Origin of the sequence: Amycolatopsis sp. Poz14, from assembly GCF_006704225.1 — a bacterium.
Lineage (GTDB): Bacteria > Actinomycetota > Actinomycetes > Mycobacteriales > Pseudonocardiaceae > Amycolatopsis > Amycolatopsis nivea.
In genome coordinates, this window is sequence record NZ_JACLHD010000001.1 from 7,216,798 (window position 1) to 7,444,012 (window position 227,215).

Here is a 227,215-nt window from a genome sequence, read left to right on the forward strand (position 1 = left end):
GGCCAGCCTACGGACCTGCGGATCCTCACCCGATCGGGTGGCTTTGCGGGCGACTGCCGTCACGAAGGCGGACCTGCGCTGTTCCGTTCGCGGGAGCCGCGACCGGCGCCGGTCCGTCCTGTGGAGGGCGGCGGACCGGCGAGGTCCCCTCGTTCGTCGGGGGACGAGGGGGCCGCCGGGGCGGGTCGGCGCAGGGGGCCGGCCCGTTCCCGGTCCGGCGGGGACACTTGACTCTCACACCGTGTCAGAGCGTGTGCTGGGGAGGTCATGTTCACCATCGGAGAATTCGCCCGCCACGGCCGGGTTTCGGTTCGCATGCTGCGGCACTACGACGCGCTCGGCCTGCTCCGGCCCGCCGAGGTCGACCCGTGCACCGGCTACCGGCGCTACACCGCCGGGCAGCTGGCCGCGCTGAACCGGATCGTCGCGCTCAAGAAGCTCGGCTTCGGGCTCGGCGAGGTCGCCGCGCTGCTGGACGAGCAGATCCCGCTCGACCAGGTCCGCGGCATGCTGGCCCTGCGCCGGGCCGAGCTGGCCGAACGCGTCGCCGCCGACCGGCTCCGGCTGGCCGAGGTCGAGGCGAGACTCCGCACGCTGGAAAGCGAGCACGCCATGCCGGACACCGAAATCGTCGTCAAGGACCTCCCCGCCGCACGCGTCGTGCGGCTCACCGCGACCGTCGAGAGCTTCTCCCCCGAGGCGATCAGCCCGGTCCTGCGCCCGCTGTGCGCGGAACTCGGCCGCCGCCTCGAAGGATCCGACGCCGTCCCGGCCGGGCCGTTGACCTGCTACTACGAAAAGCCGGCGGGCGAAGACGATCCCGTCGTCGTGCACGCGGCGCTCCCGGTGTCCGGGGCCGTCGCCCGGCCGAACGGCCTCGAGGCAGCCGAACTGCCCGCCGCCCGCGCCGCGACGCTGGTCCACCGCGGGCCGGCGAGCGGATTCCTCGACGGCTACCAGCGGCTCGCCCGGTGGACCGACGAGCACGGGTTCCGCGCGGACGGCTTCCCCCGCGAGGTCTACCTCCACACTTCCGGCGACGAGAGCGAATGGGTCGTCGAACTGTGCGAGCCGTTCGTCGAGGAACCGCGCTGACCGGCCAAGACCCGACCTTCGACGGGTTGCGCCGCCGCTCGTTCCGGACGCGAATGGGTGGGGACGACCCGAGGAGGACGCAGGTGTTCTCGACAGGTCCCGGCACCCAGCCGGACCGGCTCGCCGACGCGCTGGCGGACGGGCCGTTCAGCCGTGCCCTGACCCTGGCCATCGACCGCAGCGGGCTCGGTCTCGACCGGCTGCGCGACCGGCTCGCCGCGGCGGGCGCGGCGGTCAGCACCACGACTCTCAGCTATTGGCGGACCGGCCGCACCGTGCCCGCCCGCGCCCGTTCGCGCGTCGCCGTGCGGATTCTCGAGGGCGTGCTCGACCTGCCGCCGGGCTCGCTGACCGGGCTGATCGAACGCGATCCGGAACCGCCGCCGGTCCCGGTCGTGCGCTGGGAACGGCTGTGGGGACGCCGGAACGCCGTGCTGCGCGTGCTGAACTCGTTCGAGACGGCGTACCGGACGTCGCTGGTGGTCGTCAGCCTCCACGAGGCCGTGCACGTGGGCCCGGACCGGCGGCTGCACCGGCTGGAAGTGCGCGAGGTCGTCCGCGCGACCGAGGACGACACGCACATCCGGCTGGTCACCGCGCACGGCGTCGGTCCCGGCTGCCCGCCGCGACTGGTGCGCACCCGCTACTGCTCGCCAGGGCGCACGGAAACCCTCGCCGAAGAAGGGTTCACCGTGTGCGAACTCGTCCTCGGCCGCGGGCTGGACCGGGGCGAAACCGCGATCGCCGAGTACGAGTTCGAGTTCACCGACGACCGCCCGGACTGGTCCTACGAACGCCGGTTCCGCAACGCCGTGCACGAGCACCTGCTCGAACTGCACTTCGCGCCCGGCTTCGAGCCGCGGGCCTGCCACGCCTACCGCCTCGACTCCCCCGCCGGGCCGGAGACGACCGTCGCCGAACTGCCGATCACCGAAGGCCTTCCCGCGCACGTCGTGTCGGCCGAGGTCACTCCGGGGATCCTCGGCCTGCGCTGGCAGTGGGACCCGCCATGATGGACCCATGGAATCGACGCGGATCGACCGCTGGCTCTGGGCGGTCCGGCTGACCAAGACGCGCGCCGACGCCGCGGCCGCCTGCCGCGGCGGGCACGTGCGCGTGAACGACCGCCCGGCGAAACCCGCGACCACGGTCGTGCCCGGCGACGAGGTCCGTGCCCGGATCGGGACGACGACCCGCGTGGTCGAGGTCGTGCAGGTGATCCAGAAACGGGTCGGCGCGGCCGTCGCGGCCACCTGTCTCATCGACCGCACCCCGAAGCCGCCGCCGGAGGCCGCGATCCCGGTCGCCCGCCGCGAGCGCGGCGCGGGCCGTCCGACGAAGCGGGAGCGCCGGGTGCTGGACGAGTTCCGCCGCCAGCAGGGCTGATCGCGCAAGGGCTCTCGGCCGGGCTCAGGTGCGTACCTTGTGCGCGTCCGAGATCCGGGCGTCCGCTGATGTGGCTGGCCTGATCAGGCGTCCGATTCCGCCTTCGCGCGCTTGCCCCAATGGATGTGCTGCTCCTCCCGCATCCGCTCGACCATGTCGGGATAGTGCAGTTCGAAAGCGGGCCGTTCGGAGCGGATCCGCGGCAGTTCGGTGAAATTGTGCCGCGGCGGCGGGCTCGACGTGGCCCATTCCAGGGAATTGCCGAAGCCCCACGGGTCGTCCACGTTGACCTTCTCGCCGTAGCGGTAGCTCTTCACCACGTTCCAGATGAACGGCAGCACCGAAGCGCCCAAAATGAACGCGCCGATCGTCGAAATGGTGTTCAGCACGGTGAACCCGTCGCTGCGGAGGTAGTCCGCGTACCGTCGCGGCATTCCTTCCGCGCCGAGCCAGTGCTGCACCAGGAACGTCGTGTGGAAGCCGATGAACGTGGTCCAGAAGTGCCATTTGGCGAGCGATTCGTCGAGCATCCGTCCGGTCATCTTCGGGAACCAGAAGTAGATCCCGGCGAACGTGGCGAACACGATCGTGCCGAACAGCACGTAGTGGAAGTGCGCGACGACGAAATAGGTGTCGGTGATGTGGAAGTCCAGCGCGGGCGCGGCCAGCAGCACCCCGGTCAGGCCGCCGAGCAGGAACGTGACGAGGAATCCGACCGACCACAGCATCGGCGATTCGAACGACAGCGTCCCCTTCCACATCGTGCCGATCCAGTTGAAGAACTTCAGCCCGGTCGGCACCGCGATCAGGAAGGTCATGATCGAGAAGAACGGCAGCAGCACCGCGCCGGTGGCGAACATGTGGTGCGCCCACACCGTCGCGGAAAGCCCGGTGATGCCGACCGTCGCGAACACCATCAGCCGGTAGCCGTAGAGCGGTTTCCGGCTGAACACCGGGATGATCTCGGTGACGATCCCGAAATACGGCAGCGCGACGATGTACACCTCGGGATGGCCGAAGAACCAGAACAGGTGCTGCCAGAGGATCGCCCCGCCGTTCGCCGGGTCGAAAACGTGCGCGCCGAGCCTTCGGTCCGCCTCCAGCGCGAACAGCGCGGCGGTGAGGATCGGGAACGCGATCAGCACGAGAATCGCGGTGAAGAAAATGTTCCAGGTGAAAAGCGGCATCCGGAACATCGTCATTCCCGGAGCCCGCAGGCACAGGATCGTGGTGGTCATGTTGACCGCGCCGAGAATGGTGCCCAGACCGGACACGATCAGGCCCATGATCCACAGGTCGCCGCCGACACCGGGACTGTGGACGGCGTCGGACAGCGGCGTGTAAGCGGTCCAGCCGAAGTCCGGAGCCCCGGCCGGCGTGAGGAACGCGCTCAGGACGATCAATCCGCCGAAAAGGTACAACCAGTAGGAAAACGCGTTCAATCGCGGAAACGCGACATCCGGAGAGCCGATCTGCAGCGGCAGCACGAAATTGGCGAAACCGAACACATTCGGCGTCGCGTACAGCAGCAGCATGATCGTGCCGTGCATGGTGAACAGCTGGTTGTACTGCTCCTGCGACAGGAATTGCAGTCCCGGCTGGGCCAGTTCGCCGCGCATCAGCAGCGCCATCGCGCCGCCGACCAGGAAGAACGCGAACGACGTGCCGAGGTAGAGCAGCCCGATCTGCTTGTGGTCGGTGGTGCGCAGGATGCCCAGCAGCACCGAGCCCTTCTTGCCCCGGCGCGGCGCGGCGGCGATCACCACTGGCCGGGGCTTCAGCTGTGTCATGACCGACCTCCCGCGCACCCGACGATCGCCGGGCAGCCCGCGGCCGCCCGGCCTCACCCGGGGCGGGTAACCGGCCGGGACCCGCGGCAAACCCCGGCTTGTGTCAGCTGTCCCGGTGATACGGCAGCTGCCCGTTCGTCAGCGCCGCGCCGAACACGACGGCCGCGCCGACCACCAGCAGCACCGCTCCGGCGGCGGGCGCGGACGCCCACCACACCACGCCCGACGCGGCCACCAGCCAGGCCCCGACGAGCGCCTCTTTCCGGGCCGGCGGCGTCGCCTTGCGCGCACGCAATCCCGCGCTGCCCAAAGCGAGCACGCCGATCGCGAGCACCGCCAGCACCGGCCAGTACACCCTCCTCACTCCCGGAACTCGCCGCTGTGCCTGCGATAGGCGACAGTCACCGAGATCACCGAGAAGATCGCCAGCAGCACGCCGACGATCAGCGAATTCGTGCGGATCGCGTCGCGGTGCCCGTCGACCGGGTAGCCGAACGCGAACGGCGCGGCGATGAGCCAGAACCCGATCGCGACGTTGACCAGTCCCAGCCAGCGCGCGCGTTCCGGCAGGCCGAACCGGACCAGCGCGACCGCCGCCACGGCGATCCCGCACGCGAGGCTGTTCCAGAACCCGGCCGTCGCGGACAGCGTGAACGAGTAGCTGTACGCGAACGCCGCGAACACCAGCCACGCCCCGGCCAGGAACTCGGCGGTCAGCGGCAGCCTGCTTTCCCGCAGCTTCCGGTCCCGCGGCGTGAACGCGGTGAGCGCCATGCTCATCTTCATCCGGTGGTCACCTCCTCGCCGGGGCTACTGCCCGGCCTTGATTCCCGGTTCGCCGTGATCGAACTGGATCGCCTGGTGCAACGGCACTGTCGTGGTCCGGGCGGGGCGCGGGACGCGCAGGCCCATCGGCAGGACCACCCGGTGGTGCGCCGCTTCGAGGACCATCGCGCTGCACGCGTACCAGGCCAGCACCGCGGACACGAGCAGGAAGTAGGCGGCGATGGTGCGCACGACGCCGACGTCGCCGATCAGGCCGATCGCCAGCAGCGTCGACGCGGCGGCGAGGACCGCGAGCAGTGCGCAGAGCACGAGGCTTTCCGCCAGCGCGGCGAGCGCGCCGGTCCAGGTGATCGCCGCGAGCCCGATGAACCAGAAGCCGATCGCGGCCGCCGCGACCGGGCTCGCCGCCGTCGACGGCAGCCCGCCGAGGCCGACGAACAGCTGGTAGACGCCGAAGCCGATCCAGAACGCGCCCCACGCCCCGTGGATCACCGTGGCGAGCGCGTCCCTGGCCCGGTAGGACCACATCCCGGCGAGGAACTGCGCGACGCCGCCGAAGGCGAACGCGAAGGGGGCGAGCAGCAGGGGCGTCGTCGTGCTGTCGCCGAACCAGCCGGCCATGTTGGCCGCCACCATGAACGTGGACACCGCGAACCCGGCGAGTCCCAGGATCGACGGTGCGGCCACCGGACTGAGATTGATGTGCGTGTGCTCGCGCCAGAAGGAATACTCCGCGCCGTCGCCGCCTGCCGGCATCGCGCGGTCGGCCATCTTCATTTCCCGGGTCATCCTCGGCTCCTTTCCGCGCCGACCACCCCTGTCCGCCGCGCGTACCCCGCCGCCGACCTGCGGAACCCTGCATTCGCTAGGCCGAACGGGTGAATTTCGCGCCCGGCCGGGCGACGAGCAGTGTCCATTTCGGACGCGACACTCCCCCGCGCGGACGGGATGCCCGGCGACCAGGGGTCCGATATGCCAGGGTGTGCGCATGGCGAGCGTCCGCGGTTATCTGTTGTCCTGGACCACTTTGCTGCCGTTGCTCGCCCTGGTCCTGCTGGCGCTCACCTGGGGTCGCACGCTGGGTCCGGTGCCGGTCGCACTGGTCGCGATCGCGCTGGCGGGCACGGTTCTCGCCGCGGTCCACCACGCCGAGGTCGTGGCGCACCGGGTCGGCGAACCGTACGGCTCGCTGGTGCTCGCGGTCGCGGTGACCGTGATCGAAGTCGCGCTGATCGTCACGATGATGGCTTCCGGCGGCGACAAGGCCGAAACCCTGGCGCGCGACACGGTGTTCGCCGCGGTGATGATCACCACCAACGGCATCGTCGGGCTGTCGCTTCTCGTGGGCGCGCGCCGGTACGGGGAAACGCGCTTCCACCCCGAAGGCAGCGGCGCGGCCCTGGCGACGGTCGGCACGCTGGCGACGCTGAGCCTCGTTCTGCCGACGTTCACCGCGAGCACCCCCGGACCGGCGTTTTCCGGGCCGCAGCTGGCTTTCGCGGCCGGTGCGTCCTTGGTTCTCTACGCCACTTTCGTGATGACGCAGACCGTCCGCCACCGCGATTTCTTCCTTCCCGTCGACCACGACGGCGAGACCCGCGAGGAGGAGCACGCGGAACCGCCGAGCGCCCAGAAGACCTTGGTAAGCCTCGTTCTGCTGCTGATCGCGCTGGTCACCGTGGTCGGCCTGGCGAAGGTCGAATCCCCGGCGATCGAAGCAGGCGTGCGCGCGGCCGGGCTGCCGCAGTCGTTCGTGGGCGTGGTGATCGCCCTGCTGATCCTGGCCCCGGAAACGCTCGCGGCGGTCCGCGCGGCACGGCGCGACCGGATGCAGATCAGCCTCAACCTCGCGTACGGCTCCGCGATCGCCAGCATCGGCCTGACGATTCCGGTCATCGCGCTCGCGTCGGTGTGGCTGAAGGGCCCGCTGCTGCTCGGTCTCGGCCCGACGCACATCGTGCTGCTGGCGCTCACGGTGGTGGTCAGTGTGCTGACGGTGGTGCCGGGGCGGGCTACGCGGCTTCAGGGCGGGGTGCATCTGGTGTTGCTGGCGGGATTCCTGGTGCTGGCGATGAATCCGTGACGGCGTGCTGGCGGAACGCTCCACAATGGAGCTTCTGCTGACCGTTTCGCGCGCGGTGGCAAGGGCCGTGAAGGACGCCTTGAGGGAATCCAAGTCCGTGAAGGAGCCCTCACGGACCTCGACGGGAGAAGGGCCGCCCGGCGATCCTGTCACGGCAAGCCCGCGAACGAGATTCCTGATTCGCTTATCGTTGCCGCGGCTGGCGACCTACCGCTGGTCGAGCCGCTTTTTCCGCCGCTTCCCGGGGCTCTTCGCGGGCCGCCGCCGCAGTCCGCGGGAGGAAAAGGCCGCCGGTTTTGTCGGTGCTTCTCCGTATCCTGGCCAGGTGAAGATCCAGCAGTCCCCAACCCCGTCCGCAGCGGCCGGTGAAGCCGCGCGCAGAGCTTTCCCCGGCAGCCTTCCGTCGGCCGGCGCCCGCTTCGTTCGCGCCGCCGACCTCGTGCCCGCCGCCTTCGCGAGCGCCCTCGCCTCGGTCAGCGAGGTGCGCCCATGAGCGGCGTCTCCTCCCCCGCCACGGAAGCACTGGAGCGCCCGCCCGCCAAGCCCGGGCTGCTGATCAGCGTGCTCGTGCTGTCGGCGTTCGTGATGATCCTCAACGAGACCATCCTGAGCGTCGCGCTGCGCGACCTCACCGTCGACCTGGCCGTCCCGACCACCACGATCCAGTGGCTCACCAGCGGCTTCCTGCTCACCATGGCGGTGGTGATCCCGACGACGGGGTTCCTGCTCGAACGGTTCACTCCGCGGCAGGTGTTCGTCTTCTCGCTCGCCTCGTTCAGCCTCGGCACGCTGCTGTGCGGCGTCGCGCCCGGTTTCGGCCTGCTGATGGCGGGCCGCGTCGTGCAGGCGTGCGGCACCGCGGTGATGATCCCGCTGCTGATGACCACCGTCATGCGGCTCGTGCCCGCCCAGCGCCGCGGCGCGACGATGGGCACGATCAGCATCGTCATCGCGGTCGCGCCCGCGATCGGCCCCACGATCGGCGGCGCGGTGCTGTCGTCGCTCGGCTGGCGGTGGATGTTCTTCATCGTGCTGCCGCTGTCGCTGGCCGCGCTGGTCGCGGGGATGCTGCAGCTGCGGATCGACAGCGAAACCCGCGCGGTCCCGCTCGACGTGCTCTCGGTTGTCCTGTCCGCCATCGGTTTCGGCGGAGTCCTGTACGGCCTGTCGTCCGCGGGCGAATCCGCCGAGACCGCGCTGGTGCCGCCGTGGCTGCCGATCGTCGTCGGCGTGGTTTCGCTGGCAGTGTTCGGCTGGCGGCAGCTTCGCCTGCAGCAGCGCGACCGCGCCCTGCTCGACCTGCGGCCGTTCACCCACCGCAGTTTCGTCGTCGCGCTGGGGCTCAGCGCGTTGCTGTTCATGTGCCTGATCGGCGCGGGCGCGATCCTGCTGCCGCTGTACCTGCAGACCGTCCTGCACAAGTCCACCTTCGTCAGCGGCCTGGCCGTCCTGCCCGGAGGTCTGGTGCTGGGCCTGCTCGGCCGTCCGGTCGGCGCCCTGTTCGACCGGGTCGGCGCGCGCCCGCTGGTCCTGCCCGGCGCGCTCGCGATGGCGGTCTCGCTGTGGCTGTTCTCGTTGCTGGGCCCGGGTTCGCCGCTGATCGCGGTGATCGGCATCCACATCGTCCTGATGGCCGGTCTCGGCCTGATGATGACGCCGCTGATGACCGAATCGCTGGCAGCGCTGCCCGACCACCTCTACTCGCACGGCAGCGCGATCCTCTCGACGCTCCAACAGGTCGCCGGCGCGCTGGGCACCGCCGTGTTCATCAGCGTCGCGACCCTGAGCAGCGCCGAACACGCAGCAGTAAGCCCCGACGCCGACGGCCTGCACATGGCGTTCCTCGTCGCCGGCTGCATCGGAGTGGCCGCGGTGATCGGAGCCTGGTTCGTCCGGTCGCCCCGCCCGGAACAACCGGAGGAGGCCTGATCCCGTGGACTCAGAGCGGCTCGACACCGTAGCCCGCACCTACACCGCGCCGATGACCAGCATCCGCGGCCGACGCGTCCACCGCCTGATCACGCGCCGGCTGGCAGGCTATGAGCACGTCCTGCCAGCCACCACCGCCGACGGCACCCCGGCGCTGCTGGCCCTCTCGGCCGACGGCCGAACCGCCTTCTGCCACAGCGACGGCCGCGGCCAGTCCGCAGACGTCGTCACCTGCGGCCCGACACCCGGGGTCACCGTGACGTCCGCACACGACCTCACGAAGGACTCGCTGCCGGTGCTGAGCTGGACCGTCCGGCACCCGGGCCTGTTGGAGGTCGCAGGCCCGCTGACGATCGTCCCCGGCGAGGCGGAGCAGGAGGAGGTCGAGGCAGCCCTGCGTCCTCGATGACCGGGCCGTTTCAGAACGAGCGGCTCGGGGCCTGCGCTGACGACCGCTGTCCGGTCGTTGGCTAGGCCTCGAACTGCTCGGTTCGGACGCGGATGCTGGGCCGCGGCGAAATCGCGACCTAGCGCGCTGAGGTCAGCGCCCGCTGTCCACGAGGCAGCCACACGCAGGTCCGCAGCGATGGCTGCGGCCTTGTGCCCGCAACCCGTAGAGCGTCCGCGAAGCCCCGATCAGCCTCGCGCTCGCCACGATCGGACCGGCGCCGTCGCCGAGCACCTGGGCAATCGTCGGACACCAGCCCATCGCCTCGCCAGGCCGCGCCGCCGTTCGGCTGGGCAGGCGTCCCCGGTCTCACCGACCGAACGCACGCCCGCGCCCCACCACTCCGCGCCGCCGTTGGGCTGGGCAGGCATCCCGATCTCAGTAGCCGAACGCACGCTCCCGCCTCCCCGACACCGCGCCACCATCCAGCCGAGCAGGCATCCCGGCCTCACCGACCGAACCCACGCCCCCACCCCCACCATCCAGCCGAGCAGGGGTCCCGGTCTCAGCGGCCGAACGAACGCTCCCACCGTTCGACGTCCCGCACCCTGCCGTCCGGCGCGGACCAGCAGGCCTGGAGCAGGTCGTAGCCGTCGTGGACCAGGGCGGCGTGGGCGGGCCAGCGCTCGGCGGCCCAGCCAGGCTCGTTGTGCACGGAATCCACCCCGGCCCGGGTCGCGCCTTCCAGCTCGAACTGGAGGTCCCGGCGCGCAGCCGCACGCGGAACCGGCGCACCGGCCAGCACCGCCCGCGCGGCGGCGCGCACTCGAGACCCGGTCCAGTCCAACGTCTTCCGGTGCGCACGCGGCGCCACCGCATACTGCACAGCCACCGCCACCACGACCCCGATCGCCGTCTGCGCGAAACGGTCCGCCACCGCAGGCCACACCGGCCCCGGCTGGCTCGCCACCCCGGCGGCCAGCAGGGCGAGCGGCGTGATGACGACTGTCGCCACCGCATAATTCCGCGGCACCACCAGCTCCACGCAGAACTGCAACACCGCCAGAATCAAGATCAGCACCACCCCGGACGGCACGACCATCATCACCAGCCCGAACAGCACAAGCCCAGCCGCGGTCCCGACAAACCGGTGCAGCGCACGAACATTCGCCCGCCGCCGGTCCAATCCCTGCTGCAGCACCACCAACGCACTCAGCACCGCCCAGTGCGGCCGTCCAAACCCGACCGCCACCGCCAGTTCCCCAGCGACCACGCAACCGGCACCGACGCGCAACGCCGTCAACGCGGCATGCGACCGCAACGGAACCGCCCGCCGCAGCCGGTACCCGAGATTCGGTCGCGGCAACGGCAGCTTCCCCGGCGGCAGCTCGACGGACTCGCCCGGCGAAGCGTCCGCGAACCGCCGGTGGGCAGCAAGCAACGCCGCCACCAGGTCCGGTTGCGTGCCCCGGCGCGGATGTCCCGCGTCATGCAGGGACGTCCACGCCGGAGATACTGCGGCACCGGCAGCGTGCCGAGCCTCCGCCGTCTTCCGCTCAGCCGAGATGAACGCGTCGACGGCCCGCACCGCACGCTCGACAGCCGTCCGTTCCGGTTTCGTCCGATCGACCAGCACCCCGGCCATCGACACCACAACCGACGACCCGACCCCCGCCGCAGCGCACCCCAGCACCACCCACGGCCGGGCACCAGCCTCGACCGCCGCCTGCGCACCCGCGCACACGAGCGCGAAGAACAATGGCCCCGGAGGTCCAAGCCGCAACGCGTCGACGACGTAGGTCGCCAGCACCGCGACCACGGAAACCACCAGCACCGACACCGGCCCCGGCGGCACCACGGTCCCCACCGAAGCCCCCAACGCAGCCGCCGCGAGCAACCCGGCGCCAGCAGTAGCCACGACACCCGCCCGAACCCGGTACGGCCGCCCTTCGCCGTACAAGACCGCGAACGTCCCCAGCGTGACAAACAACGCCGAGGCCGAGGCCCCCGCCAACACCAGCGCGATCCCCGGAACGGCCACCGCCGCCGCTGCCCGCAACCCCGCCGACCACCTCCGCCCGACCGGCGGCAAGGCGAACATCAGCGCCCGAAAACCCGCCACGCGAGGCAACTGCTCAACCGGCTCGGGCGACTCCATCCGCCCATCCCAACACGCCGCCACCCACCCCGAAAGCCCGGCCACGGCTGGCAGAGACCGCGAGCACACTCCCGGTGCCGGGTTCGCTCCGGGATCGAAACGCCTGGCCCGCGGACGGAGAGACACTGCCCGGCCCACCGGACGCGGCTGTCCCCCGCCTCGCCGCTCACCCTCAGCCCTCGGGCTCTGCTCACGAACCCCGCGGGCAGAGGACGACCGCCAGCCCCGCGAACACAGTCGTCACTCCAACCCACCGCGACACCCAGCCCTCGGGCTCCGCTGGCTAACCCTGCGAGCAGAAGACAACCCAGCCCCGCGAACACAGCCGTCACGCCAGCCCGCCGCACCCCGCCCACCAATTCCGGCGGACAGAAAACGACGGCAACCCCGCCGAACGCGGCCCGTCGCTCGTGCACCACGCCAGCCCTCGTGCATCGCAGCAGCGAGCTCTCGTCTCTCGGCGATCGAGCCGCCGTACTCGTCCGCTGCCCGCCGAGCAGCGGTCACTTCTCGCTCTCTTCGACCGATGCTCCGGCCCGCACCCCTCATGAGCCAGACCTGAACTCGACAGACCCGCCGCGCCGCTCTCAGCCCAGGCGGATCCGGAGTCAGCTGAGACTCCGCTATCGCACACGGATTGTCAGGCCCGGTCAGGCGACGGCCAACGCCCGCAGAACAGCGATCGCTTCTCACCGCTTCGACCGGCACACCCAGGTCCGCAAACCTCCCGAGCAAGATCAGCGACCGGCATTCACGCAACCGCCCCGGCCTGAACTCGACAAACCCGGCTCACCGACCTCAGCCCAGCCGCCCCGGAGAAGCCAGCCCCCCTCCGTCGCTCACCGGAACTCTGCCCGCGCAGCCGCCTCCCCCACCGTCACCGGGTCGAGATCCGGGTGGGTCGCCTCGGCCCGTTCCCACTGCGTCGCAGCCTCATCCGCAATCCCCTGCGCCGCAGCGGCATTTCCCAACCCCAGGTGAGCCCGCGCCGCCTCGTGGGTGCTGCCGCAGGTCTCCGCACGGGTGGCCGCTTCCCGGTACGCCGACTCAGCACCCGGATGATCCCCGGCGCGGAATCGTGCCCAGCCTAGGCAGTTCAGTCCCATCACGACGTCCAGTTCCAGCCCCAGTTCCTCAAAAACCGCCAGCGTTTCCTCGACCAGGCGGGCGGCTTCGGCAGGCCGTCCCAGGGCCGTCAGGACCAGGGCGACACCTCGCGTCGTGATCGCGCCGCTGCGTCGGTTGCCGGTCAGGGCGTAGAAATCGGCGGCGGAGCGCAGGTCGCGCAGGGCTTGTTCGTGGTTGCCCCGATAGTGCTCGGCCCACGCGGCATGCGCCAGGGCGGTCGCTTCGCCGTGGCGGTCGCCGATTTCCCGGTACTCCCGCAGGGCCTGGCGGTAGCACCGGGACGCCTCGTCCAGATCGCCGCGGTCGACGTACGCGATTCCCAGGTTCGCGGTGGTCGTCGCGGCGGCCCAGCGGTTGCCGACAGCTTCGGCGGCGGCGCGGGCCCAGCGGTGTGTCGCGATCCACGGGTCCCACAGTTTGGTCAGGTAGAAGAAGCCTCGCAAGAAGAACGCCAGCTGCCAGCATCTCTCGGACTCCCCGGTCCGGCGGCAGAGCGCGACCAGGTTCGGCCATTCGGCGCGGAACCAGGCGATCGCGCTGTCCTGATCCGGGAATTCCACGTCGGGCAGGCCGGGCGGATAGGTCACCTCCGGGCGGTACCGCGGGCCGCTCAGCGCTCGGTCGGCGCGTTCCGCGGTCGCGACCGAGAAATCGGCCAGGCGGCGGAGCGCGTCCTCGCCGGGCACGTCGGAGGCGGCGAAAACCCTTACCAGGTCATGGAAACCGTACCGGCCCAGTTCCGGCTGGGTCAGCAGGTACGCCTGGTGCAGGCGGTCCAGCAGGCGCTCGGCCGCCACCGCGTCCAGGGAGCCGAGCGCTTGCGCTGCGGTGACGTCGAAGTCGACGCCGGGGTGCAGGGCCAGCAAGCCGAACAGCCGTGCTTCCGGCTGCTCCAATTGGCGGACTGACAACCGAAAGGCGGCGGCCAGGCTTCGTTCGCCGTCGTCGAGTTCGCCCAGGCGGCGGGTTTCGTCGGCCAGGCGGCGTTCCAACTCCGCGACGTCCCACGCCGGGTGGGCGCGCAGGCGGGCGGCGGCGATGCGGATCGCCAACGGGAGGCGGCCGCAGCGGTCTGCGATGCGCAGGGCAGCATCCGGGGGCGCCCCGGTCAGGGCGGCGACCAGGGCGGCGGCGGAAGCGGACGGGAGGACGCCCAGCGAGACGTGCTCGGCTTCGTCCAGTGCGGGCAGGCGGCTGCGGCTGGTGATCACGACCCGGCATTTCGGTTCCGCGGGCAGCAACGGGCGCACTTGACCGGTGCTGCCCGCGTTGTCCAGCACCAGCAGGAAACTCCGGCCGCGCAGGCAGGTCCGGAAGAGCGCCGCGCGGTCGTCGGGATCGGCCGGGATCCGGTCGGCGGGCACCTCGAGGATCCGCAGCAGACGGTCGTGGGCGTCGGCGGGCGTGACCGGTTCGTCGGAGGTGCCGCGGAGATCGAGAAAAAGGCTGCCGTCGGCGAAGGACGCCTCCAGCCGGTACGCGCACCGCACCGCCAGTGCCGTCTTGCCGGCTCCGCCCATGCCGGAAATGACGCAGACTCCGCCGTCGGACTCGAGAATCTCGCGCACGGTCTGGGATTCCGCGTCGCGGCCGGTGAAGTCCGCGGTTACCGGAGGGAGGCCGGACGGGCGGACGTCCGGCCGGGTCCGGCGTTTTCCGGTTTCCGCGGGAACCAGTGCGGCAAGGGCTCCTGGAGTGCCGAATTCGGCTTCACACAATGCCGCGAGTGTGGAATTCGGGGCAGCGAGGCCGGTTTCGACCTTGCTCAGGTACCCCTTGCTGTAATGCACCCGTGCGGCCAGTTCGGCGAGCGACAGCCCGGCCGAGGTGCGCAGCCGCCGCAGTTCCGCCCCGAACGTCGCGCGCGCTGTCATCCGCCCCCACCTTCTTCTCGCTCCCAGTATGACTGTCCGGCAGACGCCGGGACGGGGTTTCGTCACGGCGCGGTCCGCACCGACACCGGCGGCGCGACCGGAGCCGGTCCGCCCGGATGGCCGAGCGCGACTCCGGACACGAGCGCGGCCGCGGCGAGCCACAACGCGGCGCGCACCAGCAGAGAAAACGAACAGACGACCTTCACGACAAGCTCCTTCCGAGGATTTCCGCCTGCCTGATCAGCGGCTTGTCCCGAGAATGCGGGAGCGCGCGGCAATCGGGGAAGGAGTTTCCCGTTTCCACCTTAATCGCGTGAACGGGGAACCGGAGGCAACGCCGCGGCGAAAGGCATTCCGCTCCGATGAGCAGGGCACCAGCCCCGGTCGCGGGATCGAAAGCGGCGCGGCCGTCCCCGACTGGAACAGTCACCCGCCGTTTCGGGAAGGAGCCATCCGAGCGAATTTCCGTCCCGGATAAACCCGGGCGCACCAGCCGGACGCGGGAATGGGAAATCATTCCGGTCACAGTCCGTGCGCCGGGCCCGGGCGAGGCTGGACATCCGCGCCCGCATTGCGGAACAGTGGCTGCGGGCGGGGAGACGCGAGGGAGGAACGGGTGGAACCGAACGCGGCGGACTTGGTCGCGGAATTGAAAGTGCTCCGGAAGGGGCGCGGCGTTTTCACCACTCCGCTCGGGATTCGGGTCGGCCCGGTCCTGCGCGAGGTGTGCGGGATTCCCGACAACGCGGAAAACGTCGAGATCCGCGACCGGCTCGCGCACGTGCTGGAACCGCTGGCCAAGACGCTCCCGGACGACCTCCGGATCGCCGTGCTCGCGGCGTTCGCGATGCACGAACCGGCGCGCAAGCCGTTCTACCAGGAGCGGGTGCACTGGGCCGCGCGCGAGCTCGACCGCGACGACCGCACGATCCGGCGGCGCATCGACGAGGGCATCGAGCACGTCGCGCACCTCGCGCTCGCCGGCCCGCGCGAGGGCGGCGGGCGGCCCGCGCCCGAGGGCAGCTGGCACACCGAACTGCTGCGCGTGTCCCTTGCCCTGGACCAGGAGCGGCCCGAGGTGTTCGAGTTCCGGCGGATCGTCGCCGACGCCGACGACCTCGCCGAACTGGACCTCGCGCTCACCCTCACCACCACGTCCACGGCCTCCGGGCCGGTGCGGGAAAGCGATCTGGACGTCGACGTCTTCCACGGCGGCACGCTGGTCCGCCGCGCGATGGAGTCGAACGACCGGGTCGGGCTGGCGCTGCAGCTGGCCGACCCGTTGCCGCGCGGGAAAACGCACGACCTCGGGCTGCGGTTCCGCGCGGAGTTCCGGCATCCGCACTACGTGTGCGTGCCGCGGCATCCGGTCGACCGGTTCGACCTGCACGTGCGCTTCCCGGCCGCGCCGCCGACCGAAATCGTGCGGCTGGACCGCGTGTTCCAGGACGACGCACGCGATCTGGGCGCGCGCGGCGACGTGGTGAGCCCGGACGGCTCGGGCGAGGTGCACCTGCGGTTCGACCGGCTCGCGCCCGGGTTCGCCTACGGCATCCGGTGGAGCCCGGCCGGCTGAACCTCCCCGGCCGGGCCCGGCGCCGGTCAGTGCGTGATCATCGCGATTCCCCTTCCCGATCGGGATTTCTCCGACCGCACCGGGATCGCCGCCGCGCGCCGCCGCGCTACCCGCCGGCGGAACCTGTCCAAGATCTGTCCAGGTCCGTGCGGATTCCGTTGCCGCGCAACGGACAGAAGCTGGACAACACCTGCGCGGGCGCAACACCGGCGCCCGGGCGGCCGATTCCCGGATCGAGCGGGCGAGACCACCGCGGCCGCCCGTACGAAAGGAACGACCCCTATGCCCACCGCCACCGTGCCCGAACCGGTCGAAGGCTATGTCCCGCTGTCCGCGCTGCCGCGTCCGTCCGAGCTGGCGCAGCGGCTGGAAACCGTGGTCCGCGCGGCCCGCGACAAGGTCCCCGGCGCGGCTCCGGAACTGCTGGCGCTGCTGAAACCGGTGATCGCGCGCTACTGCCGCGCCCGCATCGGCGGACGCGACCTGTCGTACCTGTCGGCCGACGACGTCGCGCAGGAGGTGTGCATCGCGGTCCTGCAGGCCGTCCCGGGCTACGAGGACCGCGGCGGATCGTTCCTGCACCTGGTGCGCGCGATCGCGGCGAACAAGGTGGCCGACGCGTTCCGCGCGGTGTCGCGCGACCGCTCGCGGCCGGTGTCCGACGTCCCGGAGAACCCGGATCTGGGCGACGGTCCCGAATCGCACACGATGACGGCCGACCTCGGCGCTTCGCTGGGCAGGCTGATGGCTGGCATGCCGAAGCTGCAGCAGGAAATCCTGACGCTGCGCGTCGTCGTCGGCCTCACCTCGGCCGAGACGGCGAAGGCGCTGGGGATGTCACCGGGCAACGTCCGGGTGACGCAATGCCGCGCGCTGGCGAAACTGCGGGACTCGATCCAGGAGCAGGGACTCGCCGAAGCGCTGCTGGCGTGAACTCGCAACATCGCCGGAACTGGTCCGGACCACTGGAGAAAAAATCCCCGAAGTTCACCCGCTCGGGCCACTTCGGCGGCGCGGGCGGGCCCGGAACGCCCGGGTCCGGACCGGCTCAGCCCGCGTCGAGCCGCCGTTTCATCCGGCGCAGGAACGCGATCCGGTCGGTCTCCACGCGGACCGCCGTGCGGTCCGGGTAGATGTCGAACACGCCGGTCATCCCGGTTTCGGCCAGCCTGCGGCCCGCCGCGCCCGAGGGGTGCGCGAGCAGCCGCAGCACCACGCCCTCGGCGGCCGCGCGGTCCTGCGCGGCCCGCAGGACGTGCACGCCCGCGTCGCTCAATTCGGTCAGCCCGGTCAGGTCCAGCACCAGCGCCATCGGGCGCTTGGCCAGCGCGAACGTCACCGCCCGCACCACCACCAGCGCGGTGCCGGCGTCGAGTTCCCCCGCCAGCAGCAGCGTGAGCACGTCGAGGTCGTCGTAGCGGTACGACGACTTCAGCCGTGCCGATCCCTGTGAGCCGGCTTCCATCCGCGTGCAGCACTCCCTGTCCAGGCGGGGCCCGTCGCGCCCGCTCGTCCACCCGACACCATTCTGGCCCTCCGGGCACGGTGACCGCGCTCACAGTCCTTGTCGGCGGCTCGTCAACGCGGGCTGGTCCGCTTGCCCTACGACGAAAGTCGGGAACTGAACCGGCCCGACCTTCGGCGGGTTCCGTCATTTACCGACATTCACGACGGTGGGTCAGTACCTGACCACACTCCCCGTACCCACCGGAGATGATCACCAGTGCGAATCGCGCGTACCGCCGCAGTCCTGTCCGGCCTGGCCTTCGCCGCCGTCGCCGCGGCGGCCCCGGCCACCGCCGCCCCCGCCCAGCCCGCCATCATCGACGGCAGCACGGCCGACTCCCTGCACGCCGCCGCCCGGATGTTCGCCGGCGGCCAGGAGCTCTGCTCGGCCACGATCATCGCTCCCGACTGGATCCTCACCGCCCGGCACTGCACGCAGGGCGCGGGCGGCAAGCAGATCACCTTCCACGTCGGCAGCCTCGACCAGACCCAGGGCACCGAGGTCTCCGCGACGTCCGTGCACGACTCCCCCGACGCCGACATCTCGCTGGTCCAGATCGACCAGAAGGTCCAGACCGAGTACGCGCCGCTGGGCACCGCGAGCGACGTCAACGTCGGCGACACCGCGCAGGTCTACGGCTGGGGCGCGACCTGCACCGACCAGCCGGAGATCAACTGCCAGTCGCAGGTGCTGAAGGTGGCGAACGTCCAGGTCACCTCGGTCGACTGCCCGGACGGCGCGGCCGGCGTCTCGGTGTGCGCCAACCGCGGCGACGGCATCACCGCCGGCGGCGACTCCGGCGGCCCGATGTACGCGAACGGCAAGCAGGTCGGCGTCGCCTCCACGAGCGACCGCCAGTCCTACACCGCCTACATCAACGTCACCCAGTACCGCGACTGGATCCAGTCGGTCGCGGGCGTCTGATCGCGGGCGGCCCGGACCCGGACGGATCCCCGGGTCCGGGCCGCTTGTTTCACCCCTCCCCGTCCCTGGCCCGCGCGAGCACCTCCTCGAGGCGCAGCGGGCTCGCCGGGTGGTGGCTCAGGCACAGCGGCGTCGACACCCGCCGGAACCCGAACGCCTCGCCGGACACGTAGAACTGAGCCCGCTCCAGCCGCGAGATGTCCGCCACCGGACTCCCCTTCGCCCGTGCCATCTCGTTCGCCGCGGCGATCTGCGCCGGGCTGTTGAGCCGCCCGAAGAACTGCGTCATCGCGTTGCCGGCGATCTGGTTGTGCAGGCCCTTCGGGGCTTGCGTCGCGAACAGCAGCCCCAGCCCGTACTTCCGGGCCTGCGCGGCGAGCACGATCGTGCTGCGCGTGCTCGCGGTGAGCGACCCGGACGCCGCGAGCGTCTGCGCCTCGTCCATCACGAACAACGCGCCCAGCGGCCGGTCCCCCGCCGGATTCCGCTTGATCCACGCGAACAGCTCCATCTGCAGCTGGTTCACGAAACTCTGCCGCTGCGCCTCGGCGGGCAGCCCGGCGAAGCTGATCACCGAGATCCGCGCCCGCTTGCCGTCGGCCGGGGTGAGCAGCACCGCCGGATCGGCCGGGGTGCCGGCTCCGGCGAACAGCGGGTCGTTCACCATCGCGGCCTTGAGCAGCTCCGCGACCTCAGCGGCGATTTTCCGGCCGCCGTTGAGATTCGTGACGCCCTCGGGGAGGTCTTCGAGGACCTCGATCAGCTCCGGCAGGCTCCGCGACCCGGTGCGGGCGTGGTGCACGATCGTCTGCCGCAGCACGGCCAGTCCGATGTCCGCCTTCGCGGTGCTGCCGGTGAGCCGGGCCTGCGGCGCGAGCGCCGCGACCGCCACCTCGACTGCTGCGGAGAACTCGTCCTCGTCGTCGAGCACCCCCGCGAAGTCCGGCAACGGCTCGAACCCGAGCGGCCGCCCGGTGGCGCGGCCCGGCGTCCAGACGACGACGTCGGTTTCCTCGAAGTAGCGCTCGGCGAGCTGGGCGTCTTCCGGACCCCAACCGCTCGGCGGACTCGGCCACGCGTCGCCGAGGCGGGCGAGGTCGTTGTTCGGGTCCAGCACGATGGACGACACGCCGAGCAGCGCGCATTCCTCGATGATCCGGCGCAGGAGCACGGTTTTCCCCGACCCGGAACCGGCGAAGACGGCGGCGTGCTTGCGCAGGGCGGAGAGTTCGATGCGGATGGGTTTGCCGGAACCGGTTTCGGTGCCGAGGGTGAGGGCGCCGTCGGGCGGCGGGTGGGTTCCGTCCGAACGCGGGGCTTGGGCGGTTCCGTTGCGGTTCGAGCGCGGGGTCGGGGTGAAGAGGGAGGGCTGAGCGGCGGGTGCCGGGTGCACGGATCGCTTCTCTGCTGGCAGCGGGGCTGGGTTCGCGGGGCCGCCGGAACGCACTGCCGCGTCAGGCAGGACTCCGGACAGCAGCTGGGAGCGCCGCGCGGGCCTGCGGTCGATGAGCCATTCGTGGACGTCCGGGCCGCCCTTGGCGAACATCTCGTCCAGCGCCCAGAACGTGCGGACGTCCGCTTCGGACATCTTGAGCCGCTTCCCTCCGGCGGCTTCGAAAGCCCGGATCTCGGCCTGCGTCTTTTCCCCTTTGGACCACGAGGAGTTCCGGATCAGGACGAGGTGGCGGTTGTCCGCCCCGGGCCGCAGTCCCGCGGCCGAGCGCGCCTTGCGGAACCGGTTGAGCACCGCGAGCGGATGCCGCACGGAGATCGCCCGGAACGCCCAGTGCTCCTCCAGATCGGAGTCCTCGTCGAGGGTGTGGGTGAGCCACGCGTGCAGTTCGTCCTCGCTGCCGCGGGCGTCCCACTCCATTTCGTCGTCGCCGACCTCGGTGATCCAGCCGCGCAGCGCGGCCGACAGCAGCCGGGGCATCACCTCGTCTTCCACTTTGTGGTCGAGCAGCGCCGACGGATCCGCGGCCGCGCGCAGCTGCTCGAACCAGGCGTCGAGTTCGGCGAAGCGGTCCGGCTTCGGTTCCGCGCGGGCCGAAAGCACCGGTGGCGCGTCGGTGTCGAAGCTGGTCAGCTCCTGCACCCGTTCCGCGCGGACGCAGGCGTCGATGTGCGCGCCGATCCGCTTCAGCAGTTCGCGCGGGGTGTACTCCTCCCACGGCCCGTCGAACGCGGAAGGCGCAACCGGCCAGGTCGAATGCGGCGGGGTGAAATCCATCGCGGCGTAAGCCACTCCGAGCCGCCGCTCCACCAGCCGCCGTCCGACCTCGGCGTCGAGCACCCGGCCGAGCGTCAGCGTTTCGCGGAAGCGGTCCGGCACGGTGTCCGAGGCCTTGTCCTTGATCAGCATCCACGTCGTCGGGAGGCAGGCGAGCACGGTCAACGTCCGCCGGGTGACCTCGCGCAGCTCCATCAGGCCGTCGGCGATCTGGGCGACGAGGAAGTCCTCCTCCCCGCGGTGCCCGATTTCGCGGGCCTGCAACGAAGACCGCGCGATGAGCGTGTCGAGCTGGTCGACCCCGATCACGAGCGGACCGGTGAGCGCGAGCAGCCGCGTGATGTCGTGCACCTGCCCCAGCGCGGACTTCGCCTTCGCCCGGATGCCCCACTTCCGGCGGACGCCGGATTTCGATTCCTCGGAACTGCCGAGGTACTCGTCGCCGATCTCGTTCTGGGTCAGGTCTTCCGCGGCGTACAGCACCAGCGCGCGGGCGGTGTCCGCGCATTCCACGGCGACCTGACGGTCGAGCTTGCGCAGCCCCAGCACGAACGCGTCGAGGTGCGCGCGAGTCAGCGCGCCGGTGCCCAGCAACGCCGAAGTCGCATCCCAGGACACGTCGCCGCGTTCGCAGACCCGGCGCACGAAACTGCGCAGCTGCGTCTCGCCGGAGTCGTCGGTGCGCAGCAGACCGCGGCGCAACGCGTCGGCCGTGTTCTCCCAGAACGCGTCGCCCGCGGTGAGGTCGTCGAGGAAGAAGTACCCGCCCGCGCGGTGCGCCGCCCGCCGGACCATTCCGAGGAGATGGGTCTTGCCGACGCCCTTCATCCCCTGCATGACCAGGCCGATCGGGCTCGGCCCCTCGCTTGCCGCCGCGTCGCGGATGCCGACGTCGATCGCCGCGATCACGTCCGCGTGCAGCCCGTCGACGTGGTACGGCGAATCGCGCCACACGTGGTCGGGCGTGTCCGCCCAGTCGAACCGCAAAGTCGCCAGCACGGCCAGATGTTCGATCATGACGCCTCGATGGACAGCATGTGGTTCTCTTCACCGCCGATGCGCACAGCCGCCGCCCGGTCCGCCGCGGTCAGCACCTTGCGGTTGGATTCCGGCACCAGTTTCGCTTGCCCGGTACGGCTCAGCTCCTTGAGCACCGCGTCGACCTCGGCGGTCTCGGCGTCGCCGAGCGACGACCGCAGATCGGCCAGCCCGACCCAGCCCCGGGGCTCGCGCGCGAGTTCGCGGTAGGCCTTGACGATCATTTCCTTGAGGTTGACCGCCTGCGGCGCGTTGCCCTCCGCGCCGCCGAAAACCTCCTTGAGCGAAACGTTGTGCAGCCGCAGGTACTCGAAGAACTTGTTCAGCGCCAGGTAAGCCACCACGGTCAGCGTGCTCCGCACCGGTTGCGGCGGGGACAGCGCGGCCAGTTCCTCCGCGCACCAGTCCCAGCCGGCGTCGGTGAGCTGATGCGCGAACGCGCGGCCGGATTTCCTGCTGCTGACGTAGCGCTGGTTGAGCTTGACCCGGTCCTTCCCGTCGAGCGCGAAGCCCGCGGCGTCGCGGAGTTCCGGGTTCGTCATCTCCTTGCCGTGCACCATCAGCGCGATCATCGCCGCGGACTGCTTGTGGCTCAGTCGTTCGTGCATCCGCCGTCCTTCCTCGGGGCATCCCGGCCGCGGGCGCGGGCGGGTGTCTGGCGGGTGCGGCTAGTTGCCGTTCACCCGCACGTCGAGCACTTGCTGGGCCCACGCCAGGGCCTTCTGGACCGGCACTGGCGGCGGTATCGCACCGTTGTCGTGACGCGGGCGCAGCACCACGGCCAGGTCCGCGCCGAGCTCCTGCGCGCGCACGCTGTCCCCGGCTCCGACGACGGCGGGCAGTTCGCCGGCGAACTCGCCCACGAGGTCCCACAGTTCCGGACGCAGCCGGACGTGTTCGGCTTGCCGCAGCAGGGAAACCAGGTCCGCTTGGCCGGTGTCGACCAGTGCCCGCCCGACGCCGATCTCGTCGGCGAGGCTCCGCGCGACCTTCGCCGGGCCGTTCAGCGCGCTGAGGCGCAGATGCCGGAGGTTGCCGAGGTAGCCGGACAGCTCGCGCGAGTCGGTTCCCTCGGTGAGCACCGGGATCAGCCTGCGGTCCTGGCCGAGCGTGCGGTGCAGGAACAACTCGACCTCCGCCAGCTGCCACCGGCTCGCCTTGCCGTCGATCACCAGGCACAGGTGCCGGGCGTCGGTTTCCGCGCGGCCCAGCCAAGAACGGTCGCCCGACAGCGAACGGCCCACCCGGATGCCGAGAGTCTCCAGCTCCGCCACCAACTCCCGGGAAACTTCGAGGTTCGACCGCGGCATGCTGACCTGGATGTCGTAGGCGAAACTCTGCGTCCGGGTGCGCACCGCCGCCACGTACGCGTCGCGGTTTTCGGCCAGCAGTTCGGTCCGGTCGAAGGAATGCGCGATCACCGCGGCGACGGTCTCGAGCGCGAACCCGATCTGGTCCGCACCCGGGCTTTTCTCCAGCAGCACCGGAAGTTGCTCGCCGAAGGTCCAGTACGAGACGTAGGGCAAGGTGAGGTGGCGCGCAATCACCGCGGGCGGAACGTCCTGGTCAAGCCAGCTGTCGAACAGGCTCCGCGTCTCCTTGAGGCAGATCTCCCGCCAGCTTTCCGACCGGTCGTACTCCTCGCGCGTGTCGAACCGCGAGAGCACCGGCAGCACGGGAAGCTGCGGACGGTCGTACGGCAGGGCGTTCCGCGCGACGTTCGCCCGGCGCGCGACGTCGACCGCGCCGCGCACGCTCTGCATGTTCGCGGTGTAGAGAACGACCAGCCGGTCCGGCAGGTGCGCGGTGCAGATACTGCCGACGTCGGAGATTCCCGTGCGGCTGTCGAGCAGGACGTAGTCGTACTCCGAAGTCCAGGCTTCCCGGCAGCGTTCGAGATACTCGCCGAATTCCTCGTCGTACAGGCCTTCCCAGTCGATTCCCTGCACCTGTCCCGGATACTCGGGGCCTTCGCCGCCCGCGGCGAGAAAGTCCAGCGTGCCGGGCACGTTGTCCAGGCGGACCGGGAGGACGTGCCGGTTCGGCCGGACGGTGCCCGCCCGGAAATCGGCGACGAGATCGACTACGCCGCCTTGCGGATCGTGGTCCAGCTTCGGCCGGAAGTACTCGTGCAGACCCGGTGCTTCGAGGTCCCAGTCGATGCACAGCACGCGATGACCCCAGCGGGCCAGCAGCACCGCGATGTTGGCCAGCGTGAAGCTGCGGCCGACGCCGCCCTTGTAGGAATAGAAGGTGATCACGACGCCCGTCATCGCTCAGAGCCTCGGGAACCGGGAAGCGGGCGGGACGTCCGGCCGCGGAGTCAGCACCGGCCAGTCCGGCCGCCACGCCGGGGCCGCGCTGAGCAGTTCTTCGATCTCGGTCGCGATGCGGTTCATCTCGTCGTGGAAACCGATGTATTTGGCCGAGACCTGGAATTGCTCGTACGGATGATTCCACTCGGTCAGGTTCTTCATCCGGCGCTGGTGCGCGTACGGCGGGAAGTTTTTCGAATCACAGTAGATGACCGGGTAGATCAGGGTCACCGGACGGTCCCGTCCGGCGAGTTCTTCGCGGCGTTCCATCGAGGCCCATTCGGCGAGGCACCACTCGTTGTAGAAGTACTTCGGCGAGCACACCGGGACCAGGATCCTGGTGTGCCGCAATGCGGAGCGCAGTTCGTCCGGCCACTTGCCGCCGACCCGCACCGACCCGTCGAAGAACACCTGGACGTCCCGGTCGAGGTTGCCGTCGAGCAGTTCGCGCAGCCGCGGGTGGAAATGGTTGCGGACCCATTTGGAGATGGCCTCGGCGCGCCGTTCGTAACTGATGAAAACGTCGTAGTGGTACACCTGGGCAGCGCTCCCCCGTCGATTTCCGCGTCCTGGCGATCCCGTCCTCGGACCACGACGATACCTTTGGCGAAGACCCCGGCAAGGGACAGATTCTGGACACTTTGTGGCCGAAAACCCGCTGCCGCCGGCCGGACCCGAGACTGGACCGGTCGCCGCCGCCGGAATTCGAGGAGCCCGATGTCCGCCCCCGCCGCACCCCGGATCTTCATCAGCTACGCCCACGACACCGCCGCCGAGCACTACCGGCAGGTCGGGACCTTCGCCACCTTCCTCCGCGCCCGGATCGGACTCGACGTCCGGCTGGACCAATGGGACGACGCGTCCCGGATCGACTGGTCGGCCTGGGCGATCCGGAACATCCACGCCGCCGATTTCGTGCTGGTGATCGCCTCGCCGAACTACCGGCGGCGCGCGGACGGCGAGGCGCCCTTCGACGAGGGCCGCGGCTCCCAGTTCGAGGCGCGGATCATGCGCGACGCGCTCACCCGCGACCTGGAGCGCGAGACCAGCCGCATCCTGCCGGTGGTGCTGCCCGGCGCTTCGGTCGAAGACATCCCGGCGTTTCTCACCCCGTATTCCACCACGCATTTCCGGATTCCCGAATTCACCGACGACGGCGTCGCCGGGCTGATCTCCGCGATCACCGGACGCAGCCAGAACGAACGGCCGGTGCGCGGGATCTGGCGCGGGGCAACGGATTCCGCTCCTGGGCCGGTACTGGCGACCGAGCTGCCGTGGCGTGACAAGAGCGCGGACATCACCGCCGGCTCAGCAAGGATCGACGGGATCAGCTACGAGCACAGCGTCGTTTTCCGCACCGCCGGGCCGACTTCCGGGGCGTGGGCGTTCGCGGAAATCGACCTCGGCGGCTCCTACGCGCATTTCACCGCGGTCGCCGGAGTGCTCGACGACGCCGAGGACGCGGATTTCCAGATCGGGCAGTTCTGCGTCCGGCTCGACGGCGAAATCCGGCACCTCGACCATTCCGCGTCCGGCAGCCCGCGGCACACCGAACTCGACGTCACCGGCGTCCGCCGGCTGCGGCTCGAGATCCGCCGTCCCGCGGCGGGCCCGGCTGCCCGCACCACCCGCCCGGCCGCGCTGGCCTGGGGAAACCCGACACTGCGCTAGGCGCGCGTTTCCTGCTTTCGAGGAAACAGGAAACGCCTTGTCCGCACCCGTTCCCGGATCGCATTCTTGGTGCACGCCGCTCGTTCCGGGCGGTTCGCCGAGAATCACGGAAAGCCGATCAGCCGCGAAAGAGCACTATTTCGCGGCCGGGGTTTTCCGTGCCTGGATCCGGGAGGGAGGTGCGGGAAAATGCAGACGCACGGAATCGTTCTCATCCTCACGCTGCTGGGCCTGGCCTGACGCGGAACGGCCGGATTCGCCGCGAGGGCGGATCCGGCCTACCCGCGGGCCCGCAGGTGGTCCCGCAACGCCCGCGCGACCCGCGCCATCAAGATCTCCGCTTCCGGCTGGATCGCCGCGGGCACCCGGGATTCGGTGAGCGCGGCGACCGCGAACGCCTGGCCGTCCGAGTGCTCCACCACCCCGATCTCGTGCCGCAAATTCACCAGCGTCCCGGTTTTCGAGGACCACTTCGCGGAATCGGACGCGAAATCCGGGGCCAGCCGTTGGCGCAGCAGGTTTTCGCCCATCAGCTGCCGCACCCGCGCGGACACGTCCGGGTCGATTTTCGACGGCGTCCACAACGCGGTCAGCAAATCGGTGAACGCGCGCGCCGAACCGGAACTCGCGCGCGAAACGTCCAGCTGCCGCACCGGATGTCCCTGTCCCTCGGTCACCGCGCCGATCGCCAGCGAATGCGCGAGGTGCACCTCGGCCGCGTCGAACCGTTCCACCGGCGTGTCGCTCAGCTCGCTCAGCGAATGCCGCACCGAGATGCCGGTGATGCCCCAGTCCCGCACCGTCCGCGTGACCTCCGCGGGCGAGGTGAGGGCGAACAGTTCGTCGGCCGCCGCGCTGTCGCTGATCGCGGAGGCCAGGTACATGAGGTCCTCGACTGAAACCCGCGCCGGATGCCGGAACCGCGCCAGCCCGGTCGGCCCCGCGCTCTCGGCGCGGCCGGGTTCGACCTCCACCTGCCGCGCGCCGTCCAGTTCGCCGCGCCGGATCCGGTCCTGCGTCACCGCGACGAGCGGGACCTTGACCAGCGACGCGGTCGCGAACTCCAGGTCGGGCTCGATCCCGATCTCGCGGCCGGACCCGAGATCGCGGACGAGGAACGAGCCTCGCAGCCCGCCCTCGTCGAGTTCGTCCCGCAGCCGTGCCAGCAGCGCCTCAGTGTTCACGGCGCCAGTCTGCCGCACCGCCCGGGCCCGGACGGCGAGCGCACTCCCCCGTCGCGACCTCCGCCCCCAGGCACCGCGCGATCGCGGCACGCAACGGCGTCCGCACCCGGTCGACGTCGTCGCCCAGCCCCGCCGCCACGTCGTACCCCCGCGCGAGCCGCACACCGCCCACCGGACGCCACGCCAACCCCAGTTCCCGCGCCTGATCCGCCGAGCACAACAGCAGATCCGCCGACCCGATCACGCTCGCCGCGGCCGTCGTCAGCGTCCCGGCGACCTCGACCTGCGCGGGCAGCAGCCCGGCCGCGTCGCGGGCGCGGAACACGCGGTCGCGGACATGCGGCACGTCGTCCTCCGGCTGCACCCACACCCGGCGGCGCGCTCCGGGCGACCGGCCCGCGCGCAGGGTTTCCAGGTGCACCACGGCTTCGTCCGGCTCGGCCTCGCTCGCGAGCCCGAGCGGCACCGTCCACACCCCGTCCTCCGGCGGCACCGCGACCAGCGCGGCCCGCACCTCCTGCGTCCGCACCAGTTCGGCCCGCTCGGCAGGCCCGGCGACGCGGAACTCCAGGAAGACCTCCACCGTCCGCGCTTGCGCCTCGAGTTCGGCGAGATCGCGGGTGGTCGACGTGTCCGGGACCGCCAGCCGCAACGGCCGCCGACGCGCGCGCTGCGCGTCCGATTCCATCGCCTCGGCGAGCCGGACCAGGCGTTGCGCGGACGGCAGCAGGTCCCGGCCGAACGGCGTGAGCCGCGCCCGCCGGGTCGACCGGTCGAACAGCCGCTCCCCCAGGTGCTTCTCGAGCGCGGCGATCCGGCGGCTCGCCACCGGCTGCGGGATCCGCGCGACCGCCGCGCCGCCGGTGAAGCTCCCCGCTTCGGTCACGCTCACGAACGCTTTGCAGCAGCCGACCAAGTCCACGACCAGAGCTTATGCCAGATTCGCATCATGTCGCACAGAAGTGTCTTGGACCGCATGAACCGGACGCGGGCACGCTGCTGGGGAGTTGATCGACTTCGGAGGGAGAACCCCGTGTTCCGCAGGCTGACCCTGGCCGCGTTCGCATTGGTCGCGCTAGCCTCATGTGCCACACCAGCACCACCGGACGCCCCGGCGAGTTCCGCGCAGTCCGCCGCGCCGGCGGCGGCCAAGACGGTCGCGCAGCCGGATTTCGCCGCGCTGGAGAAGGCTTTCGGCGCCCGGCTCGGCGTCTACGCGATCGACACCGGCGACGGCCGCGAGGTCGCCTATCACGCGGACGACCGGTTTGCCTACGCTTCCACGCACAAGGTGTTCAACGCGGCAGCCATCCTGCACCGCGGGGATGATCTGACCCGCACGGTCACGATTCGGCAAAGCGATCTCGTGCCCAATTCCCCGATTACGGAGAAGCACATCGGGGAGCAAATGTCGTTACAGAGCGTCCTCGACGCTGCGCTGCGTTACAGCGACAACACGGCGGATAACCTCATGTTCCGCGAAATCGGGGGTCCCGCCGGGCTGGCTGCGGAGCTGCGCCGGCTGGGGGATACGGTCACCCACGTGGACCGCATCGAGCCCGCTCTCAACGAGACGAGCCCTGGTGACGTCCGGGACACGACCACCCCGCGAGTCTGGGCCAAGGACCTGCGCGCCGTCGCGCTCGACTCGGGACTCCCGGCGGACAAACAGGCCGTGCTGACCAAGATCATGCGCGCCAACACCACCGGCGCGCACGTGATCCGAGCCGGCGTGCCCGCGGACTGGCAGGTCGCGGACAAGACCGGGTCCGCCGATTACGGCACGCGCAACGACATCGCCGTGCTCTGGCCGCCGCACCGCGCGCCGATCGTGCTCACTGTGCTGTCCGATCGCCCGCAGAAGGACGCGAAGACCGACGACAAGCTGATCGCGCAGGCCGCCGCCGCGGTCGTGAAGGCGTTGCAGTGACCGGAATCTACCGAGTGGTCACCCACGTGCTCGCGGTGCTTTTCGTGCCGGTCGCGTGGGTGGTCGCGCGGGGCCGGGCACGGCACGTCGCGTGCCAGTGGGCGCTGGGGGCCCGCTATCCGGCCGAAAACCTCGCCGGGCTCACCCCCGGCACGCACGCCGCATTCACCGCGGCGCGCACCGAAGCGTTGTGGCGGCACGGAATCCTGCTCGGCCTGACTTCCGGTCACCGGGACGCCGCGACGCAGGCCGACCTGTTCCATGCCGAAGTCCAGCGCGCCGGTTCGCACGAACTCGCCCTGCACCTCACGCTCCCGCCCGCGCAATCGCAGCACGTGCGGGGCGTCGCGCTCGACGTGCGGCCCTACGAAGGCGCGCAGTGGCTCGAAGCCCACGGCGGACGGTTCGGCCTGTATCGCGTGTACGACAACGAATGGTGGCATTTCGAGTACCACCCGGACGGCCGCCCGCAGCGGCTGCCGCATCCCGGTTTCGCCGCCACCCGCGCCGCCAGCTGAGCCTGGTTCGTCCACTGTGGACCAGGCCGTGAGTCACAGATATGTGACGAAACCGGACAAGCGGTAACGAAAGCCTGAGCCGGGCGAATAACCGGATGTGCCCGGGGGCGTCCTGGGCCTGTCCCGAACGGAAACCGCATGATTCGCCCGGTCTCGAACCGTCTCCTCCTGCGCTGGGGCGCCGTAGCGGCCGCCGCCGCGCTCGCGTGCACCGCCTGCTCCGGCTCCGGCTCCGGCGGGAACGCCGCCCCGCCGCCCGCCGCCGGCGCTGCCGCGAGTTCGCCCGCCGCGCCCGACGCCGCCACCGTCGGCGCGACCGTCAAGGCCGCGATGAAGAAGTCGACCGCGGTCCACGTCAAGGGCACGAAGAGCGAAGACGGCAAGATGAAGGTCGACATGCAGTTCAACAAGGACAGCGTGAGCGGCTCGATCGAGAAGGACGGCGTCGAGGTGCCGGTGCTGCGCGTCGGCGAGAAGGTCTGGATGCGGTTCAGCAAGTCGCTGGTCAAGGAGACCGGGATGCCCGCCGAGGCCGCGGCGATGGTGAACGACAAGTGGGTGTCGCTCGACTCCCCGCTCGCCCAGGGCATGGGCGAGGTCTTCAAGCTGTTCATGGACTTCGACGTCTTCATCGGCTCCATGGCCGACGACGTCGACAAGCCCGGCTACTCCGCGGCCGAGCCCGCCGACGTGGCGGGAACCCCGGCGCTGCGCTACAAGAACGGCAGCCGGACGATCTTCCTCGAAGCCGAGGGCTCCCACCGCCTGCTGCGGCTCGAGTCCCCCTCGGAAGGCACGATGGAATTCAGCGGCTGGGACCAGCCCGTCCCGGCCCAGGCCCCGCCGGCCGCCGAGATCTACTCCGGCCCCGGCTCCTGACCGGACGGCCTCGCGTTCCCACGCCGTTCGGGAGCGCGGGGCCTTGCGTCCACTGTGGACCGCAGCGTCACGAATCCGCTTTGGGCCGAGATAAGCCGTAACGGACCGCCGACCCGCTCGACCCCGCGGCCATCAAGGCGGCGATGAAGAAATCGACCGCGGTCCACGTCAAGGGCACGGTCAACAGCGGCGGCGACATCAAGATCGACCTGCAGCTCAACAAGGACAGCGTCAGCGGCTCGATCGAGAAGGACGGCGTCGAGGTCCCCGTGCTGCGCGTCGGCGACAAGATCTGGATGCGGTTCAGCAAGTCGCTCACCAAGAAGGCCGGACTGCCCGCCGAGGCCGCCGCGATGGTGAACGACAAGTGGGTGTCGCTCGACTCCGGTCCCGGTTCCTGACGAGACAGCCTCGCGTCCACTGTGGACCACAGCCGTAACGAACCGCCGGACCGGGCGATAACCGGATGCGCCCGGGGGTGTCCCGGGCCTGTCCCGAACGGAAACCGCATGACTCGCCCGGTCCCAAACCGTCTCCTCCTGCGCTGCGGTGCCATTGCGGCCGCGCTCGCGTGCGCTGCCTGCTCCGGTTCCGGAGGGAGTCCAACCCTGCCGCTGGTCAGCGCGGCGGCGAGTTCGCCGGTCAAGCCGTTCGACGCGCCGCCCGATGCCGCGACGGTCGGGGACACCGTCGCGAACGAACTGGGCATGGCCAGGGCGGTCCACCTCAAAGGCACGAGCGCCGACGGCCTCACCGTCGACCTGCAGCTCAACCACGACAGTGCGAGCGGTTCGATCGAGAAGGACGGCGCGCCGCTGTCGCTGGTGCGCGTCGGCGACAAGGTGTGGATCAAAGTCACCGCCGCGCTGGCCAAGATCACCGGACTGTCCGCCCGAGCCATGTCGACGATGGACGGCAAATGGCTGCCGGCGGACGCTCCGCTGCTCCACGGCCGTGGCGCGAAGTTGAAGGACCTCCTGGACTGCGACTCCTTCCTCGACTCCGCCGCCGACGAGCTCGGCCAGCCCGGTTACTCCGCGGGCGAACTCGTCGACCTGGAGGGCACTCCGGCGGTGCGCTACCGGAACGGCAGCAAGGCGATCTACCTCGGGCGCTTCGGGACGACCTACTCCCTGATGCGGTACGAGTCCCCGCGGGACGGGGCGCTGGACCTCGACCTGGGCGACCCCCACCCGGCCAAGGCCCCCTCCGCCGACGAGATCTACTCCGGTCCCGGCTCCTGAAGTTCTGCCGTCCGGGCGAACGAGTGCGACACTGCCCGAGATGATCGGTCTGCTGTATCCCACTCGCGATTGCGCCGAGGACGACTTCACCGCCCTCGCCGGATGCCTGGACGCCCGGCCCGGCGTGGAGTTCGCCTACGTCCCCTGGGCGCGGCGCGTCGTCGAGCGGGAGAACGTCCAGACCGCCGTGCGCGAGCTGAGCGAGCCGGACCGGCTGGTCCAGACGGCGGCGAAGTTCACGACGTCCCCGCGCGTGGTCAGCTGGGCGTGCGCGAGCTGCAGTTTCCTCGACGGCGTCGCCGTGGCCAAGACGCAGACCGGTGCCCTGACGGACGCGCTGGGCGTCCCGGCGAGCAGCACGTCGCTGGCGTTTCTCGCCGCCGCGCACCGGCTCGGACTCAAGCGGATCTCGCTCGCCTCGGTGTACGCGCCGGACATCACCGACGCGTTCTCGGCGTTCCTTGCCGAGGAAGACATCGCGACTGTGCACGCCGTGTCGGCCGATGCCGGTTCGGACCGCGATCTGGCGGCGTGGGACAGCGGCCGCATCCGCGAACTGGTCGATTCCGCGGCCTCGCCGGACGCCCAGGCCGTCCTGCTCCCGGAGACCGCCCTGCACACCGCGCCGCTGCTCGCCGAACTCGAAAACCGGGCGGGCAAACCCGTGCTGACCGCGACACAGGTGACGCTCTGGCACTGCCTCACCCTGCTCGGCCGGCCTGCCGCCGGACCGGGTCTCGGCACGCTGCTCGCCCACCCGCATTGACCGTCCACTGTGGACAAACAAGATCCCGGGCATAACCGCGGCCGATCGCGGGTAATTCCCCGATCATGAGCAGCCACCTGATCGCCGTCACCGTCGACTGCCGAGACGCCGACGCACTCGCCGAATTCTGGCGGGAAGCGCTGGGCTACCCGCCTGCCGAGCGGTGGCCGGACAGCCACGGACTCGCCTACGTCGAACTGAAAGCGCCGGACCGGCCGTCGCTGCTGTTCCAGCCGGTGCCCGAGGGGAAGACCGTCAAGAACCGGCTGCACCTGGACATCGCGCCGGACACCGTGGAACAGCGCGACGAAGTGGCCCGCCTCGTCACCCTTGGCGCGAAAGTCGTGGAAGATCCGGAGAACGACCACTGGATCGTGCTGAAAGACCCCGAAGACAACGAATTCTGCGTCCTCCCCCGGCGGTCCTGACCCCGCGCTACGATCGCCGCCGTGCCCGACCCCCGAATGCCCGCGCACCCCGACCTCGGCATGCTCGCCGGGCGGTTGCTGTTCGCGGTGCAGCGGGAACTGTTCACCGCGCTGGCCGCCGAGGGTTTCGCCGACCTGAGCCCCCGGCACGGCGCGGTGCTCGCCTACCTCGGCCCGGACGGCGCCCGCGCGACCGAACTGTCCCGCCTCTCCGGACGGCGCAAGCAGGTCATCGGCACGATGGTCGACGAACTCGCGACGCTCGGCTACGTCGAACGCCGCCCCGACCCGGCCGACCGGCGGGCGAAACTCGTCTGCCCGACCGAACGCGGAGAAGCCATGATCGCGGCCTCGACCCGCATTCTCGCCGGGATCGAGGACCGGCACGCCCAGCGCCTCGGCCGGGACGAGTACGCCGAGTTCAAGCGGGTGCTCACCGAGGTCACAGACGAGCAGCGGCACTTCGCCGGACAGTGATCACTGGCCCGGCCAATTCTGCTGCGGCGGGCCGGAGGCGGGCCATTGCCCCGGCATCGGCTGCTGCGGATACGGCTGCTGGGGATACTGCGGCTGCTGCGGGTACTGCTGCGGCATTCCCGGAGCGCCGTACTGCTGCGGATACTGCTGCCCCGGATACTGCTGTCCCATCGGATACTGCGGCATCCCCGGAACCGGTGCCCCGTAAGGCATTCCGTATCCCATGGGCGGAGGCGTCTTCGCGGACACCGCGGGCAGCCACAGCACCACCGCCAGGATCGTGATCACGCCGAACGCGATGGTGTCCCACCAGGAATGAGCGAGGATCACCCCGGCGAGCGCGCACAGCAGCTGCACCGGCGCGCCCCACAGCAGAATCCGGCCGACCGATTGCCGCCGCGCGAAAATCAACACGATGCCGACGAGCACCACGATCGCGAGCACCAGGGACGCCGCAGACAGATAACTGGACGGGCCAGCGCGGCCTCCAACGCTCACGATTGTGCCGACCGACCAGAATCCGCCGAGTACCACATAGATCTCCAGCAGTGCGAGGACCACCGCCACCGCGATGCCGATCCCCGTCACCTTCGGCCGTACTGCCGGCTGAGTCATCCCCGGTCCCCTCCGTCACCCTCCGGAGGGAACACTCTACCAAGCGCATCCACCGTCCACAGTGGAACAACCGCCCCGGCCCCGGCGACCGGCCCGCCCGCCGTCTACGATCGGCCCGTGACCGCCTACGACGACGTCTTCGACGACCTGGACGCTTCGGCCCTGCCCGAGCGGCAGCAGCGCATCCTCGCCACCATCCGGGACTGGGTGGGCAGGCACGGATACTCGCCGAGCACGCGCGAGATCGGCGAAGCGGTCGGGCTGCGGTCGACGTCCTCGGTGTCGAAGCATCTCGCCGCGCTGGAGGACAAGGGGTTCCTGCGGCGCAGCCCCAACGTCTCCCGCCCGATCGACGTGCGCGCCTTCCTCGGCGACCTGCCCACGCGCGAAAGCAGCGACTCCGTGCCGGTGCCGGTGGTCGGCGACATCGCGGCGGGCACGCCGATCTCCGCGCAGGAGCACGTGGACGACGTCATGCAGCTGCCGCGCGGTCTCACCGGCCGCGGCACCGTGTTCGGGCTGCGCGTGCGCGGCGATTCGATGGTCGACGCGGCGATCTGCGACGGCGACATCGTCGTGGTCAAGCAGCAGCCCGAGGCGCATTCGGGCCAGATCGTCGCCGCGATGATCGACGAGGAGGCGACGGTCAAGGTCTACCGCCGCCGCGACGGGCACGTCTACCTCGAGCCCCGCAACCCGGCCTACGACGTGATCGACGGCGACCGGGCCACGGTGCTCGGCGTGGTCGTCTCGGTGCTCCGCAGCATGTGAGCGGCGATGCCGGGGCGCACCGGCACCGCCACCCACGAGCGATCTCAGTCGACGGCCACCGGGACCCGGGTGTCGGCCAGCACCTCCGGCTCGGCCGCCCGGCCCTGCCACGGCCGCGCGACCAGCCACAGCACCAGGCCGGACACCACCAGTCCGCCGAACATCACCGTCGCCATCGCGACCGCGTTGTTGCCCAGCAGGCCGACCACCGGCGACACCGCCGCGCCGACCCCGAACTGCACCGCGCCCAGCAGCGACGCCGCGGTCCCGGCGTTGTCGCCGTGCGCGTCGAGCGCGACCGCCGGCGCGTTCGGCAGGATCAGCCCGGCGAAGAACAGCACCACCCACACCGGCACCGCGACGCCGAACATGCCGCCGAAGCCGGTCAGCGCGGTCGCCAGCAGCACCGCGGCCGAGGCCGCCGCCGCGACGCTCGCGAAAAGCAGCACCTGGTGCGGTTCGAACCGGTTCATCAGCCGGGCGTTGACCTGCGTCGCGGCGATCAGCCACACCGCGCTCGCCCCGAACATCAGGCCGAACTGCTGCTGGTCGAGCCCGTACTGCTGCTGGAAGACGAACGATCCGCCGCTGACGAACGCGAACAGCCCGGCCATCGCGAACCCGGCCACCAGCACCAGCCCGACGAACGAGCGGTCGGTGAACAGCGTCCGGTAGGACCGCATGGTCGCCCGGACCTTGAACGGCTGCCGCCGCGCGGGCGGCAGGGTCTCCGGCAGCGCCAGCGCCGCCGCGACGCCGCTCGCCAGCCCGATCGCGGCGAGCGCCACGAACACCCCGCGCCAGTGCGTCCACGCCAGCAGCGCGCTGCCGAGCGTCGGGGCCAGCACGGGAGACACGCCCATCACCAGGATGAGCTTGGACAGCAGTTTCGCCGCCGCGCGATCGGTGTAGAGGTCGCGCACCACGGCCAGCGCCAGCACCGCGCCCGCCGAGGCGCCCAGCCCCTGCAGCACGCGCGCCGCGCTCAGCAGCTCGACCGTCGGCGCGACCAGGCACAGCAGCGACGCGAGCACGTGGATCGCGCTTCCCGCGACGAGCGGGATCCGCCGCCCCATCGCGTCCGAGAGCGGGCCGGCGATCAGCTGGCCCAGGCCGAGCCCCAGCACCGTTCCGGTGAGGGTCAGCTGGATCGTCGACTCCGTCGTCAACAGTTCGCGGGTGATGTCCGGCAGAGCCGGCAGATACATGTCGATGGACAGCGGCCCCAGTGCCACCAGAACGCCCAGCACGAGCACCAGCTTCAGCTGGCTCCCGGCCTTCGGCGCTTCGCGTGTTTCGTTCACGCCACTCCCCTTCGTCGTGAGCACGCCAGTGACTTACGACGAAGGGGGCCGAGAAATTCCGGAACCCCCGAACAGATCACACCCTGGGAATCCCGCTTGACAAACTCAGCCGAGGCCGAGGGCGAATACGTGGAGGTCCGGATCGGACGGGAGCGTCACCGTCGCGATCTTCTTGCCCGCCGGGATTTCCAGCGGCGACGTCGCGTAGACCGAGGCGCCGATTCCCTGGCCGCCGGGCTGATTCCGGTACGCGGTGCGGGCCACGAGCGTATTGCCGAACACTGGTTCGGTTTTTCCGCCCGGCAACACCCAGTCACCGAACGAAAGATCGGCGGTCGCCGTCGTGCCGTCGGTGAACGCGACCGTCGCGCTCCCGCGATGGTCTCCGTTCGTCGCCGAACCGACGAAAAGCAGGCGGGCGGCTGAAGTTCCACCTAGATCGAGCTTCTGCCCGGACGGCACGGCGTTGTCCGGACGGCCGGACGGGGCGGCGGGCCAGACGAACGTCGTGCCCTCCGCGTGTCCGGTCGAACCCGGAGCGAGACCGGCGTCCGCCAGCGCTTTCCGCGAATAGCTGTTCCCGGCACCGTCGAAATTCGCCGAACCGCCGTCGCCGTCGTCGGAAATCCCGGCATTGCCGAAGGCGCCGGCGAGGCTTCCCTTCGGCGCGACCAAAACAATTACCGAGGAAGAAACGGCATGTCCGGCTCCGCGCAATGTCACCGGCACTTCGTAGTAACCCGCGGGAGTGCCCGCCGCCGCGGTCACGGTCAGGTCCGTTTCCCCGCCGCCGGTGTGGTTGTCGAGCCACACCGAACGCGGTCCGGCCACGGTGATCCCGGCGGGCGCCGACGTCGAGAGGTTCAGCGAGCGCAGGTGCCCGCCGAGCCGCTGGCCGTTCACCGCGACCGTGCCGGAGCCGCCCGGTTCGAGGGTCACCTGGTTGGCGACCGAGCCGACGAACGGTTCCTCGTTGTCCCGATAGGACGGTGGTTGCGTGTTCGCCGCCCAGTTCCGGTCCGGCTGCGCGGACAGCGCGAAGTCGAGCCGACCGCCGTTGCGCGCGAGATCTTGCGGCAGCGACGTCCGGTCCCACCGGTGCCCGTTCAGCGCGAGGCCGTGGACGTACTGCGTGGTCGTCGAGGCTCCCGGCGCGCGGATGTCCAGCGTGCGGCCGCCGGGCAGGGTCAGCACCGCGCGCTCGAACAGCGGGCTGTGCACGGTGAGGTCCGGCGTGCCCGGAGTCGACGGGTACAGGCCCAGCGCGGCCCAGACGTACCAGGACGATTGCGCGCCGAGGTCGTCGTTTCCAGGCTCTCCGTCCGGCGTAGCGCTGAACAGCGTGGTCGCGATCCGGCGCACCACCTCTTGGGTCTTCCACGGCTGGCCGACGTGGTTGTACATCCAGGGAACGCCGAAGTCGGGCTCGTTGCCCGCCCACATGTACGGCTCGTTCGGGCCGACGTTGAGCTTCTGGAAGAACGTGTCGAGCCGCGCGGACACCGCCGCCGGACCGCCTATCGCGGTCACCAGCCCGGCCGTGTCCTGCGGCACGAGCCAGGTGTACTGCGCGGCGTTGCCCTCGTCGAAACCGTCCTGGCCGAAGGTGCCGGGCGCGGGCGGCTGGTAGGCCGGGCCGTCCGGGAACCGGCCGTCCTGGCCGCGCGGCTGCAGGTAGCCGGTCGCCGGGTTGAACAGGTGCTGCCAGTTCTGGCCGCGTTTCGCGAAGTCGCGGGCGACGCCTCGGTCGCCGATCGCGCCGGCGAACTGCGAGATGGCGAAGTCGTCGATCGCCCATTCCAGCGTGATCGAGGCGCCGACGCGGGCGTGGTCGCCGCGGGAGGCGTCGTTGTTGGGCAGGTAGCCGCGGGCGAGGTAGTCCGCGATCCCCCGGCGTTCCTGGTACGCGCCGGGCGTCTCGTCCACCGACGTCGCACCCTTGACCAGGTACTTCAGCGCGGTCTTGACGTCGAAGTCGCGCGCGCCGAAGGCGTAGAGGCTCGACAGCAGCGCGACCGAGCTGTCGCCGGTCATCTGCCCGGTGTAGCCGTTGGCCATCGGCCAGCGCGGCCACCAGCCGCCCTGGACCGCGTCGTTGGTCAGCGACTGCGCCATGTCGCTGGCTTCCTTCGGGAACAGCATGCCGTGCAGGGGCGCGAGCGAGCGGTAGGTATCCCAGTCGGAGAAGTTGGCATACTGCGAATGCCCGGCCGGGAGCGTGCGGACCTGGTTGTCGAAGCCGAGGTAGCGGCCGTCGGCGTCGTTGAAAGTGTTGGGGTGCATCAGGCCGTGGTAGAGCGCGGTGTAGAACGTTTTGAGCTGCGCGGAGTCCTTGCCCGCCACGCGGATCCGGCCGAGTGCGTCGCGCCAGGCGTCCTTGGTGCCCTTGCGCATCGCGGCGAAGTCCCAGCCGGGGGTCATGTTCTTCTTCGCACCCTGAACGTCCACATAGGACATCGAGACCTTCGCGTGGACCACGCCGGCGTCGCCGAACGTCAGGTACGCCCCGGCTTTCGGCGCGTCGACCTGGTCGCTGCCGGGCTGGACGGTTTTGCCGTCCCAGGTGCCGTGCGCGGTGAACGGACGGTCGAAGGTGATGTCGTAGAAGACGGTGTACGTGTTCGGCTTTCCGCAGAAATGGCCGGTCGTCGCCTGGCCGCTGACCTCGCGGTCGCCGGTGATCCGCAGCCCCGCCGCGGAGTTGCCCGCCAGGCTCGCGCCGCCCTTCACGAGCACCTGCGCGTTCTGCCCCGCCGGGAAGGTGAACGCCGCCATCCCCGTGCGGGTGGTCGCGGTCAGCTCGGTGCGCACGCCGGAATCGGGGAACGTGACCGCGTAGTAGCCGGGTTCAGCCTGCTCGCCGTCGTGGGTGAAGCGCTCGACCCGGTCCCACGGTTTCGCCCCGACGTCGCCGGTGACCGGCAGGATCGGGACGTCGCCGAACGCGTTGCAGCCGACCGACGCGTGGTCGAGGCTGAAACCGCGGATCTTGTCGCTGTGGTACTGGTAGCCGGCGTAGGACCCGTCGGTGTCCGGCGAGAACTGCATCATCCCGAACGGCGCCGCGGGCCCGGGAAAGTTGTTGATCTCGCCGACGGAGGTACCGCCGCGGCCGGTCCCGATGAGCGGATCCACGTACGCCGCCGGATCGCCGACCAGGGCCGCCTGCGGCGCGGCCGCCGCGACGGTCCCCGCTCCGACGACCGCCGCCGTCGCCAACGCTGCCACGACTGAGTACCGCACAGCACCTCCCAGACCTCGTGTTGTCCGACCTTTCCGGCTCGCGGGCGGCGAGGTCAACCGGATGACAGAGATCTGGCCGGTTTCGACCGGACAGACATCCGACCGGCGGCACGGCAGACTCCTGCGGAGGTCCGTACGGGAATCAGATTCCGTCCGGGGTTTCCGCACAGACCTGCGCTTCGCGTGCCTGCCGGGCTAACCTCGACGGACATGACAGAACCTGCTACCCGGGACGTCGAGGGGTACGAAGTCGGCTCCGGCGTCTCCGTCATCCGCGAATACGCCACCGAGCCCGGCACCGGACCGCGGCTGCACCGGCATCCCTACCGCGAAACCTTCGTCATCCAGCGCGGGCGCGCGTTGTTCACCATCGGCGAGGAGCAGCGCGAGGGCGTCGCCGGGGAGGTGCTCGTCGCTCCGGCGAACACCCCGCACAAGTTCGTTTCCCTCGGTCCCGAACCGTACGAGGCGGTGCACATCCACGAGAACGACCGGTTCGTCACCGAGTGGCTGGAGTGAGGTCGAGCCGCATTTGTACGTCCCGTGTATCCCGTTCGGCGATGCTCGGCCCGGACCGACCAGGACCGGGAGGACACGGATGCTCAGGAAACTCGCAGTGCTCACCGCCGGAGCCGCGGCGGCGGCCACGGTCGCCGTCGCCGTTCCGGGCGTAGCCGCGGCGCTGCCGGCGGCGAACATGGAGGCCGTGCTGCTCGCGGCCCAGATCGACCCGCAGCGCGCCGACAGCACGCAGACCCCGGGCGCGCACGACAGCGTCCTGCTGGTCGAGAAGGCGCTGCAGGCGAAGGGACTGCTGGACGCCAAGTACGTCGACGGCTACTTCGGCACCACCACGATCGACGCCTACTCGAAGTACCAGAAATCCCTTGGCTACACCGGAATCGACGCGTCCGGCCTGCCCGGCAAGACCTCGCTGGAGAAGCTCGGCTCCGGCAAGTACACGGTGTCGAACGTCGTGTCCGCGGGCAGCCACGTGACTTACCACGGCGTCACGCTGAACACGCGCACCAAGGCGATGCTCCAGGCGGCGGAGAAGCTGTTCGGCAAGGACGTCGGCCTCACCCAGGGTTCGTACAACCCGGGCGGCGTCGGCGCGTCGGCCGGAACGCACGACGGCGGCGGCGCTTTCGACGTTTCGGTGGCGAACATGTCCTCGGCGACCCGCACTGAATTCGCCAAGGATCTCCGGAAAGTCGGGTTCGCGGCCTGGGTGCGCACGCCGTCCCAGGGCGACTGGGGCTACCACATCCACGCGATCGCGGTGAACGACCCGGATCTGTCCTCGGGCGCGCAGCACCAGGTCGGAGCCTATTACCTCGGGCAGAACGGCCTCGCCAACCACGGCAAGGACGACGGCCCCGCGGTCAACCCGAAGCTGACCTGGGAGCAGTACCAGCGCGGCTGACTCACCCGGCTGCCGCATTTGCTGGCGCGAGTGCGGCAGCCGTGGTTTTCTGGTGCCATGGCGGGAAAAACATTTCGGTTCGGGGTCGTCGCGGCAGCGCAGGAGGGCGGCGCGAAATGGCGCGAAACGGCCCGTCGCGCGGAGGATCTCGGATATTCGACCCTGCTGTCGCCGGACAATCTCCGCCTCCCCACCCCGACCGCGGCGCTGGCCGTCGCGGCGGCGGTGACGACCGAACTGCGGGTCGGCACGTTCGTCTACGCCAGCCCGCTGCGCACGCCGCGCGCGGCCGCGTGGGAGGCGCACAGCCTCAGCGTGCTCACCGAGCGCCGGTTCGAGATGGGGATCGGCACCGGGATCCCGCCGATGCGCGAGGCCGCCGCCGAACTGGGCCTGCCGTACGGCACCGGCCCGGAGCGGCTGGCCCAGGTGTCGGACACGATCTCGCACCTGCGCCGCCTCGACGGCGACGCGCACACGCCGGTGATGGTCGCCGCGGGCGGACCGAAAGCCCGGCGGCTGGCCGGGGAACGGGCGGACATCGTCACTCTCGCGGGCAGCGTCCTCGCGAGCCGCGCCGAGACCGCGGAGTACGCCGCCGAGATCCGCGCGGCGGCGGGCGGCCGGGACGTCGAACTGGCGATGAACATTTTCGTCGTCGGCGAAGAGATCCCGCCGTGGATCCGCGGTTTCATCGGGCACGACCACGAAACCCTCGTCGAGCACGACTCCCTCACCCTCCTGCGCGGCGGACCGGCCGCGATGGCCGACGAGCTGCAGCGGCGGCGGGAGGAACTCGGGGTGTCGTACTACAGCGTGAACGGCGCGTTCATCGAGGACTTCGCGCCGGTGATCGCGCGGCTCGCCGGGCGCTGATCCGCCCCCGCGAAGCTGCAGCGGGTCGCCCGGCGGGAATAGCCGCACCGGCCGGGGCATTGCACCGAGTCGGCGAAGAAATCCCGCCATGGATCCGCGGTTTCATCGGGCACGACCACGAAACCCTCGTCGAGCACGACTCCCTCACCCTCCTGCGCGGCGGACCGGCCGCGATGGCCGACGAGCTGCAGCGGCGGCGGGAGGAGCTCGGAGTGTCGTACTACAGCGTGAACGGCGCGTTCATCGAGGACTTCGCGCCGGTGATCGCGCGGCTCGCCGGGCGCTGATCCGCTCCCGTGAAGCTGCAGCGGGTCGCCCGGCGGGAATAGCCGCGCCGGCCGGGGCATTGCACCGAGGGTGAAAGCTGTGACCTACCGCCAGTTCGGCGGCCCGGAAGTGCTGACGTTGTCCGAACTCGCCGTGCCCGAGCCGGGGCCGGGCGAGGTGCGCGTGCGGATCGTCGTGTCCGCGGTGAACCCGACCGACTGGAAGGCGCGTTCCGGCTCCCGCTTCGGCGTCGAGGCCGAGTTGTCCGTGCCCAACCAGGACGGGGCGGGCGTCGTGGACGCGGTCGGCGCCGGGGTGGACGGATTCTCCGTGGGCGACCGGGTGTGGCTGCTGCTGGCCGCCGCGCACTCGCCGACGTCCGGGACCGCGCAGGAGTACACCGTGCTTCCGGCGGACCGGCTCGTCCCGCTCCCCGACGAGTCCGGGTTCGACGAGGGCGCCGCCTTCGCGATCCCGGCGCTCACCGCGCACCGCGCGCTCACCGTCGCGGAGGACGGACCGCAGCGGCTCGCTCCGAATGCGTTGGCGGGCAAGACGATTCTCGTCAGCGGCGGCGCGGGCGCGGTCGGCAACGCCGCGATCCAGCTGGCGCGCTGGGCCGGAGCGACCGTGATCGCCACGGTCAGCACCGAGGACAAGGCAGCGCTCGCGCGCGCCGCCGGTGCGCAGCATGTCGTGCGGTACACCGAAGGAGACGTCGCCGCCGCGATCCGGGAAATCGCGCCGGACGGGGTCGACGTGATCGTGGAGGTCGCCGTCGGCGTGAACGCTCCCCTGCACGCCGCGGTTCTCCGCCCGCGCGGGGTGGTCGCGGCCTACGGCGACGACCGCGGCACCGGGACCGTGACTGTCGATTTTGGACAGAACGTCTTCCTCAACAGCCGCTACCAGTTCCTGGTGCTCTACACCGTCGGATGGGACCGGCTGCGCGCCGGCGCGGAAGACCTGAACGCCGCCCTGCGCGACGGCGGGCTCCGGCTCGGCCCGGATCACGGACTCCCCGTGCACCGGTTCCCGCTGGCGGAAACCGCACGTGCGCACGAGGCGTCGGAGAAGGGCGTCACCGGGAAGGTGCTGATCGACGTCAGCTGAACACCGGCTCGACCCCGGTCAGCTCCACGCTCGCCGCCCACACCCGGGCGGCGGCTTCGGGGTCCGCGTACGGCCCGCGCACCGGCTCCGGCCGGGGCTTTCCCTTGAGCCCGAACACCCGCGGACCCCAGATCTGACCACTGTGGACATCCGGACCGGCCGCCGCCCGCACCGCTGGCCGCGCGCCGCCGTCCTTGCCCTGCAAGGCAATGCGCGCGAGGCTCAGCTTCCTGCTCCGCACATGCAGCGGCGGCCGGTCCGGCGTCAGGCTGTCCAGCGCTCCGCCCGGATGCGCGACCACACTCAGCCTGCTGCTGCCGGCCGCACGCAGCCGCCGATCCAGCTCCAGCGCGAAGAGCGTTTGCGCGAGCTTCGACCGCTCGTACGCGGTTTTCGGCTGATAATCCCGCTTGCTCTGCAGATCGTCGAAATCGAGCTTCGCTGACTTCGCCGCGAAGCTGCCCATGGTCACGATCCTCGCCCCCGGCTTCAACCGGTCCTGAAGCGCCGCGGTCAGCGCGAAATGCCCGAGATGGTTGACCCCGAACGTCGTCTCGTGGCCGTCCTTGGTCTCCCGCCGCTCCGGCCCTTCGAGATACACCCCCGCGTTCAGCACGACCGCGTCGAGTTCCCCGACCTCGATCCCCTTCACCGACGCCAGATCGGCAAGGTCCAGCCGCGCCCACGACGCGCGCACCCCCGGGACCCGCTCGCGCAGCACCCGCAGCGCGACCTCCGCCTTGGCCGCGTCCCGGCTGCCGAGGACCACTTCCACCCCCGCCTCGGCTAACTGCTCCGCGACGAAGTAGCCGATCCCCGCGTTTCCCCCGGTCACCAGCACCGTCATGACACCCTCCTAAAACTGAAGTGACTTCAACTTTAGACCCATTTCAGCTTTGGGGTACCCTGGGGTGGTGGTCAACACAGGACGACGCGAACGCCGCAAGCTCGAAACCCGCCGCAGGCTGGACGAGGTCGCGCTGCGGCTGTTCCTGAAGCACGGCTACGACGGGGTGACCGTCGCGCAGATCGCCGAAGAGGCCGACCTCTCCGTCGCGACCCTGTTCGCGCACGTCCCGGACGGCAAAGACGCCCTGATCTTCGACGACGGCTCGGAACGCCGAGCCGGAATCGTCGCCGCGGTCCGGGATCGCGCCCCCGACGAACCGGTTCTCACCGCCCTGCACAAATTCTTCGCCGCCCGCGGCCCTTACTCGACGGACATCCCGCCGGAGCACGCCCCGAAACGGGACCTGATCGTGCAGACGCCCGCCTTGCGCGAGTACGCGCGCCGCCTATGGCATTCCTGCGAACCCGAACTGACCGCCGCACTGGCCGACGAAAGCGACTTGCCGCCAGACGACCCGGCAGTCCGGGCTTTGGCACGGTTCGTGCTGGAGATCCCGGATCTCACCGGTACCGCACCGGATCCCGCTGCCGCTTTGGCGTCGGTATTCGCGCTGCTGGAATCCGGATGGCCGCCGCGGTCTCAACCCGCGGACACCCTCACCAAGCAGCACTGACCTCGCGCACTTCGGCAAGCACTTCCCTTGCCAGCGAAGCGAAATCCGCGCCGCTTGTCCCGATCCATTCGTCGTGCGCGATTTCCCAGGCGAGCCCGCCCAGTTTCGCGGCCACCTGCGCGGTCCGGCCGGGGACGCCGCGGCGTCCTAGCGCCTCGATCATCGAATCGACCAGACCGATCCGTTTGCGCGCTTCACGTTCCCGCAATTCCGGATTGGCGTCCAGCACCGCCTGACGCCGGGCGCTGAACTCGCGCCGGTCGCCGGCGAAGAACTCGTTGCCCAGCACGTCCAGCGCGTGCGTCACCGCCTCGAGCGGCCCGGCCGAGGGCGGCGCCGCGGCGATCGCGTCGACGAGCAGGCCGGTCAGCGCGCTTCCGCCGAAGAGCACCTCGCGCTTGTCCGGGAAGTGCCGGAAGAACGTGCTCTTGGTGAGGCCCGCGCGCTCCGCGATCTCGATCACGGTCGTGTTCTCGTAGCCGCGCTCCTCGAACAGGTCGAGCGCCGCGGCGGCGAGCCGTCCTGGTGCGTCGGGTTGCCAGCGAGCCATGGGAGCAGTCTACGGGACTTGGTCTCGTCACTGCGGTACGGTTGATGAGACCAAGTCCCATCACTGCCCGAGGAGAACCCCCGATGAGCAAAGCTGTCCGTTACCGCCGATTCGGCGGACTCGACGTCCTCGACCTGGAGGAGGTGCCTGAGCCGCACGCCGGACCGGGCGAGGTCCGCGTCCGGGTCACGTCCGCCGGGCTGAATCCGATGGACTGGCAGATCGCCGCCCGGCCGGAAATGGCGGCGCGGTTCGGCATCACCCTGCCCGCCGGGTTCGGCAGCGATTTCGCCGGAGTAGTGGACGAAACAGGAGCCGGAGCCTCCGGTTTCGCCGTGGGCGACCGGGTGTTCGGGGGCGCGATCGGGCGATCCGTCGCCGATTTCGTCCTGGTCAAGACTCCCGCCACGACTCTGTGGCGCACCCCGGAGGGCATCAGCGACGAGGTGGCGAGCACGCTTCCGGTGGCCGGTCTGACGGCCTCCGCCGCACTCGCCGCGATCGGGCTTCACACCGGGGACACCGTCCTGATCGGCGGGGCGGCGGGCGGCGTGGGCATTTTCGCCGTGCAACTGGCGAAACTGGCCGGTGCCTGGGTGCTCGGGACTGCTTCCGAGCGCACGTTCGGCTTCCTGCGCGAACTCGGCGCCGAACCCGTGGCATACGGCCCCGGCCTCGCGGATCGGGTACGCGCCTTGGCGCCCGAAGGGATCACCGCGGCGACCGACCTGTTCGGCAGGGAAACGGCCGAGACCGCCCTCGAACTCGGCGTGGCTCCCGAACGGATCTCCACCGTCGCCGACGGTCCTGCGCTGCCAGGCGTGCGCGCGACGGGTGCGTTCGATGCGGAATCCGGTGCCCTCGAACGAATTACCACCGCGATCCGCAGTGGCGAGCTCACCGTGCCGATCGCGGCGTCCTTTCCGGTCGAGCAGATCCGCGAGGCGGTGACGATGCAGGCCGGACGGCACGTCCACGGCAAGATCGTAGTCGCACTGTGAACCGTTGACGCAGCACCGAAAACCAAGTCCGGACTTGGTTTTCGGACCGCCGCCCGCCGCTGGGCATCCGGCGCACTCCCCGCCAGCAGACGCCGGAAACGCCGTTCCCCCCAACGGACCCGCCGCTTCCCCGAACCGGACGCCGCCCCCTTCACCAGCCGTTACCACACGCCGCGGATCGGGCGGAACCTGACTTTCGCAGGTATCGGAGAGACTCCGGTCACCGGTATACCTTGACACCGGTCCAGGAAAGGTCTGGACCACTCTGCGGACCGGTACTGGTGTCCGAACGGACGTCTCCGCCGTCCGCCCGAGTCGTCCTATGTGGAGGCATCATGCACCGGCTGGACGCGGCACAGGATTACGCGCTCGGTTTGTTCCGCATCGTCGTCGGGTTCCTCTTCGCCTGCCACGGCGTGAAATCGCTGTTCGGAGTGCTCGGCGCGCACAGCGCGGCGCAGGTCGGCTCCTGGCCGGGCTGGTGGGCCGCGCTCATCCAGCTCGTCGCGGGCGGGCTCGTCCTGCTCGGCGCCGCCACCCGCGTCGCGGCGCTGATCGGATCGGGGTCGATGGCGTACGCCTACTTCTCCGTCCATCTGCCGCAAGGCATTTTCCCCATCGAGAACGGCGGCGAAGCGGCCGCGATGTTCTGCTGGGCGCTGCTGCTGATCGCGTTCACCGGCCCCGGCCGGCTCGCGCTCAGCGGGGCGCTTTCGGCGCTGCGGCCGCGGGATTCGCGCGTCGGAGCGGTCCCGCACGCCTAGCCGGACAACCGCCTATCCCCGGGTCGACCCGCGCACGATCAGCTCGTACTCCGCCGGCCCGGGGACCGGCGGCTCGATCCCCTCGACCCGATCGGCGAGCACCGCGACCGCGGTCCGGGCCAGCTGCACCGGCCGCAGATCGACCGCGGTGATCGGCGGGACGCCCGACCGGGTGTGCTCGGAATCGGAATCCGCGCCGCAGGCGATGCGCACGTCGCCGGGCACCGCCAAGCCCCGCGCCAGCGCGGCGGCCCGCACCCCGGCGGCGTGCCGCCCGGTCTGGCAGTACACCGCGTCCGGCGGCGAAGCCAGTGCGAACAGTTCCTCTCCCGCCTCGCGGCCGCCCGCCTCCCCCGCGACCTCCGCGCGACGCACCGCCAGCGGCTGCTGCCCGCGAGCGCGAACCCAGTCCAGATAAGCCTTTTCGGCGTCCAGGTTCCATTCGTTGCGGTCGGTGCCCAACACCGCCGCGACCCGCGTCCCGCCCGCCGCGGCCAGGTGGTCGAGCACCTCGGCGACGATCCGCCCGGTGCCGAGGTCGAGGTAGTCCGGCGACGCGGGCCGCGCCGGGTCCCGCCCGACGCCGAGGAACGGCACGCATTCGCGGTCCAGCATGGTGATCAGCGGATCGTTCTCGACCGGTTCGGTGATCAGGAACCCGTCGCAGGCGAGCCCGACGGCGGGCGCGTCGGCGCGCGTCGGGTCCGGCACCAGCATCAGGCCGTACCCGCGTTCCACCGCGGCCAGCGCGGCCGATCCGGCGAACCGCAGGAAGTAGTCGACGCCCTCCAGGAACGCGGTGTCCGACGGGTCGAGCGGCCGCACCACGAGCCCGAGCACCCCGAGCCTGCTGGACCGCAGCCCGCGTGCGACCGTGTCCGGCCGGTAGCCCAGCTCGCGCGCCGCCTCCCGCACCCGCTCCGCGGTCTCGGCCGCGACCGTCCCGTTCCCGCTGAAGGCATGCGACACCGTCGTCGGCGAGACCCCGGCGCGGCGGGCGACGTCCTTGATGGTCGCCCGCGTTCTTTTCCCGGCCATGACGCAGCAGCCTAACCTCGCCCAAATCGTTTTGGAACCTCGCCTGCGGAGAGCATTGCCCAAATCGATTTGGGTCCTTACCGTGGCCCGAGTCGATTCCCCGGTCCGGAGGTTCGCCATGACCGCTCCCGCCACCCCGCCCGTGTCGCCCGGCACGTCCGCCCCGCCCCCGCCCCGGTCCGGGCGCGGCCCGCGGGTGGAGGCCCACGGCATCGACGTCATCGGCGACGACGAACGGCACGGCCGCGCCCGTGACCTGTTCGGGGTGTGGGCCGCGCCCAACGTCAGCTACCTCAGCCTGGTCGTCGGCGGCGCGCTGGTGCTCAGCGGATTGAGCCTGCTGCAGGCGCTCGCGGTGATCGTCGCGGGCAACCTGTGCTGGGTGCTGGTCGGGCTGGTCTCGGTCAGCGGCCCGGCGGCGGGCGCGCCGAGCGAGGTCATCATGCGGGCGATGTTCGGCACCCGCGGCAACCGCTTCGTGATCGGCCTGAACGGCTGGCTCGTTTCGGTCTGCTACGTGGCGTTGAGCTGGTCCGCCGCGTCAGTGACCGCGTTCAGCCTGTGCGCGCGGCTCGGCATCGAGCTGAACACCATGGGCAAAGTCCTCGTGATCGTCGCGATCGCCGCCGCGACGCTGGTGATCAGCGTCTACGGCCACTCCGTGATCGTGCGCCTCTACCTGCCCCTGGCGATCGTGACGACCGCGGTTTTCCTGGTACTGGGCGGATTCCTGATCCGGCACACCGCGTGGAGCTACCAGCCTCCGACGCCGCTGCACGGAGTCGCGCTGTGGGCGGCGCTGGCCGGCGGCGTCGCGTTGGTCGCGTCGGCTTCCTTGTCCTACAACAACAGTGCGGACTTCGCGCGGTATCTCCCCCGCGACACCAAACCGTTCGCCGTCGCCGCCTGGACCGCCGCCGGAGCGTTCCTGCCGAGCATCGTGTTCACGGCGCTCGGAGCGTTCGCGGCGACCACTTTGGACATGAGCGATCCGCAAGCCGCGCTGGAATCCGTGCTGCCGCCGTGGTTCACGCCGATCTTCCTGATCGCGGTGATCCTCGGCGCGATCGCCAACAACGCGATGACCGTGTACAGCTCCGGCCTCGCGCTGCAGGCGATCGGCGTCCGCCTGCGCCGCTCCCGCAGCGTTCTGCTGGACGGCACCGCCGGCGTGCTGCTGACCCTGTACGCCTTGCTCGTGTCGGATTTCCTCAAGGCAGTCAACGACATGATGCAGCTGATGGTCATCGTGCTCGGCCCGATGATGGCGATCTACGTGACCGACCTTCTGCTGCGCCGCAACCGCTACGACGGCCACGCCCTCGCCGACGAACGCCGCGGCGGCCCGTTCTGGTACGTCGGCGGCGTGCACTGGGCCGGAATCGCCGCGCTCGTCCTCGGTGCGACCGCTTCGGCGTCCTGCCTGGCCGTTCCCGGGATGTACACCGGGTTCCTCGCGAGCGCGGCCGGCGGCATTGACTTCTCGCTGCCAGCGGGAATGCTGATCGCTGCCGGTGTCTACCTGCTCGCCGGCCGCCCCCGCGCCACCGCCTGACCTCGACCGCAAGGAAAGCGATGCACCTGCTCGTCAACGACCCGGACCCGCACGCCCGCGGAGTTTCCCGCGGCGCCCAGCTGCGCGAGGGCCTGACCGATGCGCTGGAGCTGTATCTGCGCTGGTTCGCCACCCTCGGCCGCACCGAACAGCAAATCCGCACCGACGCGCTCCGGCTGCTGGACAACGTCGCCGCCTGGCGGAGCCGCTACGCCGACGAGATCGCGGGCATCGCCGCGGGCGCCGGGATCGAACTGTGGCAGGCGGCCGCGCTCAACGGGCGCACCGAGATCATCGCCGCCGCACCGAGCACCCAGCCGGAATGCTCAACCCTCGTGCGCGTCCCCGATGCCGGCGCCCCGTACGGCATTCAAACCTGGGACTGGCACATCGAGCTCGCGGAATGCTGGCACACGCAGGAAGTGCGCGGCACGCGGTACGCCTTCGCCGGGATCACCGAACACGGCATCCTCGGCAAGATCGGCGTCAACAGCGCCGGACTCGGGCTGTTCTTCAACATCCTCGGCCACCAGGACGACTCCGCCGAGGGAATCCCGGTCCACGTGCTGGCCGCGGCCGTCCTCGGCGAAGCAGGCAGCGCCGCCGAAGCCCTCGACCTGCTGCGAACAGCCCCGATCCGCACGTCCGGAGCCTTCACGCTGCTCGATCCCGGCACGGCTGTCTGCGCCGAGCTGAGCCCGGCCGGAGTAACCACCCTCGACCCCGAAGCAGGTTTCCTGGTGCACACCAACCACTTTCTCGACCCCGACGCCGCCGCCCGCGAGAAGCGCGGACTCTTCGAACCGGATTCCCAGCTGAGGCACGCCATGATGACCACCCGGTCGCAGGATTACCCGACGCCCGCGCACGCCGTCGCCCTCGTCGCCTTCCTCCGTTCCGAACCCGGCGAACCGAAGCTGTGCTGCGTCCCGGACGCGGATGCCGCATTCGGTGACCGGTGGGCGACGCTGGCCACCGTCCTGATCGAACCGGCCGCCCAAACCGTGCGCGTGCACGCGGGCAGCCCGAACACGGTGACCGACTGGCGCCCGTTCGTCGCGGCGGAGACGGTGGTGGCCCGATGACGGCAGTGCACTACCGCGGCGGCCGGATCTTCACCGCGAGCGCGTCCGGCTGGGCGGAATCCATGGTCGTCCGCGGCGAAACCATCGAATACGTAGGCAGCACCGCCGAAGCTGACCGGATCGAAGCGCGGGTGGTCGACCTGGGCGGGGCCTTCGTGCTCCCCGGTTTCGTCGACGCGCACACCCATCTGGTCATGATGGGCGAAGCGCTGGAGCAAGTAGATCTGTTCTCCGCCACTTCGCCCGAGGACATCCAGCACCGGCTCGCCCGCGCCGCTGCGGACGATCCGGCCGCACCCCGGATCCTCGGCCGCAGCTGGCTTTTCGACGCGCTCGGCGAGCAAGCGCCGCACCGGAACCTGATCGACGCGGTGGTCCCGGACCGTCCGGTCTACCTCGCCGCCAACGACGTCCACTCCGCGTGGGTGAACAGCGCCGCGCTGCGCGAGCTGGGCATCGACCGCGACACGCCCGACCCGCTCGACGGCCGCATCGGGCGCGACGCGTCCGGCGAACCGGACGGCATGCTCTACGAAACCGCTGCGCTGCAACTGATGCGGCACTTCCTCGACGAGCAGACCAGCGACGCCGACCGCGACCGCGCACTGGCATCGGCGTTCACGCACTACCTCGCGGACGGCGTCACGACCGCGGTCGACATGGCGCTCTCCGAGAGCGAGCTCGCCGCGCTGGAACGTGCTCTCGACGGCGGGCGGCTTCGCCTGCGCGTTGCCGGCCACTGGCTGATCGAGCGCACCGGGAACACCGAGGACGACCTCCGCCAGGTCGAGCGCGCGGCGGAGTTGAGCGCGCGGTTGTCCGGACCGTGGCTGCGGGTGGCCGGGATCAAGGTGATGGTCGACGGAGTCATCGACACTTGTACCGCGGCGATGAAAAAGCCCTTCGCGGACGGCAGCCACCCCGGCCCGTTGTGGCCGTTGGAAGCACTGGCCCCGGTCGTCGCGGCGGCGGACGCGGCCGGGTTGCAGGTCGCGATGCACGCGATCGGCGACGAAGCGTCGGACATCGCGCTGTCCGCGCTGGAGCACGCGATCGAGGTCAACGGCCCGCGCGACCGGCGGCATCGCCTCGAACATCTGGAGACCGTGGCCCCGGAAAACGTCAAGCGCCTGGCGAAACTCGGTGCGGTCGCGTCGATGCAGCCGGTGCACGCGGACCCGGCGATCCAGGACAACTGGCGCGCGATGCTGGGCGACGACCGCGTACAGCGCGGCTACCCGTGGACGGAAATGACCGCCGCCGGCGCCGTCCTCGCGTTCGGCTCCGACGCCCCGACCGCGCCCCATCCGCCGCTCCCGAACATGTACGTCGCGACGACCCGACGTTCCGCGCTGAACCCCGATCTGGAACCCAACCTGCCGGAATACGCCCTGCCCCTGGCGGAAGCCCTCGCGCACGGCACCCGCGACGCCGCGTACGCGTGCCGATGGGAGGGCTTGACCGGACAGCTCGCGCCGGGCTTGGCTGCGGATTTCGTTGTGCTGGACGTCGATCCGTTCACCGAAGCACCGGACGCCCTGCTGCGGGCCCGGGTGCGCCAGACGTTCGTGGCGGGCAAATCCGATTGACGGCTTCGCCGGAGGTGGGCAGGGTGGTGATCATGCGGTTTTCGATCTGCATCCCCAACTTCGGCGATTTCGCCGATCCTCGCGCGGTGGCCAAGGTCGCCGCGGCGGCGGAAGAGGCGGGCTGGGACGGCCTGTTCGTCTGGGACCATGTGGTGCTGGACAAACGTCCCGGCCGTCCCTTCGGCGATCCGTGGATCCTGCTCGCCGCCGCGGCCTTGGCCACCAGCCGGGTCCGGCTCGGCCCCATGGTCACGCCGGTCGCGCGGCGCCGTCCGCAGCAGCTCGCCCGTCAGGTGTCCACTTTGGACCAGCTGTCCGGCGGCCGGGTGGTGTTCGGCGTCGGGCTGGGCGCGCCGCTCGACGCGGAGTACGCCGACTTCGGCGAATCCGCCGACCCGAAGGTGATCGCCGAGAAGCTGGACGAGGGCGTCGACCTGATCGCCCGCTTCTGGACCGGCGAACCGGTGACGTTCTCCGGCAAGCACTTCACCGCCCGCGACATCACGCTGCTGCCGACGCCGGTGCAACGCCCGCGCCCGCCGGTCTGGGTGGCGGGCCGGTGGCCCAACCGCCGCCCGATGCGCCGCGCGGCCCGCTGGGACGGGGTGGTGCCGATCTTCGAATCCGCCGGCCCGACGGGTCTGCCGGAACTGGCGGAGGTGCGGGACCTGATCGCCTATCTCCGGAGCCAGCGGGAGACCGACGCCCCGTTCGACGTGGTCTTCGGCGGAACGAGCCCCGCCGACCCGGCCAAGGCGCGCGGGGTGGTCGAGCCCTTCGCCGAGGCGGGGGTTACGTGGTGGGAGGAAAGCCTGCCGTTCGGGAGCGCGGAGGAGGACAAGCTGGAACCGGTGCTGCGCCGGGTGGAGGCGGGTCCGCCTGCGCTGTAGGGCCGGGGGTTGGGATCGCGGTCGGATGTCGCTGTCCGAGATTGCGGTGCCGGGCTGCCGTTGGATTGGCTGAGCCTCGCCCGGTTCAGTGCGATCGACCGCCGCTCGCTCGTCAACGCAGCCGAATGCCGCCGCCCCGCCCGCCCCCGCGACCGCCCAACGCGAATCGCCGACTCCCCCTGCCAAGCAAAGCCAACCAGGGCGGCCGCGGCATAAACCTCGCCAGTTCAGCGCACCGGACCGAACTCCGTCAGCCCCGGAAAGCCTCAGTGCGACTGGCCCGACTCCGCCAACGCGTCGATCGCCCCCACCAGCTCGTTCAACGCGGGCACCGCGGCCGCGATCAAATGCCGCCACGCCGGATGCACCCCGTCCAGCGCCGCGGCCAAGATCGCGGCGTTGTGCCCCTGCCACCGCTCGACCGCGGCGCGCCCGGTGTCGGTGAGTTCGAGCGCCACGGTCCGCCGGTCGTCCCCGCCGCTGGTGCGGGTGACCAGGTCCCGCGAGCGCAGCCCGGTGACCATCGTCGTCACCGAATTCGGCGCGAGCTTCAGCAATTGCGCGATCCGGCTCGGCCGCGCACCCGGGTTCTCGAACAGGCAGGACAGCAATTCCAGCTGCGCGACCGACAGCGTGTTGTCCGGGTCGGCAGTACGCGCGGCCCGCCGCATGGCGCGGCGGAGGCGGGCGACGACGTCGGCGAGGGCGGGTTCGGGCGCGGTCACTGGGTCTGCTCCGGGCGGGCCGCCAGTCCGGTCGCCGCGGCGAGGACGCCCGCTCCGGCCAGCACCGCGAGCGCGGCCGTTTCGCCGCCGGTGTGCAGGCACAGTGTCACAAGTGCCACGCCGAGCGCCGTCCCCAGTCCGCGCGCCATGTTCACCAGTCCTCCTCCGGTGGCCGACATCCGCGCCGGGATCGCGCTCATGACAGCCGAGTTGTTGGCCGGAATGAACACTCCCAGACCGAGCCCGGCCACCACCAGCGACACGCCCACCTCCCAAGGAGCGGACGCCGGCCCCAGCGCCGCGCAGCCAGCCGCCGCGACGAGCGCGCCCAGCACGGTGCGTCCGCGGGAACCGAGCCGCGCCGGGAGGACCCGGTCGGCCAGCACCGCAGCCACCGCGAACCCGGCGGGAAGACACGTCAGCACCGCACCGGTTCCGCCCGCAGTGCCGAGGACCTGCGGCAGCAACGTCAGCGGCCCGAACAACACGAGGTAGCCGCACAGCGCCCCGGCCAGTCCCAGCGAAACCACCGGCGGCCGCAGCACCGAGAGTTGCAGGATCGGGCTGCTCGCCGCCTTCTCCCGCAGCACGAACCCGATCGCCGCGCAGACCGTCGACGCGGCCAGCGCGATGAGCAGCCACCCCGGCATGTCCAGCCCGGACACCCCGGAAATCACCAGCAGCAAGGCCGTCGACGCGGTCGCGAGCAGTCCGACGCCCGCCCCGTCGAACCGGCCCAGCGGCGTCCGCTCGCGAGTGCGCGGCAGCAGGTAGCGCCCGGCGATCAGCCCGGCCAGCCCGACCGGCGCGTTGACCAGGAAAACCCACCGCCAGCCGACGGTGTCGACCAGCAGCCCGCCCACCGCGGGCCCGAGCGCGAGCCCCAGCGCCTGCGCCGCCGCCTGCACCCCGAGCGCGGCGCGCGCCCGGTCCTCGCGGACGCTGCGCACCACCAGCGCGACGCTGTTGGCCTGCAACATCGCCGCCCCGATCGCCTGCACGACCCGGAACGCGACCAGCCAGCCGAGCGTCGGCGCGAGCCCACACGCCACCGACGCGACGGTAAAGACACCGAACCCCTGCACGTAAGTGAGCTTCCGCCCGACCGCGTCAGCCACCCGCCCGACCGCGGCCAGCAGCCCCACCAACGCCAGCAGATACGCGAGCGACACCCACTGGACGGCCGCCAGCGGAGCCCCGTACTCGTGCTGCAGCGCGGGAAAAGTAAGCGTGACGATGCTGGCGTCGAGCTGCCCCATGAACGCGCCGAAACACACCGCGCCGACGGCGAACCACCCGGCGTTCGGATGGTCCCGCACCGCCGCCGGCCGAGCCCGCTCCAGGCCGATCGTCACTGCCGCCTCCCGCTTAGTTAGTTCTGTTGCAGAACTACTGTACGGGATGTACGTACATATGGCAGCCCCGGGATGGTGGCGTTTACCTGAGCGACGGAGTGAGATAGGTCGCCCGACGAGTTAACTGAAGGTAACGAGCCGTCACATGACGGGAAGTTCCTCGTCTTCGTCGTCCTCGTCCGGCTCGTCGCCGAAGGCCCGGGCGATCTGCAGAAGGCGGGCCAGGAAATCCGGGATGTCCTTCGCGATCTCGCCCGGCCCGATGGAGTCGATCGAGCCGTCGTAGACCTGGTCCACCACGCCGCCGACGGGAAGCCGGAACACCGTTCCGCTGCGGTATCCGACCGCGAACGTGCGTCCGCCGCCGTCCGAGGCGAAGACGGCGAGCCGCTCGTCGGTGGCCTCGGGCGCCCAGGCGGGAATGTCGGGGCGATGCAGGCTGTCCAGCACCCAGGCGAGGGAGTGAATGAAGTAGGCGTTGTGCAGATTCGCGAAGCTGGCTTCCCGGATGGACGCGTACAACTCGAGCAGCGACGGCGGCAGGCCGGACTCCGCGGCTATCCGCAGCGCGGCCTCATCGACCTCTTCCGTCACCGTGTCCGGCTCAAGCTGGATCCCGCGGAAGATGGCCTGCATGCGGGACATGTAACGTTCGATCGCTTGGCGCATGTCTTCGCACCACTGCCGGTAATCCACGCGGATACGCTACCGGCGACGCGGCGGGGCCAGACGACACGCGCCTGGCCCCGTCGCACCTCACTGCTGATAAGGAGCCGCCGCCGATTGGGCAGCCGTGATCAGCGCGCCTTTGTTCTTCGGCCAGAATGTGCTGTCCACGCACGAATACCGCGGCAGGAACCCGCCACAACTCCCGCTCTGGCCGCCGACCTCGAACGTGTAGCTGGCGACTCCCAGCGCGCCATAGGTGAAGTCATCCGTCGTACCGCTGGTCGAATAGCCGACGGTTTCCGTGTTGGTCCCCACCAGATACCCGTTCGAATCGCTGAACTTCGCGCCGAGCTTGCGCAGCGCGGCGTCATTCGGCGCGGGGTCGGAAGTGAAGCCCCACGGGACAATGATGTCGTTCCCGTAGCTGTGCAACGTGATCATCGTGCCGCGCGTGGTGTCCGGAGCCGGGTCGTTGTCGCCGCTGCCGCGCTGTTCCGGGTAAATCGAGCGGAAAAGCTTCTCCAGCGCCTGGACCTCAGGTTCCGATCCGGCACTCACCCCTTGGTACGTCTCGGCGCACGGCGAGTCCGAGTCCGCCCCCCAGCGGAAGGTGGAGTTGCGGTTCAGGTCGATGCCGATGTTCGTCCCGCTGCAATTGCCCCGGCTGGTGTTCGCGTTCTTCCGCTGCAGTTTCGGCGAATTCCCGCCGGAGGCTACGATGTCGACGCCGTCCGGGTTCGAGATCGGGACCACCCAGACCTCGGTGGTGTCCAAAATGGACGTCGCGGTGGCGTCGCTGCCGTACCCGTCGGCGAGGTAGTCGATCCAGCGCCAGGCGAGTTCGCCGGTCGAGATCTCCCGGGCGTGGATCTGCGCCATCAGTGCGAATTTCGGCTTCGGGGATGTCGTGGACAGCGTGCAGTCGCCGTCCTTTTTCTTGGTCAGGCAGATCGCCTTGATGTCGTGGCCGCCCTTGCCCTGGGTCTTCCGCCACGACTGGCCGATCGTGTACTCGGTCGCCAGATCCGGGTGCGCAGCCGCGACTTTCGCCAGGTGCGCTTCCTGTGCCGCGACAGTGCGATAGCCGCCATAGAACGTGTCGCCGGCGGCGCGCGTGGTCACTCCTTTGTAGACAGTGTCGAAGAATTCCGGCGCGTAGCCGCGATTCCGCAATTGCCCGGCGACCGACTGGTTCCCGATCACATAGGCCACACCAGGGCTGGTCCCGGCGACGTCGAACCCAGCACGGGCCAAGGAAGCCGCCTCGGCGGGCGTAGCGGGGACGCGCCACGAGACCGGATCGTCCGGCGCGGCAGCGGCTGCGGCGGTCGTGGTGCCGCCGAGTGCGACCAGCACTCCGACGACGCTGAGGGTGAGCCGGATCGAGAACCTGCCCGCCATCGGAGCTCCTCACGCAGCGAAGGAAGGCCACCCCGTGCGGACGGTGACCACTCGGCAGCGCACAGTGTGCTCTTCGGGACGAATCCGGCCCACCTCCGAAAGTCGGGTGTCAGCAGGTGACCGAAACCTTCGCGCCGCGCTCGAACGAAACGTGGACGTGGTCGAAGTGGTTCGCGGTCTCGCCGCCGCGGTCCTCCATCGCCGACCAGCCGCTGCCGTCGTTGTAGCGCTGCTGCCAGATCACGTACTTCGCGCCGAGCTCGTCCTGATGCGCGAGAACGTAAGCAGCCAAAGCGTTTCCGGTCTTCGTGTCGACCATGAAGTCCAGCGCGAGACCGGCGGGATGGTCGCTCGCGCCCGACCGTCCGGCCCGGCCGCCGACCGTGTCCACCGAAAACTTTTCCTTGAGGAAATTACCCGCCTGGGCCACCGAGGGCTGCGTTCCGGCCAATGTGGACGAACACGCTTTCGCCGCCGGAGTCACCGAAGTACGAGAAGTCGTTTTACTGGTCGGCGAAGACGAGGACGACGTCGTCGTCGGGGCAGCGCTGGAAGACGTCGTGGGCGGCGTCGAAGTGGTCGACGGGACGCTGCTCGTGGGCCGTGGCGCGCTGAACGCGTGCATCTCCGCGGCCGCGGCCGGGAACTGCTCCGGTTCGACCGAGCCAGCGGCCAGCCACACCGGCACCGCCAGCGCGCCGACGGCCAGGGCGCCCGCCGCGGCAGGCAGCCGCCACGACTTCGATCCGTCCCGATGTCTACCGGACACCTCGCACCACCATCTCCTCGTTCGGGTCGCAAAGCCGCCACGACATTACGAACAGGACACGGCAATGTCACCGACAAGTGACAGCGGGCACAGCCCGAGCAGGATCACCGCAGGGCAGCGCGCGATTACCAGACGAACGCGCGCCCTGCTCAGGACAGCGGAATCTCCGCCGAATCGGTGAGCCGCAGCTTGCGCCTGGCCCGCTGGTAGAAGGTCGTCATGCCGAGCCGCACGACGCGGGCCGCGTTCGGCCGGGCGTGCAGGTCGATCGTTTCGCCGGGCCCGACGTACCCCGCCACCTGGCCGTCGACCTCCACCGCGAGCCGCCCGCTCGACGGCAGTACCTCCAGCGTCACGGTGTCCTGCACCGACAGCACCACGCCGCGGCTGTACGCCGAATGCGGCGCGGCGGGCGTGACCAGCAGTGCTTCCACCGCCGGGCTCGTGATCGGCCCTCCGGCGGAGAAGCTGTACGCGGTGGAGCCGGTCGGCGTCGCGACCACGACCGCGTCCGCGGCGTAGCTCACGAACTGCTCGCCGTTCACCAGCACCGCGACCACCGCGCTCCCGTCTCCGGGCACGCGCACCACCGCGACGTCGTTGAACGCGGTCTCGATCCGGCCGCCGAACCGCGCGTCCACCGCCAGCCGCGGCTCGACGGTGAACTCCTCGCGGTCGATCGCGGACAGCGCGAGCGGCAGGTCCGGCACGTCGACCTCGGCGAGGAAGCCGAGCTTCCCGAGGTTGACGCCGAGCACCGGCGCGTGCTGCCCGTCGGCGAGCCGCATCGCGCGCAGCATGGTGCCGTCGCCGCCGAGGCTGACCACCAGATCCGACCGTTTGCCCAGTTCAGCGGGCTGGACGGCGGTCGCCGAACAGTCGACCCTGGCGATCTCGTCGTCGATGCCGAGGATCTCGATCCCGCGCCCGGCGGCCCAGTCCAGCACCGCGTCGACCGCGGCTTTCGCATCGCGGCGCGGGTGCAGGACGAGTCCAGCGGAATGCATGCGGGGTCTCCTCGGTCGGCCTGTCCCCAGTCTGCCGTGCCGGAGCCGATTAGGCTCGGCCCTCGTGATCGAAAACTGGGCTGGCAATCTCACCTACCGCGCACGCGAGGTCGTCGCCCCGCGCACGCTGTCCGAAGCGCAAGAGCTCGTCGCCGGCTCGGCCCGGATCAAGGCCCTCGGCAGCCGGCACAGCTTCAACGCGGTCGCCGACAGCCCGGACGGCCGCCAACTCGACCTCTCCGCCGTCAACATTGCGCCGGAGATCAACGACGCGACGCTCACCATCGGCGGCGCGACCCGCTACGGCGACGTCGTCGCGCAGGTGCACGAAGCCGGGTACGCACTGGCCAACCTGGCGTCACTCCCCCACATCACCGTCGCCGGCAGCGTCGCGACCGGCACCCACGGCTCCGGACAGCGGCTTCGCGGGCTGGCTTCGGCAGTGTCCGCAGTCGAACTCCTCACCGCCGACGGCTCGCTCCGCACGTTCTCGCGCGCCGACGCCGAGTTCCCCGGAGTAGTGGTGAATGTCGGCGCACTCGGCGTCCTCACCCGGCTCACCCTCGACCTGGAGCCGACTTTTTCGGTGCGCCAAGACGTTTTCGACGCCCTCCCCTGGTCCGCCGCCCTGGAGCACTTCGACGAAATCGAGGCCGAGGGCTACAGCGTCAGCCTGTTCACCAACTGGGCGCGCGACGTGATCGACCAGGTCCTGCTCAAGAACCGCGTCCCGGCGAAGATCCCCGAGACGCTGTTCGGCGCACTTCCCGCCGACGGCCCGCGCCACCCCGCGCACGCAGCGGGCATTTCGGCGAAAAACACCACTGTGCAAGGCGGAGTTCCCGGACCGTGGTACGACCGGCTGCCGCATTTCCGCCTGGAATTCGCGCCGAGCGTCGGAGCGGAATTGCAGAGCGAGTATTTCGTGCCGCGGGCGCACGCGACCGCGGCGTTCGAGGCGTTGCGCAGCCTCGGCGACCGGATCGCGCCGCTGTTGGTGGTGTCGGAAATCCGCACCGTCGCCGGCGACGAACACTGGCTGAGCCCGGCGTACGACGGAGACCGGGTGGCGGTGCATTTCACCTGGGAGCAACGGCAGCCGGAGGTGGAAGCGGTGCTGCCGCTGATCGAGGAGAAGCTCGCACCCTTCGGCGTCCGCGCCCATTGGGGAAAGCTGTTCCACGGCGCGGCTTTGGATCTGGACCACCACGGGGTGCGGCGGTTCCGGGAGCTGGCGGCTGAGCTTGACCCGGCCGGGAAGTTCCGCAATCCGTTCCTGGACCGGCACTTGCTTCGGGGGTCGTGAGTGTTTGTGCCGGTGAGAACCGGCATCGCCGCTCACTACCGCCGAGCAGCCCGCGCGATCATCCGGGCCAGATCCGCCACCAAAGCCGGATCATCCGGCAGCTGCCCAGTCGCCACCCGGATGTGCGGCGTCCCCGGATTCCCCGCCCGCGTCCCCGACCCGGCGGAAACCCCATTTGCCGCCAACGTCATCAACGTCCGCGACTCCTCCGGAACCGGCACCCACAGCGTCAACCCGTCCCGCGCGCGCACCGAAATCCCGTGTTCCCGCAACGCTTCCGTCAAAGCCGCCCGCCGATGCGCGTACCGATTCCGCGCCCGGTTCAGCAATTCCGCACTGCCGGGATCGGTCAGCAGAAACGCCTGCGCGTCCTGAAGAATGCGGCTCGACCACACCGACCCCGGCCCGCGCTGCTGCCGCACCCGTTCCACCAGCACCGCCGAGCCGCCGATCACGCAACTGCGCAGTTCAAGCCCGAACGCAGTGCAATACGAACGCACCAGCAACACCCGGCCCGGCAAAGACGCGCCGAGGCTCACCGAAGGAGCCGAAGCCAACGGCCCGAAATCATCGTCCTCGATCACCGCGATGTCCTCTTCGGACAGTACCGCCGCTAGTTCCGCGAGCCGGTCCGCCGGAACCGAATGCCCGAGCGGCGACTGCGCACGCGGCTGATAGACGAATGCGACCGGCCGATGTTCCAACGCCGCGGCCAAGGATGACGGCAGCGGCCCGTCCTCGTCGCACCGCACCGGCACCACGTGGATCCGCGACCGGCGCAGCAATTCGCGCAGCCACGGCGTCGTCGGCGCCTCCAGCGCGATCACGTCGCCCGGCCGCGCGACTGCCTGGCAGGCCAGCAACATCCCGTCCTGCCCGCCGGCCGCGACCGTCCACGATTCGGCGGCGAACGGCCACGTCGGCTTCACGGCGGCGCGCAATTGCGGCGTGATCGAGTTCTTCACCGGACCGCCGAACCGTTCCGTGTGGACACCCGCCGCGACGGCGTCCTCCAGCGGCGGCAGCAGTCCGGGATCCGGGAGGCCGTGTTCAAGGTCGACGGTCTGCCAGCCGGAAAACGCGCGTTCCGGCGGCGGGCTCGACGGCGGTTCCAGCACTATCGTGCCGCGCCGCCGCCCAGTGCCGATCAACCCGGCCGCGCGCAGCTGCGACCACGCTTCGGCGATCGTCGTGGGACTGACCGAAAGCTCCGCGGCCAGCGCCCGCACGGTGGGCAGCCGCGTGCCCGGCGGCACCTCCCCGTCGCGGATCAGGCCGGACACCGTCCCGGCCACGCCGCGCGCCGTGCGCTCGCCGATGCGGGACCCGAGCCAGCCCGCCCCGACCGGCAGCGTCGTCGTTGCGAGTTCGCCCGTGGCCACGCACCGGCTCCCCTCGTCACCCGGAAATCCGAAAACCTCTGACCCGATCAGAAGCTAGAGCGGCAACGGCACGCGGCAAAGGCGTTTCACATCCTGGCGGGCCCTCCCGGTACAAACGCCCGTGACGTCCGACACCGCCGCGATGTCCGGTTTCGGATTATCCCTCGATCAGGTTAGGCTAACCTTCATGAGTCACTCCTGGCCGGAAGCACCGGCGCTCGCCGGCACCGGGCTCGCTCTCGGCTACGGCGCGAAACCGGTGGTCCAGGACGCCGAGATCGTCCTGCGCGCGGGCGAGGTCACCGTCCTGGTCGGCCCCAACGGGTCCGGCAAGTCGACGCTGCTGCGCTCGCTCGCCCGGCTGCATCCGCTGACCGCGGGCGACGTCACGCTGGCCGGGCAAGACGCGCTCGCCTTGTCTCCCAAGGAGTTCGCCCGGCACGTCACGCTGCTGACCCAGTCGCGCCCCACGCCCGGCGGCGTGCGCGTGCGCGACGTCGTGTCCTACGGCCGCCATCCTTATCGCGGCCGCTTCGGCTCCGGCGATCCCGAGGGACCGGAGCTGGTCGAGCGCGCGATGCGGCACACCGGCGTCGACGGAATGGCCGAGCGCCCGGTGGACGAACTGTCCGGCGGCGAACTCCAGCGCGTCTGGCTGGCGACCTGTTTCGCCCAGGACACCGGCGTCGTCCTGCTCGACGAGCCGACCACCTTCCTCGACCTGCGCTACCAGATCGAAACGCTGGACCTCGTCCGCGATCTCGCCGACGAGCACGGCGTCGCGGTCGGCGTCGTGCTGCACGACCTCGACCAGGCCGCCGCCGTCGCCGACGAGGTGGTGCTGCTGTGCCGCGGCGCCGTCCGCGCGACCGGCCGCCCTGCCGACGTGCTGACGGCCGGCCTGCTCAGCGACGTCTACGGCCTGCGCATCGACGTCCACGTCGACGACGAGGGGCACGTCCGCACGCGCCCGGTCGGACGGCACACCTCCCGGCCGCGGCCGGTCCGCTCAGCTTGACCTGTCCCCTAGTTCAAAGGAAAACCCCGTGTCCAGTGTGTTCTCTCGTCCTGCCCGAAGGACGGTCCTGACGACCGCGGCGGCAGCGCTCGCGGCCTTCGCGCTCGCCGCGTGCGGCACCACCGAAACGCCCGCGGACCAGGGAGCGGCCGCCTCCGCGAAACCCTCCGGCCCGGTCCACCTGACCGACGAGCGCGGCAAGGTCGACCTGCCCGCGCCGGCCGCGAAGATCGTGTCGCTGGAATGGGGCCTCACCGAGAACCTGCTGGCGCTGGGCGTGAAGCCGATCGGCGCGGCGGACGTCAAGGGCTACAACACCTACGACAAGGTCATGCCGCTCGCCGCGTCCACTCCGGACGTCGGCACCCGCGGCGAGCCGAGCCTCGACGCGATCGCCGCGCTGCACCCGGATCTCGTGGTCACCACCACCGACCTGCCGGACAACGTCATCGCGCAGCTCTCGAAGCAGACGAAGGTGCTGACCCTGCGCGGCTCCGATTCGGCCGACCCGATCGGCTACCTGCGCAAGACCGTGACCACGCTGTCGGAGGCGACCGGAACGCAGGAGCAGGGCCGCAAACTGCTCGCCGAATTCGACACGAAGGTCGCCGAGGGCAAGAAGAAGCTCGCGGACGCGGGCAAGTCCGGGGCCAAGTTCGTCATGGCCGACGGCTACTCGACCTCCGGCACGGTCACCGTCCGGATGTACACGAAGGGCTCGTTCCTCGGCAGCATCGCCGGCCAGCTCGGCGCCGCCAACCAGTGGACCGGCGAGGGCGACAAGGTCTACGGCCTCGCCTCCACCGACGTCGAAGGACTGACCAAGATCACCGATCCGGCCACGTCCTTCGTCTACGCCGCCAACGCCGCCGAATCCGACGTCTTCACCCAGGACCTCGCGGGCAACGCGGTGTGGAAGCAACTGCCGTTCGTCAAGGGCGCGAAACTGCACCGGATCCCGGACGGCATCTGGATGTTCGGCGGCCCGAAGTCCGCGATCGCCTACGTGGACGCGCTCACCGGCGCTCTGACGCGCTGATCCGATGACCGCACCAGCCCTCGCACCCGCCCGGCCGCGCGCCTCACGGCGCACCGCGTCCGCCGTCTTCCTGAGCGGGCTCGTCGCGCTGCTCGTCCTCTCCGCCGTGCACCTGCTGCAAGGCACGTCGCACGTCGGGCTCGGCGAACTCCTGCGCGCCGTTTTCCCGGGCACGGACGACGACGCGCGCAGCCAGGCGGTGGCGGTGCTCGTGGCCAGCCGGCTCCCCCGGCTGGCCGCGGCGCTGCTCGTGGGGCTGGCGCTCGGGTTCGCGGGCTGTGCGCTGCAGTCGGTGGCACGGAACCCGCTCACCTCTCCGGACACGCTCGCGGTCAACGCCGGCGCGTACGTCTCGGTGGTCGGCGTCGCGGCGTTCGGGATCTCGCTTCCCTTCTACGTCAACGGAATCGTCGCCTTCGTCGGCGGTCTCGCGGCGTCCGGGCTGGTGCTGCTCGTCGCGCGCAGCAGCAGCGGCGGAGCGGCCCGGCTCGTGCTCGCCGGGTCCGCGATCGCGCTGGCGCTGACCGCGCTCACGTCGGTGCTGCTGATGTTGTTCCAGGAGCGGACTGCGGGCCTGTACGGCTGGGGCAGCGGCACGACGGTCCAATCCGGACTCAACCAGGTTTCCCTTGCCGCACCGGTGATCGCGGTCGGCATCCTGGCCACCCTCCTGCTCGCGCACCGGCTCGACGTTCTCGGTCTCGGCGACGACCACGCGCGCGTGCTGGGCATCGACGTCCGCCGCACGCGCACTTACGCCGTCATCGTGGCGGTGCTGCTCTCGGCGGTCGCGGTGACCGTCGCCGGGCCGATCGGATTCGTCGGCCTGTGCGCACCGGTGATCGCGAGGTTGCTGGCGAGCCGGGTGCCCGGGCTCGGCAAACATCCGCTGCTGCTGCCGCTCTCCGGACTAACCGGTGCGCTGGTCGTCGTGGCCGCCGACGTCCTGCTGCGCGCGCTCGTCCCGGCGGACAAAGCGGTTTCGGTGCCGACCGGCGTCGTGACGACTCTGGCGGGCGCGACCGTGCTGGTCTGGCTGGCACGACGGCAGCCATCCGGAACACCGTCCGCACGCGGCACGCACGGCACCGTCCGGTCGCGCCGCTGGGTGGCCGGAACCGGTGTCGTGCTGGCGATCGCGCTCGTCGCCGCGGTGATCGCCGCGCTCCTGCTGGGCGACCGGATCGTGCTGCTCGGCGACGTCCTGAACTGGCTGCGCGGCGTGTCCGGCACCGAGGTTTCGTTCGCGCTCGACCTTCGCTGGCCGCGGATGCTCGCCGCGCTGCTCGGCGGCGCGGCCCTGGCCGTCGCGGGCGCGCTGGTCCAGGCGATCTGCCGCAACCCGCTGGCCGAACCGAGCCTGCTCGGCGTGACTCCGGGTGCGAGCGTCGGCGCGATCAGCGTCGTGCTTCTGGTGCCTGGCATCGGAATCTGGCCGATGATGGGTGCCGCGACCGTCGCCGCGTTCGCGACGTTCGCGCTGGTGCACTGGCTCGCCACCGGCCGCGGTTCGAGCGGCCGCGGACTGTCCTCGGACCGGCTGGTGCTGGTCGGCATCGGAGTCAGCGCGGGCGCGCAGGCGATCACGACGCTCGTCGTGGTGCTGACCTCGCCGTGGAACGCGCATCTGGCGCTCACCTGGCTCGCCGGATCGACCTACGGTCGGGAGTTCAGCCAGGTCCTGCCGGTACTGTTGTGCCTGGTCATCGCCCTGCCGATCGCCTTGTCCAGCGCACGGACGCTCGATCTGGTCTCGCTGGACGAGGACGTGCCGCGGGTGCTCGGCGTCCCGCTGGACCGGTCCCGCCTCGCCTTCGCCGCGCTCGCCGCGGTGCTCACCGCCGCAGCTGCGTGTGCGGTCGGCGCGCTGGGATTCGTCGGGCTCGTGGCCCCGCACGCCGCGCGCGCTTTGGTGGGCTCCCGCCACTCGCGCTCGCTGCCGGTGGCGGCCGCGCTGGGAGCGGTGCTGGTGTGCGTCGCGGATACGTTGGGGCGCACCGTCCTCGCCCCGACCCAGATCGCGGCGGGCTTGGTGACCGCGCTGATCGGGGCGCCGTACTTCGGCTGGCTGCTGTGGCGGAGCCGCGCGAACGCCTAGTCGAACCAGGTGTCCAGCGCGACTTTCAACTCGGCTTCACCTCCGGCCCAGGCGATAACTCCGTCCGGCCGCAGCAGAAACGATTCGGTATTCGTCACCGGCACCACCTCGACCCGTTCTCTTGCCAACGCGGCGAGATCGCGGCTTTTCGGATCGAGCACTAAGACACCGCGTCCAGCGCGAGTGTGCTCCGACAGCCGGGTGATCCGTCCGTCATCGTCCACAAGGGACCGATCCGGACCGTGCAGCCCGACTGGTTCTTCAGCGGGATAAGGGAGTTCGTATCGCTCCGCCACGCCGGACAGCAGATCCGAGAAGTACCGGTTCGCCTGCGGCAGATCCATCAACTCGGCGACAATCTCGCGCAGCGCGTCGACGTGCGGCCCCGGCGCGAGCAACGCCGACTGCGCCCGCGTATTGCGCAATACCGCCGCGCCGACCGGGCCGCGTTCGCGGAAGTAACTGTCCAGCAACGTTTCCGGCATTTCCCCGCGCACGACCGCAGCCAATTTCCAGCCGAGGTTCGCCGCGTCCAGCAGCCCGAGGTTGAGCCCTTGCCCGCCGCTCGGCGAGTGCACGTGGGCGGCGTCGCCCGCGAGCAGAACCCGGCCGCGCCGGTAGTCGTCGGCCTGGCGCGCTTGGTCGGCGAACCGGCGGGAATCGCGCACCTCTGTCACAACGACGTCCTCGCCGGTCACTCGTCGGATGGCCGCCGCCAATTCCGCCAGGGTGACCGGACCGTCGGGCTCGCCGTCGCGGGCGAACTCGGTGACGCCAGCCATGCTGCCGCCGTGCAGAAAAGTCCCGCCCGGGTAGCGTCCGGCGGGCGGCACCTGCCCGGCGAACCGGACTTGGCCCGCGATTGTCCGCAGCAGCGGCGGCGTGCCCGGGAACCCGAACCCGGCGAGACTGCGGACCTTCCCGCGGCCACCGTCGCACCCCACCAGGTAAGCCGCGGTGATCCGCTGTTCTCCTTGCGGGGTCTCGACAATCGCCGTCACGCCGTCCACATCAGACTCAATCGCCGTGACCCGATGCGCCCGCCGCACCGGGACGCCGAGCGCGTCCGCGTGTCCAGCAAGCAGCCGCTCCAACTCCGGCTGCCAGATGTGCGTACGCGGGCGGTCCTCGTCCGGGAGGAGCTTGTGGATGTTCGCGAAGTGGCCGAGCGAACTGCCGTGATCACGGGCGAAGTCGCGCATTCCCTCCTCGTGCGCCATGGCTAGCTGCGGTCCGAGACCGCGCCGGGTCAGCGCCTCCGTCGCGAGCACGCCGATGCCGCGCGCCCTCCGTTCCGCCGTGGGGCGCGCAAGCCGCTCGAGCACCAGCGGCCGGATCCCGCCGAGCCGGAGTTCAGCAGCGAGGAACAACCCGACCGGACCCGCTCCGACGACTACTACATCTGCGTCCATGACTCTCCTTAACTTGTTAAAGACTAGACTGCCCTGAACTAGTTAAGGAGGCAACCGCCGTGCCGATCGAGATCCCCGCCGCGGTCCGGACCGCACTCGCCCTGGTCGACGCCGACGGCCTCGACAAGCTGACCGTGCGCCGCCTCGCCACCGAACTCGGCGTCAAAGCACCCGCGTTGTACTGGCATTTCAGCAGCAAACGAGCCTTGCTCGACCACCTCGCCGACACCCTCGTCGCCCCAGTCCTGGACGACCTCCCGCCGCTCGACACCCCGTGGCTGCCCTGGCTGGAACAAGCCGGAACCGCCCTGCACACCGCACTCCTAGACCATCGAGACGGCGCACGCATCGCACTCGGCGCAGACCTCCGGACCGCCCGCTCACTGGGCGAATTCGCCGAGCGAGCCGTCGGCGTACTGCACCGCGCCGGGTTCCCGCTCGCCGACGCGACCCGCTGCGCCGGGGTGTACGTGCATTTCATTCTCGGCCGCGCCGTCGAGGACCAGACCTGGCCGGACGATCTGGAGGCGACCCTCGAAAGCATCCCGTTTCCGCTGATGGCCGCGGGATTGCGGGAACGGCAGGCGACCGGAAGCACCGTCGACGACGACTTCGGCTACGCACTCGGCATCCTGCTAGCCGGCTTAGCAGCGACGCTTCAAAGTGCAATGACTCACTAAGTTGTACGGTTGCACTTTTTGTATGGTTGCACCTATGCTCGATGCCAGACCACACCGGCACGAGAGGGGAAGACCATGAACGAGACACCGCGCATCGCCATCGTCGGCGGCGGCCCGGGCGGACTGCTCGCCGCGCACGTCCTGCACGGCCACGGCATCGCCGCGACTGTGTACGACGCCGACACCGCCGTGGACTCACGAGATCCCGGCGGCACGCTCGACCTGCACGCCGACAGCGGCCAGATCGCCCTGGAAGACGCCGGACTGCTGTCCGCCTTCCACGAGCTGGCTCGCGTCGAAGGCCAAGCCATGACCAGACGCGACCACCACGGAACCCTGCTGAAGCAGTTCACCCCCGCCGACGACGACACCGCCGCCCCGGAAATCGACCGCGGCCAGCTGCGGACGATGCTGTACGAACGGCTCGCGCCCGGCACTGTCCAGTGGGGACACAAACTCACCGACCTGACCACCGAAAACGGCGTCCACCGCTTGCACTTCGCCAACGGCTCCACAGTGGACGCCGACGTCGTGATCGGCGCGGATGGCACCTGGTCAAAGGTGCGCCGCCGACTCACCGACGCTCAACCGGAATACCTCGGAGTGTCCTTTTTGGACGTCCGATTCGACGACGTCGAATCCCGGCACCCGGAAATCGCGGCCTTGGTAGGCGACGGACAACTGTTCACCGCCGACGGCGCCGGCCGCGCAGTGATCGTGCAGCGCAACAGCAACGGGGTGATCCGCGGCTACGTGGCTTTCCGCGCCGAAGAGGACTGGGCCGCACGGGAAGGCGTCGACCTGACTGACCGCACGTCGGTCCGCGAGTTCCTGCTCCGCGAATTCCGCGGCTGGGGCTCGAAGGTGCTCCCGCTGCTGATCGACAACGACGGCGACTACGTGGCGCGCGCGTTCACCGCGCTGCCCGCTCCCCTGACCTGGGAACGCGTCCCCGGCATCACCGTAATCGGCGACGCCGCACACGCAATGGCCCCGTTCGGCGGGCACGGCGCGAACCTGGCATTGCTCGACGGCGCGGAATTGGCGCACGCACTGCACGAGGAGCCGGATGTCGAAGCCGCGTTGACCCGCTACGAGACCGCGATGTTCGCCCGGACCGGCCACCTCGCCGCCTCCGCGAACGCCGCGCTGCGAGGCTTCTTCGCCGACCAGCCGGAGGATGGCGCGCAGGACGTTCCGGATCGGGAGGAAGAACTCCGCGCTTACGAGGCGCGGGCTGCTGAGTACCGCGCTTCACGCACGCCCGCCGCTCGCTAGCCCCGCTCCCCTGTTACGGAGTTTCCTACCGCTGGCCGCCAGTCACGGACTCCCCACCGCCGAACACCCGCCGCGCAACTCCCCGTCGCTGAACGCCAGCCACGGAACTCCCCACCGCTGAGCACCCGCCACACAGCTCCCCGCCGCTGGCCACCAGTCACGCAACTCCCCATCGCCGAACGCCCGCCGCGCAACTCCCGCCGCTGAACGCCAGCCACGCAACTCCCCACCGCCGAACACCCACCACCGAAGGCCAGACACGACACGCCTCCGCCGCCGAACGCCCCGCCTCGGAACGCCCCGCGCCCAACGCCGTGAGGGGACCCCTGAGGGAATCTGATTCCCTCAGGGGTCCCCTCACGGACTTCCTACGGCGAGAATTTCTCCCGCTCCACGGCTGCCGCCGGAGTTCCCTCACGAACCGCGCGGCCGCCCGAGCTGACTGTCCGTGAAGGGCTCCTTGCGGGAATCAGATTCCTTCAAGGAGCCCCTCATGGCGTTCGTCAGGAGCGCTTGCGGCGCACCGCCACTGCCGCCACCAGTGCGCCGCCGATGAGCAGCAGTGCGCCGCCTCCGATCAGGTAGCCGCGGATGTCCGCGCCGGTCGACGCGAGCGGGCCTTGGTCGGACGGGCCGGTTCCCGGGGCCACGCCGCCGGAGTTGTCGCTCGTGGTCGTGATCGGGGCCGGGGCTTCCGACGACGAACTGGACGTCGTCGGGCTCGTGCTGCCGGACGAGGACGTCGGCTGCGAGCTCGAGGACGTCGGCGCGGTCGAGGAAGACGTCTCCGACGGGCCGGTCGAGGTCGTGGTGGAGCTGGTCGAGGTTGCACTCGACGAAGTCGTGCTGGACGACGTGCTGCTCGTCGGCTCAGTCGTCGTGGAAGAAGTCGAGCTCGTCGGCTCAGTCGACGTCGTAGTGCTGGACGAAGTCGTGCTCGACGTCGTGGTGCTGGAGCTAGTCGACGTCGCACTCGTCGGCGCCGTCGAACTAGTAGTCGGCGTGTTGCAATCCGGCAGATCGCCAGTGAACGGATAAGCGTGGAACTCCTGCCCGCCCGCCGCGCCCTCCGACGTGTGCAGCAGGTTGCCCGCAGTGAAGAACCGGCCGTTGGTGCCCGACGCGGTGACCGTCGTGTCGCTGGCCGGGTTGCCGACCAGCACGCTGCCCTGGAACTGCGCCTGCCCGGCGATCTTCACCTTCGACGCGTCCGGGAAGTTCCACAGCAGCTTCTCGCGCAGGTGGTTGATCGGGTCCTGGTCGGCGAGGTCGCCGGTGTAGGTGTTGATCACCCGGTTGCCGCCGACGAGGTTCACCAGGACCGTCGCGCCCGCCGGGATGCCGGCGAATTCCAGGCCCTGCATGCTGCCGCCGCGGTTGGTGAGGTCGAAGTCGACGGTGAACACCTGCAGCGCGGACTTCCCGTCTCCGGTGAACAGCGTGCGGTAGCCCTCGTTCTTCGCCGTCCCGGTCGCCGCGGACTTGCTGTAGCAGGTGCTGGCTTCCTGCAACTGCGGCCGGAGCTGCTTGTACGGGTCCGCCGCGTTCGGGTCCTGTTTCAGCGTGCCGGTCACGGTCCCGGTGACGGTGCCGCCGTAGCGCACGACGCCGCCATCCGCGAGGAGCCGCTGGTTCGGCGCGACGGTGACGTTCTTGCCGGTGGTGAGGAAATCGGCGCCGTCCGGCGGGGGCACGCGCGAGCCGACACCCGCGATGCCGACGTTGTAGACCGCGGACGCCCCGGTCCGCTTCGCCATGTCGAACCCGCCGAGCACGACGACCCGGCCCTCGGCCTCGGCGGCGCCTTCGCGCACGAGAAAATCGCCCCCGGCGAAGACGTTGATACCGTTGTCCCGTCCCGCGAACGGCCCGTTGTTGACCGGCGGGTACTTCTCCGGGCAGGCGTCGCCGACGCACGGGCCCAATCCCCCTGGCAGCGGAGCGGCGCTCGCGCCCGGACCGGCCACGAACGCCACCGCACACACCGCCGCAGCGATCGCTCCGCCGACGACGGCCATTTTCCTGGCACGCATGCGGCCGATCCTCACCCGGACCGGGCAGAATACGGCACTCGAAACACCGTAACCCACCCGAACGGGTCAGAAAATCCCCGACTCCTCAGACAAGTAGACTAGTGACGCTCCACACTCGACACCCCGCCGGAAGAATGTCCCGCAGTAGCCTCGCTCCTGCCGCCCCGTCCGACCAGAAAGCCCTCCGATGCCCCCTCTCGTGCACCGGCACCCGCTCGCCGCGCAGGCCGCCGAAGTCCTTCTCGGACGCATTCGCGCCGGCGAATGGCCGCTCGGCCACAAATTGCCCGGGGAAACGACTTTGGCCGCGCAACTGGGCGTCGGCCGGTCGACGCTGCGCGAGGCGATCCGCGAATTGGCGGGCAAAGGCGTGCTGGATTCCCGCCAGGGTTCCGGGGTTTTCGTGACCGCGCTGGACGTCGCCGAGGATTGGGACGCGGTGCTGCGCCGCGCGACCGTCGGCGCTGTGATCGAGGCGCGCATCGCCATCGAAGCGGAAGCCGCCGCCCTCGCCGCGCACCGGCGGACGCCGACCGACCTACGCGCGATCCGCCGCGCGCTCGCCGCCCGCGCGATCGGAGACCCGGACGTCGAACGCCTGGTGGACACCGACACCGCGTTCCACCGCACCGTGCTCGTCGCCGCGCACAACGACGTGCTGATCGAATTGTTCGACAGTTTCGTCCCGAGAATCCACCGCGCCATGACCGACATGCTGCGCGCCCGGCCGATCACCGCCCCCGAAGAAGACCAAGCCGCGCACCTGGCGCTCGTCGACGCGATCGCGGGCAAAGACGCGTCCGCCGCCGCGGAACTGAGCCGCGCGCACCTGACCGCCTTGAAGGAGGCACTTTCGTGAGCGAGGTCGTGCTGCAGCTGACCGACGTCGTGTTCCGCAGGCAGGGCAAGGAAATCCTGCACGGCGTGAACCTGACCGTGCGGGCGGGCGAACACTGGGCGCTGCTCGGCCCGAACGGTGCCGGGAAAAGCACGATCCTCGGTTTCTGCGGCGCGGTCACGCATCCGACCGCAGGCACCGTCGACGTCCTCGGCGGACGGCTCGGCCGCGTCGAACTGCAGGCGCTGCGCCGCAGCATCGGGCACGTCGACCCGCGGCATCCGCTGCGTTCGCCGCTCACCATCCGGGAGGTCGTGCTGACCGGCGTCACCGGGAGCATCGACACGCCGCCCCGCTGGCAGCCCACCGCCGCGCAGCTCGCCCAGGCCGACGAACTCATCGGCCTGCTCGGCCTGGCCGGCAAGGCAGGCGAACGCTGGCCGACGCTGTCGCAAGGCGAACGCGGCCGCGCCCTGATCGCCCGCGCGCTGATCAGCGACCCCCGGCTGCTGCTGCTCGACGAGCCGTCCACCGGACTCGACGTCGCGGCCCGCGAGCAGCTGCTCGAAACAATCGACCTGCTCACCCGGACCCATCCCCGGCTCGCCTCCATCGTGGTCACCCACCACCTGGAAGAACTGCCGGAAACGACGACGCATGCGTTGCTGATCGCGGACGGTTCGGTGGTTTCGTCCGGGCCCATCGACCAGGCGGTGACGACGGCCAGCATCAGCCGGGCGTTCGGCCACCCGATCCGCGTCGACCGCCACGACGGCCGGTGGAGCGCCCGCGCCGCCCGGACCCGCTCCACCGAGGTCGCCTGACCCGGGCCACTGTCCGTGAAGGGCTCCTTGCGGGAACCAGGTTCCCTCAAGGAGCCCTTCACGGACTTCCAGCGGCTCAGGCGGTCCGCAGCACCCGCCAAGCCGAGAACCCCAGCAGCACCAGCTCCGCCGCCGAAAAACCGACCAGCGCGAGCGGGCTCGGCACCCACAGCAGCGTCATCCCGACCAGCAGCACCGGCACCACGAGCCCGGCGTAAGCCGCCAGGAAGATCCCGGCCAGCACCTCGCCCCGGGACAGCGGATCAGCCAGCGCCGCCACCGTCCCGACCGCGGCACGGAAGCCCAGCCCCATCCCGCTCCCGGCGATCACCGAGCCCGCCAGGAACAGGGCCAGCGAGGGCAGCAGCGCCGCCGCCGAAAGCACCGCCAGCCCGATCGGCATCAGCACGAACCCCAGTCGCAGCTGCGCCCGCGACGCCATCGACGCGAAGACCACCTGCGCCACCGCCGCCGCGCCCAGCATCGAGCCCGCGGTGACCCCGGCGAGCATCCGGCTGTGCTCGTGCAGGCCTTCGGCGAGCAGGGTCGGCGCGAGCGACATGAACAGCCCGGTGATCGCGAACGCGGCGAACACTCCGATCGCCGCGCCGACGAACGCCGGCCGCGCCCCGGCGGGCAGCGACACGCGCTGCGGCCGGTAAGCCGGGCGCTCCTCGCGCCGTTCGACGGTCTCCGGCACCAGGCACACCGCGAACGCCGCCACCAGCAACACCACCAGGAACACGACGAACGTGCTGGTCAGCGGGCCGTCGATGTACTGCGCGAAGACGCCGCCGACCACCGGGCCGAGCCCGAGGCCGCCCATGTTCACCACGGTGGCGATCAAGCCGGAGCGGCCCAGGTCCTGGTCCGGCCGGGTCACCGCCCGCAGCTCGGACAGGTGCGCGGTGGCGGTGGCCGTCAGCGCGCCGATGCCCACGCCGCAGACGAACCGCGCGATCAGCAGGCCCGGGACCTCCGGCCAGAGCAGGAACAACACCGCCGACAAGGCCTCGGCGAGCGTCGAAGCGAGGATCACGCGGCGGCGGCCGAGCCAGTCGCTGACGTGCCCGGCGAGGTAGAGGCTGGCCATCACGCCGACCGCGTACGCCGCGAAAATGACGGTGACCAGGAACGTCGGAAATCCGTCCCGCTGCTGGTAGAGCGCGTACAGCGGGGTGGGCACGGTGGAGAACGCGAGGCACGCGGCGAACGCGAAAGCGATGACCCGGAACCCCCAGCCGTGGCTGACGCGCCATCCGGCCGGGGCGGTGAGAGCGGGCGGAGCTGTGGTGACCATGTCGACCTTCCAAGCGGGAACCTACCCCTGAAACGATCCCCCGCCCCACTCATCAAGTCCAACGAAAAGTGTTGGTCATAGTTATCGTGATCCGCGATAATTGGGGCATGGAGACGCGGCAGCTGGAGTACTTCGTGGCGGTCGCCGAGGAGCTGAGCTTCACGCGGGCGGCCCAGCGGCTGTTCGCCACGCAGTCCACGGTCTCGGCGACGATCCGCGCGCTCGAGACCGACCTCGGCGCGACGCTGTTCGACCGGTCTACCCGCCGGGTCGCGCTGTCAACCGCGGGCGCGCTCTTCCTGCCCGAGGCGAAAGCCGCGCTGGAATCGGTGGAGCGGGCGCGCGAGGTGGTGCAGCAGGCGTCCGCCGGTCTGCGCGGAAGCCTCCGGATCGGCACGCTGACCAGCATGAACGCGTTCGATCTGCCGGTGCTGCTCGGCGCGTTCCACCGCAGGCACCCGCTGGTCGACCTGCATCTGACGGTGTCCCTCACCGGCTCGTCCGGCCTCGCCGACGACGTCCGCCACGGCAGGCTCGACGTCGCACTGCTCGGCCTCTCCCGGGCCGAACTCGGCGGCCTCGACGCGACGCAGCTGGCCAGCGTGCCGTACTACGCCGTACTGCCGGACAGCCATCCGCTCGCCGGACGCGAGCAGGTCCGGCTGCCGGAGCTGGACGGCGAACTGTTCGTCGACTGTCCGCGCGGCTTCGGGAACCGGCTGGCGGTCGACCGGGAGTTCGCCGCGCTCGGGCTTACGCGCCGGGTGACCGCCGAGGTCGCCGACCTGCGGACGGTGCCGCGCTACGTCGCCGCCGGGCTCGGCGTCGCGGTCCTGCCCGGCACCGCCCGGCTGGACCACCCGGGCGTCGTGTCGATCCCGCTCGCCGACACGTCGCTGACCTGGCCGCTCACCGTCGTCGTCTCCGCGAAGCGCCCGTCGTCGCAGGCCCTGCGGACGCTGCTGGACCTGTTCGTCGCGGCCGCGGCGGAGGGAGATATTACGGAGTTCTGACCGGGCCCCCGGCCACCGGAATAGCGACCGGCTCCGCGGCGTCATCCTGTACACGGAATCCCCGATGGGAGAGAAGGAAATGACGGAAAAAGCGATCCTGGCCGGCGGATGTTTCTGGGGCATGGAGGAGCTGTTCCGCCACCAGCCCGGCGTGACCGCGACCCGCGTCGGCTACAGCGGCGGCGACGTCCCCCACGCCACCTACCGCAACCACGGCACCCACGCCGAAACCATCGAGGTCACCTACGACCCGGAACAAACCGACTTCCGCGCGCTGCTGGAGTTCTTCTTCCAGGTCCACGACCCCAGCACCAAGAACCGCCAGGGCAACGACATCGGCACCAGCTACCGCTCCGCCATCTTCTACACCACCGACGAGCAAAAGCAGATCGCTGAAGACACCATCGCCGACGTCGACGCCTCCGGACTGTGGCCCGGCAAGGTCGTCACCGAGGTGACCGCGGCGGGCGATTTCTGGGAGGCGGAGCCGGAGCACCAGGACTACCTGCAGCGCTATCCGCACGGCTACACCTGCCACTTCCCGCGCCCCGGCTGGAAACTCCCGAAGCGCGGATGACCGATTACCCAGCGGCGGCAGTCCAGGCCGGACACGTCGAACCGGTCCCCCGGCGAGTGCGCGGAGTGCTCGCCGGGAAGACCATTGTGGACAGCACGCGGGCCAAATACGTCTGGGAATGGCCCTACTATCCGCAGTTCTATTTCCCGCTCGACGACGTTCTCCCCGGCGCGCTGGTCTCCGGAGACGACGGGCGGTTCTCGCTGCGCGTCGGCGAGGTCGAAAAGCCTGCTGCCGCTTGGGTGAACGACTCTGTCCTACCTGGACACGTCCGGTTCGACTGGGACGCGCTGGACGCCTGGTTCGAAGAGGACGAACAGGTTTTCGTCCACCCGCGCAACCCGTACACGCGAGTGGACGCTTTGCGTTCGACGCGACATGTCCGCGTGCGGTTGAACGGAGTGACGCTGGCGGCATCGTCGTCGCCGGTACTGCTGTTCGAAACCGGCCTCCCGACCCGGTATTATTTCAACCGCACCGAAGTCGATTTCACGCATCTCGTTGCCGAACCCGGCATGGTCACCGCCTGCCCGTACAAGGGCGAGACGTCCGGCTACTGGTCCGTCCGCGTCGGCGACGTCCTGCACGAGCACCTCGCGTGGACCTACGCCTACCCGGCCGCGGCCGTCCAGCCCATCGCCGGACTCGTGGCGTTCTACAACGAGATGGTGGACATCGAAGTCGACGGCGAACTTCTTCCCCGCCCGCGCACGCACTTCTCGCAGTGACTACACCCGTCCGAACGCCTCCACGACCGCAGCCGCCAGCCGGTCCCCGCGCGCCTCTTGTCCGGCGGGCACCGTGATGCAGACGGTGAACCGGTCCGCCCACGTCATGATGCCGACCGCCACCGGGACTCCGGGAGCGAGCGACAAGACCGGGTAGACAGTGCGGACGAGCGCCCCGTTGAGCACCACCGGCGACCGAGCGCCGGGCAGCACCGAGGCGATGACACTGAACCACGTGCCGCGGTAGACGAGCTTCGCCGCCCGGCGATGCAGCGCCGGCGGCAGGATCCCGAGCACGCGCACAACAGCGTTGCCCGCGCGGGGCGCACCGTGGCCGACCTGGTCGGACAGCATCCGGTCGGTGGCCCGCACGCGCTCCGACAGCGACATCGCGCCGGTCGGCAGGTCCACCGAAGCCGCGCCGGTGTGGTTGCCGAGCTGACGGAAGGTCCCGGTGTCGCGGACCGACATCGGAATCAACACCCGAAGCCGCTCCGGCGCGGTCCCACCCAGCTCGCGATGCAAGGCCTCGGCGACGAGCGCGAGAACGAGGTTGGTCGTCGGCACCCCCGCCCGGCGCGCGGCCTTCCGGACTTCGGGGGCGGAGAGATGCGCCCGGGCGAAATGCCGTCGGGGGCTGTCGATCCGCTTGTCCCAGCGGACTCGGGGCGCGGTACCGGCTCGGGCGAGAATCCAGACGCCGCGCGCCAGCTCGGCGGCTTGGTTGCGTTGGCTCGACTTGGCGCGCCCGGACTCGGCGGTACCGGAACGACCGGCCGACCCCGGTGGCCGGTCAAGCCGATGCCACACCGGGCTCGCCACGCGAGCGAGCGCCGCGCGCACCGGTGCCGCCAGGCTGGCAAGTGCCGCCCGCACCGCGCTCCGCCCAGGGTGGGACCCGTTGCGCCCCAATGTGGCATTGGGTGCATGCGACGCACCCAACGCGGCATTGGGTGCGTGAGATGCACCCAATGTGGCATTCGGTGCGCCGGACGCACCCAAAGTGGCGTTCGGTGCGCCAGACGCACCCAAAGCGGCATCCGCAGCGCCCGACGCACCCAACGCGGCGTTTGATGCGTGAGACTCACCCGAAGTGGCATTCGGCACGCCAGACGCACCCGACGCGGCATCCGGCACGCCAGACGCACCCAAAGTGGCGTTCGGTGCGCCAGACGCACCCAAAGTGGCGTTCGGTGCGCCAGACGCACCCAATGTGGCATTCGGTGCGTCAGATGCACCCAACGCCACATTGGGGCGACGCCACCACCCCCGCCGCCGAGGCACCGGCACCGGCGTCAACGGTTCCTTCCCCCGCGCCTGCCCCACCAGCGCGCTGATCACCGCGATCCCGTCACTCGCCGCGTGGTGCAGCGCGATCAGCAACGCCCCCTGCTCCCCCTCGATCCCGGTCACCAGCCTGGCCCGCACGGGATGTTCCGGGGACACCGGTTCCGAGAAGAACGCGTCCATCTCCCGCGTCAACGCCTCGTCCAGCGGCGCTTCCGGGCCGACCCGCACGGAAGTCAGCACGTCCGCCGACGTCCGGCCCGGGTCCTCCTGCCACCGTGCGCGCCATAACCGGCTGCCGGGCAGCAAGCGCGTTCGCAAGCCGGGGGTCGCGGCGAGCAGATGCTCAGCGTCCACGTGGGTGACCGGTGTGCCGTCCGCCTTGGGATCGAACAACAAGACCGCACCGACCTGTTGCGGCACCTCCGGCGTGGCCACGTGCACGAACAGCGCGTCCTCCGGCCGGAGCCGCTGCGTTGGCGGGTTCAGCGGCGCGGAAACGAGCGATTCCAGCGCCTCCACCAGCGGAGTGGCCGTTTCGCAATGCCGCGCGACCGCTTCCGCCATCTCCTTGAGCCGTTCCGGCTCCGCCAGCAGACCGCGCACGGTCTCCGCCAGCTCACCGTCCTTTGTGGACACCAGGGCGAGCCCGGCGGCGGCCATCAACCGGGCGTTCGCCTTGCCATGCGCGGCTATCGGGCGATGCATCAGCACCGGGCGCCCGCACGCCAGCGCCTCCAGCGAGGTCGCCCCGCCCGCGTTCGTCACCACGACGTCCGCCGCCAGCGTGTACCGCTCCGGCTGGTCCGTCCACCCGACTACGTGCAACCGCGGTTCGCCCAGGGCGCGCAGCCGGGCGGCCGCCGCGTCGTTGCGGCCGCAGATCGCGATCGGCGCCACCGACGGATCCGCCGCCAGCAGTTCGCGCACCGTCGTCTCGATCTCGCCGAAACCCAGTGAGCCGCACGAAACCAGCGGCACGAACGCGTCCGGCGGCAAGCCCAGTTCGTGGCGCGCCGCGGTCTGGTCGCCTGGCCGGAACACCGCGCGCACCGGCGGCGCGGACACCCCGACGTGCGCCGACGGCGACGAGCGCAGCGCGGGCGCGACCGCGACGTCGTGCATCACCATGGTGAGATCCGCCGCGCCGTAAACCCAGAACGGATGCGGTGCGAAGTCCGAAACCCACGCACCGATCGGCGCCCGCAATTTTCCTTTGCGGCGCAGCCACGCCAGTCCCGCAGTGCCCATCGGATACGTCGACAGCACCAGATCCGGCGCGAATTCGGCGATCGGTTTCGCGAGCCGCCGACCGCACCACGCCGCGGTGAACCAGCGGGACGCGGCGGCGAACCACGGAATCCGCCAGATCGCGGCGTAAAAGAACTCGTACAGCCACGGGACGCTTTCCACATTGGCGACGTAAATCCGCTGGAAAAGCCCCTCGAAACCGGGACCGAGCCGTTCCAGCGCGTTGACCCACCGCACGGTCGCGTCCGGCCATCGCTGCCGTATCGCGTCCTCGAGCGCGCGCCCCGTCGCGTTGTGCCCCTGCCCCATGTTCGCGGACACGATCAGCACGCGCTCCAACGCTGCCCCCTTCTCGCTAACAGGCGGTCCCGGCGAGGCCGTACCCGTCGTCCGGGTCTGAATCAGGCCGTTCGCCGGGTTCTTCCGATGCGGTTTCCTCTTCGCCGGACGGCATATCCGATTCCGCCGACAAATGCGACGCCCTGGTCGACAGCAGGGCGATCCCGACCACGATCACCAGCCCGGCGAGCGCCTCGCCGAACAGCGCGAGCGGCCTCCCGTCGGCCGATTCGCCCATCCATGACAATCCGATCGCGACGCCGACCAGCGGATCCAGCGCAGTAATGACGGCGAGCGCGGGCGTCAGGTACCGGCCCTGCTGGAACGTGTTCTGGCTCAACAGGAATCCCAATGGGCCCACGACGCACACCAGATACAGCGTCCAGTGCCGGAACGGTTCGTCGATCCCCGCCCGGAACTGGCCCGCGACCACCTTCATCAGCCCGGCGGTGAGGCCGTACAGCACGCCGGTCGCGACAGCCAGCCCGAGCACCCGCCAAGATCCGGAATTCGTTGACGCGGCAACAACAAGCGACGCCAGCGTGACCACCGCGAGCGCGATGCCGAGTGGCAGCAGGTCGCCGCCGCTGACGAGCGTCTCGCTGTTGCCGCTCGGCCGGGCGATGACGAGGAACGCGGCGAGCCCGGCCACGCACAGCAACCCGCCGGCACTCATCGTGCGGTCCGGGCGGCGGCGCTCCAGCCGCGCGGACGCCAGGCCGGCGAACATGAGCGACGTCACGAGCAGCGGCTGGACCAGCAGCAACGGCCCGAACGCGAGCGCGACGAGCTGCAGGACGAGCCCCAGGATGGTCGCGGCGATCCCGATGAGCCACAATGGTCGTCCGACGAGCCGCTTGAAGAGCGTCAGGTCGAGCGGTTTGCCGGTTTCCACCTCTTTGGTCGCCCTGGCCTGCGCTGCGCTCGCGAGTCCCATGCACGCCGCGCCGGCGACGGCGGCGGGGACAGCCACGACCAGCGACATCCCCGTAACTGTCACGGACTCTTCACCTCACACCGTCCCCATCCGCCGTGCTTATGCTCAAGCCTTGTCCGAGGCCGAGTCGCCCGGTTGGCACCGGAGGCAGCAGAACCCGCATGCGACACCCCCATACGATCGACCTCCCCTCGTTCCGCAATCTCGTCGTGGACGGGGGCCGGCACCTGCTCGAGTCGACGCTGGTCCCGGCCGGCCTGTTCTATCTCCTGCTGACCCTGGTGAGCTTCGACAGCGGGGTCATCGCCGCGCTGTGCTGGTCGGTCGCCGTGGTCGGCACCCGGCTCGCGCTGCGCAAGAAGATCCCCGCCGTGCTGCTGCTGACCACGGCTCTGCTGGTCGCGCGCACTGTGCTGGGCCTGGCCACCGGCAGCGCATTCCTGTACTTCCTGCAGCCGACTCTACAGAATTTCCTCGTCGCCAGCCTGTTCCTGATCTCCGCGCCGTTCAACAAACCGCTGCTCGCGCGGCTGGCGGGCGATTTCTGCGCATTCCCCGATTCGCTCTCCGGACACCCCGGAATGCGCCGGTTCTTCCAGCGCGTTTCGGTGCTGTGGGGACTCGTCTTCGCGGTGAACGGCGGCGTGACGCTGCTGATGCTCGCGCGGGAAACGGTCGGCAGCTTCCTCATGGTCAGCACCGCGGGCTCGTACTCGGTCATCGGGCTGGCCATCGCCGGTTCGCTGTGGTGGTTCCGGCGTTCGCTGCGCTCGGCGGGCATCACGCTGCGCATGGGCCACCGCCCGGCCGCGCTGCCCGCCGCCTGATGGCCCGCACCGCGCTGGTCACCGGCGCGTCGTCGGGCATCGGCGCCGCCACCGCGCGGCTGCTCGCCCGCTCCGGCGTCCACGTGCTGCTGCACGGCCGGAACGAGGACCGGCTGGCCGCACTCGCCCAGGAAACCGGCGGCACCGCGCTCGCCGCCGACCTCGCGGACCCCGGTGCCGCGACGGAGCTCGCCGAACGCGCGCTGGCGATCACCGGATCGGTGGATCTGCTCGTCAACAACGCCGGTCTCGGCTGGGCCGGTCCCCTGCCTGAACTGTCCGGGGAGCAGCTGCGACACCTCGTCGCGGTTAACCTCACCGCGCCGCTCGACCTGACGCGCGCGCTTCTCCCCGCCATGCTGGAACGCGATCGCGGGCAGATCGTTTTCGTGTCCTCGATCGCCGGACGCACCGGCGTCGCCGGGGAAGCCGTGTACGCCGCGGCGAAGTCCGGTGTGGACGCTTTCGCCGACAGCCTCCGATTCGAGTTGCACGGCACCGGAGTAACCGTCGGAATCGTAGTTCCCGGCGTAGTGCGCACAGAATTCTTCGAACGTCGCGGCCGTCCTTACACCCGCAGCACGCCCCGTCCGGTGAGCGCCGAACGCGTGGCCGCCGCCGTGGTGCGCGCCGCCGCGCAACCGGGCGACTACTACGTGCCGCGCTGGCTGCGGATCCCCGTCGCGCTGCGCGGCACGGCACCAGGCCTGTACCGCGCGCTCGCGGCGCGATTCGGCGCCGAAAGCTGACGGCTCCACGCACACCTCCTCCCCGGGCGCCTCGCGAGCGGCTCTCCCGGTTCCCGCCGGGGTACCCCCGCTTACGCGACCCAAGCATGTCCTCCGCACTGCCGCATCAGGGAAATTCCCCGATCAGGCGGTTTCGTCCGCTTCGCCGGGCGGTCCCCAGGCCAGCGCCAGCACGAGCGTCGCGCGCACGGCCGGGTCGTCCAGCGACGGCCCGAACAGGTCGTGCAGGCGGCCGAGCCGGTACGAAACCGTCTGCGGATGGATGTGCAGGTCCTCCGCGACCGCCTTGCGGTCCCCCAGATGCAGCAGCCACGAGGTGAGCGTGGTGGACAGCCGTTCCCGCGCGGATTCGTTCAGCTCGTCAAGCGGGGCAAGGGCTTGTCTTCGCAGCACGTCGAGCAGCCGGTCGTCGCGGTGCACGATGATCGCGTCGAGGTGTTCGTCGGCGAACACCGGATCGTCGCTGAGCAGGTGGTCCCGGCGCAGCCGCGCGGTCACCTCGGCGATGCGCAGGCTGGCCGGGAGCCGGTCGAGCGGCACTGTCGCGCCGACCACCGCGCCGCCGCCGCGCAGCGCGCGAGCCAGCCACGCACGCCTGCCGGGACCGCCCGGGTCCGGCACTATCGCCACGACCACGCCCGGCCTGCGCAGCCGCAGGCAGCTGTCTTCGAGGCGGAACACCAATTCCCGGCCCAGCTCGTTGTCGTCCTCCACCAGCACGACCGCGGCGTGCTTCGGCAACCGCCAGTCCGCACGCGCCGCCGCCGCGCGCACCGCGGCCTTGTCCGCCCGGTCGGAGAGCAGCAGCGCGGTCAATTCGTCGCGCAGCCGTTCCCGCGCGCGCACCGCGTCCGACTGCTCCTGCAAATAACCGCGCAGCGACGATTCCGATAGCTGGTCCACGAGAGCGAACACAGTGGTGGCGAGCGAGGCGAACAGTTCTGCGGGCACCTCGAGATCGAGCGCGGCTTCCGAAACGTGCCGCCACGCCACGCGCGCGCCGACCCGGTAAGCCGACAGCAGGCTCGTGACGCGCCTGCCCTGCTGGTATTGCGCGCGCCCGATTTCCTCGAACACCGTCTGCTCGACGCCGGACCCCAGCCCCGGCAGCCGCTCGTCGGGGTCGGCCGCCATGTCGATCAGCCGCCGGACGAATCCCGCGCTGGCGGCGACGAGGTCGGCGAGTTCTTCGGTCAGGAATTCCGCGTAGTCGGGGTGCTCGTCCGCGAGCTGGTCGCGGACCTCGTTGAGCATGGCGGGCAGCCGGCGGGTCACCACCGTCTCCAGTTCGTCAAGCCGGGTCACCTGATCTGGTCCCATGTGTCCGGGAGTCCTTCCGTCGCAGGCCGCGGTCTCGGGTCGCCTCGGGACATCCTGGCCCCACTTTGGCCTCTCGTGCCAAGTCGAAGCCACCGAAATTCGCTTTCCGGCGGCAGAAGCCGCCCGTCCGGGGGCGCGACACTGGCGAGGATGAGATCCACAGCGGGTGTCCGTCACGCTCCGGATACGTCAGGACTGCGAGAGAAACGGCGCGCGGAAAACTTTCCGGTGGCCCTGCGGGTGCTGCCGGAACGGCTGCGCGCCGACCTTGTCGCGGTCTATTCCGTCGCGCGCACTGTGGACGATCTGGGCGACGAGGCCGAGGGCGACCGGGTCGCGCAGCTCGAGGCGTTCTCGGCGGACCTGGCCGCCGCGTTCGGCAACGGGGAACCGGAACATCCCGCTGTCCGTGGACTTCTCCCCGCGATTCGCGCCGGACGGCTGACCGAGGAACCGTTCCAGCGGCTCGTCCAGGCGAACATCCAAGACCAGCGCGTGCACCGTTACCCGGTCTTCGCGGACTTGCTGGCGTACTGCCAGCTTTCCGCCGATCCCGTCGGGCGGATCGTGCTCGACCTGCTCGGGGTGGCCGACCCGGCCGCCGCGGAGCTGTCCGACCGGATCTGCACCGGGCTCCAGCTCGTGGAGCACTGGCAGGACGTCGGCGAGGACTACCGCAACGGGCGGGTGTACCTGCCGCAGGAGGATCTCGCCGAGTTCGGCGTCGCCGAGGAGGAATTGGGCGCCGCGCACGCGTCGCCCCGGATGAAAGCGCTGATGCGGTGGGAAACCGGCCGCGCCGCCGCCCTGCTGGGCGGCGGCGCGGATCTGCTGGGGCACCTGTCGGGCTGGGGGCGGTTCGCGGTGAGCGGCTTCCTCGCCGGCGGGCTCGCCGCGGTCGACGCGCTGCGCGCGAGCGGCGGCGACGTGCTGTCCGCACCGGTCCGGCCGAGCCGGGCCGGGCTGCTGAGTTGGCTGGGGTGGCTGCAAGTCGGCACGAGGAGGCGGTCCGGATGACGGCAATGGGCACTGTGGACGAGGCCTACGCGCACTGCGCGACGGTCACCAAGGAACAGGCGCGCAACTTCTACTACGGAATCCGGTTGCTGCCGCCGGACAAACGCGCGGCGCTGTGCGCGGTGTACGCGCTGGCCAGGATCATCGACGACATCGGCGACGACACCGAAGCGTCCGCCGAGACCAAGCTGCAGGGGCTCGCCGGGGTCCGGAAATCGCTCGGCGACCTGTCCGCGACCGCGGATCCGGTGTACGTCGCGGTCGCCGACGCGGCGCGCCGGTACCCGATTCCGCTCGGCGCGTTCGAGGAACTGCTCGACGGCGTCGAGATGGACGTGACCGGGCGCGAGTACGTGCGGTTCGAGGAACTGGTCGAGTACTGCCGGTGCGTGGCGGGTTCGGTCGGGCGGCTGTGCCTCGGCGTGTTCGGCAGCCGTCCGGAGCCGAACGCTCCGGTGTACGCCGACGAGCTCGGGATTGCCTTGCAGCAGACCAACATCCTCCGCGACATCCGCGAGGACCTGCTCAACGGCCGGGTGTATCTGCCCAAAGAGGACCTCGACCGGTTCGGCGTCGAACTGTCCGTCGGACCGGACGGGAAGCTGGCCGACCCGGAAGGCGGGCTCACTGCGCTGATCCACGACAGCGCCGCGCGGGCCCGCGACTGGTACTCCCGCGGTCTCCGCCTGGTGCCCTCTTTGGACGGTCGCAGCGCCGCGTGCTGCACCGCGATGTCAGGCATCTACCGCACCCTGCTGGACCGGATCGACGAACAGCCCGCGCGCGTGTTCGACCGCAGGCTTTCGTTGTCCGGCCGGGAAAAGGCGGTGGTGGCGTTCCGGGCGCTGACCGGGATCGGCCGATGACCGCCCCGGTCGCGGTGGTCGGCGGTGGGCTAGCGGGCATCGCCGCCGCACTCGCCTGCGCCGACGCCGGACGGCCGGTGACGCTGTTCGAGGCGCGGCCGCACTTGGGCGGGCTCACGCATTCGTTCGCTCGCGGCGAGCTGCGGGTCGACAATGGACAGCACGTGTTCCTTCGCTGCTGCACCGCTTATCGCGCGCTGCTGGACCGGCTCGACGTCGCGGACCGGGTGACGCTGCAGCCTCGGCTGGAAATCCCGATCCGCCTGCCGGGCGCGGCCGCGCCGACCTGGCTGCGCCGCGACGACCTGCCCGCGCCGCTGCACCTGGCCACGTCGCTGCTGCGCTACGACCCGCTGCGCCCGCTCGACCGCGCCCGGTTCGCGCTCGCCGCGCTCGCGTTGCGCCGGGTGGACCCGAAGGCGGACCGCACAGACCGGCAGTCCTTCGGGGAATGGCTGCGGCGGCACGGACAAAGCGCGGCGGCGATCGAAGCGTTGTGGGACCTGGTCGGCGTGGCAACGCTGAACGCGACGGCCGACGACGCGTCGCTCAGTCTCGCCGCGACAGTGTTCCAGGAGGGGCTGCTCACCGACCCGGCCGCCGCCGACATCGGCTGGTCGCTCGTGCCGTTGCGGGAACTGCACGGCGATCCGGCGCGCGAACGGCTGACCGAGGCCGGGGCGGACGTCCGGCTCGGCACGAAGGTGCGCGCGATCAGCGAAGGCTGGCAGGTCGTCACCGATCGCGGCGAGGAGGAGTTCAGCCAGGTCGTGCTCGCCACTCCCCCGCCGGTGACCGAACAGCTCGCGCCCGCCGGGGCGATCGGGCTGCCGCCGGGCTGGTCCGGCGGGCTCGGCAGCTCGCCGATCGTGAACGTGCACGTGGTGCTCGACCGGAAAGTCCTCGACGAACCGTTTGTCGCGGGCGTGCGCACACCGGTGCAGTGGGTGTTCGACCGAACGCGGCAGTCCGGTTTGGACTCCGGGCAGTACCTCGCGATGTCGCTGTCCGCCGCGGACGCGCAGATCGATCTGCCCACCGCGAAACTCCGCGAACAGTTGCTGCCCGAGCTGCTGGCGCTGCTGCCCGAGGCGCGCGGCGCGCAGGTGCTCGACTTCTTCGTCACCCGCGAGCGGCACGCGACGTTCCGGCCCGGCCCCGGCACCGCCTCGCTGCGCCCGCCCGCGCGCACCGCGCTGCCCGGCCTGTACCTGGCGGGCGCGTGGACCGCGACCGGATGGCCCGCCACGATGGAGGGCGCCGCGCGCAGTGGCGCAGCCGCGGCCGCCGCCCTTCTCCAGCACAACGGTAAGAGGGAGGGAGTCGGAGCATGACCGCCAATCTGTTTTCTGCCGAGAAAACGCGTTCAGCGGTGCCGCCGGTGCTCGGCAGCGCGCGGGACGTCGTGCAGCCAGCGTTGCGCGCCGCCGTCGACCGGCTGGACGACACCAGCCGCGCGATCAGCGCCTACCACCTCGGCTGGACCGACCCGAACGGCGTGCCGGTCCAGGGCAACGGCGGCAAGGCCGTGCGTTCGGCGCTCGCCTTGGTGTCCGCGCGGGCCGCGGGCGCGCCGGTGGAAGTGGGCGTGCCCGGCGCGGTCGCGGTGGAACTGGTGCACAACTTCTCGCTCGTCCACGACGATCTGATGGACGGCGACACCGAGCGCAGGCACCGGCCGACGGTGTGGGCGCTGTGGGGGTCCGCGAGCGCGATCCTGACCGGGGACGCGATGCTCGCCCTCGCGCAGGAAGTGGTGCTGGACAGCGGTTCCCCGCACGCGGTCGCGGCCGGGCGGCTGCTCACCGAGACCACGCGACGGCTCATCCACGGCCAGTTCCTGGACGTCGCGTTCGAGCAGCGCGACGACGTCGTCCTCGCCGAATGCGTGACGATGGCGGCCGGGAAAACCGGTGCGCTGCTGTCCGCCAGCGCCGCGATCGGGGCCGTGCTCGCCGGCGCGCCCGCCGAGGTGGTCGACGCGCTGGCGGTGTTCGGCGAGGAGATCGGCCTCGCGTTCCAGCTCGTCGACGACGTGCTCGGCATCTGGGGCGATCCGGCGGTCACCGGGAAATCGGTGTACTCCGACCTGCGGGCGCGCAAGAAGTCGCTGCCGATCACCTACGCGACCACGCACGGCGGCGCGGCGGGCCGCCGGTTGGCGGAATGGCTCGCCGGAGACGACGACACCGACCTCGCGCGGATCGCCGCGCTGGTGGACGACGCGGGCGGCCGCGAGTGGGCCACCGCGGAAGCGGCGCGGCACGTCGCCGCCGCGGAGCAAGCGCTGGCCGCCGTCCCGCCGGGCCCGCGCGACGACCTCGTCTCGATCGCCCGTTTCATCGCCGGAAGGGAAGCGTGATGACCCAGACCGTCCCCCGCACGTCCGCGCCCGCCGCCCGCACCGCCTCGGACACTGTCGCGGCGGCCGTCGAGTTCCTGCGCCGCGAGCAGGACCGCGCCGGATGGTGGAAGGGCGAACTCGCCACCAACGTCACGATGGACGCCGAAGACCTGTTGCTGCGGCACTTCCTCGGCATCCTCACCCCGCAGATCGCCGAGGAGTCCGCGCGCTGGATCCGCTCGCAGCAGCGCGCCGACGGCACCTGGGCGAACTTCCCGGACGGCCCGGCCGACCTGTCCACCACGGTCGAGGCGTGGGTCGCGCTCCGGCTGGCCGGCGATCCGGCGGACGCCCCGTGGCTGGCCACGGCGGCGGAGTGGATCCGCGAGCAGGGCGGGATCGAGGCGACGCGGGTGTTCACCCGGATCTGGCTCGCGATGGTGGGCCAGTGGTCGTGGGACGACCTGCCGAGCCTGCCGCCGGAGCTGATCTTCCTGCCGTCGTGGTTCCCGCTCAACGTCTACGACTTCGCCTGCTGGGCCCGGCAGACCATCGTGCCGCTGACCATCGTCGGCACGCTGCGCCCGGTGCGGAAGCTGCCGTTCGATGTCGCCGAACTGCGCACCGGCAAGCGTCCGCCGAAGACGCGCGCGCCGTGGACGTGGGACGGCGTGTTCCAGAACCTCGACACCGCGCTGCACGCCTACGCGAAACTGCCGCTCAACCCGGTGCGGAAGCTTGCGATCAAACAGGCTGCGGAGTGGATCCTGGCGCGGCAGGAGGCGGACGGTTCGTGGGGCGGGATCCAGCCGCCGTGGGTGTACTCGATCCTCGCGCTGCACCTGCTCGGCTACTCGCTCGACCATCCCGCGCTCAAGGCCGGGATCGCCGGGCTCGACGGGTTCACCATCCGCGAGAAGACCGAACAGGGCTGGGTGCGCCGCCTCGAAGCGTGCCAATCTCCGGTGTGGGACACCGCGTTGGCGATGACCGCGCTGCTCGACGCGGGTGTCTCCCCCGGCGACCAAACCCTGGTGCGCGCCGCTGATTGGATGCTGGGCGAGGAAATCCGGGTGCCGGGCGACTGGGCGGTGCGGCGGCCCTCGCTGAAACCGGGCGGGTTCGCGTTCGAGTTCGCCAACGACGGCTACCCGGACACCGACGACACCGCCGAGGTGGTGCTCGCGCTGCGGCGGATGGGCAAACCGGACCACCTGCGGATCCGCGAGGCGGTCGACCGGAGCGTCGCATGGCTGGAGGGGATGCAGTCCGGCGACGGCGGCTGGGGTGCGTTCGACGCGGACAACACGCAGGTGCTGACCACTCGGCTGCCGTTCTGCGATTTCGGCGCGGTGATCGATCCCCCCTCGGCGGACGTGACCGCGCACGTGGTCGAAATGCTGGCCGCGGAAGGGAAATCCGGCAGCCGCGAATGCCGTCGCGGGATCCGGTGGCTGTGGGACAACCAGGAAGAGGACGGCTCGTGGTTCGGCCGGTGGGGCGCGAACTACGTGTACGGCACGGGCGCGGTGGTGCCCGCGCTGGTCGCGGCCGGCGTCACTGGTGCTGACCCGCGGATCCGGCGTGCGGTGAAGTGGCTGGCCGAGCACCAGAACGACGACGGCGGGTGGGGCGAGGATCTGCGGTCCTACGACGACCGGGCATGGGCTGGGCGCGGCGACTCGACGCCGTCGCAGACCGCGTGGGCGTTGCTGGCGCTGCTGGCTGCCGGGGAGCGGGAGTCCACTGTGGTCACGAGGGGCGTCCAGTGGCTGGTCGAACGGCAGCGGCCGGACGGGGGCTGGGACGAGGACAAGCACACCGGAACCGGGTTCCCCGGCGACTTCTACCTGTCGTATCACCTGTACCGCGTGGTGTTCCCGTTGTCCGCACTAGGCCGATATGTACGAGGCGGGTCATGACCCCGATCGTCTGCACCCCGTTGCGGATCGAACAGGCCGCCTTGCGCGGTCCCGATCCGCGGACGGTCCACACCGGACTCGGGCCTCGCCGGGCCGCCGCCGCTGCGGCCCGGCTCCCGTCCGGACCGCGGATCGTCGCGGGGATCGGCGGCGGGCTCACCCCGTCGGTACGACCGGGGGACGTGGTGGTCGCCACCGAGGTGCGCGGTCCGTCCGGAGTGGTGCCGGTGCCGTCCGCGCCGCTGCTGGCGGGTGCGTTGCGCCGTCTCGGGCTCACTGTCCATCTCGGACCCGTGGTCGGCAGTTCGCATGTGGTGCGGGAGCGGGAACGCGCTTCGCTGACTTCGAGTGGTGCGCTGGCGGTCGACATGGAGTCCGCGTGGCTCGCGGCCGACGGTGAACCGTTCGCTGTGGTACGCGCCATTGTGGACACTGTCGGTGCGCCGCTGCTGCATCCCTCGACGGTCTCGAATGGACTCGCCGGGTTGCGGAGTCTGCGCCGGGCCGCTCCCGCGATCACTGCGTGGACTGAAGCCGTAGGGCCGCGAACGGTGTTGCTGGCTAGTCCGCGATCGTTCTGTGCCGGGGTGGAGCGGGCGATCGAGATTGTCGAACGCGCGCTGGAGAAGCACGGCGCGCCGGTGTACGTGCGTCGGCAGATCGTGCACAACACCCACGTCGTGCACCAGCTGCAGGGGCGCGGCGCGGTGTTCGTGGACGAGGTGGAGGAAGTTCCGGAAGGCGCGACGCTGGTGTTCGCCGCCCACGGAGTCTCCCCGGCGGTTCGGCGCGCCGCGGCGGATCGCGGACTGTCCGTAGTGGACGCGACGTGTCCGTTGGTTACCAAGGTGCACAACGAAGTCCGCCGTTACACCGGTCGCGGCGAGACAGTGTTCCTCATTGGACATGCCGAGCACGAGGAGGTCGAAGGAACCGTCGGGGAAGCGCCCGACAATGTGGTGGTCGTCGGCGATGTCGCAGCCGCCCGGACGGTCACCGTGCGCGACCCGTCGCGAACCGCCTACACCATGCAGACCACGCTGGCGCTCGACGAGGCCGAAGAGATCGCTTCTGTGCTGCGCGAACGATTCCCCGGCCTTTCCTCGCCGCGCAAGGACGACATCTGTTACGCCACCACCAACCGGCAGCAGGCTTTGCGCGCGATCGCCCGCGACGTGGATCTGGTGCTGGTGGTGGGTTCCGGCAACTCGTCCAACTCGCGGCGGCTCGTGGAGGTCTCCGAACGCGAGGGCACCCCGGCGGTGCTCGTGGACGGCTGCGGCGACGTCGACCTGCGCCGGCTCGCCGGGGCCGGGCGGATCGGGCTCACCGCGGGAGCGTCCGCGCCGCCGCGTCTGGTGTCCGAAACAGTCGAGGCCCTTCGCGGATTGGGTCCGGTCAGCGTCGCGGAAAACGCGCTGACAGAAGAAGAAATGACGTTCACCCTACCTCGGGAGGTGCTCTGAGCGATGGCCATGCCGTTGCGCCAGTCTCTTCGGCTGGGCGGTTACCTGATGAAGCAGAAGCTGATGCGCAAGGAGAAATTCCCGCTCCTGGTCGAGCTGGAACCGCTCTTCGCGTGCAATCTCAAATGCGGCGGCTGCGGCAAGATCGCGCAGCCGCACACCCTGCTGAAACAGCGGATGCCGGTGGAGCAGGCGGTCGGGGCGATCGAGGAGAGCGGCGCGCCGATGGTGTCGATCGCGGGCGGCGAACCGCTGATGCACCCACAGATCGACGAGATCACCCGACAGCTGCTCGCCCGCAACAAGATCATTTTCCTGTGCACCAACGCGCTGCTGCTGCCCAAGCACATCCACAAATTCAAGCCGCACCGCAATTTCGCGTGGATGGTGCACATCGACGGCCTCGAAGACCGGCACGACGCGTCGGTGCGCAAGGAGGGCGGTTTCCAGGCGGCGGTCGACGCGATCAAGCTCGCCAAGGAAAAGGGCTTCCGCGTCATGACGAACACGACGTTCTTCACCGGGGACACCCCGCAGGACGTCATCGACGTGCTCGACTACCTGAACGACCTCGGCGTGGACAACATGCAGATCTCGCCGGGCTACGCGTACGAGAAGGCCCCGGACCAGGACCACTGGCTCGGCGTGCAGCAGACCCGCGAACTGTTCGCCAAGGCTTTCGGCGGCGGCAACCGGAAACGCTGGCGGCTCAACCATTCGCCGGTGTTCCTCGATTTCCTCGAGGGCAAACGCGACCTGGAATGCACGCCGTGGGGCATCCCGTCGTATTCGCTGCTCGGCTGGCAGCGTCCGTGCTACCTGCTCGACGACGGCTACGCGGAGACCTACCGGGAACTCATCGAAACCACCGAATGGGAGAACTTCGGCCGCGGCAAGGATCCGCGCTGTTCGAACTGCATGGCGCATTGCGGCTACGAACCCACCGCGGTCATCGCCACGCTCGGCTCACTGAAGGAGTCTGTCCGGGCCGCCGTCGGCCACTGACCCGCTGTCCGTGAAGGGCCCCTTGAGGGAAGCTGATTCCTTCAAGGGGCTTTTCATTTGCCGGACGGACAGCCGGCGTGCCATGATGAGCGCATGCGTGCACAGCGATTTCTTCGCCCCCGGGGAGTGCCCGGGGGCTGCGCGTGCGCGCCGGGTTCCGCCCGCTGACGTCCGCGTCTCCCCACACTGCCCGGGGGTGAAGTCCAGCACTTCACAACCCGAAGGCAGGAATCTGTGGACCCCCTTGACCCCGTCTCGATGCTGCGCCGGATCACTGCGCTGACCGAGGCCGCGCTCGCCGATCTCGCCCAGGCCGGCACTCCGGCTGCCGTCGCTGACGTGCGCCGTTCCATGCTCGGCAAGTCCAGCCCGCTCGCCGCCGTCCGTCGCGAACTCGGCCGCTGCGACCCGGCCGCCCGAAAGCAGCTCGGCCTCGCGCTTTCCAAAGCACACCAGCGCATTGCCGCTGCGCTGGAAGAAAAGCTCGCCGCGGAAACCGCGCTGGACCGCCCGCTCGATCCGACCATTCCCGGCCTCCCGCCGCCGACCGCCGGACTGCACCCGGTCACCCAGCTGAGATACGACCTCGACGACGCCTTCCGCGCGCTGAACTTCGCGATCGTCGAGGGCCCGGAAATCAGCTCCGCGAAAATGGAATTCGATCGGCTCAACTTCCCCGCCGACCATCCGGCGCGCGAAAGCATGGACACCTACTGGTTGGCCGACGGCCGCTGCCTGCGACCGCACCTGACCGGCGCGAGCGTCCGATACCTGAGCACGCACGAACCACCGATCCGGATCGCCTATCCAGGCCGGGTTTACCGCAACGAAAGCACCGACGCCCGGCACGAACGCGCGTTCTTCCAGTACGAGGTGCTGGTGGTGGACGAAACCGTCCCGCTCGCCACCGCCCGGTTCCTCGTCGACACCATTCTCGGCACGGTGTTCGGCGAACCAGTGCGGACGCGGATGCGAGCCGGGTACTTCCCTTTCGTGGAGCCAGGTTTCGAGATCGACATGCTCTGCCGGGTGTGCTCCGGACGCGGCTGCCGGACCTGCGGGCGAACCGGCTGGCTCGAGGTGATGCCCGGCGGCAGCCCGCATCCGAACGTGCTGCTGGCCGCCGGACTCGACCCGGCGCGGTGGTCCGGCTGCTATCTGAACGTCGGCCTGGACCGGCTGGCGATGATGCGCTACGGCATCGACGACGTCCGGCTGATGCACAGCGCCGACCTGCGCTTCCTCTCCCAATTCGCGTGAAAGGCCCGCTGTCGTGAAGATTTCCCGGGACTGGCTGACCGACTACGTGCCGCTGCCCGGCCGTTCGCCGGACCAGCTGGCACACGACTTGACCTTGAAGACCGTCGAAGTCGAGGGTTACGACGTGATCGACGGTGACGTCGTCTTCGAGATCGACAACAAATCCCTCACCCATCGCCCCGATCTGTGGGGACACTATGGCATCGCTCGCGAGCTGTCCGTCCTCTATGGACTCCCGCTGACTCCGCTCCCCCGGGTCGCCCGGCCGCCGAACGCCACCGGCCTCACCCTGGCCGATCCCGCTTGGCATCGGCGGATGCTCGCCCTGCAGTGCACAGTGGACAGTTCCGTGCCAACTCCGGCTTTCGTCCGCGACCGGCTCCGGCGCATCGGCGAACCAAGCCGGGACCTGTGCGCCGATCTGAGCGCGTACGTGATGTATGCCGTCGGACAACCAAGTGACGTCCGTGCTTCCAGTGCGTCGGTCGTGCTGGAGATCCCGACCCTGCTACCCAGCCGAGCCCGCCGCAGCGCCCGCACCGAAGCTTCAGTACGCCAAGAGAAAGGCCTCGACACTCAACGCGCCGATCAAGCCGCCGATCTCTTCCTCCACCTCCTGACCGAAGCCGACCCGTCGGCCGCAGCACTCGGCGTGGAAGACATCCTCCTCGCCGCGACCCGACGAGCCGAAATCGAGATCAGCCTCGCGGAAATCGAACGCCGGATCGGCATCCCGCTGCCGCCGGACGAAATCCTGCGCATCCTCCGCGCCCTCGGCTGCACCGCCGAAATCACCGGGGAGCTGCTGCGAGTAGTCGCTCCGTCGTGGCGTTCCACCGGCGATCTCTCGCTCCCCGTCGACATCGTCGAGGAGCTGGCCCGGATCCACGGCTTCGACGCGCTGCCCGCGCCGCGGCCCGTCGTGCAGCTGGACTCGCGCCCTCGGCTCCCCTTGAGCCGCCAGGTCCGGGAAGTGCTCGCGGCGCGCGGCGGGGCAACCGAAGTGCTGACCTACCCGTGGTCCGCCGATTACCTGCTCGCCGCGTGCGGACTCGACGCCGACCTCACGATCGACCACCCGCCGGCGCCGGATCGCGCCCGGTTGCGCCCGTCGCTGATCCCGAACCTGCTCGAAGCCGCGGCCGCCAACCTGCGCTACTACGACGAGTTCAGCCTCTTCGAAGTCGGCACCGTCTTCGCCGCGGGCGAGCGGACGTCCGCCGGAATCCTGCTCGCCGGACCGGACGGGGCCGACCTGTTCCGCCGGGCCAAAGGGCTGGCCGAGCTGATCCGCCGGTACTGCCATCTCACCGCGCTGGACCTGTCCGGCACCCCCGGCCCGGCCTGGACGGACCCGTCGGCCCGGCTCGCGATCCGCCCGGCCGGGACGCTGGCGCTGGTCCGGCCCGCGGTGCTCCGGGCGGCGGGCATCGACCGGGGCGCGATCGCCTGCGTCGAACTGGACCTCGACGCACTGCGGACGCACCCGTCCCGCGAGAACCGCTACACCCCGGTCGGCGACCTGCCCGAATCGGACTTCGACCTGTCCGTCCTCGCGGCCGACACCGTGCCGTGGTCGCTGGTCGCCGAGACCGCGACGCAGGCTCATACCTTGGTGCAGCGAGTGGCGTACGTCGGCGAGTACCGGGATTCGAGAATTCCGGTCGACCACCGTTCGCTCACCTTGCGGGTCACCCTCCGCCCGAGGTCCGCGACGCTGACCGCGGGCGAAATCGCCACCGCCCGTTCCGAAGTGCTCGCTGCACTGGAGCGGGCGGGGGCGCGGTTGCGGTGAGCCTCAGCCGAGACCAGATTGGGCGATGACGTGCGCGATGCTGATTCGGACCGCAGTGAATCCACTGTGGACGAACGAATCGGCAAGGTCCACTGCGGACTGACCGGGATAGTAACGCTCGGCGATCCCCGCCGCGACTCGCCTGATCTGGTCCGGCTCGGCAGAAACCCGAGCCTGCCCTTCGACGGTCACGAAGCTGTACGGCTGCCGCTCATCGCTGACGCAGACCGCGACCCGGCCGTCCCGCGCAAGGCTTTTGCCCTTGACGCTTCCCGGCGACAAGGCGAAGACAAGTTCGTCGCCGTCGAGGACGAAGCAGATCGGCGTGACGTGCGGACGTCCGTCAGCACGAGTGAGGGCCAGGTGCGCAAGCCTCGTACCCTCGGAGAGGAAGGCGCGCCATTCGCTGTCGGTCATGGTCGTCATCAGTGGGTTCCTTTCTCGGTTGACTGCCGCTCGCGAAGCCGTCCAGCGACGGCTTGCTGGGCAAGGAAAAGCAGAATTCCGGCGGCGAAAGCCACTACGCCCAGCCAAGTTCGGCCAGCTTGCTCAAGCAACGCCGTACCGAGCATCGGGCCGAGAACCGCGCCAAGGCTCCACGCACTCGACGCGACACCCATATACCCGCTGCGCAAATCAGGTGGCGCGAGAGCCGCGAACGTCGCACCGAACTGGACCGCCAACCCGATCTGCCCGAGGCTGAGAACAAGAATCGCGACGGCGTAGCCAGCAATGCTCTGGGACACGGCGGCCAGAGCGCCGCCAACGCCCGCCAACAACATCGAGGTAGCAAGCACTGTCGCACGGTCGCGATTCGCCAACACCGCAGCAGCGAACGGTTGCAGGACAACGATGGCGAACCCGTTGAGCGCAAGCACGGAACCGTAAGTCGCGGAACTGAACTGCTGCGCGGTCATCAACAACGGCAATGTGGCGAACGCCTGCATCAACAACGTGAAACAGCCGACGTGGATCAGCGTCATGATCCTCATGAGACGGTCCGCTCGCAACACTGGCAGCAGTGCGCGTCGCCCATGACTCGGTCCAGAATGAGTCTCTGGCACCGCAGTCACCACGATCACCGCGGCAACCAGCATCGCGACCGCGTTCAACCAGAACAGCAGCCCGTAGCCGCGAGCCGCCAACACCCCGGAAACCGTTGCCGCGACGGCATATCCGAGGTTCGCCGCCCAGTAAAGCAAACTGTACGCGCGCACCCGCTGCTCCGGCGGAAGGTCCGCCACCGCTGCCGATCCCGCCGGACGGAAGAGCCCAGCAGCGAGACCGTAGCCCACCGCCGTTGCCCAGATGACCGGCGTCGCGGCGGCGGATCCCAAGGCGGCCAACGCGATCGCCGTCCCGAGAAACCCGAGAAGCATCGTCCTCCGCCGCCCGATCCGGTCCCCCAGCCAGCCCCCGAGCAGCTGCGACCCGAAGTCGCCGATACCCACCGCCGCCACCACGGCACCCGCCGCCGTCGGGGTCATCCGCTGTTCCTGCGTCAGGTACAGCACCAGCATCGGCTGCACGAACGCGCCGCCCCGGGCGACGAGGTGGCACGCCCCCAGCGTCCACGCGCGCGACGGCAGCTTGCGAGTTCTCCCGGCGGCGATCGTTGCGACTGTCATGGCAACGACGCTAAGAGTGCCAGGAGATTAAGAAAAGCGATTGTTTACGATCGAATCCATCGTGAACAGTAATATACTGGGCGCATGGCCGACTTCGACCTGCGCCAGCTGACGACGATGCTCGCGATCGCCGAAGAGGGAACGTTCTCCCGGGCGGCGACCCGGCTGGGCTACACGCAATCGAGCGTGAGCCAGCACATCGCTGCCCTGGAACGAACCCTCGGCGGCGCGGTCTTCGATCGCCCGGGCGGCCCGCGCCCCGTGCGGATCACGCCGCTCGGCGCCGTGGTGCTCGAACACGGCCGGGAGGTACTGGCGAAGGCCGAAGCGCTGGGCCAGGCGGTCGACCGCTTCAAGGCGGGCGAAGGCCGCATCGACGTCGGCACCCTGCAGAGCGTCTCGCACGCGATCCTGCCGACCGTGCTGCGCCTCCTGCGCGAGGAACACCCCCGCTGCGAGATCCGGCTCTCGGAACCCGACGAGCCTCGGCTCGGCGAACTGGACCTGCTGTTCCACGACGGTCTCATCAGCGAAGACACCGAGCACGTCCTGCTGATGGAAGACCCCTACCTGGCCGTCGCACCTCCGGACACGCTGCCGTCGGGCCCGGTGCCCGCGCGGGAACTGGACGGCAAGCCGATGGTGGCCTGGCCGTCGACCTGCGACCAGCCCAGGCTCGAGCACTCCCTCGCGGAGGCCGGGGCCCGCCCGCGCATCGTGTTCCGCTCCGCGGGGAGCGAGACGATCCTGTCGATGGTGCGCGCCGGAATGGGCCTCGCGGTCCTGCCCTGGCTGGCGATCCACCAGGTCGTCTGCCGCGACTGCGGCGCGATCCACGGCCCCGAGGGATGGCCGGACCTGCAGGTCCACGACCTCGACCCGACCCCGGCGCGCTCGATCTACCTGCACTGGCCGCGCGGGCGGGACGCCGAGTCGCCCCTCGCGGCACGGACCATCGAGACGGCCGTCGAAGTGGCGCGGGAGCTGGCTCGGCAGGCTCCTGCTGTTCGGTCCTGACGCGGCGGGTGTTCCGAACGGCCTCGGGCTGCCCGGCAATTCGCTCCCGAACTGACCGAGCACGCCCACGCCCAGCCGGATACGGCTTTCCGCATCCGCGACCGAACCGCACGCCGCTGACTTGACGGAACCTTCCGCACCCGCACCGCCCGGCAACCCGGTGCCGTCGGTTCGCAGGCATCTTCCGCATCCGCGAACGAACCGCCGCCCCGCAATCCGGCACCGCCGGATCGAGCGCGCCCTCGACAGCAGGCATCGCCGACATCCCGCGCGAACCCGCCCCGCACCACCGGCTCAAGGGCACCCCGGCCGTCCGGGTCAGGCGACCGTCGCGTCCACCGTGACCTCGATGCTCCCGCCCAGAGCCTTCGAGTACGGGCAGGTCTGGTGCGCAGCCGCGGCCAGCGTGTCGGCGGTCTCCTGGTCGATCCCCGTCAGCTCCAGGTGCAGCGCGGCGCTGAGCCAGAAGTTCGCCTCGTCGTGGTGCAGGGTCACGTCCGCGACCACCGCGAGGTCGGCCAGCTTCACCTTCCGCTGCGCCGCGGCGATCCGCACCGCGCCCATGAAACACGACGACCAGCCGGCCGCGAGCAGCTGCTCCGGGTTCGTCGCGCCACCGTTGCCGCCCAGTTCCTTCGGGATGGCGAACTTCAGGTCGAGCGCGCCGTCGGACGAAACCGCGCGTCCCCCGTTGCGGCCTTCGCCGGTGGTGGTGACGACGGCGGTGTAAGTGGTTTCAGACATGGCTTTCCCTTTCCAGAACTTTTCAGAATCCGCTGAGGACGGTGCCGGTCAGCGCCGCCAGTGCGCCGAGAACTTCGCGGAACGCCAGGGTGATCGAGTCCATCGGACGTGACCTTTCAGCAGGAGACCGGGCCGGTCTCGGCGACCAGAGAACCTTCGCACGCACATTCGTCACCGGTCAAGACGGTTACGTATTTCTGTGATCCGCTACTCATAACCCCCTAGACTGGTTAGAGTTCCTTGCGTCGTGATTCATCACCTGTCAGACTGGTGCGCATGGAGCACGCCTTCCCCTGCGGGAACCCGGCACTGGACTTCGTCGGCACGCTGCGGGCCCGCCGCAACGACGAGCCGGCCGAGATGCTGGGGTCGCCGCGCAGCCTGGACGCCTGGTTCCGCGAGTCGGGGGTCACCGGCGCCGATCCGGGGAGCACGGCCGCTGACCTGGCGGGGGCGATCGCGGTCCGGGAGGCGATCTACGCCCTGGTCGCGGCCCGGCTCGTCGGCCATGAGTACGACCCGGAGGCGTTGACGCTGCTCAACGAGGCAGCCGCACAACCGGACGCGGTCCCGCAGCTGACCCGGGCCGGACGGCAGGTCCGGGCGACCGCGGCGCAGGCGTTGTCCACCGTGGCCCGGGCCGCGATCACGATCCTGGGCGGCCCGGACGCGGACCTGCTGAAGGAATGCGGACGACCGGAATGCACGCAGGTTTACCTGGACCATTCGCGCGGATCACGGCGCGAATGGTGCGCGATGGCCACCTGCGGAAACAAAATGAAGGCCGCGGCTTACCGGGCGCGACGGCGAGGAAATCCGCCGCTGACGCCCTCCCGGCAATCCTGACCCAGCCAGCGAAGCGAACGCCTCCCGGCAGATCAGCACTCGCCGGTCCGGCACTCCTGGCTTCCGGATGCCGAAGCACGTTCCGTCCCCCGGCTGCTCCCGTTCCGCCCGCCAACGCCCGAATTCCTCGCCCTGGGCAGGAGATTCCGCGATGAGGTCCCCATCGCCGCATCGTCCCGATGCTTCGCCCCAGCCGCGCAGCCACCTCGCGTTGCGCTGAGCCGGGAACAGCGCGGGCAAATCCACCAGCAGTCGCGTCATCGGTTCCAGGCGAGGATGTCGCAGCGGTGGTTCAAGCACCATGGCCGGGCGCGGGGAAACTCGGCCGAGGGCTCCGGCTCGGCGGCAGCCGGTTAGTCCGCTGAACGGGACTGCCGCTGAGCCCGTAAAGGCAACTGCGCTCGCCGGGACCGCCCCCACCGATGCTCACGTCTCGTCGAGCGCGACCTGCTCCCGATGGCCCACGAGACGGGCATGATCCCCGGCTCCCCACTGGCTGGCGGCGTCCTGACCAGCAAGCACACCCGCGCCGACCTGGCCGCGGCCACCCCCGGCGAGAGCGACCCGCCCTCGGCGCGGTCACCGAACGCAACCTGGCGCGGCCCGGCATCCCACGCGACATGCTCGCCAGCGCCCCCATCCGCACGGCGACCCGGCTGCCGAGGACCGCCGGGCCATTACCAGCCGCGCGAAAGCTGCCTCGCCCCGGCGAACACCTCAACCATTCAGTTGAGCATTTCCGGTCGAATACCTTCAACCCTCCGGAAGTCGGGGATTTCGACGACCGGGCAGAATCGCTGCACCGGACCACCCCGCCCGGCCGCTTTCCGTGCGCTCGCGCAGGTTCGCAATGTCCACTATGGACAGTCCAGAGCGGACGAAATCACGCAGGGTGGCCATGATCCGCATCAGGCCACCCGTCCGGCGCAATCAACGGAAAGCCTTCCGGTAAAACCACAAGCGAGAGTGGTCCGGGGTGACAACGTTGACGGATAACCACTGCCCCGCCTTTCTTTGCCAGCTGTTGACCTTTCCCGAGCGCCGGGCGTATGGTCTAGACCAAGAAGCCCACCCCCTTCGCTCACCCCCCGTGCGGGCCGGCTCCCGGAAAGCCGGTGCGTCGCTTTGTCGTACCCGCACGGGGAAACGAGCATTCCCCGAAGGAGCTGCCCATGAAAGCGAACCGGAAACTCGTCGCGGCCGCGGTCGGCACGGCGATCGCCCCGGTGCTCGTGCTGATCAGCCCGGCAGGCATCGCCAGCGCGCACGGGTACGTCAACGCGCCGGCGAGCCGGCAGGCCCAATGCGCGCAAGGAACCGTTTCCTGCGGCCAGATCAAGTACGAACCGCAGAGCGTCGAAGGGCCGAAGGGGCTGCACAGCTGCAGCGGCGGCAACGCCCAGTTCGCCGAGCTGAACGACAACAACAAGGGCTGGAAGGCGTCGCCGGTCGGCTCCTCGGTGGCCTTCACCTGGAAGTTCACCGCCCGGCACCGCACGTCCAACTACGAATACTGGATCGGCAACGACAAGATCGCCACCGTGGACGGCGGCGGCCAGCAGCCCCCGGCGACGGTCACCCACAACGTGAACCTCAAGGGGCACACCGGAAGGCAGACGGTGCTCGCCGTCTGGAACATCGCGGACACCGCGAACGCCTTCTACGCCTGCATCGACCTGCAGGTGAGCTGACCCGGAAAGTCCACACCGGACACTGAGGCACGGGCCGTGGCGGCGGCCCGTGCCTCGGCGTGCGTCCGGGGAATTCGCCGGGAATGACAAAACCAGCCAATTTCTCCCGCATTCGTTGACCCGCTTTCCCGCCCGTGACTAGCGTGCCGGTCACCGGAAAAGGGCACGACTCCAGGAGGCGGTTTTCCTTGATTTCCCGGCGAGTATTCCTCGGCGCATCCGCGGCAGCCGCGACATTTCCACTCTGGAACTCCGCGTTCGCCTCCGCGAGCACCCCCGACACCGCGAAGGTCGCTTTCGACGACCGGTCCGGCGCGGGCCAGACCTACGCGTACATCACCGGCACGACGCTGGACAACCGGCTCGTCATCCTGAAAGCCGATGGCACGCCGTACTATCCGCCGTCCCCGGGCAGCGACCACACGCCGCTCGGCGAGGACTGCGCGATCCCGCTCAAGTCGCTTTCCCAGGTCACCGTCCCGAAAATGTACGCGGCCCGGATCTATGTCGCGCTCGACAGCAAACTGGACTTCTTCGTCAACAAGGGCCCGGCTCTCGTGCACCCGAGCTTCCTGGCCGCCGACGACCCGAACTACAACCGGAACTGGTCGTTCTGCGAATTCACCTTCAACAACGACGTGCTGTTCGCCAACATCAGCTACGTCGACTTCGTCGCGATCCCGATCGGCCTGCACCTCACCACGACCGGCTCCGGCGACCAGACGGTCCCCGGACTGCCCGCGCGCTCGCTCGACCCGATCTGCGACGCCCTCAACGCCCAGGGCGGCAAATGGGGCACGCTCATCGAAACCGGCGGCGACGGAAAGCCGCTGCGCGCACTGTCCGCGCATTACCGCGCCGACCAATTCGGCGGATACCTCGACGGCTACATCGACGAGGTCTGGAAGAAATACGCCAGCGAGACGCTCACCGTCGACACCCAGGTGCCCGGCCTCGGCGCGTTCACCGGCCAGGTCGGCGCGGACGGCGTGCTCGCCTTCAACAACGGCGAGCGCTTCGACAAACCCGCCACGCCGGACGTATGGAGTTGCGACAGCGGACCGTTCGCCATCAAACAAGGCGACAGCGACGCCCGCAAGGCGATCATCCCCCGGCTCGCGGCGGCATTGAACCGCACCACCCTGCGCGACAATCCGAAACAGCCGACCGGCGAGGATCCGGCGAAGTTCTACCAGAACCCGGAAACCAACCACTACGCGCGAATCGTGCACAGCAAACTGCCGGACAACCGCGGATACGCCTTCCCGTACGACGACGTCTCCCCCGGCCCCGACTTCAGCGGCGCGGTCCAGGCCGGCGACCCGGACACGCTCACCATCACCGTCAACGCCTTGCGCTGAGCCAAAGACGTGCCGCGGTCCTTTTCGGACCGCGGCACGGTCATCCGGTGAGATCGCCTTCCCGCTCGTTCTTCGCCGCGTAGAAAGCCAGCTTCTCCTCGTCCACTTCCACGCCGAGCCCCGGTCCGGTCGGCACCGGCAACCGTCCGCCGGAAAGCCGCAGCGGTGCGACAATGTCGTCCGCGTGCAGGTAATACATGCTGTCGATCGCCCGCGACAGCACCGGCGTGCTGGCGACCACCGCCAGATGCGCCGCGGTCGCGATCCCGAGTTCGCCGCCGCTGTGCAGATTCATTCCGAGCCCGAACGTCTCGCAATGCGCCGCAAGCGCTTTCGTCGCCGCGATGCCGCCCCATTTGTAAACGTCACCGTGGATCACGTCGACCGCACCCAGCCGCACCGCCGGAGCGAACTCCTCGAACCGTACCACGCACATGTTGGTGCACAAGGGAATCCGCACCTTCGCGCGAACCTGGCTCATCCCCTCGATGCCCGCGCATGGGTCTTCGAGATACTCCAGGTCCAGTTCCTCCAACGCGATCCCGGCACGGATCGAATCCGGCACCGACCACGCGGCATTGGGATCGACCCGCAACTCGATCTCCGGCAACGCCCTCCGCAGCTCCCGCAGAATCCGGACATCGCCCCGAACGTCGCGCGTACCCTTCAATTTCACCGCAGAGAAGCCGCCCTCGGCGACCACTCTCGCCGCATGCTCGGCCAATCCCTGCGCGAGTTCTTTCCCTTCCGCACCAGGCGCGTCGGCGCGGGTGATCAAGGCCGTGATCGGCACCTCGGTCCGCACCGCCCCGCCCAGCAGGTCAGTCACGGACTGCCCGGTGACCCGTCCGATGAGGTCCCAGCACGCGACGTCCAGCCCGGCCAGCGCCGCATATCCCAGATAGCCGTGGAAAAACGGCACCATGTGCCGCCGGCGATGAAACGCTTCGAGCGCGAACGGGCTGGTCCCGATCATGTCCGCGCCCAGTTTCCGGGTCAGCTCCGCGACCGGCCGACCCCACATCGTCTCGCCCCAGCCCTCGGCCCCGGTGTCCGTGCGCAGCCGCACCACCGTGCGGGTCTCGCCGGTCTTGGTCTCGAACGAACTGGTGAACGGATTCGTCAACGGCAGATTCACGACCCACACGTCAACACTGGTGATCTTCATGCCCGCTGCCCCAACTCCGCCGAAACGACCAGCTGAATCGGTTCCAGTTCGACATTGTCCACCGCCGCCTCGGCCCCCGGCATTTCCTCGATCGCCGGCTCGGCGTTCAGCAACACCCGAAACACCCGCGGCAGCACCGTCCGCCCGACGAGATCCTCCGCGAGCGCCGCCGCTTCCGTGCTGTCCATTGTGTACTGTGCAGCCAGATATTCGGCGAGCCGCGCGTACATCACCGCGAACATCGCGTCGTAGTACGCCTTCGCGCTGTCCGGCAACCGCTCGGCAGCCGCGATGCAAAGCCGGCACGTCCGCGCCTGCGACTCCCAGGTCAGCAACTGCTGGAACCGCCCGCAGAACAACGCGACCGCCTCGACCGGGTCGTCCGCGTACGCGTCCGGGGTCATCAGCTTGCCGAGGTACAGCTCGCGGACCAGGTCGAGCACCGCGAGGAACAGCCTGTCCTTGCTCTCGAAGTGCGCGTACAGCGACCGCTTGGACGTCCCCGCGCTGGCCGCGACCGCGTCCATCGACGCCCGTTCGAACCCGGTTTCGAGGAACACGTTCTTCGCCGCCAGCAGGATGTGCTTGCGCAACTCCGCACCCCGCAGCTGCGAACCGCCTTCACGCGCCATCCTTGCCTCCGCCAAAAGTAAACGGTACGGTGGAGTTTACTTCCTGCTCCACCTCTTCGACAGTCTCCTGGAGTGCCCGCATGATCGTCGTCACCGCCCCCACCGGGAACATCGGCAGCCGCGTACTCGCCGCGATCGCCGACGGAGCCCACCCCGTCCGCGCGATCGTCCGCGATCCGGCGAAACTGCCCGCTGACCTGCGCGAACGCATTGACGTCCAGGTCGGTTCACACGGCGATCCCGAGGTCCTCGCCCGCGCCTTCGACGGCGCCGACACCGTGTTCTGGCTAGTCCCGCCCGACCGGCGAGCCGCGAGCGTCGACGAGGCCTACTCCGGCTTCGCGCGCCCCGCCGTCGAGGCGATCCGCACCCACGGCGTCCGCCGGGTGGTATCGGTCAGCGCACTCGGCCGCGGCACCGCCTCCGCCGAGCGAGCCGGACACGTCACCGCCACCCTGGCGATGGACGACCTCATCGCCGACACCGGCGTCGCCTTCCGCGCGCTGGCGAATCCGACCTTTATGGACAATCTGCTGCGCCAAGCGTCGGTGATCAAGGCACAAGGCACTTTCTACGACGTCCTGCCGCCGGATTACGCCGCCCCGACCGTCTGCACGCGCGACATCGCCGCGGTCGCTTCCCGACTGCTGCTCGATCCATTGTGGACCGGCCGGGAAGAGGTCCCCGTGCTCGGCCCGGAAGACCTTTCGCCCGACCAGGAAGCTGCCGTCATCAGCGAAGTGCTGGGCATTTCGGTCAAGTACCAGCAAATCCCGGTCTCCGCACTCGGTGCGCAGGTCCTCGCGAACGGTCACTCCGAGGCGATGGCACAGTCCATGATGGACATGGCGACCGCGAAGCTGAACCATCTGGACGAGGGCGTGGTCCGAACTCCGCAGCATGCCGCGGAAACGCCGACGACTTTCCGGCAGTGGTGCGAAGAATCCCTCAAGCCCGCGGTGGAAAAGGCCTGATCCGCCCTACCGCCCGCTGTGGGCCAGCCCAGCCAGGATGTGCTCCAGCCCGCGGCGAAAGGTCCGTTCGTAACGATCATCGGCATGCGGCGTTTCCGCTTCGACCATGATCCGGCTCAGATGCGGATAATCGCCGCTGCCGATGATCAAATCGCCGTACTGCGCCTGCGCCGCCAACCAGGTCGGCATGTCCGTTCCGGACCGCCGAGCCGTTTCCTGTTCGGCCAGTTCGTCGAGGACGTGGCCGCGGACGAACGTCAGCACCGTGCCTACCTGGGCCAAGACCTCGTCCGCGGCCAGGCCCAACTTGTCCACCGTCGCGTACGCCGCGTCCAACCACGCCAGACTGTTCGGCCCGAGCGCCGGACGAGTCGCGGGCATCGCGGCCAGCCAGGGATGCCGCACCACCAGAGCGCGGTACTCCCCGGCGATCGCGCGCAGGTCCGCCCGCCAATCCCCGGTCGGCTTCGGCGGTTCACGCTCCCCGAAAGCGGCGTCGATCATCAGGTCGAACAGCTCGTCCTTGGTGGCGATGTAGCGGTACAGCGTCGTCGTTCCGGTGCCCATCTCCGCCGCGACCCGGCGCAAAGACACCGCCTCGAGGCCTTCCGCGTCAGCGACCCGGATAGCCGCAGCCGCGAGATCGGCCCGGCTGTGCGCCGGACGCGGTCCCCGGCTCCCACGCTCCGGTCGCAGCCAGATCGGCGGCCGCACGTCGTCAACCATGGCCCGCATTATTGCGAACACTGTGCGCGGTTCGCTAGGGTCGACTTTATGCGAACACTGTGCCCAGGTAATCGGGCGGACCCGTGACCGAGTACCGCACCGGCTCGGTCACTTCCGCCGACGGAACCGTCATCGGATACCGCCAACTAGGCAGCGGTCCGGCCGTGCTCCTTCTGCACGGCGGCATGCAGGCAGCGCAGCACCTGATGAAGCTCGCGACCGCGCTTGCGGACGAATTCACCGTCTGCGTACCCGACCGGCGCGGCCGCGGACTCAGCGGACCGCACGGCGCCGAGTACGGGATCGCGCGGGAGACCGAAGACCTGCGCGCTCTGGCTGAAGAAACGGGCGCCGCACAGGTTTTCGGCCTCAGCTCAGGCGCACTCATCGCTTTGCGAAGCGCCCTTTCCGTCCCCGAGATCAGCGCGGTCGCCCTGTACGAACCACCGCTCTCGGTCAACGGTTCGGTGCCGCTGGAGTGGGTGCCGCGCTACGAACGCGAACTCGCCCGGGGGCGGCTGTCCTCCGCACTGGCGACGGTTTTGCAGGGATTGGCGATCGAACCGGCGCTCAACCGGATCCCGCGATTCGCACTGGTGCCCCTGATGGCGATCGGCTCGCGCCTGCAACGCCGATCCAGCGCCGACGTGCCGATCCCAGCGCTCATCCCGACCCACCACTTCGACATACAGTTGGTCGAGGAATTGGCCGACACCGCAAGGGATTACGCTAGTTTAGACGCGCGAGTCCTGCTGCTCGGAGGGAGCAGAAGCCCGGCGTTCCTCCGTGTCGCACTGGACGAACTCTCCGCCACGATCCCGCACGCACAACGAATCACGTTCCCCGGACTGGGCCATTCCGGCCCAGACGACGACGGTTCCCCGGACCGGGTCGCCGAGGCTTTGCGCACTTTCTTCGCGGCTTGACTGCCCCGCCGCCAACCCTCGGCAGGCATCGGAAAGCGATGCAGCACCCGTGCCCCGCGGCGGCTCCCCTTCTCGCGCCGATGCGCTACGACCCCGCCTCCGCCAACGCGACACGGCTCGGCTCGGCTCACTAACGCGAGGCTGGCCTGTTCCTGGCAACGCGACACGGGCTCGGCTCGCCAACGCGAGACTGGCCCGTTTCTGGCAACGCGACACGGGCTCCACTCGCCAACGCGAGACTGACCTGTTCCTGGCAACGCGACACGGCCTCGGCTCGCCAACGCGAGACGAGCCCATCCGCCAACACGACCCCGTCCGGCCGCGCGACACCAGCCAGTCCCGGCAAGGCGACCGGAGCCCGCCCTGGCGAAGCGATGCGTGCCCCGTCGCGGATCGGATCGCAGCCGAGGCGGTCACCAACCCGGCTCTCCCCCGCACGCCGCACCGCCCTCAATGGCACTCAGTGCACTTCACTTGCCGACCGGCAAGCGTCTCACCTGGGTTCGGCGTCGCGCAGCGCAGCGCCGATCCGGGTCACCACCTCGTGCAACGGCGTCGCAGTGCTGAGCACCGCCACCACCGTGCCCGGCTCCGCCTCACCGGTTGCCTTCGAGCCGGACGTCCGGAACGCGTCCGCGACCAGGGTGAACGCCTCCGTCGCCGCAGCTTCGATGTCGTCGCGGCCGCCGCTGCGCAGCCAGCGTCGCAGGACATGGTTGTTGGCCGCCGCGATCGCCGCCGCGGCCACGGCCGCCCGGAGCGTCGCGGTCTCGTCGCCAGCCGCGGCGAAGCGGTCCTGGAGGTAGCGGGCGAGGACACGCTGATAGCGGTCGACCGTCGCGACTTCCTTGTCCCGCAACGACGGCACCGTGCGAGTGAGACTGAATCGCTTGAGCGAGACGTCCAGCTCCGCAGCATAAGATTCCAGCACGAGGGACACCGCCGCGGTCGCCACCTCGATCGGATCGCGCGCCGGATCGGCGGTCTCGAAGACCTGCTCCATCTCGGCGACGATCTCGTCGTGATTGGCGAAGAGGACGTCGTCCTTACTGTCGAAGTACCGGAAAAACGTCCGCCGCCCGACGCCCGCCGCCGCGGCGATGTCGTCGATGGTCGTCGCCTCGTACCCGTTGGCGGCGAAGAGATCCACGGCCGCCGTAGCGAGCGCACGACGCAACTGCCGCCGCCCGGCCGGCGTGGCCCCGACCCGGGTGCGCGGCGTCTCCGTCATTCCCGAACGGTAGCAGCCCGGGTTGCTAGTGGCACTGAGTGCCGTTAGCATGGGCAGGCACCCCATGCGAGCGGAAGGCGTCGACGATGACTCTCGACCAGCAACTGCGGCCCGACCACCACACCGGCCCAGACCCGGCAGACGCGTATTACGGCGGGGTGTTCGGCTGGTCCGTCCGACGGCAGGGCGCGCGCCTGTTCCTGACTTTGGAAAACGGCCTGTGCGCGGTGACCCTGCCGAAACTCACCTCGGGCCCGGTGCGCAACCACCTGTCCGCCCTGGGCTGCGAAGGCCCGTCCCTGATCCTCCCCACCCAGCACGGCCCGCGCCTGGCCATCCTCGCCGAAACCGACGGCGAACTGCTCCTGCGAGGCACCCTGCCGCCCGACGTAACAGTCATGGACAGCGGCGCGCTCCTCCCCCTGCCGACCGGTCACCAAGCCCCCGGCATGGGCCCGGAATGGCTGACCGCCCCCGACCCGAGGCACCGCTGGCTGCCGAGCGTGAGCGCAGTACTGGCCGGGGTGCGCCAGCGCCCCTGACCCTTCCCGCTCGCACGGCCTTTCCGCGAGCACGGCGTCAGAGACTCCGCCCACTCCCTTTCGCGACACCTCTTCCGCGAGTTCCCTTCGCGACACCGCCCCCACCTCGCCCCGATTGGAGTCAATGAGGGGACCCCTCATTGACTCTGATTCCGTGAGGGTTCCCCTCACGCACCTCCCGCGCGCCGTGAAGGAGCCCTTCACGTACCTAGATTCCCTCAAGGAGCCCTTCACGGCCCCGCCCGCACCCCCGCTCGCACCCGATGCAGGATTTCGGCGCACCCACCGCACCCAACGCGGCATTCGGTGCATCCCACGCACCCAATGTGGCATTCGGTGCGTCACATGCACCCAACGCCACATTGGGGCGCTAAAACCGCCACCGCGAACCCGCCGCAACCAGCCACCCAAGCCGCGTACCGCCCGCACCACCGCAGCCGATGCACCCAACGAGCCAAGGCACCCACACCCCCGCAACCCCGATACGCAGCCAAAAACACGGCGCGGGGGTGCTTGTCAAGGCATCTTTCCCGCCTTGACAAGCACCCCCGCGCCGTAGTCACACTCAGGCTGAGGGGTGGTGGGCCAACCTCAAACGCAATGTCGCCGCCAGGCGACGAGCCGACCGAGCTGCCCAGGAAGCTCAAACACAAACCCCACCCAGGACAGCCGCAGCCTCCACGACCATCCCGTCCACCTCCCCCGCCAACCGCTCAATCTCCCCCCACCACCGCGAATCCCGCCCGGAATCCGGAATCAGCGAAGTCCCCACCAGCAACAACAACGTATCCACCTCATACGCCCGATCCGCCAACCGCAACAACGGCACCGGATCCCCGCCCGAATCCCCGGCAGCAAAACGACAAGCCGCATGCCCCAGCTCCCGGCACACCGTCCGCAACCGCTCCCGCACCGCGTCCGCGCGCGGGTCCGCTCGAGGACCGCCGGTTCGGATATTCCACGCCACCGAAAGCAGACAGCGCCCGGCATCGTCCATCGCCGTGTTCGTCACCGGGCGAGTCTGGAAGCACCCTCCCCGCCGCGGGTGACCCGACACGCGCAGCTCACCGCATCGAGTGAAGCAACCGCACCGTCGCGTCAAGCGGCAGGCGATCGTCCGCCGCGCGCGCGAGGAAATCCTTGATCCGCTGGCCGTCCGGAGTCAGCGAATCCACGTCGTTGACTTCCGCGCTCGCCGCTTCCAACGTCCCCAGCCCGGCATTGTGGTGCGCGTCCCGGACCGCGTTCCGCAGCACCGCCAGTTCCGTCGCCGACGGTCCCCGCTTCTCCGCCCGCAGCCGCTCGACGATCCGGAGCACCTGCGGCGAATGCGCGGCCAGCGACTGCCGCCCGGCGAAGGACGCGACCATCCGCGGCGTCGCCCGCGTCTCGGCAGGCGGCGGTGGCACCTCGACCGCCTCGCCGACTACCCGCAGACTCTCCAGCGCCGCAGCACGCCGGCGTTCACTCTCGCGCACCCGCGCGAGCGGATCCTTCCGCCGGGACGCCGCGATCGAGCGAGCGTCCGCCCGGGCCCGCTCCCCCACGTCGGTCAGGCGCGAGCGCCGTTGGTACGTGCCCTCGTCGGCGGCCTGCTTGCGCCGGTTCGCGAGCCAGGCCTCGAAGGTCTGCCCGCGCCGGGGCGGCTCGCGCACCTCAGCCATGTCGGAGGCCGAGTCGTCGGCGAACCAGGCCTTCATCCGCGAGCGCAGGAAGTCGCCCGGCTTCTCGCTCGCGCGGCGCGGCCGCTGACGGGTCCCGTCCGGCAGGGCGCTCATCGCGATCAGCAGCGCGTCCGGGCAGTATCCGTTGGAGTACCAGAACTCCAGCTGCCGCTCGACGTCGTCGCGTTCCTCCCGCGTCAGCCGCTCGGACACCCAGCCCATGCGGCGGACCAGCACGCCCGTCGACTGGGCGCGTTCGCGCGCGTCGGCGGGCACGACCGTGGACGGCCACTCCTGATCCGCGATCCGCACCATGCCACACCTCCCTTGCCGACGACGCCTACGTTATCCCCCCGCACCGACAATTACCCGGCCCGCCGCAGCACCGCCACCGTGTTCGCCGCCACGATCACCCCGACCGCCGCCCACGCGACGGCGTCGAGCCGCTGGTCGAGCAGCACCAGCCCGACGAGCGCGGCCATCACCGGGTTGACGCTCATGAACGCCCCGAAGAACTGCGTCGGCACCCGGCGCAATGCCATCAGATCGACGAGAAACGGCAGCGCCGACGACAGCAGCCCGGCGGTGAGCGCCGCCGCGAGCGCGCCGGGCGTCGGCGGGTGGTGCAGCATCGCGAACACCCCGATCGGCACGTACAGGAGACCGGACACCCCGGCCGCGGCAGCCGAACCCGCCGCCCCGGGCAGGCGACGGCCGACGGTCCGGTTCAGCAGGATGTAGCAGGCCCAGCACGACGCGGCGACCAGCGCGAGCCCCATCCCGAGGTAGTCGGTGCTCGGCTGCGGCCGCATCAGCGCGCCGACCGCGACCGCGGCGGCCACCGCGCACGCCAGGTCCGTCCGGCGCCGGGAGCCGGCCAGCGCGATCGCCAGCGGGCCGAGGAATTCCAGCGTCACGGCCAGTCCGAGGCCGATCCGGTCGACCGCAGTGTAGAGAGACAGGTTCATCGTCGCGAACACCGCGGCCAAGGCGAGCACCGGCCACCACTGCCGCGCGGTGAAGGTCCGCAGCCGCGGCCGTCCGACCGCGAGCAGCACCACGGCCGCCACCCATTGGCGGACCGCCACCACGCCAGGCGGGCCGAGCACCGGGAACGCGAGCGCCGCGGTCGCCGCGCCGACCTGGTTCGACAGCGCGCTTCCGAGCAGCATCGCGGCGCCGGCCGCCCGGGCGTCGCCGCCGCGCGTGCGCGGAGCCAGTTCCGTAGTCGCCATGCGGTCGAGCATGCGACCGGCCGATCCATGCGCAAAATGCATTGACCGCATCAGCGATACGCTGGACGCATGGATCTGGAGCTGCGCCAGCTGCGCTGCCTCGTGACGATCGTGGACGCGGGCACGTTCACCGACGCCGCGCTGGAACTCGGCGTCTCGCAGGCGGCGGTATCCCGGAATCTGGCGTCGCTGGAACGGGTTCTCGGCGTGCAGCTGCTGCATCGCACCAGCCGGAGCCTCGAGCCGACGACCGCGGGCGTCCAGGTGCTCGCCCGCGCCCGGCATCTGCTCGCCGAGGCCGACGACCTCGTCCGCGAAGCGACCACCGGGCACACGCGGCTGCGCATGGGCCACGCGTGGTCGGCGATGGGCAGGCACACCGCGGAGTTCCAGCGTCGCTGGGCCGCCCGGTACCCGGACGTCGAACTGCTGCTCGTGCGCGCCAACACCGCGACCGCCGGGCTGGCAGAAGGACTCGTCGATCTCGCCGTGGTGCGCCACCAGGTGCCGTCGGGCAAGTACGCGCACGCGGCGGTCGGCCGCGAGGACCGCTACTGCGCCATGGCCGTCGACGATCCGCTCGCCGGACGCCGCACCGTCACGCTCGCCGATCTCGCGTCGCGGCTGCTGGTGATCGATCCGCGCACCGGCACCACTTCCGCCGAGCTGTGGCCGCCGGAAGCGCGCCCGCGGATCGAGTACACGCACGACGTCGACGACTGGCTGGCCGCCATCGCCACCGGCCGCTGCGTCGGCGTCACCCCGCATTCCACGGTGACGCAGTACCGCCGCGACGGCATCGTGTACCGCCGGGTCCGCGACGCGCCGCCGGTGCCGGTCCAGCTCGCGTGGCGCGCCCACGATCCGCATCCGGCCACGCACGCCGCGGTGGCGTTGCTCGGCGAGCTGTACCGGAAGCCGCCGAAAACCGCTTCCGCGCGCCCGCGATAGTCCACTGTGGATCTTGAACCCGGGGCGATCATTTTCCGTTGACGCGGCGGCGCGGGGCGGCAATGATGAAGTCGTCCAGCCACGAAAGGAACCACGGAATGCCGCGTCGCACCGAACGCATGCACCTGTCGGGCATTCCCGGCTCCGCGCCATGACGTGGCCTGCCACGCCGTGAGCGAGGAGCCGCCCGCCGGAACGCCGGCCGGGCGGCTTTTGCGTTCGCGGCCCGTTCAGCCCCGAAAGGAGGTGCCCGTCGCCATGGGAGTCCTGGTTCTCAATGCCGGCTACGAGCCCCTGCACACCGTCTCGCTCCCCCATGCCATCCGGATGCTGGTCCGCCAGGTCGCGGTCGTCCACGAAAGCGACGGGCCGGACCTCGGCGTCTTCCCGCGGCCGAAGGTGGTGCGGCTGCTGCGCTACGTCGTGATGAAATGGCGCTATTCCGGGCCGCCGCGCTGGTCGCGTACCGGCGTGCTGCGGCGAGACCGGCACACGTGCGCCTACTGCGGGCGCCGGGCCACCACGGTCGACCACATCACGCCGGTGTCGCGCGGCGGTCCGCGCACGAGCTGGCTCAACACCGTCGCGGCCTGCGGCGGATCGGCGCGCAGCTGCAACGCGCGCAAGGCCGACCGCACGCCCGCCGAAGCCGGGCTGACGCTGCGTTTCCCGCCGCGCGTCCCGCGGTGGGAGGAGCTGCATCCGCTGGCCGGACTGTCCACATGAGACTCACGCTAGGCTGTACCCCGTGAAGGGCTTGCTGCTGCGGCTGTCCGCGGTCGATTCCGGCGCGGAAACGGCGGTGCGCGTCATCGCGTATTTCGACGAGCTGATCGCCCGGCGCGCGACGCTGCCGGATTTGCTGCGCGCTACGGCTTTTCTCGCGGAATGCGCAGCCGGGATTCGCCGTGCGGACGGAACCGTGCTCCGGTACCGGCCGACCGGCGAACCCGGCGGCGACGGCCCGGTGCCGCCCGGCGCGGTCGTCGCGGACCTCGACGGCGCCGGGCGGGTCTGGCTGGAACGCGCGGGCGAACCGGGACCGCTCGACGACCTGGTGCTCGAACGGCTCGCGATTGCGGCGAAGGTGCTCAACCCGGTCGAACCGCCGCCTGCCGCACCGCATCTCGCCGACCCGGCGCTGGTCGAGCTGGTACTGGGCGAGCAGGCGGCGGACGAGGACCGGGCGCGGGCGCTGACCCTGCTCGGCCTGGACACCGCGCGCCCGCTGCGAGTGGTGGCGGTCGCTTCGGGCGCGGGCCGCGATGCCGGCGCGGACGCGGTCGCGCTCGTCGCCCGCGGCAAACCGCTCGGCGCGCGGGTGGCCGTGGTCGGAGGGGTGGCCGCGGTGCTGGTGCAACCGCGCGAGGGCCCGGATTCGGTTGTCCCGACGCTGAACGAGACGTTGGCGTTGCGGGCCAAGGACCGCACGCTGCCCCGGGTGGGAGTCGGCGACGCGGTGGACGGCCTCGAAGCCCGGCGCTCGTGGCTGCAAGCCCGTCTGGCACAACGATTCGCGGCGACCGCACGGCCGTTGATCGTGCACGAGGACCTCGGCGCGGTGACGCTGCTGGCGGAGATCCCGGTCGAGCACCTGCGCGCGCAGCCGGACGTGCTGGCGTTGAACGCGCTCGCCGAGAGCGGCGATCTGGAAACGCTGGAAGCCTTCTGCCGCACGGGTTCTCTCCGCCAGGCGGCGATCGCGCTGCACCGGCACCACAGTTCGGTGGCGGCGCGGCTGGCGCACGTGGAGGACGCACTGGGATGGTCGCTGGACGACCCGGCGGGACGATTCCGGGCTCGGCTGGCGTTGGCGGCGCGGAGGTTGGCGAACAGCGAGATCTCGTGAGTGTCGATGCCGGTTCTCACCGGAACAGACACTCACGAGAACCCCGGCCTCAGCCCTCCTCGACCCCCAGCACCCGAGCCAGCACCGCCCGGCGCTCCGCGACCTCCCGGCGGCTCACCGTCGCGTGCTGGATCACCCCGGAACCGTGGAATGTCCCCGGGAACAAGTGCAGTTCCGTAGGCACCCCAGCCGCCAAAAGGCTTTGTGCGTAAGCGATTCCCTCGTCGCGCAGCGGGTCGAACTCCATCACCGAAACGTACGCGGGCGGCAATCCGGAGAGATCCGTCGCCCGGGCAGGCGCCGCATAAATCGGGACGTCCGAACCGCCGCGCTTGACCGCTTCGCCGAGGTAGTAGTCCCAGCTCGTCTCGGCGGCTCCGCGGTGCCAGATCGGCGTGTCCGCGAACCGGCGCATGCTGCCGGTCTCGAGGCGGTCGTCCAGTTCGGGCACGGCGAGGAACTGGAACGCGATCGCCGGGCCGCCGCGGTCGCGGGCCAGCAGGGCGAGCGCCGCGGCCAGTCCGCCGCCCGCGCTCACGCCGTACAGCACCACCTTTTCCGGGTCGATGCCCAGTTCGTCCGCGTGCTTGACCGACCATTCGAGCGCCGCGTAGCAGTCCTCCAGCCCGGCCGGGTACGGATTCTCCGGCGCGAGCCGGTACTCGACCGACACGATCACGACGCCGAGGTCCCTGGCCAGTTCGAGGTTGGCCGCGTGGTCGACCTCCAGGTCGCCCAGCGCGAAACCGCCGCCGTGGATGTCGAACACCAGCGCCTTCGTCGCGACGCGATCGGGCGTGTACACGCGGATCGGGATGTCGCCTTCGGGACCGGGCACGGACTCGTCGCGCGTGCGCACGCCGGTTTCGTCGAAGTCTCCTTGCATCGTGGCGATCAGCTCGGCCATGCCCGCCCGTGCGGCAGCGATGTCGTGCAGGTCGACCTCGGGCAGCATCGGGACCGCGGCGGCGATTTCGGGATCGAACGGATAACTCATCGACGGCCTCCGTCTTCCAGGGGAAGACTCCATCGTGCCGAAATCCCGGACCCGGCGGGCACCGCCACGCGTCGCGTACCGAGCGCGTTCCTCCCGCCGACTGGCGCGTGCCCCGCCTCAGCGCCCCACTTTCTTCCAGATCACCACGATCCCGACGACCGCCGCCAGCACCGCCCCCAGCACGATCAGCCCCTTCACGAACAGATCGTGCACGAGGTGCTGCAGCATCTCGTCCCCGTCGGCGAGCAGCACCGCGTTCACCGACCGGACCGCTTCCGGCCCGGGTCCTCGTCCAGCCACCGCGCGGCGTGGCGCACGACCTCGCCGCCGACCCGCCCGCGCACTCCCCGCGCCCCGCGCCGGTCCATCGCCCTGGCCGCGGATTTCGCCAGCACCGCCGCGCCTTCGCGCACGCGCTCCCCCTTGCCGCGCCGCCGCAGCGAAACGATCAGCGCGAACGCGCCCAGCCCGACGACCACGACGATCCCGGCGATGATGCCGAACCGGATCAGCAGGATGTTCAGCACCGTCTCCACAGCGCACCCCTTTCTGTCACACCTGTGATACAAACCGTTTCTATCACGGCTGTGATATAAAAGTCCAGTGCCTAGAGTGGTGGACGGGGAAGAGCGGCGCGCGCACATCGCCGACGCGGTGCTGCGGCTGGCCGCGAAGGACGGGCTGCACGCGGTCTCGCTGCGCGCGGTGGCGGCGGAATCGGGCCTGAACATCGGTTCGGTGCGGCATTACTTCGACAGCCAGCACGCGCTGATGCGGTTCGCGATGCGCACCACCATCGACCGGACGACCGCGCGGCTCGTCGAACGCCGCGAGAAGATCGGTTCGCTGTCGGAGCTGCCGCCGGACGAGGCCGTCGACCAGCTCGCCGAGTTCCTTTCCGAACTGCTGCCGCTGGACGAACGACGGCGCACCGAGGTGACCGTGCTGGTCGAATTCCTGATGGCCGCGCGCGCCGACCCGGGGCTGGACGACCTGGCCCGGGAAGCGGTCCAGGGCACTGTGACGCTGGCCCGCCGCATCCTCGACGCCCAGGCCCGCAGCGGCCGCTTCGAGCCGAAGGACCCCGAAGTCGAGGCGCCCCGGCTGGCCGCGCTGCTGGACGGGCTCGCGTTCCGGGCCGTGCTGCAGCCGGGGCTCACCTCGCCGGAGGAGTGCGTCGCCGTCCTTCGCGCGCATCTCGCCGAACTCGTCCGACCGGTGGGTGACACCCAGGTGTGAGCGGCGCGGAGACCGGGTAACCGGCGGAACTGGAGCGGTTCCAGATCCCGGGGAGGACTCCGATGCCGGACTCGGCGGCGACGCTGCGAGCGGCGGGCCTGCGCGTCACCAAACCGCGGCAAGCCGTGCTCGGCTGGCTCGGCGAGCATCCGCACGCGACGGTCGAGGCGATCGCCGCGGGCGTGCGCGAAAGCCTGGGCAGCGTGTCGATCCAGGCGGTCTACGACGTGCTCGCCGCGTGCGGCGACGCGGGTCTCGTCCGCCGGATCGAGCTGTCCGGGCATCCGGCGCGGTTCGAACGGCGGACCGGCGACAACCACCACCACGTGGTGTGCCGCCGCTGCGGCCGGGCCGAGGACGTCGACTGCGTCCGCGGCGAGGCCCCCTGCCTCACGCCGCACGACCGGCGCGGGTTCGCCGTCGACGAGGCCGAGATCGTCTTCTGGGGTCTGTGCCCGGACTGCTCCGGCGTTTCCGACCACCACGAGGAGCTCGCGAGATGACCGAAGAACCGAAACCCCCGGCGACCACCACGGACTCCGGGATCCCGGCCGAGAGCGACGAGCATTCGCTCACCGTCGGCCCGGGCGGCCCGATCCTGCTGCAGGACCACTACCTGATCGAGCAGATGGCGCAGTTCAACCGGGAACGGGTGCCGGAGCGGCAGCCGCACGCGAAGGGCAGCGGCGCGTTCGGGCACTTCGAGGTGACGAACGACGTCAGCCGCTTCACCAAGGCGGCGGTGTTCCAGCCGGGCACGAAAACCGAGATGGCCGCCCGGTTCTCCACGGTGGCCGGCGAACGCGGCAGCCCGGACACCTGGCGCGACCCGCGCGGGTTCGCGCTGAAGTTCTACACCTCCGAGGGCAACTACGACCTCGTCGGCAACAACACCCCGGTGTTCTTCATCAAGGACCCGCTGAAGTTCCAGCACTTCATCCGGTCGCAGAAACGCCGCGCGGACAGCAACCTGCGCGACCACGACATGCAGTGGGACTTCTGGACGCTGTCCCCCGAATCGGCGCACCAGGTCACCTGGCTGATGGGCGACCGGGGGATCCCGCGCACGTGGCGGCACATGAACGGCTACAGCTCGCACACCTACATGTGGGTCAACGCCGCGGGCGAGAAGTTCTGGGTCAAATACCACTTCAAGACCGACCAGGGCGTCGAGCACTTCACCCAGCACGAGGCCGACCAGATGGCGGCGGCGGACACCGACTACCACACCCGCGACCTGTTCGAGGCCATCGCGCGCGGCGACTACCCGAGCTGGACCCTGCACGTGCAGGTCATGCCGTTCGAGGACGCGAAGACCTACCGGTTCAACCCGTTCGACCTGACGAAGGTGTGGCCGCACGGCGACTACCCGCTGATCGAGGTCGGGCGGATGACGCTGAACCGCAACCCGACCGACCACCACGCCGAGATCGAGCAGGCCGCGTTCGAGCCGAACAACATGGTGCCCGGCATCGGCCCGAGCCCGGACCGGATGCTGCTGGGCAGGCTGTTCGCCTACGCCGACGCACACCGGTACCGGATCGGCGCGAACTACAAGCAGCTTCCGGTGAACGCCCCGCACGCGCCGGTGCACAGCTACAGCAAGGACGGCGCGATGCGCTACACGAAGGTCTCCGACCCGGTGTACGCGCCGAACTCCAAGGGCGGCCCGCGCGCGGACACCGAACGCTACGGCACGCCCGCCGGCTGGCACGCCGACGGCGAGATGGTCCGCTCGGCCTACGTCGACCACGCCGAGGACGACGACTGGACCCAGCCGGGCACGCTCGTGCGCGAGGTGCTGAACGACGCCGAGCGCGAGCGGCTGGTCGACAACATCGTCGGGCACCTGCTCAACGGGGTGACCGAACCGGTGCTGAAGCGGGCCTTCGAGTACTGGCACAACGTGGACAAGGACCTCGGCGACCGCGTCGAGTCCGGCGTGCGCGCGAAGCAGGACGAGAAGGACCCGAAGGCGGCCGAGCAGGCGAACCCGGCCCGGGAGAGCATGCAGCGCAAGGCATAAGGCGATCCCGAAAGCGGCGGTGCCGATTCCGGCCGGCACCGCCGCTTTTGTGTCCTCTGTGGACAGCCGAAAAACCGTGCGGCGATTCGCGGCCGCCTGGGTAGAGTGCGCGGACATGGGGCATTTGGAGGCCGCGCATCTGCGCTACGTGCTGCCCGACGGGCGTCCGCTGCTCGGCGACGTCTCTTTCCGGGTCGGCGAGGGCGCGGTCGTCGCGCTGGTCGGCCCCAACGGCGCGGGCAAGACCACGTTGCTGCGCATGCTGTCGGGAGAGCTGAAGCCGGACGAGGGCTCGGTCACGGTGTCCGGCGGGCTGGGCGTGATGGCGCAGTTCGTCGGGTCGGTGCGCGACGAACGCACGGTGCGCGATCTGCTGTTTTCGGTTGCCCCGCAACGGGTTCGCGACGCCGCGCTGGCGGTCGACGCGGCTGAGGAGCGGCTGCTGGAGGTCGACGACGAGGCCGCGCAAATGCGGTACGCGCAGGCGCTCAGCGACTGGGCCGAAGCCCGCGGATACGAGTTCGAGACCACGTGGGACATGTGCACCACCGAGGCGCTCGGCGTGCCGTTCGACCGCGCGCGCTGGCGGCTCGTGCGCACGCTCAGCGGCGGCGAGCAGAAACGCCTCGTGCTGGAGGCGCTGCTGCGCGGGCCGGACGAGGTGCTGCTGCTGGACGAGCCGGACAACTATCTGGACGTGCCCGGCAAACGCTGGCTCGAAGCCCGGCTGAAGGAAACCCGCAAGACCGTCCTGTTCGTGTCGCACGACCGCGAACTGCTCGCGCGAGCGGCGGACAAGATCGTGAGCGTCGAGCCTGGCGGCGACGGCGCGGACGCCTGGGTGCACGGCGGCGGTTTCGCGACGTATCACGAGGCGCGGCAGGAACGCTTCGCCCGCTACGACGAACTGCGCCGCCGCTGGGACGAGAAGCACGCCCAGCTCAAACGGCTGGTGCGGGACATGCAGCAGTACGCCGCGCGCAGCGACGAAATGGCGTCGCGGTACAAGGCGGCGCAGACCCGGCTGCGGAAGTTCGAGGAGGCCGGTCCCCCGCCCGAGCCGCCGCGGCCGCAGGAAATCCGGATGCGGCTGCGCGGCGGCCGCACCGGCGTGCGCGCGGTGACCTGCGAGAACCTCGAACTCACCGGGCTGATGAAGCCGTTCTCGCTGGAGATCTTCTTCGGCGAGCGCGTCGCGGTGCTCGGTTCGAACGGCTCCGGGAAGTCGCATTTCCTGCGGCTGCTCGCGGGCGGCGACGTCGCGCACACCGGCGGATGGAAGACCGGAGCCCGCGTCGTGCCCGGCCATTTCGCGCAAACGCACGCGCGTCCGGAGCTCACCGGCCGCACGCTCGTCGACGTGCTGTGGACCGAACACGCGGCCGACCGCGGCGCGGCGATGGCGGCGCTGCGCCGGTACGAACTGCACCGCCAGGGCGAGCAGGCGTTCGACCGGCTGTCCGGCGGACAGCAGGCGCGGTTCCAGATCCTGTTGCTGGAACTGGCCGGAACCACCGCGCTGCTGCTGGACGAGCCGACCGACAACCTCGACCTGGAATCGGCCGAGGCGCTGCAGGACGGGCTGGAGTCGTACGAGGGCACGGTGCTCGCGGTCACCCACGACCGCTGGTTCGCGCGCTCGTTCGACCGCTACCTGGTCTTCGGCTCGGACGGCGTGGTGCGCGAGACTCCGGAACCGGTCTGGGACGAGCGGCGGGTGGAGCGGGTTCGCTAACCCTTGCGCAGCAAGGCATCCAGCTCGCGCACCAGCTCCCCCGCCCGGCCCCGGCCGCCCGGAGCCGCCGGGTACCGCGACAGAACCCGCACTACCACGGGATCAGCCGCCGGATGCTGCGGGGTCAACCCGGCCAATTCGCAGGCATACGCCGCATGACCGGCCGAGCCGAGGATGTGCCACACCTGGGTCGCCTTCGCGAGCGGATGCAGATACGCCGCACCGGCAGCGGCGACCGCGGCCCGGGCAGCCTCGCTCGCCGCGGCCTGACCGGCGTCGCGGGCTTCCTGATACGCCCGCTGCGCCGCCCACGCACCGTCGCGAATCGCCTTGCCGCGCTGAGCTCCCTGAGCAAACGCCCGGGCGGCATCGATCGCCTCGTGCGGACGCCGATCGCCTGGACGGGCTTGTTCGAAGATCGGCAGCGCGGGTTCCGCACAAGCCACCGCGTAGGCCGTCACGGCACGAAGCTCGGAGAGGTCGAGTTCGATCATGTGCTTGAACTGTATCGTTGAACCGCCGGTTGGCAGTTCGACGCGACTTCCGGCAGGAATGCCCAGCAGAACCCTCAACCGGGGAAGGACGGCAGTGGACGAGCGGAGGGCGTGGTCCGAAGCCGACAAGGCGGCCTACCGCGAGTTCGTGCGCACCCACCACCCGGACGTCGGCGGCGACCCGGACGAGTTCGCCGCGGGGCTCCGCAAGTTCCGGCGGAACGAAAACGCCGCGGGGACCGAACCGGTCCCGCGCGGCGAATCCTTGGTGTTCGTGCGCCGGAGCCGAGGTCTGCCCCGGCTCCTCGACGCGTTGACCGAGCGCAGGCGGCGGAAGCGGAATCCGCGCGTGCGCTAGCGCGTCACATCCCGCCGGTCAGCGCCTGCAGCCCGAGGCTCGACGCGGCGACCGCGATCCACAGGATGGCTCCCATCAGCAGCGGCTTGTGTCCCGCCTTGCGCAGGTCGGACGGCTTGAGCGCGAGGCCGATCCCGGCGAGCGCCATGGTGATCAGGAAGGTGCCGAGCGTCGACAGCGGCGCGTGCCACGATTCCGGGATCCAGCCCGCGCTTTCCACCGTCGCGGCGGCCAGGAAGCCGATCAGGAACGGCGGCACCAGCCGGTGCCAGGGCATGGCGCGCAAGGAAACCCGGCCGCCGGACTGCTTGCGCGCGGCGAGCACGGCGAGGAACAGCACGATCGGGATCAGCGTGAGCGTGCGGGTGAGCTTCACGACGAGGCCGTACGAACCGGCGTCGCCGCCATACGCGTAGGAAGCCGCGACGACGGAAGACGTGTCGTTCACCGCGGTTCCGGCCCACAGGCCGAACGCGTGCGGCGACATCCCGAGCGCGTGCCCGAGCGGCGGGAACAGCAGGACCGCGGCGACGTTGAAGGTGAAGATCGTGCCGAGCGCGTAAGCGATGTTGGCTTCCTTCGGCTTCAGCACCGCACTGGTCGCCGCGATCGCCGACGCACCGCAGATTCCGGTGCCGACGCCGATCAGCGTCTGCGTGTCCCCGCGGACGCCGAGCAGCCTGCCGAGCACCCACGCGCCGCCGAGCGCGACCGCCAGGGTGCCGAGCATCACCGGCAGCGACTGCCCGCCGACGTGCACGACCTGCTGGATCGAGAGCCCTGTGCCCAGCACCACGATCGACAGCTGGAGCACCGGCCGCGACGCGATCGCGTAGCCCGGGCTGAACCGCCAGCCGCGCAGCCCCGGCACGACCGCGCCGGCGACCGCGCCGAGCAGGATCGCGAGCACCGGCCCGCCGACCACCGGAACGAGCTTGCCGCCCGCCGTCGCCACCGCCGCGACCAGCAGCGCGACCGCGAGCCCCGGCACCGGGCGGGCGAGCTTGGCCCGCCACTGCACCGTCGCGCGCGTCGCTCCGAGCGTCGCGCCGGTCACCGGTTCACTCCTGTGCGCACTGCTGGCCTCCTCCGTAATGTACGTACATTTAATCTAAGAGCTGTCCGTACATTTGGCAAGCGGTAGTGTTCCCGGCATGGGCGAGGCAGAGCTGGTCCGCACCGGCGGACAGCCGCTGTGGCGGCAGTTGCAGCAGCGACTGCTGGTGCGCATCCGCGCCGGGGAGTTCGACAGCGCGTTCCCCGGGGAGCTCGCGCTCGCCGACGAATACAGCGTCAGCAGGCAGACCGTCCGGCAGGCGCTGCGGGAACTGCGCGCGGACGGCACGCTCATCGCCGAACGCGGACGCCAGCCCCGCGTCGCCGCGGCCGCGGAGATCCAGCAGCCGCTCGGCGCGCTCTACAGCCTCTTCGCCGCGGTCGAGGAGGCCGGGCTCGACCAGCACAGCGTCGTGCGCCGGCTCGACATCCGCGCGGACGCGGTGGTCGCCGAACGGCTGTCGCTGGAGGGCTCCACTCCCCTGCTGTACCTGGAACGCGTGCGGCTGGCCGGAAACGACCCGCTGGCCGTCGACCGGGTGTGGCTGCCCGCCGACCTCGCCCGGCCGCTGCTGGAAGCGGATTTCCAGCACACCAGCCTGTACGGCGAACTCCACCGCCGCACCGGCGTCCGGCTCGACCACGGCGAGGAGCAGATCCGCGCCGTCGTGCCGACCCGGGCCGAACGCACCCTGCTCGGCTGCGGCGAAACCGTCGGCGCGTTCTCCATCGGACGCCTCGGCACCAGCGCGGGCAAACGGATCGAATGGCGGCACACGCTGGTGCGCGGCGACCGGTTCGCGCTCACCGCGGAGTTCTCCGGGCGCACCGGGTACCGGTTGGTCACCACGGGGGCACTTGCCGGAACCCGCTGACCCGGCGGGCACCGGGTCGCTACGCTCCGCGCATGTCGATCTTCGCTCGGATTCTGCAGGTCTTCTTCATGGTCGCCGGGCTGGCGAGCATCGGTGTCGGGCTGATCATGGTGCTGATCACCCAACCGCATTGGACGTGCGAGGTGTCCCGCAACGAGCCGAATTACACGTCGTGCCGCTCGACCGACCTCGAGTCGTTCACGAGCTACCACCTGTTCTGGTTCGTGCTCGGCCTCGCGCTCGAGATCATGGCCGTCGCGGTCGTCGCGGGCGCGCGCCGCAGGACCGTCGAAAACCTGCTGATGTCGATGAACTCGCCAGCGGCCGCGCCGACGTTCTCCAGCTCGCTGCCGCCCGCCCCCGGTCCGTACCCCGGCTACCCGCAGCAGCAGCCGCCGTACCCGGGGCAGTAGCCCAGGAACTCAGCCGATCCGGATCCCGGCCAGTTGCGTGCCCTGCGCGACCAGCGTCCCGGCGCTGTCCCAGACGTGGCAGGACTCGTCGACCCGCCCGTCGCCGATCAGGTGAGCGCGGTGCAGCACGCGCACCGGGCCGGGCGCCGGATGGGCCCGCACGTAGGCGGTCAGTTCGAGCGTCGGCACCCAGCCGGACGGCGCGACGTCGAGGGTCGCCGGAGGCAGGGCGTCGACGGCGAACAGCAGGCTGAGCGGGTCGAACGGCTCGTCGCCGGGCAGCGCCAGCAGGGCGCGCAGTTCGCCGCGGCCGCTGGGCCCGTCGGCGAGCGGGCGGTCGAAGTACACGTCGATCTCGTCGCGGATGGCGATCGGGATGCCGGACGACAGCACGTCCGGGCCCCACGGCTCCTCCGGGAACGGCCCGAACTCCGGCTGCGGCACGCCGTCCTGCCAGAACGGTTCGGCCGCGCCGAGAACGCCCAGCGTCAGCAGGGCCTCGACCTGCGGCACGCCGTCCTTGAGCAGCCGTCCGCGCAATTGGGTCGCGGACCGGCCGGTGCGCAGCACCTCGACCTCGATCTCCGCCGGCCCCGGTTCGGGCGAGCGCAGGTAGTGCGCGCTGGCGGCGAGCACGTCCGGATGCCCGGAAACGACGGTCGCCGCGCGCGCGATGGTCGCCAGCAGGTATCCGCCGTTCGGGCGGCCGCCGATGGTCCACGCCGGGCTGAGGTCGACGCTGAACTCGGTGTCCGAACGCTGCTTGACCGCCGACACCGCGGCGAAGGTCGTCGTGCTCACGGGTCCCTCCAGGTGAGTTGCTTCCCGCAACCTACCTGCTAGGCCGTTCGGACGTCCCGGGCACTGAGACTCACGCCACCCGTTCTGTCCCCGCTCGCCGAATTTCCCGGCAAGATGACGCGAAACGTGTCGAGGACGGCGCGCGGGTTCCGTTCCCTTGATGAGCCCGCCCGGAAGCGGCGAGCCGGAACCTGGAGGAAACGTTATGCCGAAGTACATGCTGCTGCAGACCTACGCCCAGGGCGAAGACTGCGACATGCCGCTGCCGGAATGGGCCCCGGAGGACATCCGCGCGCACATCCAGTTCCAGCACGTGCTGAACGCCGAGCTGACCGAGGCCGGGGAGCTCGTCGAGGCGGAGGGTCTGGCCGGGCCGGAAGCGGCGAAGACCGTGGTCGCGGACGGCAAGGGCGGCGCGGTCGTCACCGACGGGCCGTTCCCGGAGGGCAAGGAACTGCTGGCCGGGTACCGGGTAGTGGACGTCGAGTCGGAGGCACGGGCGCTGGAGATCGCGACCCGGGTCTCGGCCGCGCCCGGTCCCGACGGCGCGCCGCTGCGGGTGCCGATCGAGGTGCGCCAGGTCATGAGCGCACCGGAGGTGTGATGCCGCGGGCCGAGGTCGAGGACCTGGTGCGCACGCTCGCGCCCCAGGTCCTCGCCGTCCTCGCGCGCCGGTCCGGCGATTTCGGCGCGGCCGAGGACGCGACGCAGGAAGCTCTCCTCGCCGCGGTGCAGCACTGGCCTGCCGAGGGGATCCCGGAGAATCCGCGCGGCTGGCTGCTGCAGACCGCCAGCCGCCGGATCATCGACATCTTCCGCAGTGACCAGGCTCGGCGGCGGCGCGAGGACACGGTCGCCGCCGAGCCGCCAGGCGCCGAAGTGCCGGATCGGGACGACACGCTGACGCTGTTGTTCCTGTGCGCGCACCCGTCGCTGACGTCGGCGTCGGCGATCGCGCTGACGTTGCGCGCGGTCGGCGGCCTGACGACCGCGGAGATCGCCAGCGCGTTCCTCGTGCCGGAAACCACCATGGCGCAACGGATCAGCCGGGCGAAGGCGAAAATCAAGAAGTCCGGGCTGCCGTTCCGGATGCCCGCCGCGGACGAGCGGCAGGCGCGGCTGCGGTCCGTGCTGCACGTGCTGTACCTCGTGTTCAACGAGGGCTACACGAGCAGCGGCGGCCGCCGTCTGCACCGCACCGAACTGTCCGCCGAGGCGATCCGGCTGGCGCGGCTGCTGCACGCCGCGCTGCCGGACGACGGCGAAGCGGCCGGTTTGCTCGCCCTGATGCTGCTCACCGACGCCCGCCGGCCGGCCCGCACCGGACCGGACGGCGACCTCATCCCGCTCGCCGACCAGGACCGGTCGCGGTGGGACCGTTCGCTGATCCGGGAAGGCGTCGCGCTGATCACCGCCGCGCTGACCCGCGACGGCATCGGCGAATACCGTCTCCAGGCCGCGATCGCCGCAACGCACGACATCGCGTTGCGGGCCGAAGACACCGACTGGCCGCGCGTGCTCACGCTGTACACGCGGCTCGAGGCGCTGACCGGCAATCCGGTCGTAACGCTCAACCGCGCGATCGCGACTGCGATGGTGCAGGGACCGGACGCCGGGCTGACCATGCTCGCCGGACTCGACGACCGGCTCCCTGACCACCACCGCCTCGCCGCCGCCCGCGCCCACCTGCTGGAGCTGGCCGGCGAACGGGAGGAAGCCGTCCGGCACTACACCGCGGCCGCCGCCCGTACCGGAAACACCGCTGAACAGCGCTATCTGACGCTGCGCGCGGCCCGTCTGCGCGCCGGCCATTCCACAAGTCGCTCGCCGATCGGCACCGAGTAGTATCAGGACACTTCACGAGCGGAGCGCACCATGGCGAGCATCGAAGACGCCCGTCGCCGGACCGGGTACGACGTCACCGAGACGACTGTCGACGACGTGCTGTCCGCCCTGCGCTCCGCCGAACCGCCCGTGCCGGACGCCGGGGTCGTCTGGTGGCTGTACGCGGGCCGGAAGCCGCGGACGCCGTACCTGGTCGCCGGTGTGCGCGGTGCGCGAGGAAGCCTGGCGTGGCACGAAAACGGCGAGACTTTCCTGCCCGCGGACGGTACTGGCGAGGAGCCGGTCGACTATTACAGCCTGCAGGGAGCGCACTTCCCGCAGCCGTCCGGGAGCGAGGTTTCCGCCGAGGAAGTGCTGCGCGCCGTGCGGGAACTGTGCGAGTCCCAGACGCGACCTGCCTGCGTTTCCTGGAAGCGCGCGTAGCTTCTGTCCACAGTGGATTTCTTATCGCTCCGGCGCGAAGTCGTCCTTGTGCGCCCGCGCCCACTCGCGGAATGACGTCACCCGTCGCGCGAACCGTTCCACCGTGTTGTTCACCGGCGCACGACGGCCCACAGCTGCCTCCTCCACGTCCATCAGGTGCTCCAGGACCGCCTCGGGCATCCACTCCGGACGCCGCGCCAGCGCCTCGCTCCGCGTTTCGGGCACCACTTCGATCGGGCGACCCAATTCCTCCGCCAGGGTCTGCACGATCGCACGCTGCGTCATCGATTCCGGCCCAGTTACCGTGAGTATCCTGCCCGGATAGCTACGCTCCGTGAGCAGCTTCGCAGCCACCGCGGCCACGTCCGCCTCGGCCGTCGGCGTGAACTGCGACTCCGGAGAGAAGAGCCGCACCGGTCCCCCGGCCCGGATCGCCGCACCCCAGTCGCGCCGGGTGTTGCCCATCAGCCAGCCCGGGTACAGCACCGTGAACGGCAATCCGGACTCCGCCACCGCCGTCTCCGCGGGCAAATGCCCCCGCCGGATCGGGTTGTCCGCCGCGCCCTCGTAGACGTCCGGCGACGACAGCAGTACGACGTACGAGACTCCGGCTTTTCGCGCCGCGGCAAGGAAATCCGCACCACCGTTCGGTCGCGCCGGATACAGGAAGATCGCGTCCACGCCGCGCAGCGCGTCCTCGAATCCGCCCTCCGCCGTGAGATCCACCGACACCGCGTCCGGCAGATCCAGGGCGGCCGCGTCACGTGCCGAGCCGCGCACCTCGTGCCCGCCCTCGCGAAGCGCCCGGACGACCTCGCTCCCGACATTCCCGCGCGCCCCCGTCACCAGGATGGTCATCCCACACTTCCTTTGCTGTTAAATTAACTTTGTTCGCAAAGCTATAGCTGTGACTCACCGCTGTCAACCTCCCGCGTCCGGTACACGACCGGGCGAGATCGTTGTATGGATCGTGTACGGATCCCGCCGACACTCCGGCAGTTCGATTCGGACGAGTGAAGGGAGATCCGTCGTGGTCGGGAATGTGACGGTCCGGCGCACGGTCGCCGCACTGCTCGCCGCGGGGGCGGTCACCGCAGTAGCGACGCCGGTGAGCGCCGCCGAAGCCGCCGCCTGGCGAGCCGATCTGTCCTCAGTGGACAGTGACGACGTCAACGTCGCGGCGGCCAGCGGCACGCTCACGCTGCGAGACGCCGCGTGGAGACCCGCCGACCGGGCCGCGGGCAGCGAGGGCTACCTGCTCTCCGCCGAACGACGCCTGCCCGCGCCGGTGAACCGGGTAGCCGCAGAGATCTCCGCGGACGCCCCGCAGGGCACCACGGTCGACGTCGACGTCCGCGGCCGCTCCGGCGCCGACGACTGGACCGAATGGACCCCCGCCGGCACCGCACTCCCGCGGGCGGTGAGCGTTGTGCAGACCAGGATCACGCTGTCCAGCACCACCGCCGCCCGCCCGACCGTGCGCGAGGTCGACCTGACCGGTTCGCTGTCCCCGCAAGCGAACGCCATCGCCGCGTCCACCCCGCTGACCTACACGATCTACGCCACCCGCGAAGGCCTCACCGGCCACACCACCGCGAACGGCCACGTCATCGCGAGCAACGACCACTTCGTCGCGCTGCCGTCCGGAAAAGCCTTGTCGCCCAAGGGAACCGGCAACTACACCGTGCGAGTGTGCAAGACGGACAACAGCCGCTGCGAATACGCGCCGGTCTGGGACGTCGGCCCGTGGAACACCAAGGACGACTACTGGAACCCGCCCTCGGTGCGCGCGGAGTACAAAGACCTGCCGCAAGGTCAGCCCGAGGCCTACGCCGCCTACCACAACGGCTACAACGGCGGCCGCGACGATCTCGGGTACAAAGTGGGCAACCCCGCGGGCATCGACCTGGCCGACGGCACCTTCAGCTCAGGAGTCGGCTTGGGCGACAACGGAAACGTGAAGGTCACCTACCTGTGGACGGGCTCCGCCGCGGCGACCGGTTTGGTGCAAACGGCAGGCGACCCGGTGAACGTCCGGTCGGGCGCGCACACGACCTCGTCGGTGAAGGGCCTGGCGGCGAACTACGCCAAGGTGAACATCGAATGCTACGTCAACGGGGACTCGGTGACCGGGAAATTCGGGACGAGCAAGATCTGGGACCGGATCGGGCCCGGGCACTACATCTCGGACACGTATGTGAAGACCGGCTCGGACAAGCCGGTGGCTCCGCTCTGCTGAGTCCTGGGGGTGCCGGTGCGGGGTCTGGGGCTGACTCCGCACCGGCGGCTCCCGTTCGCGTGTCTGTTCTGCTGGAGTTCTCGGGGTGCCGGTGCGGAATCTGGGCTGACTCCGCACCAGTGACTCCTTCCCGTCCTGCCTGCCGAGGTTTCTTGGGCACCAATGTGGAATCCAGGCTGGCCTGCACTGGCGGCTTCCGTTCTCAGGTCCGCTCTGCCGGGGTTCGCGGGGCACCAGTGCGGAATCCAGGCTGGCCCTGCGCTGGCGGCTCCCGTTCTCAGGTCCGCTCTGCCGGGGTTCGCGGGGCACAGGTGCGGAGTCCGAGGCAAGCGACTCCCGCCCGCGCGTCCGGTGGTCTGCCGAGGTTCTTGAGGGTGCCGAGGCGGAGTCTGAGGCTGGCCCCGCGCCGGTGGCCCCCGTCCGCACTTCCGTTCTGCCGAATTGATCGCGGGTTGCCGGGGACTTCAGACCGGGTCCGCGCCGACGGCTCCGACCAGGCCTCCCCTCAGGCCCTCGATCGAGCACTCCGCTCCTGGGCAGTTCCTCGCCAACGACCCCGCCGTCGCCAGGTTTCACTCCGAGCCCCCTGCTTCCCTCTCTCCCGGCGAGCCGCGTCTCCGAATCCCGTTTCCCTGAGCCGTTCTTCACCCTGTTCCCGTCTCTCCGCAAGCCTTCTCTCCACGCGCCGTCCACGATCCCTTGGCCCGAGCCGTGTTCGGGAAGCAATCCCCCTCAGCCGCCGCGGGAGTCCGGATCCGGGCTCCCGCGGTTTCCACCCGGTTCAGCGACGGTTTTCCCCTCAACCGCCGGTTAAAGTGGTCTTCGTGCGCTGCCGCAGCCGAGGGGGTCCGCCATGCCACGCCGATTCGCATTCATCGTCGCCGTCGTCCTGTCCGTCATCAGCCTGAGCACATCCGCCGCCGGGGCCGTCCCGACCGTCATCGGGGGAGAAAAAGCTTCCCTGGCACTACATCCGTACGCGGCGTACTTAGTGGACAGTCACGGAACCCAGTTCTGCGGCGGCGTCATCGTCAGCCGCACCGCGGTCGCGACCGCCGCGCACTGCGCCGCCACCGTCCCGACCGGCGAACTCCGCGTAGTCGCCGGACGGGAAGACAAACGCAGCCAAGACGGAGTCATCCGCGCCGTGTCCGCCGCCTGGCAACACCCGGATTTCCGTACCCCGCAACAAGGTTCGGACATCGCCGTCCTGACCGTCCGCGGCTCGCTCCCCTACCGCCCCGCCGACCTGGCCCGCGATCCGAGCCGCTACCCCGCCGGAACCAACGCCACCGTCCTGGGCTGGGGCCGAACCGCCGACGGCGGCGACCGGTCGGACTACCTGCGCCAAGCCACCGTCCCCGTGGCCGACGACTCCTTCTGCCACACCGCGTACCCGGAATATTCCGCGACAAGCATGCTGTGCGCCGGCTACCCGAACGGCGGCATCGACGCCTGCAAAGGAGATTCCGGAGGCCCACTGGTAGTCGGCGACACGGTAGTAGGCATCGTCTCCTACGGCGACGGCTGCGGAAAGCCCGGCAAACCCGGGATGTACACCAGGGTGACGTCCTTCGCCGACGACATCGCAGCCCACGCAGGACTGAACTGAACCCGCGCACCCAACCGACACCCCGTTGCCCGGACCGACGTTCCTCACCTGCCACGGCGAAATTGCCGGTGCGCGGAAACCTCTCATGCGACACCGCAGCAAGTCCATTCTGAGGCAGGTTGTCCACCGTCTGTCACACGTCGAACGCACGGCCCCGGCGATCGCCACAACCCCGTGACGACCGAACCGGGTCGCTCCACACGGAAGGAACAGCAGAACCCACGCGACTCCCTGAGCACGGCAAGGTAAAGTCCAAGACATGACGTCGCCGGAGGCCAGCAGACGATAGCCGCCCAGCAGCAAGCTGGGCGGCGGAGTGACGGGTGCCGGACTTGCTGCCGGATTGGGCTGACCAGCGAAAGCTTCACCACAAACGCAGTGCTGTTGAGTTGTGCCCTGAGCAGGTTCTCGTGAGCGTTGACGCCGGTTCTAACCGGCATCAACACTCACGACTGCCAAGCGCACCGACGGCATAGTCGGCCAGCCAGCGCCAAGCCTGCGCACGGTGGCCACACCGTGGTGAAGTCTGACGCCGCAGGCAAAACTCGCCGTTCGATACGCGTTCTGGCGAACGCTTGGGCACAGCAGAGCCGCAGACAAAGCGCACTCGGCACCACGGCACCGCTGAGCGGACTCGACGCCACGGCACCGCGGGCGAAGCACACTCGCACCACAGCACCGGTGGCAGAACGCGCTTGGCACCGCGGGCAAAGCACACTCGGCACGACAGCACCGCCTAACGAGCTCGGCACCGCAGCACCGCTGGCAAACTCGCTCGGCATCACAGCACCACCGAGCGAGTTCGGTGCCGCAGTACCGCGGGCGAAACACGCTCGGTGCCACAGCACCGCTGGCCGAACGTGCTTGGCACCGCAGCACTTGGGCGAAGCATGCTCGCAAGCCGCCACGCCGGGCAAGGTTTCGCCCAGCGCAGCTCCCGCCAAGCACCCAGCCCACCGCGCGTGCTGCTGCCCGCGAGCCCAAGGCACCCCACTCCGCAGACGAACCGTCCTCAATCCTCTGGCGTCCCAGACGTCAACAGCCGTTCGGAGTCGATTCCCTTGCCTCCCATAATTTTCCTCCTAGCCAGCGCAGTCTTCGCCCAAGGCACCTCGGAGTTCGTCCTCTCCGGGCTCCTCCCCCAGATCGCCGCGGCCACCGGTGTCTCGCTCGGCACCGCCGGGTTGCTCACGTCTCTCTTCGCGGCCGGAATGGTCGTCGGCGCGCCGGTTCTCGCGATGCTCGGCGGCAAACTCCCCCGCAAGATCGCGCTCATCAGCTTCCTCGGGCTCTTCGCAGCAGTCCACGTAGTCGGTGCTCTCACCACCGACTTCCCGCTCCTCCTCGTAACCCGCGCCCTCGCGGCATTCGCCAATGCTGGGTTTCTCGCAATAGCGCTCGCGTCGCTGCCGTCGCTCGTCGCGGAGGACTCCGTCGGGCGGGCGACTTCCGTGTTGCTGTCCGGTGTCACGCTCGCGTGCATCGTCGGCGTTCCGGCCGGGACGGTGCTCGGGCAGTACGCCGGGTGGCAGGCCGCGTTCTGGGCGATCGCGGCGATCACGGGCGTGGCCGCCGTCGCGCTAACAGGAGCGAAGTTCGACAACCCGCCAGCCACAAGTCCGGTGTATCGCGAGTGGCGGGTCCTGGCGCAGCCGCGCGTCGTGGTCACCGTCGGCAAGGGGGTTCTCATCAACGGCGGTACCTTCGCGGCCTTCACCTACCTCGGCACGATGACCGCCCCCTCCGAATGGGTTCCGGTCGTGCTGGCGGTGTTCGGCGTGGGGTCGTTCGTCGGCGTCACGATCGCGGGCAAGGCGGGGCCGCGGATCCTCAAAGCGGGCACGCTGGTGCTGACCGCCGGGTGGGTGGCGGCGTTCTTCGCGGCGCAGAGTCTTCCGGGGCTCATCGCCGCCGCGTTGCTCACCGGGGCGATGGCGTTCGGCGTCGGGTCCGCGTTGATCGCTGCGATCGTCACGTCTGCCAGCAATGACGCGCCGCGAGTAGCCGGGGCGATCGCGACTACTGCGTTCAATCTCGGCGCGGTGGTCGGGCCTGCGGTGGCGGGGGCCGTCGTCCTCGACGCGGCGCATGCGCGTGCGGCGTTCTGGGTCAGCGCGGCCTTTACTGCCGCTGCGGTGTTGTTGAGGGTCAAGAAGTAGAGAAAGGCGGCCCGGGCGAGAGGGCCCGGGCCGCCTCAAAAAACCAGCTCAGCGCAGGGTGTCCCAGCCTGCGTAGCGAGCCTCGGTGCCGAGCTCCTCTTCGATGCGGATCAGCTGGTTGTACTTCGCCGTGCGGTCCGACCGCGACAGCGAACCCGTCTTGATCTGGCCGCAGCCGGTCGCTACCGCGAGGTCGGCGATCGTGGTGTCCTCGGTCTCGCCCGAACGGTGCGACATGACCGCCGAGTAGCCCGCCTTGTGCGCGGTGTCGACCGCGGACAGGGTCTCGGTCAGGGTGCCGATCTGGTTGACCTTGATGAGGATCGAGTTGGCGATGCCGCGCTTGATGCCGTCGCGCAGGATTTCGACGTTCGTGCAGAACAGGTCGTCGCCGACGAGCTGGACGCGGTCGCCGATGCCGTCGGTCAGCTGCTTCCAGCCGGCGTAGTCGTCCTGGGCGAGACCGTCCTCGATCGACACGATCGGGAAGCGCTCGGTCAGCTCGGTCAGATACGCGACGTGCTCCTCGATGCTGCGCTTGCGGCCCTCGCCGGTGTAGTCGTAGACGCCGTCGCGGTAGAACTCCGACGCCGCCGGGTCCAGCAGCAGCGCGATGTCCTTGCCCGGCTCGTACCCGGTCTGCTCGATCGCGCGGACCACGAACTCGAGCGCCTCGTCGGCCGACCCCAGCTGCGGCGCGAACCCGCCCTCGTCGCCGACATTCGTGTTGTGTCCCGCGTCGTGCAGCGATTTCCGCAGCGTGTGGAACACTTCCGAGCCCATCCGCACGGCATCGGCAAACGTCTCCGCGCCGACCGGGCCGATCATGAACTCCTGGAAGTCGATCGGGTTGTCCGCGTGCGCGCCGCCGTTGATGATGTTCATCATCGGCATCGGCAGCAGATGCGCGTACACCCCGCCGACGTAGCGGTACAGCGGCAGCGTGTTCGCCGCGGCGGCCGCCTTCGCCACCGCCAGCGAAACCCCGAGCGTCGCGTTCGCGCCCAGGCGGGCCTTGTTCTCGGTGCCGTCGAGGGCGATCAGCGCGCGGTCGACGTCGGCCTGCGCCTCGGCCTCCATGCCGACCACGGCGTCGGCGATCTCGCCGTTCACCGCGTCGACCGCCTTGCGCACGCCCTTGCCGTGGAACCGCTTCGCGTCGCCGTCCCGCAGCTCAACGGCCTCGCGCGTGCCGGTGGAGGCCCCGGACGGCACCGCCGCCCGGCCCGCCGACCCGTCCGCCAGCACCACGTCGACCTCGACCGTCGGGTTGCCCCGGCTGTCGAGCACCTCACGGCCCCGGACCCGGACGATGCCTGTCATAACGCTCCTCGGAGGTTCGAGCCGAAGCACTCAGCGCACGCTCCGTGAAGCGCCCCGGCAGCAACGCGGCACCACGGCGAGCCGCACGTCACCCCGGAGGCTAGCAGAAGGATTCTGAATCGATCAGGCTGAGCCGGGAGAATCCACTTCGGACAGTCCGGAACCCGTTTCCCGGCAAAGGGAACGAACCGGAACCGGCGGAAAGGACGCTTCACGCCCCGGACAGCTCGCGTTCATCGGCGGGCCGCGCGGCCGGCATAGCTTCGCTTCCGCCGGGGAGCCGGAGGAGGCCGCCATGTCCAGCACCGTCAGCCGTCGAGGAGCACTGGGTCTCATGGGCGCGAGCGCTGCCGTACCACTGCTCGGCACTGGTACGGCAGCCGCCGCTCCGCTCATGCCGACGCCGGGCGGTGGCGCCACCCCGGTGCAGGGTCTGCATCTCACGTTCGGCCGCGATCCCGCGCGGCAGATGGTGGTTTCGTGGCTCACCGACGGCCCGGTCGGCCGTCCCCGCGTCCGCTACGGCACGCTCGACGACGGCTTCGGCTCGTCCGCGCCCGCAGTCACCCGCACCTACCTCGACGGCGCGTCCAACCGCACGGTCTGGGTGCACCACGCCGAGATCGACCGCCTCTGCCCGAACACCGAGTACCTCTACGTCGCCCAGCACGACGGCGCCACACCCGACGCGGGCACGTTCCGCACCGCGCCCAGCGGCCGGTCCGCGTTCACCTTCACCAGCTTCGGCGACCAGTCCGCGCCGCAGGTCACCTGGGATCTCAAGGGCGCGCCCGCGCTCGACTTCTTCTCCACCCCGGCGACGAAGGACATCGTCACCGGCATCGAGACCGTCGCGCCGCTGTTCCACCTGCTCAACGGCGACCTCTGCTACGCCAACCTCGACGTCGACCGCGTGCGCACCTGGAACAACTTCTTCACCAACAACACCCGCTCGGCGCGGTACCGGCCGTGGATGCCCGCCGCGGGCAACCACGAGATCGAGAAGCAGAACGGCGCGATCGGCATGGACGCCTACCAGGCGTACTTCCAGCTGCCCTCCACCGAAACCGACCCCGAACTGGCCGGGCTCTGGTACGGCTTCACCGTCGGCTCGGTCCGGGTGATCGTGCTGCAGAACGACGACAACTGCCTGCAAGACGGCGGGGACGTCTACGTCAGCGGCTACTCCGGCGGGCGGCAGCTCGCCTGGCTGGAGAAGGAACTCGCCGCGGCACGGGCGTCGCGCGACGTGGACTGGATCGTCGTCGCGATGCACCAGGTCATGATCAGCACGTCCGACGCGAACGGCGCCGACCTCGGCCTGCGCGAGAAGTACGGCCCCCTGTTCGACCGCTACGGCGTCGACCCGGTGCTTTGCGGACACGAGCACGACTACGAACGCTCCCTTGCCGTGCACGGCGTCGTCGCGGGAAGCGAGACGCTCACGCCGAACCCGGTGTCCGACGCGACCGACGACATCGACGCGACGCACGGCACCGTGCACATGGTTCTCGGCGGAGGCGGCGTCTCCGGCACCACCAACGGCAGCTTCTTCAGGGACGGCACGGGAAAGGTGCTGACCGCCGTCGCGGACAAGCGGGATCCCGCCACGGGCAAGCGGAAACCGACCTACGTGCGCGAAAAAGCGGTGTGGAGCGCGGTGCGCGACCTCGACCACCCCTACGGTTTCGCCGCGTTCACCGTCGACCCCGGACGCCGACCGGGCGGCACGACGACCATGCACGTGACCTACTACAACGTCACCAAGCCGACCGGCGAGCTGTCGGTGTTCGAACGGTTCTCGTTGCACCGCAAGCGCGCCGACGGCTGACGTCAACCCCTTCTCCCGCCCCGCCCGGACCACCCCTCAAGCCGGACAAGAGAATCCTTAGCCGCACTACGCTTGTCGCGGACCCGGCGGCCGCAACGGACACCTCCCCCATCGTCCGTCCATTGTGGACCACCGGGCCGCGAGGGAGCGCCCATGGACCACGCCGTCACCCCCTTCGTGCTGGACCCGGTGGCGCCGGACGTGCACGGCGAGGGCGCCCGGTTGCGCGCCCGCGGACCGTTGACCGTGGTCGAACTGCCGGGCGGCGTGCTGGCCTGGTCGGTCACCAGCCTGCCGCTGCTGCGCGCCCTGCTCGCCGACCCGCGGGTCTCGAAGGATCCCCGGCGGCACTGGCCCGCCTACCGGGACGGCGAGATCTCGTCCGACTGGTCGCTGCACATCTGGGTTTCGGTGCAGAACATGTTCACCGCCTACGGCGACGAGCACCGGCGGCTGCGGTCGCTGGTGTCCAAGGCTTTCGCGCCCGTCCGGATCGCCGCGCTGCGCCCGGTGGTCGCCGAAATCGTCGACGGCCTGCTCGGCGAGCTCGACGCCGGACCGTGCGAAACCGACCTGCGCGAACAGTACTGCTACCGGCTGCCGATCGAGGTGATCTGCCGGCTGGCCGGCGTCCCCGAACAAGCGCGGCCGGGCCTGCGCACCGCGGTGGCCGGGGTCTTCGCGACGTCGGCGACCGCGGAAGAAGCGACCGCGAACGTCGAGCTGCTGTACGGAATTTTCGCCGACCTCGTCTCCCAGCGGCGCGCCGAGCCCGGCGACGACCTCGCCAGCGCGCTCATCGCCGCCCGCGACTCCGACGGCTCCCGGCTGAGCGAAGAGGAGCTGGTGGACACGCTGATGCTGGTGATCACCGCGGGGCACGAGACGACGGTCAACCTGCTCGACCAGGCCGTGACCGCGCTGCTCACGCATCCCGCGCAGCTGCGCCAGGTCCGCGACGGAACGCGCACCTGGTCGGACGTGGTGGACGAGACTTTGCGCTGGCAGGCCCCGATTTCGCACCTGCCGCTGCGGTTCGCGAGAGAGGACATCGAGGTCGAGGGCACGGTCATCCGCGCGGGCGACCCGATTCTCCCGTCCTTCGGCCCCGCCGGACGCGACGAGGCCCACCACGGTCCGGACGCGGACGAGTTCGACTTGGCCCGCAAGGACAAATCAGCGCTCGCGTTCGGCTACGGCGTGCATTACTGCCTCGGCGCGCAGCTCGCCCGGATGGAGGCGGAGCTGGCGCTGCCTGCGTTGTTCGGGCGGTTCCCCGATTTGGTGCTGGCAGTGGCCGGGGAGAAGCTGGAACCGGTGCCGTCGTTCATCACCAACGGGCACCTGACGCTACCGGTGCGGTTGCGGGGCTAGGCCTTCCAAGCTGCGCGAAAACCGCGGCGCCGGAGCGGGCTGGACAATGCCGTCGAGCGTGACCAGGCCGGACCGAGCTGGCGCTGCCTGCCTTGTTCGAGCGGTTCCCGGATGTGGCGCTGGCAGTAGCCGGAGAGAAGCTGGAACCGGTCCCGTCGTTCATCACCAACGGACACCTGACGCTACCGGTGCGGTTGCGGGGCTAGGCCTTCCAAGCTGCGCGAAAACCGCGGCGCCGGAGCCGGGCTGGACAATGCCGTCGAGCGTGACCAGGCCGGACCGAGCTGGCGCTGCCTGCCTTGTTCGGGCAGTTCCCGGAGTTGGCGCTGGCAGTAGCCGGAGAGAAGCTGGAACCGGTCCCGTCGTTCATCACCAACGGACACCTGACGCTGCCGGTCCGGTTGCGGAGCTAGGCCTTCCAATCGGCGAGGACGTCCTCAGTGTCCGCGCCCGGCACCGGCGGCGGCGTCGGCACATCCGTGGCGCTGCGCGAAAACCGCGGCGCCGGAGCGGGCTGGACGATGCCGTCGAGCGTGACCAGGCCGGACCGGGCCGCGATGTGCGGGTGCTGAGGAGCCTCGTCGGGAGCGAGGACCGGTGTGACGCACGCGTCGGTGCCGTCGAAGACCTCGGCCCATTCGTCGCGGGTGCGGGTGAGGAAGGCCCGGGTGAAGGTGGCGCGGAGGGTGGGCCAGCCGTCGCGGTCCAGTTGCGCCGGGAGGTCTTCCGCGGCGAGGCCGAGGCCGTTCAGGAGAGCCGCGTAGAACTGCGGTTCGAGGGAACCGACGGCGACGTAACGGCCGTCCGCGCAGACGTACGTGTCGTAGAACGGCGCGCCGCCGTCCAGGAGGTTCGTGCCGCGTTCGTCGGACCAGGAACCCAGGCCGCGCAATGCCCACATCATCTGGGACAGCACGTTCGCGCCGTCGACCATCGCCGCGTCCACGACCTGGCCGCGCCCTGTCCGGCCGCATTCCCACAGCGCCGCGAGCACGCCCGCGATCAGGAACATCGACCCGCCGCCGAAGTCGCCGACCAGGTTGAGCGGCGGCACCGGACGCTCGCCCGCGCGGCCGATCGCGTGCAGCACGCCGGTGAGGCCGAGGTAGTTGATGTCGTGCCCGGCGCGCTGGGCGAGCGGGCCGTCCTGGCCCCAGCCGGTCATCCGGCCGTACACCAGGCGGGGATTGCGCGCGAAGCAGTCGTCCGGGCCGACGCCGAGCCGTTCGGTGACGCCCGGCCGCAACCCTTCGATCAGCACGTCCGCTTTCGCCGCGAGCCGCAGGACGAGTTCGCGGCCCTCGGGGGTCTTGAGGTCCGCGGCGACCGAGCGGCGTCCGCGCAGCAGCGGGTCCGGCTTGCCGCCGCTGAGGTCGAGCGATCCGGAAGGCCGTTCCACCCGGACGACGTCCGCGCCCAGGTCGGCGAGCACCATGCACGCGTGCGGCCCCGGCCCGATCCCGGCCAGTTCGACGACCTTCAGCCCGCTCAACGGTCCCGCCACGTGTCCTCCTCGGCTCCGGCGCCTGCCGCGGCGACCCTACCGGCCGGTCCGGTCCGCGTCCGGGCGTGTGGGGTAACCCACCCGTGGCCCGACCCGGGCAGAACCGGCGCCGGGCCTCACCCGAACCGGGGACTGGCGTCTCGCGGCCGCGCCCTTCGGGTACCCGGCTGGTATCCATGGGTCACGAATAGATCAAGGAGGATTTTCGATGAGCTTTTTCGACCAGGCCAAGGACAAGATCCAGGAATTCGCGGGCAACAACCCGGACAAGGTCGGCCAGGGCATCGACAAGGCCGCCGAATTCGCCGACGAGAAAACGGGCGGCAAGCACGGCGACCAGATCCGCCAGGGCGCGGACAAACTGAAGGAGAACTTCGGCGGCGGCCAGGAAGGCGGCCAGGAACAAGGCGGCGGGCAGCAGCAGGGCGGCTTCGACCAGGGCGGCCAGCAGGGCGGTCCGCAGGGTCAGCAGGGCGGCTTCGGTCAGGGCGACCAAGGCGGATTCGGCCAGGGTGAGCAGGGCGGCCAGGGCGGATTCGGTCAAGGCGAGCAGGGCGGCCAGGGCGGATTCGGTCAAGGCGAGCAGGGCGGCCAGGGCGGATTCGGTCAAGGCGAGCAGGGCGGCCAGGGCGGATTCGGCCAGGGCGAGCAGGGCGGCTTCGACCAAGGCGGCCAGCAGGGCGAGCAGCAGTGGGGCAACCAGCAGTAACCAGGGCTGTTCCGGCCTGAGTTCCCGCGCCGGGGGCGGACCGCGCACGTCTGCCCCGCCGAGAACCGGGAAATCGTTGGCAGCAAAGGAACTGCGCGAGTCGGGAGACAGCCACGCAGGCGAACCTCGCGCGAAATCAACTGCCACCGGAAGTCCGCAGATCGACCGCGGCCAGCGAACCGCGCAAGTCACGAGCCTCGGCAACCAGCCGGGGCGAGAGAGCTGTGCGCGTCGGCAACCGCGGTCGGCTGCGGGAATCTGTTGCAACGGCCAGCCTCCGCGGCGAAACGAGACCAGCCGCCGCGAGCGAAAACGAGCCGTGAACGTCGGAGGCCGCGGTCGCAACAACTCAGCTTGCAAACCTCGCGAATCGGTCGCCGTGAGCAAACCGTGGCGATCCCGCAATAACCCGGCCTCGACAGGGATTGTTGAGACCAGCAGCGACGAGCGGGCGGGGCGGTGTTTCAGCGCAGTTTCCGGCGTGTTCACCCGGACCGCGCGAAAATGCCGCCCCGCTTTCCCGTGCCGCATCCGCATCGCTGAATTTCTTTCACAATTCCGCGGTCGAGAGCCACTCAGCCGGGTTTGCGGGCCGAGATCAGCAGGTGTTCCTCCGGCTCCGCTCCGGGCTTGTCCGGGGCGAACGTTTCGGTCCGGGTCCCGGTCACTTCCAGCCCGGCCGCGCGCACCCGGTCGGCCAGCGCGTCCGCCGGGAAGCTCGTCACCCGGATCGAGTGGCCGAGGAAGTCGACCGGGACGTCCTCGACGTCGGCGGGCACCGTGATCAGCGCGAACCTTCCTCCCGGGGCCAGCCAGCCGGCGATCCGGCCGAGCGCGCGCTCCGTTTCGGCCCGCGGCAGCTGCAGGAACGGGAAGAACGCGCACACCGCGTCCCACGTCCCCGGTTCCGACTCCCATTCCCGCACGTCGGCCTGCACGAACTCGGCCTCGGGCACCTGCTCGCGGGCGATCCGCACCATCTCCGCGGACACGTCGATCCCGGTCACCCGGTGCCCGGCGGCGACCAGATCCGCCGCGACGGGGCGGCCGGTCCCGCTGCCGACGTCGAGCACCCGCGCCGACGGCGGCAGCACCGCGAGCAGCTCCCGCACCGCCGCGTCCACGACCGGTGGGCGGCCGAACGCGTCCTCGTACCCGGCGCCGATCGCGTCGAACAGTTCCGCCGCGGTGGTCAGTTCCTCGGACATCCCAGTTCCCCTCGCCGTCGAAGAAACCCAGGCTATCCGCCGCGGGAAGGCAGTTCGACGACGCCGAATCCAGCCAGCGCGGCGAACACCGCGAGTGCGGCGAGGAGCGCCCAGCTGATCGGGTGGCCGAGGTTGAGCGTCCAGGCGACCCCCGAGCGCCGGTGCACGAGAAGGGCCGGATCGCCGCGGTTCGCGTAGACCATGCCCGCGAGGTGCCAGTACCGGTCGTCGTCGCGCTGTACCCGGCCGGAATCCTCTTCGGCCGCAGGCAGCCGGTGCCCGGCATCACCCACCCGGAACGCGAACGCCACCCACGCGACCACCGCGCAGGCGAGCGGGAGGTAGCTGACGACGGTCGCGCCGGTCGTGGCCGGGACGATTTCCCACACCTCCAGCGACGCCACCAGCAAGCTCGCGGCCACGCATCCGGCGGTGCCGAACAGCAGTCGCAGCACGCCGCCGAGGTAGTTGCGGTACCGGGCGGCCGAGGCGGCGGGCTGCGCCGCGTCGAGTTCCGGCCGGGCACGCGGCAACGCGATACCCAGCAGAGCCACGAGGACGATGCTCAACAGCTGCGCGGTGACAGTCGCGAACGCGCGGCCTACCGTGGTCGCGCCGCGCAGGGCGGAGTCGACGGTCATTCCGTTCGGCGTCGGCAGTGTCGCGGGCAGGTCGCCGTAGTGCCACGCACCGATCGCCGCGGTGATCGCGAACAGCACTGCCGCCGGGGCCAGGAAAATCCACTGTGGACGGACCGGGTCGGTGCGCAGCGAGGTGTCGGTCGCGACCGCCTGCCGGGTTCCGGAGTACCAGTCGCCGGAGCGTTTCGCGGCGGCGACCGTGCGGTGCGCCTGGTAGCCGAGGCCGCAGCAAGCAGCGGCGAGAACCGGTGCGGCGAACGCGGCCGCCGGCTCCCAGCGCAGTCCGCCCGAGGCGAAAGCGACCAGGACGAACGCGAGAGTGCCGACCACCAGCACCCCGCGCGCATAACGACGGTGCGCACGAACGATCTCCGGTTCGGCGACGCGCGCCGCCGGCACCCGCACACCGAACGGAAGCGTCGGCCGAGCCAGCGCGGGCGCCGCCCAGAACCCGGCGGCCAGCAGCGCCACCAGCACGAGATCCAGGTAGACCGACGACGTCACGACGCCGCCTTGGCACGGAAGGATTCCAACACCGAGCCACACCGGGCGATTACCTCGTCGGCATCCAGCCCGAGCGCGACGGCCTCGGCCAGGAGCGTGCGAAGCCGTTCCTGCCATTCGTCGGCGTACCCGGATTCGGCGGGGCCGGATCGGGCGTCGCGGCGGATCACCGCGCCGCTCTTGCGGTTGATGCGGATCAGGCCCTGCGCGCGGAGCAGGTCGTAGGCCTTGTTCACGGTGTGGAAGTTGATGCCGAGGTCGGCGCCGAGCTGCCGGGTGGACGGCAGCGCGTCGCCCTCGCCGAGGTCGCCCTGGGCGATCGCCTCCACGACCCGGTCGCGGATCTGCAGGTAGATCGGCGTCTCGCTGTCGAGATCCAATGTCAGCAGCACCCGTCCAGGGTATCTGCTATACATCTAATAGAACAGATAACGCAGGGGGTGAAGACGATGGCGACAGCCGAGATCGTCGGCGACGGGCTCCGGGTGCGGTTCTCCCGCTGGGAGCGGATCGCGGTGTGGCGAGAAGAGATCACGGTCCCGCTGGCGCGGATCCGGACGGTCGAGCAGATCGGGAATCCGCTGGCCCGCACGCGCGGCGGCCGGATCGGCATGCTGGTCAGCGGGGTGGTCAAGGTCGGGATCTGGGGGCTGGGCACCGGGACGCGCCAGCTGGTGTCGGCGCGCCGGTCCGGCCCGGCGCTGCGGATCGTCCTCGACGGCGGGGAGTTCGGCGAACTGCTGCTCAGCCTGCCCGACGCGGCCGAGCTGGCCGAAGCGCTCAAGGCCCGCGCATGAGCATCGCCGTCGAGAACCTGACCAAGCGGTTCGCCGCGACGCCCGCGGTCGCCGATCTGACGTTTTCCGCCGGTCCCGGGAAAATCACCGGTTTCCTCGGGCCGAACGGTTCCGGGAAGACCACCACGATGCGGATGCTCCTCGGCCTGGTCCGGCCGGACGCCGGGACCGCGACGATCGACGGCGTCCGGTACGCCGAGCTGCCGCATCCGGCGCGCACCGTCGGCGCGGTGCTCGACGGGGCCGACCCGCATCCGTCCTGTTCCGCGCGCGAGCATCTGCGCATCTACGCCACGATGGCCCGGCTGCCGCGCCGGCGCGTCGACGAGGTGCTGGAGCAACTGGAAATGACCGCCTTCGCGGGGCGGCCCTCGCGCGGCTATTCGACCGGCATGCGGCGACGGCTCAGTCTCGCGACCGCGTTGCTCGGCGACCCGCGAGTGCTGGTGCTCGACGAACCGGGCAACGGACTGGACCCGCAGGGCATGGCGTGGCTGCGCGACCTGCTCACCGGGTTCGCCGCGAGCGGCCGCACCGTGCTGGTTTCCAGCCACGTGCTCAGCGAACTGGAGCAGATCGCCGGGCAGGTGGTGGTCATCCGCGACGGCCGCCTCGTCGCCACCGGCACCCTGGCGGAGCTGTCCGTCTCGACCGCACCCGCCGCGCTCGTCCGCTCCCCCGACGCCGACGACCTCGCTCGAACGTTGAGCGGGGCCGCCGAACGGATCGCACCGGATCTGCTTCGCGTCTCCGGCCTCAGCACCGCCGAGATCGCGGACCGGGCGGCCGCGGCCGGACTGCGGATCCACGAGCTGACCCCGGAAAAACCCGGCCTGGAACAGGTTTTCCTCGCCCTCACCGCAGGAGAACGCCGATGATCGCCGCGGAACTCCGCCGGCTGCGCTCCACCCGGCTGTGGCTGTGGGCGCTCATCACCGCCGCGGTGTGCGGCGGCGGCCTGGTCGGGCTGATCGGCGTGATCGGCCCGGAGCAGGTCCAGCCGCCGATGCCCGGGCTCGACACCGCCGCCGGAGTGCGGAACGTGCTCGGCATGGCGACCGTGACGGTCCTGTTCCCCGCCGTTTTCGGCACCGTCGCGATGACGTCGGAGTACCGGCACCGCACGATTTCCGTGACGTTCCTCTTCGCACCGCGCCGCTGGCGGATCCTCGTCGCGAAACTCGCGGCGTTCGCCGTCGGCGGCCTCTGCTACGGCGTCGTCACCGCAGTGGCCGCCGGGCTCGCGCTCTACGGCAGCGCCGCCCTCCACGGGCTGACCGTCGGCCTCGCCCCGGCGACCGTCATCGAACTGCTGCTCCGGATCGCCGCCGCGATGACGATCTACACCGTGCTGGGCGTGGGAATCGGTGCGCTGCTGCGGAACCAGGTCGCCGCGCTGGCGGTGGTGATCGGGTACCTGTACCTGGTCGAAATCGCGCTGCTCGCCATTCCCGGCGTGAACACGATCTACCCCTACCTTCCCGGCGGAGCCACCGCCGCGCTCACCGAATTCGGCTATCTCACCGACGCGCTCGCCCAGCAGACCGGCCACACGGGCGGACAACTGCTGCCCACCGCGGGCGGCGCGCTCGTTCTCCTCGGATACGCGCTGGTCGCGGCCGGGCTGGCGGTCGCGTTCCCGCTGCGCCGGGATGTCACGTGAGAGCTTCATAGGCCGCCGCCGCGACCACCAGATCCTCCCAAGCCATTCCGACGCTCTTGAACAACCGGGGACCCGATGCCACCGTCCTCCCCTGTGCCAGTTCCGCGAGCGGCACCAGGTCGTCCGCCGCGAGGACGCCGGATTTCATTGCCAGCACTACATCTCCGGCCTCGCGAGCAGCCGCACCGATGCCTTCGACGACCACTGTGGACCGTCCAATGAGGACATCGTCGACTTCCCGTGCGTCGGGTTCGTGTGAGCCGACGGCTACGACGGTGGCGTGCTCGGGGACTTTCGCGCCGTCGAACACGGGGGTTCTCGACGAGGTGCAGCAGGCGATCAGATCAGCCGAGGACACGTCGTCCGGCGTGCCTACCCGGGCGAAGGGGTACTGCGCGGCGAGAGCTTGCGTGCGCTCCGGATTCCGGCCGACGACCACCACCTCCCGCACCGGCCGCACGGCGCGGAAGGCTTCGATGTGGCTCTGCGCCTGCGGGCCTGTTCCGAACACCACCAAGCGCTCCGCGTCCGGCTCGGCCAGGAGGTCGACCGCCACGGCGGAAACCGCCGCCGTGCGGACCGACGTGAGGGCGATGCCGTCCAGGAGCGCCTTGGGGGTGAGCGTCGGGCCGTCCATCAGCAGGTAGTGGCCTTGGATCCGCGGCAAGCCGCGAGCCGGGTTGTCCGGGGCGACGGAGGCGACCTTGACCCCGGCGTAGCGGTCCCAGAACGCGGGCATCAGCAGAAACTGCCCGGTGGGCACCGGTACGACAGACCGCGGCGGGTCTTGGTCCGGGTCCAGGCCGCCGGTCAATGCGGAACGGATGGCGTCGACGGCTTGGCGGACGGTCGGCGGGGCATCGAGGAACAGCACGCCGACGAGCATCGCACACGGCACCGACAGAACCGGCTGAGCCGCAGGTCACAACACCTTAGATACAAGCTGGGATGCATGCTAGCGTCCCACCTGTGAACGCGTTGAAACCCGCCGCCGACCGCGCGTACGAGCTCACCAAGGAGCTCGTGCTCACCGGCGAGCTGCCCGGCGGACACCTGTTCAGCGAGGGCGAGATCGCCGAGCGGCTCGGGGTGAGCCGGACGCCGGTGCGCGAGGCGTTCCTGCGGCTGCAGGTCGAGGGGCTGCTCAACCTGATCCCGAAGCGCGGCGCGATCGTCGTCCCGATCACCCCGGGCGAGGCCGAAGACGTGCTCGAAGCCCGCGAGGCCGTCGAAAGCGCGGCGGTACAACGGCTGGGCAGGCGTCCGGAGTTGATCCCGGCGGCGCTCGAGCAGCTGCGCGCGGTGCTGGCTGTCCAGCGGCAACACGCGGAAGCGGGCGACGTGCCGGCGTTTGCGGAAGCCGACGCGTTGTTTCACCGCACGATCGTCGAGGCGGGCGGCAACGCGCTGCTGCTCAGCTTCTACACCACGCTCGCCGACCGGCAGCGCCGGATGAACGTCCACGCGCTCGCGCCGATCCCGGCCCGGCTGCCCCAGGTCGTCGGCGAGCACGAAGACCTCCTGAACATCATCGCGGAGGCGGAGACGAAGGCTGACACCTTCGCCCCGGCCCTGCGAGCACACCTGGATTCGGTGCACCGTCGATGACCACTACTGCTGACCGCGCTCCCCTGCCCGGAACACCCGAGACAACCGCCCGTCCGGCCTGGTTTCCGGCCGCCGCCGCGGTGTTCGCGTGCGGCTGGGGCGGCAACCAGTTCACCCCGCTGCTCGTCATGTACCACGCCGCGGGCTACTCCGCGTTCACCGTCGACGCCCTGCTCGGCGCGTACGTCGTCGGCCTCGTGCCGGGGCTGCTGCTGTCCGGCGGACTGTCCAATCGGTACGGTCGCCGCCCGGTGATGTTCGCCGGCACCGTGGTGTCGCTGCTGGCGAGCGTGCTGCTGGCGCTCGGCCCGGTCGGCGTCGGGTGGATCGCGGCCGGCCGGTTCCTCTCCGGCATCGCGGTCGCGGTCGCGATGGCCGTGGGCTCCACCTGGATCAAGGAACTCGCCGACGCCGACCCGCACAGCGCGGCCGACACCGGCACCCGGCGCGCCGCGCTGTGCCTGACGCTCGGACTGGGCATCGGCCCGGGCGTCGCCGGAGTGCTCGCGCAATGGGGTCCGTGGCCGATGGTCCTCCCCTACCTGGTCCACATCGGACTCGCGCTGATCTCGCTGCTCGCGGTCACGCGCAGTCCGGAAACACTCACTGCCCGGACCGAATCGGTCCGCGCCGCCTTGCCCGCCACCGCACGGCATCCGCGGTTCCGCCGGGTGATCCTGCCCGCCGCGCCGTGGATCTTCGGCTCGTGCGGCGTGGCATACGCGATCCTGCCGCAGCTCGTCGAGCACCAGACCGGGTCGTGGGCGCTGGCCTACTCCACCTTGCTCACCGTCTGCGCGATCGGCGCGGGCGTGGGGATCCAGCCGATCGCCAAGCGGGTCGACCGCGCCACCAGCGCCCGGGCGGTGCTCACCGGGATGGCGGTGCTCTGCGCCGGACTCGTCCTGAGCGTCTTCGCCGCCGCGCGGGAATCGCCGTGGATCGCCCTCGGCGCGGCGATTGTGCTGGGCGCCGCTTACGGCATCGTGGTGGTGTCCGGACTGCTGGAATTGCAACGCCTCGCCCGGCCGGGCGAAATCGCGGAACTCACCGGCGTGTACTACGCGCTGGCCTACATCGGATTCCTGCTGCCGTCAATTTTAGCCGCCCTGAACGGAGTAGCGGGCTACCCGGTTCTGCTCGCCTGCGTCGCACTGGTCGCGATCGCGGGAACCCTTGTGGTGACCCGGCACTCGCGCCGGCACCTCCCCCAGGACTGACCCCGATTCCGGCAAACGGGACCGAATGCGCGACCGCGCGGAAATTCGGTCCCGTTTGCCGGATTTGTTTCCCACTATTGTCGCTTGTGGATCGTGCGGGAGTCGGAAAGAGTTCTGCTATCGGGAAATCGAGCGCGGCACGAGTGCGCCCGATTTCGTCGGGGCCGGTAACTCACGAACCCTTCTAGCAGGAAGTGGGAACTGCACATGGGGCGTTCCTCGCGATCCGTTCGCGCCCTGGTCATGGCTGCGACCGGCAGCCTGGTGCTGGCCGGGGCGACCCAGCCGGCGCAGGCTGCCGCACCGGCCGCCGCGGCGGACACCGCGCCGCAATCGGTGATCGTCGTCCTCGCGGACCAGCTGCCCAGCGCGCCGCCCACCAAGGCGGCCTCGGGCACTCGCCGCGCCAAAGCCACCCAAGAACAGGACTCGGTGCTCGCCAAGCTGTCCGGCGCGGCACCGGCCAAGGTCAAGCACTTCGCGCTGGGCAACGCGTTTTCCGCCACCGTCACGCCCGCGCAGGCCGCACAGCTCGCGCACGACCCGGCGGTCGCGCAGGTGCTGCCGGACAGCAAGGTGACGCTGCCGGACGCCAAACCGGGCGCACCGGCCGCCGCGCCGAAGGCAGGCGGACCGGCCGCGCAGTCCACGCCGAACGCGACCTGCCCGGCCGACCCGGCTAAACCGTTGCTGGAGCCCGAAGCGCTGACGTCGATCCGCGCGTACAGCACCACCGGCGGCAAGAGCGCGTCCGATCTGGCCAACGGCGCGGGCGTGAAGGTCGCGTTCCTCGCCGACAACATGGACCCGAACTACGCGGACTTCATCCGTCCCGACGGCAGCCACGTGTTCTCGGACTACCAGGACTTCTCCGGCGACGGCCCGAACACGACCGACTCCGGGGCCGAGGCCTTCGGCGACGCCTCCTCGATCGCCGCGCAGGGCGTCGTGGTGCACGACCTGTCGAAGTTCGTCAACGAGAAGCACCCGCTCCCGGCGGGCTGCAACATCGTCGTCAAGGGCGTCGCGCCGGGCGCGAGCCTGGTCGGGCTGAACGTCTTCGGCAAGACCGCGACGAACTCCGCGGTGCTGCAGGCGATCGACTACGCGGTGACCGTCGACCACGTCGACGTGATCAACGAGTCGCTCGGCCTCAACCAGTACCCGGATTCCAGCTCCCGCAACCTGTTCCAGGTCTTCAACGACCAGGCCGTCGCCGCGGGCGTCACCGTGACCGCTTCCAGCGGCGACGCGGGCACCACGTCCACGATCGGCAGCCCGGCCACCGACCCGCTGGTGATCTCGACTGGCGCGACGACCGACAACCGGCTGTACGCGCAGACCGGCTACGCGGCTTTCCCGTTCTCCAACGGGAAATGGGTGAACGACAACATCTCCGCGCTGTCCTCGTCCGGAATCACGCAGAACGGCCGCACCATCGACCTCGTCGCACCCGGCGAGGGCAACTGGGCCGACTGCTCCCCGGCGTACTCGGAATGCCGCAACTTCAAGACCGTTCCGGAAGGCACGGACCTCGAATCCTTCGGCGGCACCAGCGAATCCGCCCCGCTGACCGCGGGCGTCGCCGCACTGGTGATCCAGAGTTACCGCAATTCCCACCACGGTGCGTCGCCGTCGCCCGCACAGGTGAAGCAGATCATCACCAGCACGGCACGCGACCTCAACCTCCCGGCCGACGAGCAGGGCGCGGGCCTTCTCGACGCTCGCGCGGCGGTCGAAGCGGCGCTCACCGCTCCGGGTTCGACCGGGGCACCGGCGGGCGTCTCGTCCAACATCACGCTGTCGGCCGACCAGCTGACGCTGGAAGGCGCGCCGGGCAGCACGCAGCACGCGTCGGTCAACGTCACCAACTCGGGCACCAAGCCGCTGACGGTCAGCACTGGCACGCGGACGTTCGCCCCGATGGGGACGCAGACGCAGACCACTGGGTTCGACTCGACCAAGCTGCCGACCTTCCCGTACTTCAACGGCACGAACTGGGCGTACAAGAAGGTCACCTTCTCCGTGCCGAACGGCGCGCAGCGACTGCTGGCGCGGATGGCGTGGCAGGGCAGCCCGAAGACGGTCAACGGCCAGTCCGTCACCCCGGTGGTGCGGCTGACGCTGCTCGCGCCGGACGGCACCTTCGTCGCCAACAGCCGTCCGCAGGGCGGGGCCGCGACGGCGAACTACGCCAACGTGGACGTCACGCGCCCGGCCGCGGGCACGTGGACCGCGGTGCTGTACTCCGCGTCCGGGCAGGCCGGCTACACCGGTGACATCCAGCTGGCGACCACCGCGCAGCGGGCTGTCCCGTACGGCCAGGTTTCGCCGCAGATCCTGCAGCTCAACCCCGGTCAGACGAAGCCGGTGCACGTCGCGCTGCAGACCCCGGCCAGCGGCGGCGACGCGGACTACTCGATCACCTTCGGCAGCTCCGACGGACACCAGACCACGGTGTCGGCCGTGCTGCGCGCGCTGATCCCGACGAAGAACGGGCCCGGCGCGTTCGGCGGCACGATCACCGGCGGCAACGCCCGCGCGGTGTCGCCGGCGCAGACCTTCTCCTACGAATTCGACGTTCCGCGCGGCAAGCGGGACCTCGACGTCGCGGTGAAGCTGCAGGACCCGGGCACGCTGCTCGACGGCGTCCTGGTCGACCCGAACGGCGAACTCGCCGACGTGAACAGCAACGCCTACCTCGATTCGGCCACCACGCTGAAGCAGGGCACCGCGTTGCAGCTCGTCGACGCGAACCCGCTGCCGGGCCGCTGGCACCTCGTGCTCGTCGTGCAGAACCCGGTGACGGGCAAGCAGATCGACCAGCCGTTCACCGGAACCGTCGGCTTCGACCAGGTCTCGGCCAGCGCGCCCGCGCTGCCGCAGTCCGCGTCGCTCGCCGCGGGCAAGGCGGTGACCGTGCCGGTGACGGTGCGCAACACCGGCATCGAACCGATCGCCATCGGCGTCGACGCGCGCACGAACGCGAAGCAAACGCTGCAGCCGCAGCCGATCCAGGGTTCGACCGAGGTCGACCTGCCGGAGCTGAACGCGAACGCGCCGGTGTACTCGATCCCGCCGGAGACGAGCAAGTTCACCGTCGCGACGTCCTCGACCGTGCCCGCGCAGGCGGAGATCCAGGGTTCGGCGGCGGGCATCGACGTGCTCGGCGACCTGAAGTCCGCGCAGAACGGCAGCACGGTGTCGGTCGCGACGATCGGCGAGAAGACCGGCTACGTCACCAAGGGCGTCTGGTTCGCCGACGTGCAGGAGATCGGCCCGTTCGGTCCGGAAGGCGCGCCTGCCGGGCATTCGAGCTACACGGCGTCGATCCAGACGGCGGGCTTCGACGGTTCGGTGACGTCGTCGACCGGCGACCCGTACGGCCAGTCGGTGGACCCGAATGGCACCGGCGGCACGCCGCAGCTGGTGAAGCCGGGCGAGACCGCGACGATCCTGGTGACGATCACGCCGTCGGGCAACCGAGGGCAGAAGGTAGCCGGGCACTTGAACATCGTGACCGTGCCGTCGCTGCCGACCGGCGTGACCGGTCTGCCGCAGGTCGGAACCGGTGAGGTGCTGGCGACTCTGCCGTACAGCTACCGCATCGGCTGACGACCGTTCTGAAGTCCGTGAAGGGCTCCTTGAGGGAATCTGATTCCCTCAAGGAGTCCTTCACGGACGGCTATGGAGCAGTGCACGAAGGTGTTCGGCGTGCGCGCGCGTCATCGCCGCCCGGACGCGAGGGAGGCACCCGGCGAGCAGTCCGTCGTCCGTCCAGGCGAGCACCAGGGTCGAATTCGTGGCCGCGCAATGCAGCGGCCGGTATGAGGTGTCCGGCATCGGTCTCGTCGGCGGCGCTGTCACGGTCAGGATTCCGGCCCCGTAACCGAGACACAGCACCGCCCATTCGCTGTCCGCGTAACAAAGCCGTGGGTCAGCACCGGCGTCGGCGAACGCCGCGAGCAGAGCCCGCGTACGCGGCTGCACGGTCTGGTCGAGGAGAACGCAGCGCTGGCGGGACAGCGCGGCCGGGGTGAGCGAGTCCGGGACGCCGAGCGGATGTCCGGACGGAATGCCGACCACCAGCGGTTCCGTGGCCACCGAAACCCATCCGAGGGGGCGTTCCCGCACGGCGTCCTGGCGCAGCAGGCCGAGGTCCAGTTCCTCGCGCAGCAACGCTTCCGCCAGCTCCGCAGCCGATTCGGCGGTCCGGATAGCCAGCTCGGCATCGGGATTGCGCAGCCCCACCTCGCGGATCAGCCGCGGCAGCACGGGCGTCGGCACCGAGCCGATCCGGATCTGCGCGACGGGACGCTCCAGCCCGGCGCGAGCGGCGGTCAGCATCCGGTCGAACTGCGGCACCACCGCCGAGGCGTGTTCGAGGAGGAGTTCGCCGGTTTCGGTGAACAGCTTCCCGGCCGGTTCCGCGGCCAGCAGCGGGGCGCCGATCATCCGTTCCAGCCGCCGGATCCGCAGGGTGAGCTTGGCCGGGGTGGTTCCGAGTGCGGCCGCGGCGGCCGTCACGCTGCCCGCCTCGGCGACCGCGACCAGCAGCTTCAGCTGCCGCAGCTCGAGGTCGGCACCGGAGCGGATCAGCTGGTCCGGGCGGTCAGCCACGGCAGTTCCCCCGGGATCGCGCGCGGGCCGTCGAAGCCGCCCTTGTGGTCGTGATAGGCGTCGAGGATCAACCCGGCGAGCAGGCTGACCCGCGCGGCGACCGGACTGTCCTCCCGGTACAGCAGGAAATGGCTGGTCCGCGCCCGCAGTCCGGGAACCGGCCGGTGCACCACTCCCGGGGCGAGCGGGCGGGAGGACTGGACGAGCGTGACGTCGCCCTGGTAGCGGACGATCTCGTCGCGCGGGCCGGAGACCGGCACGTAGTGGGCGATCACCGGGGCGAAACCGTACGGGCCGCACACCCGGGCGAGGAACTCGCGGCAGCGGTCCGGCCCGGTCGAGGAGATCCACCGCTCGTGTTCCAGCTCGGCCAGGTCCACCTCGTGCCGGGCGGCGAGCGGATGCCAGTCCGGGAGCATCATCAGCAGCGAGTCCTCGGCGAGGTCGATCCGCCCGGTGTTCGCGGGCAGCGGCACGTCGCACTGTTCGGACAGGACGGCGAGGTCGAGTTCGCCGCGGCCGAACCAGCCGAGCATCTCCGCGGTCGACTCGGCGGTCCGGATCTCCGCCCGGTCGCCGAGCCCGGTCGTCTCCAGCGCGCGGAGCAGCGGGCCGGACAGGACGGTTTCCGACCAGCCGACCCGCAACGCGCTTTCGCGCTGGGCGCAGTGCTGCGCGAGGGCCGGGCCGATCCGGGCGGTGCGCGCCAGGATCCCGTCCGCGTAGTCGAGGATCAGCTGCCCGAACGGCGTGGGCCGCACCCCGGCGCGGGCGCGTTCGAACAGCGCCCGGCCGAGCAGTTCCTCGATTCTGCGCAGTTCGCGGCTGAGGGCGGGTTGCGGCAGCACCAGTTCGGTGGCCGCGCGGTTGAGGCTGCCCGCTTTCGCGATCGCCTGGAGGTGGCGCAAATGCTTGAGTTCCAACTCCACGAAAGTTCACGATATGACGCCCGCCGGCGCGAGTGCACCGGCGAAAGTGTGGCAATCGTGCGACCAAAGTAGGAAATCCTCTTTCCGAACCGCCGGCCTCGCCGTCCCGCGACGGCATAACCGGCAGGCATTACCCGCGCCGCCCGGATCCCGGCACAGTGATCCGCACCAGTCCCGCCCCGCCGGGAGAAACGCGGAATCGAGACGAGAAAAGGTGGAGGATTTCCATGTTCGACGCGACTCCGCTGTCTTCCGGCTGCGCCCGCCTGTATCCGGACGTCCGGCACGCCTGTGTCGGAGTGAGCCCGTTCAACGGCTATTTCACCGCGGACCGGCTGACCCGGCTCGCCGCGTGGACCGCGGAGCACTTCGCCGAGTTCTGCTTTTTCGTCCCGGACGAGGTCACCGCCTACACGCTCGAAGCGCTCGGATACCCGCCGGCCAGGGCGAAACAGAAAGCGCACCGGCAGTCCTGCCACGTGCACAACAAGATCGCCGCCGCACTGCGCGCGCTGGACGTGCCCGACCCGGAGAGCCGGATCCTCGGCATGGCCCGGCTGCGCGAACTGCCCGCCTATCGGCGGCTGCTCGCGGCGGCGGAAAACCACTTCGAAACCGACCGCGCATTCCGGTCCGCCTGCTACGGCGCTTCCACCTGGGTGCTGCAGGGCCGGACCGGAAACGTGCCGGACGAGGGCGCGCTGCGGCTCGCGGTGCGCTACTTCCTCGCCGAACTCCCGTTGTTCGCCGGTTCCGGGCTGATCACCGGAAATCCGCGGTCGATGTTCGTCTACCACCAGCGGGTGCCGTTTCTGCGGAAGTTCTTCGACCGGGAATTCGCGTTCCGGCCCGAGCCGGGCCAGGGTTTCCTGGTCGTCGCCGAAGCCGCGCTGGAAGCGACCGGCCGATGAGCGACCGCCACGACGACTATTCGCTGACCCGCGTCCCGGACGCCGCCCGCCGGTCCTGGCCCTCGGTCGCGGTGCAGCGGTTCGGGCAGGTGTCCTCGTTCCAGCAGTTCATCGTCGGCGCGCTGCTGGGCTACGGCATGACGTTCTGGAACGCGGTGCTGGCCATCACGATCGGTTCGGTGCTGCTGGAGGTCATCACCGTGCTGCTCGGCATCGCCGGGGTGCGGGAAGGACTGTCCACGTCGGTGCTGGCCCGCTGGGCCGGGTTCGGCCGGAAGGGTTCCGCGCTGGTCGGCCTGCTGGTGGCGGTCAGCCTCGCGGGCTGGTTCGGCGTGCAGAACGGGGTGTTCGCGCACGGGATGCACGCCCTCGGCGGCGCGGTGCCGGAATGGGGCTGGGCGCTGGTCGGCGGCCTGGTGATCACCGTGATCACCGTCTACGGCTTCCGCCTGATGGCCTGGACCGCCTACCTGACCGTGCCCGCTTTCCTGCTGCTGGCCGGGTATTCGGTGCTCGACGCGCTGCACACGCACTCGCTGGCGGACTTGATTTCCGCTCCCCCGCCGGGACCGCCGCTGTCGCTCGGCGCGGCGACCACGCTGGTGTCCGGGGCGTTCATCCTCGGCGCGCTGATGACTCCGGACATGACGCGGTTCAACCGCACCCGCGCCGACGTCGTCAAGCAGACCGTGCTCAGCGTGACGCTCGGCGAGTACCTGATCGGGCTGATCGGCGTGCTGCTCGCGCACGCCGCCGCGACCTCGGACGTCGTCGGCATCGTCACCTCCTCCTCGGGGCTGCTCGGCACCCTGGTGCTGGCCACCGCCATCCTCAAGATCAACGACTGGAACCTCTACTCGTCGTCGCTCGGCCTGGTCAACGTCGTCGACGTGCTGTTCGACCGGAAGGTCGGCCGGGTGCGCGTGGTCCTGGTGCTCGGGGTGTTCGGCACGGCGGCGTCCGCGCTCGGGATCGCCGACCACTTCGCCGGGTTCCTGACCGCGGTCGGCGTGCTCGCCCCGCCGGTCGCCGGGGTGCTCATCGCGGAGTACTTCGTGCTTCGCCGGTGCCGTCCGGTTTTCGCCGCCCTGCGCCGGGGACAAGCGGTCGCCGGGCGCGACTGGGAGCTCGCGGCGCTGGTCAGCTGGGCGCTCGGGACGGCTTTCGCGCTCGTCTTCGATTTCGGGATTCCCACGATCAACTCGGTGGTCGTGGCGTTCGTCAGTCACCTCGCGGCGGGCCTGCTTGCCCGCCGCCGGAACCCGGGAGGAACCGGCATGCTGCCGCTGATCGGCCGCGAAGAGCTGAAAACCGCGATGGACGAGGGCATGGTGATCGTCGTCGACACCATGCCGCCCGACTACTACGCCCGCGAACACCTTCCCGGCGCCCGCAACATCCCGGGCTTCCCCTACGAGCAGGCCGCGGCGTTCACCGACGAGCACGCGCCGCGGGTGGTCCCGGACAAGACCGCGGCGATCGTCGTCTACTGCGCCAACACCCCTTGCCGCAACAGCGAATTCGTCGGCGCCCGGCTGCTCGAACTCGGGTACGCCGACGTCCGCAAGTACCGCGAAGGAATCGAAGACTGGGTCGGCGCCGGCCATCCCACCGAAACCGGCCCTGGCCCCGAAGCCCCGGCGCGCCCGGCGCCGGTGCCCGTCACCCACCCCGAATAGAGGAGAGAACATGGGAACGAGAATCCGGATGTTCGCGGCCGTCGCGGCGATGACGGCGGGAGTCCTCGGCGGCGCCGCGGCGACGCCGGCGAGCGCCGCCCCGGCGTCCTACGTTTCGCTGGCCCCGCAGGACGAGACCGTCGTCGACGTCACCTCGGCCAACTACGACCAGGTGATGGAGATGTCCAAGACCAAGCCGGTCGTGCTGGACTTCTACGCCAGCTGGTGCGGTCCCTGCCAGAAGATGGCCCCGTACCTGGAGAAATACCACACGGCCGACGGCGGCAAGTGGATCTGGGCGAAGGTGGACCTGAGCGAGCAGGGCCAGAACAAGGACATCGCCGACAAGTACGGCATCGAGTACATCCCCACGCTGATCGACATCTCCGCCGGACAGGAGAAGGGCAGCCGGGTGGTCGGCTTCGACGAGGGCAGCGGCCCGGACGACCTGCGCACCTGGCTGAACAACCTCTGACCGCGCCCGCCTCCGCCGGGATTCCCCGGGATCCCGGCGGAGGCTCCCCGAAGGGACGACCATGAAACGCACCCCGAAAGCCGTCGTGCTGGCGGCCCTGCTCTCGGTCGCGGCCGGCGTGCTGCCGGCGGCGGCCTCCGCCGCGCCGGACGACGCCGCGGTGTACATCGTGCGGCTCAAGCCGATGGACAAAGACAAGGACAAGGTCACCGCCGCCGCGAACGCGCTGATCGCCAAGTACGGCGGCACGCTGCGCCGGGTCTACTACTCGGTGTCGCAGGCGTTTTCCCTTTCCGCGACCCGGGAACAGCACGACAAGTACCTCACCGACGCCGCGGTCACCACGGTCGGGGACAACCAGGTCTACACCGCGGCCGGGACCCAGGACGACCCGCCTTCGTGGGGACAGGACCGGATCGACCAGGCGGACCTCCCGCTCGACGGCAGCTACACCTACCCGAACACCGCGGCCAACGTGCACGTGTACGTGCTCGACACCGGGGTGCGCACGACCCACCACGACTTCGGCGGACGCGCCCACGCCGCGTACGACGCGGTCGACCCCGACGCGGACCAGAGCGGAACGGACTGCAACGGCCACGGCACCCAGGTCGCGGCCGCCATCGCGGGCCGCCGTTACGGTGTCGCGAAAGAGGCTTCGGTCGAATCGGTGCGCACCCTCGGCTGCGACGGCACGGGCACGTCCGAGGAGATTCTGTCCGCTTTGGACTGGGTGAACCTCAACGCACAGCGCCCGGCCGTGCTGAACCTCAGCTTCGCCGGCCCCAGCGGCACGGTCCTCGACATCCAGCTCTACAAGATGACCCAGAACGGCCTCGCCTACACCGTCGCCGCGGGCAACGGCACCGGCGGTGCCGGAGTGAACGCCTGCGACATCACGCCCGCCCGGCAGACCACCGGGATCACCGTGGGCGCCACCGATCAGGCCGACCACCGGGTGCCGTCCTCGAACTTCGGCAGCTGCGTGGACCTTTACGCGCCCGGCAAGGACATTCCGACGGCGGGCAACACCGGCGATTGCGCGTCGAGCGTGGTTTCCGGCACGTCGATCGCCTCGGCGGAAGCGGCGGGGGTGGCGGCGATGTTCCTGTCCGCGCATCCGGACGCGACGCCGGACCAGGTGCTCAAGGGCATGACCGACGCGGCGACGAAGGACAAGGTCGTCGATCCGGGCGAGGGATCGCACAACCTGCTGCTGCACACGACGTAACCGCGCGCGGCCGGGCCGGTCGCCGCGACGCCACGCCCCCACCATGGACGTCGCGGCACCGCCCGGCCGCTCCCCCGAAGGCCGCGCCCACAGCGCATAGCCGACTCGGCCGCCACAGTCCCCGGCCTCAGCCCCGGACCACGCAAGCCCGAGCGCCCCACAGCGCGTAACCGGCTCAGCCGCCGCAATCCCCAGTCCCAGCCTCGCACCTCGCAAGCCCGAGCACCCCACAGCGCATAACCGACCCGGCCGCCACACTCCCCGGCCTCAACCCCGCACCTCGCAAGCCCGAGCACCCCACAGCGCATAACCAGCCGAGCCATCAAGCTCCCCACCCCGTACAACCGACGCGGCCGACCGCCACGACCCCAAGGACCCGCCATGGACGTCACCGCGCCGCCCGCCCGCACCGCGCTTCCCCTGCCCGCTCTGCTGGCCTTGGCCGCGTCGGTGTTCCTCGGCTGCCTGACCGAGATCGTCCCGGCCGGGATCCTGCTCCCGGCCGCGGCTGATCTCAACGTGTCCCCGGCCGCCGCGGGGCAGCTGGTCACCGTGTACGCGATCACCACCGCCCTCACCGCGCTGCCGTTGACCGCGGCGTCGGCCCGGATGCCCCGCCGGAAACTCCTGCTCCTGCTCGTCGCCGGGTTCGTCGCGACCAACCTGGCGATCGCGCTGTCCCCGTGGTTCGCGCTGGTGCTCGTGGCGCGAGTGGCTTCAGGAGCGCTCACCGGAATCCTGTGGTCCCTCGTGGCGAATTACGCCATGCGGCTCGTCCCCGCGGAACGGGCCGGTCGCGCGCTCGCCGTCGCGATGGCGGGCACCCCGGTCGCTTTCGCGTTCGGCGTCCCGGCCGGGGCCGCGCTCGGCGAACTCGTCGGCTGGCGCTGGGTATTCGCCGGCATGGCCCTCGTCGCGGTACCACTGCTGTGGTGGATCGTGGCGGTGGTTCCGCCATTGTCCGGCGAAGAACCGGGTGCCCGGGCAAGCCTCCGCACAGTGGTGCGCACGCCAGGACTACGCCCCCTGTTGCTGCTAGTGATCGCGTTTTCCTTGGCGCACAACATATTCTACACCTATCTCGGACCATTCTACGCCGCTCGCGGGCATCTCCCGTTGCTGAGCGCCGGGCTGTTGCTGTTCGGCACCGCGACAGTGGCCGGGCTGTGGCTGGTCGGGCTCGCTCTCGACCGGCATCCCCGCGCGGTGCTCACGTGCTGCGCCGCCGTCACCGCCTGCTGTTTCGGCATACTGGTCTTCGGCGGCCGGGAACCGGTACTGCTGCTCGCCGCGTGTGCGTTGTGGGGCTTGGCTTTCGGCGGCGCGCCGACGTCGTTCCAAGCGGTCACCGCGGTACTCGCCGGACGCCGAGCCGACATCGCGCAGTCGCTGACCATCGCCAGCTGGAACGGCGCGGTCGCGGGTGGCGCGCTGACGGGCGGAGTTCTGCTCGGCACAGGCGCGCTGCCGTGGACCGCCATCGCACTGATGGTCGTGCCGGTTTTCCTTTCCCGTTTCGTTCTCCCGGCACGGTGAACCAGTCCGCCATTCTGTGGAAAACTGTTTCATCCTACCCGTTCTGACCAGGGAAAACGTCATCGTTCAGAATCACCGTTGAACGTCGTCGAACGTTCAGCAAGCACGATTCGCCGACCGCCGCCGCGGCTAGCCTTGGCCGGCTGTTTCTTCTCCGCTTCGCTTTGGAGGAATCGTGCTCCCTCGTTCCCTGTGGGCGAGACCGGCCGCCGCGGCAGCCGGTCTCGTCCTGACGGCCGCCCTGGCGATACCGGGTTCAGCCGCCGCCCAAGAGCCCCGGACGCCGCTGGCGCCCACCGGCTCCGCACCGGCCGGCGCACAACGGCTCGGCACCACCGATCCCGGCCGGGAGATCCCGATCGCACTGTCGCTGCGACCGCACGACGAAGCCGGGCTCGCCCAGTTCGTCGCCTCGGTCAGCGATCCGCGTTCGCCGGACTACCGGCATTTCCTGTCCAGCGCGGACTATTCGGCCCGCTACGCACCGCGAGAGTCCGATGTGGACGCTGCAAAGGCGTACCTGGAGAAACAGGGCCTGCGGGTCACCGACGTCTCGGCCAACCGCCAGGTGGTCGACGCGGTCGGGACCGTCGGACAGGTCGAGGCGGCGTTCGGCACCCGGCTCGGCGACTACGCCGACTCGACCGGAAAGCATTTCTACGCCAGGGAATCCGCGCCGAGCGTGCCCTCCTCGGTCGCGAAGATCGTGCGCACGGTGACCGGGCTGACCAACCGGCCGATCGCGCACCGCGCCTCCGCTCCGGCCGGTCCCGGCGGCCCGGGCGGCGGCTACACCCCCGCCCAGTTCCGCACCGCCTACAGCATGAAGCAGCTTTCCGGTTCCTACGACGGATCCGGGCAGACGGTCGGGCTGATCGAGTTCGACTCGTTCAAGCAGTCCGACATCGACGCCTGGACGAACTACTTCAAGCAGCCCTCGGTCAAGCCCCAGGTAGTGCCGGTGGACGGCGGGGTTTCCCAGCCGGGCAGCGGACAGCTCGAGGTGACGCTGGACATCCAGGCGGTCGCGGCCACCGCGCCCGGCGCGAGCCAGATCGTGTACGAAGCGCCCAACAGCGACAAAGCCTGGGTCGACGAGATGGCGAAAATCGCGAGCGACAACGCGATCACGATCCTGTCGGGCTCGTGGCTGCTCGGCGAGAAATGCGAATCCGACCCGATCGCCGCCTCGCACGACTCCTACTCCCAAATGGTCGCCCAGGGCGTCACGCTGCTGTCGGCCTCCGGGGACTGGGGAGCCACCGGCTGCGGCTACAACGGCGACAACTCCACCGTGCAGGCCGACTACCCGGCCAGCGACCCGCTGTTCACCGGCGTCGGCGGCACGCAGCTGCGGACGAGCGACAGCGCGGGCACCTACCAGTCGGAGTCATGCTGGAACCAGGGCGGCACCGGCAACACCCGCTCCGGCGGCGGGTATTCGGCGGTCTACAGCAAGCCGGATTGGCAGCCGGGCAGCAGCAAATACCGTTCGGTGCCCGACGTCGCGCTCGACGCCGACTACGGAGCCGGCGCGCTTTCGGTGTACATGAACGGCGGCTGGCAGGACGTCGGCGGGACGAGCCTGTCCTCCCCGTTGTGGGCCGGATATCTCGCGATGGTCAACCAGAAAGCGAAAAGCGCGGGCAAGAGCAACCTCGGTGCCATCAACCCGACGGTGTACTCGATCGCGCAGTCCTCGCAGTACTCCTCGGCCTTCCACGACGTCGTCTCCGGCAACAACGGCACCTACGACGCGGGCACCGGCTACGACCTGTGCACCGGCTGGGGTTCCATGCAGGGCGACACCCTGGCGGACCCGCTGATCAACGGCGCGACACCGCCCGCGGCCAACGACTTCTCCCTCGCCGCGGACCCGGCCTCGCTCAGCGTCGACCCGGGCAAGTCGGCGACCACGAAGATCACCACCAAGGTCGTCAAGGGGAGCGCACAAAGCATCGCGTTGTCGGCGAGCGGGCTCCCAGCCGGTGTCACAGCAACATTCGACCCGTCTTCGGTAACCGCAGGCGGCGCCTCCACCCTCACGCTCGCGGCGTCGGCGTCGGCCTCGCCAGGGCAGACAACCGTGACAGTGACCGGAAAAGCCACGGACGCCACGCACACGACCCCGGTCACGCTCACCGTCAACGGCTCCGGCCAAGGCGATTTCTCACTCAGCGTCGACCCGGCTTCGGCGTCGGTCAACGCCGGGCAATCCGCCACCGCCACCGTCTCGACGACCGCGGTGAACGGTGCCGCGCCGTCGGCGAGCCCGAGCGTGATCAACGGGCAGACGACCACCGTCGCCAAGTACCCGTTCATCATTTCCGAACACCGCACCGGCGGGGTGCGCCCGCAGGAGCAGTCCTGCACCGGCAGCGTGGTCGCCAAACGGGCGGTGCTGATCGCGGCTCACTGCAAGTTCGCCGACGGCGACCCGAAGTACCTCATCTACGGACGGGACGACCTGAACGACACGAGCAAGGGCACCCGGATCGAGATCGCGGAATTCCGGATCCACCCGGACTACAGCCCGCAAAGCGACCAGGGCTGGCGCAACGGCAACGACGTCGCGATCATCTTCACCAAGACCGACATCCCCGTTCCGGCGGGCATGACCTACCCGAAGATCGCGTCCTCCGCCGACAATCTGCCGCTCGGCACCCAAGGCACGGCCATCGGCTACGGCAAGACCGACGCCAACGACGCCACCAAGAACACCAAGCTGCGCGAGGTCGTACTGCCCACAGTGGACGGTTCGAACTGCAGTACCATCGATTCGTCGGTGTTCAAGCCGGAGTACATGTTCTGCGACGGCTACGGCGACGGTAGCAAGGGCCTGTGCCAAGGCGACTCGGGCGGACCGTACTACTACAACGGCAAGATCTACGGCGTCTTCTCCTGGCTGCGCACCGACTGTGCGTCCTACAACGCGCACGGAAAGCTGTGGGGTTCGATGGGCGACTGGGCGAACCAGCAGATCGGCACCACGCCTCCGTCCGGCGGCGACATCGCGTTGTCCGCCAGCGGATTGCCCTCCGGGGCGAGCGCGACGTTCGATCCGGCGTCGGTCAACGCGGGCGGTTCGGCGAAGCTGACGATCGCCACCAGCGCCTCCACCCCGCAGGGGACGTACCAGGTGACGATCACCGGCAAGAACGCCACGGCGAGCCACGACACCACGTTCACGCTCACCGTGCAGGGCGGTTCGTCCGGTCCGGTCACCGTGGCCGACCCGGGCTTCCAGGCGGTGCCGCACGGTTCGCCGGTGCACCTGGCGATGCGCGCCTCCGGCGGCACCGGCAGCTACTCCTGGAGCGCCGCCGGACTGCCCTCGGGGCTGACCATCGACCGCGCCACCGGCGTGATCTCCGGAAACCCGCAGACCACCTCGGGTCTGCTGAACTCGACGATCACCGCCACCGACACGTCAGGCACGGCGGGGAAGGTGCAGGTCCCCTGGTTCGTCTACTGACCGGGTGCGCAGGGGCTTGACCGGCGGTTCCCGGAAAACCGCCGGTCAAGCCCATTCCCAGGACAGGCCCGCAATGCCCGGCCGGACGTCGGTCAGCACCAGGTGCGCGGTCCGGGAGGCCCCGATCCACAGCGGCGGACCGGGCCGCCGCGGCGCCTGCACGCTGTTCTGGCGGAACGGCACGCAGGTGGCGGGCGGGGCGCCGGCGAACTCCGCCTGCAGCAGGTACTGCCGCACCGGGCGGGTGAACCGGTGGTGGTAGAAGGTCAGTTCCGGGCCGGGCGGGTAGACTGCGGTGTACTCGAGCACGCTGCGCTCGCCCGTCGCGAGCCGCTGGTCCAGCAGCAGTTCGCAGACCGTCGCCCCGGCTTCGGCGTCGACCCGGACCCGGCCGGGTCGGCAGTACCGGACCTCGGCGGGCAGCGCCGGGGCGGACTGCTCGGCCCACAGGAACACCACGCACCGGTCGACCCGGTCGGCCATCGCCTCCACGACCAGCCGGGTGTGCACCCGGGTCAGCCGCCGGTGCTCGTCCACCCGCAGGTGCTCGTGCACGTCGAGGCGGCGCACCAGGCTGTCCGGCGGCAGGTCCAGCTCCGCCAGCAGCGGCCGGTGGCCCGGCCACAGCCGTTTGCGGTCGATGGCCCCCGGTTCCGCCGCCGCTCCCCTGCCCCGCGGCCGGGGCGGGCCGAGCAGCGCGACCAGCGATTCCGGCGGAAGCCCGAGCACCGCCTCCAGCGCCCGCACCGCGCGCAGCGATTCGGCCCGTTCCGGACGGCTGCGGCCGTGGCGCCAATAGCTCAGCGCCGCCCGGCTGACCCGCACTCCCCGTCCGGCGAGCCGCTGCCGGACCTGTTCGAGACTCAGCCCCCGGATGTTCAGCGCGTGGTCGAGGACCTGCGCGAACGTGCCGTGCCGCAGCAGGCTGCGCAACTGCCGGTCCACCGGAGCGATTTCGGCCATCGCCGCCCCCTTCGGCCGATCTTCGCTCCACTATCTGCCGCGGCGCCTGCCCTGTCCACCGACGTCGGAAGGGTTTGCGCGGCTTACCGGGTTTCCGCGGGGACGCTCGTCGCGGCGGCGTGGCAGGCGCCGAAGCCTTCCGCCCGCAGCACAATCTGTCCATTGTGGACCCGGATCGCGGTCTCGGTCGCGTCGCTGACCGCCGAGACCCCGGCCGCGGCGGCCACCGCGCCGGTCTCGTCGACGAGCACGCGCACGTCCGGCCACGCCGATCCCGGACACGACCGCTTCAGCAGGCCGCGCAGATCCGCCAGCACCAGATTGGTCAATGGCACCAGCTCCCCCGGCTGACCCGTCACCACGACCAGCGTGACGTTCTTGGCCGCACGCAACGCTTCTTCCACCGCGGACAGCCGGTGCAGCCCGATCACCGCGACCACTCCGTCGCCGTCGATGCGGATCGAACGCTCGCGCAGGGCGTCGAAAACCTCCGGCGGGGCCCAGGTTTCCCCGACTGCTTTCGCTTGCGGCACGATCGGCGGCTCCGGCCAGGTGTCGGCAAGTCCCAGCGCGGGCAACGCTTCGCACGCGCGCACGACGTTGAACGGCTCCCCGAAACCGGGTGCCGCGGCGGCGAGCTGACTCGCCCCGTGCAGCATCGTCAGCGCCGCTTCCGCCACCCGCACCAGCCGTCCGGACGAGGGTGAAAGGCGCTCCAGCACCAGGCCGAGCACGATCGCGTCGAACCTCAGCAACTGCGCGTATGGCCGGTGGGTGAGTTCGTCGGCGAGAATTTCCGGCAGCAGGTCGACGCCGAGACGCGCGTCCGGATCGGTGGCCAGCGGCAGCCGCGCGACCCACGCTCGGGCGAACGCACCGAGCGCCTCGGCGGGGGTCAGGCCCGGGTCCGGTTCAGGCGGCTGGGCGGCGAACCGTTCCGCTTCGGCGGCGAGCACGGCGAAGTAGAGCGCGCGTTTGCCGGGGAAGTTGGAGTAGACCGCGCCGCGGGTCAGCTCGGCGCGCTCGGCGATCACGTCGATCTTGGCGTCGCGGAAGCCGCGCTCGGTGAACTCCTCGCGGGCGGCGGCCAGCACTTTCGCCCGGTTACGCTCCTGCGTCTGCGCCCTGGTCAGCCGCGCCATCGTGAGTCCTCCCGGTCCGCTTCCTTGCCAAGATACCGTCACCATTCATATGATGAGATCATCTGAAATGACCATCTGGAGGTCGTCCGTGTCCCCCGCACCGCCCGTTCCCGAGCTCGACCTGACCGATCCGGCCGTCACGAGCGACCCGTTCACCGCCTACGGAGCCGCCCGGGAGCAGGGCCCGCTGGCCAAGCTCACCGGCCCCGGCTTCCCGCCGATGTGGGTCCTGACGCGGCACGCCGAAGCCCGCGCGATGCTCACCGACCAGCGGTTCGCCTTGAGCGAGGCCAGTTATCAGCGTCCGGACGTCCCCGAGCACTGCCGTCCCTACCTGCGGACCATGCAGGAAATGGAAGGCGCCGAACACGCCCGGCTGCGCCGTCTCGCCACGCCCGCGTTCGCCGCCCGCCGCGCGCTGGATTTCCGGCCGGAGATCGAGAAAATCGTCGCCCGCTACCTCGACGCACTGCCCGCGGACGGCCCCGTCGACCTGCTGGCCGAGTTCGCCCGGCCGCTGCCGATGGAGGTCATCTGCGCGCTGGTCGGCGTGCCGGAAGCCGAACGGCCGCGCTGGCACGAATACGGCGCGGCGGTCGTGCAGGTGTCCGGCGAGGGGTTCGCCGCCGCCGTGCCCGGGATCATCGACAGCTCGCGGACGCTGGTCTCGCGTCCGGACAGCGCGATGCTGGCGCATCTGACGAGTGCGGGCCTGACCGAAACGGAAGCCGTCGCGCTGGTCTGGCAGCTCGTGCTGGCCGGGCAGACCCCGGCGAATTTCATCGCCAACGCGGTGGAAACCCTGCTGTCGCACCCGGATCAGCTCGAAGTGCTGCGCCGGGAACCGGAACTGTGGCCGGGCGCGGTCGAGGAATTGATGCGCTGGTGCGGTTCGCAGCTGCTGACGATTCCGCGGCGGGCGACCGAAGACCTGGAATTGCACGGGGTGCAGATCCGCCAGGGAGAGCCGGTGACCGCGTCGATCGCGGCGGCGAACCGGGACCCGCGCGTCTTCGCCGACCCGGACCGCTTCGACGTCCGCCGCTCGGCAGGCGCACACCTCGGTTTCGCGCACGGGCCGCATTTCTGCCTCGGCGCGTCGTTCGCGAGGGTGCAGGCGGAGGTGGCGCTGACCGCGCTGCTGGACCGGTTCGCCGGGTTGCGTGTCCTCGAGGCGAAGCGGGTACCCGACCCCGGGACGTGGCGGCTCGCCGGATTGACCGTCGCCTGGTAGCGCCCTCGATCGGGTGAGGTCCCGGCGGTGCTGCCCTGGTCCGGCTACCGTTTTGCCAGGTCAGCACCACACCTCCGGGAGGCCCTCGATGTCCACGCCCATTCCGCCCGTCCTCGGCTTCGCGGTGCTCGACCCGCGGCGCGCGTGGCCGCTCGTGCTCACGCGCGGGATCCTGGGCGTCCTGTTCGGCGTGCTGGCGCTGGTCTGGCCGGGGATCACCGTGCTGGCGCTGGCTTTCCTGTTCGGGATCTACGTGCTGATCGACGCGGCCGGCGCGATCATGCAGGCGTTCCGGCCGGGCGACGGCGCGCACCGGATCGCGTACGCGGTGCTCGGCGTGCTGGGCCTGATCGCCGGCATCATGACGCTCGTGTGGCCCGGGGTGACCGTGCTGGTGCTGGCGACGCTCGTCGGGGCGTGGGCGGTCGTCACCGGGATCATGGAAATCGTCGCCGCGATCCGCTTGCGCAAGCAGATCACCGGCGAGGCGTTCCTGATCGTTGCGGGCGCGCTTTCGGTCATCGCCGGGGTGCTCGTGCTGTTCCACCCGATCGCGGGCGCGTTCGGCGTCGCGCTGCTGATCGGGATTTACGCGGTGATTTACGGGGTAACCCTGGTGGTCCTGTCGTTCCGGCTGCGCTCGCTGGCGAAATCCGCCGATCCGGCGGAACAGCCTCGGTAGGGCGACAATCGAAGCGACCGCATGCGCGAGGGAAGGACCGCCCGATGGTTCAGCAGTACCCCGGCAATTACGGGGAGGACACCCGGCCAGGCATCGACGCAGCGAGGTTGTGGGCAGGCGGCGTGGCCACAGCGGTGGTCGCGGCCCTCGTGGCGGTAGTGGGCCTGCTGATCGCGCGAGGCATCTTCGACGTGCCGGTCCTGGCCCCAAAGGGTGACGGCTTGTGGGGCAAGGCGAGCACGCCGACGTACGCGATCTCCGCCGCGGCGGTCGCCCTGCTGGCGACTGGCCTGATGCACCTGCTGAGCGTGGCGACCCCGGCGCCGGGCCAGTTTTTCGGCTGGATCATGGTGCTGGTGACAGCCATCGCGGTGGTCCTGCCGCTCACCCTGACGGTGGGATTGGAAGCGAAAATCGCGACGGCAGCGATCAACCTGGTGATCGGGCTGGTGATCGCCTCGCTGGTGAGCAGCATGGCGGCGAGTGCCCGGACGTTGCATCGGCGGAAGCGGAACAGCCGGGCGGAGCAGCAGCCGCCTCCGCCTACGCGGCAGTGGCCGGAGGGGCCGACTACGTATTACGACCGCTGAGCTAACGCTTCCGAGGCGGCCGAACCGCCTCCGCGATCGCGTCCAGCACCCGGGTCGCCAAATCCGGGTCCGACAGTTCCGGCAGTGGCTGATCCACCGGCGCGAGCGTCGTCAACGCGTGCGCGCAGGCCCGGTGCACGTCCACCGGGTCAGACCCGGCCAGCCCCCGCCGCAGTGCTGCGAACAATCCCGGCAGCGGCAGCAAGAGCGTGCTCCGTTCCGGTGGCACCAGCGCGGAGCCCTCGAACTCCCCCACCGCATCGACCACCACCGTCGCGTGCCTCGCGACTTCCCGCAGCGGAAACCCGGCCGCGTCGTCGCGTCGCCAGGCCACCACGTCGCCGACTCCGGACGCCACCAGCAGCGGCACCAGCAACGGCATCGCGTCCGAACCGGCCACGACCACCTTCGCGTCGAACGGCGCGACCTGCAGCCGTCGCGACCGGATCAGCACCGCTGCGGTCAGCACGATCGCGGCGGCTTCCTCCTCGGTGACGACCGGCAGCGTCAAGGTCAGTTCTCGTTGTGCTGCACGGGCTTTCGCCGGTTCCACTCCAGTCAGATACACCACCGCGACCTCGTCCGGCAACGAGCGCAAGGCCGCCGCCAGCTCCGCCGCGTCGCGCGAACGCACGGTGAACGCCGACGTCGGGACACCGGTGTGCTCCTGGATCGCCCGTGCGTCCGCCTGCATCCGCGACTGCCCGTCTTCCCCGACGATCGCCAGCCCGGGACGCGTCCAGCTCATCGACCAGACTCGCCGAGGTCGACGTCGTTCTGCTGCGCGATCTCCCGCAGTTCGGCCAGCCTCTCGCGATGGCCCTCCGCCTCGTCCTCGCCGGCGTGCTCCAGCGCCTGCTGCGCCGCCGCGATCCCCCGCTTCAGTTCCCGCACGAATTCGCTCGTCACATCGCCTCCGTTGGTCTCAGCCGCGCGGGGAACGCGAGCTGTCCGCATGCGCGGTGCGCAGGTCGTCGAGCAGTTCGACCTGGCCCGACAGAACGCCGGTCAGGATCTCGCGCGCGACCGCCAGCAGCTCCGCGACCTGCGGGCTGATCAGCGAGTAGTAGACGCTCGACCCTTCCTTGCGCGTGGTGACCAGCCCCATCCGCCGCAGCACCGCGAGCTGCTGCGACAGGTTCGCCGGCTCGATCCCGACCTCCGGCAGCATCTCCGCGACCGCGTGCTCGCGCTGCGACAACAGTTCCAGCACCCGGATCCGCGCCGGATGGCCGAGCGTCTTGAAGAACTCGGCTTTCAGCTGGTAGAGCGGTCTGCTCACGGGTGCCGCCTTCGGTCCGGGTCCGCCCTCATGACCGGACGGGTTCAGCAATTGCAAATATTAGCAATTGCTGAACCCGTGGGGCTCGTCAGCTTCCCTCCGGAGCGAACTCGGCCGCGTGATCGGCCACCCACTGGGCGAAAGTCCGCGCCGGAACCCCGGTGACGTCCTCGACCGTCGTCGTCGGCCGGTCGGGTTCGCGGCCAGCCAAGCGGGCAAACGCGTCGAGCATGGCGTCCGCGTACTTCGCCGGAATCCGCTGGAGAAGAAGATCGCGCGCAACCTCCCGCGGCACCTCCTCCCAGCGAGTCCCCCGGCCGATCACCTCGCCGATCACCCGGACCTGCTCGACCTGCGTGAGCGCAGCGGGCCCAGTGAGGTCGTACTTCGCCCCGACATGCCCTTCGGAAGTCAGCGCAGTCACCGCGACCGCCGCCATGTCGGCTTCGTGGATGAGCGTGGAGTACACCGAACCGTAAGCCCCGCGCACGACGCCGTCCGCGCGAATTTGCGATGCCCAGCCAAGGGTGTTGGTCGCGAACCCGTGCGGTTGAAGGAACGTCCACTCCAGACTGGTCCGCTCGATCGCCTTCTCCACCGCGCGATGAACCCGACTGATCGCGTCATCCGAGTCCCCGCGCGCCGCCGCCGACGAGAGCAGCACCAGCCGACGAGCACTGCCCGCGATGGTGTCGGCGATTGCCTCGGCCGGGTCGCCGGAAATCAACGGCCACATCAAGAAGACCGAGTCCACCCCTCGCAACGCGGCCCGCAGACTGTCCAAATCAGACAGATCACCGGGAACGACTTCAACGCTGGGTGGCAGATCGGCCTTCTCCGGCCGCCGAGCCAACGCACGCACCGGAAGACCGCGCTCGGCCAACTGGACGGCCACCTGACGGCCGACGTTGCCGGTAGCGCCGATCACCAAAACAGTCACGGGTCGTACCTCCTTGTGTCGCAGTGAAGCTCACCGTAGGTTCTGGGCTAACTTTTGGTAAGGACGCACCGTGGGGTAAGCTCCGGACATGGGAGTAGGCACCGAGGCAGGACGCCGCACCGCCCCGGACCCGGGTGACGCGTTCAACAGCGACTGCCCCGGCCGGACGGTGCTCGACCACGTGTGCAGCCGCTGGGGCACGCTGATCCTGCTGTCCTTGCGCGATCGTCCGGCGCGCTTCTACGAACTGCGCGACACGATCGGCGGAATCAGCGAGAAGATGCTGTCGCAGAACCTGCGCACCCTCACCCGCGACGGGTTGATCCATCGCGAGGTGGAGCCCGCTACGCCGCCCAAGGTGACGTACTCGCTCACGGAGCTTGGGCAGGAACTGGCGACGCCGCTGGAGGGCCTGCTGGAATGGGTCCGCGTGCGGGCGGTGGATGTGGTGAAGGCACAGCGAAGGCATGATCGGCAGCACAAGCCTTCGACCTGACTGCGTGCTCGCTGCGGCAGTGCTTGCTCAGCTGGATCAGTGCCAAGACGTGCACGAAGTCTTCGACGAGATCCGGCTTCGCCCGGGAATGCGGCTTCGGCAACGTCAGCCGCGCAATGGATCGAGGCTCGCTACGGCTGGCCGATGGCCGCGGGATGGGCGGTCGCCATCGAAGAGCACGCCGACGGCGAGGAGCCACTGAACTCCGTGTGCGCGCTCGACGCGGTGTTCAGACGGCCTGGCTGCTCTGACGGCCCGGCTGCTCTGACGGCCTGCAAGAGACCTGATCATGAGCAGCCAGAGCCGCCCGAACTGCCGGGGGGAAACGTCAGCCCTTCAGCAACTGCCGAGCCATCACCAGGCGCTGGATCTGGTTCGTGCCCTCGTAAATCTGCGTGATCTTCGCGTCCCGCATCATGCGTTCCAGCGGGAAGTCGCGCGTGTAGCCGTACCCGCCGAGCAGCTGGACCGCGTCCGTTGTCACGCTCATCGCCACGTCCGACGCGTGGCACTTGGCCGCCGCGCCGAAGAACGACAGGTCGTCGTCGCCTCGTTCGGACTTCGCGGCCGCGGTGTACACCATCTGGCGCGCCGTCTCGACTGCCATCGCCATGTCCGCCAGCATGAACTGGATGCCCTGGAAATCCGCGATGTGCTTGCCGAACTGCTTGCGCTCCTTGACATATCCCAGCGCGTGGTCCAGCGCGCCCTGCGCGATGCCGACGGCCTGCGCGGCGATCGTCACGCGGGTGTGGTCCAGCGTCTTCAGGGCGATCTTCAGGCCCTGACCCGGCTCGCCGACCATGCGGTCGCCCGGGATGCGGACCTGGTCGAACAGCAGTTCACGCGTCGGCGAGCCCTTGATGCCCAGTTTCTTTTCCTTGGCACCGAAGGAGAACCCCGGGTCCGACTTCTCGACCACGAAGGCGCTCACGTTGGCGCCGCGGCGACCGTCGGGGTCGGTTACCGCCAGGACCGTGTAGTACTCGGAGAAGCCCGCGTTGGTGATCCACGACTTCTGTCCATTGAGGATCCAGTCGTCGCCGGAAGGGGTGGCGCGGCAACGCATCGAGGCGGTGTCCGAGCCCGCGTCGCGTTCGGACAGTCCATACGAGAATCCCGCTTCGCCCGAAGCCAGCGGGGGCAGGTACTTCGCCTTGACATCCTCGTTCGCGGCCAGGATCAGCGGCAGGCTGCCGAGTTTGTTCACCGCGGGGATGAGCGAGGACGAAGCGCACACGCGCGCCACTTCCTCGATCACGATACAGGTGGCCAGCGCGTCGGCACCGGCGCCGCCGTATTGCTCCGGCACGTGCGGGGCGTGGAAGTCCGACGCGACCAGTGCGTCGTAGGACGCCTTGGGGAATTCTTCGCGCTCGTCGGCCTCCGCGGCGTGCGGGGCGATCTGCTCTTCGGCGACCGCGCGCACGGCTTCGCGGATCGCTTCGTGGTCTTCGTTGATTTTGAACAGGTCGAAGCTCATCGGGTTCTCCTCTCCGGAACTCAGTAGGTGTAGAAGCCGCGGCCGGTCTTGCGGCCAAGCAGGCCGGCGTCGACCATGCGGGCCAGCAGCGGCGGCGGCGCGTACAGCGGCTCCTTGAACTCCTCGTACAGCGATTCCGCGACCGCCTTCGTGGTGTCCAGTCCGATCAGGTCGGCCAGCGCGAGCGGGCCCTGCGGGTGCGCGGCGCCGCGCACGAGGCCCTCGTCGATGGCTTCCTTCGTCGCGAAGCCGGACTCCAGCATGCGCACCGCGGCGAGGATGAACGGGATCAGCAGCGCGTTCACCACGAATCCGGCGCGGTCCTGGCACAGGATCGCGTGCTTGCCGAGGGTCTCCTCGGCGAACTTCCGCGCGCGGTCGGTGGTCTCGTCGCCGGTGAGCAGGCTCGGCACCAGCTCGACCAGCGGCAGCACCGGGACCGGGTTGAAGAAGTGGATGCCGAGCACCTGCGCCGGGCGCTCGGTCGCGGTGCCGAGCTTCATGATCGGGATCGACGACGTGTTGGAGGCCAGCACCGCGTCCGGCGCGGCGACGATCTTGTCCAGCTTCGCGAACAGCTCCGCCTTGACCGCCTCGTTCTCGACGATCGCCTCGACGACGAGCGTGCGGTCGGCCAGGTCGTCGAGGTCCTCGGTGATCCGGATCCGGTCCAGCACCTCGGCCGCGGACGCGATCTTCCCCTTGCGCTCGGCCCGCCCCAGCGACGCCTCCAGCCGCGCCCGGCCCGCGTCGGCGGCCGCCCGGCTCGATTCGACCGCCACGACGTCCAGCCCGGCCCGGGCGCACACCTCGGCGATCCCCGCCCCCATCTGGCCGCAGCCGACCACGCCGACGAGCTCCACGTGCCTCACCCATCCCTCCGGTACTTGGTTTCATGATAACGGTACTCAGTACCGGCGAGTAGGCGAGAGCGGGGTGGCCCACCTCACCCTGCTCCCGCGCGGCCGCGTCCGATTAGGCTGGCCGCAGCGTGCGTGCGAAAGGTGGCCCGATGCCCGAGAAACCGGCCAAGCAACGGCTGACCGAGGCCGCGTTCGCGCTGTTCGAGGAACGCGGCTACGACCAGACGACGGTGGACGACATCACCGACCGCGCGGGCGTGGGGCGCAGCACGTTCTTCCGTGCGTTCCGGTCCAAAGAGGACGTGATCTTCCCCGACCACGAGGTGCTGCTGAGCGCGATCGAGGCCCGGCTGGCCGGATCCGACCCGCGCACGGCGATCGTCGCGGTCACCGAAGCCGCGCGACTGGTGCTGCGGCATTACGTCGCGGAAGGCGACCTCGCGCTGGCGCGCTACCGGCTCACCCGCAGCGTGCCCGCTCTACGCGCGCGCGAAATCGCGGGCACGCGGCAGTATCAACGGCTGTTCCAGGAATTCGTCCACCGCTGGATGGGCGGCGGCGAAGAAACCGCGCTGCGCGCCGAACTCATGGCAGCCGCGGTGGTGACGGCGCACAACCACGTCCTTCGGCGATGGTTGCGGGGGCAGGCTGCGGATCCGGAGGCGGCCTTCGACGCTGCGATGGCGGACACTGTCGCGCTGTTCGGCAATACTGGTGAGACGGAGACGACGGTGGTCGCTTTCCGGACGGGCAAAGACCTTTCCGCGGTGCTGCCGGGGTTGCGCAAGCTGCTCGGTGACGAGGGCACGCTCGGCTGAACGGCTACCGCGCCTGGTCGCTCACAAGCAGCGTTCGATGCCGCGATGGCGAGACGGAGACGGCGGTGGTCGTTTCCCTACGAGCAAAGACTTTCCGCCGTGCTGGCCGTCGGCGACGAGGGCACACTCGGCTGAACGCGTACCGCGCCTGGTAGCTCATAAGCAGCCACAGACGTCGAGACGGAGACGACAGCAGTCGCGTTCCGTACCGGCAAAGACCCCTTCCGCCGTGCCGCGCGGCTACCAGGCCTCGTCGAACCGCACGCCAGCCTCGTACCAATCCTCGTCGCTCACCTGGCGCTCCGGTTCCGCGGAACGTTCGGGGTCGGAGGTGCGGTTGCGGAGGTAGTCGCCCTCGCCCTGCACAGCCGAAGCGGCCGCCGGGTTCCGCGAGACCGCGGGCTTCTCCGGCGCGGCAGCGGGTTTCGGCTCGCCAGGCGCGGGAGACGGCCTCGGCTCGGCGGGCGGAGCGGGTCGCCGGGGAGCCGGAGTCGCGGGCGCGGCTTCGGGGGTGAACCCGGCCCGCCACTTCAGGCGGTCCATCACGTATCCGCGGGTGCCGAGCGGAGCCAGCAGCGCCGCCGTGCGGTTCGCCGATTCCCGTTGCGCTTCGGCGTACGTGCGCAGCACCAGCGCGGCCAGCTCGTCCGGCGGCAGATTCCGTACTGTGCCGGACAGTTTCAGTCCCGTGAGGACACCGTCGGTGTTGACCGTGGCGGTGACCGCGTTGCCGGGCGAGGACGCCTCGACCGACAACGCGGACAGAGCCTGGATCAGTTCTTCCGGACTGGGCACGTCAGTCCATCGTGGACGGCGACAGCGGCTGCGACACCGAACCGTCCGGCGCGATGTCGACGTTCCGGTCCCGGACCCGCTTTTCGGTGCCCTTCGGGGTGTTCGAGGTCTCGAAGTTGGCCGGGTCGAACGAATCGCCGGGGCTGACGTCGGGCGGGTTCGGCACCGGGGGCAGGTTGACCGACTTCTCGTGGATCTTGTCCGCCAGCCTGCCCGCCGATTCCTGCATGTGCGAACGGATCTTGTCCACGCCGCTGAGGAAGCTCTGGAAGATGTCGTCCGCGTTGTCGCCCTCGACCTTCGCCGAGGCCTGCGCCGTCACCTCGGTGAGCCCGGCGCCCGCACCCGCGACCGCGGCCTGTGCGCCGACCGCGCTCATCGACAGCCCGCCCGCCGCGGCCACGGCTCCGCCCGGGGTGGCGACCACGGCGAGCATCCCGACCAGAGCGCCGGTGAACGCCACCGCCGCCACCTTGGACCAGGAGATTTCGCCTTCCTTGGCCTTCTCCTTCTGGTACTTCTCGGCGGTTTCCCGGAACGTCAGCGCGAGCGAACTGAGGTCGTCCCGCGCGGCCCACACGCCGTCGCGGGCGGCGACGATGTCGCTCTCCACGACCGTGATCTCCGCGGCGAGCGCTTCGTAGGCCTCCGACAGCCGGTCGAGGTAGGTCTTGACGTCCTCGGCCGCGTTGCCGCGCCACGAGCCCAGCAGTTCCTTCGCCCGGCGCAGTTCGGTGATCGACCCGCGGCTGAGGTTCTTCCACACCGGCTCGTACGAGTTGATCATCGACTGCAGGCCGCCGCCGGTGTCCTTGAGGTCGGCCTCGGAGAACTCCCGGAAGACCTCGGTGACCTTGTCCTGGTACGACTCGTACAGCTCTTTGATCGCGGAGAACTTGAAGAACTCCGCGTAGCGCAGGAATTCCAGCCCGTCGAGCGCGTCGTTGGCGCCCTTGTGCAGATCCTCGCTGATGCCTTCGAGCAGTTCCGCGCGCGGACGCCCGTCCGAGCCGCCGCTGAGCCCGAAGTAGTCTTCCTGCTCGCTCACGTCAGCGCACCTCTCCGCCCGCGCGCCGCACCGCGGACTGCGCCTCGGCGTCCGACGCCTCGTACAGCTCCGCCACGCGCTTGAGCGCTTCGCTCGCCTGATGCGTCGTGTAGGCCAGCTTCGCGAGCGCTTCCTCGACCTTCGCGCGGTGGTTCTCGTACGCCGCCGCGATCTTGGGCATGCCGAGCGATCCGCCGAACGCGGTGGTCGGGCCGCCGCCGAACAGGTCGATCGAGCCGATGATGGCGGCCGGGCCGACCGCGTCGGGCAGGTCCAGCCTGCGCACTCCGCCGCGCGCGGTCTCCGCCGCGTCCCCGGCGTTCGCGACGAACCCGCTCGCCTTGCGCAGGTCGTCGAGGTCGGTTTCGAAACCGATCATGAAACTACCCCCAGTCGTGTGAACCGTGACCCTACCGGGCGAACGGTATCCCTTCCGACTCATCGGACACCGGGGAGGTTCACGGCATTCCCGTGAGGGCGGTCACACCGCGGGCCGGACTCAGTCCGAAGTGGACCCGACGGCGCTTCCGCGGCGGTCGGCCCGGCGCGGGAACCACGGCACGATCGGCGAGACTCGCCGCTGGTAGTCCGCGTACTCGGGGTAGCGGCCGAGGGTGATGCTCTCGGTGAAGATCGTCGAGCCGATGAACAGCGCCGTCAGCAGGACCGCGCCGGCGATCGTCCAGGTGACCGCGCCGGCCGCGGAGACGCCGATCAGGAACACCAGCCACCACTGCGCTTGCTCGAAGAAGAAGTTGGGGTGCCGGGAAAACCGGAAGAGCCCGGTCTGCGCGAACCGCGGTTCGGGAGTGCGCCCGGCGGCGGTCTCGCGCTTCTTCCACTGGTGGAAGTTCCATTGCTGCTGGTCCGCGATCGTCTCGCCGGCCAGGCACGCGAGGAACACGACGGCCAGCACGATGTCGGCGGTGCCCAGCGGAGTCTGATGGTCGAGCGCGGTCCACGCGGGAAGAGTGATGAGCAGCAGGATCACGTTCTGGTAGAGCGTGATGAAGAAAAGGTTGAACAGCTGGAACTGCCACGGAGCCATCCGGCCGCGCAGCACCGCCCAGCGGTAGTCCTCGCCACCGGGCGCGTAGCCGCCTTTGCGGCCGTAGTTGAACGTGAGCCGCGCGCCCCACAGGAACACGAGCGCGAACAGCAGGTTCAGGCGCGCGTCCGCGAACCCCGCGTGCCCGGCGAAGATGCCGACGTAAGCCACCGGGACGACCGACCAGATCCGGTCCACCCAGGAGTACTCCCTGGTGAGCACCGACAGCAGCCAGCAGCCGGCGCACACTCCCGCGAACACCCAGAGGCACACCTGGAACGCGTTCATGACCGCGACTGTACTGCCGAAATCGCCGCTGCGACGCCCTACAATCCGCCGATGGGCACCACGACGGCGAACCTGCCCCTGCGCGAGCGCAAGATCGACATTTTCTTCGCCGTGATCTTCTCGGCGTTCACGGTGACATCGCTGATCAGCGACCTGCTGCCGACGGTCGGCGTCGACTTCTCGCGGCCGACCGGCAACTTCTTCGTCGACTCCAACTACTGGTACGCCCACGACGCCGACCCGCTCTTCATGCACCCGCCGGACTGGATGCGGATCGTCACCGGCCTGTCGGCGTTCGTATACCTCCCGTTCTACGTCGTGCTCGTCTGGTGCCTCGTCGCGGGCCGCAACGGGATCCAGCTGTTCGCGGTGGTCTACGCGACGATGATCGTCACGCTCACCGGGATCGTCGTGTTCGGCGTCGAGTTCTTCGGCGCCCCGGCGACGCGCACCGGCAACCCGGCCAAGTTCCTCGCGTTCAACCTCCCCTACGTGCTGGTTCCGTTGCTGCTGCTGGTGCGGATGCGCCGTCCGCTGCCGTTCACGCGGCGGTTCTGACCGCTGCGGCCTTCCGCAGCACCCGTTGTCGACGGCTCGTATAGGCCGCGACCGAACCGCACAGCATTGCCAGGAGCGCGACCGAAACCAGTACCTCCGACACCGACCTCACCAGCAGCGAAAGCACCAACGGGCCAGCCAACCCGCCGAGCCGGTTGAAGAACGACACCGACCCTGCGACCCGCCCGCGCAAGCCGTCATCGGCCACATCGGCGGCGACTGGCAGGAACACCGCCGCCATCGTGTTGACGCCTAGCAAGGCGACCGTCAGCACCGCAGCCGACAGCCACGGCACAGCTACCGCCCATCCCGAGACCGCGAGCGCCAACAGCAATATCGCGACGCAGACGGCCAGCCGCACCGTGACGCCGGTCGGGCCGAAGCGGCGGTAGCCGAGGACCAGCAGTCCCGCGCACAGCACCATCGCCACCGCGGATCCGGTCAGCAGGGCGTTCGCCGTGGTCAGCGGGAGGCCGCCGACGCGGGACAGGGTCGGCACCCAGGTGGTCAGGCCGAATGTGGTCAAGCCGATCGAGAAGGCGAACACCCATTGCAGGCGGGTCGTGAGCGTGTTCCGGGCCAGCCAGTTGTCCTCCGACGCGGCGGGCTCGCGGGTGCTCCGCTGATCCGGGATGACGGCTGCCGCGGCGGCCAGCAGCAGTCCGGTCGGCGCGCCGATGAGCCACAGCACCCGCCAGCCGAAGACGGGCTCCAGCCACAACGCGGAACCGGACGCGACCAGGTAGCCGATCGCGGTCGCGAGGATCGACAGGCCGGTGACCGCCGCTCCCCTGCCCGGCCCCGGGAAGAGGTCGCTGAGCACCGTGATCAGCATCGGAGCCAGCCCGCCGACGGCGATGCCCATCAGGAAGCACATCACCACGTTGCCGCCGAAATCCGGCATGGTGCCGCACATGCTCGTGGCGGTGAACCCGAGCGTGGCGAGCAGATAACAGGCTCGACGGCCGATGCGCTCGGCCAGCCTGCTGCACAGCAGCGCGCCCAGCGCGGTGCCGGACAGCCCGCTCACCGCCAGCAGCGACGCGGTCGAGGCGTCGATGCCGTATTCCGTGCGCAGGCCGGGGATGACGAACCCCAGCGTCGACGTCTTGCTGATGTCGATCGTGAGCGCGGCGGTGGCGACCGCCGCGATCGTCCGCCTTCCCCGGACCGTGTGCGGAGGCAGGACAGCCGGGACCGCACCCTGCCGCGTCCGGCCGAGGACGAGCGCGGCTCCCAGCGCGAGGAGCAAGGCCGCGCCGGCGACGAACATTTCCGGCATGTCGGCCAGCGCCATGCCGTGCAGCCGCCGGCCGGCTGTCGAACCCGGTGGACCCATCGCGTCCATCGAGTCCATTCCGGGCATCGTGAAAGCCCGGAAAAAGCCCATTGCCGAAGCGACCACGACCACCGCCGCCGCCAGCGCGAGCACTCCCCGCCAGCTCGTGCGAGCCGGCCCCGAAACTGTCGTCATGCCTCCAACTTCTCATCCGGGCGCGCGTTCCGGCATCTTCAGTTTTGCGGTCCTGTCCTCAGTTTTCCTGAAGCACCGAAAGAATATTCCGCGCCGGATCGCGGAACCACGCGATCAGTGGTCCACCGAGCCGGAAAATGCCTTTTTCGTCGACGCCGTCGAACGGTTCGAAGGAAACCCCGGCCGCGCCGAGGTCCGCGACCGCCTGGTCGATGTCGTCCACCGGGAAGTTGAGAATCGTGTACTCAGCCGGAACGTGCTTGTCGCCCTTCGGGTAGACGAGGACTTCACGCCCTTCGGCGAGACGCAGCCGCAGCATCCCCCAGTTTTCAGTGACCTCGATGCCGAGCGTCTCGGCGTAGAACTTCCGCGCGGCCGGGATGTCGTCGACGGAGAAACCGCTGAATGCCTTGCTGGTGTCGAACATTTTTCCTCCTGGATAATTGTCAGTGCCGAGGGCGGTAAGTCACGCAGAGGACGCCATTGCCGAACGTCCGGGAAGCGACGAGTTCGAGGTCAGCCCGGGAAGAAGCCGTCGAGAACAGCCGCTCGCCCGAACCGAGCACGATCGGGTGGATCAGCAGGTTCAGCTCGTCGAGCAAGCCCGTCAGCAGCAGCGACCGCACCAGCCGCGGACTGCCGGGAATGTGGATGTTCTTGCCCGGCTTGCTCTTCAGCGCGGTCAACTCGGCCGCTACATCAGGGCCGAGCAGCGTCGAACCGCTCCAGTTCACTTCGGTGAGCGTGCTCGACACGACGTACTTCGGGGTGTTGTTCAGGAACGCGGCCATCGGCGACGAGTCGCCCAGCGCGGGCCACATCCGGGCGAAGTCCGCGTAGGTGTTCCGGCCGAGCAGGACGGCGTCCGATTCGGCGATGCCGGCGCGGATCACCTCGTCCGCCTCGTGGTTCAGCATCATCCACTCCGGCGGCGACTCGGTCACCCCGTCCAGCGACGCCGACAGTCCGGCCACGATCTTCCGCACGGCTATGCTCCTTCTTCAGCTGACCTGGACACGGGGGACGTCGGAGCCGGAATCCGCGAGGCGACAACCGGCGGCGAAAAAGTTTTCGGAGGGGGCCGTCGTGCGGTACCTGATCATGATCCACAGCAACCCGCGGTTCCGGGCGCTCTGGGAGGAGTTCTCGGACGAGCAGAAGGCCGCGTTCGGCCGGAGCCACCTCGCGCTCGACCGGGCGCTCGAGGAGTCCGGCGAGCTGGTGCTCAGCGACGGGCTGGCCGATCCCGCCGAAGCCAAGTGCGTCACCGTGCAGGATGGCAAGGCGGTAGCGAGCGACGGGCCGTTCGCCGAGGTCAAGGAGCATCTGGTCGGCTTCTACCTGGTCGAATGCGAGAGCATGGAGCGGGCGCTGGAGCACGCCGCGCGGGTGCCGGACGCGCTGTACGGCAAGGTCGAGGTACGGCCGATCCGCAACGTGAAAGAGCTGGATCTCTGACTCCCCCGGCCGGTTTCGAGCAGCTCCTGCGCGACCTCTCGCCGCAGGTGCTCACCGCCGTCTGCCGCCGGTTCGGCGATTTCACGCTTTGCGAGGACGCGGTGCAGGAAGCGCTGTTGTCGGCTGCGGTGAAATGGTCGGAGCAGGGCCTGCCGGACAACCCCAAGAGCTGGCTGATCACCGCGGCCGCACGCCGGCGCATCGACATCGAGCGCAGCGAGTCCGCCCGACGGCACCGCGAGCAGACGGTCGCCGCGCTGGCGGTGCCGCAACCGGAACTGGCCCCGGCTGAGGACGACACGCTGACCCTGCTGATGCTGTGCTGTCACCCCGAACTCGCCAAACCGTCGCAGCTCGCGTTGACGCTGCGCGCGGTCGGCGGCCTCACCACCGCGGAGATCGGCCGGGCGCTGCTGGTTCCGGAGAAAACCGTGAGCCAGCGGATCAACCGGGCGAAGAAACGGCTCAGCGGGGCCCGGTTCCGGATGCCGCCGCCGGGCGAACGGGCCGACCGGATGGCCGCGGTGCTGCAGGTGCTGTACCTGATCTTCACCGAGGGGCACACCGCCAGTTCCGGGACCGCCGTCAACCGGGTCGAGCTGACCGCGGAGGCGATCCGGCTGACCCGGCAGCTGCACGCGCAGGTCCCCGATAACGGCGAGGTCGCCGGGCTGCTGGCGCTCATGCTGCTCACCGACGCCCGGCGGCCCGCGCGGACCCGGCCGGACGGCGCCTCGGTGCCGCTGGCCGAGCAGGACCGCAGCCGCTGGGACGCCGCCGCGATCGCCGAAGGGCTCGACCTGATCGGGAAAACCCTGGTCACCGCCCAGCTCGGGCCGTATCAGCTCGAGGCCGCGATCGCCGCCGTGCACGCCGAGGCGGCCCGCGCCGAGGACACCGACTGGCCGCAGATCCTCGCCCTCTACGACCTGCTGCTCGCCCTCGCGCCGAGTCCGGTCGCGGCGCTGAACCGGATCGTCCCGGTCGCGATGGTCCACGGCGCCCGCGAAGGGTTGCGGCAGCTGGACGAGATCGCCGGACTGGACGAACACCACCGCGTCGACGTCGTGCGCGCGCACCTGCTCGACCTGGCGGGCGAACCCGAGCAAGCTCGGGGCTATTACCGTTCCGCGGCACGGAAAACGCTCAGCGTTCCCGAGCGGAGATACCTGGAATCCCTTGCCGCGCCCGGGAAATCGCCCTAGCTGGCCGCCCGAGCCATCGACGGCGGACGCAGCGCGCCCGGGTCCGGCAGCCGCATCGGCACGGTGTCCGCGTGGTACTCGAAGTGCCACCATTCGTTGTCGTAGCGGCGATACAGCCGGTACTCCGCCCCATGCTCCTCCAGCCACGCCGCTCCTTCGGTCGGGCGTACGTCGAGCGCTGTGCCCCGGACGTGTGCCGACTCGTGCGGTGGCAGCACCCGACGCCGGGCCGAGGTGACGGAGCCGGTGCGGTGTACCTCTTCGGCGAACAGCCGGTGCTGGTGCGCGGCGTCGCGGTGGCCCGAGGTGAGGCCGATGAGCTGGTGGTCCCGCCAGAATGCCTCGGCGCGCGCCGCGGTGAAGGCCGCGCGGGCCGGTTCGCTCAAGCCTGCCAGGTCCTCGGCCGGGTAACGCATCGCGAGCGCCCACTGGCAGGCCAGGTAGCGGCCGCGGCCGGGCGAACGCAGGAACGCGGCCGGGAGCAGCGTCAGCGCCAGAAGGCGGGTGACGGCCGCGAAGACCCGGGGCCGGCGAAGCGACTCGATCATGAGGTCCACTTTCGGGCCCCAGTGTGCGCGCACTGCGCTCGGAGTTTGACAGCTCTGTAACAGTTCGCCGCGGCGGCGCTGTTACCGAACGATGACACGGCACGCACCACGCGGGGATCCGGGCCGGGCAGGCTGGGCTCCGGCCGTCCGCTGTGGACTGTCCGGGCGGCCGGACGGGCGGACTGCGATAGTGGGAGACATGCCGAGGGTGCTGCTGATCGAAGACGACCAGGCCGTGCGCGACGGCCTGCGGCTGGCCCTGACCTACCAGGGCCACACGGTCGACGCGGTGGAGACCGGCGAGGAAGGCCTCGCCCGGCTCGCCGGGGACCCGGCCGACGTCGTGGTCCTCGACCTCATGCTGCCCGGGATGGACGGCTTCGAGGTCTGCCGCCGCATCCGCGCCGCCGGCGACCTGCCGATCATCATGCTCACCGCCCGCAACGACGACATCGACGTGGTGGCCGGGCTCGAAGCCGGAGCCGACGACTACGTCGTCAAACCCGCGCAGGCCCGGGTGCTGGAGGCGCGCATCCGCGCGGTGCTGCGCCGGACCGGCGGCGAACCGCGCAGTGCGGACGCGAAACCGGGTCCGGAACGGCACGGCGACCTGACGATCGACCGTGAAGGCCTCGTGGTCAGCAAGCACGGCACGGTGATCGGGCTCGCGCCGACCGAACTGAGGCTGCTGCTGGAACTGTCGTCGGCGCCCGGGCGCGTGCTGAGCCGTCAGCAGCTGCTCGAATCCGTGTGGGACCAGGGCTATCTCGGCGATTCGCGGCTCGTCGACGCGTGCGTGCAGCGGCTGCGCGCGAAGATCGAGGACGACCCGGCGAAACCGGTGTACGTCCAGACCCTGCGCGGTTTCGGCTATCGCTTCGGGCCGCTGTGACCGGCTGGCGGCTGCGCGGGCTGCGCACCCGGCTGCTGGTGGCGTTCGCGCTGCTGAGCGTGTTCACCGCGATGGCCGTCGCCGGGATCGGCTACGTGCAGGCGAGGAACGGGATCCTGCAGCGCACCCAGGACAACGCCGCCACCGAGATGACGAACCAGCTCAAGCAGCTGTACCCGCTCCCCCGGCAGCCGGTGGACACGAGCGCGCTGCAATCGGTCGCCGACCGGCTGAACGGCCGGAAAACGGCCGCGCTGGTGACGAGCGGCGGCCACAGCGCGGGCGACATGCCCGCCTCGGTGATCACGCCGGAACTGCGGGCGGTCGTGCGGTCCGGGCGGGTCGCGTGGCAGCGCGTGGACGTCGGCGGCGTGACACAGCTGCTGCTGGGCTCGCCGTTGCTGATCTCGACCGGCGACCGGCGGAATCCGACGATCCCGTCCGGCATCGAGATCTACGAACTGCGCAATCTCGACGCGGAAATCGACGCGGTGAACCGCCTGGCCAGGGACGCGTGGCTCGCCGGCGGGGCCGCGCTGGTGGTGGCGTTGATCCTCGCCGTGCTGGCCGCAGGCAGCGTGTTGCGGCCGGTCGGCGAGCTGCAACGCGCGGCGCGCAGGCTCGGCGCGGGCGACCTCGACGCCCGCATCGCTGTCCGCGGCAGTGATGAACTGGCGAGCGTCGCCGAGACGTTCAACGCGACCGCCGACTCGCTGCAACGCCACGTCGGCGAACTGCGCCGGATGGAAGCCGACGCACGACGGTTCGTCGCCGACGTGTCACACGAACTGCGCACGCCACTCGCCGCGATGACCGCGGTCACCGACATGCTCGATGCCGAAGCGAAGCGGCTGCCGGACGCTGCGGGCGAGGCGGTGCGGCTGGTCAGCCAAGAAACCCACAACCTGACGCGGCTGGTGAACGACCTGATCGAGGTCACCCGTTTCGACTCCGGCACCGCTTCGCTCGAGGTGGACGACGTCGACGTGGCCGAGGCGGTTCGGGCGACACTGCGAGCGCGGGGCTTCGCCGTGGAGACGGATATGCCGGAAGGAATCCGGGCCCGGGTCGATCCGCGCCGGCTCGACGTCATCGTGGCCAACCTCGTCGGGAACGCGTTGCGGCACGGCGCGGAGCCGGTGACCGTGCGGTTGCGGGGCGACCAGGCGGGGGTCACGCTCACCGTCGAGGATTCCGGCTCCGGCTTGGACGAGGAGGTGCTTCCGCACGTGTTTTCCCGGTTCTACAAGGCGGACACCGCTCGCAGCCGGTCGGAAGGGAGCGGGCTCGGGCTCGCGATCGCCTGGGAAAACGCGCGGCTGCACCACGGGGAACTGACCGCGGGCAACCGGCCCGAAGGCGGCGCGGTGTTCACCTTGCGGCTGCCTCGGGAGGTGCGACGGTGAAACGGTGGCTGGCGCTGCTCGCGGTCTTGGTGCTGGCGAGCGGCTGCGGGGTGCGGCCCAGCGGGGTGATCCCCGGGGAGAACGCGCCCAGCGGTCCGCCGAACGGGAACAACGCGCACACGGCGACGGTGTATTTCGTGCTGAACGGCAAGGTCGTTCCGGTGGTGCGCACCGGTATCGGCGACGTGGCCGCGGACCGGGTCCGCGCGCTGGAGCGAGGGCCGGACGAGGACGAACGGGCCAGCGGTTACACGACGGAGCTTCCGCCGTCGTTCGAACCGATCGCCATCGGGGTCTCGGACGCGGAGATCGGCGTGAACGTCCGGGAACTGTCGCCGAACGCGGTCGCGCAGATCGTGTGCACGGTGGTCGCGGCAGGCGGGGGCGGGGAGTCCGGAACGGTCGCGCTGTCCGGCGGGGGCCAGGCGCTGGAGCCGCGGGCCTGCGGCGGATGACTCAGCCGCGGGGCTTCATCGCGGACGCGAACACCACCGCCACCAGGCACAATGCCAGCGGAAGCAGGAACGCGACGTTCAGCGGCACCCAGTGCGCCAGTCCGCCGATGATCGCCGGGCCGGCCAGCAGTCCGACGTAGCCGACGCCGACCACCCGCGCCATCAGCGCCCCGGACGCGCGTTTGTCCAGGTTGCCCGCCGCGGTGAACAGCTGAGGGACGCCCCCGGACAGCCCGAGCCCGAACAACGCCCAGCCGCACAACGACAGCGGCACCCACGGCGCGAGCGACGCGATCGCCAGTCCCAGCGCGGCGAGCCCGCTGCCGTAACGGACCACCGCGACCGGTCCGGCCAGCGCGGCGACCCGGTCGGTCGCGAACCGGCCGACGGTCATCGCCACCGCGAACGAACCGTAAGCCAGGGCGGCGGTGCTTTCGGACGTCCCCAGCCCGTCCCGGAGATACAGCGCGGCCCAGTCGTTCGCGACGCCCTCGGACAGCATCAGCGCGAAAGCCAGCAGACCGAGCAGCCACACCACGCGCATCGGGGTGCGGGCCGGTTTGGCTTCCTCGGTGGTTTCTTCGGCGGTCTCCTCCGACGAGTCGAGCAAGTACCGGCGGACCACCAGCGAAACCACGATGCACAGGACTCCGGTACCGCCGAGCGACACGAGCGTCGGCACTCCCGCGCCAAGCACCGCCGCGCCGACGACGGCCGCGATCGCACCGCCGATCGACCACATCGCGTGGAAGGCGGCCATGATCGGCCGCGGATAAGCGCGTTCGACGACTACCGCGTGCGCGTTCATCGCGACGTCGAGGGAGCCGTTGAAGAACCCGAACGCCGCGAGCGCGAGCCCGAGCGTCCACCAGTTCGCCGCGAACCCCGGCAGCACCACCGCGACCCCGACGAGCACCCCCGCGACGGACACCACCCGCGGATGCCCGAACCGGTCCGCGAGCGGGCCGGTGACCTGCATCCCGATCAGCGCCGATCCGCCGAGCACGAGCAGCAGCGCCCCGAGCGCGGTGTGCGAGACGCCGGTCGCGCGCTCGATCACCGGGATGTGCACCACCCACATGCCGACCGCGAACCCGCACAGGGCGAACACGATCCAGGTGCCGACGCGCGCCGCGCGGGGCAGCACCGGGGGCGGGGAAAGCTCGGTCATCGGGCTCGGCTCCTCTTCGGGGGTCGGGTCCAGTCAGGAACACGGGTGCGGGACGCGCTGGGGCATGATGGGCGGGTGGAAGCCGAACCGATCGCCGCCCCGTGAGCGAGGGCTACCTGAAGGGCAGAATCCGCCGGGACGACATCGTGTCGGCGGCCGCCGCGGTGTACGGCGAGGCCGGCTACCACGGTGCGTCGCTGCGGGAAATAGCCAAACGAGCAGGCATCACCCACGCCGGCTTGCTGTACCACTTCCCGACGAAGGAAGCACTGCTCGCGGCAGTCCTGGAACGCCGCGACGCCGAGGACGCCGTCCGGGAACAACTCTCCGCCCCGCCCGGCCTGGAAGTCCTGCGCCGCTTCATCGCGCTGGCCGAATACAACATCCGCCACCGGGGCATCGTCGAGGTGTACTCCCGCCTCGCCGCCGAAGCCGTGTCGGAAGACCACCCCGCACACGCCTACTTCGCCCGCCATTACCGCGAGGCCCGCGAGAGCATCGCCCAGTCGTTCCGCGCGCTCGCCGAAACAGGCGAGCTGCGCCCCGGCACGGACCCGGACTTGGCGGCACTCACCTTCATCGCACTGATGGACGGCCTCCAGGTCCAGTGGCTCACCACCCCCACGCAAGTAGATGCAGTCGGTTCCCTCCGCCTCTCTCTGCAAACTCTCCTGACCGTCCCCCTGTTCCCGAACTAAAGCAAAACACCACGATCAGCCCAAACACCGCACAAAAACCGCAGCCGGTGCACCCACGATCGAGGCACCCAGCCCCACCCCCTGCACCGATGCACCCAACGAGCGAGGCACCCAGCCCCTCCCCCGCACCCCGATACGAAGCTCATCTGCGGTCTGGGGGTGCTTGTCAAGGCATCTTTCCCGCCTTGACAAGCACCCCCAGACCGTCAGCACAATCAAGCTTCGGGGTGCCCCACGCACGCACAAGCGATGTCGCCGCCAGGCGACGAGCCGTTCACAACGTCCGCGAAAACGGATCCCACTCAACGGGCAACAGCTCCCCCGGCTCCACCCGACTGGAGACCTCAACCCCCACCCCAAGCTCCATGGACTCCTCAACAGCCACCATCACATCCAGCACGTGATAAGCCATCTCCCCGGAAGCCCTCTCCCCCACCCCAGCCCGAACCGACCGAGCCAAATCAAGCACCCCCGTACCCCGAGAACCCGAATGCCCCACCGCGACAAGTTCCTCAGACTCCCCACCCACATGCACCACAGCAGAACCGTCAAACCGATTAGGATCCGGCAAAACCGCAGTCCCCAACGAACCAGAAACCTCAACAACCCCAGTCCGCCGCAACGCAGAATCAAAAGACAACAAAACCTGCGCACACCCCCCGCGCGCAAACTCGATCAACGCACTAACCGTAGTAGGCACAGTAACCGCAAACTCAACCCCAGCCCGAGGCCCAGCCCCAATCACCCGAGTCTCCCGCCCCTTCCCCCCAACCCCGGTAACCTTCCGCACCGCCCCAAAAACCTGCACCAGCTGCGTCAAGTAATAAGGCCCGATATCCAGCAACGGCCCGCCCCCGGCCTGAAACAAAAACTCCGGCGCGGGATGCCAGCTCTCCGGCCCAGGCGTCTGAAACAACGCCAGCGCCGCAACAGGAACCCCGATCCGGCCGAGCGCACGAAGCGCGGTCTGGTGCCCAGCCCCCAGAAGGGTGTCCGGCGCCCCAGCCACCCGCACGCCCTTTTCCCGCGCCCGGTCGAGAAGTTTCCGCACCGTCGGCCGATCAACCCCGATCGGCTTCTCCGACCAAACGTGCTTCCCCGCCTCCACCGCCGCGAGACTCACCTCGACATGCACCGCGGGCACAGTCAGATTCACGACGATCTCGACATCCGGCAACGCGAGCAGATCCGCCATCGACCCGCTCCAAGGAACCCCGTATTTCGCCGCCTGCCCCCGAGCCCGGGATAAATCGAGATCAGCGACCCCCACCACCCGCAGATCCGGAAACGCTGTCAAATTCTCCAAATAGGTGTCACTGATAAACCCAGCCCCGACGACCCCGACCCCGACCGTCACTTCCCCACCCCAGCGAGATAAGCGAAACTCTCCGCGATACCGCCGAAAACATCCTCATGCCGATCGAACTCCACCACCCGCAACGCCTCCGGAGCCGCCGCGAGCACATCCTCCAGCGGCACCCGCCCCTGCCCCGCGGGCACCTGCCCGGAAGCATCGACCGCCAGCGACCCGTCCTTCACGTGAATCGCGCGCACCCGCTCCCCCAGCCGATGCAGCAACGCGGGCGCGTCCTCGCCGCCCGCCGTGGCCCAGTAGGCGTCGACCTCCAGCACGACCTCCGGGTCAAGCCGATCCGCGAAGACCTCCAACGCGCTGCGCCCGTCGATCCGCGATTCCAGCTCCCACCAATGATTGTGGTACCCGACCCGGACGCCGTATCCCGCCGCGACCTTCGCCGCGGCATTGAGCGCTTCCGCAGCGGCAACGATATCCGCTGAATTCTGCCACTGCGCCGCCGGAATCATCGGTTCGATGACGACTTCGATCCCCAATTCCCGAGCCGCCGCGAACACCGCGTCCAGATCCTTCCCGACCAACGCGGCGTGTGCGGTCGGCGCGCTCAACCCGTGCGCGGCCAGCCCCGCACGAAGCGCCTCGACGTTCTCCACCACCCCGTACGGCTCCACGCTGCCGAACCCGATCGCAGCCAGCCGCCGCAACGTCTCGTCCGGATCGGCCGCGAACGCGTCGCGCACCGAGTAGAGCTGCACCGAAGGTCCACCCATGCCAACTCCCAGAGGTAGAGGGCTTTCGCCAATTCCTACCACCTGGTCAGAATTGACACCAGGACAAAACCGGACGGAAATCCCGCGCCAAGATCAGCCGAGTTCCTTGTGCCAGATCAGAAAATCGCACGGAGTGGCCAGCAGCGGAGCCAGCTCCGGATGCGGCCCGTCGATCGTCGACGTCTCCACCACCCGGTACCCCAGCCGGCCGTACCACTGCGCGAGGAACTCCTTGGACGGATGCGTCCACTCCCGCGGCACCAGCAGCTCGAGCTGCATCCGCGTGCACCCCTCGGCCCGGCAATGCCTCTCCGCGAACCGGACCAGCTCCCGCCCGATCCCAGCGCCGCGCACCTCCGGCGAGGCAGCGAGCAGACCGAACTCCCCGAGGTCCTCAGCCAGCCGCTGGATCCGGACCGAGCCCACCACGGCCCCGTCGATCCGGGCGACCGCGATTTCCCCCGAGCGAACCAGCCCGGCCATCTCCGCGGCATTGGTCCGATCGGCCGAACCGGCCCACAATCCCGCCTCGGCCTTCGCGTAGACGGTGTTCACCAGATCGGTCAGCAAGGCCACCAGCGCGGCGTCCTCGGCGGCGGACGGCGGCAGGAAGGCGATCTCCGGAGTCGTCACCTGTCCAGCCTAACCACACTCAGCTGGCGGCCGAACCGGAAACCGCGGGCCGCGCCTCCCCGAAGCCGCCGTAGCGACCGGCTTTCGCGCGCTTGCGCACCTCGTCGAAATGCCGGTGCACCGCGTGCGCGGCCGCCTCCGCGTCGCCGCTCACGAGCGCGTCCACGATCGCCTGGTGTCGTTTCGCGGTGGCCGGAGCGGACGAAACCGGCCCGCCCATTTCGCCTTCCGCGGCCCGGTAGACGTCCCAGAACAAGCCGGTCAGCTCGCGCGCCAGGTCGAACCCCGCCTCGGCGCAGATGAGGTCGTGGAATTCGCGGTCGGCCACCGCCGCGTCCGGCCCCTTGCGGCGCATCCGCGCCACGCACGCCTGCAGTTCCCCGATCAGCTCCGGCCGGTGGTCGCGCGCGACCCGGCTGGTCAGCTCCGTTTCGATCATCTCGCGGACCTCGAGCAGGTCGCGCAGCCGTCCGGCGTCGGTGCTGCCGCGGCTGCGCGTGCGGAAGAGCAGCCACGTCTGCAGCGCCTCCGACCCCGCCGAGCCGACGAACGTGCCGTACCCGTGCCGGACCTCGACGATGCCGAGCGCCTGCAGCGCCTTCACCGCCTCCCGGATCGAATTCCGGCTGACCCCGATGTCCTCGGCGAGGCTCAGTTCGGTCGGCATCGGCGCGCCGGTCGGCAGCTGCCGGTCGACGATCAGGTCGATGATCTGCTTGGTGATCTCTTCACTGCGTTGCGGGCGCGCCACACGTGTCTCCCGGATGTCTTTCTTGCACTGGCACGTCGCCATCGGAGGACATCCTACGTCATGATCGGCTCGCGCCGCTGCACCCGCGCGGGTGGGAACAAGCCTCTTGACCGGGGCGGGAACGGGACTTAGGGTTCCGGCAAGTCATAGGACGTCCCACGTCCTACTTCTCGATGCTTTCTGGGTGGAACACCGCATCAAGTCAGGAGACGCCATGTCCCGAACCGCCATGGGGACTCAGTTCAACCGGCGCGCACTGCTGCGCTACGCCGGCCTCGCCGGGGCCGCCGCAGCGGTTTCGTCGACGCTCGCCGCGTGCGGCGGCCCCGCGTCGACCAACAAGACCGGCAGTTCGTCCGGTTCCGTCACCGCGGTGATCGGGTACGGCAACAACCAGACCTGGGACCCGCTGCAGACCGCGTCGGCGTTCGCGATGGCGGCGATCCTGCACAGCTACGAATCGCTCGTCGAAGGCGATCCGGTCACCCGGGAACCGTTCCCCGGCCTGGCCAAGGCGCTGCCTGCCGACCTCAAGAGCACCACGCTGCGCTTCGAACTGCGCGACGGCGCGAAGTGGCACGACGGGAAGCCGGTGACCGCGGACGACGTGGTGTTCACCTACGCCCGTGTGCTCGACCCGAAAGAAAACGTGCTCATCCACAGCTTCTTCGCGCAGTGGCTGGAGTCGGTCACGAAGGTCGACGCGAAGACAGTGGAGTTCAAGCTGAAGTTCGCGTTCCCGTACGCGCTGCAGCGGATCCAGATCTGCAAGATCGTGCCCAAGCACGTGTTCGAGAACAACTGGAAGGCCGCCGCCGCGGGCAAGGTCGTCGGCTCCGGACCGTACAAGATCACCGAGCAGGCGCCGCTCTCGCACACCTCGTTCGAGAAGTTCGCGGACTACAACGGCCCGCGCCCGGCCGCGTACGACAAGATGCTCTGGAAGTCCATTGTGGATTCCGCGCCGAGGGTCGCGGCGATCTCCGGGGCCAAGCCGGACGCGCAGATCGCGGAGAACATCCCGCCCGCCAACGCCGAGCAGCTCCGCAAGGCGGGCCGCACGGTCGAATTCGCCGACGGCGGCAACAACCTGTTCCTGCTTTTCAACACCAAGCACTCGCCGTTCGCCGACAAGCGGGTCCGCCAGGCGCTGCATTACGCGATCGACAAGAAGAAGATGATCGAGATCGGCTTGCGCGGCACCGGAACCGCGGGCACGTCGTTCATCAACCCCAAGCTGCCCGGTTCGCAGCCCGCGTCGCAGAGTTTCGAGTTCAACCCGGAAAAGGCGAAGCAGCTGCTCGCCGAAGCGGGCGTGAGCAGCTTGAAGATCTCGCTGTCCACAACGAACACTTCGCTGGTGCTCGACTGCGTCAAAGTGATCAAGGAGGGCTGGGACGCGATCGGCGTGCAGACCACTTTGGACTCCCAGGACACCAAGGCGCTGTTCTCCAAACTGGACAACGGCGACGACTTCCAGGTCGTGGCCACCACGAACAACCCGCTGCAGTTCGGCAACGACCCGGACCTGCTCATCCGCTATTACTACGACGCGCAATCGGTGCTCATGACGAAGTACGCGCGCTGGAACGGCGACGACACCAACGCGTTGCTGGCGTTGCAGGACAAGGCCGCCGCGGAAACCGACGAGACGAAGCGCGGCGGGCTGTACAAGCAGTTGCTCGACCAGATTTCCGAGCAGGCGGTGATCTACCCGATCGTCTTCACGCAGATGGGGACCGCGTGGGACCCGAAGGCGATCAGCGGCGTCCGCGCCCAGGGATACCCGGGCATCTACCTCAACCAGGCCAAACCGGTCTGACAAGGAGACCCGCGAAGTGACAGTCGTCGTGCGGATGCTGGCCGGCCGCATCCTCGCCCTGATCCCGCTGCTGCTCGGCGTGATCCTGTTCGTGTTCATCGTGATGCGGTTCTCGCCGGTCGACCCGGCGATGGCCGCGTTCAACGGAGCCAACGCCACCGCTGATCAGCTCCAGCAGTTCCGTGAGCAGAACGGCCTGCTCGACCCGTTGCCGCTGCAGTACGTGCACTTCGTGTGGCATCTGCTGCAGGGCGACTTCGGGACGAGCGTGATCACCAAGGAGCCGGTGGGCCAGACCATCGCCACCGCGCTCCCGCTCACCGTGCAGCTGACCCTGCTCGGCCTGGCGCTGGCGCTCGTCGTCTCGGTCGTGCTCGGCGTGACCTCGGCGCTGTTCCGCGGCCGCTGGCCGGACCACCTGATCCGGTTCGTGACGCTCGCCGGCGTCGCCGCCCCGGCGTTCTGGATCGCGCTGCTGCTGGTGCAGTGGCTGGCGGTCGGCAAGGGCCTGTTCCCCACCAGCGGCTACGTCAGCCCGGCGGATTCGTTCTCCGGCTGGCTGAACTCGCTGACGCTGCCCGCGATCGCGCTGGCCGCGCCGGTCGCCGCGCAGCTGACCCGGGTGATCCGGACGTCGATGGTCGAGGAACTCGACAAGGACTACGTGCGCACCGCACGCGGCGGCGGGCTGCCGCCGGTCGTCGTGGTCGGGCGGAACGTGCTGCGCAACGCCCTGGTCAACCCGCTGACCGTGCTCGGCCTGCGGGTCGGCTACCTGCTCGGCGGCGCGGTGGTGATCGAGACGATGTTCGCGCTGCCCGGCATGGGCCAGAACATGATCCAGGCCGTGCAAGACGGCGACACCGCCAAGGTGCAGGGCTTCGTGATCACCATCGCGGCCGGGTTCGTGCTCGTGAACCTGATCGTCGACGTGCTCTACCTCGTCGCCAACCCCCGTCTGCGGAGCCGCTCGTGATGCGCCCGGTCCTCCGCCCGAACCTGACCGCCCGGCTGTCCCGGCCCGGCGTCCGGTTCCGGCGGCTTCCCCTGTCCTCGTGGATCGCGCTGGGCGTGCTGATCGTGCTCGGGCTCGTCGCGGTCCTCGGCACCGTCGTGGCCACGCACAATCCGGACCTGCTCAGCACCGACACCGGCGGGCCCAGCGCGGCGCACTGGTTCGGCACCGACCAGTCCGGCCGCGACATCTTCTCCCGGCTCGTCGCGGGGACCCGCTGGTCGCTCGCGATCGGTCTCGGCGCGACGCTGCTGGCGCTGGTCGCGGGCGTCGTCGTCGGCTCGTTCGCGGCGACGTCCGGCCGCCGGGCCGACGGCCTGGTCATGCGGGTCCTCGACGTCCTGATGGCCTTCCCCGGCATCGCGCTCGCCGCGGTGCTGGTGGCGGTGTTCGGGCGCGGCATCCTGGTGCTGATCCTCGCCATCGGCTTCCTCAACATGGCTCCGGTGGCGCGGGTGGTGCGGGCGAACGTGCTCGCGCAGTACGGCGAGGACTACGTCGCGGCGGAGCGGGTGATCGGCGCGAAACGGCTGTTCATCCTCGCCCGGCACGTCGCGGTCAACTGCGCCGCGCCGATCCTCGTGTACTGCACGGTGACCGTGGCGGACGCGATCGTGTTCGAGGCGTCGCTGTCGTTCATCGGGGCGGGCATCCAGCCGCCCGATCCGTCGTGGGGTTCGGTGCTGTCGGACGGCAAGGACCTCGTGCTGACCGGCGGCTGGTGGGCGACGCTGTTCCCCGGCCTGCTGATCCTGGCGACGGTGCTGGCGCTGAACATCCTCTCCGAGGGGATCTCCGACGCTTGGGCCGCGCCGTCGGCCCGCACCGCGAAGGCGGCCGAGGCGGCGCAGCAGATCGAACTGGCCCCCGAAACGGTTCCGGCAGTGCTGCCGCTGCGCGGTCTGCGCGAAGCCGGGCAACGGCTGGCGGCGAAGGCGAGGGATCTGTCCGGCCGGGAAACCGTGCTGGCGGTGGAGAATCTCGCGATCTCGTTCCCGGACCGGCACAGCGGCGTCAACGTCGTCGACGGAGTGTCCTTTTCGGTCCGTTCCGGCGAGGTGCTGGGGCTGATCGGCGAATCGGGCTGCGGGAAATCGCTGACCGCGCTGTCGATCATGGGCCTGCAGCCGGACGCCGCGAGGCTCAGCGGCGAGATCCGGTTCGCGGGCGACGACCTGCTGACCATGAAGCCGAACGTCCGCCGCCGGCACCTCGGGCACGACCTGGCGATGGTCTATCAGGACGCGCTCAGCTCGCTGAACCCGGCGATGACGATCCGCGCGCAGCTCAAGCAGTTCACCCGGCGCGGCGGCACGCGCACGCCGGAAGAGCTGCTCGAACTGGTCAACCTCGATCCCGGCCGGACGCTGCGGGCGTATCCGCACGAGCTTTCCGGCGGGCAGCGGCAGCGTGTGCTCATCGCGATGGCGCTGTCGCGCAGCCCAAAGCTGATCGTGGCCGACGAGCCGACGACGGCGCTCGACGTGACCGTGCAGGCGCAGATCATGGCGCTTTTGCTGCGGTTGCAGGAGGAACTGGGCTTCGCGCTGGTGCTGGTATCACACGACCTCGCGCTGGTATCCGACATCGCCGACCGCGTTGTGGTGATGTACGGCGGGCAGGTCGCCGAGACCGGCGCTACCGCGGCTGTCGTCGGCGCGCCGCGGCACCACTACACGCGCGGCCTGCTCAGCGCGGTGCTGTCGCTGGAGGAGAACGAAGCGAAGCTCACCCAGATCAAGGGCGTCGTGCCCGCACCGGCGGACTTCCCGCCCGGCTGCCGGTTCGCGAGCCGGTGTCCCGCCGCTCGCGGGCACTGCTTCGAGGTCGCGCCTGAGCCTTCGGGCAACGGGCATCTCGTGGCTTGCCACTACCCCGCCGAAAGTCCCGTGGTGGCCTTGGCAGAAGGAGCGCAAGCATGAGCCTCGTCGAGGTCGACGGCGTGCATGTGGTGCACAAGATCCGCGGGTCCGGATTGTTCGGACACGACCGGGTCTACGCGCTCACCGACGCGACCCTCGCCATCGCGAAGGGCGAAACCGTCGGCGTAGTCGGGGAATCCGGCTGCGGAAAGTCCACTTTGGCCAAAGTGCTGGTCGGGCTTCAGAAGCCAACCTCCGGCACTGTGCGCTATGACGGGAAGCCGCTGTCCGCGTTGCGTCCGGCCGAACTGGGCCGCACGGTCGGCATGATCTTCCAGGACCCGTCGACCGCGCTGAACCGGCGGCTGCCCGTCTCGAAGATCCTCCGCGACCCGCTCGACGTGCACCAGATCGGCACGGCCGAGGAGCGCGCCGAACGGGTCCGGGAGCTGATGAACCTCGTCGGTCTGCCGTCCAGTGTGGCCGACGCGCTGCCGTCGCAGCTGTCCGGCGGACAGCGGCAGCGCGTGGCGATCGCCCGCGCGCTCGCCTTGCGGCCGGCGTTGCTGGTGGCCGACGAACCGACGTCCGCTTTGGACGTTTCGGTGCGCGCGCAGATCCTGAACCTGTTGCTGGAACTGCGCGAACAGCTCGAACTGGCGATGGTCTTCGTGTCGCACGACATCCAGACCGTGCGCCGGATGAGCGACCGCATCGTGACGATGTACCTCGGCCGGATCGTCGAACAGGCCCCGGCCGCGGAACTGCCGCACCACGCGCATCATCCGTACACGCGGGCGCTGTTTTCGGCGACGCCGAGCCTGCTGCACCCGGTGGAACCGATTGTCCTCAGTGGACCGGTGCCGTCGGCGACCGCGCCTCCGCCCGGCTGCCCGTTCCACACGCGCTGCCCGAAAGCCACCGATGAGTGCTCCCTCGCCTTGCCACCGCAGTCCGGGCCGGACGAGCACACGTACCGCTGCATCCATCCCGAGATCACGACCGGAGTGACCGCCTCATGACTGCGCCCAAGTTCGCCGGCATCATCCCGCCGCTGTGCACGCCGTTCCACGACGATTTCACCGTGGACACCGCGTCGCTGCGGCGGCACATCGAAGTCCAGCTCGACGCCGGCGTGCACGGGATCTTCGTGCTCGGATCGTCCAGCGAGGTCGCCTTCCTGCCCGACGACCAGCGCCGGATCACCGTCGAAACCGCGGTCGACCAGGTCGCCGGGCGGGTCCCGGTGCTCGCCGGCTGTATCGACATGACGACCCTGCGCGTCGCGGAGCACGTGAAGACCGCCGAAGCGGCCGGCGCGGACGCCATCGTGGTGACCGCGCCGTACTACACGCGCACGCATGTCGCGGAGATCGACCGGCATTTCCGGCTCCTGCACGAGCGGACGTCGCTGCCGATTTTCGCCTACGACATCCCGGTGGCCGTGCACACGAAGCTCGACCGCGACATGGTGCTGAACCTGGCCGCGGACGGCGTCCTGGCCGGGCTCAAGGACTCCAGCGGCGACGAAGCCGGGTTCCGGATGGTCCTGCAGCAGCGGCGCGAACGCGGGCTGGAGCAGTTCGCCGTGTTCACCGGATCCGAACTGCTCGTGGACTCCGCGCTCGCGCAGGGCGCGGACGGCGCGGTGCCGGGGCTCGGGAACGTCGACCCGGTCGGCTATGTGCTGATCTACGACCACTTCCGCGGCGGCAACCCGCAGGCCGCGCGGCGCGAGCAGGAACGGCTGCTGACGCTGTTCAGCATCACCGACGTGGCGCCGCCGAACCGGATGGGCCGCGGCTCGGCCGCGCTCGGCGCGTTCAAGGCGTCGATGAAGATGCGCGGATTCATCGACAACGCGGTGATGGCACCGCCGCAACTCCCCCTCAACGACGACGAACTGCTGCAGATCAAGGGAAAACTAGCGGAAGCGGGTCTCCTCTGATGGATCGGCTGTACTACGGCGGGGATTACAACCCCGAGCATTGGTCGCCCGACGTGTGGGCGGAAGACCTGAAACTGATGGCCGAGGCATCGGTTTCGATGGTGACGGTCGGGATTTTCTCCTGGGCGCAGGTGGAACCGCGGCCGGGAGAATTCGATTTCGGCTGGTTCGACACGGTGATGGACAACCTCGCCGCCGGCGGCGTCCGCGCTTGTCTCGCCACTATGACGGCCTCACCGCCGCCGTGGCTTTCCCACCGGTATCCGGAAATCCTGCCGGTGCGCGCGGACGGCACCCGGCTGTCCGCCGGTGCGCGGCAGCAGTTCTGCCCGTCCAGCCCGGTGTTCCGCGAGCACGCCGCCCGGCTGGTCGAACAGGTCGCCACCCGGTACGCCGGGCATCCGGCGCTGGAAATGTGGCACATCGGCAACGAATTCGGCTGCCACATCCGCGCCTGCTATTGCGACGAGTCCGCAGTGGACTTCCGGCGCTGGCTCACCGAACGCTACGGCAGCATCGAGGCGTTGAACGACGCCTGGAGCACGACTTTCTGGTCGCAGCGGTACTCCGAGTTCGCCGAGATCCAGCCGCCGCGCGTCGCGCCGACCTTCCCGAACCCGGCGCACCAGCTGGACTACCACCGGTTCTCTTCCGACGCGTCGCTCGGCTGCTACCTCAACGAGCGCGAGGTGCTGGCCCGGATCACCCCGGACGTCCCGGTGACCACGAACTTCGTCGGCCTCGTGCAGAAGTCGCTCGACTGGAACAGGTGGGTGCCACACGAGGACATCGTGAGCCTCGACTCCTACCCCGACCCGTACGATCCGCGCGGGCACCTGGAAGCGGCCTTCGCCTACGACCTGGTCCGGTCCATCAAGGACGGTCAGCCGTGGCTGTTGCTGGAGCAAGCGCCGAGCGCGGTCAACTGGCGCACCCGCAACAGCCCGAAGCCGCCGGGGACGATGCGGCTGGGCAGCTGGCAGGCGGTCGCCCGCGGCGCGGACGCGGTGTTGTTCTTCCAGTGGCGGCAAACTCCGGGCGGGGCCGAGAAGTTCCACTCCGCGATGGTGCCGCACGGCGGTCCGGACACCCGGACGTTCCGCGAGGTGCGCGACCTTGGCCAGGAACTGGCGTCGCTGCCGCAGCTGGCGGACAGCCGGGTCAAGGCCGACGTCGCGGTCCTGCACGACTGGAACAGCTGGTGGGCGCTGGAGCTGAACTCGCATCCGTCGGACGACCTCAGCCAGCTCGACGCGCACCTCGCGCACTACGCGCCGCTCTTCGACGCGAACGTCACCTGCGACGTCGTGCACCCGTCGCGCGATCTGTCCGGGTACCGGCTCGTCGTGGTGCCCAATCTGTACCTGATGGACAGTGCGGTCGCGGCCAATCTCCGCTCCTATGTGGAGGGTGGCGGACATCTGGCGGTGTCGTTCTTCTCCGGCATCGCCGACGAGAACGACCGGGTGTACACCGGCGGCTATCCCGCGCCCCTGCGGGACATTCTCGGCCTGCGCGTCGACGAGTTCTGGCCGCTGCCCGAAGGCGGTTCCACCACGCTCGACCTCGACGGCACGCATGTCGGCGCCACGATCTGGTCCGAATGGATCGAAGCCGAAGGCGCGGACGTCGTCGCCACCTTCGCCGAAGGCCCGCTGGCTGGCCGTCCCGCGATCACGCGGAACGAGTTCGGATCCGGGGTCGCGTGGTACCTCGGCACCCGGCCGGACGCGGACGTCATGCGCACGCTCTTCGACCGGATCACCGCCGAGGCCGGAGTTTCGCCGGTGCTGCCCGGATTGCCGGACGGTGTCCAGGCGATCGTGCGGCACGGTGTCGACGACTATCTGTTCCTGCTCAACCACAACGATGCAGCTGTCACCGTCTCTCTGCCTTCCCCTGGTACCGATTTGCTCACCGATCCCGCTCAGCCATCGTCCGAAGTGGAACTGGCCGCACACGGCGTGGCCGTCCTTTCCGGACAGTTCGGAACGGAGACCAGATGAGAACCGCCCTTCGCGTGGTGCTGGCGTTCGTGCTGCTGGCTTTCCTCGCTCCCGCCGGTGCGGCCCAGGCCGCGCCGCAGTTCGATCAGCAAGCGCTCTTCAACCCGCATCAGGAAACCGGATACGCGTGTTTCCGCATCCCGGCGATCGTCCGCAGCACGCACGGCACACTGCTGGCCTTCGCCGAGGGCCGCAAGAACAACTGCGGTGACACCGGCGACATCGACCTGGTCCTGAAGCGCTCGACCGACGGCGGCACCACCTGGTCGCCACTGCAGGTGGTCAACCGCGGCGGCGGGGACACCCACGGCAACCCGGTGCCCATTGTGGACACCAAGACCGGCCGGATCGTCCTGATCACCACGTACAACAAGGGGCGTACCGACGACAAGGGCTGCGACGTGCCGTGCCCGCGCACGCCGCATTCGCAGTACAGCACCGACGACGGCCGCACCTGGTCCACGCCGGTCGACATCAGTGCGCAGGCGAAACTGCCCGCGTGGGATTCCTGGTACGCCTCGGGTCCGGTGCACGGCATCCAGCTCCAGCACGGCCAGCACGCGGGCCGGCTCGTCTTCGGAGTGAACGCCGAACGCAGTGACGGCACCAATTCCGTCGAAAACTACGCCGGGCTCATCTACAGCGACGACGGCGGTTCCTCCTGGCATGTCGGCGCTGTCGACAACTACCTGCATCCGGTGGGCGGCACCTTCACGCAGAAGCCGTCGGAAGTCAGCGTCGTGGAACTGCCGGACGGCACGATTTACGCCGGGGGCCGCGAGCAAAGCGGCACCGACATCGGCAACCGCGACTACGCGTTGAGCCGGGACGGCGGCGAGACGTTCTCCCAGCGCTTCACCACGATCCCCGACCTCGTGACGCCGATGGTGCAAGGTTCCCTGCTGCGCCTGGACCGTCCCGGCGGCAAGCGGATCCTGTTCGCCTCCCCCGCCGACACCGACCGGCGCCGCTGGATGACCATCCGTTCGTCCTATGACGACGGTCGCACGTGGGAGAACGCGGACCAGGGCACGCGGATCACGACGGACTGGTCGGGTTACTCCGACCTGGTCCAGCTCAGCGGGCCGCAGGACCGGAACGCGAAGATCGGCCTGATGTACGAGGGCGGCGCGGTGGACGCCCGCGACGAGATCCGCTTCGCCCGTTTCGACGAGAACTACCTCGGCTGGAAGCGTTCGCCGGGAGTGTCCACTCCGGACGTCGCAAGTAGACAGTCCGCGCGCATCCTCGGCGACGCCAGTCTGGTTCCCGGCAAGTTCGGCAAAGCGGTCCAGCTGAAGAACGGCTTCGTCCGCGTCCCGTACTCGCCGGCGCAACTGGTCGGCTCAGGCGACTTCACTTTCTCCACCTGGGTCAACTACGGCGCATCGAAGGACCCGCAGCCGCTGCTGTGGCTGGGCGGCATGGGTTCCACCGCGCCGCAGCTGTGGCTCCGCGCCGAACCCGCGTCGCATCGGCTGATCGCGATGATGACGACCGCGGCCGGAAGCAAGTCGGTCACCACGCAGTCGGCGTACGACGATCAGAAGTGGCATCACGTGGCGCTTCAACGATCGGGCGGCCAGCTCCGCATCCTGGTCGACGGCGCGGTAGCCGCGTCCGGTCCGGACTCGCCCGGGTCGGTCACCCAGACCGTCTCGTTCCAGCTGTGGCTGGGCGAGCGCCTGGACGGCGCGCAGCACCTCTCCGGCGCGCTGGACGACAGCCGCCTGTTCCGACGGGCACTGTCCACTGCGGACCTGACCGCCGTCCGCGCCGGGAAACCGGTCCCGGGCGCGGTCATGGAACTGCCCTTCGACCGGTAACGCACCGGCTGAAGCCGGGTGACTGCCACCCGGCTTCAGCCGTGCAACGCGAGATACGGCGCGATCCCGACCAGCACCGCGATGAGGGCGGCCTTGAGCGTTTTGGTCGGCAACGCGTGCGCGATCCGCCATCCGATCAAGACGCCCGCCAGCTCCGGGATCCCGACGATCGCCGCCAGCCGCCAATCGACCGCGCCATGCAGGACATACCCGAGCGTCCCGACGCTGGCGATCACCACCGACTGCACCTGCGCCGCCGCGAGCGCCCCGAGCACCGGCATCCCGGCGACGACCAGCAACGGCACCGCCAGCATCGGCCCGCCGACGCCGACCAGCCCCGCCACGACCGCGACGCCCGCCCCGATCGCCCCCGCGACCGGCAGCCCGACCGCCCGCTCCCGCCCCTTCAGCCCGACGAACACCGCCACGACAAGCGCGAACCCGCCGAGCACGATCCCGAACGCCTTGGTGGACACCCAGGAGTTCAGCAGCACCCCCAGCGGCGTCCCGACGAGCGCGGCCGCGGCGAGAACTCCCGCCACCCGCCGGGTTCCGGGTTCCCGCAACTGTCCGGAATGGACAAACGCGGCACTGCCGAGGATCCCGGTGGCCACGTGCGTGACGATCGCGGTGCCCGCCACCTGCGCCGGGGTGAGCGAGGTGAAGACGAACAACCCGACCGTCGCGAGCACCCCGCCCGGCCCGACGGCCGTGATGCCGATCCCGGCGAGCAATCCGGTGACAATGAGCGCGGCGATCACCTCGGGCACCTCCGGAAGTCGTTTTCTCTTCTGCGCTCGGCCGCGGGGTCGGCTTGTCCGCGTCCGGTCCGCCGCCGGGAATCGCGGCGCACTCCCGCCCGCCGGACGTCGCTCTCTCGCCTGCGCTCCGCCGCGCGGTCACCTTGTCCGCGCCCGGTCCACCACCGGAAACCGCAGCCCACTCCCGCCCGCCGGAAGCCGCTCTCTCTTCCGCACTCCGCCGCGGAGCCGCCCGGCCCACTCCCGCTCCGCCACCGGAAGCCGTTCGCTCTTCCGCACTCCGCCTCGCGGTCACCCTGTTCGCGCCCGGTCCACCACCGGAAACCGCAGCCCACTCCCGCCCGCCGGAAGCCGCTCTCTCTTCCGCACTCCGCCGCACGGTCACCCTGTCCGCACCTACTCCGCCACCAGAAACCGCAGCGCACTCGGGCGTCGTGCGTGTCGAAGCCGGTAAGAACCGGCATAACCTCGCACGAGGCTCGCCGGATCACGCCGCCCCGCGTTGCAAGGTCGCGCGCAGCGTGAGGCGGTCCGCGCGGATGTGCAGCCACTCCGCGTCGACCGGTCGTCCGTCCGGCAGCCGGGTCAACCGGTCCAGCGCGAACACCGCCGTCCCCGGCGCGATGTCCAGCAGCGCAGCCGTGTCCGGCCCGGCGGACACCGCGTGCACCTCGACTTCCGCCCGCCCCAACCGGATTCCGTTCGTCTCCTCCAGGAGCGCGAACAGGTCCCGGTGCGCGAGGTCCTTCCCCAGCAACGGAATCCCCAGATCCGCGACCAGATAGGTCGAGTCCAGCGACAACGGCGCCCCGCCCAGCCGCCGGACGCGCTCGAGATGCACGACCTGCTCCCCCGCCGCCAGGCCGAGCCGCTCGGCCACCGACGGCGGCGCGGCGACCGTCTCGGCGGTGCGCACCTCGTTGACGACCTCGCCGTGCCCTTCGAGCGCCTCCGCCAGCCCGGTCAGCCGATCGAGACCGTGCCCGTACTTCGGGCGCACGACCAGCGTCCCGACGCCTTGCCTGCGTTCGACGAGCCCCTCGTCCCGCAGCAACCCGAGCGCTTCCCGCACGACGTTCCGCGACGCGCCGAACCACTCGCCCAGCGCCCGTTCGCCCGGCAGCAGATCCCCGACCTCGCCCGCGACGATCCGCTGCCGCAACCCGTCGGCCACCTGCCGGGCCCGTTCCGCCCTCCGCTGCGTAGTCACCACTTCGGCGACGCTACCTGGATTTTGATTACGCCGAGGTTACGCCACCCGCATTGACCTGCGGAAACGCCGTGAGCAGCGGGAACGGGGACCGGGTGGCGCGTTCCGCCACCGCGAACCGGCCGGACGGGCGCGGACGCTCCGGCGGGCTCGGAGCCAGGCGAGGCCAGCTGCCCCCGTCACCTTCGGCGGAGCGTTCCCTTGAGCCACGACCGCAAGCCCGCAGCCCGCACCGCGACCGGCCGCAAGCCCGCACCCCGCACCGCGACCGGGCGCAAAGCCGCACCCCGCACCCCGCACCGCGACCGACCGCAAGCCCCACCGCGACCGGCCGCAAACCCGCCCCGCGCCTCAGCGTCCAGCAGCCGAAGCGCTCAGCAAATGCTCCCCAGGCTCGACGTCCAGCCCCACCACATCCCGTACTCGGCGAGGTTCCCCGCGTCGTTCAGGTGCACGTTGTCCGCCAGCCACGGGCTCGGGTTCGGCAGGTTCGCCGAGCCCGCGGGCGGGATGTACTGCCGCAGGTCGACGAGCGCCGTCCCCTTGGCGACCGCCGTCTCGTAGATCGACGAGGCGTACTGCGACCAGAAGTACTTCTGCGTCTGCCCGCCCCACGGGTTGGGCGTCCACTTCAGCTCGGCGTAGATCGACAGCAGGATGTCGACCCCGGGCCGCGCGGCGCGGATGTTGTCGATGACCTTGCCGAGGTTCGCCTTGAACACCGCCGGGTCGGTCTGCGAGATCAGCTCGTTGCCGCCGAGGTCGATGAGCACCAGGTCGGGCTGGCGCTGCGTGATGTCGGCGAGCGCGCCGGTCGTGTCGGGCCAGCGGCCGCCGGGGAGGTAGTCGGTGGCCATCGCGCCGTTGTGCGCGTAGTTCTTCGTGGTGGTGTTCCACTCGGCGTGCAGGTCGTTGGCGATTTTCGTGGTCCAGCCGTACGTGGTCGGCGCGTAAGTGTCCGTAGTGGACTGGTAGCCCGTGGTGCCGTAGCCGGTGTCGGCCGACGTGCCGAGGATCGCGACCTGCTCCTTCTTGGTGCACCAGGTGCTGGTCTGCCCGGCGTCGGCGGCGACGGCGGGGGACATCGCGATGCCGAAGCCGACCAGGGTCAGCAATGCCGCGACACGGGCTTTTCGCATGGGGGACCGGGCCTTTCCGGGGAGGATGATCTGCGGATGTGTCGCGGCGGCCGCCCCGCGCGTTACCGGTGTGCCCGAACAGAAACCTGGATGCGGGGAGCGTCACGGTTCTGGCAGTCTCGAGGAGGTGAAGATCTTGTTCGCCACCGCGCCCGGGTACGGGCTCACCCTCCCGCTGATCCCGGTCGTCTGGGCCGCCCGCGCCGCCGGGCACGAGGTGCTGCTGGCCACCACCGCCGAGATCGCCGAGGTGTCCGCGCGCGCCGGGCTGCCGGTCGCCGACGTCTTCCCCGGCCGCGACATCTGGGCCGATCTGCTGGCGAACGTCAAGGACGGTTCCGCCCCGGACGCGGACGAACCCGAGGAGTACCGGCTCGCGCGGCAGGCCCAGGGTCCGTTCGGGCTCTTCACCGCCGCCATGACCGGGGGCACCATCGAAGCGGGCCGGGCGTTCGGCGCGGACCTGGTCGTCTACCCGTCCGACCACGGGGCGGGCGCGCTCGCCGCGGTCGCGCTCGGCGTGCCCGCGCTGGAGGTCGGCAACCGGATCTCGTGGTCGGCCAGGGACCTCTCGTGGCGCACCGAGCACGACGACTTCCTGAGCGGCGAACTCGTCGCGCTGATGCGCGAGAAGCTCGGCATCGGCGACGCGCCGCCGAACGTCGTCGCCCGGATCGACCCGCGCGCGCCGAGCATGGGCGGGCTGCGCGCGGACGAGGAGCACGTCGACGAACGCGACGGCACGCCTTGGTGGCCGATGCAGTTCGTCCCTTACAACGGCGGAGCAGTGCTGCCGGAGTGGGCGCTGCGGAAGCCGGAACGGCCGCGGGTGGCGGTCACGCTGGGCACGGTGGTTCCGGCGATGACCGGGGTCAGCAGTTTGAAGGTCGTGCTGGACGCGCTCGGCGGGATGGACGTCGAGGTCGTTCTCGCGGCGGGCACCGCTGATCTGAGCGAGCTCGGCGAGCTTCCGGAGAACGTCCGGTCGGTGGGGTATCTGCCGCTCTCGGCGTTCTTGCCGGGGTGTTCCGCGATCGTGCACCACGGCGGGTCCGGGACCACCGCCGCGCCGTTGTTCTACGGGGTGCCGCAGGTGGTGTTGCCGAGTTTCGCGGACAATCCGATGTCGGCGGAGCGGGTGGTCGAGCGAGGCGTCGGGCTGAGCCATGATCCGTCCGCTGTGGACGTCGAGACGATGCGGAAACTGGTGCGCCAGGTGCTCGAGGACGATGCGTTCTCCACGGCGGCGGCCGAGGTGCGCGCGGAGATCGCCGGGCAGCCGAGCCCTTCCGACGTCATCGCGCGCGCCCTCGCCGCGTTGAGCTGAACCGGATCCGGCACCGCGCGGGGCGGACCCGGCAGGACCGTCAGCCGGGCCGGCCCGCGCGCTCAGCGGCCGAACAGCGACTTCAACTGCTCGGGAACGCGCTCGCCGTGAATGGGAATCTGCGCCGCGGCCTCCTCGATGTGCTGCAGGTCGCCGGGCGTCAGCTCGACGTCGAGCGCGCCCAGGTTTTCTTCGAGGCGGTGCAGCTTCGTGGTACCGGGGATCGGCACGAACCACGGCTTTTGCGCCAGCACCCAAGCGAGAGCGATCTGGGCCGGGGTGGCTTTCTTGTCGCCGGCGATCTGCTGGAGCAACTCGATCAGTGCCTGATTGGCCTGTCGCGCTTCGGGCGTGAAGCGCGGCAGAGAGCGGCGAAGGTCGTTGTCGGCCAGAGGCGTGCGATCATCCATTTTGCCGGTCAAAAAGCCTTTCCCGAGCGGACTGTAGGGAACCAGGCCGATGCCCAGCTTCTCCAAGGTCGGAATGATCTCGGCTTCGTGCTCGCGCGTCCACAACGAGTATTCGCTTTGCAGCGCCGTTACCGGCTGCACGGCGTGAGCGCGGGTGATTGTCGCCGCACCCGCCTCTGACAAACCGAAATGCTTGACCTTGCCTTCGGAAATCAGCTCTTTCACCGTGCCCGCCACGTCTTCAATGGGCACCTGGGGATCGACGCGGTGTTGATAGAGAAGGTCGATGCGATCGGTGCGAAGACGCGTGAGCGACGCCTCGGTCACCCGGCGGATCTGCTCCGGGCGGCTGTCGAGTCCCGACATCGGGCTCGGTCCTTGTTCGCCGTGCCGGATGCCGAACTTGGTGGCGATCACCACCTGGTCGCGCACCGGCGCCAGCGCCTGACCGACCAGTTCTTCATTGGTGAAAGGACCATAGACTTCGGCGGTGTCGAAGAAAGTCACGCCGCGGTCCGCCGCCGCCCGCAGCAGTTTCGTCATCTCGGCGCGCCCCGGGGGCTCGCCGTAGAAGAAACTCATTCCCATGCAGCCCAGTCCCAGGGCCGAAACTTCGAGTTGCTGTCCCAGCAAGCGCTTCTGCACCGCAAATGCTCCTCAGTAAACATCATCCAGGCCATTGCTACTGCCCACAGATTAGGCAGGCCCTTCCGACATCTGGGAGATCCTGATGATGCAGGTACTGCGAGAACCCCTCTCGCCAGAACAGCGGCCCTAGATCGCGGTTTCTCCCTTGCCCAGCACGACAATCCCGAAATCGCTCACGTGGTAATGGCCGCGATCCCGCGCCAGGTCCACCCCGATGTGCGCACCGGGCGGGACGACGACGTTCTTGTCCAGGATCGCGCGCCGCACCACCGCGCCGCGGCCGACCCGGGCGCCGTCCAGCAGCACCGAGCCCTGCACGACAGCGCCGTTCTCGACGAAAACGTCCGGCGACAGCACCGAATCCACCACTTGTGCGCCGGAAATGATGCAGCCGTTGCTGACGATCGACTGGGTCGCGGTGCCGCCTTCCACGAACTTCGCCGCCGCGCGCTGGCCGGGGTGGGCCAGGATCGGCCATTTCCGGTTGTACAGGTTGAAAATCGGCTGCGTCGAGATCAGGTCCGTGTGCGCGTCGTAATAGCTGTCGATCGTTCCGACGTCGCGCCAGTAGCCGTGGTCCCGGCTTGTTTCGCCCGGCACCACATTGCCGTTGAAGTCGTAGACCGCCGCCTCGGATTTTTCCACCAGCGCCGGGATGATGTCGCGGCCCATGTCGTGTTTGGACGCCGGGTTCTTGGCGTCCGCGTGCAGCGCGTCGAGCATCACCTGCGTCGTGAAGACGTAATTGCCCATCGACACATACGATTCGTCCGGCGAATCCGGCAGGCCGGGCGGGTCCTCGGGTTTCTCCAGGAACGCGTCGATCTTCGTCCCGTCCTCGGTGCTGATCACGCCGAACGACCGGGCCTCCGCGCGCGGCACGCGAATCCCGGCGACCGTCACGCCCGCGCCGGACGCGATGTGCGCGTCGATCATCTGGCGCGGATCCATCCGGTAGATGTTGTCCGCGCCGAACACCGCGATGTACGCGGGCGATTCGTCGTGCACGAGGTTGAGGCTCTGGTGGATCGCGTCCGCGCTGCCCTGGAACCAGCGCGGGCCGAGCCGCTGCTGGGCGGGCACCGGCGTGACGTACTCGCCGGTCAGCGACGACAGCCGCCAGGTCGTCGAGATATGCCGGTCCAGCGAATGCGATTTGTACTGCGTCAGCACGCAGATCCGGCGGATCCCGCCGTGCACCAGATTGGAGAGCACGAAGTCGACCAGCCGGTGCACGCCGCCGAACGGGACCGCGGGTTTCGCGCGGTCGGTGGTCAGCGGCATCAGCCGTTTGCCCTCGCCGCCGGCGAGGACGATTCCCAGCACATCGGATCCGTCGATCACGAAACCCTCCCGCACGCCTCGTAAACCCCGACCGTCGCGGCGGCGATCGCTGCCCAGCCGAACTCTCCCACCGCGCGGTCCCGTCCGGCGAGGCCCAGCCGGGTGGCGCGATCGCGATCCGCGGCCAGGTCGTTGATCCCGCGCGCGAGCCCGGCCTCGAAAGCGCCGGGCTCGTTCTCGTCGTAATGCACCAGCACACCGGTCTCGCCGTCCGCGACCACCTCCGGGATGCCGCCGACGTCGCTGGCCACCACCGCGGTGCCGCACGCCATCGCCTCCAGGTTCACGATGCCGAGCGGCTCGTACACCGACGGGCATACGAACACCAGCGCGTGCGTCAGCAACTGGACGACCTCGGTGCGCGGCAGCATCTCCGGAATCCAGTGCACGCCGGACCGGTTTTCCTGGAGTTCAGCGACAAGCCCGCGGAACTCCGCGTCCAGCTCCGGTGTGTCCGCACCGCCCGCGCACAGGATCAGCTGCACGTCTTCGTCCAGCGCGGCCCCGGCGCGCACGAGATGCGGCACGCCCTTCTGCCGCGTGATCCGCCCGACGAACAACGCGTACGGCCGGTTCGCGTCGATCCCGTGTTTCTCCAGCACATCGGTGCCCGGATCGGGTTGGTACAGCTCGGTGTCGATGCCGTTGCGCACCACGTGCACCCGCGCCGGGTCGACGTTCGGGTACGCGGCGAGCACGTCGCGCCGCATGCCGGAGCTGACCGCGATGATCGCGTCCGCCGCCTCGTACGCGTCGCGTTCGATCCACGACGACACCCGGTAGCCGCCGCCGAGCTGCTCGGCCTTCCACGGCCGCAGCGGTTCGAGCGAATGCGCGGTGATGACGTGCGGGATGCCGTGCGCGAGCTTCGCGAGATGGCCGCCGAGGTTCGCGTACCAGGTATGACTGTGCGCGAGATCGTGCCCGGCGAGGGCGTCGGCCATCGAGACCGCGATGTCCATGGTGGCGAACGCGGGCTGGGCGTACCCGTGCGCGTCGCGGTGCCCGTGCGCGCCGTCCGGGCGGTCGGGGCCCCAGCAGTGCACGTCAAGGTCGACCAGCGACCGCAGTTCCCGCGCGAGGAACTCGACGTGCACCCCCGCTCCCCCGTACACGTCCGGCGGGTACTCCCGGGTGAGCAGGCCGACCTTCATGGGTCGACCCTAGACGTCCGCCCCGGACGCACGCAGTACGGAAAGCGGGCGAATCCGGTTCGCCGCTCAGTGTTCGCGCCGTCCTACCACGACGGTCGCGCCGAGTTCGTCCTCTTCTTCCACCCACGCGACCAGCCCCGCCCGCCGCAGTTCGGCCGTCGCGGCGTCGGCTTGGCGTTCGCTGGCCTCGAAAAGCACGTGCCCGCCCGGCACCAGCCACTCCGGAGCCTCGGCGACGACGCGACGGAGCACGTCGAGACCGTCGGCTCCCCCGTCGAGCGCGACACGGGGTTCGTGGTCGCGCGCCTCGGGCGGCATGAGCGCCACGTCGTCGGTCGGGACATACGGGACGTTCGCGATCAGCACGTCCACCCGGCCGCGCAACCGCCGCGGAAGCGGGGCGTAGAGATCGCCTTGGTAGACCTCACCAGGCACGTTCTGCCGCGCACAGTCCACCGCGGCGGGCTCGACGTCCGCCGCGTGCAGCTCGATCCCGGGCACCTCGGCCGCGACCGTTGCGCCCAGTGCACCGGAGCCGCAGCACAGATCGAGCACCACCGACTGCTCCCGCGCGAACCCGGCGGCCAGCCGCACGAGCAGTTCCGTGCGGTGCCGGGGCACGAAGACGCCCGGCGCGACAACGAACCGGCGGCCGACGAATTCCGCCCAGCCGAGGATGTACTCCAGCGGTTCCCCGGCGACCCTCCGCTCGACCATCCCGGCCAGGTCGCCTGATTGGCCCAGCAGAAGCCGGGCCTCGTCCTCGGCGAACACGCACCCGGCGGCGCGCAGCCGCGCGACAGTGTCCTCGAAGTCGCTCACGGCACCACGACGACGGGCCAGGTCGCGGCGCGCACCAGCCGGTTGCCGACCGAACCGACGAGCCGGTGCCCGCCCTGTTCGGAGGCGCCGACCACGACCATGTCCGCGTTCACCTCCTGCGCGGCCTGGCGCAGTTCGGGGAAGGTCTCGCCGCGGCGGACCACGAACGTGACCGGCACCTGCAGGTCGGCCGCCCGGTCGCGCAGTTCCGCGCGCAGCTGCTCGATCTCTTCCTCGAAGGTCTGCTGCTGCACGTCGACGACCGCGGCCGCGGCGAGGCCGGTCCACACCGTCGGCGCGGCCACGTACACCACGACCAGCCGCGCGCGCTGCCTCCGCGCGAGGCCGCCGCCGTAGGCCGTCGCCCGCAGCCCGGTCGGCGAAGTGTCCGCGCCGACCAGGATCACGCGCGGTCCGTCGGTGCCCCGTTCGTACGGGCCCGGATCCCAGCTGGGTCCGTATTCCTCGACCAGTTGCTCCACCCGGCCCATTATGTCCGGCGTGCCGGACCTCGCCGGGTCGCGCCCGTCACCCTCGGGCACGCTCCGCAAGAAAATTCCCACCCAGTTGGATTTTGGGCCTTTCGGAGTACCCCGGGCGTCTCGTGCCTGGTAGCGTCCCCGCAACCTGAACACGCGTCCGGGAAGGACCGGGGAGCCCACACGCGTGCGGCGGCGAGGCGGATCGCGATGCGAGACGATGTAGTCGAGGCGAGTGCGGTGGTCGGGCACTCGCCCGAACAGGTGTGGCAGATAGTCGGCAGTCCGGAGCTGTACCCGAGGTTCGTCCCGGCGATCAGCTGGTGCGAGGTCACCGTTCCGGCCGAGCGCGGGCGCGGGCCGCACTGCCTGATCCGGCTGGCCCCGGACCGGCACACCATGGTCGAGGGCACGATTCACGCGGCGGTGTACCGCCCGGGCGAGCACGTCGTCTGGTGCGGGCTGCCGGACGAGCGGACCTGGGTGTCGGTCGAACTGCGGCCGGTCCCGCGCGGCGGCACCGAGATCGTGCTGCGGATGATGCTCCCGTCGCTGCCCCCGGAACACTCCGACCTGCTCGCCCGAGGCACGGCGAAAGGCCTGCTCAAACAGCTGGCGAAGCGGATCGGGCAGCAGCTGTCCGGGCTGCCGGGCGACCCGCCGGAGCAGGAGCCCGCCACCGCCCTGCGCACGGCGAACACGCTGGTCCGAGCGGGCGTGCTGGCCGCGGGACGGCCGGACAAGATGGTCAAGCAGCTCAGTTCCCTCGCGCGCTGGGGCGCGACCCTGGCCGGCGGATACCTCGCCGCGACCGCGCGCGGGGCCGATGACGTCGCGGTGCACGACGAGCGCAACACGCGCACGTTCGGCGAGATCGACGAACGCAGCAACCAGCTGGCCAACGCGCTGGCCGCGCTCGACGTGAAGCCCGGTTCGCGGGTCGCGCTGATGTGCCGCAACCACGCGGCGATGATCGAGGCGTTCGTCGGCTGCAGCAAACTCGGCGCCGACGTCGTCCTGCTCAACACCGGTCTCTCCCCCGCCGCCGTCGAGGAGGTGCTCACGCAGCACCCGCCCGCCGCGGTGCTCGCCGACGACGAGTTCGCGCCGATCATCGCGTCGGTGCCCGGCGAATTCCCGCGCGTGAGCACGTGGGACGACGCCGACCAGGGCTACCGCACGCTCGACGAACTGCTCCAGGACGCCCCGACGACCCGGCCGAAGCCGAGCGAACACGAGGGCCGGATAGTCGTGCTGACCTCCGGCACCACCGGAGCCCCCAAGGGCGCGCGCCGTCCGACGCCGAAGGGCGTGAGCACGTCGGCGACCGTTTTGTCGCGAATCCCCTTGCGGGCACGGGACAAGATCGCCGTGGCCGCCCCGCTGTTCCACAGCTGGGGGCTGGCCGCGATGCAGCTCGGCATGGCGCTGCGGGCGGAGCTGTCGCTGATCCGCCGGTTCGACGCGGAGCAGACGCTGCGCACGATCGCCGAGCACCGCTGCGACGCGCTGTTCGCGGTCCCGATCATGCTGCAGCGGATCCTCGACCTGCCCGAACGCGTGCGCAACCGGTACGACCTGTCGTCGCTGCGGATCGTGGCGAGCAGCGGATCGGCGATGCCGGGCGCGTTCGTGACGTCGTTCATGGACACCTTCGGCGACGTCCTCTACAACTTCTACGGCTCCACCGAGGTGTCCTGGGCGAGCATCGCCGACCCGGCCGACCTGCGCGCCGCGCCGACGTCCGCGGGCCGCTGCCCGCCCGGCACCCAGGTCGCGATCCTCGACGACGACCGCCGCCCGGTCCCGCCCGGCGACGAGGGCCAGATCTTCGTCGCCAACGACATGCTGTTCGACGGCTACACCAACGGTTCCAGCGTCCCCCGCGCGCACGACCTGATGGCCACCGGCGACGTCGGCTACCAGGACGCGTCCGGACGGCTGTTCGTCACCGGCCGGGCCGACGAGATGATCGTGTCCGGCGGCGAGAACGTGTTCCCGCGCCCGGTCGAGGAAGCGCTGGCCGCACTGCCGGGCGTCTCGGACGCGGCCGTGGTCGGCGTCCCGGACGACGAGTTCGGCCAGCGACTGGCCGCGTACGTCGTGCTCCGCCGCGGCGCCCGCATGCACGCGGAAGACGTCCGGCACTACATCCACCAGCGGCTCGCGAGGTTCGCTGTGCCGCGCGATGTGTACTTCGTGCCGGAGCTTCCGCGCAATGCCACCGGGAAGATCGTGAAGCGGCTTCTCAACGACGACCTTTGGCCGATCGCGCAGGGGTAGCCCTACGGCCCCAGCGCGCGCCCAGCCGCCCGCCCCACTGCCTCCGCCACCGCGGCCAGCGACGGCGAGTCCAGCTTCCACTGCTGCCAGTACAACGCCACGTCCACCGCCCGGTCCGGCGCGAGATCCACCAGTTCCCGTCCGGACAGCTGCAGCTCCGGCACCATCCCCCAGCCGAGCCCGGCCGCCACCGCGTCCACAAAGGACACCGATGCCGGGATGCAGTGCCGGACCCGGCCCGAGAGCTTGCGCCGGGTCAGGCGGCGCAGGAACCGGTCCTGCAAATCGTCCTTCCGGTCGAACACCACCACCGGCGCGGCGGGCAGCAGCTCCGCGAGCGAGCCGCCGTCCAGCCAGCGGCGCACGAACTCCGCCGACGCCACCGCCCGGTACCGCATCGTGCCGAGGCGGCTGACGGTGCAGCCCTGCACCGGCTGCGGCGTCGCGGTGATCGCGGCCATCACCAGCCCCTCGCGCAGCAGGGCGGCCGTGTGGTCCTGGTCGTCGCTGCGCAGGTCGAACGAGACCGGCGGTTCGGCGGGGACCTCTTCGAGCGCGGGCAGGAACCAGGTGGCCAGCGAGTCCGCGTTGACCGCGATCGGCAGCGTCGTCGGCTGGCCAGCTCCGCCGAGCCCCAGTTCCGCGCGGGTGTCGGATTCGAGCCGCGTCAGCTGCCGGGCGAACCGGACCAGCACCTCGCCGGATTCGGTGAGCCGCACGGGTTTCGACCGCAGCACGAGCACCCGGCCGATCCGCTGCTCCAGCGCCTTCACCCGCTGGCTCACCGCGGGCGGAGTCACGTGCAGGACGGCGGCGGCCCGGTCGAACGACTGCTCGTCCACCACCGCGAGCAGGGTGCGGACCTGGTCGAGCGGAAGATCGGACATCACGAACGCTTATCTTAGTTCAGAATCTTTACCTGGAGTAATGCGGACGACCGCTTCTACCGTCGGCAGGGTGATCGCAGCGCTCAGCGCCGGGTTCGGCACCGGCATGTCCCTCATCGTCGCCATCGGCGCGCAGAACGCTTTCGTGCTCCGCCAAGGATTGCGCGGCGGTCTCGTCGTGCCGGTGATCCTCGTCTGCACGCTGTCCGACGCGGTCCTCATCGCCGCCGGGGTGAGCGGGATCGGGGCGGTGCTGCAGCGGTGGCCGTCGGCGATCAAGGCGATCGCGATCGTCGGCGGGCTTTTCCTGGTGGGATACGGGATCCTCGCCGCGCGCCGCGCTTTCCGGCCGGGCACGCTGGCCGTCGCCCCGGCCGACCTGTCCTCGCCAAAGCGCGTCCTCCTCACCTGCCTCGCGCTCACCTGGCTCAACCCGCACGTCTATCTCGACACCGTCCTTCTCCTTGGCTCCGTCGCGGCCGGACACGGCGACAGCCGCTGGCTGTTCGGCATCGGCGCGGTGGTCGCGAGCGCGGTCTGGTTCAGCACGCTCGGGCTCGGCGCGCGAAGGCTGTCCGACGTCTTCGCGCGTCCCACCGCCTGGCGGATCCTGGACGGCGTGATCGCGGCGACCATGACCGCGCTGGGCGTCGCGTTGCTGCTTCATCAGGGATAAACCAGCAGGCTTCCGGCGAACGAGACATTTAGCGTTGCTAATGACTCTGACTCAGAGCTAACTTCGAGGCATGCCCGCACCCCGGATCGACCTCGCCGAACGCGTTCTCGCCGCGGTGCTGGGCGTACGCCGTGTCGTGCGCCGCCGCGTGCGAGCCGAACTTCCCGGACCGCATCTGCCGGGCTCGCAGGTGGAACTGCTGCGCGTCGTGCACCGGAACCCGGGCATCGGCGTCGCGGCGGCGGCCCGGGAGCTCAGCCTGGCCGGGAATTCGGTGAGCACGCTCGTGAACGTGCTCACCGAGGCGGGCCTGCTGCGGCGCGAGGTCGATCCGGCCGACCGCCGGGCCGCGCGGCTGCAGCTCACCGACGCGGCCCAGGACCGGATGGCGACCTGGCGGCGTACGCGAACAGGCCTGGTTTCCGCCGCGCTCGCTCAACTGTCCGAAGAGGACACTTCGGCGATCGTCGCCGCGCTGCCCGCCCTCGAACGGCTCACCGAAGTGCTCAAGGAGGACACGTGAGCGAACCGGCAGTCCGCTGCACCGGAGTGCGGCACTCCTTCGGCACCACCGTCGCGGTCGACGGCGTGGATCTCGCCATCGAGCCCGGCGAGGTCTTCGGCCTGCTCGGCCCGAACGGAGCCGGGAAAACCACCACGATCCGGATGATCACGACGCTTTTGCCCGTCTCGCCGGACCGCATCACCGTCTTCGGGCTCGACGTCGCCCGCCGCCGGATGGCCGTCCGCCGCCTGATCGGCTATGTCCCCCAACAGCTTTCCGCCGACGGCGCGCTCACCGGCCGCGAGAACGTGTCGCTGTTCGCCCGGCTCTTCGACGTGCCGCGAGCCCAACGCGCCGCCCAGGTGCGGGAGGCGCTGGAGCTGGTCGGCCTGGAGAACGACGCGGACCGCCCGGCCGGCCGCTACTCCGGCGGCATGATCCGCCGGCTGGAACTGGCGCAGGCGCTGGTCAGTTCGCCCCGGCTGCTGATCCTCGACGAGCCGACCATCGGCCTCGACCCGGTGGCGCGCTCGGCGGTCTGGGAGCGGATTTCCGAGATCCGCGCCCACACCGGGATGACCGTGCTCGTCACCACCCATTACATGGACGAAGCCGAGCAGTACTGCGACCGCGTAGCGCTGATGCACACCGGCAAGATCCGCGCGCTCGGCACCCCGGCCGACCTCGAGGCCGGGCTCGGCCCGCAGTCCACTTTGGACGACGTGTTCCGGACCGTCACCGGGAACGCACTCGACGCAGGAGGGATCCGCGATGTCCGCGCCGCTCGCCGCACCGCCCGCCGTCTCGGCTGACCCCGGCCCGCTGGGGCAGTTGCGCGTCCTGTTCTCCCGGATCGGCGCGATGTGCCTGGTGGAACTGCAGAAACTCCGCCGGGACCAGACCGAATTGCTCACCCGGGCGATCCAGCCCGCGCTGTGGCTGCTCATCTTCGGCGAAACGTTCACCCGGTTGCGCGCGATCCCGACCGGTTCGGTGCCCTATCTCGACTATCTCGCGCCCGGCATCCTGGCCCAGTCCGCGCTGTTCATCTCCATCTTCTACGGCATCCAGATCATCTGGGAGCGCGACGCGGGCGTCCTCGCGAAGCTGCTCGTCACGCCCACGCCGCGCGCGGCGCTGGTGGCGGGCAAGGCTTTCGCCGCCGGGGTGCGCGCCCTCGTGCAGGCGTTCATCGTGGTGATTCTCGCCGCACTGCTCGGCGTCGGGCTGACCGCGAACCCGTTGCGGCTGCTGGGCGCCGCGGTGGCCGTTGTGCTCGGTTCGGCCTTTTTCTGCTGTCTTTCCATCGTTATCGCCGGTTTGGTGCTTTCCCGCGAACGGCTGATGGGCATCGGCCAGGCGATCACGATGCCGCTGTTTTTCGGGTCCAACGCGCTCTATCCGGTGAACCTGATGCCGTCCTGGCTCAAGGTGCTGAGCCACGCGAACCCGCTCAGTTACCAAGTCGACGCCTTGCGGGGATTATTGATCGGCACCCCGGAGAACCTCTGGGCCGACTTCGGCGTCTTAGTGGGTGCGACCGCGCTGGCGATCGCGGTCGCTTCGGCTCTGCTGGGAAGGTTGGCTCGATGAAACACCCTCGTCCGCACACCGGTTTCTCACCGGGACAGGCATAGGTTGGGAACCGTGTCTCGTCGCAGGGGGATAGCCCCGTTCCTCGGATTGTGCGTGCTGGCCGGGATTCTCGTCGCGGGCACGCTCGCCCCGGTCGCGATCGGCGCGGGCGTGCTGTCCAACCAGGTCAGCGATTCGGTCGACGCCATCTCCGCCGATCTCGTGCACGCGGAGCCGCCGCTCGTCACCACGGTCACCGACCGGAACGGCGGGACGATCGCGACTTTGTACTCGCAGTACCGCATTCCGGTCACTCCGGCGCAGATCTCCCCGGCGATGAAAGCCGCGATCGTCGACATCGAAGACCGCCGGTTCTACAGCGAGGGCGGCGTCGACCCGCAGGGCATGCTGCGCGCCGCGGTGCACAACAGTTCCGGCGGGAACCTGCAAGGCGCGTCCACGCTCACGCAGCAATACGTGAAGAACTACCTCGTGAACGTCGTGGACCGCAACGACAAGGCGGCGCAGCAACGGGATCAGGAGGATTCGCTGGCACGCAAGCTGCGCGAGGCGAAGATGGCCGTGCAGCTGGCGCAGACCGTGTCCAAGGACGACATCCTCGCCGACTACCTGAACGTGGTCGAATACACCGGCACGGTGTACGGCGTCGGTGCCGCCGCGCAGGCGTATTTCGGGACGACTGCGGACAAACTGACCGTGCCGCAGGCGGCGCTGCTCGCCGGGATGGTGAACAACCCCAACATCTACAACCCGTACACGCATCCGGACAAGGCGCTCCAACGGCGCAATCTGGTGATCGATTCGATGGTGCAGGCGCATTCGATCCCGGCGTCCTACGGGGCGACCGCGAAGGCGACCCCGCTGGGCCTCAGCGGTTCGCGGCCGCAGGCGCCGGCGAGCACGTGCCTCGGCGCGGCTCCCGATGCCGGGTTCTTCTGCGCGTACGCGGTGCGCTATCTCGTGCAGTCCGGGCTCACCGTCGACCAGATCGACACCGGCGGATACACCGTGAAGACCACCATGGACCCGCACGTGAGCCAGGTGACGAAGGACGCGGTCAACGCGAACGTGCCGACCACGCAGGACGGCGTCGCCAACACGTTCGCGGTCGTGCAGCCCGGCGGCGACGGGCACCAGGTGCTCGCGATGGTCGCGAACCGCAACTACGGCACCGATCCCGACCAGGGCGAGACGTCCACGAACATCGTGGCCGACGCGAGCAACAAGTTCGGCGCGGGCTCGTCGTTCAAGATCTTCACCTCGGCCGCGGCGATGGTCGCCGGGAAGGCGGGCCTGAACACGCCGCTGCCGAACCCGTTCAGCGACTGTTTCAACCCGCCCAACATGAACCGGTACACGCACTGCTATCCGGTGAGCAACGACGGCACGAGCTACCCGAACCCGATCACGCTGGCCGCCGGGCTCGCGACGTCGCCGAACGTCGCGTTCGTCGGCCTGGAATCGCAGGTGGGCATGCCCGCGGTGCTGGACATGGCGCGGAAACTGGGCCTGCGCAACACCATGGCGACCAACGACGCGGGCAGCAAGCCGATCACCGACCCGTCGGACGCGCGGTCGAAGAACCCGCAGTACAACGAACCGCAGTCGCAGTATTTCCAGAACCTGCTGTCGTTCACCCTCGGCAACAGCCCGGTGAGCCCGCTGGAGATGGCGAACGTCTCGGCCACCCTGATGAGCGGCGGGATGTGGTGCCCGCCCGACCCGATCCTGTCCGTCACCGACCGCCACGGCCAGCCGGTCGCGCTGCACCAGCAGGCATGCGAACAGGTGATCCCGCCCGGCGTCGCGAACACGCTGGAGGCGGGGCTGAGCCAGGACACCACCATCGGCACGTCCGCCCGCGCGGCCCAGTCGGCGGGCTGGACCCACCCGGACATCGGCAAGACCGGAACCACGCAGGAAAGCGAATCCGTCGCGTTCGTCGGCGGAGTCGACCACTACGCGGTGTCGTCCATGGTCTTCGCCGACGGCCCCCACCCACAGGAAATCTGCCCCGGCACCCCAGTCCACCTGGGCAACTGCGGCCACGGCGCTTTCGGCGGCACGGTTGCCGCGCCGCCGTACTTCGCCGCGATGAACCAGCTGCTGGCCGGACAGCCGGACGTCCCGATCCCGCCCCCGGACCCCGCCTACCTGGACGCGCACGCCTGAGCCGCCTGGGCTTTGCCGTGCGGGGAACCCGGATTCGCTCCGCGGGTTCCCCGCACGTGCTTCCCGCTGAGCTCGGCGGCTCTCCGAAACTCGTCCCCGGAACGAGGTGATCACCCCTGTCCCGACGACCCAACCGGTCCTCCCAGTCGCTGGAGCAGATCGAAAACTCGGACTGGGGCGCCCCTCCCGCCGACGCGACCCGGCTGATCGAGACCGTGCATCGCTTGCGGCGCAAGCCCATCGCCCTGCTCACGGCCGAAGACCTCCGCCTCCTGCTCGGCCAGGACGTCGGCGTGCCGATCCTCCTGCCGCACGCGCTGGCGATGCTGGAGCACGACCCCCTCTGCGAAGGCGACCTCTACCCCGGCGATCTGCTCGCGGCGACCCTGCGCATCCCGCCATCGCACTGGCACGCCCGCCCGGACCACCTCGAGCGGCTCGAACGCGTCATCGCCGCGCTCGACACGACCGCCGAGGACTTCGACTTCCTCCTCCGCAAGCCCATCGCCAAGTTCCGCGAGCAGCTCGGTTCCTGATCGGCACGGTCCGCCGCACTCCAGCACGAAGCCCGCACCCTCCACGGTGACCGCACCAAGGGCGCAGCCCGCCAACCCCATCCCGACTGCACTCCGTGCCCCCGCCGAGCAGCTCCGTTCCTGACCGGCGCGATCCGCCGCACCCCGGCACCAAGCCGGCACCCACCACGGGGGCCGCACCGCAGGCTCAGCCCGCCAACCCCATCCCGACCGCGCTCCGTACCCCCGCGAGCAGCTCCGTTCCTGACCGGCGCGATCCGCCGCACCCCGGCACCAAGCCCGCACCCACCACGGGGGCCGCACCGCAGGCTCAGCCCGCCAACCCCATCCCGACCGCGCTCCGTACCCCCGCGAGCGCCGTCCGATGTTGCGTCTTCCTGACGGTCGTAAAACGTATTACAGTAGCTGGACGCGTGAATGGCCGTCGTCTGAATTGGGGGCACGTGGTGCAGCTCCAGCCGAGTGCGCATGTCGACACGTTCTGCCGGGACCACCTCCCGCCGTTCGAGCAGTGGCCGCGGTTGTGGTTCGACCTGCCCGAACTGCAGTACCCCGACCGGCTCAACGCGGCCACGCGCCTGCTCGACGACACGATCGCGCGCTGGGGAGCCGACCGTCCCGCGTTGCTCTCCCCCACCGAATCCTGGTCCTACGGCGACCTGCTGACGCGCGCCAACCAGATCGCCCACGAGCTCACCGCGCAGGGCGTCGTACCTGGGAACCGCGTGCTGCTGCGCGGGCCGAACACCCCGTGGCTCGCCGCGTGCTGGCTGGGCGTGCTGAAAGCCGGCGCGGTCGCCGTCGCCACCATGCCGATGCTGCGCGCGCACGAGCTGTCGAAAATCATCGAGGCGAGCACGCCCGTCATCGCCCTGTGCGACCACCGGTATCCCGAGGAACTGCAGTCCTTCGACCTCCCCCTGGTGCCCTACGGCGGCGACAGCCCCGACGACCTGGCCGTCCGCTGCGCCGCCCGTCCCGCGACCTTCGAGGACGTCGACACCGCCGCGGACGACGTCGCTCTCCTCGCCTTCACCTCCGGCACCACCGGCCGTCCCAAGGCGACCATGCACTTCCACCGCGACCTGCTCGCCATCGCCGACACGTTCTCCCGGCACCTGGTCAAACCCCAGGAAACCGACCTGTTCTGCGGCACTCCCCCGCTGGCGTTCACGTTCGGCCTCGGCGGCCTGCTGGTCTTCCCGCTGCACGCCGGCGCCGCGACGCTGCTCATCGAGCGCGCCACCCCGACCGAACTCGCCGATCTCGTCGCCGAGCATCACGTGACGGTCCTGTTCACCGCGCCCACCGCGTACCGCGCGATCCTGGCCTCCGACCGCCGCCCGCTGCTGTCCGGCTTGCGCCGCGCGGTGTCGGCGGGCGAGGCGCTGCCGGAATCCGTCGCGACCGACTTCCACGAGGCCACCGGCCACTGGCTCATCGACGGCATCGGCAGCACCGAAATGCTGCACGTCTTCATCTCCGCCGCCGACGAGGACGCCCGTCCCGGCGCGACCGGCCGCGTCGTCCCCGGCTACCGCGCACAGATCGTCGACGACAACGGAAACCCCGTCCCCGACGGCACCCCCGGCCGCCTGGCCGTCCAAGGCCCGACCGGCTGCCGCTACCTCGCCGACGACCGGCAGACCGTCTTCGTCGAGGACGGCTGGAACCTCACCGGCGACACGTACGTCCGCGACTCCGACGGCTACTTCCACTACCGCGCCCGCAGCGACGACATGATCGTCTCGTCCGGCTACAACATCGCCGGGCCCGAGGTGGAAGAAGTGCTGCTGCGCCACCCGGATGTGCTGGAATGCGCGGTCGTCGCCGCCCCGGACGACGCGCGCGGCTCGATCGTCGCGGCTTACGTGGTCCTCAACGAGGGCGTCGCCGGCGACGACGCGAAGGTGAAGGAACTGCAGGACTTCGCGAAATCCCTTGCCGCGCCGTACAAATACCCGCGACGGGTGGAGTTCATCCCGGACCTGCCGCGCAATCCGAGCGGGAAGGTGCAGCGATACCTGCTGCGCCGCCGCGCGGCCGAACCGGTGAGCTGACTTCGGAAGCGGTCGTCCTTACTGAACCGGCCCTCAGCCGCCAGCGTCGCCGGTGCCGACCGCCCTCCAAAGCGGACCCATCGACCGGCGAACTGGGTCCGTCAGAGCTTCCAGCCGAGCGTGACCACCGTGCCGTCCGCGCCGGTCCGCACGTCCGCTTGGTCCGCCGTCGCCTGCACAAGCAGCAACCCGCGCCCGCGCACCGACACCGGATCGTCCTCGGCCTCGTCCGGCGGACGCCACTCGCCGTGGTCGGCGATCACGACCTCGACGCTGTCCGGCCGGCACACCGCGTCGAGATCCACCAGCCCCGGTTCCCCCGGATAGGCGTGGTCCGCGACGTTCGCCAGCGCCTCGTACCCGGCGAGCACGATGTCGTGCGCGCGATCGTCCGGGATGCCGGACTCCAGCGCCCAAGCCAGCAACCGGTGCCGCAGCGCCCGCAGCGCCCCCGGTTCGGCCACGATCCCGTGGCAGCTCAGCGCGCGGGTGTCCTCCTGCACGTCCATGGTCAGCCGCCCGCTCCGGCGACCCCGGCCAGCGCCTGGTCGACCGAGGGGAACAGCGAGATCCACTCGTCGAGGCCGGTGGTCGTGAACGGCCGCGACGTGATCGAAGACGTGCTCACGACCCGCAGCGCGCCCGCGTCGAGCTTGCGATGCGCGCCCGCCAGGACCTGCAGCCCGGACGAGCTGAGAAAATCGACCGCGCGCAGGTCGACCACCAGCACGCCAGGCTCGCGTTCGAGCACCCCGCCCACGAACTCGCCGAGCTCGGGCGCGGTGACCAAATCGATCTCCCCGCCCACGGTCACCACCGCGGCCGGCCCCCGCCACCGGACGGATACCTCGAGGTCTCCCGCGTCCTGCTCGTCTCCCGAAGCCACGATCACCGATCGTGCCCGATCGGAGGACGAATCGCCAGTGGACCACCGGACGGGGGCACTACGTTCCCTCCGCCCGGCCCCGCCCGCACTCCCCCATCGGCGGGCCCGGCGGGGGCCAGTCGCGGGGAATGGCACGTCGGCCCTGGGATGGGCTGGATGCGGCGATGCGGAGCTGGCCGCATGGGGTGGCTCTTCACCCGACCGGCCTCAGCCCGGCAAACTCCTCGCCCAACTGCCCCAGCTCAGCAACGACCCTTCCCCCGACCGGCCTCAGCCCGGCAAACTCCTCGCCCAACTGCCCCAGCTCAGCAACGACCCTTCCCCCGACCGGCCTCAGCCCGGCAAACTCCTCACCCGACTGCCCCCGGCTCGGCAACGGCCCTTCGCCCGGCATGTCCCCCATGGGGTTTTCTCCGCGGTGGGCCGAAGTTCCCGCCCCAGCCAACGGACCCGGCGCGCGTTGCCGACGTCCGTGAGGGCCACCCTCACGGAATCTGATTCCCTCGGGGTGGCCCTCACGGACCTCCACCGAGCGGAGCCGCGCAGCCCGGCTCGCCAGCCGGTGCTCCGCATCGCCCTGGCAAGCGCCGCTACCGCGACCCCGCCGCAAACCACGCTGCAGAGATGGCCCCAACGCCACATTGGGTGCGTTCCATGCACCCAATGTGGCGTTCGGAGCGTCAGACGCACCCAATGCCGCATTGGGGCACCAAAGAGAACCGGAGAAGAGCAAGGGGCTTCGGCTGACCAGGTGCCCGCCTCACCGTCGATCACCCGGCGAATATCCGTCGCACGACCCGCCCGCAACCAGGCCAGATCAGCTGCCGAGCGGCACTTCCGTCCTCAGGCGAACGTCCGGATCAGCCGCCGCCCAGTCCCACGCCCAGCAGTGCCCTGCGTCCAAGAGAACCGATCTGGATCAGCCGCCGCCCAGTCGCGCCCTGCGCTCAAGGGAACCGGTCCGGATCAGCGCCCGCCCAGCAGCACTCCCCCCTCTGGCGAACGTCCAGCCCAGTCCCCCCGTCCAGCCGCGCCCTGCACTCAAGAGAACCAGTCCAGATCAGCGCCCACCCAGCAGCACTCCGCCCTCAGGCGAACCGATCCGCATCCGCCGCCACCCACTCCTCCGCCCAGTCGCGAGGCGGCTCCGCCAGCAACTGCCCAGGCTCAAGCCAGTCGTACCACTCCGCGTAGGACAGCACCGTCCGCGGATCCACCCGGCGGCGCAGCAATCGCGGCGACAGCTCCGCCGGGTCCGAGACCCCCATCGCCGCCATGATGCGCATCGCCGAGGCGACCGTCGCCTCCTGGTATCGCCGCACTCGCTCGGTCTTGTCGCCCACGTCCAGCGCTCGCCCCCGGCGCGGGTCCTGCGTCGCCACCCCGACCGGGCACTTGTTCGTGTGGCACCGCTGCGACTGGATGCATCCCACCGCGAACATCATCGCCCGCGCGGCGTTCGTGTAGTCCGCGCCCTGGATCAGCCGCTTCACCACGTCCGCCCCGGTCGCGACCTTTCCGCTCGCCCCGAGCCGGATGCGGTCCCGCAGACCGGTGCCAACCAGTGCATTGTGGACAATGTGCAGCCCCTCGGTGAGCGGCGTGCCAAGGTGATCCGCGAACTCCAGCGGGGCGGCACCGGTACCGCCTTCAGCACCGTCGACCACGATGAAGTCCGGCGTGACCCCTTCGGCCAGCATCGCCTTGCACACCGCCAGCACCTGCACCCGCGAGCCGACGCACAGCTTGAAGCCGGTCGGTTTCCCACCGGCCAACTCGCGCATCCGGGCGATGAACTGCACCAGTTCACGCGGCGTCGAGAATACCCGGTGATATGGCGGAGAAACGACCGTTTCTCCCATGGGAACCTCGCGCACCCGGGCGATTTCCGCATTAACCTTGGTACCCGGCAGGACACCGCCCATCCCGGGCTTCGCGCCTTGCGAAAGTTTCAGGGAAACGCATTTCACCGCGTCGTGTGCGGCTTTGTCGGCGAAGGTCGACGGGTCGAAATCTCCGTCTGAAGTTCGGCAGCCGAAGTAGCCGGTGCCGATTTCCCAGATCAGGTCGCCGCCGCCCCGCAGGTGATACTCCGACAAGCCGCCTTCGCCGGTGTCGTGGGCGAAACCCCCGCGGGCGGCACCTTGGTTCAATGCGAGGATCGCGTTGCTGGACAAGGAACCAAAGCTCATCGCGGACACATTCAGCAACGCCATCTCGTACGGCTTCGTACAGTCCGGCCCGCCGACCCGGACTCGCGGCGCGTGATCCGGAACCGGCACCGGCGCGAGGGACGGGACGAGGAATTCGTATCCCTCGGCGTACACGTCGCGCTCGGTGCCGAATGGTTCTTCCGCGGCCGTGCCCTTGGCGCGCTGGTAGACAATGGACCGGACGTCGCGGTCGTAGGGACGGCCGTCGAAGTTGCGTTCCACAAAGTACTGCTGCAATTCCGGCCGGATGCTTTCGAGCAGGAACCGCAGGTGCCCGAGCACCGGATAGTTCCGCAGCACCGAATGCCGCCGCTGGATCACGTCGTACACGCCGGTCGCCGCGAGCAGCAGCAACGGTCCGGCCAGGAACCACCACCAGGGCGACACCGTCGCGCTGAGCACTGCCGCGCCGGCCGCGAGCACGACCAGTCCCGCGACCAGTCCGAATCGGACCACACTGAGTCTTGCCACGGCGTCGAAACTAAACCCAGTGGCCACGACGTGCAGGTCGGCTAGACCAGTGCAGGCTTTTGGACAGCCGCGGCCAGTCGCTTCGAGCGGACGGCGAGGACGATCAGCACCGCCGGGAACAGCAGGTCGCAGACCAGGACGCCGCCGGTGTTGCCCGGCGCGTGGTCGCCGTTGGCGAACCACTGGTACACGTGGCCGATCAGCGCGCCCCACAGGAACATCCCTGCGCCGAGGCCGACGGTGATGCGCTCCCGGGCGGTGGCCGACGACGAGGCGGCGCGGAAGCCCATCACCGCGAGCCCGAGGTTGGCGAACGCGATCTCGAACTGGAACGGCGAGCGGGCGAACCCGATCGTGTCGGCCATCACGCCCGGCATGCCGAGGAAGGCCAAGACCATCCAGAGGCTGCCGCAGCCGAGCGCGGCGACGGCCCACCACCGCTGCCAGGTTTCGAGCCTGGCCTGCGGCGAAGGGCTCTTCCGGGTGCGGATCAGCGCGCCGGCGACCGCGATCAGCGGCCAGATCAGGGGGAACAGGGTCTGAGCGACGTAAGGGATCTCCATGCCGATGATTCTTGCATAGTTAATATTAACCCGTCAACACTCCTGGTAGGCTCGCTCCCGTGGACGACGGACTTGCCGAAGCGCTTCATCGAGTGGTGTACCTGCTGGGAGAAGCCGCGCGGAAACGCGCGGACGACTCAGCCGGGCTGACCTACAGCCAGCTGCGCCTGCTGGGCACAGTGGACGACATCGAACCCGCGACGCAGCATCAGCTCGCGCAGGCGATGTCGGTGTCCGACCCGGCGATCAGCCGCGCGCTGCGCCCGCTGGAATCAGCCGGGCTCGTCCAGGTGCGCCAAGACCCCGACCACGCGCGACGACGGCTGGTCACGCTCACCGACGCGGGCCGCAGAGCCTTCCACGACACCGGGAAACCGCTCCGGGACGAGTTCCGGGAGGCCTTGCTGAAGGCGGGTTTTCCGTACGAGCAGTACCTGCGCGACACCGAGCGGCTCGCCGAACTGCTGTCCTGAAGCATCTCCGGGAACGGCCGCTTTCAGAGATGCCGTGAGGGGAACCCTGAGCGAATCAGATCCCCTCACGCACCTCGACGCCCGTCACCCAAGGGCCACGGCGAAACGCGGCTCAGTAAGCCAGATTGGGCCGCAGCCACCGTTCCACTTCGGACAGTTCCTCGCCGCGCCGGGCCGCGTAGTCTTCCATCTGGTCGCGGCCCAGGCGGCCGACCGTGAAGTACCGCGATTCCGGGTGCGCGAAGATCAGCCCGCTCACCGCGGCGGCCGGGGTCATCGCGTACGACTCGGTCAGCCCGATCCCCAGCTCGTCGGCGCCCAGCAGCTCGAACAGGTCCTTCTTCTCGCTGTGGTCCGGGCTCGCCGGGTAGCCGAGCGCCGGGCGGATGCCGCGGAAGCGTTCCGCGTGCAGGTCCGCGAGGTCCGGCTGCACGTCCGGCTCGAACCAGCGGCGGCGGGCTTCCAGGTGCAGGTACTCGGCGAACGCCTCGGCCAGCCGGTCGGCCAGCGCCTTCACCATGATCGCCCGGTAGTCGTCGTGTTCGGCTTCATAGCGGGCCGCCAGGTCCTCCGCGCCGTGGATCCCGACCGCGAACCCGCCCAGGTGGTCGCCGGAACCGACGGGGGCGATGTAGTCGGCGAGGCACCGGTTCGCGCGGCCGTCCGGCTTCTGCGTCTGCTGGCGCAGCATCGGGAACTTCCAGTCCGAGTACTCGCCGTCGAGCAGGATGTCGTCGCCCTCGGAATGCGCGGGCCAGAACGCGTACGCGCCGCGCGCGGTGAACGAGCCGTTCTCGATGATCTCGTCCAGCAGCTGGTTCGCGTCGTCGAACAGCTCGCGCGCGACCGGCTGGTCGAGGATCGCCGGGTACTTGCCCTTGAGTTCCCAGGCCAGGAACAGGAACTGCCAGTCGATCATCTCGCGCAGCTCGGGAATCGACGGCTCGACCACGCGCACGCCGGTGAACTCCGGCGTCGGGATCTCGTCGAACGACACCTTCTCGGCGTTGGCGCGGGCTTGCTGAAGAGTGAGCATCGGCGTCGAGTGCCGGTTTTCGTGCTGGATCCGCAGCCGCTGCTGCTCCGCGCGGTTGGCGGTGTCCAGCGCGTCCGCGCGGTCGGTGTCTAGCAGGTCGGACACCACGCCGACCACTCGCGACGCGTCGAGCACGTGCACCGTCGTGTGGTCGTACGCCGGGGCGATCTTGACCGCGGTGTGCTGCTTCGACGTGGTGGCACCGCCGATCAGCAGCGGCAGCTTCAGCCCGCGCCGCTGCATTTCCTGCGCGACCGACACCATCTCGTCCAGCGACGGCGTGATCAGCCCGGACAGCCCGACGACGTCCGCGTGCTCGGCGACCGCGGTGTCGAGGATCTGCGCCGCGGGCACCATCACGCCGAGGTCGATCACCTCGTAGTTGTTGCAGCCCAGCACGACGCCGACGATGTTCTTGCCGATGTCGTGCACGTCGCCCTTCACCGTGGCGAGCACGACCTTGCCCTGGCCGCGGGTGGTCTCGAAGCGGCCCTCGGCCTCCATTTTGGCCTTCTCCGCCTCCATGTACGGCTCGAGATAGGCCACCGACCGCTTCATCACCCGCGCGCTCTTCACGACCTGCGGCAGGAACATCTTCCCGGAGCCGAACAGGTCGCCGACGATCTTCATGCCGTCCATCAGCGGGCCTTCGATGACCTCGAGCGGCCGGTCGAACTCCTGCCGGGCTTCCTCGGTGTCGTCCTCGATGAAGTCCACGATGCCGTGCACCAGCGCGTGCGAAAGCCGTTCCGCCACCGGGTTTTCCCGCCAGGACAGGTCGACCACGCGCTTGGTCCCGCTGCCCTTGACCGTCTCGGCGAATTCCACGAGCCGGTCGGTGGCGTCCTCGCGGCGGTCGAACAGGACGTCCTCGACGAGTTCCAGCAGGTCCTTCGGGATGTCCTCGTACACCGCGAGCTGGCCGGCATTGACGATGCCCATGTCGAGCCCGGCGCGCACGGCGTGGAACAGGAACGCCGAGTGCATCGCCTCGCGCACGACGTTGTTGCCGCGGAAGGAGAACGACAGGTTCGAGATGCCGCCGGAGGTGTGTGCGCCCGGACAGCGTTCCTTGATCAGCGGCAGCGCCTCGATGAACGCCTTCGCGTAGCCGTTGTGCTCGCTGATGCCGGTGGCGACGGCGAGCACGTTCGGGTCGAAAATGATGTCCTCGCCCGCGAAACCGGCCTCGCGGGTGAGCAGATCGTAAGCACGGGAACAGATTTCGACCTTGCGCTCGACCGTGTCGGCCTGGCCCTTCTCGTCGAAGGCCATCACCACGACGCCGGCGCCGTAGTCGTGGATGCGCCGCGCCTGCTCCAGGAACGGGCCCTCGCCCTCCTTGAGGCTGATCGAGTTGACCACGCCCTTGCCCTGCACGCAGCGGAGCCCGGCCTCCAGCACGCTCCAGCGCGAGCTGTCGATCATCACCGGGATGCGCGCGACCTCGGGCTCGGTGGCGATGAGGTTGAGGAACGTCGTCATCTCCTGCTCGGATTCGAGCAGGTCGGCGTCGAAGTTGACGTCGAGCAGGTTCGCGCCGCCGCGGACCTGCTCCAGCGCGACGTCCACCGCCGCCTGGTGGTCGCCCGCCTCGATCAGCCTGCGGAACTTCGCCGAGCCGGTGACGTTGGTGCGCTCGCCGATCATCACGAACCCGGTGTCCGCGCCGATCTTGAACGGTTCGAGCCCGGAGAACCGCGTGCTCGACTCGTGCGCGGGCACCGGCCGCGGCGGCAGGCCCTTGACGGCCTCGGCGATCTTCGCGATGTGCGCGGGCGAGGTGCCGCAGCAGCCGCCGACGATGTTGACCATCCCGGCCCCGGCGAACTCGCCGAGCATGCCGCCGGTTTCCTCGGGCGTCTGGTCGTAGCCGCCGAACGCGTTGGGCAGGCCCGCGTTCGGGTGGCACGCGGTGTAGGTGTCGGCGAGCTTCGACAGTTCCTCCACGTGCGGGCGCATTTCCGCGGCGCCGAGCGAACAGTTGACGCCGACGACCATCGGGCGCGCGTGCGCGACGGAGGTCCAGAACGCCTCGACGGTCTGGCCGGACAGCGTGCGCCCGGACAGGTCGACGATGGTCACCGAGATCCACAGCGGCAGGTGCGGCGCGACCTCGCGGGCCGCGGTGATCGCGGCCTTGCAGTTGAGGGTGTCGAAGATGGTCTCGATCATCAGCAGGTCGACGCCGCCGTCGGCGAGCGCCTTGATCTGCTCGGCGTAGGAGGCCTTGACCTCTTCGTAGGTGACCGCGCGGAACGCCGGGTCCTCGACGCGCGGCGACAGCGACAGCGTGACGTTGAGCGGGCCGATCGACCCGGCCACGAAGCGGTCGCCGAACTCGTCGGCGGCCTGGCGCGCGAGTTCCGCGGCGCGCAGGTTCATCTCGCGCACCCGGTCCTGGAGGCCGTAGTCGGCCTGGCCGATGCTGGTGGCGGTGAACGTGTTGGTGGTGGTGATGTCCGCGCCCGCGGCGAGGTACTGGCGGTGCACGTCGAGCACGACGTCCGGCCGCGTGAGGTTCAGCAGGTCCGGGTCGCCGGTGACGTCCTTCTCGTGGCCCTCGAGCCAGTCCGCCCGGTAGTCCTCGGGAGCGAGACCGGCCCCCTGCAGCATCGTGCCCCAGGCCCCGT

Annotated in this window: 213 protein-coding genes and 1 pseudogene (1 of these 214 cut by a window edge); 122 read left to right on the plus strand and 92 right to left on the minus strand. The window is 70.1% G+C overall.

From position 1 onward, the window contains the following. Positions 1–267: 267 nt before the first annotated feature. The 3 genes from FKO37_RS33490 (at position 268) to FKO37_RS33500 (ending at position 2,481) form a co-directional block, all read left to right on the plus strand. Positions 268–1,095, plus strand: a complete 828-nt coding sequence (locus FKO37_RS33490; protein ID WP_238607132.1) for a MerR family transcriptional regulator — start codon at positions 268–270, stop codon at positions 1,093–1,095. A gap of 83 nt (positions 1,096–1,178) precedes the next feature. Then, positions 1,179–2,108 (plus strand): hypothetical protein, encoded by a 930-nt coding sequence (locus FKO37_RS33495; protein WP_037819528.1) that lies wholly within the window; start codon positions 1,179–1,181, stop codon positions 2,106–2,108. A gap of 7 nt (positions 2,109–2,115) precedes the next feature. Further along, positions 2,116–2,481 carry an RNA-binding S4 domain-containing protein gene (locus FKO37_RS33500; RefSeq protein ID WP_199818137.1) on the plus strand — a complete coding sequence of 122 codons (366 nt, stop codon included), beginning with the start codon at positions 2,116–2,118 and terminating at the stop codon, positions 2,479–2,481. Between the two features lie 83 nt (positions 2,482–2,564). Here FKO37_RS33500 and ctaD read toward each other — a convergent pair whose 3' ends face one another. From ctaD to FKO37_RS33520, 4 genes are all read right to left on the minus strand, one after another. After that, positions 2,565–4,271: a cytochrome c oxidase subunit I gene (ctaD, locus tag FKO37_RS33505; RefSeq protein ID WP_043833386.1), complete on the minus strand. Its 1,707-nt coding sequence runs from the start codon at positions 4,269–4,271 to the stop codon at positions 2,565–2,567. Between the two features lie 103 nt (positions 4,272–4,374). After that, entirely contained in the window at positions 4,375–4,626 is a 252-nt protein-coding gene (locus tag FKO37_RS33510) for a hypothetical protein (RefSeq protein ID WP_037819525.1), read from the minus strand. 5 nt (positions 4,627–4,631) lie between these two features. After that, positions 4,632–5,057: an SPW repeat protein gene (locus FKO37_RS33515; protein WP_051172342.1), complete on the minus strand. Its 426-nt coding sequence runs from the start codon at positions 5,055–5,057 to the stop codon at positions 4,632–4,634. 24 nt (positions 5,058–5,081) lie between these two features. Further along, positions 5,082–5,846 carry an acetate uptake transporter family protein gene (locus tag FKO37_RS33520; RefSeq protein ID WP_037819524.1) on the minus strand — a complete coding sequence of 255 codons (765 nt, stop codon included), beginning with the start codon at positions 5,844–5,846 and terminating at the stop codon, positions 5,082–5,084. 199 nt (positions 5,847–6,045) lie between these two features. Here FKO37_RS33520 and FKO37_RS33525 point away from each other — a divergent pair, with 199 nt between their 5' ends. From FKO37_RS33525 to FKO37_RS33540, 4 genes are read left to right on the plus strand one after another with little or no spacing between them, the layout of a single operon-like run. Then, positions 6,046–7,140, plus strand: a complete 1,095-nt coding sequence (locus FKO37_RS33525; protein ID WP_037819523.1) for a calcium:proton antiporter — start codon at positions 6,046–6,048, stop codon at positions 7,138–7,140. A 25-nt stretch (positions 7,141–7,165) separates the two neighbouring features. Further along, positions 7,166–7,633 carry a hypothetical protein gene (locus tag FKO37_RS33530; protein WP_134731955.1) on the plus strand — a complete coding sequence of 156 codons (468 nt, stop codon included), beginning with the start codon at positions 7,166–7,168 and terminating at the stop codon, positions 7,631–7,633. Beyond that, entirely contained in the window at positions 7,630–9,069 is a 1,440-nt protein-coding gene (locus FKO37_RS33535) for an MDR family MFS transporter (protein ID WP_037819519.1), read from the plus strand. Before FKO37_RS33530 ends, FKO37_RS33535 begins: the two co-directional genes overlap by 4 nt. A gap of 4 nt (positions 9,070–9,073) precedes the next feature. Then, the gene (locus FKO37_RS33540) at positions 9,074–9,478 is read left to right on the plus strand and encodes a hypothetical protein (RefSeq protein WP_134731957.1); all 405 of its coding nucleotides are present in this window, start codon (positions 9,074–9,076) and stop codon (positions 9,476–9,478) included. A gap of 544 nt (positions 9,479–10,022) precedes the next feature. Here FKO37_RS33540 and FKO37_RS33545 read toward each other — a convergent pair. The 3 genes from FKO37_RS33545 to FKO37_RS33555 all read right to left on the minus strand — a co-directional run bounded on the left by FKO37_RS33545 (position 10,023) and on the right by FKO37_RS33555 (position 14,823). Continuing rightward, complete coding sequence (locus tag FKO37_RS33545) at positions 10,023–11,615, minus strand: FUSC family protein (RefSeq protein WP_304512210.1); 1,593 nt, start codon at positions 11,613–11,615, stop codon at positions 10,023–10,025. 839 nt (positions 11,616–12,454) lie between these two features. Next, the gene (locus tag FKO37_RS33550) at positions 12,455–14,617 is read right to left on the minus strand and encodes a tetratricopeptide repeat protein (protein WP_238607133.1); all 2,163 of its coding nucleotides are present in this window, start codon (positions 14,615–14,617) and stop codon (positions 12,455–12,457) included. 62 nt (positions 14,618–14,679) lie between these two features. Continuing rightward, positions 14,680–14,823 carry a hypothetical protein gene (locus FKO37_RS33555; protein ID WP_205670120.1) on the minus strand — a complete coding sequence of 48 codons (144 nt, stop codon included), beginning with the start codon at positions 14,821–14,823 and terminating at the stop codon, positions 14,680–14,682. 410 nt (positions 14,824–15,233) lie between these two features. Between FKO37_RS33555 and FKO37_RS33560 the strand changes: the two genes are divergently transcribed. Beyond that, a complete protein-coding gene (locus FKO37_RS33560) occupies positions 15,234–16,193 on the plus strand; it encodes a hypothetical protein (RefSeq protein WP_238607134.1) in 960 nt (319 codons plus the stop codon). A 282-nt stretch (positions 16,194–16,475) separates the two neighbouring features. Next, on the plus strand, positions 16,476–17,126 hold the full coding sequence (shbA, locus tag FKO37_RS33565) for an RNA polymerase sigma factor ShbA (protein WP_167756624.1): 651 nt from the start codon (positions 16,476–16,478) through the stop codon (positions 17,124–17,126). A 115-nt stretch (positions 17,127–17,241) separates the two neighbouring features. Here the strand turns inward: shbA and FKO37_RS33570 are convergent, their stop codons facing one another. Beyond that, positions 17,242–17,658: an STAS domain-containing protein gene (locus tag FKO37_RS33570; protein ID WP_009076775.1), complete on the minus strand. Its 417-nt coding sequence runs from the start codon at positions 17,656–17,658 to the stop codon at positions 17,242–17,244. Positions 17,659–17,916: 258 nt separating this feature from the next. Between FKO37_RS33570 and FKO37_RS33575 the strand changes: the two genes are divergently transcribed. Beyond that, entirely contained in the window at positions 17,917–18,624 is a 708-nt protein-coding gene (locus FKO37_RS33575; protein ID WP_037819510.1) for a trypsin-like serine protease, read from the plus strand. Positions 18,625–18,673: 49 nt separating this feature from the next. Here FKO37_RS33575 and FKO37_RS33580 read toward each other — a convergent pair whose 3' ends face one another. The 4 genes from FKO37_RS33580 to FKO37_RS33595 are packed head-to-tail and all read right to left on the minus strand — an operon-like array spanning position 18,674 to position 24,744. Then, positions 18,674–21,871, minus strand: a complete 3,198-nt coding sequence (locus FKO37_RS33580; protein WP_238607135.1) for an ATP-binding protein — start codon at positions 21,869–21,871, stop codon at positions 18,674–18,676. Then, positions 21,868–22,500, minus strand: a complete 633-nt coding sequence (locus FKO37_RS33585) for a hypothetical protein (protein ID WP_238607136.1) — start codon at positions 22,498–22,500, stop codon at positions 21,868–21,870. The genes FKO37_RS33580 and FKO37_RS33585 overlap by 4 nt, the downstream gene beginning before the upstream one ends. Positions 22,501–22,560: 60 nt before the next feature. Next, complete coding sequence (locus FKO37_RS33590; protein ID WP_238607137.1) at positions 22,561–24,165, minus strand: KGGVGR-motif variant AAA ATPase; 1,605 nt, start codon at positions 24,163–24,165, stop codon at positions 22,561–22,563. A gap of 3 nt (positions 24,166–24,168) precedes the next feature. Next, a complete protein-coding gene (locus tag FKO37_RS33595) occupies positions 24,169–24,744 on the minus strand; it encodes a toll/interleukin-1 receptor domain-containing protein (protein WP_238607138.1) in 576 nt (191 codons plus the stop codon). Between the two features lie 180 nt (positions 24,745–24,924). Between FKO37_RS33595 and FKO37_RS33600 the strand changes: the two genes are divergently transcribed. Further along, a complete protein-coding gene (locus FKO37_RS33600; protein ID WP_051729748.1) occupies positions 24,925–25,878 on the plus strand; it encodes an SEFIR domain-containing protein in 954 nt (317 codons plus the stop codon). Positions 25,879–26,156: 278 nt separating this feature from the next. Here the strand turns inward: FKO37_RS33600 and FKO37_RS33605 are convergent, their stop codons facing one another. Together FKO37_RS33605 and FKO37_RS33610 are read right to left on the minus strand one after the other, a co-directional pair. Continuing rightward, positions 26,157–27,062, minus strand: coding sequence for a serine hydrolase (locus FKO37_RS33605; protein ID WP_037819503.1), 906 nt, complete (start codon positions 27,060–27,062; stop codon positions 26,157–26,159). After that, positions 27,052–27,984, minus strand: a complete 933-nt coding sequence (locus FKO37_RS33610; protein WP_238607139.1) for a LysR family transcriptional regulator — start codon at positions 27,982–27,984, stop codon at positions 27,052–27,054. The genes FKO37_RS33605 and FKO37_RS33610 overlap by 11 nt, the downstream gene beginning before the upstream one ends. Positions 27,985–28,095: 111 nt before the next feature. Here FKO37_RS33610 and bla point away from each other — a divergent pair, with 111 nt between their 5' ends. From bla to FKO37_RS33650, 8 genes are all read left to right on the plus strand, one after another. Beyond that, the gene (gene bla, locus FKO37_RS33615; RefSeq protein ID WP_238607140.1) at positions 28,096–28,992 is read left to right on the plus strand and encodes a class A beta-lactamase; all 897 of its coding nucleotides are present in this window, start codon (positions 28,096–28,098) and stop codon (positions 28,990–28,992) included. Continuing rightward, complete coding sequence (locus FKO37_RS33620) at positions 28,989–29,510, plus strand: D-alanyl-D-alanine carboxypeptidase family protein (RefSeq protein ID WP_037819499.1); 522 nt, start codon at positions 28,989–28,991, stop codon at positions 29,508–29,510. Before bla ends, FKO37_RS33620 begins: the two co-directional genes overlap by 4 nt. A 138-nt stretch (positions 29,511–29,648) precedes the next feature. Continuing rightward, entirely contained in the window at positions 29,649–30,389 is a 741-nt protein-coding gene (locus FKO37_RS33625) for a hypothetical protein (RefSeq protein WP_238607141.1), read from the plus strand. Positions 30,390–30,532: 143 nt separating this feature from the next. Further along, a complete protein-coding gene (locus tag FKO37_RS33630) occupies positions 30,533–30,790 on the plus strand; it encodes a hypothetical protein (RefSeq protein ID WP_051729747.1) in 258 nt (85 codons plus the stop codon). Positions 30,791–30,898: 108 nt separating this feature from the next. After that, positions 30,899–31,633 (plus strand): hypothetical protein, encoded by a 735-nt coding sequence (locus FKO37_RS33635; RefSeq protein WP_134666524.1) that lies wholly within the window; start codon positions 30,899–30,901, stop codon positions 31,631–31,633. A 40-nt stretch (positions 31,634–31,673) separates the two neighbouring features. Beyond that, the gene (locus FKO37_RS33640) at positions 31,674–32,399 is read left to right on the plus strand and encodes a decarboxylase (RefSeq protein WP_134666522.1); all 726 of its coding nucleotides are present in this window, start codon (positions 31,674–31,676) and stop codon (positions 32,397–32,399) included. A gap of 65 nt (positions 32,400–32,464) precedes the next feature. Further along, positions 32,465–32,827 carry a VOC family protein gene (locus FKO37_RS33645; RefSeq protein WP_238607142.1) on the plus strand — a complete coding sequence of 121 codons (363 nt, stop codon included), beginning with the start codon at positions 32,465–32,467 and terminating at the stop codon, positions 32,825–32,827. A gap of 21 nt (positions 32,828–32,848) precedes the next feature. Further along, positions 32,849–33,304: a MarR family transcriptional regulator gene (locus FKO37_RS33650; RefSeq protein WP_308196559.1), complete on the plus strand. Its 456-nt coding sequence runs from the start codon at positions 32,849–32,851 to the stop codon at positions 33,302–33,304. Here the strand turns inward: FKO37_RS33650 and FKO37_RS33655 are convergent, their stop codons facing one another. Beyond that, on the minus strand, positions 33,305–33,919 hold the full coding sequence (locus tag FKO37_RS33655; protein ID WP_238607143.1) for a hypothetical protein: 615 nt from the start codon (positions 33,917–33,919) through the stop codon (positions 33,305–33,307). It abuts the gene before it with no gap. A 117-nt stretch (positions 33,920–34,036) separates the two neighbouring features. Here FKO37_RS33655 and lexA point away from each other — a divergent pair, with 117 nt between their 5' ends. After that, positions 34,037–34,690: a transcriptional repressor LexA gene (gene lexA / locus FKO37_RS33660; RefSeq protein WP_037819493.1), complete on the plus strand. Its 654-nt coding sequence runs from the start codon at positions 34,037–34,039 to the stop codon at positions 34,688–34,690. A 44-nt stretch (positions 34,691–34,734) separates the two neighbouring features. Here the strand turns inward: lexA and FKO37_RS33665 are convergent, their stop codons facing one another. Next, entirely contained in the window at positions 34,735–35,994 is a 1,260-nt protein-coding gene (locus tag FKO37_RS33665; protein WP_037819491.1) for a Bcr/CflA family multidrug efflux MFS transporter, read from the minus strand. 105 nt (positions 35,995–36,099) lie between these two features. Next, positions 36,100–39,237: a GH92 family glycosyl hydrolase gene (locus FKO37_RS33670; RefSeq protein WP_238607144.1), complete on the minus strand. Its 3,138-nt coding sequence runs from the start codon at positions 39,235–39,237 to the stop codon at positions 36,100–36,102. 210 nt (positions 39,238–39,447) lie between these two features. Between FKO37_RS33670 and FKO37_RS33675 the strand changes: the two genes are divergently transcribed. The 5 genes from FKO37_RS33675 (at position 39,448) to FKO37_RS33695 (ending at position 42,919) form a co-directional block, all read left to right on the plus strand. Next, positions 39,448–39,756 carry a cupin domain-containing protein gene (locus tag FKO37_RS33675; RefSeq protein WP_238607145.1) on the plus strand — a complete coding sequence of 103 codons (309 nt, stop codon included), beginning with the start codon at positions 39,448–39,450 and terminating at the stop codon, positions 39,754–39,756. 79 nt (positions 39,757–39,835) lie between these two features. Then, positions 39,836–40,663 (plus strand): hypothetical protein, encoded by an 828-nt coding sequence (locus FKO37_RS33680; protein WP_037819487.1) that lies wholly within the window; start codon positions 39,836–39,838, stop codon positions 40,661–40,663. 57 nt (positions 40,664–40,720) lie between these two features. Then, entirely contained in the window at positions 40,721–41,539 is an 819-nt protein-coding gene (locus FKO37_RS33685; RefSeq protein WP_238607146.1) for an LLM class flavin-dependent oxidoreductase, read from the plus strand. A gap of 59 nt (positions 41,540–41,598) precedes the next feature. Next, positions 41,599–41,826: a hypothetical protein gene (locus FKO37_RS33690; protein ID WP_238607147.1), complete on the plus strand. Its 228-nt coding sequence runs from the start codon at positions 41,599–41,601 to the stop codon at positions 41,824–41,826. Between the two features lie 70 nt (positions 41,827–41,896). Then, positions 41,897–42,919, plus strand: a complete 1,023-nt coding sequence (locus FKO37_RS33695) for a zinc-binding dehydrogenase (protein ID WP_238607148.1) — start codon at positions 41,897–41,899, stop codon at positions 42,917–42,919. Here the strand turns inward: FKO37_RS33695 and FKO37_RS33700 are convergent. After that, complete coding sequence (locus FKO37_RS33700; protein ID WP_238607149.1) at positions 42,912–43,766, minus strand: SDR family NAD(P)-dependent oxidoreductase; 855 nt, start codon at positions 43,764–43,766, stop codon at positions 42,912–42,914. The genes FKO37_RS33695 and FKO37_RS33700 overlap by 8 nt on opposite strands. 67 nt (positions 43,767–43,833) lie before the next feature. Between FKO37_RS33700 and FKO37_RS33705 the strand changes: the two genes are divergently transcribed. Beyond that, positions 43,834–44,442, plus strand: a complete 609-nt coding sequence (locus FKO37_RS33705) for a TetR/AcrR family transcriptional regulator (RefSeq protein ID WP_051729751.1) — start codon at positions 43,834–43,836, stop codon at positions 44,440–44,442. On the opposite strand, the gene FKO37_RS33710 is transcribed toward FKO37_RS33705, so the two are convergent. After that, on the minus strand, positions 44,426–44,992 hold the full coding sequence (locus FKO37_RS33710) for a TetR/AcrR family transcriptional regulator (protein WP_037819484.1): 567 nt from the start codon (positions 44,990–44,992) through the stop codon (positions 44,426–44,428). The genes FKO37_RS33705 and FKO37_RS33710 overlap by 17 nt on opposite strands. 83 nt (positions 44,993–45,075) lie before the next feature. Here FKO37_RS33710 and FKO37_RS33715 point away from each other — a divergent pair, with 83 nt between their 5' ends. Then, positions 45,076–45,993: an NADP-dependent oxidoreductase gene (locus FKO37_RS33715; protein WP_037819483.1), complete on the plus strand. Its 918-nt coding sequence runs from the start codon at positions 45,076–45,078 to the stop codon at positions 45,991–45,993. Positions 45,994–46,328: 335 nt separating this feature from the next. Next, entirely contained in the window at positions 46,329–46,757 is a 429-nt protein-coding gene (locus FKO37_RS33720; protein WP_037819481.1) for a DoxX family protein, read from the plus strand. Positions 46,758–46,769: 12 nt separating this feature from the next. Here FKO37_RS33720 and FKO37_RS33725 read toward each other — a convergent pair whose 3' ends face one another. Continuing rightward, complete coding sequence (locus tag FKO37_RS33725) at positions 46,770–47,795, minus strand: LacI family DNA-binding transcriptional regulator (protein WP_238607150.1); 1,026 nt, start codon at positions 47,793–47,795, stop codon at positions 46,770–46,772. Between the two features lie 118 nt (positions 47,796–47,913). On the opposite strand from FKO37_RS33725, the gene FKO37_RS33730 reads away from it, so the two are divergent. The 4 genes from FKO37_RS33730 to FKO37_RS33745 are packed head-to-tail and all read left to right on the plus strand — an operon-like array spanning position 47,914 to position 52,914. Then, positions 47,914–49,350: a cytosine permease gene (locus tag FKO37_RS33730; RefSeq protein ID WP_238607151.1), complete on the plus strand. Its 1,437-nt coding sequence runs from the start codon at positions 47,914–47,916 to the stop codon at positions 49,348–49,350. 20 nt (positions 49,351–49,370) lie between these two features. Next, positions 49,371–50,435, plus strand: coding sequence for a C45 family peptidase (locus tag FKO37_RS33735; RefSeq protein WP_238607152.1), 1,065 nt, complete (start codon positions 49,371–49,373; stop codon positions 50,433–50,435). Beyond that, positions 50,432–52,024, plus strand: a complete 1,593-nt coding sequence (locus FKO37_RS33740; protein ID WP_238607153.1) for an amidohydrolase — start codon at positions 50,432–50,434, stop codon at positions 52,022–52,024. The genes FKO37_RS33735 and FKO37_RS33740 overlap by 4 nt, the downstream gene beginning before the upstream one ends. Before the next feature lie 32 nt (positions 52,025–52,056). Then, positions 52,057–52,914 carry an LLM class flavin-dependent oxidoreductase gene (locus tag FKO37_RS33745; protein WP_037819562.1) on the plus strand — a complete coding sequence of 286 codons (858 nt, stop codon included), beginning with the start codon at positions 52,057–52,059 and terminating at the stop codon, positions 52,912–52,914. Positions 52,915–53,180: 266 nt separating this feature from the next. Here FKO37_RS33745 and FKO37_RS33750 read toward each other — a convergent pair whose 3' ends face one another. The 6 genes from FKO37_RS33750 to FKO37_RS33775 form a co-directional block, all read right to left on the minus strand. Continuing rightward, positions 53,181–53,639 (minus strand): MarR family winged helix-turn-helix transcriptional regulator, encoded by a 459-nt coding sequence (locus tag FKO37_RS33750; RefSeq protein WP_037819471.1) that lies wholly within the window; start codon positions 53,637–53,639, stop codon positions 53,181–53,183. Next, positions 53,636–54,994 (minus strand): MFS transporter, encoded by a 1,359-nt coding sequence (locus FKO37_RS33755; protein WP_238607154.1) that lies wholly within the window; start codon positions 54,992–54,994, stop codon positions 53,636–53,638. The genes FKO37_RS33750 and FKO37_RS33755 overlap by 4 nt, the downstream gene beginning before the upstream one ends. Positions 54,995–55,135: 141 nt before the next feature. Then, a complete protein-coding gene (locus tag FKO37_RS33760) occupies positions 55,136–55,690 on the minus strand; it encodes an SMI1/KNR4 family protein (protein WP_238607155.1) in 555 nt (184 codons plus the stop codon). 60 nt (positions 55,691–55,750) lie between these two features. Beyond that, positions 55,751–57,064 carry a M14 family zinc carboxypeptidase gene (locus tag FKO37_RS33765; protein ID WP_238607156.1) on the minus strand — a complete coding sequence of 438 codons (1,314 nt, stop codon included), beginning with the start codon at positions 57,062–57,064 and terminating at the stop codon, positions 55,751–55,753. Positions 57,065–57,173: 109 nt separating this feature from the next. Further along, the gene (locus tag FKO37_RS33770) at positions 57,174–57,833 is read right to left on the minus strand and encodes a hypothetical protein (RefSeq protein WP_238607157.1); all 660 of its coding nucleotides are present in this window, start codon (positions 57,831–57,833) and stop codon (positions 57,174–57,176) included. 149 nt (positions 57,834–57,982) lie between these two features. Then, a complete protein-coding gene (locus FKO37_RS33775; protein ID WP_037819461.1) occupies positions 57,983–58,840 on the minus strand; it encodes an NAD(+)/NADH kinase in 858 nt (285 codons plus the stop codon). A 64-nt stretch (positions 58,841–58,904) separates the two neighbouring features. Here FKO37_RS33775 and FKO37_RS33780 point away from each other — a divergent pair, with 64 nt between their 5' ends. Next, a complete protein-coding gene (locus FKO37_RS33780; protein WP_308196560.1) occupies positions 58,905–60,146 on the plus strand; it encodes an FAD-binding protein in 1,242 nt (413 codons plus the stop codon). A 35-nt stretch (positions 60,147–60,181) separates the two neighbouring features. Here FKO37_RS33780 and FKO37_RS33785 read toward each other — a convergent pair whose 3' ends face one another. Continuing rightward, positions 60,182–61,528, minus strand: a complete 1,347-nt coding sequence (locus FKO37_RS33785; RefSeq protein ID WP_238607159.1) for an aminotransferase class I/II-fold pyridoxal phosphate-dependent enzyme — start codon at positions 61,526–61,528, stop codon at positions 60,182–60,184. Between the two features lie 187 nt (positions 61,529–61,715). Here FKO37_RS33785 and FKO37_RS33790 point away from each other — a divergent pair, with 187 nt between their 5' ends. Genes FKO37_RS33790 through FKO37_RS33800 form a run of 3 tightly spaced genes read left to right on the plus strand, consistent with a single transcriptional unit; the run spans position 61,716 to position 65,683 of the window. Next, a complete protein-coding gene (locus FKO37_RS33790) occupies positions 61,716–62,546 on the plus strand; it encodes an ABC transporter ATP-binding protein (RefSeq protein ID WP_134666490.1) in 831 nt (276 codons plus the stop codon). A 28-nt stretch (positions 62,547–62,574) separates the two neighbouring features. Beyond that, a complete protein-coding gene (locus FKO37_RS33795) occupies positions 62,575–63,585 on the plus strand; it encodes an iron-siderophore ABC transporter substrate-binding protein (RefSeq protein WP_078870767.1) in 1,011 nt (336 codons plus the stop codon). Between the two features lie 4 nt (positions 63,586–63,589). After that, positions 63,590–65,683, plus strand: coding sequence for an iron ABC transporter permease (locus tag FKO37_RS33800; protein WP_238607160.1), 2,094 nt, complete (start codon positions 63,590–63,592; stop codon positions 65,681–65,683). Here the strand turns inward: FKO37_RS33800 and FKO37_RS33805 are convergent. Next, positions 65,680–67,095 (minus strand): FAD-dependent monooxygenase, encoded by a 1,416-nt coding sequence (locus FKO37_RS33805; protein WP_238607161.1) that lies wholly within the window; start codon positions 67,093–67,095, stop codon positions 65,680–65,682. The genes FKO37_RS33800 and FKO37_RS33805 overlap by 4 nt on opposite strands. Positions 67,096–67,154: 59 nt before the next feature. On the opposite strand from FKO37_RS33805, the gene FKO37_RS33810 reads away from it, so the two are divergent. Together FKO37_RS33810 and FKO37_RS33815 are read left to right on the plus strand one after the other, a co-directional pair. Beyond that, entirely contained in the window at positions 67,155–67,775 is a 621-nt protein-coding gene (locus tag FKO37_RS33810) for a TetR/AcrR family transcriptional regulator C-terminal domain-containing protein (RefSeq protein ID WP_238607162.1), read from the plus strand. Between the two features lie 75 nt (positions 67,776–67,850). Next, positions 67,851–69,053, plus strand: coding sequence for an NAD(P)/FAD-dependent oxidoreductase (locus FKO37_RS33815; RefSeq protein WP_238607163.1), 1,203 nt, complete (start codon positions 67,851–67,853; stop codon positions 69,051–69,053). Positions 69,054–69,556: 503 nt separating this feature from the next. Here FKO37_RS33815 and FKO37_RS33820 read toward each other — a convergent pair. Further along, positions 69,557–71,086, minus strand: a complete 1,530-nt coding sequence (locus tag FKO37_RS33820; protein WP_238607164.1) for a choice-of-anchor A family protein — start codon at positions 71,084–71,086, stop codon at positions 69,557–69,559. Between the two features lie 187 nt (positions 71,087–71,273). Between FKO37_RS33820 and FKO37_RS33825 the strand changes: the two genes are divergently transcribed. Both FKO37_RS33825 and FKO37_RS33830 read left to right on the plus strand, forming a co-directional pair. Next, the gene (locus FKO37_RS33825) at positions 71,274–71,945 is read left to right on the plus strand and encodes a FadR/GntR family transcriptional regulator (protein WP_238607165.1); all 672 of its coding nucleotides are present in this window, start codon (positions 71,274–71,276) and stop codon (positions 71,943–71,945) included. Beyond that, entirely contained in the window at positions 71,942–72,748 is an 807-nt protein-coding gene (locus FKO37_RS33830; protein ID WP_238607166.1) for an ABC transporter ATP-binding protein, read from the plus strand. Before FKO37_RS33825 ends, FKO37_RS33830 begins: the two co-directional genes overlap by 4 nt. Positions 72,749–72,824: 76 nt before the next feature. Here FKO37_RS33830 and FKO37_RS33835 read toward each other — a convergent pair whose 3' ends face one another. After that, entirely contained in the window at positions 72,825–74,048 is a 1,224-nt protein-coding gene (locus FKO37_RS33835) for an MFS transporter (protein ID WP_037819437.1), read from the minus strand. A gap of 107 nt (positions 74,049–74,155) precedes the next feature. On the opposite strand from FKO37_RS33835, the gene FKO37_RS33840 reads away from it, so the two are divergent. The 3 genes from FKO37_RS33840 (at position 74,156) to FKO37_RS33850 (ending at position 76,366) form a co-directional block, all read left to right on the plus strand. Continuing rightward, the gene (locus tag FKO37_RS33840) at positions 74,156–75,061 is read left to right on the plus strand and encodes a LysR family transcriptional regulator (RefSeq protein ID WP_037819436.1); all 906 of its coding nucleotides are present in this window, start codon (positions 74,156–74,158) and stop codon (positions 75,059–75,061) included. A 79-nt stretch (positions 75,062–75,140) separates the two neighbouring features. After that, positions 75,141–75,638: a peptide-methionine (S)-S-oxide reductase MsrA gene (msrA, locus tag FKO37_RS33845; RefSeq protein ID WP_037819559.1), complete on the plus strand. Its 498-nt coding sequence runs from the start codon at positions 75,141–75,143 to the stop codon at positions 75,636–75,638. Further along, complete coding sequence (locus FKO37_RS33850; RefSeq protein WP_238607167.1) at positions 75,635–76,366, plus strand: DUF427 domain-containing protein; 732 nt, start codon at positions 75,635–75,637, stop codon at positions 76,364–76,366. Before msrA ends, FKO37_RS33850 begins: the two co-directional genes overlap by 4 nt. Here the strand turns inward: FKO37_RS33850 and FKO37_RS33855 are convergent, their stop codons facing one another. After that, complete coding sequence (locus tag FKO37_RS33855) at positions 76,367–79,234, minus strand: WS/DGAT domain-containing protein (RefSeq protein WP_238608375.1); 2,868 nt, start codon at positions 79,232–79,234, stop codon at positions 76,367–76,369. It abuts the gene before it with no gap. A gap of 25 nt (positions 79,235–79,259) precedes the next feature. Continuing rightward, positions 79,260–80,243, minus strand: coding sequence for a DMT family transporter (locus FKO37_RS33860; RefSeq protein ID WP_235146774.1), 984 nt, complete (start codon positions 80,241–80,243; stop codon positions 79,260–79,262). A gap of 98 nt (positions 80,244–80,341) precedes the next feature. Between FKO37_RS33860 and FKO37_RS33865 the strand changes: the two genes are divergently transcribed. Together FKO37_RS33865 and FKO37_RS33870 are read left to right on the plus strand one after the other, a co-directional pair. Next, on the plus strand, positions 80,342–81,007 hold the full coding sequence (locus tag FKO37_RS33865) for a VC0807 family protein (protein WP_037819429.1): 666 nt from the start codon (positions 80,342–80,344) through the stop codon (positions 81,005–81,007). Beyond that, positions 81,007–81,756: an SDR family oxidoreductase gene (locus FKO37_RS33870; protein WP_238607168.1), complete on the plus strand. Its 750-nt coding sequence runs from the start codon at positions 81,007–81,009 to the stop codon at positions 81,754–81,756. Before FKO37_RS33865 ends, FKO37_RS33870 begins: the two co-directional genes overlap by 1 nt. Before the next feature lie 123 nt (positions 81,757–81,879). On the opposite strand, the gene FKO37_RS33875 is transcribed toward FKO37_RS33870, so the two are convergent. Next, entirely contained in the window at positions 81,880–83,076 is a 1,197-nt protein-coding gene (locus tag FKO37_RS33875; RefSeq protein WP_051729736.1) for a CdaR family transcriptional regulator, read from the minus strand. Positions 83,077–83,226: 150 nt separating this feature from the next. Between FKO37_RS33875 and hpnC the strand changes: the two genes are divergently transcribed. From hpnC to FKO37_RS33920, 9 genes are all read left to right on the plus strand, one after another. Next, on the plus strand, positions 83,227–84,093 hold the full coding sequence (gene hpnC, locus FKO37_RS33880) for a squalene synthase HpnC (RefSeq protein WP_240014267.1): 867 nt from the start codon (positions 83,227–83,229) through the stop codon (positions 84,091–84,093). 5 nt (positions 84,094–84,098) lie between these two features. Continuing rightward, positions 84,099–84,959, plus strand: a complete 861-nt coding sequence (gene hpnD / locus FKO37_RS33885; RefSeq protein ID WP_238608376.1) for a presqualene diphosphate synthase HpnD — start codon at positions 84,099–84,101, stop codon at positions 84,957–84,959. Further along, positions 84,956–86,293: a hydroxysqualene dehydroxylase HpnE gene (gene hpnE / locus FKO37_RS33890; RefSeq protein WP_238607170.1), complete on the plus strand. Its 1,338-nt coding sequence runs from the start codon at positions 84,956–84,958 to the stop codon at positions 86,291–86,293. The genes hpnD and hpnE overlap by 4 nt, the downstream gene beginning before the upstream one ends. Then, positions 86,290–87,321 (plus strand): polyprenyl synthetase family protein, encoded by a 1,032-nt coding sequence (locus tag FKO37_RS33895; RefSeq protein WP_238607171.1) that lies wholly within the window; start codon positions 86,290–86,292, stop codon positions 87,319–87,321. The genes hpnE and FKO37_RS33895 overlap by 4 nt, the downstream gene beginning before the upstream one ends. Continuing rightward, positions 87,321–89,225 (plus strand): squalene--hopene cyclase, encoded by a 1,905-nt coding sequence (shc, locus tag FKO37_RS33900; protein ID WP_238607172.1) that lies wholly within the window; start codon positions 87,321–87,323, stop codon positions 89,223–89,225. The genes FKO37_RS33895 and shc overlap by 1 nt, the downstream gene beginning before the upstream one ends. Continuing rightward, positions 89,222–90,691, plus strand: a complete 1,470-nt coding sequence (gene ispH / locus FKO37_RS33905; RefSeq protein ID WP_238607173.1) for a 4-hydroxy-3-methylbut-2-enyl diphosphate reductase — start codon at positions 89,222–89,224, stop codon at positions 90,689–90,691. The genes shc and ispH overlap by 4 nt, the downstream gene beginning before the upstream one ends. A 3-nt stretch (positions 90,692–90,694) precedes the next feature. After that, a complete protein-coding gene (hpnH, locus tag FKO37_RS33910) occupies positions 90,695–91,696 on the plus strand; it encodes an adenosyl-hopene transferase HpnH (protein WP_037819406.1) in 1,002 nt (333 codons plus the stop codon). 234 nt (positions 91,697–91,930) lie between these two features. Next, positions 91,931–92,956 (plus strand): phenylalanine--tRNA ligase subunit alpha, encoded by a 1,026-nt coding sequence (locus FKO37_RS33915; protein ID WP_238607174.1) that lies wholly within the window; start codon positions 91,931–91,933, stop codon positions 92,954–92,956. Positions 92,957–92,969: 13 nt separating this feature from the next. After that, on the plus strand, positions 92,970–94,751 hold the full coding sequence (locus FKO37_RS33920) for a hypothetical protein (protein WP_238607175.1): 1,782 nt from the start codon (positions 92,970–92,972) through the stop codon (positions 94,749–94,751). Between the two features lie 3 nt (positions 94,752–94,754). On the opposite strand, the gene FKO37_RS33925 is transcribed toward FKO37_RS33920, so the two are convergent. Together FKO37_RS33925 and FKO37_RS33930 are read right to left on the minus strand one after the other, a co-directional pair. After that, a complete protein-coding gene (locus FKO37_RS33925; protein WP_238607176.1) occupies positions 94,755–95,177 on the minus strand; it encodes a PPOX class F420-dependent oxidoreductase in 423 nt (140 codons plus the stop codon). After that, positions 95,177–96,379, minus strand: coding sequence for an MFS transporter (locus FKO37_RS33930; protein WP_374204422.1), 1,203 nt, complete (start codon positions 96,377–96,379; stop codon positions 95,177–95,179). Before FKO37_RS33930 ends, FKO37_RS33925 begins: the two co-directional genes overlap by 1 nt. A gap of 84 nt (positions 96,380–96,463) precedes the next feature. Between FKO37_RS33930 and FKO37_RS33935 the strand changes: the two genes are divergently transcribed. Further along, positions 96,464–97,396 (plus strand): LysR family transcriptional regulator, encoded by a 933-nt coding sequence (locus FKO37_RS33935; protein ID WP_238607178.1) that lies wholly within the window; start codon positions 96,464–96,466, stop codon positions 97,394–97,396. 318 nt (positions 97,397–97,714) lie between these two features. Here FKO37_RS33935 and FKO37_RS33940 read toward each other — a convergent pair whose 3' ends face one another. Continuing rightward, positions 97,715–98,140: an Ohr family peroxiredoxin gene (locus tag FKO37_RS33940; RefSeq protein ID WP_037819396.1), complete on the minus strand. Its 426-nt coding sequence runs from the start codon at positions 98,138–98,140 to the stop codon at positions 97,715–97,717. 276 nt (positions 98,141–98,416) lie between these two features. On the opposite strand from FKO37_RS33940, the gene FKO37_RS33945 reads away from it, so the two are divergent. The 3 genes from FKO37_RS33945 to FKO37_RS33955 all read left to right on the plus strand — a co-directional run bounded on the left by FKO37_RS33945 (position 98,417) and on the right by FKO37_RS33955 (position 102,038). After that, positions 98,417–98,986 (plus strand): ABATE domain-containing protein, encoded by a 570-nt coding sequence (locus FKO37_RS33945; RefSeq protein WP_134734298.1) that lies wholly within the window; start codon positions 98,417–98,419, stop codon positions 98,984–98,986. Between the two features lie 1,172 nt (positions 98,987–100,158). Then, positions 100,159–100,677 carry a lytic polysaccharide monooxygenase auxiliary activity family 9 protein gene (locus tag FKO37_RS33950; RefSeq protein WP_134669873.1) on the plus strand — a complete coding sequence of 173 codons (519 nt, stop codon included), beginning with the start codon at positions 100,159–100,161 and terminating at the stop codon, positions 100,675–100,677. Between the two features lie 188 nt (positions 100,678–100,865). Beyond that, positions 100,866–102,038 (plus strand): glycoside hydrolase family 64 protein, encoded by a 1,173-nt coding sequence (locus FKO37_RS33955; RefSeq protein WP_238607179.1) that lies wholly within the window; start codon positions 100,866–100,868, stop codon positions 102,036–102,038. 40 nt (positions 102,039–102,078) lie between these two features. On the opposite strand, the gene FKO37_RS33960 is transcribed toward FKO37_RS33955, so the two are convergent. Beyond that, the gene (locus tag FKO37_RS33960) at positions 102,079–103,206 is read right to left on the minus strand and encodes a mandelate racemase/muconate lactonizing enzyme family protein (protein WP_238607180.1); all 1,128 of its coding nucleotides are present in this window, start codon (positions 103,204–103,206) and stop codon (positions 102,079–102,081) included. Continuing rightward, positions 103,203–103,838: a TetR/AcrR family transcriptional regulator gene (locus tag FKO37_RS33965; protein ID WP_238607181.1), complete on the minus strand. Its 636-nt coding sequence runs from the start codon at positions 103,836–103,838 to the stop codon at positions 103,203–103,205. The genes FKO37_RS33960 and FKO37_RS33965 overlap by 4 nt, the downstream gene beginning before the upstream one ends. Positions 103,839–103,918: 80 nt before the next feature. Here FKO37_RS33965 and FKO37_RS33970 point away from each other — a divergent pair, with 80 nt between their 5' ends. Beyond that, positions 103,919–104,812: an NAD(P)H-binding protein gene (locus FKO37_RS33970; RefSeq protein WP_238607182.1), complete on the plus strand. Its 894-nt coding sequence runs from the start codon at positions 103,919–103,921 to the stop codon at positions 104,810–104,812. Positions 104,813–104,818: 6 nt separating this feature from the next. Here the strand turns inward: FKO37_RS33970 and FKO37_RS33975 are convergent, their stop codons facing one another. Then, positions 104,819–105,538 (minus strand): TetR/AcrR family transcriptional regulator, encoded by a 720-nt coding sequence (locus FKO37_RS33975; RefSeq protein WP_238607183.1) that lies wholly within the window; start codon positions 105,536–105,538, stop codon positions 104,819–104,821. Between the two features lie 83 nt (positions 105,539–105,621). Here FKO37_RS33975 and FKO37_RS33980 point away from each other — a divergent pair, with 83 nt between their 5' ends. After that, complete coding sequence (locus FKO37_RS33980) at positions 105,622–106,464, plus strand: alpha/beta fold hydrolase (protein WP_238607184.1); 843 nt, start codon at positions 105,622–105,624, stop codon at positions 106,462–106,464. Positions 106,465–106,957: 493 nt separating this feature from the next. Here FKO37_RS33980 and FKO37_RS33985 read toward each other — a convergent pair whose 3' ends face one another. Next, positions 106,958–107,695 carry a TetR family transcriptional regulator gene (locus FKO37_RS33985; protein WP_037819382.1) on the minus strand — a complete coding sequence of 246 codons (738 nt, stop codon included), beginning with the start codon at positions 107,693–107,695 and terminating at the stop codon, positions 106,958–106,960. Between the two features lie 86 nt (positions 107,696–107,781). On the opposite strand from FKO37_RS33985, the gene FKO37_RS33990 reads away from it, so the two are divergent. Beyond that, on the plus strand, positions 107,782–108,237 hold the full coding sequence (locus FKO37_RS33990) for a hypothetical protein (protein ID WP_238607185.1): 456 nt from the start codon (positions 107,782–107,784) through the stop codon (positions 108,235–108,237). 1,064 nt (positions 108,238–109,301) lie between these two features. Here FKO37_RS33990 and FKO37_RS33995 read toward each other — a convergent pair. Next, positions 109,302–110,216 (minus strand): hypothetical protein, encoded by a 915-nt coding sequence (locus FKO37_RS33995; RefSeq protein WP_238607186.1) that lies wholly within the window; start codon positions 110,214–110,216, stop codon positions 109,302–109,304. A 50-nt stretch (positions 110,217–110,266) separates the two neighbouring features. Further along, positions 110,267–111,136 (minus strand): DMT family transporter, encoded by an 870-nt coding sequence (locus tag FKO37_RS34000; RefSeq protein WP_238607187.1) that lies wholly within the window; start codon positions 111,134–111,136, stop codon positions 110,267–110,269. 69 nt (positions 111,137–111,205) lie between these two features. On the opposite strand from FKO37_RS34000, the gene FKO37_RS34005 reads away from it, so the two are divergent. The 3 genes from FKO37_RS34005 (at position 111,206) to FKO37_RS34015 (ending at position 113,936) form a co-directional block, all read left to right on the plus strand. Next, positions 111,206–112,087 (plus strand): LysR family transcriptional regulator, encoded by an 882-nt coding sequence (locus FKO37_RS34005; RefSeq protein ID WP_037818684.1) that lies wholly within the window; start codon positions 111,206–111,208, stop codon positions 112,085–112,087. Positions 112,088–112,345: 258 nt separating this feature from the next. Beyond that, positions 112,346–112,813: an HNH endonuclease gene (locus FKO37_RS34010; protein WP_037818681.1), complete on the plus strand. Its 468-nt coding sequence runs from the start codon at positions 112,346–112,348 to the stop codon at positions 112,811–112,813. A 22-nt stretch (positions 112,814–112,835) separates the two neighbouring features. After that, positions 112,836–113,936: a helix-turn-helix domain-containing protein gene (locus FKO37_RS34015; protein ID WP_238607188.1), complete on the plus strand. Its 1,101-nt coding sequence runs from the start codon at positions 112,836–112,838 to the stop codon at positions 113,934–113,936. A 49-nt stretch (positions 113,937–113,985) separates the two neighbouring features. Here FKO37_RS34015 and FKO37_RS34020 read toward each other — a convergent pair whose 3' ends face one another. The 3 genes from FKO37_RS34020 to FKO37_RS34030 form a co-directional block, all read right to left on the minus strand. After that, entirely contained in the window at positions 113,986–114,933 is a 948-nt protein-coding gene (locus FKO37_RS34020) for an alpha/beta hydrolase (RefSeq protein ID WP_238607189.1), read from the minus strand. Positions 114,934–115,050: 117 nt separating this feature from the next. Further along, on the minus strand, positions 115,051–115,194 hold the full coding sequence (locus tag FKO37_RS34025) for a hypothetical protein (RefSeq protein ID WP_238607190.1): 144 nt from the start codon (positions 115,192–115,194) through the stop codon (positions 115,051–115,053). Next, positions 115,191–115,469 carry a hypothetical protein gene (locus FKO37_RS34030; protein WP_043833512.1) on the minus strand — a complete coding sequence of 93 codons (279 nt, stop codon included), beginning with the start codon at positions 115,467–115,469 and terminating at the stop codon, positions 115,191–115,193. Before FKO37_RS34030 ends, FKO37_RS34025 begins: the two co-directional genes overlap by 4 nt. A gap of 67 nt (positions 115,470–115,536) precedes the next feature. On the opposite strand from FKO37_RS34030, the gene FKO37_RS34035 reads away from it, so the two are divergent. The 4 genes from FKO37_RS34035 (at position 115,537) to FKO37_RS34050 (ending at position 119,933) form a co-directional block, all read left to right on the plus strand. After that, positions 115,537–116,172 (plus strand): TetR/AcrR family transcriptional regulator, encoded by a 636-nt coding sequence (locus FKO37_RS34035; protein ID WP_134733268.1) that lies wholly within the window; start codon positions 115,537–115,539, stop codon positions 116,170–116,172. 62 nt (positions 116,173–116,234) lie between these two features. Beyond that, positions 116,235–116,675, plus strand: coding sequence for a Fur family transcriptional regulator (locus tag FKO37_RS34040; RefSeq protein WP_037818672.1), 441 nt, complete (start codon positions 116,235–116,237; stop codon positions 116,673–116,675). Continuing rightward, positions 116,672–118,198, plus strand: coding sequence for a catalase (locus FKO37_RS34045; protein WP_037818670.1), 1,527 nt, complete (start codon positions 116,672–116,674; stop codon positions 118,196–118,198). The genes FKO37_RS34040 and FKO37_RS34045 overlap by 4 nt, the downstream gene beginning before the upstream one ends. Before the next feature lie 115 nt (positions 118,199–118,313). Further along, positions 118,314–119,933: an ABC-F family ATP-binding cassette domain-containing protein gene (locus FKO37_RS34050; RefSeq protein ID WP_238607191.1), complete on the plus strand. Its 1,620-nt coding sequence runs from the start codon at positions 118,314–118,316 to the stop codon at positions 119,931–119,933. Here the strand turns inward: FKO37_RS34050 and FKO37_RS34055 are convergent. Then, positions 119,930–120,427, minus strand: coding sequence for a putative immunity protein (locus FKO37_RS34055; protein ID WP_238607192.1), 498 nt, complete (start codon positions 120,425–120,427; stop codon positions 119,930–119,932). The genes FKO37_RS34050 and FKO37_RS34055 overlap by 4 nt on opposite strands. 94 nt (positions 120,428–120,521) lie before the next feature. Between FKO37_RS34055 and FKO37_RS34060 the strand changes: the two genes are divergently transcribed. After that, positions 120,522–120,785 (plus strand): hypothetical protein, encoded by a 264-nt coding sequence (locus FKO37_RS34060; RefSeq protein WP_238607193.1) that lies wholly within the window; start codon positions 120,522–120,524, stop codon positions 120,783–120,785. Positions 120,786–120,789: 4 nt separating this feature from the next. Here the strand turns inward: FKO37_RS34060 and FKO37_RS34065 are convergent, their stop codons facing one another. Beyond that, a complete protein-coding gene (locus FKO37_RS34065; protein ID WP_078870726.1) occupies positions 120,790–121,842 on the minus strand; it encodes a YeiH family protein in 1,053 nt (350 codons plus the stop codon). 97 nt (positions 121,843–121,939) lie between these two features. On the opposite strand from FKO37_RS34065, the gene FKO37_RS34070 reads away from it, so the two are divergent. Further along, entirely contained in the window at positions 121,940–122,716 is a 777-nt protein-coding gene (locus FKO37_RS34070) for a GntR family transcriptional regulator (RefSeq protein ID WP_051729615.1), read from the plus strand. A 32-nt stretch (positions 122,717–122,748) separates the two neighbouring features. Further along, positions 122,749–123,129: a hypothetical protein gene (locus FKO37_RS34075; protein WP_134663423.1), complete on the plus strand. Its 381-nt coding sequence runs from the start codon at positions 122,749–122,751 to the stop codon at positions 123,127–123,129. Positions 123,130–123,138: 9 nt separating this feature from the next. Here FKO37_RS34075 and FKO37_RS34080 read toward each other — a convergent pair whose 3' ends face one another. Further along, positions 123,139–123,930 (minus strand): thioesterase family protein, encoded by a 792-nt coding sequence (locus FKO37_RS34080; protein WP_238607194.1) that lies wholly within the window; start codon positions 123,928–123,930, stop codon positions 123,139–123,141. Positions 123,931–124,135: 205 nt separating this feature from the next. On the opposite strand from FKO37_RS34080, the gene FKO37_RS34085 reads away from it, so the two are divergent. The 3 genes from FKO37_RS34085 to FKO37_RS34095 are packed head-to-tail and all read left to right on the plus strand — an operon-like array spanning position 124,136 to position 126,198. After that, on the plus strand, positions 124,136–124,534 hold the full coding sequence (locus FKO37_RS34085) for a YciI family protein (protein ID WP_238607195.1): 399 nt from the start codon (positions 124,136–124,138) through the stop codon (positions 124,532–124,534). Continuing rightward, on the plus strand, positions 124,534–125,775 hold the full coding sequence (locus FKO37_RS34090; RefSeq protein WP_238607196.1) for an RNA polymerase sigma factor: 1,242 nt from the start codon (positions 124,534–124,536) through the stop codon (positions 125,773–125,775). Before FKO37_RS34085 ends, FKO37_RS34090 begins: the two co-directional genes overlap by 1 nt. A gap of 30 nt (positions 125,776–125,805) precedes the next feature. Then, entirely contained in the window at positions 125,806–126,198 is a 393-nt protein-coding gene (locus FKO37_RS34095) for an Imm1 family immunity protein (RefSeq protein WP_037818660.1), read from the plus strand. Positions 126,199–126,219: 21 nt separating this feature from the next. Here the strand turns inward: FKO37_RS34095 and FKO37_RS34100 are convergent, their stop codons facing one another. Continuing rightward, complete coding sequence (locus FKO37_RS34100) at positions 126,220–127,056, minus strand: SDR family oxidoreductase (protein WP_238607197.1); 837 nt, start codon at positions 127,054–127,056, stop codon at positions 126,220–126,222. A gap of 172 nt (positions 127,057–127,228) precedes the next feature. Here FKO37_RS34100 and FKO37_RS34105 point away from each other — a divergent pair, with 172 nt between their 5' ends. The 3 genes from FKO37_RS34105 (at position 127,229) to FKO37_RS34115 (ending at position 132,208) form a co-directional block, all read left to right on the plus strand. Then, positions 127,229–128,437: a hypothetical protein gene (locus FKO37_RS34105; RefSeq protein WP_238607198.1), complete on the plus strand. Its 1,209-nt coding sequence runs from the start codon at positions 127,229–127,231 to the stop codon at positions 128,435–128,437. An 853-nt stretch (positions 128,438–129,290) separates the two neighbouring features. After that, positions 129,291–130,049: a trypsin-like serine protease gene (locus FKO37_RS34110; RefSeq protein ID WP_238607199.1), complete on the plus strand. Its 759-nt coding sequence runs from the start codon at positions 129,291–129,293 to the stop codon at positions 130,047–130,049. Between the two features lie 1,061 nt (positions 130,050–131,110). Further along, entirely contained in the window at positions 131,111–132,208 is a 1,098-nt protein-coding gene (locus FKO37_RS34115) for an MFS transporter (protein WP_238607200.1), read from the plus strand. A 48-nt stretch (positions 132,209–132,256) separates the two neighbouring features. Here the strand turns inward: FKO37_RS34115 and eno are convergent, their stop codons facing one another. Beyond that, complete coding sequence (eno, locus tag FKO37_RS34120; protein ID WP_037818651.1) at positions 132,257–133,531, minus strand: phosphopyruvate hydratase; 1,275 nt, start codon at positions 133,529–133,531, stop codon at positions 132,257–132,259. Between the two features lie 295 nt (positions 133,532–133,826). Here eno and FKO37_RS34125 point away from each other — a divergent pair, with 295 nt between their 5' ends. Both FKO37_RS34125 and FKO37_RS34130 read left to right on the plus strand, forming a co-directional pair. Beyond that, entirely contained in the window at positions 133,827–135,362 is a 1,536-nt protein-coding gene (locus tag FKO37_RS34125; RefSeq protein WP_238607201.1) for a fibronectin type III domain-containing protein, read from the plus strand. 153 nt (positions 135,363–135,515) lie between these two features. Continuing rightward, positions 135,516–136,736 (plus strand): cytochrome P450, encoded by a 1,221-nt coding sequence (locus FKO37_RS34130; RefSeq protein ID WP_238607202.1) that lies wholly within the window; start codon positions 135,516–135,518, stop codon positions 136,734–136,736. A gap of 409 nt (positions 136,737–137,145) precedes the next feature. Here FKO37_RS34130 and FKO37_RS34140 read toward each other — a convergent pair whose 3' ends face one another. Next, complete coding sequence (locus FKO37_RS34140) at positions 137,146–138,240, minus strand: CaiB/BaiF CoA-transferase family protein (RefSeq protein WP_238607203.1); 1,095 nt, start codon at positions 138,238–138,240, stop codon at positions 137,146–137,148. 208 nt (positions 138,241–138,448) lie between these two features. On the opposite strand from FKO37_RS34140, the gene FKO37_RS34145 reads away from it, so the two are divergent. Continuing rightward, positions 138,449–138,949, plus strand: a complete 501-nt coding sequence (locus tag FKO37_RS34145; RefSeq protein ID WP_238607204.1) for an antitoxin — start codon at positions 138,449–138,451, stop codon at positions 138,947–138,949. A 575-nt stretch (positions 138,950–139,524) separates the two neighbouring features. Here the strand turns inward: FKO37_RS34145 and FKO37_RS34150 are convergent. The 3 genes from FKO37_RS34150 to FKO37_RS34160 are packed head-to-tail and all read right to left on the minus strand — an operon-like array spanning position 139,525 to position 141,694. Then, positions 139,525–140,157, minus strand: a complete 633-nt coding sequence (locus tag FKO37_RS34150) for a bifunctional 2-polyprenyl-6-hydroxyphenol methylase/3-demethylubiquinol 3-O-methyltransferase UbiG (RefSeq protein WP_238607205.1) — start codon at positions 140,155–140,157, stop codon at positions 139,525–139,527. Between the two features lie 32 nt (positions 140,158–140,189). Beyond that, on the minus strand, positions 140,190–141,302 hold the full coding sequence (locus FKO37_RS34155) for a DUF5808 domain-containing protein (protein WP_238607206.1): 1,113 nt from the start codon (positions 141,300–141,302) through the stop codon (positions 140,190–140,192). Then, positions 141,299–141,694 (minus strand): GntR family transcriptional regulator, encoded by a 396-nt coding sequence (locus FKO37_RS34160; RefSeq protein WP_238607207.1) that lies wholly within the window; start codon positions 141,692–141,694, stop codon positions 141,299–141,301. The genes FKO37_RS34155 and FKO37_RS34160 overlap by 4 nt, the downstream gene beginning before the upstream one ends. Positions 141,695–141,751: 57 nt before the next feature. Between FKO37_RS34160 and FKO37_RS34165 the strand changes: the two genes are divergently transcribed. Genes FKO37_RS34165 through FKO37_RS34175 form a run of 3 tightly spaced genes read left to right on the plus strand, consistent with a single transcriptional unit; the run spans position 141,752 to position 143,762 of the window. After that, positions 141,752–142,099: a hypothetical protein gene (locus FKO37_RS34165; RefSeq protein ID WP_238607208.1), complete on the plus strand. Its 348-nt coding sequence runs from the start codon at positions 141,752–141,754 to the stop codon at positions 142,097–142,099. Next, entirely contained in the window at positions 142,096–142,977 is an 882-nt protein-coding gene (locus tag FKO37_RS34170) for an ABC transporter ATP-binding protein (protein WP_238607209.1), read from the plus strand. The genes FKO37_RS34165 and FKO37_RS34170 overlap by 4 nt, the downstream gene beginning before the upstream one ends. After that, complete coding sequence (locus FKO37_RS34175) at positions 142,974–143,762, plus strand: ABC transporter permease subunit (protein WP_238607210.1); 789 nt, start codon at positions 142,974–142,976, stop codon at positions 143,760–143,762. The genes FKO37_RS34170 and FKO37_RS34175 overlap by 4 nt, the downstream gene beginning before the upstream one ends. Here FKO37_RS34175 and FKO37_RS34180 read toward each other — a convergent pair. After that, entirely contained in the window at positions 143,755–144,636 is an 882-nt protein-coding gene (locus FKO37_RS34180; protein ID WP_238607211.1) for an ornithine cyclodeaminase family protein, read from the minus strand. The genes FKO37_RS34175 and FKO37_RS34180 overlap by 8 nt on opposite strands. Before the next feature lie 95 nt (positions 144,637–144,731). On the opposite strand from FKO37_RS34180, the gene FKO37_RS34185 reads away from it, so the two are divergent. The 3 genes from FKO37_RS34185 (at position 144,732) to FKO37_RS34195 (ending at position 150,205) form a co-directional block, all read left to right on the plus strand. Continuing rightward, a complete protein-coding gene (locus tag FKO37_RS34185) occupies positions 144,732–145,370 on the plus strand; it encodes a GntR family transcriptional regulator (protein WP_037818639.1) in 639 nt (212 codons plus the stop codon). Continuing rightward, entirely contained in the window at positions 145,367–146,590 is a 1,224-nt protein-coding gene (locus tag FKO37_RS34190) for an MFS transporter (protein ID WP_238607212.1), read from the plus strand. Before FKO37_RS34185 ends, FKO37_RS34190 begins: the two co-directional genes overlap by 4 nt. A gap of 243 nt (positions 146,591–146,833) precedes the next feature. Beyond that, positions 146,834–150,205 (plus strand): S8 family serine peptidase, encoded by a 3,372-nt coding sequence (locus tag FKO37_RS34195; protein ID WP_238607213.1) that lies wholly within the window; start codon positions 146,834–146,836, stop codon positions 150,203–150,205. Between the two features lie 60 nt (positions 150,206–150,265). Here the strand turns inward: FKO37_RS34195 and FKO37_RS34200 are convergent, their stop codons facing one another. After that, complete coding sequence (locus tag FKO37_RS34200) at positions 150,266–151,210, minus strand: LysR family transcriptional regulator (protein WP_238607214.1); 945 nt, start codon at positions 151,208–151,210, stop codon at positions 150,266–150,268. Continuing rightward, positions 151,186–152,139, minus strand: coding sequence for a LysR family transcriptional regulator (locus FKO37_RS34205; protein ID WP_238607215.1), 954 nt, complete (start codon positions 152,137–152,139; stop codon positions 151,186–151,188). The genes FKO37_RS34200 and FKO37_RS34205 overlap by 25 nt, the downstream gene beginning before the upstream one ends. A 227-nt stretch (positions 152,140–152,366) precedes the next feature. Between FKO37_RS34205 and FKO37_RS34210 the strand changes: the two genes are divergently transcribed. The 7 genes and pseudogenes from FKO37_RS34210 (at position 152,367) to FKO37_RS34240 (ending at position 161,446) form a co-directional block, all read left to right on the plus strand. Next, a complete protein-coding gene (locus tag FKO37_RS34210; RefSeq protein WP_238607216.1) occupies positions 152,367–153,050 on the plus strand; it encodes a tRNA-dependent cyclodipeptide synthase in 684 nt (227 codons plus the stop codon). Between the two features lie 137 nt (positions 153,051–153,187). Further along, positions 153,188–154,180 (plus strand): annotated as a pseudogene (locus FKO37_RS34215) (cytosine permease); the annotation flags it as partial. A 147-nt stretch (positions 154,181–154,327) separates the two neighbouring features. Further along, positions 154,328–154,729, plus strand: a complete 402-nt coding sequence (locus FKO37_RS34220) for a rhodanese-like domain-containing protein (RefSeq protein ID WP_238608377.1) — start codon at positions 154,328–154,330, stop codon at positions 154,727–154,729. Positions 154,730–154,739: 10 nt separating this feature from the next. Beyond that, entirely contained in the window at positions 154,740–155,204 is a 465-nt protein-coding gene (locus FKO37_RS34225) for a co-chaperone YbbN (protein ID WP_037818633.1), read from the plus strand. 61 nt (positions 155,205–155,265) lie between these two features. Continuing rightward, positions 155,266–156,435 carry a S8 family peptidase gene (locus FKO37_RS34230; protein WP_134733320.1) on the plus strand — a complete coding sequence of 390 codons (1,170 nt, stop codon included), beginning with the start codon at positions 155,266–155,268 and terminating at the stop codon, positions 156,433–156,435. Positions 156,436–156,816: 381 nt separating this feature from the next. After that, a complete protein-coding gene (locus FKO37_RS34235; protein WP_238607217.1) occupies positions 156,817–157,971 on the plus strand; it encodes an MFS transporter in 1,155 nt (384 codons plus the stop codon). 175 nt (positions 157,972–158,146) lie between these two features. Beyond that, positions 158,147–161,446, plus strand: a complete 3,300-nt coding sequence (locus tag FKO37_RS34240) for a protease pro-enzyme activation domain-containing protein (protein ID WP_238607218.1) — start codon at positions 158,147–158,149, stop codon at positions 161,444–161,446. Positions 161,447–161,491: 45 nt separating this feature from the next. On the opposite strand, the gene FKO37_RS34245 is transcribed toward FKO37_RS34240, so the two are convergent. Beyond that, on the minus strand, positions 161,492–162,409 hold the full coding sequence (locus FKO37_RS34245; RefSeq protein ID WP_037818629.1) for a transcriptional regulator: 918 nt from the start codon (positions 162,407–162,409) through the stop codon (positions 161,492–161,494). An 83-nt stretch (positions 162,410–162,492) separates the two neighbouring features. Beyond that, entirely contained in the window at positions 162,493–163,551 is a 1,059-nt protein-coding gene (locus tag FKO37_RS34250) for a TetR/AcrR family transcriptional regulator (RefSeq protein WP_238607219.1), read from the minus strand. A 67-nt stretch (positions 163,552–163,618) separates the two neighbouring features. On the opposite strand from FKO37_RS34250, the gene FKO37_RS34255 reads away from it, so the two are divergent. The 3 genes from FKO37_RS34255 to FKO37_RS34265 all read left to right on the plus strand — a co-directional run bounded on the left by FKO37_RS34255 (position 163,619) and on the right by FKO37_RS34265 (position 166,057). Beyond that, on the plus strand, positions 163,619–164,785 hold the full coding sequence (locus FKO37_RS34255; RefSeq protein WP_238607220.1) for a cytochrome P450: 1,167 nt from the start codon (positions 163,619–163,621) through the stop codon (positions 164,783–164,785). A gap of 88 nt (positions 164,786–164,873) precedes the next feature. Continuing rightward, on the plus strand, positions 164,874–165,467 hold the full coding sequence (locus FKO37_RS34260; RefSeq protein ID WP_238607221.1) for an HdeD family acid-resistance protein: 594 nt from the start codon (positions 164,874–164,876) through the stop codon (positions 165,465–165,467). A gap of 44 nt (positions 165,468–165,511) precedes the next feature. Further along, a complete protein-coding gene (locus tag FKO37_RS34265; RefSeq protein ID WP_037818625.1) occupies positions 165,512–166,057 on the plus strand; it encodes a DUF6069 family protein in 546 nt (181 codons plus the stop codon). Between the two features lies 1 nt (position 166,058). Here the strand turns inward: FKO37_RS34265 and FKO37_RS34270 are convergent, their stop codons facing one another. From FKO37_RS34270 to FKO37_RS34285, 4 genes are all read right to left on the minus strand, one after another. Continuing rightward, entirely contained in the window at positions 166,059–166,805 is a 747-nt protein-coding gene (locus FKO37_RS34270) for a hypothetical protein (protein WP_238607222.1), read from the minus strand. Further along, the gene (locus tag FKO37_RS34275) at positions 166,802–166,966 is read right to left on the minus strand and encodes a hypothetical protein (RefSeq protein WP_158714566.1); all 165 of its coding nucleotides are present in this window, start codon (positions 166,964–166,966) and stop codon (positions 166,802–166,804) included. Before FKO37_RS34275 ends, FKO37_RS34270 begins: the two co-directional genes overlap by 4 nt. A 16-nt stretch (positions 166,967–166,982) precedes the next feature. After that, entirely contained in the window at positions 166,983–167,339 is a 357-nt protein-coding gene (locus tag FKO37_RS34280; protein WP_037818621.1) for a helix-turn-helix transcriptional regulator, read from the minus strand. An 88-nt stretch (positions 167,340–167,427) separates the two neighbouring features. Next, a complete protein-coding gene (locus FKO37_RS34285; protein WP_238607223.1) occupies positions 167,428–168,279 on the minus strand; it encodes an NAD(P)H-binding protein in 852 nt (283 codons plus the stop codon). An 88-nt stretch (positions 168,280–168,367) separates the two neighbouring features. On the opposite strand from FKO37_RS34285, the gene FKO37_RS34290 reads away from it, so the two are divergent. Beyond that, positions 168,368–168,775, plus strand: coding sequence for a helix-turn-helix domain-containing protein (locus tag FKO37_RS34290; protein WP_134663452.1), 408 nt, complete (start codon positions 168,368–168,370; stop codon positions 168,773–168,775). A 328-nt stretch (positions 168,776–169,103) separates the two neighbouring features. Here the strand turns inward: FKO37_RS34290 and FKO37_RS34295 are convergent, their stop codons facing one another. Further along, complete coding sequence (locus FKO37_RS34295; protein ID WP_134663453.1) at positions 169,104–170,258, minus strand: acyl-CoA dehydrogenase family protein; 1,155 nt, start codon at positions 170,256–170,258, stop codon at positions 169,104–169,106. 20 nt (positions 170,259–170,278) lie between these two features. Continuing rightward, positions 170,279–171,130: a 3-hydroxybutyryl-CoA dehydrogenase gene (locus FKO37_RS34300; RefSeq protein ID WP_205669953.1), complete on the minus strand. Its 852-nt coding sequence runs from the start codon at positions 171,128–171,130 to the stop codon at positions 170,279–170,281. A gap of 140 nt (positions 171,131–171,270) precedes the next feature. On the opposite strand from FKO37_RS34300, the gene FKO37_RS34305 reads away from it, so the two are divergent. Beyond that, on the plus strand, positions 171,271–171,939 hold the full coding sequence (locus tag FKO37_RS34305) for a TetR/AcrR family transcriptional regulator (protein ID WP_037818612.1): 669 nt from the start codon (positions 171,271–171,273) through the stop codon (positions 171,937–171,939). Between the two features lie 240 nt (positions 171,940–172,179). Here the strand turns inward: FKO37_RS34305 and FKO37_RS34310 are convergent, their stop codons facing one another. The 4 genes from FKO37_RS34310 to FKO37_RS34325 form a co-directional block, all read right to left on the minus strand. After that, positions 172,180–172,734, minus strand: a complete 555-nt coding sequence (locus FKO37_RS34310; protein WP_238607224.1) for a YbaB/EbfC family nucleoid-associated protein — start codon at positions 172,732–172,734, stop codon at positions 172,180–172,182. Between the two features lies 1 nt (position 172,735). Further along, the gene (locus FKO37_RS34315) at positions 172,736–173,782 is read right to left on the minus strand and encodes a hypothetical protein (protein ID WP_134663455.1); all 1,047 of its coding nucleotides are present in this window, start codon (positions 173,780–173,782) and stop codon (positions 172,736–172,738) included. A gap of 1 nt (position 173,783) precedes the next feature. Next, entirely contained in the window at positions 173,784–174,161 is a 378-nt protein-coding gene (locus tag FKO37_RS34320; RefSeq protein ID WP_037818608.1) for a hypothetical protein, read from the minus strand. A 120-nt stretch (positions 174,162–174,281) separates the two neighbouring features. After that, positions 174,282–175,118, minus strand: coding sequence for a DUF1295 domain-containing protein (locus FKO37_RS34325; RefSeq protein ID WP_238607225.1), 837 nt, complete (start codon positions 175,116–175,118; stop codon positions 174,282–174,284). A gap of 51 nt (positions 175,119–175,169) precedes the next feature. Between FKO37_RS34325 and FKO37_RS34330 the strand changes: the two genes are divergently transcribed. Further along, positions 175,170–175,676, plus strand: a complete 507-nt coding sequence (locus FKO37_RS34330; RefSeq protein WP_238607226.1) for an emopamil-binding family protein — start codon at positions 175,170–175,172, stop codon at positions 175,674–175,676. Here FKO37_RS34330 and FKO37_RS34335 read toward each other — a convergent pair. From FKO37_RS34335 to FKO37_RS34345, 3 genes are read right to left on the minus strand one after another with little or no spacing between them, the layout of a single operon-like run. Next, positions 175,660–177,150, minus strand: coding sequence for an MFS transporter (locus FKO37_RS34335; protein WP_238607227.1), 1,491 nt, complete (start codon positions 177,148–177,150; stop codon positions 175,660–175,662). The two genes, FKO37_RS34330 and FKO37_RS34335, sit on opposite strands and share 17 nt — an antisense overlap. Before the next feature lie 58 nt (positions 177,151–177,208). Continuing rightward, entirely contained in the window at positions 177,209–177,577 is a 369-nt protein-coding gene (locus FKO37_RS34340) for a VOC family protein (protein ID WP_037818603.1), read from the minus strand. Positions 177,578–177,596: 19 nt separating this feature from the next. Continuing rightward, complete coding sequence (locus FKO37_RS34345) at positions 177,597–178,136, minus strand: dihydrofolate reductase family protein (protein WP_037818602.1); 540 nt, start codon at positions 178,134–178,136, stop codon at positions 177,597–177,599. Between the two features lie 100 nt (positions 178,137–178,236). Here FKO37_RS34345 and FKO37_RS34350 point away from each other — a divergent pair, with 100 nt between their 5' ends. Further along, positions 178,237–178,608, plus strand: coding sequence for a YciI family protein (locus tag FKO37_RS34350; RefSeq protein WP_037818702.1), 372 nt, complete (start codon positions 178,237–178,239; stop codon positions 178,606–178,608). Further along, on the plus strand, positions 178,605–179,813 hold the full coding sequence (locus FKO37_RS34355; protein ID WP_037818701.1) for an RNA polymerase sigma factor: 1,209 nt from the start codon (positions 178,605–178,607) through the stop codon (positions 179,811–179,813). The genes FKO37_RS34350 and FKO37_RS34355 overlap by 4 nt, the downstream gene beginning before the upstream one ends. Here FKO37_RS34355 and FKO37_RS34360 read toward each other — a convergent pair. Continuing rightward, positions 179,810–180,361, minus strand: a complete 552-nt coding sequence (locus tag FKO37_RS34360) for a D-alanyl-D-alanine carboxypeptidase family protein (RefSeq protein WP_238607229.1) — start codon at positions 180,359–180,361, stop codon at positions 179,810–179,812. The two genes, FKO37_RS34355 and FKO37_RS34360, sit on opposite strands and share 4 nt — an antisense overlap. Positions 180,362–180,560: 199 nt before the next feature. Here FKO37_RS34360 and FKO37_RS34365 point away from each other — a divergent pair, with 199 nt between their 5' ends. The 3 genes from FKO37_RS34365 to FKO37_RS34375 are packed head-to-tail and all read left to right on the plus strand — an operon-like array spanning position 180,561 to position 183,114. Beyond that, the gene (locus FKO37_RS34365) at positions 180,561–181,253 is read left to right on the plus strand and encodes a response regulator transcription factor (RefSeq protein ID WP_051172386.1); all 693 of its coding nucleotides are present in this window, start codon (positions 180,561–180,563) and stop codon (positions 181,251–181,253) included. After that, positions 181,250–182,659, plus strand: a complete 1,410-nt coding sequence (locus FKO37_RS34370; protein WP_238607230.1) for a sensor histidine kinase — start codon at positions 181,250–181,252, stop codon at positions 182,657–182,659. Before FKO37_RS34365 ends, FKO37_RS34370 begins: the two co-directional genes overlap by 4 nt. Further along, positions 182,656–183,114, plus strand: coding sequence for a hypothetical protein (locus FKO37_RS34375; RefSeq protein WP_238607231.1), 459 nt, complete (start codon positions 182,656–182,658; stop codon positions 183,112–183,114). The genes FKO37_RS34370 and FKO37_RS34375 overlap by 4 nt, the downstream gene beginning before the upstream one ends. A gap of 1 nt (position 183,115) precedes the next feature. On the opposite strand, the gene FKO37_RS34380 is transcribed toward FKO37_RS34375, so the two are convergent. Further along, positions 183,116–184,285 (minus strand): MFS transporter, encoded by a 1,170-nt coding sequence (locus tag FKO37_RS34380; RefSeq protein ID WP_134733379.1) that lies wholly within the window; start codon positions 184,283–184,285, stop codon positions 183,116–183,118. A 101-nt stretch (positions 184,286–184,386) separates the two neighbouring features. Between FKO37_RS34380 and FKO37_RS34385 the strand changes: the two genes are divergently transcribed. Then, positions 184,387–184,983, plus strand: coding sequence for a TetR/AcrR family transcriptional regulator (locus FKO37_RS34385; RefSeq protein WP_134663465.1), 597 nt, complete (start codon positions 184,387–184,389; stop codon positions 184,981–184,983). Between the two features lie 274 nt (positions 184,984–185,257). On the opposite strand, the gene FKO37_RS34390 is transcribed toward FKO37_RS34385, so the two are convergent. The 4 genes from FKO37_RS34390 to FKO37_RS34405 form a co-directional block, all read right to left on the minus strand. Next, positions 185,258–186,340, minus strand: a complete 1,083-nt coding sequence (locus FKO37_RS34390) for a Gfo/Idh/MocA family protein (protein WP_238607232.1) — start codon at positions 186,338–186,340, stop codon at positions 185,258–185,260. After that, complete coding sequence (locus FKO37_RS34395; RefSeq protein WP_238607233.1) at positions 186,337–187,068, minus strand: sugar phosphate isomerase/epimerase; 732 nt, start codon at positions 187,066–187,068, stop codon at positions 186,337–186,339. The genes FKO37_RS34390 and FKO37_RS34395 overlap by 4 nt, the downstream gene beginning before the upstream one ends. A 93-nt stretch (positions 187,069–187,161) precedes the next feature. Then, the gene (locus tag FKO37_RS34400; protein ID WP_134732935.1) at positions 187,162–187,701 is read right to left on the minus strand and encodes a GNAT family N-acetyltransferase; all 540 of its coding nucleotides are present in this window, start codon (positions 187,699–187,701) and stop codon (positions 187,162–187,164) included. Between the two features lie 19 nt (positions 187,702–187,720). Further along, positions 187,721–188,452, minus strand: a complete 732-nt coding sequence (locus FKO37_RS34405) for a FadR/GntR family transcriptional regulator (RefSeq protein ID WP_043833627.1) — start codon at positions 188,450–188,452, stop codon at positions 187,721–187,723. 214 nt (positions 188,453–188,666) lie between these two features. Between FKO37_RS34405 and FKO37_RS34410 the strand changes: the two genes are divergently transcribed. The 7 genes from FKO37_RS34410 to FKO37_RS34440 are packed head-to-tail and all read left to right on the plus strand — an operon-like array spanning position 188,667 to position 198,931. Next, the gene (locus FKO37_RS34410) at positions 188,667–190,274 is read left to right on the plus strand and encodes an ABC transporter substrate-binding protein (RefSeq protein ID WP_238607234.1); all 1,608 of its coding nucleotides are present in this window, start codon (positions 188,667–188,669) and stop codon (positions 190,272–190,274) included. 16 nt (positions 190,275–190,290) lie between these two features. Then, a complete protein-coding gene (locus FKO37_RS34415) occupies positions 190,291–191,250 on the plus strand; it encodes an ABC transporter permease (RefSeq protein ID WP_037713542.1) in 960 nt (319 codons plus the stop codon). After that, the gene (locus FKO37_RS34420) at positions 191,250–193,211 is read left to right on the plus strand and encodes a dipeptide/oligopeptide/nickel ABC transporter permease/ATP-binding protein (RefSeq protein ID WP_134732948.1); all 1,962 of its coding nucleotides are present in this window, start codon (positions 191,250–191,252) and stop codon (positions 193,209–193,211) included. Before FKO37_RS34415 ends, FKO37_RS34420 begins: the two co-directional genes overlap by 1 nt. Then, positions 193,208–194,173, plus strand: coding sequence for an ABC transporter ATP-binding protein (locus FKO37_RS34425; protein WP_043833633.1), 966 nt, complete (start codon positions 193,208–193,210; stop codon positions 194,171–194,173). The genes FKO37_RS34420 and FKO37_RS34425 overlap by 4 nt, the downstream gene beginning before the upstream one ends. Then, a complete protein-coding gene (locus FKO37_RS34430) occupies positions 194,170–195,099 on the plus strand; it encodes a dihydrodipicolinate synthase family protein (protein WP_043833635.1) in 930 nt (309 codons plus the stop codon). Before FKO37_RS34425 ends, FKO37_RS34430 begins: the two co-directional genes overlap by 4 nt. Then, entirely contained in the window at positions 195,099–197,105 is a 2,007-nt protein-coding gene (locus FKO37_RS34435; protein WP_238607235.1) for a beta-galactosidase, read from the plus strand. The genes FKO37_RS34430 and FKO37_RS34435 overlap by 1 nt, the downstream gene beginning before the upstream one ends. Continuing rightward, positions 197,102–198,931 (plus strand): sialidase family protein, encoded by a 1,830-nt coding sequence (locus FKO37_RS34440; RefSeq protein ID WP_238607236.1) that lies wholly within the window; start codon positions 197,102–197,104, stop codon positions 198,929–198,931. Before FKO37_RS34435 ends, FKO37_RS34440 begins: the two co-directional genes overlap by 4 nt. A gap of 35 nt (positions 198,932–198,966) precedes the next feature. On the opposite strand, the gene FKO37_RS34445 is transcribed toward FKO37_RS34440, so the two are convergent. From FKO37_RS34445 to FKO37_RS34455, 3 genes are all read right to left on the minus strand, one after another. Then, positions 198,967–199,692, minus strand: a complete 726-nt coding sequence (locus tag FKO37_RS34445; protein WP_238607237.1) for a sulfite exporter TauE/SafE family protein — start codon at positions 199,690–199,692, stop codon at positions 198,967–198,969. Between the two features lie 487 nt (positions 199,693–200,179). Continuing rightward, complete coding sequence (locus FKO37_RS34450) at positions 200,180–200,905, minus strand: GntR family transcriptional regulator (protein ID WP_037818785.1); 726 nt, start codon at positions 200,903–200,905, stop codon at positions 200,180–200,182. Positions 200,906–201,276: 371 nt separating this feature from the next. Beyond that, complete coding sequence (locus FKO37_RS34455) at positions 201,277–202,041, minus strand: SGNH/GDSL hydrolase family protein (RefSeq protein ID WP_037818783.1); 765 nt, start codon at positions 202,039–202,041, stop codon at positions 201,277–201,279. 127 nt (positions 202,042–202,168) lie between these two features. Between FKO37_RS34455 and FKO37_RS34460 the strand changes: the two genes are divergently transcribed. Next, complete coding sequence (locus FKO37_RS34460) at positions 202,169–203,368, plus strand: glycosyltransferase (RefSeq protein WP_199818089.1); 1,200 nt, start codon at positions 202,169–202,171, stop codon at positions 203,366–203,368. A gap of 62 nt (positions 203,369–203,430) precedes the next feature. On the opposite strand, the gene FKO37_RS34465 is transcribed toward FKO37_RS34460, so the two are convergent. The 5 genes from FKO37_RS34465 to FKO37_RS34485 form a co-directional block, all read right to left on the minus strand. Continuing rightward, positions 203,431–204,423, minus strand: coding sequence for an aldo/keto reductase (locus tag FKO37_RS34465; RefSeq protein ID WP_238607238.1), 993 nt, complete (start codon positions 204,421–204,423; stop codon positions 203,431–203,433). A 129-nt stretch (positions 204,424–204,552) separates the two neighbouring features. Continuing rightward, positions 204,553–205,770 carry a glucose-1-phosphate adenylyltransferase gene (gene glgC, locus FKO37_RS34470; RefSeq protein WP_037818780.1) on the minus strand — a complete coding sequence of 406 codons (1,218 nt, stop codon included), beginning with the start codon at positions 205,768–205,770 and terminating at the stop codon, positions 204,553–204,555. Next, positions 205,767–206,924 (minus strand): glycogen synthase, encoded by a 1,158-nt coding sequence (glgA, locus tag FKO37_RS34475; RefSeq protein WP_238607239.1) that lies wholly within the window; start codon positions 206,922–206,924, stop codon positions 205,767–205,769. Before glgA ends, glgC begins: the two co-directional genes overlap by 4 nt. Before the next feature lie 66 nt (positions 206,925–206,990). Then, entirely contained in the window at positions 206,991–207,746 is a 756-nt protein-coding gene (locus FKO37_RS34480; RefSeq protein ID WP_037818777.1) for a putative protein N(5)-glutamine methyltransferase, read from the minus strand. Then, a complete protein-coding gene (locus FKO37_RS34485; RefSeq protein WP_199841133.1) occupies positions 207,743–208,228 on the minus strand; it encodes a universal stress protein in 486 nt (161 codons plus the stop codon). The genes FKO37_RS34480 and FKO37_RS34485 overlap by 4 nt, the downstream gene beginning before the upstream one ends. A 207-nt stretch (positions 208,229–208,435) precedes the next feature. Between FKO37_RS34485 and FKO37_RS34490 the strand changes: the two genes are divergently transcribed. Next, positions 208,436–210,508, plus strand: coding sequence for an AMP-binding protein (locus FKO37_RS34490; RefSeq protein WP_037818776.1), 2,073 nt, complete (start codon positions 208,436–208,438; stop codon positions 210,506–210,508). Positions 210,509–210,510: 2 nt separating this feature from the next. Here FKO37_RS34490 and FKO37_RS34495 read toward each other — a convergent pair whose 3' ends face one another. Continuing rightward, complete coding sequence (locus FKO37_RS34495; RefSeq protein WP_238607240.1) at positions 210,511–211,395, minus strand: LysR family transcriptional regulator ArgP; 885 nt, start codon at positions 211,393–211,395, stop codon at positions 210,511–210,513. A gap of 70 nt (positions 211,396–211,465) precedes the next feature. Here FKO37_RS34495 and FKO37_RS34500 point away from each other — a divergent pair, with 70 nt between their 5' ends. The 7 genes from FKO37_RS34500 to FKO37_RS34530 all read left to right on the plus strand — a co-directional run bounded on the left by FKO37_RS34500 (position 211,466) and on the right by FKO37_RS34530 (position 218,940). Beyond that, a complete protein-coding gene (locus FKO37_RS34500; protein WP_308196561.1) occupies positions 211,466–212,071 on the plus strand; it encodes a LysE/ArgO family amino acid transporter in 606 nt (201 codons plus the stop codon). A gap of 70 nt (positions 212,072–212,141) precedes the next feature. Continuing rightward, positions 212,142–212,594 (plus strand): MarR family winged helix-turn-helix transcriptional regulator, encoded by a 453-nt coding sequence (locus FKO37_RS34505; protein ID WP_134732919.1) that lies wholly within the window; start codon positions 212,142–212,144, stop codon positions 212,592–212,594. Further along, complete coding sequence (locus FKO37_RS34510; protein WP_037818772.1) at positions 212,591–213,388, plus strand: ATP-binding cassette domain-containing protein; 798 nt, start codon at positions 212,591–212,593, stop codon at positions 213,386–213,388. The genes FKO37_RS34505 and FKO37_RS34510 overlap by 4 nt, the downstream gene beginning before the upstream one ends. Beyond that, positions 213,348–214,169, plus strand: coding sequence for an ABC transporter permease (locus FKO37_RS34515; protein ID WP_037818770.1), 822 nt, complete (start codon positions 213,348–213,350; stop codon positions 214,167–214,169). Before FKO37_RS34510 ends, FKO37_RS34515 begins: the two co-directional genes overlap by 41 nt. Positions 214,170–214,214: 45 nt before the next feature. Further along, positions 214,215–216,344 (plus strand): transglycosylase domain-containing protein, encoded by a 2,130-nt coding sequence (locus FKO37_RS34520; protein WP_238607242.1) that lies wholly within the window; start codon positions 214,215–214,217, stop codon positions 216,342–216,344. Between the two features lie 158 nt (positions 216,345–216,502). Beyond that, positions 216,503–216,880, plus strand: a complete 378-nt coding sequence (locus FKO37_RS34525; protein ID WP_308196589.1) for a contact-dependent growth inhibition system immunity protein — start codon at positions 216,503–216,505, stop codon at positions 216,878–216,880. Positions 216,881–217,326: 446 nt separating this feature from the next. Beyond that, the gene (locus FKO37_RS34530; protein WP_238608379.1) at positions 217,327–218,940 is read left to right on the plus strand and encodes an AMP-binding protein; all 1,614 of its coding nucleotides are present in this window, start codon (positions 217,327–217,329) and stop codon (positions 218,938–218,940) included. A gap of 101 nt (positions 218,941–219,041) precedes the next feature. On the opposite strand, the gene FKO37_RS34535 is transcribed toward FKO37_RS34530, so the two are convergent. From FKO37_RS34535 to FKO37_RS34550, 4 genes are all read right to left on the minus strand, one after another. Continuing rightward, on the minus strand, positions 219,042–219,449 hold the full coding sequence (locus FKO37_RS34535; protein WP_037818767.1) for an ATP-binding protein: 408 nt from the start codon (positions 219,447–219,449) through the stop codon (positions 219,042–219,044). A 2-nt stretch (positions 219,450–219,451) separates the two neighbouring features. Further along, complete coding sequence (locus FKO37_RS34540; RefSeq protein WP_051729641.1) at positions 219,452–219,826, minus strand: STAS domain-containing protein; 375 nt, start codon at positions 219,824–219,826, stop codon at positions 219,452–219,454. A 1,088-nt stretch (positions 219,827–220,914) separates the two neighbouring features. Further along, positions 220,915–222,510, minus strand: coding sequence for an FMN-binding glutamate synthase family protein (locus tag FKO37_RS34545; RefSeq protein ID WP_308196562.1), 1,596 nt, complete (start codon positions 222,508–222,510; stop codon positions 220,915–220,917). A gap of 41 nt (positions 222,511–222,551) precedes the next feature. After that, positions 222,552–223,073 (minus strand): DUF6790 family protein, encoded by a 522-nt coding sequence (locus FKO37_RS34550; protein WP_238607244.1) that lies wholly within the window; start codon positions 223,071–223,073, stop codon positions 222,552–222,554. Between the two features lie 59 nt (positions 223,074–223,132). On the opposite strand from FKO37_RS34550, the gene FKO37_RS34555 reads away from it, so the two are divergent. Further along, positions 223,133–223,546, plus strand: a complete 414-nt coding sequence (locus FKO37_RS34555) for a MarR family winged helix-turn-helix transcriptional regulator (RefSeq protein WP_037818764.1) — start codon at positions 223,133–223,135, stop codon at positions 223,544–223,546. A 112-nt stretch (positions 223,547–223,658) separates the two neighbouring features. On the opposite strand, the gene metH is transcribed toward FKO37_RS34555, so the two are convergent. Next, positions 223,659–227,215 carry the 3' portion of a methionine synthase gene (gene metH, locus FKO37_RS34560; protein ID WP_238607245.1) on the minus strand. The gene runs 49 nt beyond the window's last position, so the window shows 3,557 of its 3,606 coding nt (coding positions 50–3,606); the start codon falls outside the window, past its right edge — the gene reads right to left on this strand; the stop codon is at positions 223,659–223,661.

What these genes read in the sequence shown, in the direction of transcription:
- FKO37_RS34425 (WP_043833633.1), top strand. Translation starts at nt 193,208, where the DNA reads ATGAGCCTCGTCGAGGTCGACGGCGTGCATGTGGTGCACAAGATCCGC.
- FKO37_RS34230 (WP_134733320.1), top strand. Translation starts at nt 155,266, where the DNA reads ATGAAACGCACCCCGAAAGCCGTCGTGCTGGCGGCCCTGCTCTCGGTC.
- FKO37_RS33655 (WP_238607143.1), bottom strand. Translation starts at nt 33,919, where the DNA reads ATGACTCAGCCGGCAGTACGGCCGAAGGTGACGGGGATCGGCATCGCG.
- FKO37_RS34045 (WP_037818670.1), top strand. Translation starts at nt 116,672, where the DNA reads ATGACCGAAGAACCGAAACCCCCGGCGACCACCACGGACTCCGGGATC.
- FKO37_RS33545 (WP_304512210.1), bottom strand. Translation starts at nt 11,615, where the DNA reads ATGGAGTCGCCCGAGCCGGTTGAGCAGTTGCCTCGCGTGGCGGGTTTT.
- FKO37_RS33680 (WP_037819487.1), top strand. Translation starts at nt 39,836, where the DNA reads ATGCTCAGGAAACTCGCAGTGCTCACCGCCGGAGCCGCGGCGGCGGCC.
- FKO37_RS34260 (WP_238607221.1), top strand. Translation starts at nt 164,874, where the DNA reads ATGTCCACGCCCATTCCGCCCGTCCTCGGCTTCGCGGTGCTCGACCCG.
- FKO37_RS33790 (WP_134666490.1), top strand. Translation starts at nt 61,716, where the DNA reads ATGAGTCACTCCTGGCCGGAAGCACCGGCGCTCGCCGGCACCGGGCTC.
- FKO37_RS33720 (WP_037819481.1), top strand. Translation starts at nt 46,329, where the DNA reads ATGCACCGGCTGGACGCGGCACAGGATTACGCGCTCGGTTTGTTCCGC.
- FKO37_RS33635 (WP_134666524.1), top strand. Translation starts at nt 30,899, where the DNA reads ATGACTCGCCCGGTCCCAAACCGTCTCCTCCTGCGCTGCGGTGCCATT.
- FKO37_RS33675 (WP_238607145.1), top strand. Translation starts at nt 39,448, where the DNA reads ATGACAGAACCTGCTACCCGGGACGTCGAGGGGTACGAAGTCGGCTCC.
- FKO37_RS34320 (WP_037818608.1), bottom strand. Translation starts at nt 174,161, where the DNA reads ATGATCGGTTTCGAAACCGACCTCGACGACCTGCGCAAGGCGAGCGGG.
- FKO37_RS34535 (WP_037818767.1), bottom strand. Translation starts at nt 219,449, where the DNA reads ATGGACGTGCAGGAGGACACCCGCGCGCTGAGCTGCCACGGGATCGTG.
- FKO37_RS34270 (WP_238607222.1), bottom strand. Translation starts at nt 166,805, where the DNA reads ATGAGCTGGACGCGTCCCGGGCTGGCGATCGTCGGGGAAGACGGGCAG.
- FKO37_RS33960 (WP_238607180.1), bottom strand. Translation starts at nt 103,206, where the DNA reads ATGAAGATCACCAGTGTTGACGTGTGGGTCGTGAATCTGCCGTTGACG.
- hpnE (WP_238607170.1), top strand. Translation starts at nt 84,956, where the DNA reads ATGACCGCCCCGGTCGCGGTGGTCGGCGGTGGGCTAGCGGGCATCGCC.
- FKO37_RS33990 (WP_238607185.1), top strand. Translation starts at nt 107,782, where the DNA reads ATGACTCTCGACCAGCAACTGCGGCCCGACCACCACACCGGCCCAGAC.
- FKO37_RS33940 (WP_037819396.1), bottom strand. Translation starts at nt 98,140, where the DNA reads ATGTCTGAAACCACTTACACCGCCGTCGTCACCACCACCGGCGAAGGC.
- FKO37_RS33775 (WP_037819461.1), bottom strand. Translation starts at nt 58,840, where the DNA reads ATGCATTCCGCTGGACTCGTCCTGCACCCGCGCCGCGATGCGAAAGCC.
- FKO37_RS33500 (WP_199818137.1), top strand. Translation starts at nt 2,116, where the DNA reads ATGGAATCGACGCGGATCGACCGCTGGCTCTGGGCGGTCCGGCTGACC.
- FKO37_RS33895 (WP_238607171.1), top strand. Translation starts at nt 86,290, where the DNA reads ATGACCGCCAATCTGTTTTCTGCCGAGAAAACGCGTTCAGCGGTGCCG.
- FKO37_RS34550 (WP_238607244.1), bottom strand. Translation starts at nt 223,073, where the DNA reads ATGGAGATCCCTTACGTCGCTCAGACCCTGTTCCCCCTGATCTGGCCG.
- FKO37_RS33850 (WP_238607167.1), top strand. Translation starts at nt 75,635, where the DNA reads ATGACCGATTACCCAGCGGCGGCAGTCCAGGCCGGACACGTCGAACCG.
- FKO37_RS33735 (WP_238607152.1), top strand. Translation starts at nt 49,371, where the DNA reads ATGCACCTGCTCGTCAACGACCCGGACCCGCACGCCCGCGGAGTTTCC.
- FKO37_RS33800 (WP_238607160.1), top strand. Translation starts at nt 63,590, where the DNA reads ATGACCGCACCAGCCCTCGCACCCGCCCGGCCGCGCGCCTCACGGCGC.
- hpnD (WP_238608376.1), top strand. Translation starts at nt 84,099, where the DNA reads ATGGGCACTGTGGACGAGGCCTACGCGCACTGCGCGACGGTCACCAAG.
- FKO37_RS33700 (WP_238607149.1), bottom strand. Translation starts at nt 43,766, where the DNA reads ATGACGGTGCTGGTGACCGGGGGAAACGCGGGGATCGGCTACTTCGTC.
- FKO37_RS34085 (WP_238607195.1), top strand. Translation starts at nt 124,136, where the DNA reads ATGCCGAAGTACATGCTGCTGCAGACCTACGCCCAGGGCGAAGACTGC.
- FKO37_RS34420 (WP_134732948.1), top strand. Translation starts at nt 191,250, where the DNA reads ATGCGCCCGGTCCTCCGCCCGAACCTGACCGCCCGGCTGTCCCGGCCC.
- FKO37_RS34150 (WP_238607205.1), bottom strand. Translation starts at nt 140,157, where the DNA reads ATGTCCGAGGAACTGACCACCGCGGCGGAACTGTTCGACGCGATCGGC.
- ctaD (WP_043833386.1), bottom strand. Translation starts at nt 4,271, where the DNA reads ATGACACAGCTGAAGCCCCGGCCAGTGGTGATCGCCGCCGCGCCGCGC.
- FKO37_RS33815 (WP_238607163.1), top strand. Translation starts at nt 67,851, where the DNA reads ATGAACGAGACACCGCGCATCGCCATCGTCGGCGGCGGCCCGGGCGGA.
- FKO37_RS33580 (WP_238607135.1), bottom strand. Translation starts at nt 21,871, where the DNA reads ATGATCGAACATCTGGCCGTGCTGGCGACTTTGCGGTTCGACTGGGCG.
- FKO37_RS34070 (WP_051729615.1), top strand. Translation starts at nt 121,940, where the DNA reads ATGGGCGAGGCAGAGCTGGTCCGCACCGGCGGACAGCCGCTGTGGCGG.
- FKO37_RS33835 (WP_037819437.1), bottom strand. Translation starts at nt 74,048, where the DNA reads ATGGTCACCACAGCTCCGCCCGCTCTCACCGCCCCGGCCGGATGGCGC.
- FKO37_RS34365 (WP_051172386.1), top strand. Translation starts at nt 180,561, where the DNA reads ATGCCGAGGGTGCTGCTGATCGAAGACGACCAGGCCGTGCGCGACGGC.
- FKO37_RS33925 (WP_238607176.1), bottom strand. Translation starts at nt 95,177, where the DNA reads ATGACGACCATGACCGACAGCGAATGGCGCGCCTTCCTCTCCGAGGGT.
- FKO37_RS34010 (WP_037818681.1), top strand. Translation starts at nt 112,346, where the DNA reads ATGGGAGTCCTGGTTCTCAATGCCGGCTACGAGCCCCTGCACACCGTC.
- FKO37_RS34005 (WP_037818684.1), top strand. Translation starts at nt 111,206, where the DNA reads ATGGATCTGGAGCTGCGCCAGCTGCGCTGCCTCGTGACGATCGTGGAC.
- eno (WP_037818651.1), bottom strand. Translation starts at nt 133,531, where the DNA reads ATGACAGGCATCGTCCGGGTCCGGGGCCGTGAGGTGCTCGACAGCCGG.
- FKO37_RS34250 (WP_238607219.1), bottom strand. Translation starts at nt 163,551, where the DNA reads ATGGCGCGGCTGACCAGGGCGCAGACGCAGGAGCGTAACCGGGCGAAA.
- FKO37_RS34380 (WP_134733379.1), bottom strand. Translation starts at nt 184,285, where the DNA reads ATGACCGAGCTTTCCCCGCCCCCGGTGCTGCCCCGCGCGGCGCGCGTC.
- FKO37_RS33825 (WP_238607165.1), top strand. Translation starts at nt 71,274, where the DNA reads ATGCCCCCTCTCGTGCACCGGCACCCGCTCGCCGCGCAGGCCGCCGAA.
- FKO37_RS33625 (WP_238607141.1), top strand. Translation starts at nt 29,649, where the DNA reads ATGATTCGCCCGGTCTCGAACCGTCTCCTCCTGCGCTGGGGCGCCGTA.
- FKO37_RS33950 (WP_134669873.1), top strand. Translation starts at nt 100,159, where the DNA reads ATGAAAGCGAACCGGAAACTCGTCGCGGCCGCGGTCGGCACGGCGATC.
- FKO37_RS33985 (WP_037819382.1), bottom strand. Translation starts at nt 107,695, where the DNA reads ATGACGGAGACGCCGCGCACCCGGGTCGGGGCCACGCCGGCCGGGCGG.
- FKO37_RS34435 (WP_238607235.1), top strand. Translation starts at nt 195,099, where the DNA reads ATGGATCGGCTGTACTACGGCGGGGATTACAACCCCGAGCATTGGTCG.
- FKO37_RS34505 (WP_134732919.1), top strand. Translation starts at nt 212,142, where the DNA reads ATGCCCGCACCCCGGATCGACCTCGCCGAACGCGTTCTCGCCGCGGTG.
- FKO37_RS34145 (WP_238607204.1), top strand. Translation starts at nt 138,449, where the DNA reads ATGAGCTTTTTCGACCAGGCCAAGGACAAGATCCAGGAATTCGCGGGC.
- FKO37_RS34455 (WP_037818783.1), bottom strand. Translation starts at nt 202,041, where the DNA reads ATGCGAAAAGCCCGTGTCGCGGCATTGCTGACCCTGGTCGGCTTCGGC.
- FKO37_RS34495 (WP_238607240.1), bottom strand. Translation starts at nt 211,395, where the DNA reads ATGTCCGATCTTCCGCTCGACCAGGTCCGCACCCTGCTCGCGGTGGTG.
- FKO37_RS33965 (WP_238607181.1), bottom strand. Translation starts at nt 103,838, where the DNA reads ATGGCGCGTGAAGGCGGTTCGCAGCTGCGGGGTGCGGAGTTGCGCAAG.
- FKO37_RS33765 (WP_238607156.1), bottom strand. Translation starts at nt 57,064, where the DNA reads ATGGCGGGCAGGTTCTCGATCCGGCTCACCCTCAGCGTCGTCGGAGTG.
- FKO37_RS33570 (WP_009076775.1), bottom strand. Translation starts at nt 17,658, where the DNA reads ATGGAAGCCGGCTCACAGGGATCGGCACGGCTGAAGTCGTCGTACCGC.
- FKO37_RS34490 (WP_037818776.1), top strand. Translation starts at nt 208,436, where the DNA reads ATGCGAGACGATGTAGTCGAGGCGAGTGCGGTGGTCGGGCACTCGCCC.
- FKO37_RS33730 (WP_238607151.1), top strand. Translation starts at nt 47,914, where the DNA reads ATGACCGCTCCCGCCACCCCGCCCGTGTCGCCCGGCACGTCCGCCCCG.
- FKO37_RS34440 (WP_238607236.1), top strand. Translation starts at nt 197,102, where the DNA reads ATGAGAACCGCCCTTCGCGTGGTGCTGGCGTTCGTGCTGCTGGCTTTC.
- FKO37_RS33515 (WP_051172342.1), bottom strand. Translation starts at nt 5,057, where the DNA reads ATGAAGATGAGCATGGCGCTCACCGCGTTCACGCCGCGGGACCGGAAG.
- FKO37_RS33740 (WP_238607153.1), top strand. Translation starts at nt 50,432, where the DNA reads ATGACGGCAGTGCACTACCGCGGCGGCCGGATCTTCACCGCGAGCGCG.
- FKO37_RS33490 (WP_238607132.1), top strand. Translation starts at nt 268, where the DNA reads ATGTTCACCATCGGAGAATTCGCCCGCCACGGCCGGGTTTCGGTTCGC.
- FKO37_RS33805 (WP_238607161.1), bottom strand. Translation starts at nt 67,095, where the DNA reads ATGGACGCAGATGTAGTAGTCGTCGGAGCGGGTCCGGTCGGGTTGTTC.
- shbA (WP_167756624.1), top strand. Translation starts at nt 16,476, where the DNA reads ATGCCCACCGCCACCGTGCCCGAACCGGTCGAAGGCTATGTCCCGCTG.
- FKO37_RS33520 (WP_037819524.1), bottom strand. Translation starts at nt 5,846, where the DNA reads ATGACCCGGGAAATGAAGATGGCCGACCGCGCGATGCCGGCAGGCGGC.
- FKO37_RS34515 (WP_037818770.1), top strand. Translation starts at nt 213,348, where the DNA reads ATGTCCGCGCCGCTCGCCGCACCGCCCGCCGTCTCGGCTGACCCCGGC.
- FKO37_RS33975 (WP_238607183.1), bottom strand. Translation starts at nt 105,538, where the DNA reads ATGGTTGACGACGTGCGGCCGCCGATCTGGCTGCGACCGGAGCGTGGG.
- FKO37_RS33930 (WP_374204422.1), bottom strand. Translation starts at nt 96,379, where the DNA reads ATGACAGTCGCAACGATCGCCGCCGGGAGAACTCGCAAGCTGCCGTCG.
- glgA (WP_238607239.1), bottom strand. Translation starts at nt 206,924, where the DNA reads ATGAAGGTCGGCCTGCTCACCCGGGAGTACCCGCCGGACGTGTACGGG.
- FKO37_RS34295 (WP_134663453.1), bottom strand. Translation starts at nt 170,258, where the DNA reads ATGAGCTTCGACCTGTTCAAAATCAACGAAGACCACGAAGCGATCCGC.
- FKO37_RS33995 (WP_238607186.1), bottom strand. Translation starts at nt 110,216, where the DNA reads ATGGTGCGGATCGCGGATCAGGAGTGGCCGTCCACGGTCGTGCCCGCC.
- FKO37_RS33935 (WP_238607178.1), top strand. Translation starts at nt 96,464, where the DNA reads ATGGCCGACTTCGACCTGCGCCAGCTGACGACGATGCTCGCGATCGCC.
- FKO37_RS34410 (WP_238607234.1), top strand. Translation starts at nt 188,667, where the DNA reads ATGTCCCGAACCGCCATGGGGACTCAGTTCAACCGGCGCGCACTGCTG.
- FKO37_RS33820 (WP_238607164.1), bottom strand. Translation starts at nt 71,086, where the DNA reads ATGCGTGCCAGGAAAATGGCCGTCGTCGGCGGAGCGATCGCTGCGGCG.
- FKO37_RS33550 (WP_238607133.1), bottom strand. Translation starts at nt 14,617, where the DNA reads ATGACAGCGCGCGCGACGTTCGGGGCGGAACTGCGGCGGCTGCGCACC.
- FKO37_RS33525 (WP_037819523.1), top strand. Translation starts at nt 6,046, where the DNA reads ATGGCGAGCGTCCGCGGTTATCTGTTGTCCTGGACCACTTTGCTGCCG.
- FKO37_RS33585 (WP_238607136.1), bottom strand. Translation starts at nt 22,500, where the DNA reads ATGCACGAACGACTGAGCCACAAGCAGTCCGCGGCGATGATCGCGCTG.
- FKO37_RS33875 (WP_051729736.1), bottom strand. Translation starts at nt 83,076, where the DNA reads ATGGGACCAGATCAGGTGACCCGGCTTGACGAACTGGAGACGGTGGTG.
- FKO37_RS34210 (WP_238607216.1), top strand. Translation starts at nt 152,367, where the DNA reads ATGTTCGACGCGACTCCGCTGTCTTCCGGCTGCGCCCGCCTGTATCCG.
- FKO37_RS33870 (WP_238607168.1), top strand. Translation starts at nt 81,007, where the DNA reads ATGGCCCGCACCGCGCTGGTCACCGGCGCGTCGTCGGGCATCGGCGCC.
- FKO37_RS33715 (WP_037819483.1), top strand. Translation starts at nt 45,076, where the DNA reads ATGAGCAAAGCTGTCCGTTACCGCCGATTCGGCGGACTCGACGTCCTC.
- FKO37_RS34075 (WP_134663423.1), top strand. Translation starts at nt 122,749, where the DNA reads ATGTCGATCTTCGCTCGGATTCTGCAGGTCTTCTTCATGGTCGCCGGG.
- FKO37_RS34330 (WP_238607226.1), top strand. Translation starts at nt 175,170, where the DNA reads ATGGGCACCACGACGGCGAACCTGCCCCTGCGCGAGCGCAAGATCGAC.
- hpnC (WP_240014267.1), top strand. Translation starts at nt 83,227, where the DNA reads ATGAGATCCACAGCGGGTGTCCGTCACGCTCCGGATACGTCAGGACTG.
- FKO37_RS34055 (WP_238607192.1), bottom strand. Translation starts at nt 120,427, where the DNA reads ATGATCGAACTCGACCTCTCCGAGCTTCGTGCCGTGACGGCCTACGCG.
- FKO37_RS33630 (WP_051729747.1), top strand. Translation starts at nt 30,533, where the DNA reads ATGAAGAAATCGACCGCGGTCCACGTCAAGGGCACGGTCAACAGCGGC.
- FKO37_RS34040 (WP_037818672.1), top strand. Translation starts at nt 116,235, where the DNA reads ATGCCGGACTCGGCGGCGACGCTGCGAGCGGCGGGCCTGCGCGTCACC.
- FKO37_RS33530 (WP_134731955.1), top strand. Translation starts at nt 7,166, where the DNA reads ATGGAGCTTCTGCTGACCGTTTCGCGCGCGGTGGCAAGGGCCGTGAAG.
- FKO37_RS33645 (WP_238607142.1), top strand. Translation starts at nt 32,465, where the DNA reads ATGAGCAGCCACCTGATCGCCGTCACCGTCGACTGCCGAGACGCCGAC.
- FKO37_RS33745 (WP_037819562.1), top strand. Translation starts at nt 52,057, where the DNA reads ATGCGGTTTTCGATCTGCATCCCCAACTTCGGCGATTTCGCCGATCCT.
- shc (WP_238607172.1), top strand. Translation starts at nt 87,321, where the DNA reads ATGACCCAGACCGTCCCCCGCACGTCCGCGCCCGCCGCCCGCACCGCC.
- hpnH (WP_037819406.1), top strand. Translation starts at nt 90,695, where the DNA reads ATGGCCATGCCGTTGCGCCAGTCTCTTCGGCTGGGCGGTTACCTGATG.
- FKO37_RS34090 (WP_238607196.1), top strand. Translation starts at nt 124,534, where the DNA reads ATGCCGCGGGCCGAGGTCGAGGACCTGGTGCGCACGCTCGCGCCCCAG.
- FKO37_RS33685 (WP_238607146.1), top strand. Translation starts at nt 40,721, where the DNA reads ATGGCGGGAAAAACATTTCGGTTCGGGGTCGTCGCGGCAGCGCAGGAG.
- FKO37_RS33600 (WP_051729748.1), top strand. Translation starts at nt 24,925, where the DNA reads ATGTCCGCCCCCGCCGCACCCCGGATCTTCATCAGCTACGCCCACGAC.
- FKO37_RS34255 (WP_238607220.1), top strand. Translation starts at nt 163,619, where the DNA reads ATGACCATCTGGAGGTCGTCCGTGTCCCCCGCACCGCCCGTTCCCGAG.
- FKO37_RS34130 (WP_238607202.1), top strand. Translation starts at nt 135,516, where the DNA reads ATGGACCACGCCGTCACCCCCTTCGTGCTGGACCCGGTGGCGCCGGAC.
- FKO37_RS34305 (WP_037818612.1), top strand. Translation starts at nt 171,271, where the DNA reads ATGCCCGAGAAACCGGCCAAGCAACGGCTGACCGAGGCCGCGTTCGCG.
- FKO37_RS33640 (WP_134666522.1), top strand. Translation starts at nt 31,674, where the DNA reads ATGATCGGTCTGCTGTATCCCACTCGCGATTGCGCCGAGGACGACTTC.
- FKO37_RS34220 (WP_238608377.1), top strand. Translation starts at nt 154,328, where the DNA reads ATGCTGCCGCTGATCGGCCGCGAAGAGCTGAAAACCGCGATGGACGAG.
- FKO37_RS34100 (WP_238607197.1), bottom strand. Translation starts at nt 127,056, where the DNA reads ATGACCATCCTGGTGACGGGGGCGCGCGGGAATGTCGGGAGCGAGGTC.
- FKO37_RS33865 (WP_037819429.1), top strand. Translation starts at nt 80,342, where the DNA reads ATGCGACACCCCCATACGATCGACCTCCCCTCGTTCCGCAATCTCGTC.
- FKO37_RS34095 (WP_037818660.1), top strand. Translation starts at nt 125,806, where the DNA reads ATGGCGAGCATCGAAGACGCCCGTCGCCGGACCGGGTACGACGTCACC.
- ispH (WP_238607173.1), top strand. Translation starts at nt 89,222, where the DNA reads ATGACCCCGATCGTCTGCACCCCGTTGCGGATCGAACAGGCCGCCTTG.
- FKO37_RS33840 (WP_037819436.1), top strand. Translation starts at nt 74,156, where the DNA reads ATGGAGACGCGGCAGCTGGAGTACTTCGTGGCGGTCGCCGAGGAGCTG.
- FKO37_RS34170 (WP_238607209.1), top strand. Translation starts at nt 142,096, where the DNA reads ATGAGCATCGCCGTCGAGAACCTGACCAAGCGGTTCGCCGCGACGCCC.
- FKO37_RS34165 (WP_238607208.1), top strand. Translation starts at nt 141,752, where the DNA reads ATGGCGACAGCCGAGATCGTCGGCGACGGGCTCCGGGTGCGGTTCTCC.
- FKO37_RS34110 (WP_238607199.1), top strand. Translation starts at nt 129,291, where the DNA reads ATGCCACGCCGATTCGCATTCATCGTCGCCGTCGTCCTGTCCGTCATC.
- FKO37_RS33725 (WP_238607150.1), bottom strand. Translation starts at nt 47,795, where the DNA reads ATGGCCGGGAAAAGAACGCGGGCGACCATCAAGGACGTCGCCCGCCGC.
- FKO37_RS34245 (WP_037818629.1), bottom strand. Translation starts at nt 162,409, where the DNA reads ATGGCCGAAATCGCTCCGGTGGACCGGCAGTTGCGCAGCCTGCTGCGG.
- FKO37_RS34000 (WP_238607187.1), bottom strand. Translation starts at nt 111,136, where the DNA reads ATGGCGACTACGGAACTGGCTCCGCGCACGCGCGGCGGCGACGCCCGG.
- FKO37_RS34335 (WP_238607227.1), bottom strand. Translation starts at nt 177,150, where the DNA reads ATGACGACAGTTTCGGGGCCGGCTCGCACGAGCTGGCGGGGAGTGCTC.
- FKO37_RS34050 (WP_238607191.1), top strand. Translation starts at nt 118,314, where the DNA reads ATGGGGCATTTGGAGGCCGCGCATCTGCGCTACGTGCTGCCCGACGGG.
- FKO37_RS34265 (WP_037818625.1), top strand. Translation starts at nt 165,512, where the DNA reads ATGGTTCAGCAGTACCCCGGCAATTACGGGGAGGACACCCGGCCAGGC.
- FKO37_RS33535 (WP_037819519.1), top strand. Translation starts at nt 7,630, where the DNA reads ATGAGCGGCGTCTCCTCCCCCGCCACGGAAGCACTGGAGCGCCCGCCC.
- FKO37_RS34195 (WP_238607213.1), top strand. Translation starts at nt 146,834, where the DNA reads ATGGCTGCGACCGGCAGCCTGGTGCTGGCCGGGGCGACCCAGCCGGCG.
- FKO37_RS34290 (WP_134663452.1), top strand. Translation starts at nt 168,368, where the DNA reads ATGGGAGTAGGCACCGAGGCAGGACGCCGCACCGCCCCGGACCCGGGT.
- FKO37_RS33590 (WP_238607137.1), bottom strand. Translation starts at nt 24,165, where the DNA reads ATGACGGGCGTCGTGATCACCTTCTATTCCTACAAGGGCGGCGTCGGC.
- FKO37_RS34325 (WP_238607225.1), bottom strand. Translation starts at nt 175,118, where the DNA reads ATGAACGCGTTCCAGGTGTGCCTCTGGGTGTTCGCGGGAGTGTGCGCC.
- msrA (WP_037819559.1), top strand. Translation starts at nt 75,141, where the DNA reads ATGACGGAAAAAGCGATCCTGGCCGGCGGATGTTTCTGGGGCATGGAG.
- FKO37_RS34175 (WP_238607210.1), top strand. Translation starts at nt 142,974, where the DNA reads ATGATCGCCGCGGAACTCCGCCGGCTGCGCTCCACCCGGCTGTGGCTG.
- FKO37_RS34395 (WP_238607233.1), bottom strand. Translation starts at nt 187,068, where the DNA reads ATGGGTGGACCTTCGGTGCAGCTCTACTCGGTGCGCGACGCGTTCGCG.
- FKO37_RS33945 (WP_134734298.1), top strand. Translation starts at nt 98,417, where the DNA reads ATGGAGCACGCCTTCCCCTGCGGGAACCCGGCACTGGACTTCGTCGGC.
- FKO37_RS34125 (WP_238607201.1), top strand. Translation starts at nt 133,827, where the DNA reads ATGTCCAGCACCGTCAGCCGTCGAGGAGCACTGGGTCTCATGGGCGCG.
- FKO37_RS34225 (WP_037818633.1), top strand. Translation starts at nt 154,740, where the DNA reads ATGGGAACGAGAATCCGGATGTTCGCGGCCGTCGCGGCGATGACGGCG.
- FKO37_RS34360 (WP_238607229.1), bottom strand. Translation starts at nt 180,361, where the DNA reads ATGATCGAGTCGCTTCGCCGGCCCCGGGTCTTCGCGGCCGTCACCCGC.
- FKO37_RS34190 (WP_238607212.1), top strand. Translation starts at nt 145,367, where the DNA reads ATGACCACTACTGCTGACCGCGCTCCCCTGCCCGGAACACCCGAGACA.
- FKO37_RS34235 (WP_238607217.1), top strand. Translation starts at nt 156,817, where the DNA reads ATGGACGTCACCGCGCCGCCCGCCCGCACCGCGCTTCCCCTGCCCGCT.
- FKO37_RS33710 (WP_037819484.1), bottom strand. Translation starts at nt 44,992, where the DNA reads ATGGCTCGCTGGCAACCCGACGCACCAGGACGGCTCGCCGCCGCGGCG.
- FKO37_RS34020 (WP_238607189.1), bottom strand. Translation starts at nt 114,933, where the DNA reads ATGAGTTATCCGTTCGATCCCGAAATCGCCGCCGCGGTCCCGATGCTG.
- FKO37_RS34430 (WP_043833635.1), top strand. Translation starts at nt 194,170, where the DNA reads ATGACTGCGCCCAAGTTCGCCGGCATCATCCCGCCGCTGTGCACGCCG.
- FKO37_RS33970 (WP_238607182.1), top strand. Translation starts at nt 103,919, where the DNA reads ATGATCGTCGTCACCGCCCCCACCGGGAACATCGGCAGCCGCGTACTC.
- FKO37_RS34340 (WP_037818603.1), bottom strand. Translation starts at nt 177,577, where the DNA reads ATGTTCGACACCAGCAAGGCATTCAGCGGTTTCTCCGTCGACGACATC.